Genomic DNA, 230,686 nt, shown 5'->3' on the forward strand with positions numbered 1-230,686 from the left:
CGTATCAAACACAGCCAGACGAGCGGCCCACCACGCTCGCAACGCCGGCCACGACGTCCTCGTGATTGCACCATCACCTCAGCCGGCATGGATCGGCAGATACACCCGCATCGAAGGCATCGATGTGTACCAGGTCCCCGCACTCGCCGTCCCTGGCTACAGCAGCTTCACCGCATCGACCGTCACGTACCTCTCGCTGAGGCCCATCATTTCCGGTTACAACCCGGACGTGATCCACGCCGCCTCCCCGCTGTGGCTTGGGCACGCTGGAACGTCGGCGGCCAAGAGCCTGGGGATCCCTATCGTCGCGGCTTATCAAACTGACATTCCGGCCTACGTCGGCCGCTACGGGGTCGATGCGTTACGCACGCTAGCTTTGGCGCAGTTGCGTCGTATTCATTCGCGTGCGCACACGAACCTTGTGCCGAGTTCGGTCTCGGCTCAGCAACTGAGCGATCTCGGCGTCGGCCGCTTGCGTATGTGGGGTCGCGGGGTCGATCACGCGAACTTCTCCCCTGCTCGCCGCGCTGAAGGGCGCGCGTGGTGGAACAGCCACGGCGTCGGTGTTGGCGGGCGCCGCATTGTGGGTTTCGTGGGGCGGCTTGCCCCCGAGAAGCAGGTTGAAGACCTCTCGGTTCTTCTTGGCGGCGGGCACGGACTTCCAGCGGTCGATGCGGATGTTGCGGTCATCGGTGACGGTCCGGCTCGCGCTTCGGTTACAGCTGCCCTGCCGGGCGCGCACATGATGGGCCTGCGGCAAGCACCCACGGTTGGTGCCGCTATTGCAGGGCTCGATGTGCTGGTCCACACAGGCCCGCATGAAACCTATTGTCAGGTGGTCCAGGAGGGTCAGGCGGCCGGGGTTCCGGTCGTTTCAGTTGCCGCTGGTGGCCCGCTCGATCTGATCGAGGACGGAATCACCGGCCTACTGTATGAGCAAGGAAATCTGCAGCAACTACGGCATCACGTCGAAGAGCTTTTGGCTCGCCCCGAGTGGGCCGCGAAAATCGCAGAAGCCGGCGCTAAAGCGGTCACGGGCCGCACGTGGGATGCGATCAACGATCAACTTCTAGGCCACTGGTCCACCGCGGCCTCGACGGGTAAACGGCTCAAGTCCTGGACGGTCTAGCCCTGTCTTAGGCTCCTAAGTCCGTAGGTTCTGTTGGCCCTGTAGTCTCGGTCGACTTCGGCTCTGCAGCTTGGGTCTGCAAGCTCAGATTTCCATGTGCCGTTGAGTACACGCGTGTGTGTCCCAACTGGACCGGAAGCTCGGTTTCCCCCACCGCGATGCGCGGCTGGTAGAAGCGGCGTCCTGAACGGAACGCGAGACTAAAGTCAACGAAGCCTTTCGGCAAGTCCGCGAACGTTCCCCCTGGGATCGTTGCGATGACGGTGTCGCCTTCGAGACGTGCCGGAACGCGGCGGTAGAGCGATGTACCCCTCAAAGTCCATGCGAGTGAGAGGTCCTGCAGCTGCGGTAGCTCGATGGATTCGCCCTTCTCAGCAGCCTCCAGCTTGACCTTTAGCTCTAGCGTTCCATCGGGTCCTTTCCCAGCGTCGTTACGGAACTCAGCGGATACGGCATGAGCTCTAAACGAGGCCCGGCTGATCTCCCCGAATTCAAGTTCGCCGAGCACACGACCCCATTCGCGCACAATGTTTGGCTCGAAGAAGTCTGCGGCACGCTTGCGAGCCGCCCTCCTCATCGTGGTGAGTTCTTCATGGCTCATGGTTGCCACCTTGGCCACCGTTTGAGCCAATGCCTCAACATCGCCGGGCGGGACTAGGAAACCGTCCACACCGTCGGTAATGATTTCGGCTGGCCCGTATTTGATGTCATAGACGATCGGGATACACCCGGCAGACATGCTTTCGAGCACGACGAGCCCTTGACCTTCGAAAACACTCGTCAAGAGACTGAACGAGGCATCCAGATAAACCTTCTTGGCTTTCTGATCGTGCCCCTTCAACGTGATCGTTGCCGACGTACCTGACTCTTCGATCAGCTCAGCCAGAGAATCGTGTTCATCGCCCTCACCGTAGATATCCAGCTTGAGTCCCGGGACGTCGCGGCCTGCAAGCGCTACCGCCTTGATGCTGTGGTCCACGCGTTTAACCGAAACCAGCCGCGCCAGCGTCGCCCCGAACCGCGGATCACGAGGCTTTTCGGTATCCCCGTCGAGGTCTTCGGTGGGGTTTGAGATGCGGTGCAAGTTCCCGGCCGGAAAGCCGATCTCAATCAGATCGCGGCGTTGATTCTGTGTCAGCGTGATCAAAGCATCGTAGGCGCCGATGTTTTTGAACAGCGGGAACTTGCTCCTATACAACTCCCCTTCCACTTTGGGATCACGCGTCAAGTGGTTGTTGTGCAGAACGCTCGTCACAACCACATTCTTGCGGCGGTAGCGGTGGAATAGGTTAGCGGCGAATGCCGAATCCACGTTGATGTAGCTGCGTTTGCCATCAAGTACGACGTCCATCCAGGCCATATACATGCTGGTCGCGGAAGCCCACTGAGCGATGACCTCGCCGTTGCTGTTGAACAGGGCGAGGCGCCTGCCGGCTGGCTCGCCCTTCACTTTCATATCGAGGCGGTCACTGAGCACAATATTGCCCTGCTCGGAATAGAAGTCGCGTTGTAGCAGCTTCCCCTCAGCGTTGCGGCGCTCCAACTTAATACCGCGTCGGCCACGCTTTTTAGCAGGCGCTTCCAGAATGTCCGATGCACTTGCTTGGTCCGGTTTCTGCTTACCGGCCATCCGTTGCAGCATCGCATCTGGCCAGGCGCGCAGGTCATGCCACACGTTACGGATCTGGACACGCTCATCCAGGAACCCCTGGGAACGCAAACGTTCGCCGCGTTCTTCCGGATCCAGCTTGGGGTCAAACGTCAGAATCGTGACGTAACGGTTATCTTGACGTGCGAACGCGCTCGTACGTTCAAGCGAGACGGTCGTCATGCCGCCATAGGAATCTGCAATCCCCCACAGAACCGTGTAGTACTCACCCTCCGGAAGAACGCCGTTCGGAGTCAACGGTTCCTGTTTTGGCTCTTCCTCTCTCTTCAAGAGCTTGCCAAAAAACGTACCCAAAGGGTTCATGCGTCGATCTGCTCCTTCTCGAGTCGGTCTGCCGACTCAATCAAAAATTCCTTGCGCGGCGCAACATCAGAGCCCATGAGCAGATCAAAAATCCGCTCGGCCGAGGAAGCCTCTTCGAGGCGGACCCGGCGCAGAGTGCGGGTCTGACGGTCCATCGTCGTCTCAGCGAGCTGTTCAGCATCCATCTCACCGAGACCCTTATAACGCTGGATTGGTTCCTTATAGGACAGGCCCTCTTCTTCGATGCGCTTCAAAACCTGGTGCAGTTCAGCTTCCGAATAGGTGTAGAGCACCTCATTCGGTTTTGAACCGCGGTGCACAATCTCGATCCGGTGCAGCGGCGGAACCGCAGCGTACACACGGCCGTCCTCGACCATCGGGCGCATGTAACGGTAGAACAGCGTCAACAGCAACGTGCGGATGTGGGCGCCATCGACGTCGGCATCCGTCATGATGATGACCTTCTGATAGCGGGCCTGGTCGAGCTCGAACGTGCGGCCCGAACCCGCCCCGACAACCTGGATGATCGCGGCGCACTCGGCGTTAGACAGCATGTCCGCGACCGAGGCCTTCTGAACGTTGAGGATCTTGCCGCGGATCGGCAACAGAGCCTGGAACTCGGAGGAACGCGCCAGGCGCGCGGTACCGAGCGCGGAGTCACCCTCGACGATGAACAGCTCGGAACGGTCAACTTCCTTGGTCCGGCAGTCCAGGAGTTTGGCTGGCAGGGCCGAGGACTCCAGCGCGGTTTTCCGGCGTTGGGTTTCCTTGTGCTTACGCGCCGAGATGCGGGACTTCATCTCGTTGACGATCTTTTCCATCACGGCGGTCGCTTGCGCCTTGTCCTGGCGGCCGCGCGCAGAAAGCTTATCCTTGATCCCCTGGGTCACCACGCGCGAAACAATCTGACGCACCGCAGACGTGCCGAGCACTTCCTTGGTCTGGCCTTCAAACTGTGGCTCAGCCAAGCGGACCGTCACGACCGCCGTCAGGCCGGCCATGACGTCGTCCTTTTCCGGCTTATCTTCGCCCGCTTTCAGGCGGCGCGCGTTGGCTTTGATCGCGTCGCGCACGGCGCGTGTGAGGCCGTTTTCGAAGCCGGCCAGGTGCGTACCGCCTTTAGGGGTCGCGATGATGTTCACGAAGGAACGCACCGTGGTGTCGTAGCCGATGCCCCAGCGCAGGGCGATGTCGACGTCACAAGTCCGCTCGACGTCTTGCATGGTCGCGTGCCCTTGATCGTCCAGCACCGGAACGGATTCGGTGAAGGTTCCGCTCCCCTGCAGCTTCCACGTGTCGGTCACGGACGCGTCGAGGGCCAGGTGGTCGACGAACTCGGTGAGCCCGCCGTCATACTGCATGACCTCTTCTGTGATTTCCGCGCGGGTTCCGTCTGCTTGCTTGAGGCGGCGTTCGTCACGGACCACGATGCGCAGGCCAGGAACCAGGAACGCGGTCTGGCGGGCGCGGCGTTCCAGGGCGGTCGCGTCGAATTGGGCGTCCGGCGTGAAGATTTGTGGGTCAGCCCAGTAGCGGACGCGGGTTCCGGTGACGCCCCGCTTAGCTTTGCCGATCACTTCCGGCTGCTGCGGCTCTTTATATGCGCTGAATGCGGCGTCTGGCTTCGGCTGGCCCTTATCGGTGAAGGTTCCGGGTTCGCCGCGGCGGAACTGCATACGGTATGTCTTGCCGCCGCGGTCAACTTCGACGTCTAGGCGGGACGAAAGAGCGTTGACGACGGACGCGCCGACGCCGTGCAGACCACCGGATGCCGTATAGGAGCCGCCACCGAACTTACCGCCCGCGTGCAGCTTGGTGAACACGACTTCGAGGCCGGAGAGCCCCGTGCGAGGCTCGACGTCGACCGGGATGCCGCGGCCGTCATCGGACACTTCGACCGAACCGTCGGAGTGCATCGTGATGGTGATAGTCGAGGCGTAATCAGCGAGGGCTTCGTCGACCGAGTTGTCGATGATCTCCCACAGGCAGTGCATGAGGCCCCGCGAATCGGTTGAGCCGATATACATACCCGGGCGTTTACGAACCGCCTCAAGTCCTTCAAGGACAGACAAGTGGCGGGCCGAATACTCGGATCGCTTGGACACGGTGATGCCTTTCTGAGGGATCTGCGCTGATGTTTCGATCTATGTAGCAGACGTTTTCTGGGCTTCGATTGAGTGAAGCTCTTCCCTTAAGAATAGGGTTCACCTGCGTTAAAGATGCGGAACCAGGCTTTCAAGGCCATGTCACATTCCGCATTGACGTACGCCGGTGGTGAAATTGGGGGCGTCTCGGGACTGTGTGGCTCGCGCGCGTGGTTACATTGATAGCTACAGATTCTGCGTTAGGTATAGGAGGATCTCATGAACGCGACTGCTACTCGTGAGCTGACTGCAGCTGATCGCTGCGATAAGTGTGGCGCTCAGGCGTATGTCCGCGCTACATTGACTTCTGGTGGGCAGCTTTTGTTCTGCGCGCACCACGCGCGCGCCGTTGAAGGGTCGCTTCGTCCGCAAACCAGCGAATGGCTGGATGAGTCGGACCAGCTGACTCTTAACGCCTAACCGTTTTCTCCCTGTGAGGTGATATCCGTGGTGACGTCTTCTTTGTTCGTTGAGACTGAACGTCCTGAGCGTTATGTGAAACAGCTTCTGTCCCATTTGACTCGGGTCAAGCCTGATCCTGAGGGCGGGCCGGATCGCGCTCGTTTCGTAAGTTCCGATGTCGAGGCTGGCACGCAGCTGGCTTTCACTGATGACGGTACGACCCCGGATGAGTCGAATTACACGCTTCTTGTGTGTGAACCGGAGCGCGGCGTTGCGGTGACTCACAACGCGTCGAGCGAGGAGACGCTTGAACGCTTGGAGAAGGTTGTGACTGGCCATTTGTGGCGTTTCATTCACGGCCGTGAAGCGCAGTATCCGGAGCATGAACGTAACGCAGGATAGTTATTGACTCTTTACTCGCATTCGGGGCGGGCATCCTGTTGGATGCCCGCCCCGAAACGTTTCTTCTGTCTGTCGCTTAGTCGAGGTAGTCGCGCAGCACCTGGGAGCGCGATGGGTGACGTAGCTTGGACATGGTCTTGGACTCAATCTGGCGGATGCGTTCGCGGGTCACGCCGTAGACCTTGCCGATTTCGTCGAGGGTTTTCGGCTGGCCGTCGGTGAGACCAAAACGCATTGCAACAACGCCTGCTTCGCGTTCGGAGAGCGTGTCGAGCACCGTGTGGAGCTGCTCTTGGAGCAGGGTGAACGATACGGCGTCGGCTGGGACGATCGCTTCCGAGTCTTCGATGAGGTCACCGAATTCGGAGTCGCCGTCTTCGCCGAGTGGCGTGTGGAGCGAGATCGGTTCGCGACCGTACTTCTGAACTTCAACGACGCGTTCGGGCGTCATGTCGAGTTCTTTAGCGAGCTCTTCCGGGGTTGGTTCGCGACCAAGGTCTTGCAACATCTGACGCTGTACGCGTGCGAGCTTGTTGATGACTTCGACCATGTGCACTGGAATACGGATGGTGCGGGCCTGGTCTGCCATGGCGCGGGTGATGGCCTGGCGGATCCACCATGTTGCGTAGGTCGAGAATTTGAAGCCCTTGGTGTAGTCGAACTTTTCGACCGCACGGATTAGACCGAGGTTGCCTTCCTGGATGAGGTCAAGGAACAGCATTCCGCGGCCTGTGTAGCGTTTAGCGAGCGATACGACGAGGCGGAGGTTCGCTTCCAGAAGGTGGTTCTTGGCGATGCGGCCGTCGTGAACGATCTGTTCGTAGTCGTAGCGCAGGCGCCTGTCCATGCGCTTGCCTTTTTCTTTCGCTTCTTCGAGCTTGTGCTGGGCGAAAAGGCCCGCTTCGATGCGGAGCGCAAGGTCGACCTCTTCTGCAGCGGTGAGCAGCGCGACTTTACCGATCTGCTTAAGGTAGTCCTTGACCGGGTCAGCGGTCGCCCCGGCGACAGTAACCTGCTGCTGTGGAGCGTCGTCTTCGTCGTTCGTGGAAAGAGTAAAGCCCTTGGACTCGTCGCTTTCCTTCTTACCGGACTTGGATTCGCCTTGCTTCTCCTGGCCGTGACGCTGTTCAGGCTCGTCGTCTTCGTCTTCGTCGTCGACGTCGTCGCGATCTTCGCGGTCGTCGTCTTCGTCCTCGTCGACGTCCTCGAGATCTTCGTCTTCGAACTCGTCTGGCTCTTCTTCGTCTTCGTCTTTTGGCTTGGCAGACTTCTTCGCCGCGGCTGCAGTCGTTGCCTTCTTAGCCGCAGGCTTGCGCGTGGTCGTCTTCTTGGCAGTCGCCTTCTTAGCGGCCGGAGCCGCTCCTTCCTCAGTCTCTTCTGCCTCTGCGGTTGCTTCCTCGGCTGCTGCCTTGCTCTTGGCAGCGGTCGAGGTCTTCTTAGCCGTTGCGGTCGCCTTAGCGGCGGTGCTCTTCGCAGCCGTAGTCTTCTTCGTGGCAGTAGTCTTCTTTGCAGCAGTGGTGCTCTTCGCTGCGGTCGACTTGGTAGCCGTAGTCTTCTTGGCTGCGGCGGTCTTGGTTGACGTGGTCTTCTTCGCAGTCGTGGACTTCGTTGCCGCGCTTGACTTAGCCGCAGTGCTCTTAGTGGTTGCGGTCTTCTTCGTTGCAGTCTTGGACGCAGCGCTCTTGGCGGTCGCACTCTTTGATGCGCTCGCCTTGGTGGTAGCGGCCTTGGTGGCGGTCGTCTTCGATGCGGCCTTCTTGGCAGGTGCCTTCTTTGCCGCGGTCGAGGTGGTCGCCTTTGGCTCCGCTACTGCGGTGTCCTTCGACTTCGAGGAGGTCTTCGCTGGCACGAGTTCCCTTTCTGGTCAGCAAAATCCGAGCGTGGCTAAGGGATGCTCACGCTACTATGACCCTGTCAAGTCCCAGGTGAATCGGCACACGCGTCGTGCTTTTGTGCCCCTGAGTTTGAAGGGTCGTTAAGGTTCAACGACGTAACGATCGCTTTTGTTCCCAATCTCCTGAAAAATTTTTCTTCATCTTTTAGGGACTTCAACCCACCGGGGGTAAGGCCGCGTGTCCAACACTTCCTTGACCTGCGTGGCAAACGTGTTCAAAGGCTTTGGGTCGTCCACATTGAAGCCGGCTTCGCGCGCCTCGATATCGGCGAACTCTTCTTTTTCCAGTAGGAGCGCTTGTTCGATTCCTTGTTCGGCTTGTTCACGGTTTCCCATCGCCCACTCAATCCACGCGAGCATTGCCCGCGCCGTTGAGTGCGGACCTTTCCCCGCTGCTTGGGTCATCGCACACGCGTATTCAGTGATGTTTCGGTGAGCTCTCAGACCATCTACTGACATTGGGCCACCCCACTCGCCTGTAAAAACTTCTCTGTACTCGACTGTCGAGGCGAGTCTGCAAGGGACAGTGATCTGTTGAATCATTCGTTCGCGTTCAGTTGCGATGTTCAACTGTGCGCATACCGCCGCCACGACGTGAACAAGAGAATGAGTCCAGGGGCCAACATACTGATTACTCGTGTGTGTATGCGGCCCAGGCTCCGACTCGTGAAGCTCATGCTGTCTGAGAACCCACTCCCAAACATCGACCATGTGCCATAAACCGTTGTTGACCAGCGCCCGGTCACGTTCCCGTTGCGCCGAGTCATATGCGGCATGGAAAAGCTCCTGCGCGCACTCAGGTATTGATTGATGATGGTTACGTGGCAGACCCTCCCCTAGGCGCGCCGGTTCGCTTGAGCGCACGTTGCTGTGGTGAGTGGCCCACTCGCCGCCTTCGTGGATGGTGGCGTTGGAGAACCATCTAGACTCTTCAACCGCGTACGCCATGACAATGTTGGGCCACCGCTGCGCACACGTCTCAACCCAACGGCGTCCTGCAACGCCGGTGTCGTAGAGCCCCACGATGACCCGGTGCGATTCACGTGCACTCCGCTCTACAACGCGTTCACACTGTTTGAGGTCCTGCTGGGTCCAGGCGTCACACCGAACCGTTCCTGTCCATACATCGTTCTCATCGGTCAGGATGAGAACTACCGCGTGGTGCGGCTGCTGTTCGCAATGTTGCTCTACGTAACGAAGTACATGCCGGAAATGTCCGATGCGCTTGTGGCTAACGCTGTTTGGTCCACGGAATTTGTTTGGTCCACTGTGGTCACTACGGCCGGTGGGATCTGGAGAAAGTTCAGAGATGCTCATAGACCGATTTCATCCGGTCAAAGAACGCCTCGGTGGGCCTCACAAGAAATAGTGGATATCAAGCCGTGGATCACCCGGCTGTGGATTCCCGAACCGGCCTCTATTTGACCCTGCGGCGAGCACGAATCTGTTGCATGAAAACATGCCTGAGCGGCGCGTAATCCGGATACCGCTTGCGTACGAGCCGCAGTGAGACGAAGAACCCGATGTAACCGATCACATACATCGCCAGCACGACGGTGAATGCAAGCTGGAAGCCTTCCAACGTATACAAAGCCCCGCCAGACGTCGCCGCACCTGCGCTCGGGTGCCCAGCCACCGCATCGAGCACAAACCCCACGCCGCCGATCGCGATCAAGCCGCCGGAGAACGAACCCACGTTCGCAACACCGGTCGCAGTGCCAGCAAGATGCGGAGGGTTCTCGGTGCGAGTGAAATCGAACGCGATCATCGATGCGGGGCCACCGCACGCCAAAACCGTGACGGCCACGAAGTTCATCCACAACGGAGCCCCGCCCGGCCACACAACCAACGCGACCCAACAGGCCAGCCCAGCCATCGAAACCAGGATCACCAAAAGGGAACGCCGGTACGGGTAGCGTGCGACCAAAACACCCAAAATAGGGCCGAAAACCATCGCAACGAACACGAACATGCTCATCAACACACTCGCTCGAGCCGGTGCGTAACCCATGCCCGAAACAAGGTACGGGTACCCCCACACGAGCAGATACACGTTGACGGAAAACGCACCCAACCAGTGCGTCCAAAACCCAAGCCACGTACCCGGGCTCACGCCAACCGCCTTGATCTGGCTCAGCAACGACAACCGCTGCCCGCCAGAATGCGACGGCCGTTTACCGCCCGGGAAATCCTTGACCGCAATAACGGTGAGCGCGAACGCCAAAACGCTCATCGCCGCCAAAGAAACGAACGTTGTCGTCCAGCCGCGCCAACCCAAAAGCCACGCAACGGGGAACAGCGACATCAGCTGACCAACTTGCCCCAACGTTCCCGTCAGCTGCGACATCACAGGGTTCAGACGCGGCGCAAACCACGCGGGAACCAGCCGCATCACGGACACGAACGTCATCGCATCGCCAGCACCCACCAGGACGCGTCCCACATAGCCCTGGACCACATCGCCGGCTAGCGCCAAAACGAATTGCCCCGCGGCCATCAGAACCGCACCGATCGCGATCATCCACCGCGAACCGATCCGGTCCACAAGCGTCCCCACCGGAATCTGGAGCGCCGCGTACACGACCAACTGCACGACGCCGAACGTGCCCAGCACTGCCGCCGTTGCGTTGAAACGCTCGGTAGCTTCCAGACCGGCAACACCGAATGAGGTACGTTGCGTCACCGAAACCATGTACGCGAATACGGCGACGCCCCACACGAGCCACGCGCCGCGGCTCGTTTTATTTGTCATTAGCTTTATTCTTCATCGTCTCGTTCGTCTGCTTGATCGCCTTCAACCTGTGGCTTGGCCTCAATCTGGCCCCACATTTCGGCATCCTCAGCGAACGTATCAGATACGTTGCTCAAAAACTTTTGTGCAGCGGCCGCGATCTGCTCACCATCGGGCAGTTCGGATTCATCGTCGGCGAGCGCAGCAGACGAACGCAATAGCGGGGTTTCCATGTCGTAGCGCTTCTCAAGACCTTCAAGCATCGAAGCCGCTTCAGGGGTCGACTGAAGTTGCTCCTCAATCTGGGCGTCCACGGCCCGGCCGAGTTCGCGCAGCTGCTCGCTCGGAACGGAGATACCGGCATGCGCGGCGATCGCGTCCAAACCTGCAACAGCCGCCGCTGGATAGTCGGAGTCCGCGATGTAGTGCGGAACTTGGACCGTCATGCCAGTCACGTTAAAGCCGTGTTCAGTGAGCCGGGCCTCAAGCAAATGCGAGAACGAGGCCGGCAAGTTGAACGGCCCACTTTCCAGGCCACCAGAGTCACCGTGTTCGCGCACCACGATCGGGCGCGTATGCGGAACCGGAAGCGGCATCGAATGAACAATGGAAACCTCGTTCGAGCCCACCGAGTCCAGTAGCTCGGTCACCGCCATCACGATGCGCTCCCACGCGATCACCGGCTCGGCACCAGACACGAGGATCGCCTGGTTCCCGAGCTCATCCGTGACGATGTCGGCTCCCAGACGCGGCGCACGGTAATCCTTGAACGTCCCGTCTTCGAACGTGATGCGTGGGCGGCGAGCACGGTGGTCGATTAGGAGGTCGGAGTCGAACTCCGCCAACGGTTTCAGCGTCATCTCGCCGCGGATAGCGCGGCGCATCATGCGCACGCCTGATCCCGCATCGAAGGCACCATCCACAAGAACAACAACGGGCAGGTTCGCTTCTGCGATCTGCCGTTGCGCTCTCCCGTGCACATCGATGATGTCATCTCCCAACACCGTGGTCAGACGCTCCTTCCATGCCGCTTGATCGCGTATTGCCGCTCCGCTCACACGTGTAACTGCTTCTATAACACAGTTAGAACACCATTTGTTCCCGTCCGTTCCGCAGCTTGATCCGGTCTGTTCCACAGTTTTGTCCAGTCCGTTCCACAGAGGGTGCGCATATGCTTGGAGATAGTGGCCTCGCTCACGCGCGGCTGTATCGCGGCCGATATTCTTCGGCCTCTTCGATTCGTACAAGTTCGATTCGTACTCGATTAGTACAAGGAGATTTCACGCCAGTGCACGCCATTGATGAATTCACCCTTTCCGTCATTGCCCCTGACGAGTCCGGCCTCAAGCCTGACGCAACCGTTTGGGTTGCACGCGCTGAGAACGATGCGGCAGTAGTTCTCGGTGACGCTCCAGAGGGTCTCGCTGAAGCTCTTGAAGGCTTGGCTTTTGGCGCCGATGCCGGCCAGATCGCGCAGGTTCCGGGCGCGGGCGACAACGGATCGCTCGCCGTCGTTGTGGGCTTGGGTTCGGTTGTTGACCCAACGCCAGAAGATCTGCGCCGTGCAGCAGGCGTTGCAACCCGCGCCCTCGCTGGCCGTGAAACCGCGCTGCTGCGCTTCCCAACTGAAGAGCCAGAGCTTTTGAGCGCAACGCTTGAAGGTGCGTCGCTCGGTGCGTGGGCTTTCCGTGCTTACAAGTCCTCCAAGCCAGCCAAGGGCAACCCGCTTGAGCAGGCCGTCGTAGCAACGGGTCTCGCCAAGGACAAAGCAACAAAACAGATCGTTGAGCACGCAGCCATCGTGACCCGCCACGCCAAGCAGGTCCGTGCACTCGTCAACACCTCCCCAGCTGACCTGTTCCCAGAGACCTTCGCAGAATACGCACAGGAGCAGGCCTCCGGAACCAAGGTCAAGGTTGAGGTGTGGGACGAAAAGCGCCTCGCTAAGGAAGGCTTTGGCGGCATCATCGGCGTTGGTCGCGGTTCTGAACGCGGCCCGCGTCTGGTCAAGCTCTCCTACGAGCCATCCAAGAAGGCTAAGCACCTCTCGATCGTCGGTAAGGGCATCACGTTCGACACCGGCGGTATCTCGCTCAAGCCAGCTGGCGGCATGGAAGAAATGAAGTCCGACATGACAGGTGCAGCCACGACTCTACACGCCGTGTTGGCTGCCGCTGAGCTCGGCCTCAACACCCGCGTCACCGGCTGGCTGTGCCTCGCAGAGAACATGCCATCCGGTTCCGCAACCCGCCCAGGCGACGTCCTGACCATGTACAAGGGCACGACCGTCGAGGTCACCAACACCGACGCCGAAGGTCGCTTGGTCCTGGGTGACGGCCTTACCAAGGCCTCGGAAGAAGACCCAGACCTGCTTCTCGACATCGCAACCCTGACCGGTGCGCAGCTCGTTGCGTTGGGTGCCCGCACCGCAGGCATCATGGGCGACGACGAAGCCACCGCCGCGATCGAGGCCGCGGCAGAAACCACCGGCGAACTGCTGTGGAGCATGCCGATCCCAGAAGAGATCCGCAAGGACCTCGACTCCGTGACCGCAGACCTGCGCAACTCGGGCGACCGCAACGGCGGCATGCTGAAGGCCGCTGCATTCCTGCGCGAATTCGTTGGCACCAAGGACGACGACAACAAGCCAACCTGGGGCCACATCGACATCGCAGGTCCGTCCTTCAACAACAGCGCACCGTGGGGCCACACTCCAAAGGAAGGCACCGGCTACGCACTGCGCACGCTCGTTGAAGTCGCAGCCAACCTCGGCGACAACTAAAACACATGCCCTAGCCAAAAGCTGAGGGCTTAGACAACCGAACAACGCAGAGGGCCTGGCGGCCACAACCCGCCGAAACCAGTCTGGGAACGGTCTGGCAACGGCACAAAATCGGCTCATGATCGTCTAGAAATCGGCTCATTGCTGATTTCGACGGCCGCCAGGCCCTCTGCTGTCCACAAACCCGCCCGCAGGGGCTAACATAAAGAGAAGCATCTCAACACCGACCTAAGGGAGCATTCCGTGGCCGAATCGGCAACGACAGAATTTGACGTGTTGGTCCTCGGCGGAGGTTCCGCCGGCTACTCAGCGGCTCTTCGCTCCGCACAGCTGGGCATGAAGGTTGGCCTGGTTGAGCGCAGCAAGCTGGGCGGCACCTGCCTGCACACCGGCTGTATTCCAACCAAGGCGTACCTGCACTCCGCAGAGCTCGCAGACGAAGCACGCACCGCATCCAAGTACGGAGTCAACACGACTCTTGACTCCATCGACATGGCTGCCGTCAAGAAGAACAAAGACACCATCGTCCAGGGCAAGTTCCGTGGCTTGTCCGGCCTGATCAAGATGCGCAAGATCGAGGTCATCGAAGGTGAAGGTAAGCTCACCGGCCCTGACACCGTGACTGTGGACGGCACCGAGTACAAGGGCAAGAACATCGTCCTGGCTACCGGTTCCAAGACCAAGACCATGGGCATCGACATCACCGGCCGAGTCATCACCTCGACCGAAGCCCTCGAAATGGACTACCTGCCTGAGTCCGCGATCGTTCTCGGCGGCGGTGTCATCGGCGTCGAGTTCGCATCCATGTGGAACTCCTTCGGCGTTGACGTGACCGTCGTTGAAGGCCTGCCATCGCTGGTTCCAAACGAGGACCCATCGATCATCAAGGTCCTTGAGCGCGAGTTCAAGAAGAAGGGCATCAAGTCCAAGACCGGCGTCTTCTTCGAAGAAGTCACCCAGGACAACGACAAGGCAACCGTGAAGCTTGCCGACGGCACCTCGCTCGAAGCAGACCTCGTGCTGGTCGCTGTTGGTCGCGCACCTGTCACCGAAGGCTTCGGCTACGAAGAGCAGGGCATCGAAGTTGACCGCGGCTTCGTCATCACGAACGAGCGTCTCCACACCGGCGTGGGCAACATCTACGCGATCGGCGACATCGTCCCAGGCGTTCAGCTCGCACACCGCGGCTACCAGCACGGCATCTTCGTCGCAGAAGAGATCGCTGGCAAGAACCCGGTCATCGTTGAAGACATCAACATTCCGAAGGTCACCTTCTGCGAGCCAGAGATCATGTCCGTGGGCTACTCGCAGCCAAAGGCTGAAGAGAAGTTCGGTAAGGACAACATCGAGGTCGCTGAATACAACCTCGCCGGCAACGGTAAGTCCTCGATCCTCGGCACCGGCGGCATCGTCAAGATGATCCGCGTCAAGGAAGGCCCGATCGTAGGCGTCACCGGCATCGGCGGCCGCTTCGGCGAGCAGATCGGTGAGGCACAGCTGATTGTGAACTGGGAAGCATACCCAGAAGACGTCGCACACCTCGTCCACGCCCACCCAACCCAGAATGAGTCCCTGGGCGAGGTTGCTCTGGCACTGGCCGGCAAGCCTCTCCACGGCTAACTCTTATCGATAAGCCGCCGGTGAGTTCGAACACATGAGCACATCGCAGGTGCGTTCGAGCTCGCCGGCGTCTTAGGCTTATACGTAATAGCGTTATCACTACAAGCATTAACGGCCCGGGGACATCACAGTTTCTTGGGTAACGTGAGGAAGACAGCTCCGCCGGTTGCAGAATTAGCGGGGCAAAGAACAGGAGTGAGTTCCGATGTCTGAGACCGTGAACCTGCCCGAACTGGGCGAATCAGTTACCGAAGGAACCGTGACCCGCTGGCTCAAGTCCGTCGGCGATTCGGTAGAAGTCGACGAACCGTTGGTGGAAGTGTCCACCGATAAGGTCGACACCGAAATCCCATCGCCTGTCGCCGGCGTCATCGAGGAGATCCTCGTCGACGAAGACGAAGACATCGAAGTTGGCGCTCCGCTGGTCGTCATCGGCGACGGCTCCGGTAGCTCCGATGGTGGCTCTGATGATTCCGCTGACGAAGCTGAAGAGGAAGAAGCCCCAGCTGAAGAGGCTGCCGAAGAGACCGCTGAAGCTGAAGAAAGCCAGGACTCCGGTTCCGAGGAATCGGGTTCTGAGGACTCCGGCGCGTCGGATTCCGGTTCGGACGACTCGGGCGAGAAAACCGAGATCAAGTTGCCTGAGCTCGGCGAATCCGTTACCGAAGGCACCGTGACCCGCTGGCTCAAGGAAGTCGGCGATTCCGTCGATGTTGACGAGCCACTCATCGAGGTTTCGACCGACAAGGTCGACACCGAGGTCCCATCCCCTGTCGCTGGTACTCTGCTTGAGATCAAGGTTGAGGAAGACGAAGACGTCGAGGTCGGCCAGGTCTTGGCTATCGTCGGCTCGGGTTCCGCATCCTCTTCTTCCGAGGCACCAAAGGAAGAGCCGAAGGAAGAAACTAAGGAAGAGGCCCCAGCCGAGGAGCCAACTGAGGAACCGGCTGAAGAGTCCAAGCCAGAGCCAAAGGAAGAGCCTAAGGAAGAGGCTAAGTCGGAGCCTGCTCCAAAGGCAGAGTCCGCATCTGCCGGTGCAGATAAGTCTGCCGCTGGCTACGTGACCCCGATCGTCCGCAAGCTCGCTAACGACAACGGCGTTGACTTGAACTCGATCGAAGGCACCGGCGTTGGAGGCCGCATCCGTAAGCAGGACGTCGAGGCCGCTATTGAGAAGCAGAAGTCCGCTTCCGCTTCCCAGCCAGCTGCCGCATCGGCACCTGCCTCGTCCGCACCAGCTGCGAAGGCGCCTTCGAACGTTCCGTCGCCTGAGGCTCTCAAGGTTCGTGGCACGACCGTCAAGGCTCCACGCATCCGCCAGGTCATCGCTTCCCGCATGCGTGAGTCGCTGGACATCTCGACCCAGCTGACCCAGGTTCAGGAAGTCGACATGACCCGCATCGTCGCGCTGCGCAAGCAGGCTAAGGCCTCCTTCCAGCAGACCCACGGCGTCAACCTGACCTACCTGCCGTTCATCACTAAGGCCGTTACGCACGCTCTGACTCAGATCCCTGCGTTCAACGCCTCCTACGATGAAGAGAAGCAGGAGATCACCTACCACGACGCCGAGCACATCGGCATGGCTGTCGACACTGAGCGCGGCCTGCTGGTACCGGTGATCTCGGATGCTGGCGACTTGTCGCTGGCTGGCGTTGCTAAGAAGATCGCGGAAGCCGCTGACAAGGCACGCACCAACAAGCTCAGCCCGTCTGACTTGTCCGGTTCGACCTTCTCGATCACCAACATCGGTTCGGTTGGCGCGCTGTTCGATACCCCGATCATCAACCAGCCGAACGTCGGCATCTTGGGTACGGGCATCATCGAGAAGCGTCCACGCGTTGTGACCGACGAATTCGGTAACGACGCGATCGCTATCCGCCACATGATGTACCTGTCGCTGACCTACGATCACCGACTGGTTGACGGCGCTGATGCAGGTCGCTTCCTGCAGACCGTCAAGGCGCAGCTCGAGAACGCGGAGTTCGCTTCTGAGCTCGGCCTCTAAGACAGCTGCTCGACGCACATATGCATAGGTCCGGGGCCGCAACCGTGAGGTAGCGGCCCCGGAGCCATGTGCAGCGGATCATCTGCAGCGGACGCTGTAGACACCAGATTTCATTTACGCCCAAAATAACAAGGACCTTTTCATGAACATACTGCAAGATATTCTCTTGGGCCTGCACATGGTTGGCCTCGCCGCGATCGTCGGTGGCTGGCTCACTCATTTCAAGCCAGCAACCGTGACCGTTTGGCAGGTTTACGGCGCGATCATCCAGGTAGTCACCGGCCTCGGCATGTTCGGAACAACGATGGCCTCCGGCGGTCAGATCAACCACATGTGGTTCGGCATCAAGTTCGCACTGGGTCTCATCATCCTGGTCTGCGCGCTCATCGGCTACAGCAAGGCTAAGAAGGGCCAGGAAGTTCCAACTGGTCTAGCCCACGGTGTAGGTGGCCTCGGCTTCCTCACGATCTTCTTCGCCGTATTGGGTCGCTAACCACTACCCTTTCTGCTTGGCCGCAGCTGAGATAGTGTCTATCTTCCAGCTGCGGCCAACGCGTTTAAACCCAACCTCGAGAGCCTCCGTGCGCTCAGGCTCACGCGCCACGACACGTCCGGACTCCGTTTCAACCGTGTGGGCATTCAAAGTCAACTCGACAGTCGCTGTCGCGGATCCAGCGTCCGACTGCCCGGTTCGGATGCCGACGCGTTGCAGGCGCATTTCAACCCCTGAGAACCTGTGCTTCTGAGAACGCATGTTCTCGATCATCGTCCGGTCACTTTTCAGCGCTTCAGCGTGCTCCGTATAGACCTTCTCGAGCGCAACGGCATCACGTCGGTTAAGCGCATCGATCCGTGATTCGAGCTGCCGTTCAACTTCTTTCTCGCTCAGCTTTCCCTGCCGAGATGCTTCAGACGATGGCGGGGACGCCGGGCCAGATTCCTTCACAGACGTTGTAGGTTGCGTTGGTTCATCGATACGTGAAGCCTGAGCCTCACCCTGCGAACGAGGCGAGAGGAAAAGCAGGAGGCTCGCAACCGTGAGCATCCCCAAAACAGCCACAGTGACAATCATGAATTGCGGCGTGACCCTCACCGAGTTCAGCAATGTTCCCAGCAGAAAACGTGGCCGTTCCCGGCCGCGCTTCGAAGCTCTCCTTGATTGTCGCCTCCGGCTCGCAGCCTTCGCTGGGCGATGTTGGGTCAACATCAAGGCCCGACCCTCGGCACGAATCGCTTGATCGATGTTCAGCGGTTCGGGCTCCTGCACAGCTAATACCTCAGCTGCGATGTCAGCAGCCTCCGGCCGCTCCCCCGGATCCGCTGCTAGACAGTCATCGATCAGCTGAGCGAAGCGCTCATCGATGCCCTCCACCAATAGCGGCAACGGTATTCGGCTCTTAGCTTCCCCTGGCGACTCACCCGTCAGAACAAACCATGCGAGCGCACCCCACCCCCACACGTCACGGGACTGCGTTGATTCCTCTTCAACCGGCGCAAACCCGGCCGTCATACTGGTCCCGGGAGCCGCGCCTAATGCGCGGGCATTCCCAGGGTCGATCAACACGGGAGCGCCGTCGGCCCTAAACATGACGTTCTGCGGGCTCACGTCCCCGTGCACCGCCCCGTGGGCGTGAAGATGCGCCAAGGCTTGCGCGATCGGCACGAGCAACGTCACAGCTTCACCTACCGGAAGCACACCGCGCGCTTCCAGAAGGCCTGCCGCGGAACCGCCCGGGACAGCCTCCATAACAAGCTGCCGCGCGTCCTCGGCCTCGAATGTCGGGTCATCAGTTTCCCGAATACCGGACAGTTCCCCTGAATAGATTTTCACGAGGTGCGGATGATCCCAGGCTGCTGGTACGGACTGCGCGCATTCTTGACTCGGTTGCCGACTACGCCGCACGGCTACCGGATGCCCACCTCGAGTTTCAAAATGCACATCCGCTTCCCCGCCTGAGCGCAAATAGCTCCGGATATCACGGCTCACATCCTTCTCCAGAACTTCGGGTTGCTGATCTTCAGGTTCGTAAGGCATCCGACTCTCGCTCCCTCGAGTCACAAAACTCAATACGTGGACGTTCTGAAAATCAGTGTGCAATATTCAGCGCCGCTGCCGCTGAGTTGTCCACAGGTAGCCCTTGCCAGCGCAAATATTCCGTTATTCACAGCAACCTCTTATGGGTGAGCTTTCCCCAACGGCTGTCAACAGAGCACTCTTCATCGCATGCGGACACTATGCTGTTACGCATGGACATCACCGTGCTGCAACCTGGATACGGCTCAGAGGCCGTCGAATATATGGAGGCATGGAGCCTCCAGCAACGCATCCATGACGACGTTGTGGAAGGCAACGCCCAACCAACGTTGATCCTCCTCGAGCACCCGCCAACTTATACGGCCGGCCGTCGCACACAGGACTCCGATCGTCCAACCGACGGAACCCCCGTCATTGACGTCGACCGCGGCGGGCTCCTCACCTGGCACGGTCCCGGCCAGCTTGTGGCCTACCCCATCGTTCCGCTTAAGGACCGCGCCGCCATCAAACCTTTCGTATGGGCGCTTGAAGAGGCCATCATCAAAACTGTGGCCGACTACGGGATCACCGCGCAGCGCGTGGATAAGCGCGCGGGAGTCTGGGTCATCAAGGAAGGCGTGCAAGACGAGAAGATCGCGGCGATCGGCCTGCACATCGAAAACGGTGTCTCGATGCACGGACTCGCGCTCAACGTCAACAACAGCCTAGACCCCTACAACGTGATCGTCCCGTGTGGCATCCAGGATGCCGGAGTCACTACGATGACGTTGCAGACCGGACGGAACATTACAGTGACCGATGTTGTTGAGTCTTTACGTAAGCACCTCCTGGAAGAGCTTGCGCCCGTCATCGCGACCCCAGAAAACTTTTCCGCGAATCAGAACACCAAGGAGAAGACCCGAGCATGAGCGCCCCAGCACCTGAAGGCCGCCGACTTTTGCGCGTCGAGGCACGCAACGCAGCAGTCCCTGTGGACCGGAAGCCTGAGTGGATTCGCGCCGAACTCAACATCGGCCCGGAATACGTCAGCCTCAAGAAAGATGTGCATGCGAAAGGCCTTCACACGGTGTGTGAAGAAGCCGGTTGCCCCAACATCTTTGAATGCTGGGAAGACCGCGAAGCATCGTTCCTGATCGGCGGTTCCCAGTGCACCCGCCGTTGCGACTTCTGCCAGATCGACACCGGTAAGCCACAGCCGCTCGACCCAACCGAGCCTCTCAAGGTTGCAGAATCCATCCGCGAAATGCAGTTGCGTTACGCAACCGTCACGGGTGTTGCACGCGACGACCTCGAAGACGGCGGTGCATGGCTCTACGCCGAGACCGTCCGCAAGGTTCACGAGCTCAACCCGAACACCGGCATCGAGCTTCTCATCCCAGACTTCAACGGCGATCCAGATGCGCTTGACCAGATCGTTGAATCGGCGCCAGAGGTCTACGCGCACAACGTGGAGACCGTTCCACGCATCTTCAAGCGCATCCGCCCGGCTTTCCGTTACGAGCGTTCCCTCGAAGTGATCCGTTACGCGAAGGATCGCGGGCTCATCACCAAGTCCAACCTGATCCTCGGCATGGGTGAAACCCGTGAAGAAATCTCGGAGGCGCTGCGTGACCTGCACGAGGCAGGCACCGACATCATCACGCTGACCCAGTACCTGCGCCCAACGCAGCTTCACTTGCCAGTTGATCGCTGGGTCACCCCAGCGGAGTTCGTTGAGCTCAGCGAAGAAGCAGAAGAGATCGGTTTCGGCGCCGTCATGGCTGGCCCTCTGGTTCGCTCGTCCTACCGTTCGGGCCGTTTGTGGGCACGTGCAATGAAGAACACGGGCCGGGAAATCCCAGCCCACCTCAGCCACATCGACGACAGCGGCTCCGCACGTCAAGAAGCGGCGTCCCTCGTCTAACAGGCCTACCGACGGGGTGGATACAGCCATGCCTCACAAACCGAGAACACAGCGCAAACCGCGGGCAATAATTGCCGCTGCGGTAAGCATGCTCGCCCTCGCAACGTTGAGCGCATGCGGCGACGGCAAGACGCCAGAGCCAAGTGACCCTGCCCCGTCGGTTAGCCCCACCGAAACGACGAGCCCCTCACCAACAGAGGAACCCGATCCAAAAGAACCCGGCACCGACATCGACGCGTGGCCAAACGACCTCACCCCAGTGACTGTGAAAACCCTCAAGGACCCGGTGCTTGAGCACAGCTTCACGGTGAAGCAGGTCCTCGTGAACCCAAAAGGTTTGCCAGATCCGCCTGAGAAAACCGGGTGGCTACTCGCCCAAGTCGAGGTCACTGCAGGGGCTTCCACGATGAACGAGCCACGGTGTTCCTTCATCCAGGTTTCACGAGACTCAAGCTACTCACCGGAAGCCTCCCACCAGGTCATCGCCAACTATGCCGAGGCCCTCAACAACGTTGATGAATACAAAGAACTAGGTATCAGTCCCCTCTCGGTCACTGAATCCAGAACCCCTGTCACGGGTTGGTGCCTGTACCAGGTCAAAAACCTCAACCCGGAGAAACCCGAATCTGAGAAGCCAGAAGGCGTCGATGGCGCATTGCTATGGATGCATGTGCATCGCCCAGCGATGAAAGACCCAGGGAAAAACAGCTTCCCTGAATACGTCGAGTCCGCCAGAATACGCTTCGCCCATGATCAGCCCACACCGGAGGCTGAACAGGACAGTGACCGAACGGGACAGTAGCTAAACAGAACAGTGACTAAGCAGGACAGCGAGCGGTAACGTCCCGTTTCGTCGCTAGCTCCAGCATCCTCAGCTCGACCGTCTAGAATGGTTCATTATGGCCAGACTTGATCAGAACGCCCGCGAACAAATCGCGAAGCTGCGTGAACAACAAAAAGCGGAAAAGCAGGCTCAAAAAGACGCCAAGAAACGTGCGCGTGCCGCAAAGAAAGAGAACGGACGCGGCGGACAGATCCGTGAAATCTTCCGCATGACCCGCGAAGCGAAACCAGCGCTGCCATGGATCATGCTGGGTATCGTGCTCGGTTCGGGTGCGCTTGGTTTCGGTATCGGTTGGTTGCTGAAGAACTGGATCACGTTCCTCATCATCGGCCTCGTCGTCGGCCTCATGCTCGCGATGCTCTACATGTCGCGTAGCGGTGAGAAGGTCGCGTTCCAGAAGATTGAGGGCCGCCCAGGTGCAGCCGGTGCCGCGATGTCGATTCTGCGCCGTGGCTGGATCCTCAAGGAAGAGCCTGTTGCGGTTTCCCCTCGCACTCAGGACCTCGTGTTCATGGCCATTGGTCGTCCTGGTGTAGTTCTGGTCACTGAGGGCCCTAACGGTCGTGTCCGTTCCCTGGTTGAAGGCGTTCGCCGCGACGTCGAGCGTGCAGTTCGCGGCGTTCCGGTAACGATCATCAACGCTGGCTCCGGCAAGAACCAGACCCCTCTGCCTGAGGTCTCCAAGACGATGAAGAGCCTGCCGAAGGCGATTTCACGTCAGGAAGTCCGCGCCGTGGACCAGCGCCTTTCGACTCTGCGTTTGTCCAAGCCGCCGATCCCTAAGGGCATGGACCCTAACCGCCCGCCACGCATGTCGCGCCGTGCGCTCCGCGGTAACTAGTAGCGCTTTTCGTTAGATACGCCGATGGCGGTGGAGATCATGTCTCCACCGCCATCGGCGTCTTTATAGTCAGTTGAGGGCTGTTATTTGCGGACGATGCGACCGCTGGCTCCGCCGCGAACCACTGTCAGCACGAGGCCGCGGAGACGGTCGTGGACACCGCGCTGATCGGCGTCCATCACAACAGGCGGGATCACGAGCAACAGGAGGACGGTGCGGATCAAAGCGTCGAGTGGCGAGATCGGGCTGCCGTCTAAACGCTGAACCTGCAGGCCTAGGATCCAGTGGCCGATCGTGCGACCGAAGATCGTCAACATCACGAGTGTCATCACTGCGAACGCTACGAGGTTAAGCCACGGCAGCACGTCCCGACTGATGAGCCACGAAACACCCATCGCGAGACCCCAGTCGATCAGCAACGCCAAGATACGTGGGCCCATACGGCCCACTGATCCCGGCCCAGACTCTGGGCGGCCGAGTCCCGCACCGGGATATTCGATGTTATGGGTTTGAGGAGGTCCGCTAATCCACGAGCCAATATCGGCTCGTGTGACGCGTGTCTCGCGCTCGTTGTCACGTTTTTGGGCCATGAGCCTCATTCTACGTGGGGAGCCGGCCGAGACTTTTTCTGTACGGCACGCAGTTTCTCAACCAGACAAGAACAGTGCTTCTAAAGAATGCGAACGCAATGCATCTAAAGAAGACGAACACAGCGCAGACAAAAACCAACATGCTTGGGAACTTTTTGACTAAACTAGAACGCAAGGCCCGCCGTATCTCAACGGGCCACACACCATGCCTAGGAGGCTACAGACGTGTTTACGTCACCGGAAGAAGTACTGTCCTTCATCGAAAAAGAGGAGGTGCAGTTCGTCGACATTCGGTTCACTGACTTGCCTGGCATGCAGCACCACTTCAACGTGCCAGCCTCGACGGTCGACGAGGATTTCTTCGTCAACGGCCAGCTGTTCGACGCTTCCTCGATCCGCGGTTTCGAGGGCATCGCTAACTCCGACATGCAGCTTATCCCGGACATCAAGACGGCTTTCGTTGACCCGTTCCGCGCAGCGAAGACCCTCGTCATGACGTTCTCCGTGGTCAACCCTCGTACGGGCGAGCCATACGGCCGTGACCCACGCGGCGTAGCGGAACGCGCCGAGGCCTACCTTGCATCGACCGGCATCGCTGACACGGCTTTCTTCGCATCTGAAGCCGAATTCTTTATCTTCGACGACGTGACCTACTCGACCGAGCCACACAACAGCGGTTTCAGCGTCGACTCCGTCGAAGCCCCATGGAACACCTCCGCGATCGAGGTTGCAGGCAACCTGGGCCATAAGATGCGCCTCAAGGGCGGCTACTTCCCGGTCTCCCCTAACGACAAGCAGGCAGACCTTCGCGACGACATCTCTCTGCGGTTGACCGAGGTTGGCCTGAAGGTCGAGCGTGCGCACCACGAAGTTGGTGCAGCCGGTCAGGCGGAAATCAACTACGAGTTCAACACGCTCGTGCACGCGGCTGACGACCTCATGAAGTTCAAGTACGTCGTCAAGAACGTCGCCGAAGAATGGGGCAAGTCCGCAACCTTCATGCCGAAGCCGCTCCAGAACGACAACGGCTCCGGTATGCACTGCCACCAGTCCCTCTGGAACGACGGCAAGCCACTGTTCTACGACGAGCTCGGCTACGCGAACCTGTCCGACACCGCCCGCTGGTACATCGGCGGCCTGCTACACCACGCATCGGCTGTCATGGCGTTCACCAACCCGACCGTGAACTCCTACCGCCGCCTCGTCAAGGGCTTCGAAGCACCAGTCAACATGGTGTACTCGCAGGGCAACCGCTCGGCCGGCATTCGTATCCCGATCACCGGCTCCAATCCGAAGGCTAAGCGCCTCGAGTTCCGCGCACCTGACGGCTCATCGAACCCATATCTCGCGTTCGCTGCACAGCTCATGGCGGGCTTGGACGGCATCCGCAACCGCATCGAACCGGCAGACCCGATCGATAAGGACCTCTACGAGCTCCCACCAGAGGAAGCCGCAGACATTCAGAAGGCGCCAGAAACCCTCTCCGAGGCGCTCGAGGCGCTGCGTGAGGATCACGAGTTCCTGCTCGCAGGCGACGTGTTCACCGAAGACCTCATCGAAACCTGGATCGAGGACAAGTACGAGAACGAAGTGCGCCCGATGATGGCCGCTGTCACCGCACTGGAATACGAGCTCTACTACTCGCTCTAAGCCGCGGGCTAGCTGAGCACACTAAACCATACAGTCGGAGGGGCTGGGAACCACACGGTTCCCAGCCCCTCCGACTTTGAGCGTTACAGATCAGCTAGGACAGCCGCGACGACTACCGCGGTTGCTCGCCGTAGAACAGTTCCTCGAACACCTGCCGCGAACGCCGCGCGACACGAAGCCACGCTTCTTCCAGCTCCGGTCCGGCGTCTTTACCCCAGCCGATCCACGTCGCGACCGCCGAAATCTCCGAGCGGCTCGACGGGAACGAATCCGACGCCCGCCCCGTGCACGCCATGTTCGCGGCACGCACATCGGTCGCCAGCTTCCACGCCGTCTCGAGGCTCTCGGCGTCCTCCTGGCTAATCAACCCAGCATGATGCCCGGCGCGCAATGCCTCGAGGGTGTTCGTGGTCTGCAAACCCGGGTGCCGCTTAGCGAAACGCAGCTGCATCGATTGAACCAGCCACTCGACATCGCTCAAGCCACCGGGCCCGAGCTTCACGTGCCGTCTCGGGTTCACGCCGCGTGGCAACCGCTCCCCCTCAACCCGAGCCTTGACCCGACGGATCTCCTGAAGCTCTTTATCCGAAAGGCCGTGCTGATACCGCACCGGGTCGATCAGCTCGATGAATTTCTGCCCGACTTCCTCATCGCCAGCAAACGGGCGGGCACGCAGTAACGCCTGACGCTCCCACGTCTCAGCCCACCGCTCGTAATAGTCCGCATAAGACTCCAGCGAACGTACCAACGGCCCGTTCTTGCCCTCGGGACGCAAGTCGACATCGATCTTCAACCGGTGCTCCGCCAGAATCGGAGGCGTCAACGAACCCGACAGCAGATGCCCCAATGCAGAGGCCATTCGGTTGGCTTGCTGCTTCGCCGCTTCCGGGTCAACGCCTTCGACCGGCTCATACACATACATCGCATCCAGATCAGAGCCGTAACCGATCTCAGCACCACCCTGCCGGCCCATCGCAATCACAGCGAACCGAGCCAGCTCACCGTGTTCCGCGACCTCCTGATGCCGGGCAACATGCCACGCGCCCATGACCGCAGCCTGGTCCACGTTTGACAGCGCTCGGCCCAGCTCCTCAACATCGATCAGCCCAGAACCGTGCGCCAACGCAACGCGCAACGTCTCGCGGCGCCGCGCGGTCCGCACCAACTGCATGCCACCGTCGGCGGCGTCCTCATGCCGGTCAAGCTTGGCCGAAACCTGTTTCCACAGCTTCTCCCAGCGGCGAGGCTTCAGATCAGCATCATTGCCCAGCCACGCGGTGGCCTCAGGCGAAACCTCAAGCAGATCGACAACCATGCGCGAGGTCGACAAAATACGGCACAACCGTTCCGCACCCGCCGCAGAATCACGCAGCATCGACATGAACCACGGGGTCGATCCCAAGGAATCCGAAAGCCGCCGGAAACCCAACAGCCCAGCGTCAGGGCTCACGCCGTCCGCAAACCACTCCAACATGACCGGCAACAGGTGCCGTTGCAAAGCCGCGGTACGCGAAATCCCGCCCGTCAGCGCTTCGATGTGGCGCATCGCCTGCTTCGGGTCGGCATAACCCAAAACCTTCAAACGTGCCTCAGCTGCCCCAGGGGTCAGCCGAACCTCGTCGTCTTGCAGGCCAGCTGCCGCGGCCAACAGCGGCCGGAAGAAGATCTTCTGGTGCAAACCTCGCACGCGGTTCTTGATCTTCTTCCACGCCTTGAGCATGTGCTCGGCGGTAGCGACCTGCCGCTCACCGGGCGCCGCAACACCACGCGCAAGCGCCCGCTGCTCGGCCTCCGATTTAGGCATCGCGTGCGTGCGCCGCAACCGCACCAGCTGGATGCGGTGCTCGAGGCTGCGCAGGTAACGGTAGTCCGCACTGAACTGGCGGGCATCATCACGCGAGATATACGCGGCACTCGCCAACGCATCGAGCGCTTCCAGCGTTCCGCGGACCCGCAGGCCATCATCCACACGACCGTGAACCAGCTGTAACAACTGGACTGTGAACTCGACGTCGCGGAGCCCACCCGGGCCGAGCTTGATCTGCCGTTCGACCTCCGCAGGCGGGATGTTGTCGGTGACGCGCTGACGCATCTTCTGCACCGCTTCAACGAAGCCATCGCGGCGGGAAGCCTCCCACACCATGGGCCAGATCGCCTCGATATATTCCGTGCCCAGCGCGGCGTCACCTGCGATGGGCCGCGCCTTGAGCAGTGCTTGGAACTCCCAGTGGTCCGCCCAGCGTTTGTAGTACTGGATGTGTGATGCGAGCGTGCGGGACATCGCGCCGTCTTGGCCTTCAGGCCGCAGGTTCGCGTCTAGCTCCCAGAGGGCCGGTTCTTTGCCGGTAGAACCTACGATGTGCCCCATGGCTTTCGTGAGGCTCGCGGCGATGTCTTCGGCGCGGTCGGCTGTCTGCTCGTCCGTGCCCTCGGCGACGGAGTGCACATAGATCACGTCGACGTCGGAAACATAATTCAGTTCCCTCGCGCCGCACTTGCCCATGCCGATGACCGCGAGCCGGACTTGGGTCACGTCGGTGTCCGGATAGGTGTCGGCGACGTGCCGGTAGGCGATCGCTAGCGCCCCGTCGACGGCGGCTGCGGCTAGGTCTGCAAGCTCAGCGGCAACCATGCGTACCGAGTCCGAGGCCTCATCGGCGCACACATCTTTCATCGCGGTGTCCAGGAGCTCGGCGCGGTAGGCGACCCGAAGCGCGGCTACCGTGGCGTCCTCGGCTGATGCCGCGATGGGGACGTCAGCTTCCGGGTCTGCGCCCACGGCGGTGAGCATTTTGGCGCGCAGACCACTCGGGTCGGATGGATCGTATTCGTTCGGCCGTTCAACGGTGAGCGCATCGGCTTGATCCGGGTGCCGCAGCACGAAGTCCACGAGCGCCTCTGACGCACCTGCGAGCATGAACAGCGGTTGGTTGCAGCTCGGGTCTTGGACGGGGCCGGCGAGCGACGGGATCCGCTCGAGCCAGCGAATCACGTTGAGCAGAGCCATGTCCGGGTCGGCTGTGGCACGCAAAGCCTCGAGCACCGTCACGTGATCGACCTGGGCGAGCTCCTTTGACCTCAGCAGGGTGCGGGCACGCCGCGGGTCGTTGAACCCCGCGGCTCGTACAGCGCGGTCGATCGTGGAGGATGAACCCTCTGTGCTTTTGAGCGATTTTTCGTCTTGCTGGGATGTCATGGATTTCTTCTACAGCACCCTTCTAGAGCATCCCAAGGTAGCGGCGTAGCTCGAACGGGGAGATATCTTGACGGTATTCGTCCCATTCGGCTCGTTTATTGCGGAGGAAAGCGTCGAAAACCCATTCGCCCAGGATGTCGGCGACGAGTTCGGAGTTCTCCATGACGTTGATCGCTTCGTGCAGCGTGGACGGCAGCGGGTCGAGGCCCAGCACGCGGCGTTCACGACTTGTGAGCGAGAAAATGTCTTCTTCGGTTGGGTCACCGAGGTCGTAACGTTCGCGGATGCCTTTGAGCCCGGCGCCCAGGATGCATGCGTAGGCGAGGTACGGGTTGGCGGCGGAGTCGATGCCGCGGTACTCGACGCGGGCGGACTGCCCCTTTTCTGGCTTGTAGAGCGGTACGCGCACGAGGGCGGAACGGTTGTTGTGGCCCCACGAGATGTGGCTTGGCGCTTCTCCCCCGCCCCACAAACGCTTGTACGAGTTCACAAACTGGTTGGTTACCGCGGTGAACTCCGGCGCATGCGTCAGGACGCCTGCGATGAACTGGCGCGCCGTTGTGGAGAGCTGATATTCCTGGCCGCCTTCGAAGAACGCGTTTCGTTCCCCTTCGAACAGCGAGAAGTGCGTGTGCATCCCGGAACCGGGATGGTGTGAGAAAGGTTTCGGCATGAACGTCGCGTAAATGCCCTGCAAGAGCGCTACTTCTTTGATGATGGTGCGGAACGTCATGAGGTTGTCCGCAGTAGCCAGAACGTCGGCGTAGCGCAGGTCGATCTCATTTTGTCCCGGACCGGATTCGTGGTGCGAGAACTCGACGGAGATGCCGACTTCCTCGAGCGAGGTCACGGCTTTGCGGCGGAAGTCCTGGGCGATGCCGCCGGGCACGTGGTCGAAATAGCTCGCCGAATCCACGGGTTGCGGGTGGCCGTTGGCGTCCATCTCGTCGCTACGCAGCAGATAGAACTCAACTTCTGGATGCGTGTAGCACGTGAATCCCATGTCGGCGGCTTCTTCAACCTGCCGCTTCAAAACGTGACGTGGGTCTGCCATCGATGGTTCGCCATCGGGGGTCAGGATGTCACAGAACATGCGGGAGGTCGGTTCGATGTTGCCTCGCCACGGCAGTAGCTGGAACGTCGATGCGTCGGGTTGCAAGAGCATATCGGATTCGAAGATACGGGAGAGACCTTCGATCGAGGAGCCGTCGAAACCGAGGCCCTCACGGAAAGCACCTTCAACTTCCGCAGGCGCGAGCGCGACAGATTTAAGCGAGCCCACGACGTCGGTGAACCACAAACGCACAAAGCGGACGTCGCGTTCCTCGATAGTCCTGAGAACGAAGTCTTGTTGACGGTTCACTCAATGCTCCTTAACAGAGTTGGTTGCGGGGCGGCGTGTATGACTGGCTGGGTGTGCTGGCGACGGGATTGATGCGCGGTGTGCTCGGCTTGCGGCCGCTTAGTCTTCGTCTTCTTCGTCCCACTTGCGGGTGCGTTCCGCAGCGATCTCGTAGGCGCGGGAGGCTTCTTCCGCAGTACGGTACGGTCCCATGCGGTGCGAACCTACAGACTGCGGACCCTTCTCGACCTCGCCGGTTGAGGTGTTGAACCAGTACTCGCCTTCGGGTGCTTTATCAGTCATGGCGGGCCCCTTTCTGTGGGCTTGCTTATTGGCCTGCTTATGGGCTGCTGCCCCATCGTCGGCACAGCATCATTCTTCTCTTCTTCACATTACGCGTTTATGCCTCGCAGGTGGGTCCTAAACTGGGGGCATGACTGATTCTTCTGCTTCATATTCGAAAGCAACCGCCCCTATCGGGACCCTGACTAAGGGCCGCGTATCTCCTTTGCGTAAGGTTCCTGCCGATATTCAGCGTCCGCCTTATGTTGGCAAGCCTGGGCCAGAAAAATGGGAGGGCGGGGATGTTTACTCCCCTGAGGAGGTCGAACGGATTCGCGCGGCGGGACGAATTGCTGCCGATGCGTTGCAGCTGATCGGTGAGACGGTCAAGCCGGGCATGACCACGGATGAAGTGGATGCGATCGGTCACGAATTCCTGGTAAAGAACGGCGCGTATCCTTCGACGCTTGAGTATCAGGGCTTCCCGAAGTCGACGTGCACCTCGCTCAATGAGGTCATTTGCCACGGCATCCCGGATGACACGGTGATCCAGGATGGCGACATCCTCAACGTGGATATCACCGCGTATAAGGACGGCATGCACGGCGATACGAACGCGACGTTCCTTGTGGGCGATGTCGATCAGGAGTCCCGCGATCTGGTTGAGCGCACGCATGAGGCGATGATGCGCGGTATTCGCGCGGTCAAGCCTGGTCGTCAGATCAATGTGATTGGCCGGACGATCGAGGTGTATGCGAAGCGCTTCGGTCTCGGCGTGATTCGTGACTTCACTGGCCATGGTGTTGGCGGTGCGTTCCACTCGGGTTTGATTGTTCCGCATTACGATGCGGCGCCCGCTTATGACACGGAGATGGTGCCTGGTATGGTCATCACGATCGAGCCGATGCTCGCGCTGGGTACTCACCGGTGGGAACAGTGGGATGACGGCTGGACTGTGGTGACCGCTGACCGGAAGCGTACGGCTCAGTTTGAGCACACGTTGGTTGTGACTGAGAATGGCGCAGATATCCTCACGTTGCCGAGCTCTTGAGCTACTGGCGTGTAAACTTCTAAGCGTTTTCATCCGGGGTACCGGACATATAAAGAGGGGGCTTCTCGATGCTATTTAGCATCGAGAAGCCCCCTTTGAGTTTCTTTGAAGCTGATTCGTCGTGCCTGAATCCCAGGAATCGCCATGGCTTTGCTGTGGAGATTTTATGAAAATCTTTCTGGATATTCCCTTAGTGGCGAACTTGGTGTGCGATATGTAACAAGCTTCGCGAGCTTGATGATGATCACTTCCCTTGAGGAACTCCCCTTTGAGGATAGGAACACCATGAAAAAGAACTCCATGCGCAGCATCGCAGCAGTAGCCGCACTCGGCGTCGGCTTGAGCCTCGGCGCACCTGCCGCCAACGCTGCCCCTACGCCAGCCCCAGCCCAGGCGGCCCCGGCCGTCGCATCGAGCCATCTAGCTCCATTTGGCCCAGCGGATCCAGCCAAGCTTCCTAAGCCTAAACCTGGCGAGGTCCACGGCCCAAAGCCAACGGCAGAGATGCTGACCAAGCAGGGCCCTTACGAATACAAGACACAGAAGCTTCCTGTGGATCTGCGCACCGGATTCTATGGCGGCACCCTCTACTACCCTGTCGCTAAGAAGGGCGAGAAGTTCGGCGGCATCGTGACCATGCCTGGCTTCACCGAGCCTGGCATCGCTATGGAGTTCTTCGGCAAGCGTATGGCTTCCCATGGCTTCGTGGTTCTGCGTGCCGAATCCCTCACACCGTTCGATGAGCCGAACGTTCGTTCCCGTGCCGTTGAGAACGCTATGAAGCGATTGACGCGCGGCGATCACAAGGCTAGCGAGATCCTGGATCCGGAGCGTCTGGCGCTGATCGGTCACTCGATGGGTGGCGGCGGCGTTCTGATTGCGGCCGAGCGCAACCCTCAGCTGCGTGCCGTGATTTCGCTGCACCCATGGGCTAAGCGCCCCATCTTCAACGTCAAGGTTCCTGTGATGGTCAACGGCGGTCTGCTGGACTTCGTTGCTGACATGGCTCAGTACACCGGCCCGATCTACGCGGGTATCCAGGGCGCACCGTATAAGGCGCTTCACACGCACCTTGCTGGCACGCACTGGGCTGGCATCGTCGATGATCCTAAGTTGCAGGCCCGCAACCTTGCGTTCCTGAAGTACTTCGTTGACGGCGACACCCGTTACGCGGAGTTCCTTGAGGCTCCAGCTCAGAAGTCGATGACCTTCACCTCGACCACGGGTCCAATCTAAACAAGACTCAAGGTGCATAAGCAGACGCTACGCTTCAGAGGCGTCTGAGATATAAAGAACCGGCGGTGGTTCGGGCTTCCCCTCCCGAACCACCGCCGGAGTTTTATGCGCACATCCGTCACTTGCAGTGTTGCGTTGTGCCCTGGCTTCCAGTGTCCGATGCGCGGGGCTAGGTCGCTGACAGTGTGCGTTGATGTGGTGGCAGAGTTGTTTCAGGGTTTTCGCGTAGCGCTTTGATCGCGTCTTCGAAGTCTTCGAGGGTTTCGAAGCCTTGGTATACCGATGCGAAGCGGAGGTAGGCGACCTGGTCGAGGCGGCGCAACGGGCGCAGGATTGCTAGACCCACTTGGTGCGCGTCGACTTCAGCGCGGCCTTCAGCGCGGATGGTTTCTTCGACTTCCTGCGCGAGCATCGCGAGGTCGTCTTCTGAAACGGGACGACCTTGGCAGGCCTTCGAGACGCCGGAAATGATTTTTGAGCGGCTGAACGGTTCGGCCACGCCGGAGCGCTTGACCACCGAAAGGCTCGCGGTTTCGATCGTTGTAAAGCGGCGACCGCAGGAGCTGCATTGACGGCGGCGACGGATCGAATAGCCGTCTTCGGTTGCGCGGGAGTCAACAACACGCGATTCGGCATGCCTGCAGAACGGACAAAACACGCAGCTGACCTCCCTTTACAACGTCGTCACTCTTTTAACACACGCAACGTGCATCACAATCATAACCGGGCGCCACATGAATCACAAACATGTAATTACTACATCTAGTGACACAACACCCCGACATCCACTACACATAGGGGTCGTCGGCAAAGGTGCTAGTACACCGCTCGCCACAACCAGCCCCGCAATGGGTTCAGATGTCTCGCGCGGTCACGGCCTCGCCGTGAGCCGGAAGGTCCTCTGCCGAAGACAACGCAACAACATGCTCAGCCACCTCGGCGAGCGCCGCGCGGTCATAGCGGATCTCCTGAACGGCTTTCAGGAAGGTTGTGACGTTGAGACCGGATGCGTACCGTGCGGTGCCCATGGTTGGAAGAACGTGATTCGAGCCAGCTACATAGTCGCCCAAGCTCACTGGCGAATATGGCCCGAGGAACACGGCACCGGCTTGGGTGATGAGTTGCGCGTCGGCCTCAGAGTCTTCCGTGAGCAGCTCGAGGTGCTCGGCGGCGTAGTGGTTCGCTGCCGCGATCGCCGCATCGTGGTCGTCAACGAGCACGATGCCGGACTGCGGCCCAGACAGGGCCGTCAGCACGCGCTCGGAGTGCTTGGTGTGATGTGCGCGTTCCCACGTTGCAGAACGAAACACGTCAACGAGCGCTTCGTCCCACGTGATGATAACGCTCGCGGCGTTCGGGTCGTGTTCGGCCTGAGAGATCGCATCAGCTGCCACGATCTTCGGGTCAACCGTGGCATCAGCGACGATCGCGATCTCGGTCGGACCGGCTTCAGAATCGATACCGACCTCACCCTTAACCATGGCCTTCGCGGTGGCCACGAATACGTTACCTGGCCCCGTGATCAGATCGACCGGCTCAAGTGCAGTGTCCAGGCCAGCGTCGGCATCGGCGTCGAGGCCATAGGCCAACGCACCGATCGCTTGCGCGCCACCTACCGCGTAGACCTCATCAACCCCGAGCAGCTGCGCGGCGGCGAGGATGGTTGGATGCGGTAGTCCGGAGCCGTCTTTGGCTGGCGGGCTCACGAGTGCGATCGATCCCACCCCGGCTTCCTGCGCAGGTACAACGTTCATGACGACGGAGGACGGATACACGGCCAGCCCTCCGGGCACATACAGCCCGACGCGGCGAATCGGCTCCCAGCGCATCGTTACGCTGGCGCCAGGGCCGAAGGTGGTTGTGGTAGGGCCTGGTTTGTGGTCGGCAGCGAAGGTGCGGGCGCGTTCGATCGCGACTTCGAGGCCACGGCGAACATCCGCATCGAGCCCTTCAAGCGCTTCAGCCAGCGCGGCTGCTGGCACGCGCAGGGACGGCACTGCAACGCCGTCGAACTGTTCGGTCAACGCGGTCACGGCGGTCGCCCCGCCTTCACGGACCATCTTGAGGATGTTTGCGACAACGTTCTGATGCTCGGTGCTCGTGCTCGCTTGCAGGCGTGGCAAGCCTGCGCGGAGGGCGGCGTCGTCGGCGCCACGCAGGTCGATCAGCGGGAGGACATCAGTTTCTGCTACGTTGCTCACTCTTCCAGTCTAGGAGCCGCGGCTCGCCAAACCGCCATGCGTCACAGCATGTGACAAGGTAGCTCAGCGTCACAGCATGGGACGAGGCAGCTCAGCGACCTACGCGAGCGCGACCTAGACGAGGCAGTCCGGCCCGAGCAGCACTTTGAGGTCGCCGAAAAGTGCTGCGTTCGGGGTGACCGCGTATTGCGCTCCGAGGCTCATGGTCTCGATGGTCGAACTGCCGATGAGCCTGATGCGCACCTCGGACTTGCCCGGGTGGGTGCGCAGGACGTCACCAAGCTGCCGCACGATGGGTTCGGTCGCTTGGTGCGTTGGGATCTGGACCAGGAGCGGCCCTGCCCCGCCGTCTGCGGTGATGTCTGGGATCTTGAGCTCTTGCGCAGAGATCGAGATCGCCCCGTCGTCGCGGCGCTGGAAGCGTCCCTTGACGGTCACGATGAGGTCTTCGGCGAGCAGGGTCGCGATCGGCTGATACGCCTGCCCAAAGAACATGACTTCGATCGAGCCGGAGAGGTCTTCGATCTCGCATTTCGCGTACGGATTACCGGAGTTCTTGGCAACGCGGCGTTCGAGGTTTGTGATCATGCCCGCGATCGTGACGGTGTGACCGTCTTGCGGACCGCGGTCGGACACGACCTGGGCGATCGGCATGTCGGCTAGCCTGCCGAGCGCATCCCCTAGCCCCTGGAGCGGGTGGTCGGAGACGTAGAGGCCCAACATTTCACGTTCGAGGCTGAGCTTTTCCTTCTTATCCCATTCCGGGATGTCCGGGATTTCAACGTCGAGCGCGTTCGCGAGGCTTTCGTCCCCGGACATGCTGAACAGGTCGAACTGGTGCGCGGCCTCGTGCCGTTTGAGGGCCATCGCTTGGTCCACAGCGTCTTCGTGGATAGCGGTGAGCGCACGACGATGGTGGCCCAGCTCGTCGAATGCGCCGGATTTGATGAGGGATTCGATGGTGCGCTTGTTGAGCGCTTGTGGGCCGACTTTGTTGAGGAAGTCGGAGAAGGATTCGAAGCGTCCCTTTTCTTCGCGGGCTTCAACGATAGCTTCGACGACGTGGGCGCCGACGTTGCGAACCGCTCCGAGACCGAAGCGAATGTCTTTGCCGACTGGAGCGAAGTTGTTTTGGGATTCGTTGACGTCCGGCTGCAGAACCTTGATGCCCATGCGGTGGCATTCGTTGAGGTAGAGCGCCATCTTGTCTTTATCGGTTCCGACCGAGGTCAGAAGCGCGGCCATGTATTCGGCCGGATAGTTGGCTTTGAAATACGCGGTCCAGTAGGAAACGAGGCCATAGGCGGCCGAGTGCGCCTTGTTGAACGCGTAGTCGGAGAACGGGAGCAGGATGTTCCACAGGGAAGTGATCGCTTCTTCGGAGAAGCCACGCTCAACCATGCCGTCGTGGAAGCCCTGATACTGGCGGTCCAGCTCTTCTTTCTTCTTTTTACCCATCGCGCGGCGCAAAAGGTCTGCCTGGCCAAGCGAATAGCCGGCGACTTTCTGTGCGATCGCCATAACCTGCTCCTGGTAGACGATCAGACCGTACGTCGTATCCAGGATTTCGGCGAGCGGTTCAGCGAGCTCAGGGTGGATCGGGGTGATCTCCTGCTGACCGTTTTTACGCAGCGCGTAGTTCGTGTGGGAGTTAGCGCCCATCGGGCCCGGACGGTACAGCGCGATGACAGCGGAGATGTCTTCGAAGTTGTCCGGGCGCATGAGGCGCAGTAGCGAGCGCATCGGGCCACCATCGAGCTGGAACACGCCGAGGGTGTCGCCGCGAGCCAGGAGTTCGTATGCGGCGGGATCGTTGGTTTCGAGACGTTCGAGGTCCGGGATCTCTCCCCCGTTGAGACGGATGTTCTCGACCGCGTCAGAAATGATCGTGAGGTTACGCAGGCCCAAGAAGTCCATCTTGATGAGGCCGAGCGATTCACAAATCGGGTAGTCCCATTGGGTGATGACCTGGCCGTCCTGGAGGCGACGCATGATCGGGACGACGTCGATGATCGGGTCAGAGGACATGATGACGCCGGCCGCGTGAACACCCCATTGGCGCTTGAGGCCTTCGAGGCCCTTCGCGGTTTCGAAGACCTTGCGGGCTTCGGGGTCGGTCTCGAGCAGTTCGCGGAACTCGCCAGCTTCGCCGTAGCGCGGGGCGTCAGGGTTTTCGACGTCCCACAACGAAATGTCTTTAGCCATGACGGCTGGCGGCAGCGCCTTAGTCAGGGTCTCACCCATCGCGAACGGGTGGCCGAGCACGCGGGACGCGTCCTTGAGTGCCTGCTTGGTTTTGATCGAACCGTACGTCACGATCATCGAGACCTTGTCGGCCCCGTACTTCTCGATCACGTACTGGATGGTTTCGCCGCGGCGACGATCGTCAAAGTCGACGTCGAAGTCCGGCATCGAAACACGTTCTGGGTTGAGGAAGCGTTCAAAGATCAGGCCGTGTTCGAGCGGATCGAGGTCCGTAATACGTAGCGCGTACGCGACCATCGAGCCGGCACCTGAACCACGCCCAGGGCCGACGCGGATGTCGTTGTCTTTGGACCAGTTGATGAAGTCCGCAACCACGAGGAAGTAGCCCGGGAAGCCCATGCGTTCAATAACGTCGAGCTCGTATTCGGCCTGCTTTTGGGATTCCTCCGGGATGCCGTCCGGGTAACGGTAGTGCAGGCCACGCTGCACTTCCTTGACGAGCCACGTGCTCTCCGTCTCCCCTTCAGGCACGGGAAACTCCGGCATGTATTTACCGATCGATGCCTCGAAATCGACCTTGCACCGCTCAGCGATCAGCAACGTGTTATCGCATGCTTCAGGCAGTTCCTTGAACAGTTCACGCATCTCGCGTGGGGACTTCAAGTAGTAGCTGCTGCCGTTGAAAGCGAAGCGCTTACCGCCCTGATCGTAGGACGGCTCGAGCAGCGTTGAACCGGACTGGATTGCCAAAAGCGCTTCGTGCGCCTTCGCGTCTTCTTCGTGCGTGTAGTGCAGGTCGTTGGTCGCAACGAGCGGCAGGTTGAGGTCTTTCGCGATGCGCATGAGGTCGCCGCGCACCCGATGCTCGATCTCAAGCTCGTGGTCCATGAGCTCGAGGAAGTAGTTGCCCTCGCCGAAGATGTCTTTGTATTCGCCTGCGGCACGCAGCGCCTCGTCGTATTGGCCTAGGCGCAAGCGGGTCTGGATCTCACCGGAAGGGCAGCCGGTGGTTGCGATGACGCCCTTGGAGTGTTGCGAAATGAGTTCGCGGTCGAGGCGCGGCCAGCGCGAAAAGACCTGGTCGAGCGATGCCTTGGACACCGCTTGGTTGAGATTGTGCCAGCCTTCGTTGTTCTCGGCCCACAGGGTCATGTGGGTGTAGGCGCCACCACCGGAGACGTCGTCGCCTTTTTGGTCGCGTGTGCCCCACTGCACGCGTGTGCGGTCGGAGCGGGCGGTCCCGGGGGTCACATACGCTTCAACACCCAGGATGGGGTTGATGCCTTTGTCTTTAGCTTTCCGATAGAAATCGTAGGCACCGAAAAGGTACCCGTGATCGGTGATCGCCATCGAATCCATGCCCAAGCGTTGGGCTTCATCGAAAAGGTCAGCGACACGGGCCGCACCGTCCAGCATCGAGTACTCGGTGTGGGTGTGCAGGTGAACAAAACCATCGTCAAGACTTCCAGCCACATGACCATGTTAGCCAGCCGCGCCGTCGGCGTGGATGATGCCGTGGGCGGCGTGGCCTGCACGGAGTCACGGATATGGAAGCACTGATGCGGGCTGCGGCCGCGACGTATGGCGGCACTGCGGCGGGTTACTCTTCGCGCAGTAGCGAGAGCGAATCCACAAGGTCTTGCGGATATGGGGCCTCGAGGTATATCTCTTCCCCAGTTACCGGATGTGTGAAACCTAACTCCTTGGCGTGCAACCACTGGCGTGTGAGCCCGAGCTGTGCCGCGAGCGTTGGGTCTGCGCCGTACTGTTGGTCGCCCACCAGCGGGTGGCCCATCGCGGAGAAGTGCACACGGATCTGGTGCGTTCTCCCGGTTTCGAGTTTGACCCGCATCATCGATACGGTCCCGAACGCTTCTTCGAGCTTGTAGTGGGTCACCGCGTTGCGGCCATCCGTCACGACGGCGAAACGCCAGGTTGCGTTAGGATGCCGGCCGATAGGCGCGTCGATGGTGCCTTCCATGGGGTCTGGTAGCCCCTGGACGACGGCGTGGTAGATCTTGGTTGGCGTGCGGTCTTTGAACGCTTGCTTGAGGCCTGCGTAGGCGGGTTCGGACTTCGCGACGACCATAAGGCCCGAAGTCCCGACGTCGAGCCGCTGGACGATACCTGCACGCTCTTGCGCGCCTGAGGTTGCGATCGCGATGCCTTGGCGCGCGAGCTGCCCCGTGACGGTCGGCCCTGCCCAACCTGGGGAAGGATGCGCTGCGACACCGACCGGCTTGTTGATGACCACGAGGTCCGCGTCTTCATACACAATCGGGATGTCTTGCACGGGTTCCTCCACTTCTTCGGCCGCTACGACCTTGACGGTGATCTGCGACTCGGCGTCCGGGCGCATCGACTTCAAACCGGGTTGCCCGTCGACGCTCACGAGGCCGTCCTGAATCATCTGCGCGGCAACGGTCCGGGAAACGTCCGCGGCCTTGGCGACCACGACGTCGAGCCGCTGACCCGTCCCCGGAACCGTGATGAGCTGTTCAGCAGGCTCGGTGCTCATGCGTTCTCCTCAGTCAGCTGGTCCTTGTGCCGCCCGGTAACGCGGGGACCCCCAGCGAGTGGGACGTTGCACCAAATGAGCAAGACCACCGCCACGACGCTACACGTAATCAGGGAGTCGGCGATGTTGAAGATCGCGAAGTCGCCGACCGATATGAAGTCGACCACGTGGCCGTGCCCGAATGCGGGCGGGCGGAACAGACGGTCGGTCAGGTTACCGAGTGTGCCTGCCAGCAGAGCCGCCAGCGCGGCCATCCACAACCGCGAACGAGCCTTCGTCAGCATCAGGACAACCACAGCTACGGCGACCACAGCCATGAACACCGCGAAGACCCACGTGAAGTTCTCACCCATCGAGAACGCGGCCCCCGGGTTACGGATCGAATACCACTTGAACCACGGCTCGATAACCCAGCGGATCTCGCCAACCTTCATTGAGGTCTCAACCCAGTACTTGGTCAGTTGATCAAAGCCGTACCCGATCACCAAAATGATGCCCGCGATGCTCGCGAGGCTTCCACGTGATGCGGTGGTCTTCGGCGTTGTCATAGATACCCTTCTGGTGCCGTGTTCCGAGCGGATATGGATGGGTAGCGGATCTATCTGGTCCGGCGTGAATGGCTGTGGAGATAGTTCAAGGCGGCGACCCCGCGGGTCACCGCCTTGAACTGAGCTAAGCACCTTAGCTATTCACTTCAGTGGTGTTCTGAAGCGACGCACCGGCTTGTCGCTGCAGGCCGGCTTGGAAAAGCGAGCCTGCTGGCGCAGAGCTAGATTAGATCTGCTCCGCAACCGGGGTCTGACCGTCGAGGTCAGACAGCTGGTCTGCGATGTAGGCGCGCAGGCGCTCGCGGTAGCTGGTCTCGAAGGACTTGAGGTCCTCGATTTCGCCTTCGAGCTTGGTCTTCTTCTCAGCCAAGTCATCGAGGGTGCGGCGCTTGGTGTCTTCAGCGTCCTCGGTGGTCTTCTTCGCTGCCGCTTCAGCGTCGGAAACGAGGGACTGTGCCTTGGCCTGTGCCTCGGAGATGATGCGGTCGCGCTCGTTAGCACCCTGGGTCACGTACTCGTCGTGGAGGCGCTGTGCCATCTGCAGGACGCCTGCAGCCTGGTCTGCGGAACCGGTCGATGCGGCTGGAGCAACTGGCGCCGAGGTCTCAGCTGCTGCTGCAACTGGAACAGCAGGCTGTTCAACCTCTGGGGTCTCCTCAACCGGAGCAGCCTCGACGGTCTCTTCAACCTCTGGGGTTTCAGCCTCTGGAGCTTCAACCTCTGCCTCAGCGGTTTCTGAGGTTGCGGAAACTGGAGCTGGAACAACGTTGCCTTCCTGGCATTCAGCCAGCTGGCGACGCAGTTCAGCGTTCTCGTCGTTCAAGCGACGAAGTTCCTCAACAACCTCATCAAGGAAGTCATCGACTTCGTCCTGGTCGTAGCCTTCGCGGAACTTCGTAGGCTGGAAGCGCTTGTTGACTACATCATCCGGCGTCAGTGCCATCTGATCTCCTCGATTACTCGGGTACGGTCACCAGCGATTCTTTCGCTGGTCACGACAATTAGTGACTTTGAAACGCCCGCGCTGAAGCCCCGCTAGACGAATGCCTGATTACGACTCTATAACATGCTTCGGTTTTTCGCGATGCGCTGGCTGTAAGACACCGCTTAGCTCACACCAATCCAACGCCCATGCGGAATACGAAGCTCTTGAGGATGGACACCACGAAGAACACCAGAATGAACGAAAGGTCCAGTTGGACTCCTCCGAAATTCACGGGCGGAATCACTTTTCGGACCCAGCCGAGCAGTGGCTCCGTGGTGCGGTTGACCGTGCTTGCGAAGACAAGCGCGGCACCGCGTGGCCGCCAGTCACGAACGAATGAGTCGATGAAGCTCACAACGATGCGGGCCATCAGCAAGTACATGAACAGGCTCAGCGCAAGGTAGATCGCACCGAAAATCATGCCGTTTGCACCCATGTATCCCTGGCCCTATCCGTGTGGTGAGTTTCTACGTCTCGGAAATGTTATGACCCGCAGCGCAACGCGGAAGAGTTAGCTCTGGTTGAAGAATGCGGACTGGTCGTCGCCAGTGAGCTCTTCACCCAGGATCTCGACGCCATGTGGGGTAAGCAGGAAGACCTTGTTGGTTACGCGCTCGATGTTGCCACGCAACGCGAACACGAGGCCGGCCGAGAAGTCGACGAGGCGCTTGGCTTCAGACTCTCCCATGTCAGTGACGTTCATGATCACTGGGATGCCGTCGCGGAAGCTCTCACCGATCGTCTTCGCGTCGTTGTAAGAGCGCGGGTGAACAGTCGTAATCTGACGCAACTCAGTGTCCTCCTCCGGCGCGGACGCCGCGCGCTTGATAGGCGTCACCGGAGCGCGGAAGTCTTCCGCAACTTTCGGTTCGGTTTCTGGCTGTGCAACTTCGACCAGCTGCGGCTTAGCCTTCTGAGGCTGTTCTGCTGCTGGTTCAGGCTTTACCTCGTGGCGCACCTGTTCCGAAGCGGCGGGTTTGACGTCCTTCGCCGGTTCCTGGCGTTTGACGTCGTCGTCCTCCGCCTCAGCCAGGCCAAGGTAGATCATGGTCTTGCGGAGGGCTCCTGCCATCGGATACTCCTTTAGTCGATGCGTGGGTGCCTTAACGTGCAGGCACCTTTCAAAGTTAACCCACCGCGGGGCGAGAACCCAGGACATCCGATCCGATGCGTAGGTGTGTCGCTCCTGCGGCGATCGCTTGTTCTAGATCATGGCTCATCCCGGCCGAGATTCCAGTTGCTTGGGGGTGTGTTTGGCGAATTCGTTGTGAAAGTTCACCTAAACGCTCGAAAGCTGCGGCCGGATCTTCATCTAGTGGGGCCACGGTCATGACTCCGCGCAGAGCGAGCCCGGGGCTTTCCGCGATGCTGTCGGCTACCGCTTGCGCACCGTTGATGCTGACGCCGCCGCGGCCGTCGTCGGGTTGGCTTTCGCGGACATCCACCTGGACGTAGCAGCCGAGTGGGTCGAGGCCTTCGTCGGCGCGGCGCTGCCCTGCACGTGCGAGCGCTTTGACCAGCGATGCGCGGTCGACGGAGTGGATTTCGTGCGCGTAGCGAACCACGCGGTTAACCTTATTGCTCTGTAGCTGGCCGATGAAGTGCCAGCGCAGATCAGGCGCGTATTCGCTGAGCGCGGCGGCTTTAGGGGTCGCTTCTTGTTCGCGGTTTTCGCCCATGTCGCGCATGCCGAGGTCATAGAGGGCAGCGGCGTCCGATGGTGGGAAGAACTTGGTCACGACGATCAGCGTGGGCTCTTCCGCGCGGCCCGCAGCTTGGGTTGCTTTGGTGATGCGTTCTTTAACAGCGCTGAGGCGGGCGGCGAGTTCTTCGCGCCGTTCCACTGTTGCGTTGAGGCTTGGTGTTTGCAGGTCCTGGGCTTGGTTGTCCTGGTTGCTCACTGTGTTCCTCTTTCAGTTGTTGCGCTGATAGATGATGGTCGCGTTGCGGTCTCGCTGGTCTGCTCCGCGGTACGAGTACCACGCGGAGTTTTCCAGGGTGCACTCCCCGGTTTCGTGGACGAGGGCGCCGTGCTCTTCGAGGACCGCGCGGGTTGCTCGCGGTAGGTCTAGCGATGGGGTGCCCCAGCTGGTTGTGGAGGCGATGGCGTCCGATGCTGTCCCTGGCATGGTTGCCGCCGCTTCGGTGACCATGTGTTCGGGTACTTCGTAGCAGCGCCCGCAGATAGCTGGCCCGATCCACGCCTCAAGGTTGGTAGCGTGCTGTCGTTTAAGTTCAGCGAGCGTGTTGTGGATGACCCCGGTGAGCAGGCCTTTCCGGCCTGCATGGATCACGGCAGTCACAATCCGACCAGCCGGGAGGCTCGCCGCGATCGCAATGGGGACGCAGTCTGCTGTCAACACGGCCGGGGCATAGCTTCCGCTTGCGTCAACCAGCGCATCGGCTGTTGGCACATCATGCACGCGTTCACACGCATCAGCCCATGCGCCATCGGAATCGATGACCGCAACCGTGGCGCTGTGCACTTGCGACATGAACGCGAGCGCCGCCGGGTCGATTCCAAGCTCTGCCGCTACCCGTTCGCGGGCCCGCATCACATGTGCAACGGAGGGGCCCTCCACCGTATGTACGGCGAGGTTCCCCTCCGTGCAACCTGTGAATGCTAAGCCAACGTTCGGGTGAAGCGTGAACGTTTCGCAGCGCATCGGATTACTTCAAGAAGTCCGGAACGTCGAGGGAATCGCGTCCCGGTGGCATGACCGGCTCAACGACCTCTGGGACATCGCTGTCCGCGTCTTCCTCGATGCTGTCTGGAATCTGCTGACCCTGATCCTGCGCCTGGTGCTGGGATGCGGCCGGCGCAGCTTCCTTGCTTGCAGCGCCCTGCTCGTCTACGCGGGAAGGGACTGACTGCTGGCCAGCCTGGGCGCTCTGCGCTGGGCGGGAGGTCTTGTCGACCTGGTCGAAACCGGCTGCGATGACGGTGATGCGGATCTGATCGCCCATCGATTCGTCGATTGCGGAACCGAGGATGATGTTGGCCTCTGGGTGGACGACTTCCTGCACGAGGCGTGCGGCGTCGTTGATCTCGAACAGGCCGAGGTCCGAGCCACCCTGGAAGGACAGCAGAACGCCCTGCGCGCCTTCGATGGATGCTTCCAGAAGTGGCGACGCGATGGCCTGTTCGGCCGCGTCAAGCGCACGGTTTTCGCCGCTTGCGGCACCGATACCCATGAGAGCGGAACCTGCGCCTTCCATGACGGTCTTGACGTCCGCGAAGTCGAGGTTGATAACACCCGGGGTCGTGATGAGGTCGGTGATGCCCTGAACACCGGAAAGCAGAACCTGGTCGGCGGCCTTGAACGCGTCCATCATCGTGATGCGCTCGTCGGAGATCGCAAGCAAGCGGTCGTTTGGAATCACGATGAGCGTGTCAACTTCGTCGCGCAACGCGTCGATGCCGGACTCTGCCGAGTTAGCGCGGCGGCGGCCTTCGAACGTGAACGGACGGGTCACAACACCGATGGTGAGTGCGCCGAGCGAGCGGGCGATGCGGGCGACGACTGGTGCTGCGCCGGTACCGGTACCGCCACCTTCACCTGCGGTCACGAAGACCATGTCCGCGCCGCTGAGGAGGTCGCTGATTTCGTCTTCGTGGTCTTCTGCTGCCTGGCGGCCAACGTCTGGGTTGGCGCCGGCGCCGAGGCCACGGGTCAGTTCACGGCCGATCTCAAGCGTGACATCCGCTTCTGACAACATGAGGGCCTGAAGGTCTGTGTTGATCGCAATGAACTCGACGCCACGGAGGCCTTCTTCGATCATTCGATTGACTGCGTTGATGCCACCGCCGCCAACACCAACCACCTTGATGACGGCGATGTTTTCTTGTCCAACTGCCACGTTTCGGGTCCCCTGCTCGTAGTTGTTTGCTCGTAAAAGTTAAGCTGACGCCGGAGCATCATGCGATCCATGTATAGGCATGGTGCTGAAGCGATCTCCGAGCCTATGTATTGAGTAAACCGCCCGCGCTAGGTTGCTTCAAACCTTGCGTTCGGCGTGTCGTTGCGCTGTGAATGTTTTCGACCCTCTTGCGGCAGATTCGACGGTTTTCTGAGCCCGATCTTTCAACCGTTGGTTGAGAGTCTGGCGGTTGAGACTCCGAGCCAGGTCACCTACTTATTACGCGTTACTGGACGCTGAGGCGTCGAGACATCAAAGACTTTGTCCTTGATGTCTTTTTGCTTCAGGAACGTCTCAACTAGCGCGGCTTTCATAGGGCCCTCGGTAGCGCTTCCCCATACGATCTTCCGGCCATCCCTCAGCGTGAACGTGATGGTGTCCACGGATTTCGCTTCCGCTTCCTTAAGCGATCCGAGCACTCCAGACGGAAGCTCAGAGAGCGATTCAACCAGGCCATCGAAAATCTGATGCCCTGGGTCCTTCTCCGGAACCCGGACCAGCGGAAGCTTCTCGCCTTCCTTACCGGATACGACCTTAAGCGGAACACCGTTGTCACCCACGACCCACCGCTTACCGTCACGTTCCATGACAGCAACCTGTCGGTGCTCCACGATCTCAACGCGCACATCGCGCGGCCCATCCAGCTGGATCCGGACGTCCTGAACCGCTGCGAACTTCTTTAGCAGCCGATAGATTTCCTTGTTGTTGAGGCTACCTACGGCTTTGCCTTTGAGAGGTTCGAGCGCCTCGACGAGCTTGTCGGTATCCGCGAGTTGAGCACCTGAAACGCTCACGTTCTTAACCGCTGCGAGCGGGCTGAGCGAAAGACCCACCAAGCCGCCCACAACCAACACGAATACGCCCGCGCCAATACTGAAGCGCAGAATCTTGCGGCGCCGTGCACGATCCTTCTTGTGCGGGCGGATCGGCGTAGGCTCAGCATCGCCGGTGCTGGCATCAGCAGCACCATTCGCGGCAAAGTCACCAGCGGCAGAGTCACCAGCGTCAGCACCGGCGTTACCAGCCGCTGGCTTCCGTGGGTGAGCTACAGCGCTGAACTCAAACTCGTCGTCAGAACTCATCCGTTGTAGCTTTCACCGCTTTCGGCATCGTCAAAGCCGTGCTCAGCAATCTCGTCGACGATCTGCGGACCCAACGCAGTCACATCGCCTGCACCTAGCGTCAGGATCACGTCCCCTGGGCGGGCAAGCTCAGCCATCCGTGCAGGAACGTCTTCGGCGTCAACCAGGGCGTGTTCAACACCCACGTGGTCCGCGATCAGCTGCGTAGTAACCCCCGGGATCGGATCCTCGCGGGCCGGGTAGATCGGCAGCAACGTCACAGTGTCAGCGAGCGAAACGGCGTCAGCGAAACCGTGTGCGAAATCCCGCGTACGGGAGAACAAATGCGGCTGGAATACGGCGTGCACGCGTCCTTCCTCCGCGACGTCGCGAGCAGCACCCAGCGCCGCCGTAACCTCGGTTGGATGGTGCGCATAGTCGTCATAGACACGCACGCCGCGCGCCTCACCCTTGAAATCGAAACGTCGCGAGGCGCCCTTGAAATCAGCCAGCGCATCGGCGCACTCTTGCGGATCGAAACCGAGCAGGACACCCACCGCAATAGCGGCGCTCGCGTTCAAGACATTGTGCGCGCCAGGGAACGGCAGGCTCAGCTGAGCTACGCCCTTACGGGTCGTGACCTTAGCCGTCATGCCTGTGCCCTGCGGTTGCATGCGAGACACCCGCACATCCGCATCAGGGGTGAAACCATAGCCGACCACCCTCGGGCCATGGCCGTACGCGGAAACCTTCTGGGCAAGCTCGGCTGCACCCGCGTCATCCAGGCACACCACCACAGCGCCGTCCTCCGGGACGCGCTGCACATGCTTTTCGAACGCCTCGGCAACGGCCTCGGGCGTCCCGTAGTGGTCCAGGTGGTCCGGCTCGATGTTGGTCACCACTGCGATGTTCGGCTCATAGTTCAAGAACGAACCGTCCGACTCATCGGCCTCGGCAACGAAAACATCGCCGCCACCAGCGGCCGCGTTCGTGCCCAGACCACCCACCGTCGCGCCGACCGCAAACGACGGATCCGCGCCCAACTTGGTCAGCATCGTCGTGATCATCGAGCTCGTGGTTGTTTTGCCGTGCGTACCGGCAACAGTAACCGAGCTACGGCCCTTCATGAGCAACGCAAGCCCCTCGGACCGATGCAGAACCCGCAGACCACGCTCACGGGCCTCGACCAGCTCAGGGTTATCGTCCCGGATCGCGGACGACATCACGATCGTCTCCGCACCCTCGACGTGCCGAGGCTTGAAACCAACAAACGTCCGCGCGCCAGCCGCCTCAAGCTCACGCAAAACAGGGAGGTCCTTCGCATCGGTACCGGAAACCTCCACACCGGCCGCAAGGTACAGCCGCGCGACCGCGGAAACCCCAACACCCCCGATGCCCAAGAAATGCACCGGACCCAAGTCACGCAGACTCAGATCCTCGATACTTCGGCCTTCAGAGCGGGCATCAGAACCCGATGCAGTCATGGTGTGGTTCCTCCACTTACGGCCAGCACCACCTTTACCGGTGGAGTCACGGCCTCGAATGATTATTTAGATGCGTGGTCAGCAGCGATGTCGACGATGGTGGCCGCCATGGTCTGCGCCGCGTCTGTAATACCAACGGTAGCCGCCGCGATGCCCATCCGTTCAAGGCGCACCGGATCATTGAAAAGTGCCATGACATTCTCAGTGAGCCAGTCGCTCGTGAGCTCGGCGTCATCAACCATGAGCGCGGCGTGAGCATCGACCAAGACCTTGCCGTTGAGCGCCTGCTCGCCGTTACCCACCGGAAGCGGAACCAGGATGCTCGGCAAACCTGCGGCCGCGATCTCGCACACCGTGCCCGCGCCGGAACGGCACACAATCACATCAGCGGCCTCGTATGCCCGCTCCATAGCGTCAACGTAAGGGACCTGAACATACGCGGCACCACCCTCCGCGCCCTGAGCCTCAATCCCTTTGCCTTCACCCGTGATGTGCAGAACCTGCACACCGTTCCGGGTCAGCTCCTCGACAGCGCCAGCCAGAGCCTTGTTGAGATTCACGGCACCCAGCGAACCACCAGTGACCAACAACGTCGGGGTGTCCGGGTCCAAACCGAATCCGCGGCGCGCATCAGCAGCACCCGCCGCACGGTCCAGATGCGCAATCTCATCCCGCATCGGCATCCCCACATGCTGAGCGCCAGGGATCTTGGTCTCCGCGAACGCCGTGCCAACGAAGGCCGCCTTCTTGGCGCCCATCTTGTTAGCCATACCCGCGCGAATGTTTGCCTCGTGAATCACCACCGGAACCTTCGCACGGAAAGCAGCCTTATACATCGGCGGGCACACATACCCACCCACGCCGACCACCACATCGGCATCAACATCCCGCAGAATCTGTGCCGCACGACGCTGCGCCTGCAAATACTTGCGCGGGAACTGCAACGCAGCCTTATTCAACCTGCGCGGCATCGGGGCCTTCGGAATCAACTCAAGATCAAAACCCGCCTGCGGAACCAAACGAGTTTCCAAACCCTCCGGCGTACCCACTACCGTGATGCGGGCCTCAGGCATCTTCTTGCGCACCGCCCGCGCCATCGCCAACAACGGCGAAACATGCCCCGCGGAGCCACCGCCGGCAAACACAACAGACAGTCCAGAGCCCACGCCTGATCCCTTCCTAACCACAGCTACACGCCATTGCTTTCAACAGCCGGCGCGTCAACGGATACCGCCCGCTGCGTGGCCATAATCTCAGCCCGTGCAATATTCAACACCAAACCGACACCCACCAGCGTAGACAACAACGCCGAGCCACCATACGAAATAAACGGCAACGGAACACCGATCACCGGAAGCAAACCAGAAACCATACCGATGTTCACGAAAGCCTGAATCGCGATCCACGCCAAAACGCCGCCACACACAACCCGCGAATACAGCGAATCGCCGCGGAACCCGATCCGGTATATGCACACGATCATCACAACGAACGCCGCGATAATCGTGAGCGTGCCCCACAAACCGATCTCTTCACCGATGATCGCCATGATGAAGTCATTCTGCGCTTCCGGAATGTAGCTCCACTTCAAGCGCGACTGGCCAAGCCCCACACCCGTCCAGCCGCCCGAAGCCAACGCAAAACGGCCCTGCAACGCCTGGAAACCAAGGCCCTGCGCATCGTCCTCGGCACCCTTACCCGCGAAAGACAAAATACGCATGATGCGGTTAGGGCTCACCACAATAGCGGCTATGACCATCGCCAGGCCGGCGGCACCCAGCAGACCCAGAACACGCCACGGAGCACCCGAAACCAGGTACATCACCGCAAGAATGGATGAAAGAACCAGAACCTGGCCGAGGTCTTTACCGAGCATGACAAGCCCGATCGCCAGCCCCACAACCAACGCAACCGGAACCAGCGCATGTACCGGCTTATCCATCAAGCGGCGCTTACGCTCGAACATGGTTGCAGCGAACAGAACCATGACCGGCTTGAGCATCTCCGAAGGCTGCAACGTCACCGGGCCAAACTGGAGCCAGTTCTTATTACCGTTGACGTTCACACCGATCAGCAAGACAAGCCCGAGCAGGCCGATCATCCCGAGCATCGCGAGCCACGCGAACCGCTTGAGCCATTCCGTGGGCATCGCCATGATGAGGAACATCGCGATGATGCCCATGACGCCGAACGTCGCTTGCTTGATGAACAACGAATACGGGTCGCGGTCAGCGGAAACGAACTCGACCGCTGAGGAGGACAGCACCATCACGAAACCGAACGCGGTCAGCAACAGGGTTGCCGCTACGAGGACGTAGACCGTAGTGCGTAGCCCCGCGGCATCGGTGAGTTCGATGCGGCTCAGCTGCCTGCGCAGGAAACCCACGCGTGGCTTGGTGCTGGCCATGGGTACCTCCTGCAATGATCCGGTATGTTGCCTTGTTTGTGCGCCGTTACTCGGTTGAGTTGTTGAGTGCGTCCGTCACGGCCTTCGCGAACGCATGCCCGCGTGCGGCGTAGGAAACGAACTGATCCATCGACGCCGATGCGGGAGCCAGCAGAACCGTGTCGCCTTCCTGCGCGACGCTCAACGCATGCTGGACGGCTTGGTTCATGACGGCCTCGCCGAGCTCTGGGGTGACCTCGGTTGGTTCTCCAGTTTCTCCCACCTGGGTGCGTAGAACGGGAACGTCGGGCGCGTGTTGACTGAGAGCTTCCTCAAGTGCGCTCGTATCGGTTCCGATGAGCACTACCGCGCGCAGGTGATGGCTGTGCTGTTGAACGAGTTCGTGGTACTCAACGCCCTTGGCCAGCCCGCCGGCGATCCACACAACCGTGGGGTATGCGGCGAGTGCCGCGTGGGCTGCGTGAGGGTTAGTCGCTTTAGAGTCATCGACCCACGTGACGCCGTTGGCTTCGGCGATGGTCTGGATGCGGTGTTCACCGCGGTCATAGGCTCGCAGGCCGGCGGCAACGCCTTCGGCGTTGATGCCAGCGGCACGTGTCAGTGCTGCCGCGGCCAACGCGTTCGCGACCGTGTGGTGCGCTGGGCGCGGGCCCAGATCGGACAGCTGGGCAAGCTCCTGAGCCTGTGTGCGGCGTTCCGCGATGTATGCACGGTCCACCAGGAGGTCTTCGACCACGCCCAGCATCGAAACCGCAGGGCTCTTGGTCGTGAAACCGATCCCGCGGCAGCCTTCAACCACATCGGCGTCTTCGACCATCGTGAGCGTTACCGGATCTTCAGCGTTGAAGATCGCCGCGATCTTGGTGCGCTCATAGATCTTGGCTTTATCGGCCTTGTACCGTTCGAAGCCGCCGTGCCAATCGACATGATCCTCAGCGATGTTAAGAACTGTCGAAGCCAGAGGCGAAACCGAATACGTGTGGTGCAGCTGGAAGCTCGAAAGCTCAACCACCAGCACGTCGAAGCCCTCCGGATCACGGATCGCATCCAGCACTGGGGTTCCCACGTTGCCGACTGCGATCGCGCGGAAACCGTCCTGGCGGAGCATCTCGGCCGCCATCGTGACGGTTGTGGTTTTACCGTTGGTTCCGGTAACGCACAGCCATTCGGCCGGTTGCGCGAGTTCGCGGCCATCGCGCACGCGCCACGCAAGCTCAATCTCGCTCCACACCGGAATCCCGGCCTCGCGAGCCTCAACCAGCAACGGATGCGTAGGCCGCCACCCTGGCGAAACAATCACCAGGTCAGGCTTTCCACCATCGACCGTCGGCAGCGCTTTGACGTGCTCTTCGCCGAGCGCAACCGAAACAGCGCCAACGATCTCGAGGGTCTGCTTGCGTTCGCGGTTGTATTCGTTATCCACGCCGTCGACCACCGCGACCTTGGCGCCGAGCTCAATCAGGGTGTCGGCTGCGGCGAAACCGCTCGCGCCGATTCCGGCTACGACGACGCGCAGGCCAGCCCAGTCGGCTCCCCACGAGTCAAGATGTTCAAGCCCACCCAGCATGGGTCGTTGCTCGGTCATACTCTCACCAGCCAGTCAAGGTAGAACAAGCAGAGGCCCGCGATCACGAAGAGGCCTCCGAGGATCCAGAAACGCACCACAACGGTGACTTCCTGCCAGCCTTTGAGCTCGAAGTGGTGCTGCAGCGGCGCCATGAGGAACACGCGCTTACCGCCCGAGATCTTGAAATAGCCGACCTGAATGATGACGGACAGCGAGATCAGCACGAACATGCCGGCGATCACGATGAGCAGCAGCTGGGTGCGGCCGAGGATCGCGAACGCGGCGACAGCGCCGCCGAGTGCGAGCGAGCCGGTGTCGCCCATAAAGATGCGGGCTGGTTTCGTGTTCCACCACAGGAAGCCGACGAGCGCGCCGATGAGGATCACTGCCCAGATCGCAAGGTCCATCGGGTCGCGGACCTCGTAGCAGGCGCCTTCGATTGCGCGTGCATTGCCGCATGTTTGGGATTCCTGCCACAGCCCGATGAGGGCGTAGGCGGAGAACACGAAGATCGAGATGCCGGTTGCCAGGCCGTCGAGGCCGTCGGTCAGGTTGACGCCGTTGGTGGTTGCGGTCGCGATCAAGTTGGCCCAGATGACGAACAGGATTCCGCCGAACACGGGGCCTGCGAAGCTCAGGTCGAGCCACGGGATGTCGCGGGCAGCGGAGATCATCATGGAGCCTGGGGTGCGTCCTTGTTCGTCTGGGAACATGAGCGCGAGCACCGCAAAGGCCACACCGACGATGCCTTGCCCGAGGATCTTCTGCCACGGGGTCAGGCCGAGCGAGCGTTCTTGGCGGATCTTGGCGTAGTCGTCGAAGAACCCGACACAGGCCATACCGGCCATGAGCAGCAACAGCAGCAAGCCCGATGCGGTGGGCCCTGCGGTTGGTGAGTTCAGAAGCCACAGGATGAGGTGGGTCAGGAAGTACGCGAGGATCGCGGCAGTCACGAAGACTGCGCCGCCCATCGTGGGGGTTCCGCGTTTAGACATGTGGCTTTGCGGGCCGTCTTCGCGCACGAACTGTCCGTAGCCGCGCCGAGTCACAAGGCGGATGAACAGCGGCGTGCCGGCGAAGGAAAGGATGAGGGCTATGACGCCACCGAGAACGAGTCCAAGCATGTATCAGCCTTCCCGCGCAACGTCGGCCTGAGCGAACTTTTCACCGAGCCAGCGTAGGCCGGCACCGTTCGAGGATTTGAACAGCACAACGTCGCCGGCCTGAACGTTCTCGTTGAGGAACGCTTCCGCTTCATCTGCGGTTTCGAACCAGCACGCTTCGTCGCCCCACGACCCCTCTTGCACGGCGGCGGAGTGGATCGGCTTGGCACCCTGCCCCACAACTACAGTCTTAGAGATGTTGAGGCGCACGGCCATGCGGCCGAGGCGGTCATGTTCGGTGATGGAGTCCTCGCCGAGTTCGAGCATTTCCCCCAGCACCGCCCACGTACGGCGTGGTTCGCTGTGTGCGTTGCCGCGTTCGATTTCCGCGAGCAGTTGGAGTGCAGCGAGCATGGATTCCGGGTTGGCGTTGTAGGCGTCGTTAATGACGGTGACGCCGTCGGCGCGTTCTGTTCGTTCCATGCGGTGCCTTGAGATTGCTCCGAGTCCTGAGAGGGTGTCTGCGATGAGCCCGGATTCGATCCCGGCCGCGCTGGCAGCGGCGGCTGCGGCCAGGATGTTCGGTACATGGTGGCGGCCTACGAGGCCGGAGGTCACTTGGCGGACGGATCCGTCTGGGAAGGTCATAGCGACGACGGGGTTGCCGTTGCCATCGAGGTGCACGTTGGTTCCGTAGACTGCGCCTGCGAGGTCTTCGCTCGCGCTTCCCTCTGCTGTTGCGGCCGCTGGGTTGCTTTCGCTGAAGCTCCACACAGGTGCCTGGGCGGCTTCACGCATGTTCCATACGGTCGCGTCGTCGTGGTTGAGCACCACTGCGCCGTCGGAGCCCACGGCTTCGACGAGTTCACGTTTAGTCAGCGCAATGTTTTCGACGCCACCGAATTCGCCGACGTGCGCGGTTCCGACCATCAACACAACGCCGATGTCTGGTTTGACGATGTCGGCGAGGTAAGCGATGTTTCCGCGCCGGGTCGCGCCCATTTCGGCGACGAGATAGCGGGTGTTTTCCGTCATGTCGAACACGGTGAGCGGCAGCCCGACTTCGCCGTTATAGGAACCTTGCGGCACCACGGTTGGGCCTTCGTGGCTCAGGATCGCACCAAGCAGGTCTTTGGTCGTGGTTTTGCCGGCGGAACCGGTGATCCCGATAACGGTGAGCTCGCCGTTGGCGCGAACGGTTTCGACGACGTGGCGAGCAAGCACACCCATCGCGGCGACGACGTCGTCCACGATGATCATCGGCAGGGGCTGGCCATCGACATTGGTGACTTCGCGTTCCCCAAGGACTGCTACCGCGCCGTCGTTGATCGCGGCGGCGGCGTATTCGTGCCCGTCGGTGGTTTCACCTGGCTTGGCTACGAAGAGCGCTCCGGGCGTGATGTCGCGGGAGTCGGTGGTGACTGCTTGGATGTGCGCTTCGGTGTCCACCGGGCCGTAGATGCGGCCTCCGGTGACATCGGCGAGTTGCTTCAAGTTGAGAGTGATCATGGTTCTGTTGACTGACTCTACTCGTTCTTGGTGCTTTGTTGTGTGAGTGCGGCGCGCGCTTCTTCGCGGTCGTCGATGGGTACGAGGGTTCCGCTGACGTCTTGCGCGGTTTCGTGGCCGCGGCCGGCGAGTAGCACGACGTCGTCGGTGCCTGCCATGTGGACGGCTTGGTGGATTGCGTTGGCGCGTGGTGCGGCTTCGAACACTGTGGCGCCGGTGGTTGCGGCGGCTTCGTGTGCACCCTCCAGCACGGCAGCGCGGATGGCGGCTGGCTCTTCGTCGTGTGGGTCGTCGTCGCTGACGATGACGACGTCGGCGTTTTCTGCCGCGATGCGTCCCATGATGGGGCGTTTGAGTTGGTCACGCTCCCCTGTTGCGCCGAATACGACGATGACGCGGCCTTCGCCGGTGCGTACCGATGCGAGGGCGCGTTCGAGGGCGTCGGGGTTATGGGCGAAGTCGACGATGACCGCGGGGTGAGTCGATACGACTTCCATCCGGCCGGGCACGCTTGGGGTCAGAGGCGCGGCCTCGCTCGCAATGGCTTCTTGCAGTTGCGCTACGGGCATTCCGGAGGCGATGACCATCACCAGCGCAAGTGCCGCGTTGGCGATGTTGAATTCGCCTGGCATGTCGACGTGCGCGTCGAGCGTTTGTGGCGCGCCGGCGTCGTTGGCTGGGCCGGTGAGGGTGAAGCGGTAGCCGAGGTGTTCGCGGTGGATGTCGTTCACAGTCCAGTCGGCCTCGTTTCCCGATACGGACAGTGTTTGGACCGGGATGTCGGCGGTTTCGGCGAGCTTCTGACCCCACGCGTCATCGACCAGGACCACGCCGGTGCGCGCGTGTTCTGGAGTGAACAGTTGGGCTTTGACGTTGAAGTATTCCTCCATTGAACCGTGGAGGTCGAGGTGGTCTTGGGTGAGGTTGGTGAAGCCGACCACGTCGTAGAGCAGCCCGCTGATGCGGTGGAATTCGATCGCGTGGGATGAGACTTCCATCGCGATGGTGTCGACGCCAGATTCGCTCATGCGCGCACGGAGCGCGTGGACCTGGGTAGCTTCCGGGGTGGTCAGCTTGGCTTCGATGGTTTCGTTTCCGGATTGGATTTCGATGGTTCCGATGAGTCCGGTGTTGTGTCCTGTGGCGTTGAGCAGGGAGCGCACCATATAGGTTGTGGTGGTTTTCCCGTTGGTTCCGGTCACGCCGATGAGCGTCGGGAGCTGGCGACCGTTGCTCGCGGCGCCATCGCCGCCGCTGTAGATGGTCGCGGCGAGGTTGCCGAGGCGGTTGCGTAGGTTCTCGGTGACCACGATGGGCGTGCGGGTGCCCTCGACGCGTGCGAGTTCGGCGTGGATGATCTCGGCGCCTGAGGCGTCGGTGACGATGGCGGCGGCTCCGGCGTCGATGGCTTGGGCCGCGTAGCGTGCGCCGTGGGTCTTGGCTCCGGGGAGCGCAGCGTAGAGGTCGCTTGGCTGGACGGCTCGGGAGTCGAGGGTTACGCCGGTGACGCGGGTCTCGGCCGCGTCAGGCGCGAGCTCCGCCTCCGGAAAGAGGGTTGCAAGGGTTGCGCCGGTTGCGTGCTGTGGACGGAAGGCTTGTTCGGCCTGCGCCGCACTGTTGGGGGTGTGTGACACGGGTTTCCTTACCATCCGTAGTTCTGTTTCTCACCGGTGAATACTTTATAGGCCTTTGATTTGGCGTCGCTTGGGGCGAGGCCGCGGCTGCGCACGGTCGCTTCCATGATGCTGGTGAAGGTGTCCCCTACTGACCAGTCTTTCCAGTTCCCTTTCGGGTGGTGCATGGTCACGAGCACGAGGTACTGGGGGTCATCTGCGGGTACGACTCCTCCGAAGGCTTGGGAGTGTTGGTCGAATTTACCGCTTGGTCCTTGGGCCTGCGCGGTACCGGTTTTGCCTGCTACGCGGTAGCCGGGCATCTTCATGGCCTGGGCGGTTCCGTGTTCAACCACGGATGCCATGGTGCGCAGCATCTTCTGCGAGGTGTCTTTGGAGACCACACGCTGCTTTTCCCCGGTTGGGGCTTTGGTTTTGTTGCCTTCGGCGTCGATGTAGTTGTCGACGATGGTGGGTGTGATTCGTTCTCCGCCGTTGGCGATGGCTTGGAACATCGAGGCGGTGTTCATGGGTGAGAGTGAGTAGCCCTGGCCGAACATCGTGGTGAGGCGTTGGCGGCGGTCCCAGTTTTCGGGTTTCACGAGGATTCCGGGGTTACCGGGGCCGAGACCGACGTCAAGCGATGACCCGATGCCGAGTTGTTTCATGAACTCGTAGCGGTCTTTGTCTTTGAGGCGTTCGCCGATCATGACGGTTCCGGTGTTGTAGGAGCGCGCGAAGATGCCGGCTCCGGTCATGTCGAAGGTCGCGTGTGGGAGGGAGTCAGAGATGAGTTCGTGCCCGAATTTTTTCTTGTTCGGGACTTTGAAGTTTTCTTCTGGTTTGAGTTTCCCTTGTTCGTATGCGAGGGCGAAGGTTGGGATCTTGCCGGTTGAGCCGGGTTCGATGGCTTGGCTGATCGCTGTCGAGGTCCGGTAGTCAGCCTCGGTCGCGGCGGGGTCGTTGGGGTCCATCGGCGTCGAGTCGGCGATAGCGAGGATACGGCCAGTTTTGACGTCCATGACGATGGCGTTGACCCAGAGCGCATTGAATTGTTTGCGTTTGGACATCACGGCTTCTTGCGCGGCCCATTGGATGTCTTGGTCGATGGAAAGTTGGACGTCTTGACCGTTGACGGCTTCTTTTTCGGCTAGTGCGGCGCCGGGGATGCGCACGCCGTCAGCGGAGCGTTCGTAGACGCGTTCGCCGGGGATACCTTCTAGGTGTTTTTGTTGTGAGAGTTCGATGCCGGTTGCGCCTTTGCCTTCGGCGTTGGTGAAGCCGAGTACCTGGCCGGCGATGGGCCCGTTGGGGTATTCGCGGTGGGCGCGTTGTTCGGTGCTCATCCATGGGAACCCGATGCGCATGACTTCGTCACGCACTTTGGGCGTCACGTTCTTGGCGATGACGGAGTACCCATTTTTGCGTTCGCCTTCGATTCCTAGCATGAGGTCGCGTACTTCGTCGGGGTCTTTACCGAGTTGGTAGGCGATTTCTTCCGCGGCTTGTTGGGAGGTGATGGTTTCGCGTTGCCCGGTTTCTGGGTTTTTCCGCGAGAATTCGTCCGCGACGAGGTTTTGGTTGACGATGATGTCGTATCGCACCACGGACATCGCGAGCACTTCCCCGTTGCGGTCGAGGATGCGTCCGCGGACGGGGTGGAGTGTTTCTTTCGTGGTGCGCGAGGAGAGCGCGTCAGCCGCGGCTTGTTTGGAGTCGATCCCTTGGACCCAGACCATCCGCCCTGCGAGCACGAGCATGAGCAGCATCACGAACGCGAGCAGCACGCGCATGCGTTTCACGGAGCGGAGTTCAGCGGTGCTGCGTGCCATGCGTGTCTCCTGGGTCTAGGTCAGGGGGGTGGTTTCCAGCATGAGGTTTAGTTCCCGCTGGTTTCTCCGGTGGTTTGTGGGCCGGGGATGCTTCCGCCGTTGAGGTCTTTGCCGTCGAACGGCTTGGTTTCTTTCTGGGCGTCGGCGGTCTTCTTATTATTGCCGGCGGTGTCTTTAGCCTTGTTGTTCTGCTGAGGGGTGTCGCTCACGTTAGCGTTAGCCTTGCTGGTCTTCTCGGCAGCGCTTGGTCCGCTGGCGTCAGTGCCTGGAACAGCCGCAGATCCGATCGACGAGCTGGTGTTCTGTTGCTTTGTGACTGCTTCGTTTTGCTTGGCGCGGATTGCTTCGCGAGCGCGTGCTAGTTCACGTTCGTTGTAGTCGTGTGCGCGTGGGGCTTTGACGTGGGGGCCGTTGGCGGCGCCTTTGTCTTTCTTTTTGGCTTCGGTTGCGGTGCCATAGATTTTCTTCTTTTCGATGTCGATCGTGGCGGCGCTTCCGGAGGCGGTCATCCCGAGTTTCGCTGCGTTGGCGGCGAGGTTTTGTGGGGATTTTTTGTTGTAGAGCTCTGCGGTGCGGGCCTGGTTATCTTGGGCGAGCTGCTGTTGTTGTTTGTTCAGCTGGACGAGTTCGTATTGGCCTTTGGCTACTTTGACGTTGATGCCGAGTGCGGTTGCGACGGTGGCGCCGATGATCACGAGGCACAGCACGATGAAGCTCCACAGGCGCTTGCGGGGCTTGTATTCGATGATGGACAGCGGCGTCCGCGTTTCAGCCGTGGCGCCGTGGGAGGCTTGCCCCGAGTGCTGGGGTTCAGCGTGGTCGGGGTTGACCCTGAGCAGTGGTTGTGCGCTCATGAGTTCCTCCTGGTGCGTTGGCTGAAACGGTTGCTGTAGTGGTGGCGGCTGAGTGGTTCGCGGATGCGTTCCACTGCGCGGAGTCGGGCTGCTGCGGCGCGGGAGTTTTCTTCGACTTCTTGTGAGGTCGGTTTTTCGTTGCCCCGGGTGATGAGCCGGTATTGGGCTTTGTGTTCTTCGGGTTCAATGGGTAGCCCGGCTGGCGCGGATGAGGTGGTGGCTTCCGCGAAGGCGTATTTAACGAGCCGGTCTTCGAGGGATTGGTAGCTCATGACCACGATGCGCCCGCCTGTTGTGACGGCGTCGAGGGCTGCTGGGAGCGCGGCTTCGAGGACTGCGAGTTCGTCGTTGACTTCTACGCGTAGCGCTTGGAAGGTTCGTTTGGCGGGGTGGCCGCCTTTGGTTCCGCGAGGGTAGGCGTCGATGATGAGTTGCGCGAGTTGCCCGGTGGTGGCGAACGGTTGGGTTTCGCGGGTGCGCAGGATCGCATCGATGATGCGGCGCGCGTGCCGTTCTTCGCCGTATGCCTTGAGTACGCGGGTGAGTTGTTGGTGCGTGTAGGTGTTGACGACGTCGGCCGCGGTGAGCGTCGACGTGGTGTCCATGCGCATGTCGAGTGGGGCGTCGTAGGAGTAGGCGAAGCCGCGTTCACGCTCGTCTAGCTGATACGAGGAGACACCGAGGTCGAAAAGGATGCCGTCGACGGCATCGATACCTGCGGTTTCGAGTGCGGTGTCGATGTTCTCGTAGGTGGTGTGGCATGTGACGAGCCGGTCGCTGTATTCGGCGAGGCGTTCGGTTGCCATTGTGAGCGCGTTGGTGTCGCGGTCGATGCCGATCACGTGGGTATCGGGGTTGCGGGCGAGGATTTCGTGCGTGTGCCCGCCCATGCCGAGTGTCGCGTCGATGACCCAGGGGGTGCGGCCGGCTTCTCGCGCGGCGTCGATGCCCGGTTGGAGGAGGTCGAGGCAACGGTCTAGCAGTACAGGGATATGACGTTCGGCTGCGCTGTGACGTTCGGCTGGGGTCTGGTGTTCAGCGGGGGGCTGTGCGCGGGTGGCCGCGGCATCGGCGAATGGTGCTTCGTCGTGCACTGAGCTGCCACCTCCTGCGGGGCTTGGGTCTATGTGCGCCGGCCCGCTGCGTGGTCGGTCTGTACTGAATTCGTGTGGGTTGAAGATATTCGTGTGTGGTGAAGATGCTCCGAGGGGCTCGTTCCCCCACCGCGAACCTATTTGGTGGCCCGGCTCAGGGGAAGGTGAGTCGGGATACCTGCGTCCGCGGGAGGAGAGCGCGCCCCTCGGTTTCCGGTGCTTCTATGCGGTTGGCCGGCTGAGGTGCCGGCTGACCTTTTAGAAGAAGCCGGGTATCACTTCTTCGTTTGTGTCTGAGAAGGAGTCTTCCTGCTCAGTGAGGTAGCTATTCCAGGCTTCGGTGTCCCAAATCTCTGCGCGGCTGCCGGCTCCGATCACGGTTACGTCGCGATCGAGGCCTGCGTAGGCCCGCAGAGGTTGAGGGATGGTGACGCGCCCCTGTTTGTCCGGCATCTCGTCTGAGGCTCCGGACAGGAACACGCGAATGTAGTCCCGTGCTTGCTTTGAGGACATCGGGGCGGCCCGGAGTTGTTCGTGGACCGCCTCGAATTCCTTAGCGCTGAAAACGTAGATGCATCGTTCCTGGCCGCGGGTCAGGACGAGGCCCTTGCTGAGCTCGTCCCGGAACTTGGCCGGGAGGATGATGCGTCCTTTTTCATCAAGACGTGGCGTGTACGTCCCAAGGAACATACCGCCACCCCTTTCTGAAAGCGGTGGAGTTCAGGGCGTCCACTCCCCGAACTCCATCTAGCTCCAACAGCCCCCACTTTACTCCACTTCACTCCCCCGTCAAATGGTTTGCCCGTGTTTTGAGAAAAATCTGTGAAATACCTATGTCGACTTTTCCTTGATAAAACGGGAAAGTTCGCAGGTGGGGTGAAAGTGGAGGGAAATAATCTTGGCGGCTCAAACTAGCGACCTCTTTAGCCTCCAGTCGACCCAAAGTGACCCGAAAACACGTGGGCGGGGTTGACGGTGGATGAAAGTGGAGGCGGTAGGCTGCACGGCAAGGAAAGCAGCCAAGAGCGGACTGGCACACCCAGCAATAAGCGAGCCCGCTGACCTTGGCTATTAATAGCGATCATTAAATAGGGCGGAATCCCTGGAAATACATCTGGTGCGGAATATCACGTGCACCACGCGGCTATTCGCAGTAGAATGGATGGACACACCGGCCATATAGTGGAGTCATAGCCTAGCCACAGGAAAGGTGACGCTCCTTCAAGGTTGTGCCCTTGTTGCACTGTTTTTCTTGATGGCTTTTCAGGGCGCATGTACCGCCGAATCTATTTCGATAGGACTCATTTATGCGTACACACAACAGCGAGGACAGGAAGAAGCGCGCTCCGCGTTTGTCCCTGACCGCGCTTTCAGTCATAGCCTTGACAGGCACGTCGCTTGCGACTGTCCCTAGCTTCATGGCCGCCTCACCGGCGTCAGCCGCTGAACTCTCCGGCGGCATCCGCGACAAGTCGGGCGCGGTCGAGCAGGACGCCCAGAAGGCCTCCGACCTGCCGGCCGGCTCGTGTGTTGTTGAGGCTGACAACTCTCAGGGGGGGCAGCCAGGCTGGTTTTAGCTGGAGCACCTTGGACCCGAGCGCGAGCAGCACCGACAAAACCCGGTGGGGCTTGAGCGTCTCCTTCGATAATTCGAAGGACCGCACGTTCGCTGATTGGGGCTTTACCAATTCAGGCCTTATGGGCGGGTACCTCAACACAGGTCAAGTCAATTCGATGAATGTCGGCCAGACGTTTCTTGCAGGCAAGGTAGTCACTCATAAGGCCGATGAAAGCATCGTGATTGATGGAGTTAGGCAACAGCGAAACCTGAACCTCAACGCGGACCTGACCGATGCGAAAGTCAAGCAGTTCGCTGAGGCCACTGCCGCCAACCCGGTACGTTACGCCTGGCAGGGAAACTATACGAAGGAAAATCCTGATGGGCCAAGGGCCACCCACGGGACCAGCGCAACCTTCACTGCCGTTGTGAACCCGTGGCCGAGCGAGAACATCGAATGTAACCCGATCACGGTGTCGTGGGAGAACTTCGAGAAGCACGTCATCGTCCCTGGTGATGAAACCAAGGTCGGCAAGATCAACATCCCGGCTGTGACGGGCGACGGCACGGATGACTCCATGTCCCGCATGGTCGTGGAGGCCTACGACGGCAACGGCAAGTTCATCGGCACCACCGACCCGGCAGCATCTGGCGGTACCAAGAACCTGCGTATCGCGGACAACGGTGACATCTACTTCACCTGGCCCGAGTACCGCGGTACTGACTTGGCCACCGACAAGAACGTAAACTTCTCCGTTCTGGCAAAGCCGCGTAGCGTGGACCAGCTCAAGGCCGCAGCTAAGGGCAACAATGAGTTTATCGAGCATGACGGAGCCTTCGACAGCTCGAACTCGCTGACCCGCTACAACAAGGCGAACGTCATCGACTCCAAGGCATTCTCCTTGGATGACACCGAGTACCACTCCCCGAAGTACGACAAGACGGACGCCACGATTATCTCCGGCGTCGATAGCGCTACCGGTCCGATTGCTACCGAGCCGCAGAAGGTCACCTTCACCCAGACCCCTGACCTGATCAAGGACCTGGCGAAGAAGAAGGCTGACGGCGGTTTCGAAGCCAAGGTCACCCTGGACGAGAAGTACGTCTACGAGGGCTGGACCGTGGAGATGGACGAGAACTACAACGTCACCGTCACCGCTCCGGAAAACCCCCGCCCGGGCACCTTCGCGCGCCCTGTGGTGACGGTGGAGTACTCCAACGGTTCCACGGACAAGCTGGAGCTCCTCGTGGTTGTTGACCCGAACAACACTCAGGTCACCGACCTCGTGCGCCCAAGCCTGACGAAGGGCACCATCGGTGATGACCTCACCGCCCAGGTGGGCACCAAGTCCATCATGAAGGGCTACAAGCCGGTTCACCCGGCCAAGTTCGAGATTGACGAGTCCACTGTGCCTGAAGGCTGGACCGTGACGGTCGATGAGACCGGCAAGGTCACCGCGAAGGCAGACGACACCGTGGCGCCGGGCACCATCATCACCCCGACGGTGAAGGCGACCTACCCGGATGGCACCACCGATGAGATCGAGACCCAGTTCCAGGCGATCGTGGACATCAAGATCCCGAACTACGACACGGTAACCAATAAGCCGAACGCGAAGGTCACTCTCAAGCCTGAGGTCCCAGAGCGAGGCCTGAGCGGCAACACGACCGACGAAGCTCCGAAGCGCTACACCTTCAAGGACGGCTCGACTGAGATGACCGTCACGGATGACAGCGGCACGTGGACCGTCAAGATCGACGAGAACACTGGTGAAATCACCACGACCATTCCGCGGACGGCGCCTGAGGGTTACATCCTGGATGTTCCGGTTCTTGCCTACTACGACAACGCTGACAAGCCGCAGGAAGTCAAGGGCACCGTCGTTGTTCTCAAGAGCGACGTCTCTGCGACGTACTCCGTGGAGACGACTGGCCCGAACCAGGCTGTGAACCACCAGGTACAGGACGCACCTAAGGGTTCCAAGTTCTCCTTCGGCAAGGATGAGAACGGCGCCCCGATCACTGAGCAGGAAGTCGACGGCTGGAAGTACACGGTCAACCCGGACACCGGTGTCGTATCATCGACCCCGCCGGCTGACGCCAAGCCGGGTGACAATAAGACCATCAACGTGACCGTCCAGACCCCGGATGGCTCTACCCCGCTGGTGCCTGTCACCACTGTGGTGAAGCTGACCAACAACTGGGAAGCTGAGCCATCCTATCCGGTGCAGACCGTGTACCCGGGCGAAACCGCAACGCTGCCACTTGCACTGGACAAGCCGGACACCGTGAATGTCGCGAAGGAAAACCCATACAAGCTGGGTGATGTTCCTGCCGGCTGGAATGTCAGCATTGACGACAACGGCCAGATCACCGCAACCGCACCTGAGGATGCGAAGCCAGGCGATCAGGTCAAGATCCCGGTAACGGTGACCTACGAGGACGGCTCTACGGATACCACTTACGCTGTGGTCAACGTCCTAGGAGTCCCTGAGCGTGAGGTTCCGTTCCAGGTCGAGTACAAGTACGACGATTCCATCCCTGCCGGCGAGTACAAGGTTGAGACCAAGGGCAAGCCTGGCAAGGAGAAGATGAAGAAGGACGGTACTTGGGAGCGCTCCGAAGAGCCTCAGAATGAGGTCGTCGTCATCGGCACCAAGCCGGCTGAGAGCGCCAAGGAAGTCACCTGGAAGGTTCCAATCCCGTACCCGACCGAGGTTCGCGAGAACCCGGACCTGAAGCCTGGTGAAACCCGGGTTGTTCAGGAAGGTGAGAACGGTGAGAAGACCTTCACCGCTAAGTTCACCGCTTCGGGTGATCAGGCTGAGGTCGTCGAGGAAGAGACCACCAAGGAGCCTGTCAAGCGGATCGTCGAGTACGGCCCTGGCATTGCTCCGAGCGAGCTGGTAACGAAGACCGAGAAGCCGATTCCGTTCGAGACCAAGGTGATCTTCGACGACACCCTCGAAGCCGGCCAGCAGGTTGTTGACCAGAAGGGTGAGGTTGGTACCGAGGTTGAGACCTCGACTCAGAAGCTCGTAGACGGCAAGCCTTCGGGCGACCCAGTCGTGACCTCTGAGCGCACCAAGGAACCAACCGAGCAGATCATCCGTGTGGGCACCAAGACCACCGGTGAAACCTCTGAGACGGTTACGTCGGAGGTTCCGTTTGGTGTGAAGATCGAATTCGATCCGAACATGCCTGCCGGTACGTCCGAGGTTGTGACCGAGGGTGTTCCAGGTGAGAAGACGGTGACGATCACACGCGAGATCGTCAACTCGAAGCCTGACGACCCTCAGATCACCGAGAAGATCACCAAGCAGCCTGTTGACCAGGTCATCAAGGTCGGCACCAAGCCGTCCGAGGCTTCTTCGAAGGTCACTTGGACTGCCCAGGTTCCGTTCGAGGTTATTACCCGCCCGAACCCGGAGCTGAAGCCGGGCGAGATCAAGGTCGTCCAGAAGGGCGTCCCTGGCGAGAAGACCTACACGGCTGACTTCTCCGCAACGGGCGACCAGGCAACGGTCACCCCTGAAGAGAAACAGACCAAGGACCCGGTCGACGAGATCATCGAGTACGGCCCAGCAGCTGAGGACACCGAAGTGGTGACTAAGGTTGAGAAGCCTGTTCCGTTCGAGACTGAGATCGTCTTCGACGACACCCTGGAAAAAGGTAAGCAGGTTGTTGACCAGGAAGGTGAGCTTGGTACCGAGGTTGTGACCTCGACTCAGAAGATCAAGGACGGCAAGCTGGATGGCGATCCAGAGGTGACGACTGAGCGCACCAAGGAACCAACCAAGCGCATCATCCGCGTGGGCACCTACGACCCGGCACCGTCTGTGGAGCCGAAGCAGGTTGAGCTGCCGTACACCACTAAGATCGTCTACGACAAGAACCTTGAACCAGGCCAGGAGGTCGTGGATCAGGAAGGCGAAAACGGCCTCATCGAGGTGACTGTCAAGGACGGTCAGCCACAAGTGAAGACCGTCAAGGAGCCTGTCGAGAGGATCGTCCGTGTTGGCACCAAGCCAGCTGAGGGCGTCGAGTGGACCGAGGAGATTGCGTTCGAGGTCAAGGTTGTTGAAGACCCTGAGCTCGAGGCCGGTAAGGTCGAGACCGTTCAGCAGGGTAAGCCTGGTGAGCGTGTTCACAAGACTGACGGAACAGAGGAAGTTCGCGTTGAGCCGGTGAAGCACATCATCAAGGTCGGCACCAAGTGCAACTGCGACCAGCCAACCCCGGAGCCTTCCGAGGATCCAACCCCGGACCCAACCGAGGACCCAACCCCAGACCCAACCGAGGACCCAACCCCAGAACCTTCCGAGGACCCGACCCCGGACCCGTCTGAGGACCCGACCCCGGACCCATCTGAGGACCCAACCCCAGAACCGTCTGAGGATCCGGCGCCGTCCGAGGAACCTTCTGAGGATCCGTCGGAAGATCCGTCGGAGGACCCAGCCCCGGCTCCAACCGAGGATCCAACCACGGATCCGACCGAGGACCCGACCGGTGAGCCAGGTGAATCGCCTAGCGAGAGCCCAAGCGCGCCAGGTGCAGACAACAACAAGCCTGCTCAGCCGCAGAAGCCTGGTACGCCTCCCCTGGCTCGTACCGGTATCAACGCTGGCGGGGCGCTGGCTACGGTTGCTCTGATGATGCTCGGTGGCGTAGGCCTGCTGGCATTGCGTCGGCGTCCATCGCAGCGCTAACGGTGAGAGCTAGCGGAACCGCCACAGCGGACCGCTAACTTAACCAAAAGTGGCGGGGATACAGGAGAAATCCTGTATCCCCGCCACAGCGTTTTAACCCGGTCCCATAAGAGCCGCAACAGCGGGTTAGAGGGCGTTGCTTGGAGGCTGCTTGCTCGCAATAAAAGCCGGAACAACAGCAGACACAAGGCCAGCCACAACACCGAGCCCCAAACCTACCGGCACAAGCCACGGCTCAACCTGAGGCGTCCAGCCTTGCGCAGCAGACACCACAACAACACCAATAACACCCGCGAGCGCACCCACTGCCCCACCGATGAAACCAATCAGCACACCCTCCGTCACGAACCGTGCGGCAATACCCTTCCGGGTTGTTCCTAGAGCGCGGCGCAGAGCGATCTCCGGCGCACGCGACAGCACAGTCAAATACATCGACGTCGAAGCGCTCACAGCCGCCAGAATCAGCAAGGTCGCCGCCATGATGCCAACCAGCGCATCGAGATCCGTAGACACGCCCATGCGGAGGTTCCGCAAATCAGCCACAGTTTGAACCCGGTAACTGCCCGGATCAGCCGCATCCAGCTGCATCGGTACGGCCTCCGCCAAGGCGGCCGGGAAACCCTTCTCCGTCCGAATCAACAGCTGAGGCTGTCCCAGATGCAGCTGTGGTGCCAAAGACAACGGGACCAATACCGCGTTGCTGAGCCCAGGGCGTCGTTCACCCGTCGTGAAGGAGTCAACGACGTTCAAACGATGGTCGCCCACCACAATCGAGCCGTCGGCGCCACTGCTGGGGAGGTTCAGGGCTTGCAGAGCGTCAGGCCCCACAACCGCTACCGAATTAACAGCCGGTATCCCGAAAAGATCCGCTGTCTGTTTCTTCCCCACCGTAAGGTCTTGGGCCGCGAAAAACTCGTCATCCACCGCGATGATCTGTAGTCCCCCACCTGAGTTCACATCGCCGGGTTCCAACCGGTACAAGCCAGTCGACGAGGCGGGCAGCTGAATCATGCGCGTCACCCGCTGCACGTGCGGAAGCTGCTGGATCCGTTCCTGATCGCGTGCGAGGCTCTCCTCGAGTTCTTCCCGTTCGTAGTACGGGGTGGTGACCCACACTTCGTCAAACGCCGCGGCTTCGAGGCGCTCGTTGATCTGGACTGCGGCGGTCTGGCTGATCCCCACGGAAGCAATCAGCCCGCCGATGCCTAACGCGAACGCCAACACCAGAAACGCTGTGCGGATCCCGCGGAGCAAAACCTCCGTGAGGGATTCCGCGAGCACATCAGCCACCCGGGTACGCAACGGCCCCCTGCGCGGCTTCTCAGGCGGCACACTCACACCGCTCGGTATGGACTGCGAAACTCCGGTGTCTTCAGCGATCCTGCCGTCGACGATTCGGATCACGCGGTGCGCGCGGGCCGCAACCTCTTCATCGTGGGTGATGACGATGAGCGTTGCCCCGTGCTCTCGCGCACGTTCAAGGTCTGCTAGCACTGCCATCCCGGATGCGGTGTCGAGCGCACCAGTTGGCTCGTCGGCGAGCACCAGCTCGGGTTGCGAGGCCAACGCGCGCGCCACAGCGAGCCGCTGCCTCTCGCCACCGGAAAGCACTCCCGCTTTGTACGTTGCACGGTCGCCGATGCCGAGGCTGTTCATCGCCTCGAACGCGATCTCGGATCGCTCCTGTAGCGGTACAGCGTGCGGAACCATCCCGAGGGAGGCGTTCGACAACGCGTCCAGGTGCGGCAACACGTGCGAGGCCTGGAAGACGAAGCCGATGCTGTCAGCCCGGAGTCTGTCGCGGTCCTTCTCCGTCGCCTTGGTCAGGTCCTGACCGGCAAAGACGTACGAGCCCTTGTTTGGGGCATCGAGCAAACCGAGCAGCTGTAGGAGCGTGCTCTTGCCCGCACCGGAGGGGCCCACTATGGCGACGTATTCGCCAGCGTAAATGTCAAGGTCGACGTCGAAGACACCAGCGGTGCTGTCTGCACCGTATTGGCGGGTCACCCCACGCATCTCAATGATTTTGCGGCGTTCCATCAGAGCACCACGGTGTCACCAACAGCAAGGTCATCGGATTCCACGGCCGCCCACCCAGCGGCGGTTTTCCCCACGGTGACCTTGACTCGACGAGGCTCCTCCTTATCGTTTGAGCCTTGATTCTTGGACCCCTGCCCGTTTGTGCCGCGCGAGCCCGGCGCTGTGACGAGCACATAGTCGCCGTCAGCATCGTGCCGCAGAGCGGTCACTGGCACGGCTTTCTGCGGCTTCGCTTTCGTGGTGAGCTCTACACGAACTTGGGTGCCTGTCTGGACTTTCTCAAACGCCTCGTCCTTGGTTGCGAAGCTCACTTGGTGTCCGGGGGCGCGGCTGTCCGTGCCGCCTTCGAACTCACCGATGGTTTCAACGGTTCCCGCAAACGTGGCAGTACCGGCAATGATCCGGACTTCCGTGCCTTTCTTCAACTGCTGGGCATCAGCCACGTTCACGTGGGCTTTGATGGTGCGGCTACCCACCCGAATTTTGGCGAGCGGCTGTTCAGGCCCCAAGGTGGATGACACGCCGGCGACGCTCAACACCGTGCCGCTCTTGCCGCCGATGGACGCGAAAGCCGCCACCGGAATATAGGGCTGGGTCTGCGGCGCAGCTGGCTGGTCGCCTCCGTCTTCCCCTGTAGCAGACTCTCCCGAGGACCCGCTCGGCGCGGAGTCGGCCTCACGCTGCGGAAGGACGTAGCCGGCCTCCCTGAACAGTGCGGATACAGCGTTGATCGTGGCCGCATCGACAATACCGGACGCTGGAACGTTGTAGCCGGTCGCTTCTAGCGCTTTCTGGAAGGCGACAACGTCGTCCCCTTTATCGCCAGCGGCGAGGTCGCGGTAGAGGGGAAGTTGCCCCGACACGGCGAACACTGGCGTGCCCGCCACTGAGCCCAGCAGTTGGCCGGGGACAACCTCCTCACCTTTTTTCAGCGCCTGTTTGGTAACCGTGGGGGTTTCTTGGAGGACGGCCGGTAGAAGATTCCTAGTCTTGCCTTCCCCTACGGCTCCCAGAATGACTGTGTCAGGGACGATGGGACGTTCTTCCACTATTGCGGTGGCTTGAACCTTCTCGTCCGTGACCGTGGCGACCGAGCTTTTCGACGCCGTTAATGTGCCGATGAAGAATGCGGCGACCACTGCTCCGATCACTACGACTGTGATGACGAGGGTCCGCACGGGGAATGCGACCCGCGAAAGATGTGGTGTGCCCGCTTTCTCCATGCGTTAACACCTTTCTACTGAGGGACCTAACTACCCGTTCCGTGCAATGTATTCACGGGCTGCGGCCAAGACGCGGTCCTTATCTTCTTTAGCTGGTTTAAGTTCAGCCTCATGCTTATCGATGAGTGGCTGTTGATAGGAAGCAACCAGGTCGCCTAGCCGTTGAGTTGTTGACGTTTGGTTATTGCAGCGGGCTTCGATACTGGCGAGTCGGATGCCTTCTTGTGTTGTCTGCGACCCCTCGGATTCGAGAAGTTCCTTGGAATCAACCGAGGCCCACATGTCCTTGCTCTTCGGGGCCGTGAGCCCAGCATCGGTGAGGCACTGTGCCCATTCTTTATGGACTCGCTCCCACTCTTCGTCTTTCGCGGCAGCGTTGAGAGCCTGCGTGCTCAGCTCATCAGCCCTATCGGAGGATGCTTCGTCGTATCCCCTGAGGACTTCGGTATCGGGGTCATTCTCAAACCGCGTCTGGCATTCTTCATAGCCCATAGTCCAGGCATCGCCGCCTGCGGCTTCTTCCTGTTCTTCCAACGCGGTTACACTGCTAGGTTTTGTTCCCCAGCCGTAGTTGGCCGCTAGTTGTTCATCCCAAATACCGAACGTGCGGTCATCAAGGATCGCATCTTCAGGCCCAGTAGCCGTGTATGTGAGGCCCTTCTCAGCCATGCACTTAGAGGTGTAGACCCTTTTAGCTTGATCGATCAACGCTTGATCAGCGGGGTCATCAGCTACCAGATAGGCAGAGAACGGGGTCAGGATTTGTGCGCTCTCGCGGTCAAGCTTGGCCCGCGCGCTGGGGTCCCGTCCCTCACTGCTGGCATTCGAGCTGCTGCATGCCGCAAGGGAAACCCCAAGAAAAGCAACGGCGAAACCGGCCAGCGCCCTTTTTCCATGTTTCATAGTCACATGTCCGCCTTATCGAAGAGCTGAGATCCGGTCACTCCAGGTTTCACCTAGGTGCAGGTTGGTGCGAAGTGAACGCAGGTCACTGTAATCGTGCTTCAGGGGAACGGTTCGCCCGTAACAGCCAACGTTTTCGCACATCAGGCGAGACTTGCCCTTCTTGATCGAGCTCGCGCGGTCGTTAGCCCACTTAGGGAGATTTCCAGAGTTCCAGGTTCCCATTTCACCGGAGTAGTTGATGTGGTCATACAAAACAGCGGCCTGCGAAGCCTGCATGCTCGATCCCAACGCGACCAAGCTCAAGGCGCCAGCAGCAAGTCCTCGCTTGAAGAACTTCGATGAAACTTTCTTAGACATACTTATCCCCCTTCTGGAGAAATAAAGCTATTAGAAATCACCTCGTATATTTATGGAAACATCCACGAGATAGGATAACAGTAAGGGGGGAGCCTCTGTGAGTCAAGTAACAAATGCAAGTTTTTGAGGCGATTTCCCGAGGTCCCACAACTAAGCTTTTCGAAACGCTCTGAAACTCTTCTAGACAGGGGATATTTCATCAAAAAGGGTGGGTCCGGAACCATGTTCCGAACCCACCTTGCAAGCTTGATTTGGTGACCTATGCCCTGTTGTTTGGGCTGCGGGAAACTATCCCTGGTTGTGGCGGTTGTCCCATTCTTTTTCAAGCCGCGCCATGAAACTATCGCCGCGGCGAGCACTCGAATTATTTGGGCTCGACGTGGTCACCACCTGCTCTGTCTTCCGCAGAGCGAGCGCGGTACCTACAACCATGATCGCGAACCCGACAATTCCCAGGATGACCGTCACGATCAGTCCAGCACTGATTGCGATACCCGAAAGGAGAACACCCAAGCCAGCAAACGCGATCAACGCACCCAGCGCTATATTGCGGGTGCTCAGCTTGTTCTGCGGCGTCTGCTCAACGCGGCGCATCGTGCTCGAAAACTGTGGATCTGCGTGGAGTTGCTTCTCCATCTCAGCGAGCATACGGCGCTCACTCTCAGATAAACCCACGGCCTCCCCCTTCATCGGACCGGTCCTGAACTCCTATTGTACTCAGGCAGACCCGCACAGTTCGAGCCGGTTCCTCAATCACCGAAACGCTTTACCCCGCGTTTACCGAGCGGTCGCTTCTCACTGGGCCCTGCATCGTGCTTCTGAGTAGATCCATGCAAGAACGATGCGGGCCGCACGCTGTCTTTGAAGCGTGCGTTGATCGCATCCATCGTCTTCTCCGCGTCCGTCATCTTCCCCGCGTCCCTGCGTCCCTCACGTTTGGCCGGCGTATTGCTCACCTCGGCCGGGGTTTGGTCCCAGTCGAACGTGAGTTGCTCACCTTCGCGTTCAGAAGCGAACTCGCCCGCCCTCACGCCGATCAACCGGACAGGCTTCAACGGACGAGGTAGCGCAGACAGCAGCGACAACGCGACCTCACTCATAACAGCCGAGGAAGCCGTCGGGTCGCTCAAGCGGCGCTGACGCGAAATCGTTGTGAAGTCATCCCACCGAACTTTCAAGCCGACAACATAAAAACGGTGTCCAGCCGCCCGTACACGCTCCGCGACCTTAAACGACAACTCCATGACCCACCGTCGCAACACCGCCTCATCAGTGACATCGGCATCGAACGTGTGCTCATGCGAAACAGACTTCTCCACACGCTCTGTGACCACCGGCCGCGGATCAATCCCCCGCGCAAGCTTGATGAGCTCCGGCCCATGCTTACCCAGAAGCCGCTGCATGCGGCGCGGATCAGCCTGCGCAACATCGCCCGCCGTCATGAGCCCCTGCGAATGCAGCTTCAGCTCAGTAGCCTTCCCCACGCCAAACAGCTCACCCACGGGAAGCTGCCGCATGAACTCATCAACAGCGGCCGGCGTAATCGCATATACGCCGTCAGGTTTCGCTTTATCGCTGGCCATCTTTGCCAAAAACTTATTCGGGGCAAGCCCCACCGACGCCGGCAACCCCACCGCCTGCTTGATGCGCTGCCGAACCACCTCGGCGCAATGAAAAGGGCTCGAGTAGTGACGACTAACCCCGGTGATGTCCATGAACGCTTCATCCACGCTCACCTGCTCAACCAGCGGCGTCACGTCCCTCAATACCTCCATGACCCGCGCCGACGCCTTGCCATACGCAGACCGCGTAGGAGGGACAATCAACGCGTGAGGCGCCATATTCTTGGCCTGCGCCACAGGCTGACCCGAATGAACCCCGTACGCACGCACATCATACGAAGCCGACAACACCACAGCCCGCGGGCTATCCTGCGAGACGATGATCGGGCGGTTCTGCAGACATGGATCAAGAATCCGCTCAACCGAAACAAAAAACGCGTCGATGTCCACATGCGCGATGACGCGCTCGGGCTTCTGCCTGGACTCACCCATCCCAGCATCCACCTCCGTTCAACGCGTCACCCTGTGCGCCTCTTACCTGTGTGCCCCGCTACCGGAGCATCCCCGCAATCAGTAAGACGCCGCGGAAAGTCGACAACGCCACAGATAGAATAGGGGCCATGACCGATTCTACGAAGGCACCCCTGGCACACATCAGCCCAGACACCTCGCCTGAGCACATCAGCTCCCTCTTCCGCGAAGCCATCGAAGAACACGTCAAAGCCTTCTTTGAACAACAGCGGCACGACCTCAGCCGCGTCAGCCACCGCACCAACGCCCTGGTCGACGCGATCAGCTCGCTCAGCTCGGGCGGCAAGCGACTCCGGCCGATCTTCGCCCTCTGGGGAGCGCTCGCAGCCGGCGGCGACGCCAACGACGAGCGCCTCCTGACGCTTGGAACCGCGCTTGAACTCTTCCAGGCAGCCGCGCTCATCCACGATGACATCATCGACCACTCAGACACCCGCCGCGGCCAACCCGCAGTACACCGCAAACTCGAAGCCCTCCACCGGGAAAACGGATGGAACCGTTCTGCGTCCGAATTCGGCATCGCGGGCGCAATCCTCGCCGGCGACATCGCCCTGGCCTTGAGCGAAACCCTCTTCAACCAGGCCGACGCCGGCGCGAAGGCACGCGAACTCTTCGACGAAATGCGCACCCAGGTCATGGCCGGCCAATACCTCGACGTCCTCGCCGAACAAACCGGATCCCAGCTAACCCCCGACGAAGCCGCGGAAAACGCCTGGACCATCGTGACCTATAAAGCCGCACGCTACTCCGCCGAAAAACCGACCCTGCTCGGAGCGGCACTTGCCGGCGCGGATCAAGAACTCCTCGACGGGCTCTCTGCATTCTCGTTGCCGGCGGGGCAAGCGTTCCAGCTGCGCGACGACGAACTCGGCGTATTCGGCGACCCCGCCCAAACAGGTAAGCCAGCGGGCGACGACATCCGCGAAGGCAAACGCACACTCCTCATCGCGCTGACCCGCCAAAGGATCAACGAAGAACAGCAAGCGTGGCTCGAATCCGTGCTCGGGCGCGAAGACCTTGACGACGCCACGATCGAAGAAGTCCGCGAACTCATCCGAAACTCAGGAGCGGCAGAAGATCACGCCCGCCAGATCGATGCGCTCTACGACGAAGCCATGACCGCACTCGATGCCCTCGACATCCCCGAGCAAGCCCGCGAAGGACTCCGCTCTGTAGCAGCGGCGGCTGTGCGTCGGCACGCATAGGCGCCGCTAGAGCAGCGTCTTATTGCGGTAAAATCCGCTACAACAGCGTCTCGTTGCGGTTAGACGCCGCTACCATGCCAAAGCCGATGCGCGACGACGCACCTCAGTCTTGCGTCCCGCTTCCAGCGCATCCATCGGGCTGCCAGGCAGAGTCTCATCCTCAGTGAAGAGCCACGCAATAAGCTCCTCATCGCTATAACCGGCGTCAGTGAGCACCTGAATGGTGCCTTTGAGCGAATCCAACGGTTCGCCATCCCGGAAGAAACGAGCCGGAATCTTCTTAACACCGCTCTCCCCGATCGGAACCGCAACAATCGCCCGAATGTCAAGCAAGCGGCGTAGCTCGCGCACATCCAAGCCAGTGGATTCAACAATGTCCGGAACGGTCGTCCACTCGCCTACGAGCGTTTCAAGATCCTGTCCGCCGTTCGGCGCCTCATGATTCTGTACTGAATTCTGCACACCACCACTGTGACACACAGAGAGCCCAGATCCCACACTCGAAAAGCTCAACATTCACATGAGTCACAGTTTTCACATCAGTAACATTTGCCTCGATATTCACTTGGGTTTACATTCAGAACTTCCTTCTTGTATATTCACAGATGTCACATTTGCATCACGGTGTTGTCTGCGAGATAACGAAACGGCCACGGGGACGTCCACACCCAACGCCACCTACAGGGGCTCATCCCCCTGAGAGCTCGCGGACTCCACCTGCAATGTGCAGAAAGTAAATCCACATAACGTGAGGTCAGCAATCATGGCTCCAACGCCTCCGCGACGCACGACCGTCAATGGTGCCATCGCCACGGCGGCTCTGCCCATCATCACACTCTCGACCCTAGGCTCCCTGGCGGGAACCGCGAACGCAAGCAACATCCCCGCCACCAAGCCGACGCTGCGCCCTGCAGCAACGCCAACACCATCCAACGTCGCGGACGCCAAGGCACGCGCCGCAGCCCTCGTTGCTGCTGCCAAGCCGAAGACCAAGACCGTCACCGTCAAAGCTGGCGACACCGTATGGGCCCTCGCCTCCCGCCACGGCGTATCCGTAGAGCAGGTGCTGCGCCTCAACAAACTCAAGGCCTCATCGCTGATCTTCCCTGGCCAGAAGCTCACCCTCAGCGAGGGCGCAAGCCTTCCAAAGCCCACCACCAAGAAGACGAAGCCAGCGCGCTCCGTGTCCAAAGCCTCGGCTTCCGCAAAGACTTACACGGTGCGTTCGGGCGATACCCTCTCCGGCATCGCCGCCAAGCACGGCCTGAGCCTCTCAACTCTCTTCAAGGCCAACAAGATGAACGGCTCGACGATCATCTACCCTGGCCAGAAGATCAAGCTGAGCGGTAGCGCCGCGGCACCAGCGCGTGCAACCGCTAAGCCAGCCGCAGCTAAGCCTGCAGGCAAGGCAGCACCTAAGCCAGCTGCCGCATCGAAGACTTACACCGTCCGCGCAGGCGACACCCTCTCCGGCATCGCATCCAAGCACGGCGTGAGCCTCTCCGCGATCTTCAAAGCCAACAACTTCAACGGCTCGACCATCATCTACCCAGGTCAGAAGATCAAGCTCAACGGCACCGCAACCGCAGCGAAAAGCGCACCTAAGGCAGCAGCACAGGACAACTCGTTGGTCTCCAACAAGTTCCTGCACTACACCTACGACGCACAGACGCACACCAACGCGAACGTATCCAAGCGGAACCTGCTCTCGCGCCAAGTCCCAAGCCCAGCACAGATGCGTCAGATCGTCGCAGACACCGCGGCACGCCACGGCGTCGACCCAGCACTCGCTCTTGCACACGCACAGGTTGAATCCGGATTCGACGCACGCGCCGTATCCCCAGCCAACGCGATCGGCACGATGCAGGTCCTCCCATCCACCGCTAAGTGGATGGGCGACCGCGTAGGCCGCCAGCTCGACCCGCTCGACCCATACGACAACGTCACCGCCGGCATCCTGTTCATCAAGTACCTACAGACCAACGCGAAGAACCGCGACGAAGGCATCGCAGCGTACTACCAGGGCCTCGCAGGCGTACAAAACAACGGCATGTACCCAGACACCAAGGACTACGTCCGCAAGGTCAAGTCGAACATGTAACCGAACGGGCCACACGGCCCCCCACAAACCCAACTGGGGTGGTAGATCCGGGGAAGACCTACCACCCCAGTTGCGTTTAACCATTTCGCTCAAGTTAGAGCACCATCAACAAAGAGCCTCATTAAACACACCGGGCGTGGTGAGCGATGTTTCGCTCACCACGCCCGGATATACGTTCAGCGGGACTCCATCCCACCAACTACAGAATCAGCGGCCAACCATTGAACGCATCGTACGCGTGGCGACCAGCAGCGGAGCCATCTGGCCGCCGCCCACCTCACGCACCGCGTCGAGCTGTTCATGCGCCCGCTCAATACGGGCCGCATCACGTTGCTCCCACGCAACCACGCGAGCCTGCGCGGCCGAAAGGTCGCCGGCGGCATCGGCGGCACCAGCAGCGGCTTCCTTAGGAGCCTCGAGCACAGCCTGAGTCAGGCCCAGCACCGCTGCATACAGGTCATCACGCAACGAACTACGAGCCAACGCCTCCCAACGCGAAGATCGCGGCAAATCGCTGATCTGCGTCAACAAATCATCGATCCCGTAGCGGTCATACACCGCGTAGTAAACCTCCGCGGCCTCCTGGGCAGAGGACCCGCCTGCGGACGCGAGCTGAGTGATATCCAGCAGCGTGTAGGACTCGAAGTCCAAGCTGTGACGACGCGCCAACTCTTCAGGGAGGCCCGCCTCAACGTCACGCTCAAACCAAGCCCGAGCACGCTCAGCGTCCACGCCGCACAGCATATCGGCCAAGCCCTCACGCAACCGAGCCACAGGCTCTGCGAACTTCGCAAGAATCTCGTCAACAGAAGCATCGAGCGACTCATGCTCCAGAACCCAACGAGTCGCGCGGTCCAACAGACGCCGCGAATCGACATGCAGCTGCAACCACAGCTCATAGTCAATCCCGGCAGGCAACTGCGCGATCGCCTCAACGTGCTCAGCGATGCCGAAAACCTCATCCATCGCCAAGAACGCACGCGCCAGACGCGCAGCATCCGCGCCGGTCTCCTCCATCGCGCGGAACGCATACGTCACACCGCCGATGTTCACGATGCGGTTCGCAACCATCGTCGCGATGATCTCACGACGCAGCGGGTGCGCGGCGAGCGCGTCAGGGAAACGCTCCACGAGCTGAGGCGGGAAGTACGCTTCCAAGACCTTCTGCATCGCTGGGTCCTCCGGCAGATCAGAATCCACCAAAGCATCGATCAGCTGCATCTTCGAGTACGCGACAACGACCGCGGCTTCAGGGGTCGTGAGTCCCACGCCGGACTGCCTGCGCAGCTTGAACTCATCCGAGCTCGGAAGGTCCTCAAGCACACGGTCCAGATCAACGGTTTCCTCAAGGAAGCTCATCAACCGCTCATAGGCCGGTGCGAACTCGGAAGCGACACCCCGCTCAACAGCGAGCAAAACGTTCTGCGCCTTGTTCGTCGACAAAACAGCATCCGCGACGTTATCGGTCATCTCCGCCAGCAACGCCGGCCGGTCATCGAACGCAAGACGACCATCGCGAACCGCGACATCCATCAGAATCTTGATATTGACCTCACGGTCCGAAGACTCAACACCACCCGAGTTATCGATCGCGTCAGTGTTGTTGACCGTGCCGGCCTTCTGCGCGGCCTCGATGCGGCCCGCCTGAGTGAAACCAAGGTTACCGCCCTCAACCACCACACGAGCACGCAGCTGCGAGCCGTTCACGCGGATCGCATCGTTAGCGCGGTCCCCCACATCGGCGTTCGTCTCAGACTCCGCCTTCACATACGTGCCAACGCCACCGTTATAGATCAAATCAACCGGCGCCATCAGCACCGCACGGATCAGCTCCAACGGAGTCAGCTCACGCACGTCATCAGCAAGACCCAGAGCCTCACGCATCTGCTCCGTCACAGAAACCGACTTAGCCGAACGCGAGAACACGCCACCGCCAGCGCTAATCAGCTCACGGTTGTAGTCCTGCCACGAAGAACGCGGCGTGTTGTACAAACGCACGCGCTCCTCAAACGAAACCTTCGGATCCGGGTTCGGGTCAATGAACACATCGCGGTGATCGAACGCGGCCACCAGCTTGGCGTGCTCAGTACGCATCAAACCGTTACCGAAAACGTCACCCGACATGTCGCCGATACCGATCATCGTGAAGTCCTCAGACTGCACATCAGTACCCAACGTCTTGAAGTGACGCTTAGCCGACTCCCACGCGCCGCGGGCCGTGATGCCCATCGCCTTGTGATCGTAACCAACCGAACCGCCCGACGCGAAAGCATCACCGAGCCAGAAGCCACGCTCAGCGGAAATCGCGTTCGCGGTATCCGAGAAGGCCGCAGTACCTTTATCTGCCGCGACCACGAGGTACGGGTCATCACCATCGTGAGCCACAACCCGCTCGGGGCGAACCACCGAACGCGAGCCGTCCTCGGCGTACTCATAGTTATCCGTAATATCCAACAAGCTACGGATGAACTCCTGATACGCCGCGCGACCAGCCTCAATCCAAGCGCCACGATCCACAGCCGGATCAGGTAGCTGCTTAGCGAAGAAACCACCCTTCGCGCCAGCCGGCACAATCACAGCGTTCTTTACAGCCTGCGCCTTGACCAGACCAAGAACCTCGGTACGGAAATCCTCCTCACGGTCCGACCAACGCAAACCACCACGGGCCACCTCGCCGTAACGCAAATGCACACCAGCAACACGCGGCGAATCAACCCAAATCTCACGGAACGGACGCGGCATCGGAGCGAAAGCCAACTCCCCCGTCGCAATCTTCAACGCAACAGTCGGGCGGCCCTGATACGCGTTCGTACGCAACGTCGCACCGATCGCGTCACGCATACGACGAATCCATGTATCCGCATCCAACGTCGCAACATCATCCAGCGCGGTTGCCAACGCATCGCGGGAATCCTGCTGAGCCTGCTCGCGATCACCCGCAAACTCCGGATCAAAACGAGCCTCAAACAAGCCCAACAAAGCCGATGTCACGGCCGGATAACGCAGCAGAGTCGCGGCAGCGAAATCAACACTGTTCGAGGAACCACACTGACGCAGATACTGAACATAAGCGCGGAAAATAGCGACCTGATGCCATGTGAGGCCCTGCGCGGTAACCAGACCCTCGAGAGCATCCGACTCCGTACGGCCAGCCGCAACAGCCCGATACGCATCCTCAACCAGCGGCGCGATCCGCTCAACATCAGTCTCAGGAGCCAACGCGACCGTCAAAATGTAAAGGTAGCGCTCCGGCGCACCCAAAGGCTCGACGACGTATGGACGCTCCTGAATCACGCGGATCCCGAGCGCCTCAAGATGCGGCATAATCGATGAGAGCGGAGCTTGATCCGTCAAGTAGAGACGCAGCTTAGCGATCGTGGCGCCATCGGCCTCAACATCGAGCTCTTCAGGCCGATCAATCGAATCCAAACTCAGGCCAATGCCCACAGAATCCGCATCCGCCTCAAGGCGTTCAAACGCGCGAACATCATCCAGCGCATCCTCAATCTCGTACCGCACACGATAATCAGCTGGGAAGGCCTCAGCCCACTGCTGTGCATGCTGCATGCCCGTCTCCGTGCCACGCTCCTGCGTGAACACCTCGAGGATGCCTTCACTCCACGAACGCACGGCACGCGTCAACCGAGCCTCAAGCGCCTGCTCGTCGACACCCACCGTGTCGACGCCCTCGCCAGCCTTGAAGCGGTACGTCAACCGAACCACCGTGGTCGGCGAGTTCCAGACGTCCAGGTCCATGGTCTCCGCCGCGAACGTGCGCTTCAGTTCGTCCTCAACACGCAAACGAACCGTAGTGTTGTAACGGTCACGCGGCAAATACACCATGACCGTCACGAAACGGCCAAACGCATCCCCACGCACAAACGCGCGAGTACGGCGCTGCTCACCCATACGGGAAATCTTCGAAACGATCTCGACCAGCTCATCCGTGCTCGACTGGATGAGTTCCTCACGCGGATACGACTCCAGGATGCGCAGAATCGACTTACCCGTGTGCGAGGTCGCCAAGAAGCCCATGCGCGACAACACATGCCGGACCTTAGAGCGCACCACCGGAACCTCAGTGACCGGCTGACGCAGAGCCTCAAACGTGTACAAGCCAATGAAACGGTGCTCACCCACCACCGAACCATCAGCAGCGAAATCCTTGACGCCCACATAATCCAGGTACACGCGGCGGTGCACCGTAGAACGGCGGTTAGCGGTCGTCAAAACCAGCGGGCGCGGTTCGCGCGCTTTCTCCGCGGCCTTACCGCTCAGCGGACGTGACGCAGCATCCGTGCGACGCATCAAACCCAGCGCCGAATCGACGTCACCGCGCAAAACCTCGCTACCGTTCTCCTGCTCAAGCGCGTAATAGCGGTAGCCCAAGAACGTGAACGAATCATCGTCCATCCACCGCAAGAACGCGGCTGCCTCACGACGATCACGTTCAGAAACCGACGGGATCTCCTGCTCAAGCCGTTCAGCCAAGCGGCGAGCCTGCACCCGCATCGGCTCCCAGTCCTCAACTGCGCTACGCACATCCGCCAGAACTGACTCGACAGCCTGCTGAAGCTCTGCACGCTGATCAGCATCCAGCTCCTCAGTGATCAACACCGCGGTCCACGACTCGATCACAGCACGCGCGCCCTCAGGTGCCGCCAACATACCCAAGGCAGGCAACGCCGCAGTGCTCTCCGTAGCCGGCGTCGACTCCGAAAGCGGAACCTTCCGCACATCAACCAGCGAACCATCCTCAACCGAACGATGCGCCATATACGTCGGATGGAAAACAAACCCGATCTTGTTCGAGAAATCCAGAACACAGTTAGTGACCGAGTCAACGATGAACGACATGTCATCCGCAACCAGGTAAACAACGGTCCCCTTCTCGTGCGGTTCAACGCTCACTACCGCGGAGCCCTGCTTACGGACTCGGCCCACCACTGCGTGGCGCTCCAGCAGGTCCCTCACCCGATCGTGCCCAAAAGCCTCATATTCCTGAGCATCAATGTCCGCGCCATAACGCTGAACGATATCGTCGCCAAACGAACCAGATTGAGGAACTGACTGCGTGTTTGCCACGCAACCCACCGCCTTCACAAGAATCGACGCGTGGCCGCAACAACGGCCTCTATTAGGTGCCCCCGGTCACATTTGGGGCTCCCTTCACCCTAGCCTTAAACAGCCCACCGCGTGCAGCTTTTAAGGGAGTTTCCAGATTCTCTCCACACTCACACAAGCTACAAGCGAAATCCCGGATCGCTCCACGTGCCGCAGACCTCGCTGCGGCGTGACTCAACGCGGTCGCTGCATCCAACGCATGCTCTACCGCGGCATCATCTTTCGGGATGAAAACCTCCGGGCGAAAACCCTTAGGGCCAAACCTCTCCCACGCGAGCTTGACGCCACGCGCCGCGCCCTTAGAAACCTGATTCACCACCACAGAGATACGGCCCTGCGTCAGCTCCGGCGCCTGCCCAACCGCACGCATCAGCCGCGGCAAACCCACCGCATCCGCAGTACCGATCACCACCACATCGTCAGCCATCTCAAGAGCCGTGAGCGTCGCATCATCACGTTGCGGAGCGAACGTATCGAACGCGATGTCCTGATCATTATCAGCAGGCGCCGCAACGTCCACAATCACAAGCTCCGATGCCTCCCGCAATGCCTCAAGACTCCGCTTGAGCGCGGCCTTCCCGACCTCCTGCCAGCGGCTCGGACGAGGAAGCCCCGTGGTGACGCGCAAGATCGCTTTCCCGATGCGGACCCGCGCATGCGCGTCCGTATCCGAATTCGGTGAAAACGTTCCCGCTTCAACCGAACGGCACAACCGCACAATTCCGGACGTCTCCCCGAGCATCCCTAGCCGCGCCGCAATGCTCGATGCCCGCGTATCCGCATCCACCAAGGTCACAGACTTCCCGGCGAGCGCCGCTTCCGTCGCCAGTTCGATCGATAGAAAGCTGCGGCCCGGCGCTCCAGCGCCACTCCACACCACGACGATGCGGCCCGGCTCGCGCTGGACCGTTTCAGGTTCGATGCCCTCGGGTTGGCTGGACTGGTTTTCCTCGTTCGCGGGATCTTCGATGTCCGGGAGATGTGGCAAACCCGTGCGCGGCTCTACCCCGTGAAGCTGAGAAAGGTCGTCCGGGATTACGGACTCGAACTCATCGACGGTCTCAGCACGACGCCGCCCACGCCTCTTGAGAGGCTCCGCCCGCGACAACGCTTCCGCTATCACCTCAGCGGAAGCCGAAGAACCTACCGACCCCACACCAAGCCGAAACAAACGCGAAGCCGCCTTCGCATCGTCGGTCACCGCGACAAGACGACCACCCGCGGCGTGAACAGCATCGACCAAGCCGCTATCGACATCGTCAAACTGATCAACAACGATCACATACCGCGCCAAGCCAGCGGCCAGCGTCGCCAACAGCTCCGCCCCATCAGTGCACACCCGCACGACCGTGACCAACCCGACCTCAGACTCCAAACGAGCAAAAACATCAGGCGACTCACCAAACAAAACAACAGAGGAGCTCACGGTTACTCCCCCGCAGCACTCGCCGCAATAGGTGCGGAAACCACGCTCACAACGCTCTCACGCGCAATGTGGCCCACCATCGCGGAGACTTCATCACGCGGGATCAAAACCTCCAAAACATGCCCCTGCGAAGCCCCGAAACCAGAATCCGCGCGCTCAACCTTCACTACCCGGACCCCGGACAACGCGAGCTGCGGCTCGGTTTCCGGCTCCGCGATCTTCGGCGTGACATACACATCCACGCCTTGACCAACCTTGACACCCGCCGGCAACGGGCCCTCGACCGTCAACGAAAACGAACGCAAATGGGCAGGCACATCCGCTTCGATCGCGCGGCGTGTCAACAGCTCGCCCTTCGAAACGTAATCGCTCACCGTCGCGCCAGCCACCGGAACATCACGCGAAACATAATGCTCACCCGGCCCAGCCATGCGCGCTTCAACCGGAACCAGATCCTTCTCAGTGAGAACAGTGCCCGGGGCCAAATCATGAGCCGCAACCATGTACGTTTCCGTGCGAGTCACCGAACGCACCAGCAAGACGACGCCCAAGATCGAAGCGACAACCAGCACAACGCCGATCACCAACCTCGGGTCACGCCAGCTCGCCGGCTGCCACCTCAAAACCGACCCAGCAGAACCACCGCGATCGCTCATAGCCACCTCAAACACGTCACGCCCATCGAGGGCATTCTTCAAGATGATTTGACGATAACGACCAACGCGAAACACAACAAGAGGTAACAAGCGACGCAATCCAACATCCCGGACACAGATCGCACACAGCTATACCGCTCCGTTGCCGGGGCGAGGGCACTCAGATCGTTGAAACAGCCGAAACCGCAGCAAGCGCGCCCAGAGGAACCAGCACCAACGACCGCGACGCCGAGCCACCCACCTGCGCCTGCATGCGGATAAAATCCCCACCCACCGCAACAATCAAGCCGCTACCGACAACCCCGTCGGACAAAACGAAACGCACACTCTGCCGATCCCGACCAACGGCGCGCAGCGCGGACTTCCACGGCGCCTTAGTGCGCCGGCACTGTGCTGCATTGCGGAGCTGGGCTGTATTGCGGGGCTGGGCTGTATTGCGGGGCTGCGCTTCAGTACGGGGCACGGAGCCAACCCCTGCAGTAGAGCCGAGAACCTCAACCCACACGCCTGCTTGATCAGGGAAAAGCCACGACTCCCGCGCCGACTCAATCCCGAACCATCCGGAACCAACCACGGCGACCTTCCCTGTAAAAGAATGTCCGGTCACGTGGACTTTGACCTGCGCTCCCGCGACTTCTGTCAAGAAATCGCGGCGCGCATATTCAGCCCGGGCAAGTTCGCCTGCCTCAGCGCGCATCTCTTGCCACTGCCCCGCGAGCAATTCGTGGGACATGTCCTCAAACAGGTCGTCGAAACGCATGCCCACAGCCTACTGAAAATCCACCACGCAAAAACCCCCTCTTGACACCAACGGGAAATATCAAACAGAATCAAAGCACAGCAAACGAACATAGGTTCTTACTATTCGAAGGAATGACCACCGATGACACCTAACGCTTCACGAAGGCTTCCGAGAAACCTGACGTCTTCACCTTCGTCTCTGCACATCACCGCGGCATGGCTCGCCCCCGTGGCCGGGCTCGCGATCGGAACACCCGCACTCACTGCGCTAGGGCCCTGGTTCCCCAACGCCGAATCGCCAGACTTACTCATCGCACGCCTCGGCGCATGGAGCTTGTGCCTCATCAGCCTCTACTTCCTCCTCAACCACGCATTGGCGCTCTCACTGCGCGGCCTCAATGCGCTCGGCGTTCGTACCGAACGCTGGAACCGATGGGTTCCCCGCGCATCAGCGTTGGCCGCCGGCCTTATCCTCACAGCGCCAACACCATCGCATGCCGCACCACCACCGGACACGACTGTCATCACCCAAGAAACCCGCACACAAGAAACCAGCGCGACAACAGCCACGCCCGCTACGTCAGCCGCCTTCCCCATCGACGGCAAGCAAGCGGCCACGCCGGCAAAGCAAGACGCCACACAGCAAGAGGCCGCGGCCTTCACCGTCAAGAAAGCCGACCCCGTCCCACTACCGCGGAGCATGGGGACACCCGCCCGAGCCGACACGGTGATCGTCAAAACGGGAGACACGCTTTGGGACCTCGCCGCACGCCACCTCGGCCCGGGAGCAACTCCACAACAGATCGCCAAAGAAACTCAGCGGTGGCACAACAGCAACCGCGAGCTGCTAGGCGATAACCCGCACCTCATCCAGCCCGGACAAGAACTACTCATCCCTGCCTAAGGGCGCACTCACACCGGAGGATTCCCATGACCACCGCACCACTCTGCGAACCACGCCTCGATCCCGCATCGAACGTCACGCCGTTCCCTGCCCCATCCGACCCAGCCACAGCCGGCCCCGCTGCAGGCTCCGCCACTTCGGGCTCCCCGACTACAGCGCAACCAGACTCTTCCGTGAGACCAGGGTCTCCGGCGCATCAACAGCTCGCCCGCACCATAGCTCAAGCAATCGCCGATGTGCTCTCCGGCCGCCGCCCGTCCCTCGCCTTGGCAGGGTGGTTCGAACTCATGCCGCTCAACAAGGTACAAAACCGCGCCGGATGGGAACGCGAAGCCTCCGCAGCTAAAGGAACCCCATGGCCATGGCGCACCCTCGGCGTGCTTTCAACCCACGTGCAAGCCCAATACCGTAGCCCTAATAGCGAAGCGCTACCCACACTCGAATGCTGTGCAAGCATCCTCACCCCACGAGGAGTCCGCGCCATCGCCTTCACCCTGAAACCACACGGCCGCAGGCTCCGCTGCACGGATGTCCAGATCGGGTGAAAGCTGAAGGGCACACGGGGTAAGCATGCCTGCCCCCATCGGATAGGCCCGAAGTAGTTAAGCAAGCGGGCTCGCACACCTTTCGGTGCACGAGCCCGCTTTGCTGCAACGCCGCTAACCGCACAGCGCTGATATGAAAACCCTAGCGGCGCTTCTTAGCGTTCTTCTTAGCCTTACGCGCCTGCTTACCGGTCACCTTAGGCTCATCCTTCTTGGAGCGGGTGCGGCGAGTGCGTGCCTCACCAGACTCATCCGGAGCCGAATACTCGAGATCTTCCTGGCTGGACTCAGAATCCATCAGACCAGCGCCCTTCGCCTCGCCGGCATCGTGGCCAGGTTCGACCTCTGCGTGGAACATCAAGGAAACCGAGTCCTCACGGATCCCTTCCATCATGGCTTCGAACATTTCGTAGCCTTCACGCTGGTACTCGACCAGCGGGTCACGCTGAGCCATCGCACGCAGGCCAATACCTTCCTTGAGGTAGTCCATCTCGTAGAGGTGTTCCTGCCACTTACGGCCAATCGAAGACAACACGACGCGGCGTTCCAAGTCGCGCATCGTCGTAGCGCCCAAGTACTCTTCACGGCGCTCGTACGCGACCAACGCGTCAGAGACGATCTCTTCCTTGAGCATCTCCGCAGTCAGGCCGCCCTGATCACCACCGGCCTCCTCGATGAGGTCTTCCGGAGTCAACGTAACCGGGTACAGGACGCGCAGGTTATTCCACAGCGCCTCAAGATCCCAGTCATACGGTTCGCCAGCCAGGGTCGCTTCCGTGACCATCGCGCCAACAGCATCCTCAATGAAGTGCTGCATACGCTCCTCCAAGTCCTCACCTTCGAGGATCTGACGGCGGTCAGCATAGATCGCCTCACGCTGACGGTTCATCACGTCGTCATACTTCAAGACGTTCTTACGCTGCTCCGTGTTGACAGACTCAACCTGACGTTGAGCCGACTCGATCGCGCGCGAAACCATCTTGGATTCAAGCGCCATGTCGTCCGGCATGCTTGGCGAGTTCATGATGCGCTCCGCCATACCGGCGTTGAAGCGACGCATCAGCTCATCCGACATCGACAAGTAGAAACGGGACTCACCCGGGTCACCCTGACGGCCCGAACGACCACGCAACTGGTTATCGATACGACGCGATTCGTGACGCTCCGTACCCAGAACATACAAGCCGCCGAGCTCACGAACCTCGTCGCCCTCAGCCTCACACTGGGCCTGGAACTTCTCGAAAACCTCATCCCAGACAGCCTGGTAACCCTCAGGATCAACATCGGCATCCAAGCCGCGGTTCTTCATCTCAGTGACAGCCAAGAACTCAGCGTTACCGCCGAGCATGATGTCAGTACCACGGCCAGCCATGTTCGTCGCGACCGTAACCGCGCCCTTCTTACCGGCCTGAGCAACAACCGCAGCTTCGCGTTCGTGCTGCTTAGCGTTCAAAACCTCGTGGCGGATACCGCGCTTAGCGAGCTTCTGAGACAAGTACTCGGACTTCTCAACCGAAGTCGTACCAACCAGAACCGGCTGACCTGAACGGTGACGTTCCTCGATGTCCTCAGCAACAGCCTCGAACTTCGCGATCTCGTTCTTGTAGATCAAGTCCGGCTTATCGACGCGCTGCATCGGCTTGTTCGTTGGGATCGGAACCACGCCGAGCTTGTAGGTGTTGTTGAACTCCGCCGCCTCGGTTTCTGCGGTACCGGTCATGCCGGAGAGCTTGTCGTAGAGACGGAAGTAGTTCTGCAACGTCACGGTCGCCAAGGTCTGGTTTTCAGCCTTGATCTCAACGTTCTCTTTCGCCTCAATCGCCTGGTGCATGCCCTCCGAATAACGGCGGCCAGGAAGCGAACGGCCAGTGTGCTCATCGACGATCATGATCTCGCCGTCCATGACCACATAGTCCTTATCCCGCTTGAACAGCTCCTTCGCCTTGATCGCGTTGTTCAAGAAACCGATCAGCGGAGTGTTCGCGGACTCGTACAGGTTCTCGATGCCGAGGTAGTCCTCAACCTTGTCGATACCAGAAGCCTTGACACCCACCGTGCGCTTCTTGATATCGACCTCGTAGTCCTCGTCGATCTTCATGCCGCGCACGAGCTTGGAGAACTCGCTGTACCAGCGGTTCACGTCACCCTGCGCCGGGCCGGAAATGATGAGCGGGGTACGGGCCTCATCGATCAGAATCGAGTCGACCTCATCGACGATCGCGAAGTTGTGGCCGCGCTGAACCAGCTCATCCATGGACCACGCCATGTTGTCACGCAGATAATCGAAGCCGAACTCGTTGTTGGTTCCGTACGTGATGTCCGCGGCATACTGCTGGCGGCGCACCGACGGCGGCTGGTTTGAAACGATAACGCCCGTGCTCATACCGAGGAAACGGTAGAGGCGGGACATGAGCTCGCCCTGATAGTTAGCGAGGAAGTCGTTGGTCGTCACAACATGGACGCCCTTGCCGGAGATCGCATTGAGATAAGCAGCCGCAGTCGCGACGAGCGTCTTACCTTCACCGGTCTTCATTTCAGCGATGTTGCCGAGGTGGAGGGCCGCGGCACCCATCAGCTGGACGTCGAAGTGACGCATACCCAGCGTGCGCTGCGACGCTTCACGCACCACCGCGAACGCTTCGGGGAGCAGGTCATCGAGGCTCTCGCCCGCTTCATGCCGTTCACGGAACTGGTCCGTCATGGACTGCAGCTCTTCATCCGTGAGCTCCTTGATGGAGTCTTCGAGTGCGTTGATCTGTGAGACGTAAGAACGCAGACGCTTCAGAATGCGTTTATCGCCAGCTCGCAAGATGCGCTCGAACAGATTGGCCACGTGTTTTCTCCCCCATGACGAAGCGACCGGAATCTACCGGCCCTTCGCCATCTTACGCGTTGAATACGTTTTTACCCCAAGCCAATGGCGGGAGATTCCTGAAAATCTCCCGCCATTAGCCTGAATGACAGTTACTAGAATTCTACTGCCCCACTGTTATGGGAACACTAAATTCCGATGCGGTCGTTAGCTGCGGTAGGTCTTGATGCCGTCTTTGGATACCTCGGTGAGGTTCTCGTCCAGGGCGATCACGCCGTAGGACCATCCGCGGCGACGGTAGACGAGCGAAGGCAAGCCGGTCTCAGAGTCGAGGAACAGGTAGAACGGGTGGCCTACGAGTTCCATGTTGTCGACGGCGTCGTCTTCGGTCATCGGAACGGCTGGGAAACGCTTGCGGCGGATTTCAACCGGAACGTCACCAACTTCTTCTGCGCGGCGGGCTTCCTCTACCTGTTCGAGCAGGGACTTATCGCTTGCTGGCACTGACTCAGGGTCGATCGGCTGGCTCAGTGCGCGGTCATTACGACGGTGGTCTTTGGCTTTGTCGCGAGCGCGACGCAAACGCTCAAGCAGCTTTGCGAACGCGAGGTCGAAGGCCGAGAACTTCTCAGAGGAGTGAGCTTCAGCGCGGACCGCCGGCCCCGGGCCGATGACGGTGACTTCGACGGTCATTTCGGAATCAGCGACGCGGGCGTTAGGTTGGCGGGAAACCTTGATATCGATCGTTTGTGCCCTCGGGGAAAGCTGTTCAACCTTCGCGGCACGATCCTCGACGTATTCGCGGAACCGGTCCGTAACGCTGACGTTGCGGCCAATGACGTTGACATCCATGAGAGGTCCTCCCTCAATTCCGAAACAGCACCCGGTGACGGTCCGGCGGGAAGACTATGAACTCATCACCGCCGTTGACGCCAGGTGATGGGTTTGGCTAGAGGCTCTACCTCGAACTCAAGCCCATGCTTAAAGTTACATCGGTCACACCGTGTTTCGCACCTGTTTGAACCGTATTGGAAGCAAGTTAAGCGGGTGGCTTATTTTCGGTCTCTTCACTTGCGCTGACGGCTGCAGTTCCACCGGGAGGCCTGACCCACGCGACACAGAACGCACCAACAACCGTAAAGCCGTAAGACCTCAAAGTTCGAGCAGCCTCGGCGAGAGTTGACCCGGTCGTCATAACATCATCGAACAACACGACCCTGCGTGGGATCCTTCCGTGACGGTCCCGCCGCTTCGCGTTCTGTAGCGCGGCCTGGTCGATGGCAAACTGCCCCTTGACCGCCGCGCTCCGCCCGCTGCGACCACGCGATTTCTGTGGCCCCTGCCGCGTCAAACCCCAGCTCGTGAGTGTTCGAACCCTCAAGAAGTTCATAACCGACTGAACCTCAGACTCCCGCAAGAGCTCCTCGACCGGTGAGAATCCACGCGCACGCACCGATGAAGCCTTCGACGGAACCGGAACAACCGCGACTGGCCCGCGTTCAGTAACCGACCGCATCAGCTTCCACGCCCGATCCACTGCAGGACGAAAACGCCTGATCAGTCCAAGACCACCCCGGGTTTTCGCTGCCAGCAATGCATTCGAAACAACCCCGGAATAGGCCGCCGCGGCCACAACCGGCGCCCGATGCTGGGGAGCTAAAACGTCAAGCTCCCTCAGATCATCAACTACAGACGGATGCAACAGCGCCCGCCCCAAATCCGACCCACATTCAACACACAACGGGCCGGCATCGGATGAACATCCCACACACCGGGACGGAAGAATCGCCAAAGCTGCTTCATTCAGCGCGCTGCGCGCCGCGCTCACCACAGGACCAAACCACGCCGCATCGGCCGCTTCACGCCACCTCATGCATCCAGCATCGTGTGCCACTACACCGCAACGGCCAGGTCACAGAAAATGTGGATAGAACGCCCCAAACTCAAGGCTGTGGATCATCGCAGTGGGACAGAAACCGGTGTCACCAGCCCGCGCCATCAGCCAGCGTACGAAAGCTCATGATCGTCCCGGCGCACCTGCTTCCAACCGTTCGAAGTCCGCTGATACACGCCATCCGCGTTCTCCGCATACACAGCATCCTGTCCCGCGCCCACCGTCAAATGAGTCATCCCGAGCAAAGGCTGACGCCACATCTTCGTCTCACCCAAAAGCGAGACCTGCTCAACATCTACGCGAGACTTCGGATCCGGCTTGTACACCACCAGATCCGAGGCACCAATCCATTGCACACGGGTAGGCTTCGAGGTCGTTTTGACCTTGAGAGGCTTCGCCAAACCGGTAGGGCGATCGCTCTTAGAACGCTGAATACCAGAAACCAGCAGACGCTCCCCCTCCGCATCCGTCAACGTAAACGCAAGCCGAGCGCCATCAGGAGAAACCCGCACCGACGTCACAGTGCTATTGGGCTTCAGGTCAAGATCCATGCGGGCCGATTTGCCGCTCGCGGAGTCATAAGCCACAACACCATCAGCATCCGAGGTCCACACCCAGCCGAAACCATCCATCGACGGCGCCGTCATGACAGGCCCAGTCTGCAGTTCACGGAACGAACCCGTGCTTCCATCAACAGACAAAAGCCTGGTCTTTTGCGCAGCCAAAACAGCGTAAACAACATCGCTGCCCGGCTGCATCGCCGGCGAACTCAGTCCAGGTCCAAGCGTTGACTGCACATCGACAAGCCGGTTACCCGACTCATTCGCGCGCACCAACAGGTCGTTCTGAAGCCCCACGAGCTTGTCCGAAACCTGCGGCTCAACCACCGGAGGATTACGTTCAGCATCGGCCGAAACCTTGAGTTCCTGCTGGTCGACCGACATCGAGACCTTTTGGACCGAAGGCACCTCGCTCAAGCTCAAATCCAGCTGACGCATCATGAGGCTGCGCTGACGGTCGTCGGCGCTAGAGACGACTTCTTCCGGAACATCAACCTGAGCCAACCCATCCTGAATCGGGACGGTAGGCCGGGCAAGCCCCGCATCCTTAGGGAAAGCACTCGAAACGGAACCCTCAAGATACGGCGCAGGCCCGTGGAGCAGCGCCGTCACCACGGCGGTAGCCATGCCCTGGCGACGCACGAACCACCGAACATCCGGCACAACAGCGGTCAACTGCGGGTTATAGAACGCGAGCGTGACCGATTCGTAGGCTCGTTGGAACATCTGAGATTCAACAACCACGCCATCGGGCGCCCGAGAAATCCTCCACTCCCCGTTTTCCTTCAAAAGCTCGAACTCAAGGGTGCGGGTTTGAGGGTTAGGGTTCTCGTTCTGAACGCCGTACGCATCGACGGTGCGTAGCACGCGAGGCTTAGCGACCAGCGTGCCCTGGCCTTCTTCTGAGCGGTTCACGCTCGGCGTTGAATCCGTGACGATGACTTCTTTAGTGGGGTTCCACTGCGGCGACCGTTCCGCGGTCAGGAAGCTGCGCGCAACCGCCCAGTCGTCCTGCGCTGAAACGCCCGCGGCAAGGAAACCCCTCACGATCGTTTCCGGCGAATCCCCCGGGGACGGGCCCGGTATGTCGAACGTGTAGCTGTGTTCGTTGCCGTCTTTATCGTCTGGCGCATAGGTTCCCACTGGCCCGGAAGTGGGAATGCTTGTGCACGCGGCGAGCACTGTTGCCAGCACGACGGCGAGCACGGACATCAGCGCGATGCGCCAGCTCGGTGACGCTGCCCGCTGGTTTGCGCTGTGTGCGCTGTGGTTAGGTGACGTCGACGAGGTCATCGCGCCTCACTTCCCTCAGTGCTTGCCGGATCTTTCTTGTCCTCTGTTGCGGCGCCCGCGGTTACGGCCTTGGCTTCTGCAGACTTGTTTTCCTCCGTTTCCGCGGCGACCGCGGCTTCAACAGCGCCGATCGCTTTGCCGTAGGGGCCCAGCGGTAACGGGGACTCAGCGATTTTTGCACCGAGGGTTTTAGGCAGAGTGAGGCGGAAGGTCGAGCCGACCCCTGGTTTGCCCCAGGCCTCAAGCGCCCCTCCGTGCAGTTGCGCGTCGGCGCGTGCGATGGACAAGCCGAGGCCCGAACCACCAGTTGTGCGTGCGCGGGCTGGGTCTTTACGCCAGAACCGTTCAAACACGCGCACCGCGTCTTCTTCGCTGAGGCCGATGCCATGGTCTCGTACCGCGACCGCCACCGCATCGGAATCTTCACCTATGAAGACTTCGATCGGGTTGCCTTCGCCGTGTTCAACCGCGTTGAGGATGAGGTTACGGATGATGCGTTCGATGCGGCGAGGATCCATCGACGCGTAGACCCCGCGCTGCCCTTTCTCGGCACCAACGATCGTGACTTTGACGTTCGATCCGGCTTTCTCGGCCCACGGCTGAGCGGTGGCCATCGCGCGAGATACGACCGCTTCAACATCGGTTTTCGTTTCCGCTAGCTGTGCCGCACCCGCGTCGAAACGCGAAATCTCGAGCAAGTCATTGAGCAGGCCCTGGAAGCGCTCAACCTGGTCGTACAGAAGCTCAGTTGAGCGTGCGTTGACTGTACTGAATTCGTCGCGGCTCAGGTACAGAACCTCCGCCGCCATACGCACCGTGGTGAGTGGGGTGCGCAGCTCGTGGGACACATCGGACACAAAGCGCTGCTGCATTTGCGACAGCGCTTCGAGCTGCACAATCTGTTCAGCAAGCGAGTCCGCCATCCTGTTGAAGGATGTGGACAATCGGGCGAGCTCGTCTTGGCCACGCACCTTCATGCGTTCCTCGAGTTTGCCCGCGGCGACCTTCTCCGCTGTCTGCGCGGCTTCCGCAACCGGCTGGAGTGAACGCCGAGCCACGTACCAAGAAATACCCGTAATGATGAGCAACAGGAGCGCGCCGCCAGCGATCAGCACACGCTGAACCAGTACGAGCGTGTCTGCTACCTGCGAGAAGTCGTACACGAGGAACAGCGCGTAGTCGCGTCCCGGCGGAACCGTGACTCGTTTACCGAACGCAACCCCTGGCTTGACCTGGTCCTTCTCACCAGGAAGCGCGACGGACTGCCAGTAGATGTCGGAGCCGGCGGCCACTTGGTTCTGTAGCTCATCGGTAATAGCGCTCGATGCTTCCGCTGAGGTGTCCTGGCCCGGAACCCAATAAGCGGAGGCGCCTGGAAGGAGCCGGAACACGACGTCGCGGGGCACCGCCACGCCGTCGCCCTGCATGCCTCTCAGTGTGTCCATCACGAGGGTCGATGCCGCGTTCGCGTTGGTGGTCGATGCGGACGAGAAGGAGGAATCGGCTTGTTCGAGGCCCCTGGTCGCTTCAGCTGAGACCTGTTCGAGGCGTTCTTGGAAGAGCCCTTTCGAGATCTGCACGCTCAGGAAGCCGCCCACAATTACTTCTGCGAGCCCCACGAGCACCACCGTGATCACGACGGTGCGGAACTGGACGGAATGCCGCCAAAACCGCAACCCGACGCCCAGCCACCGGCGTGGATCCCACTTTGAGTGCACGCTCGGGTCAGGCACCACCGTGCTGCGGCGGCGCCTGCGGACCAAGTAACGATTCGGCAAAGGTGCTCGCTTACCTTCCGAGCTAGTTCTGGCCGGTCTTGTACCCGACCCCTCGGACAGTCAAAACGACCTCTGGGTTTTCAGGGTCGCGTTCCACTTTGGAGCGCAGGCGCTGGACGTGCACGTTGACCAGGCGGGTGTCTGCGCTTTCGCGGTAACCCCATACTTCGTTGAGGAGGTCTTCGCGGCTGAACACTTCACCCGGTTTGCGGGCCATCGTGGAGAGGAGGTCGAATTCGAGCGGGGTCAGCTGGAGCTGTTCGTTGCCACGGAAAACGGTGTGGCGGGCTACGTCGATCGTGATGTCCTTGACCGTGAGCTGGCTGGCGTCGTGGCGTTGACCGCCGCCACGCAGGCGGGCCCGCACGCGCGCCAAAAGTTCGGCTGGTTTGAACGGCTTAGGGATGTAGTCGTCAGCCCCTGCCTCAAGCCCACGCACAACGTCCTGTGTGTCAGATTTAGCGGTGAGCATGATGATGGGGACATCGGATTCTTCACGGATTTCACGGCAAATCTGGATGCCGTCTTTACCCGGAAGCATGAGGTCCAGCAACACGAGGTCTGGTTCGGTGCGGCGGAACATATCCACGGCCTTCATACCGTCATGGCAGAACACGGGATCGTGCTCATCGTTTTTCAAAACGATGCCGATCATTTCCGCCAACGCTTCATCGTCATCAACGACGAGGATGTGTCCCTTCATTGTCCCCCGCATTCCCCCACTAGTGACGCTCGGATACCGCCGAGTGCTCCCCGGCGCACCTCTTATCCTATGCGATCAACGCGTAAATGCCGCTTGGGTTAACTGTGCGCGATGTCGGCGAAGGCTTGCGCTAGGTCGTTGAGTTTCGTGAGGCCGCGGCCCAGCTCGAGGTCGGTGAGTTCCGATGCGGCGGCGGGGCCCGATGCGGTGGTTGCGGTGGCCGGATTGGTTTCTGTGTAGCCGAAGCTGGCTTGCAGTGTTATGGAGCGCAGGTGTCGGGGTTCCATCCCGGCTTGGTGCAGCGGCTTCAACAGATCCTCGGCTGTGCGTGAGAGTGGTTGACGCGTTCCGGGTTGGGGTGTCACTCCATTTGCGCTTGCTGTTACAGCGTTCTCGGGTAGTGGAACCACCAGGTCGGTATGAGCCTCATCATCGTCGGGAAGGGCTTCGATGGTCTCCAAAAGGTGTTCCGCATCGAAGGCGGTCTCGGGCCACGCCGCCGTCTCGAAACCAACCGCGGCGTTAGCGTCTGACTTCGCGATTGCCTTCGCAACCGCCTTAGCCACCACATTCCCGCGGCCGCGCGCCGCATCAGGAACCCACACCGCCGGCGCGGCGGGCTGAGACGTCAGGCCTTCCACCGCATCGGCCATGAGGGATTCCCACCACTGCCGATCCAGCGGCGGCAGAGTCCGGTAGCCCGAGCTGGAACGCCACTTCCCCGCGAACGCTAGCTCGACATCGGGATCAATGATCCGTACAACGGGCTGCGCGCCCGGCAACGATGCGACCGCAGGAACCAGCTCCGTGATCCCTTCGCACCACGCTTGCGCGATGTCGATGCGGGCGCCGCGATCGCTTGCAACGGGTTCGCCGCTCGGCAGAGCCAGCCGGCACATCACTGTCGCGGGGCCCATCACGGTCACCAGGCGCTTCCCGAGCGGGGCGTCTTGGGCGTCATCCGCTGTGCGCTGGATGAGGTCGTTCAACCCGCGGGCCGCGCGCCGCATCGCAAGCCCCGATTTCGCGCGGGAGCCAGTCAGTCGCCACCCGTGAACCGTGAGGTCCACGGGTAAGTCCGCCAGATGCGTGATGGTGCGTTCCCACGCGGTGTCGCCGGGAGATTCCGGCAGCGGGAGAACATGCGGGCCACCATCGAGGCCGCCAAAGACTTCGTTCAGAACCTGGGTTGCACGCAGCGGGTCAGGCGTGCGGACCAGCGGCGCGCACGCGATGGAACGCTCAGCGTCCGAGGACAATGAGGATGTGGAAGTCACCTGCAAGGCCAGCCTGACAAAACTAGTTCAGTTGCGTTGTTCGGAGATCGCTTCGTGGTGGCGAATGACCTCGGCGATAATGAAGTTCAAGAACTTCTCGGCGAACTGCGGGTCCAGCTGCGCATCTTGGGCCAAGGACTGCAGGCGGGCGATCTGCGCGGTTTCACGGCCCGGGTCACTCGGCGGCAGCTGGTGTTCGGCTTTGAGATGACCCACCCGCTGGGTGCATTTGAACCGTTCGGCCAGCAGATACACGAGTGTGGCGTCGATGTTGTCGATGCTGCCGCGGATCCGTAACAGCTCCTGCATCACGGCAGGGTCCACACTGTCAGGCAGTGAGGATGCTGACGGGTCCCACTCGTTGGTCACGATGTCTGGCTGCTGTTCGCTCATATCCTCACCTTACGCAGGGAGGGACTCCGGATTCCATGTAGATGAATGAGCTGACGCAATTGTTGCTTGCCCGATAACGCGGTCACCCGTGTAGAGCACCATCGACTGGCCGGGCGCAACACCGTTAAGGGTCTCGTCCAGTTCGGCTTCTACGCGGCGGCCGTGTTCTTCGTCGTCAACCCAGCGGGCTCGGCCCGCGATCGGGGTTCCGTGCGCGCGAACCTGAACTGTGACGTCCATCCACGAACCATCCGAGGCTTTGGCAGGCTCCGCGCCTGCAAAGGAGACCCGGATGCCGCTCAGCCGATCCACGGCGAGCGCTTCTTTAGGCCCGACCACGACTTCGTTGGTTTTCGGCCGGATCGACAACACGAAGCGTGGTTTGCCGTCGGGCGCCGGATGGCCGATCGCAAGCCCGCGGCGCTGTCCCACGGTGAACGCCTGCGCGCCTTCGTGTTCGCCTACCTGGGCGCCTTCTTGGTCGATGATTTTGCCTGGTTGCATCTCGATTTGTTCCGCGAGCCAGCCGCGGGTGTCACCGTCTGGGATGAAGCAGATGTCGTGGGAATCAGGCTTCTCAGCCACACCAAGTCCGCGGCGTTCAGCTTCAGCGCGAACCTCCGCTTTAGTAGGCGCGTGCGCGAGCGGGAACCAGCAGTGCGCTAGCTGATCCTCACGCAGAACCCCGAGCACATAGGACTGGTCCTTGGCCATGTCGGCGGCGCGGTGCAGGGTTGGGCGGCCGTCCTCGTCCTGATCAACGCGGGCGTAGTGACCCGTCACTACCGCATCGAAACCCAGCGCGATTGCCTTATCCAGCAGCGCTTCAAACTTGATCTTTTCGTTGCACCGCAGGCACGGGTTCGGCGTGCGGCCCGCGGCGTATTCGTCGATGAAGTCATCCACCACATCGGCCTTGAACCGCTCCGAGAAGTCCCACACATAGAACGGGATACCCAGGGTTTCGCACGCACGGAACGCATCGTTCGAGTCCTCAATAGTGCAGCAGCCACGGGAGCCGGTGCGCAGGGTTCCAGGCATGCGGGACAGCGCTAGGTGTACACCAACGACGTCGTGGCCGGCTTCAACTGCGCGCGCGGCGGCAACGGCGGAATCAACTCCCCCGGACATCGCGGCCAGAACCTTCATGGGATCCCCCTCAAAACCTGTGGTGGTTGCTGTGCATGCTAGAGCAGTTTTCTATTGTTTCATGCGCCGCCGGCGGCCCTGGCTTGGTCGATGACCCCGGGAAGCGCGTCGATGAGCGCTTGCACCGCTTCGGGTGTTGTCAGCGGCCCCATGCTGAAGCGTTGAACGTCGGTCGCGTCTTGTTTGCTGCGGCCCATCGCGAGCAAAACGTGCGAGGGCTGCGCCATTCCGGCGGTGCATGCGGAGCCGGTCGAGGTAGCGAACCCGAGGCTGTCCAGAAGGAACAGCGCTGAGTCACCCTGTGCCCCCGGCACGCTCAAGTGCACGATGCTCGGTAACTGTTGCGCTGGATCGTTGCTTCCGGAGACGGTTGCGTTGGGGATGGTTGCGTTGATCGCGTCAACGAGCTGTTCACGTAGCTGACTGAGGCGCTCGCTTTCCGCTGCCAGCTCGTCTTGCGCGGCCTGGGCGGCCGCTGCGAAAGCTGCCGCTGAGGCGACGTCTGCGGTTCCGGAACGCATCCCACGTTCCTGCCCTCCGCCGTGGATGTGCGGGGTGAGCTGAGCCGCGCGGCGCACGATGAGCGCCCCGATCCCGACCGGCCCGCCGAGTTTGTGCGCGGTGATCGCGGCGGTGGTGATCGCGGGGTTGTTCAGTTGCGTAGGGATGTGGCCGAACGCCTGAACCGCGTCAGTGTGGAACGGAATCCCGTACCCCGCCGCGGCCGCCGCGGCTTCGTCGATCGGCTGGATCGCACCGACCTCATTATTAGCCCACATCAGCGTCGCCAACGCCGTGCGTTCCGGAGCTTCAGCGAGAGCTGCACGCCACGCATCGATATCAACCACAGCATCGTGCGCGACCGGAACCAGAACAGGCTCCGCCGCGTGATGTTGGGCAAGGTATTCGATCACATCGAGCACCGCGGGGTGCTCGATGCCCGTGTAAATGATGCGAGGACGCGCCTGCTCTCCAGCGTTACGTTGAGCGTAGAGGCCCTTGAGCGCGAGGTTGTCGGCCTCGGTGCCGCCGGATGTGAAGATGATCTCGGCAGGGTCCACGCCTGCCGCGCGAGCCAGGTCGATGCGCGCGGCATCGTGTATGCGGCGAGCCGCACGGCCAGCGGTATGGAGCGAACCCGCATTCCCCACAACACCCATGTGTTCGATGAGCGCGGCGCGCGCCGGCTCAGACAACGGGGTGGTTGCGGCATGGTCAAAGTAATGGGCAGGCTGATTCCTCACCCTTCAAGCGTAGTCGGCACCGCGTAAAAGCGAAGGCCGCGCCGCGTACTCGATGCGGCGGATAAGGCAGAATACTGTGTATGTCCGCCAGCCGCCGCCAAGCTTTCGAAACCCTCGGCCTGCCCCACAACGCCGACGCCCAAGCGATCCGCAAAGCTTTCCGCTCGCTGTCTCGCACCCACCACCCCGACCTCGGCGGCGACCCCGCAACCTACCAAGCGATCACAACCGCCTACACGATCCTGACCGACCCAGCCGCGGCAACACAGGCCGACGCCGCAGCTGCACGCGCCGCAACCGCACAGCCACCAGCGCAGTCGCAGCCGCACTCGTCAGCGCAACGGCCAATGCAACGACCAACGCAACCGAGCCAGCGGAACCCGCGTACCGCATCGGGCCGCTACCACACGGGCACCACCGCATCGGGCGCCAACACCGGCACCCGCTACACGCCGTCCGGGCCAGCCTCCCAAGACGTGACCTACGACGGCACCCATGCTTCGCTGAGCGAACGCGACGCCCACACGCTCGTGCGCGGATCGATCCGCCGCCGCGGCCTGCTCGACCGTAGCGTCTACCGCGAAGCTCGCACCGCGGCCGTCGCGGACCTGTTTGAACGCATCCACGAACACGTTCCCGCCGCACGCATGGTGCTCGGCGTGCGCATCGACGGCACAGATATTGAAACCGTGATTTTCGCGGGCCAGCGACTGCTCGCGGTGGATGTCGAGGTGTCCGTGGACTCCGAACACACGTGGGACGGAACCAAACTACGCGCCAACGGAAAAACGCTGGCGTACAACCCAAACAACGATGCGGTACATGCGTTGGAACGCAAGATCGGCGGCACGCGAGCTGAAGCGTTGCATGTGTTGTTCGCGCCGGGGCGTTCGGCTCAGCATCCGGTCGTGAAGCGGGTCGGCGGGGCCGCGGGTCTGACCGGCCCGTCGCCGATCGCCCGGGCCGCTGGCGAGGGGATCGCCTACCTTGCAGGCGGCCCGAACCCAAGCAGCATCAACCTCTCTGTATATGGAGAGCTCGTCCAACTCGCTGGACGCGACACACGTAAAAAGAACGGCGTTTCGTAATCAAACCGTTACATTCGCTAAACTGGCGGCGTGCTACGCATCGTCTTCAACACGCCTGAAATCCCCGGCAACACCGGTAACGCGATCCGCCTCGCGGCCATCACCGGTGCCGAACTCCACCTCGTGGAGCCCCTGGGTTTCGATTTTGAAGACGCCAAGCTGCGCCGTGCCGGGCTCGACTATCACGACCTCGCCGTCGTGACCGTCCACCCGGACCTCGATACGGCACTCGAAAAACTCGGTCCAGGCCGCGTCTTCGCCTTCACGACCGACGGACAGACCCGTTACGACACCGTGGAGTACCGCGAGGGCGACATTCTCCTCTTCGGCAAAGAGTCATCGGGCCTCACCGAAGAAGAAAAGAACCATCCGCGCATCACCAGCCACGTGACCATCCCGATGCAGCCGGCCCGAAGGTCTTTGAACCTCGCGAACTCCGCTTCCATCGCGGTCTATGAAGCGTGGAGGCAACACGGATTCCCGGGCGCTCGGCCGCTCGGGGCGCACACGCCGGTTGCAGCGCCCGACGCAGCATCATCTGAACTCGCCCCAGAAAACGGCTAAGGAAAGGCTCAACCATGAACGAACACAATGAAGCCGACCTTGACCTCCTCGGGGACTTCGATGAGGAAGAATCGGCACGTAACCGCCGTGAGGCGCCATCCGCGGGCAAGATCGCGATCTTCAGCGTCATCACCGTGGTCGTGCTCGCCGTAATCGGGTTCTTCGCGGTCAAAGCAATGTGGCCCTCGCCTGCGAACATGGCCGCTGAGGTAGCGAAAGAAGTCCGCGACGCGTCCGACGCCGTAACGCACACAGCCAAAACCAAAGACGGCGAAATCGAGCTGGTCACGAGCGCCGAGCTGAACTCGTTCGCCGTCAAGATCAAGGGTGTCCCGAACGCGCCCGAAGACAACGAATACCAGCTTTATCTGAGCGACACTGAAAACGGTCTGCGTCCATCGACCCTGCTTGGCGCCAAGCCGAACGACACCTGGTTCGGTGTCCGCGACGAACTCAACACGACCCGCGAAATCCACGTCACCGTCGTCGCTCAAGGCGGCCAGCAACGCCCACCAGCGCAAGACGTCGTGTCCATCGAAATCCCGCAAGACAGCGGGAAGTAACCGCGCGGGCTAGAAGCCCGCGATCGTCTCAGCGGAGTTCACGCATACCGCGTGGAACGTCTCCGCTGCCTGCCAGTCCGCCGCGTTCACTTGCTCCGCCATGTGCGCGGCCTGCTGCCGCACGAACTGCTGCATCTTCTCAACATCAGGATGTTGCGATGCGTGCTTGAGCAACGCCTCGATCTTGGTATCGACGGTCGAGCTGATATCGACCGCCATGTTCGTCAGATGCTCCGGCTGCGCGAAGTACCACAAGTGGCGCAACTTATGCGGTTCAAGCCCCGCTTCAAGAAGCTCCGGATACGCATACGGATTTTCAAGCGACGGATACACCGCATGCGTGACAGCCTGCCCCACCGCAAGGTGATCCGGGTGCGACTTCTGGAAGCTCGTGTAATCCCGCTCAGGGTGATGCGTCAGGACCAGATCAGGGCGCACTCGGCGGCCCACCTCAACAACCTTCTTCAACAGGTCAGCGCTCACATGCAGGTCGCCATCCGGGTAATCCCAGAACTCAACCGAAGCGATCCCCACAACCTCAGCGGCCTGGCGCTGCTCATCACGACGCCGCAACACGACGTCGTCACCGCGCGCCTCATCACTGAAACCGCCAGCGCCACCGCCGGTCACCACCGTCAAATGGATCTCGATGCCGCCAGCGGCCCACCGAGCCAGCGTGCCAGCGGAACCGAAGTCCACATCGTCGGGGTGTGCAGTCAGCACCAAAACCTTCGAAACATCCGCAGGAGCGCCAGTACGCGGATCCAATGCGCCCGTACCCTCAACCCCGGCGAAGCGGTTCAACGACGCTGACACGTTCACAACTCCCCCACTAGCCCTGCTGCTTTCGCGCGCGAATCGCCTCAGCTGCCTGAGGCAAAACCGTATTCAAGTCGCCAACAATGCCGAAATCGGCGATATCGAAAATCGGTGCATCCATATCGTTGTTCACGACAACGATGGTGCCCGACTGGCGCATACCAGCGACGTGGTGCACCGCACCCGAAATACCCGCCGCGATATAAAGCTCCGGCCGCACCGTAGCGCCCGTCTGCCCCACCTGTGTGTTGTGAGGAACCCAGCCTTCATCGGTCGCATCGCGAGTTGAACCAACCGCGCCACCCAAAGCGTCAGCCAGCTGCTCAACCGGACCGAAATCGCCATCGGTACCGCGGCCACCAGCAACAACGACGCGAGCCGAAGACACATCAGGACGGCCGCCGTAAACAATCGGCGTACGAGAAAGAACCTGCGCACCCCCACGGCCGCCCGTGCTCACCGAAACCACCTCAGGGCTTTCCACCGGCGCAGGGGTCTGCGCAGGAATCCCCGGAACAAGCGTCAAGAAAGTCATCGCGGTCGTCGGGCGTACCTCGGAGCTCCACTCGCCGGAAAGAACATTCTTACGCACCGCGAGACCCGTAGCGTTCGCGAGCTCACCCTTAGTAGCCAAAGCAATCGAGGAAACCTGCGTGATCAGCGCCGACTCCGTCAATGCAGCCGCCCGCGCCATAACCTCGGTCTCAATCGGCTCAATACCGCTCAGAACCGCAACGGCCTCACTCGCGCGCACAGCACCCACCAAAAGATCAGCCTGCCCCACCGCAAGCGAACCCGACGGATCCTGCTCAGCCGCATACACACGCTGCACACCAGCCGCACCCAACGCGGCCACCGCATCAGGCGAAACAGCTGCACCCACAGCAACCGCCACCGGCCCCACACCAGCCGCAACAGCAACAACATCCTTCTGCGAAGGCGAAAGCTCTGCCCCAACAGAATCCAGATACACAAGAACAGTCACAAGAAACTCCAGAAACGTCCGAAATCCGATACCGACCTGGCCCTCACGTGCCGCCCAACGCATACCTCCAGCGTGAGCGGCGCACCAGGGTTAGAGCAGATTATTCTCAGCCAAATACTCGGCCAACGCCTCGCCAGCCGCACCATCATCAACAATCACACGGCCAGGCTTCCGCGCAGGAACCGGCTCAGCCGAAGTCACAACAGCCGAAGCCGCAGACGACCCCACCCAATCAGCCGACAAACCAAGATCCCCAAGCGTCACCGTGTCCGTCTTCTTCTTACGCGCCGCAAGCATCGACTTGAAGTTCGGGTAACGAGGCTCATTCGCTTGGTCCGTCACCGAAACCACAACAGGCCAGCCGCTAGCAACCTCAAGCGTCTCGCCGATGCCTTCGCGGCGGCCCCGCAAACGGCCCGCTTCCAGGTCAAGCGAGTCCAACATCGTCAGCTGAGGCCAACCAAGACGAGCAGCAACCAACGACGGCATGACACCCATCTCGGCGTCCGTCGACTCCATGCCGAACACCACAACATCAGGAGCCTCGGCGCGGATAGCGGCCTCCAAAACACGCGACGTCGAAAGCGCATCAGAGCCAGCCAACTGGTCATCCGAAACATGCACCGCGCGCGTAGCGCCCATCTGCAAAGCCTTCTTCAACGCAGCCTTAGCGCCCTCCGGGCCCATCGTCACCACCGTCACAGGGCACACCTTGTCCCCGCCAGCAGCCTCAGACAACGCAACAGCCGCCTCAATGGCGTTCTCATCCAGCTCAGACAAGATCGATTCCTCACGCACCAAACGGTTCTCCGAATCGAACTGCCGCTCAAACTGAGCATCAGGAACGTACTTCACCAAGACCATCACATTCTGTGGGCTCGTCTCGGCTGTACTCATGTTTTCACTCCCGGTCGCAATGAACACAAACTGCTCTCAATGAACACAAAACGGTGGCTTATACGACGCCGTTCTTAGACCATCGTATAAGCCACCGCTAGCTTGAGGGCCTTAAACGCCCCCGATTATGCTTTCGGCTGTTCCCGCCGCTAGGCCTCCGCGCTACCCAACGTGACCTCGACCGTGCGCTCCTGCCCATCACGTCGGATCGTCACCGGAACCTTAGTGCCGGCCGCGTACGAACGAATCGTCGCGGTCAGATCAACGGCGTCATTCATGCGTTTGCCGCCAACCTTGGTAATCACGTCGCCCTTCTGAATACCGGCCTGCCCAGCGGGCGAATCAGATGAAACCTCCGAAACCACCGCGCCCTCAGTGAAGATCGCAGAGCGGCCCTCGTTACTTGGCTGCGAACGCGCCAACAAACCCAGCTGACCGTGGGACGCCTTACCGTTGCTCATCAGCTCGTGCGCGACACGCTGAGCGATGTTGCCAGGAACCGCGAAGCCCAAACCGATCGAACCGGAATCCTCGCTCGGAGCATAAATCGCAACATTGATGCCAATCAGCTCGCCCTTATTGTTGACGAGCGCGCCGCCCGAGTTGCCGTGGTTGATCGAAGCGTCGGTCTGCAACACGTTGATCGAGATACGGCCAGAAGGCTGCTTTTGTTGCTCCTGCCCAGGGATCTGGAACTGATGCGGATCACTTTCCCCACCATCGGCTTCAGGGGCTGACTTGACCGCCGATGAGGCGATCGAAATGGAACGCTCACGGTTAGAGATGATGCCCGTCGAGACCGTGTTCGGAAGCCCCAACGGCGCACCAATAGCGATCGCGTCCGAGCCAACGTTCACATCGTCCATGTTGGCAAACGTGATCGGGCTGAACTTCTTACCGTTCGTGTTCTCAAGCTTGACCACCGCGAGGTCATACAGCGGATCCTGCCCCACCAGCATGGCTGGGTACGTCGTGCCGTCGGAAGTCTGGACCTCGATGGTGGCCTTATCTGACGCGCCACCCAAGGTTGCGACGTGCTGATTAGTCAGGACGTAGCCGTCTTCAGACACGATGACGCCGGAACCGCTACCCGACTTGTTGTTCCCGGACGCGGAAATCGTCACAACCGACGGCATCGCGGACTGAGCCGCGTGCGAAACCGTGGTTGCGGTCTTGGGGTTCGCGACGATCTGATCGCGAACCTCTTGCTGAACTCCCGGATTCTGCGTGGCGTTGTTCCCGTTGTTGAGTGCCAGCACACCGGCGCCTGCACCGCCACCGGCGATAGCACCCACGATCAGCGCACCCGCGACAATCCCCCACCCAGGACGCCGCGACGACTTTCTCTCACTCTGCTCTGTAGCGCTCTGATCTTGTGCCGCACCATACATCAGATTCGACGGCTGATGCTGCTGTGCCGAAAACGTTGCCTCATACTGCGGCTGATGCGGCGTCGGCTGATGCTGCGTGTGCTGTTGCTGCGTCTGCGGGTGCAACTGGGGATGCTGTTGCGTCCCATCCTCTAGCGGACCATCCTTGAGCGGACCATCCTCGAGCGGCGGAGGGGGCGCTTGCTGAAACGCGTTTTCGCCTAGCGCTGGAGGCATCGCGTTGTAGCGCGCGGTGTCGGTGTGCTCGTTTTCGGGATGTGGATGGGACATGTGTGAACTTTCGGTGTGAGATTCGGTCCAACCTTCTCACCCCACACTAACGACGCCTCCTGGCAGGCGCCTGGGATGTGGGTCTGCAGTTTCTTGAAAGTAACCCAAAGAATCCTTGAAGCAGAGGCATTATGTGGAAAGCTTTAGACATGGCGTTTCATATCGACATGCTTCACACCACACCGCTGCCGTTGGCCGCGAGCCTTTCGATGGCCGGGGTGCTGGCGGTCTTCGTGATCGCGCTTGTTGGCGCGTTCGTGGTTTTCAACATCCTGCAAGGGAAGAAACGTAAAGAGCGGCGTGAACGCTGGCGCAACTCCCCTGGCTGGGGTGCAACGGGCCTCCCGGTTGGGGGCGTGTCTGAGCAGGCGCCGCAGATCCTTTCGGCTGAGCAGCTGGACGCCAAACGTAAGGACGCATCGGCTTCCCTCATCGCCGCCGATGAAGCACTGCGGGCCGCAACCCAAGAGATCGATTTCGCTGTAGCAGCGTATGGCGAGGCGAAGGTTGAGTCTTTCCGCGCAACGCTGGAAGAGGCTCGCGCCGATGTTTCTGCAGCGTTCCAGCGGCAACAGCTGCTTGATGACGACAAGCCTGATTCGCCGCAGGATCAGAACGCGTGGCTCGAGGAGATCTTGGAGCGCACCCAGCGCGCGATCGACACGTTGCAGAGCCGTGCCGCGGAGTTCAGTGACCTGCGCAACGTTGAACACGACGCCCCACAGCGCATCGACGAGCTGAACGCGGCATTGGTTGAGATGGTCGGTCGGCTTGAGCAGGGCCAATCGGACATTGCCGGCGTTGAAACCGAGTACACGCAGAGCGCCCGCGACCGGGTGGATGGTGTTGTTGAGCGTGCAACGAGCCGCCTCGAAGATCTTTCGGAGATCCTGAAGGGTGCGCGTTCCGCGTGGGATTCGGGTGATCAGCCGAGCGCGGCCGTCGCGATTGTTCAGGCCGAGACGGCGCAGGTGGATGCCGATGCTTTGGTGACCCGCGTAGAGACTGTGCGGGAGCGGCTTGCTACCGCTAAGCAAAAGCTTCCGCAAAATATTCACCAGGCTGAAAAGGATATCGATGCGGCGCGCGCGATGGTCGATGCAGGCCGTTCCGCACTACAGGGCCCAGCGGACCGTCTGGATCGGGTCATCAAGAAGGTCTATGGCGCGATGGATGCCGGCCCATACGATCCGATCGCGTTGTCGGATGAGCTCGCTACCGCGCACGATGCGTTGAGTGACCCGCTCGGGAAGGCACAGTCTGAGGACGAGCAGCGTGCTAGTGCCCAGGCCCGTCTGGATGACGTTGCCAACCGTGCTGCGGCGCGCATCGAATCTGTTGAGGATTATGTTCGCGCTAACCGCAACAAGGTGGGTTCCACTACCCGGACGCGGCTTTCTGAAGCGCAGCGTTTCCTGAATCAGGCGATGGACATGCGTGCGAGCGATCCCGTGACTGCGGCCCAGCACGCTGACCGCGCGCTCAAGCTCGCCGAAGCCGCGGCGCGTAACGCGGAGGCCGAAACGAGTAACCGGTACGAGGACGACGACACCCTCGAAAGCGTGTTCAACATCCTGAACCAGACGTTCGCAGGTCCACGCTACGGCCGTCCTGGCTACGGCGGGCGGCGGAATCCGTTCGGCTACGGCTATCCGCACAACGGCCGCAACCGTTCGCGCCGACGGTACTGAGCTGGTCGATACTGAATTCGCCGATGCTGGGACGCTGTTGCCGAGGAATCTTTGGCAAACGCTCAGCAAACTCGGCGCTGTCACCTCTACTCAGAACGGCGCATGCCAACTAGGCTGAACGTTAGATGTCACTAGCCTGATACTTCATCAGTCTTGACGCCCTCAATAAAGGAGAACCATGGCAAAGAAACAGTCGATCCTTGGCCGTATTGGCCAGTTGGTCCGTGCGAACATCAACGCGATGCTCGACAACGCGGAGGATCCGCAGAAGATGCTGGATCAGATGATCCGCGACTACACGGACAACATTCGTGAGGCTGAGGCTGCTATCGCCACCACGATCGGTAACCTGCGCCTGGCTCAGGAGGACTACCAGACCGACGTCAAGGCCGCTCAGGAGTGGGGCCAGAAGGCACTCGCAGCATCGAACAAGGCTGACGAGTTCCGTTCGGAAGGTAACTCCGCGGACGCCGATAAGTTCGATAACCTCGCCAAGGTTGCTCTGCAGAAGCAGATGTCCGCTGAGAACGATGCGAAGGCAGCTGAGCCGGGCATCGCGGCTCAGGAGGATGTTGTTGAGCGCCTCAAGAACGGCTTGGCGCAGATGAAGAACAAGCTTGAGGAGCTGCGCACTAAGCGCAACCAGCTTGTTGCTCGCCAGAAGTCCGCTGACGCTCAGAGCAAGGTCAACGAGGCTCTGGGTTCGATCGACATCATGGACCCAACCAGCGAAATCTCCCGTTTCGAGGAGAAGATCCGCCGCCAGGAGGCGCAGGTTCGTGGCCAGCAGGAGCTCCAGGCGTCGTCGATCGATTCTCAGTTCGAGCAGCTTGAAGACCTCGGCGAGAAGACCGAGGTTGAGGCTCGTCTCGCGGCTCTCAAGCACGGTGCAGGCAAGCAGGCCCCTAAGGCTGTTGAATCCCAGGCCGGCAACGATGCGCAGGCTGGCGGCAAGATCGATGAGGACTTGACGCCAGAGCAGCTCGAGGCGCTGCGCAAGCTCGAAGGCTAAAGCTCCCTAAGCTAACGCCGCACTAGCGACAAACGGAAGGCTGGTTCCCTCACTTCCCGAGGGAGCCAGCCTTCCGCTTTAACCGCGCCCATGACAACTGTCATGGGTAAGTGGTGACACACGCTATGCACACGAAGCACGCTGTCCGAATAGCGTAAAAACCATGAGAACGGCAGATAAGACATCGGCACACCGCACTCCAAACATGGCACGCACACCGGCAATAGAACTAGCCGGGGTCAGCAAGACGTTCAACGCCCGGTCAGGCAATCCCGTGCATGCGCTCAGGGACGTAAGCCTCACGGTCCAGCCGGGTGAGATCATCGCGTTGCTCGGCACCAACGGAGCGGGCAAGACCACCCTGGTGGACATCATCCTGGGACTGACCACAACGATCTCAGGAACCGTCAGCGTCATGGGCCAGACGCCCAAGCAGGCGGTCTACAACCAGAACATCGGCGCGCTCATGCAGACCGGCGGCCTGCTCAATGACCTCACCGTCAAAGACACGTTGAAAATGATCGCGGCGACCTTCCCGCAGCACCTCCCCCTCGACGAGGTCGTGGCCCAAGCCAACCTTGAGCCGATCTATAAGCGCCGCGTCGGCAAGTGTTCCGGCGGCGAGCAACAGCGGATCCGTTTCGCGCTGGCGATCCTCGGCGATCCGGACATCCTCATCCTCGACGAGCCCACCGCCGGCATGGACGCCGGCGCACGCCACCGCTTCTGGGATTCCATGAAGCATCAGGCGCAGCAGGGCCGCACCATCATCTTCGCAACCCATTACCTTGAGGAAGCCGACCAATTCGCGCAACGCATCGTGCTGATCAACAAGGGCGAGATCATCGCTGACGGCACCACAGATGAGCTGCGCAGCATGAACTCGCACCGCACGGTTACCGCCGAATTCCCCGGCGGCATCCCGGAACTACCGGAGTTGCCGGGCGTTGAAAGCTACGAAACCAACGGAAATCGCCTACAGATTACGGCTCACAATTCCGATGCGGTGGCCCGGTATTTGCTGACCGAAACTGACGCTCGCAACCTCGGAATTACGAGCCACAGCCTCGAGGAGACGTTCCTCTCACTCACGCAGGACGCCGCACTCGCCCAGAACTCAGATCCAACACAGACCACGCAGGAGGCGTAGGACTCATGACCACGAAAACGATGAGCACAACCACCACGTCAACGAGTTCAATGAGCCGGACCCTGCGATTCGCCAGCCATGAGCTTCTGCGGCTGCGCCGCGACATGGCCACGATCTTCTTCAGCATCGGGCTACCGATCTTTTTCTATCTGATTTTCGGCGCGTTGCAGAGTTACGGCCAGTTGGAAATCAACGGTGGCAACGTAGCCGCGTACGTCATGTTGGGTATGGCGTTCTACGCGGGCGTGGTCGGTGCGGTCGGCGCAGCGGGAACGTCCGTGACGGATAGCCGTAGCGGTTGGGGCCGCCAGCTTGCGCTGACTCCCCTGCGTCCTGCGCAGCTTGCGTTCGCGAATGCCGTGAGCATCGCGGTGCGCGCAGTGTTGCCGATTGCAGCTGTGTTCATTGCTGGCGGGCTTACGAACGCGAAGATGCAGCCCGAACAATGGGCGTTGACCTTCCTCGCGTGTGTTCTGTGTTCGATTCCGTTCGGCTTCTACGGCTTGGCGTGGACTCTGGCGATCCCGAAGGAAAACACGGTCGGCATCGCTACCGGTTCGATTGTGATCCTCGCGTTCGCTGCCAACATGTTCATGCCGTTGACGGGGGCGTTGCTGGATATTGGCCGGTTCACCCCGATGTATGGCGCCATGATGCTGGTTCGGTGGCCGCTGGCCGAGGGCGGGCAGGTAGCTGGCATGGGATTTACATACGAGCCGATGTGGCACGCCTGGGTTAGCATCTCGGTATGGACGGCGATCTTCGTGGGCTTCTGCCTGATGATGCGCAAACGCGACAAGAACCGAAGCTGATGCACCCTTTCAAAAACTTCCAGCTCAACAACGCGATCTTCGCCGCGATATGGCTCGTTTTCCTGGCCGCGGTCTTGGTCCAGGTTTACTTGGGGGCGGGCTATAGCGCCAGGGATAAGGTGTGGATGACGGCGTGCGTGGCCGTCTTTTCAGCCTTCTATTTCTGGGCGTTCGGCTCGATGGAGAGCTATCCGAGCGGCTGGAGTCAGTTCTCTCGGGCCATGCTGCGGTGGGCCGTCTTGCTGGTGATTGCGTTGGCGAGCGTTCCAGTCATCAAGACGGGTGTGATCAGTTACGCGCCGTATCTAGCAGCGATGCTGGGGTTCTCGGTGCCGTGGAGGAAGTCGCTCCCCATCGTGGCCGCGACTGGTGTTGTTGGCACTCTCGCGGTGTGGTTTGTAGCGCCGGAGGATCTTGGCTGGTCATCGCTGGTCTTGTTCGCGATGCCGTTCCTGTTGGTCGCGGTGGGTGTTTTCAGTCAGTACGATGTGTCTCGCTATCAGTTGCAGCATGAGCTTGACCTTGCTCAGCAGCGGGAAAACATCGCTACCGACGTGCACGATCTTCTGGGGCACTCTCTCACTGTCATCAATCTGAAGTCTGAGGTTGCGCGCCGGGCCCTTCATAACAACGCCGAGCAGGCGGAGAAGGAGCTCAAGGAGATCGCTGAGCTGTCCCGACTGGCGCTTGCGGAGGTTCGCGCGACGGTCACCCGGATGCGCACGCCAACCTTCGCAGGTGAGGTGCAGGGGGCGCGCCGGGCTCTGGAGACGAAGGGCATCACCGCGCATCTTCCGGAACGTCTGACGTCGGCGGGTGAGCACGAGACCGTGTTCTCTTGGTGTTTGCGGGAGCTGACCACAAATGTGGTCCGGCATTCCGGTGCGCGTACGTGTTGGGTCAGTATGACTGCGGATAAGCTGCAGGTCACCGACGATGGTTGCGGCTTTAGCGCTGATACCACCAGTAGCGATGACGGCGGCTTGGCTGGCTTGCGTGAGCGCGTAGAGGCGGCGGGCGGGACGCTGACGGTGTCCCGCGAGCGAGGCCTGACGCGGGTTTTGGTTTCGATGGGTGGAGGCAACGTGCTGCTAGACGACGGCGCCATTGCTGGTAGCACCGAGGCTGAGGAGGGCATCCGGTGAAGAAAATTCGTCTACTTATCGCTGAGGACCAGTCGCTCGTGCGTGGGGCGTTGGTTGCTTTGCTGAGTTCGGAGCCGGATCTTGAGGTTGTCGCTGAATGCGCGACCGGAACCGAAGCTCTGCAGCTGGTACGTGAGCATCCCATCGATGTTGCGCTGTTGGACATCGAGATGCCTGGCCTCAACGGCCTGGGTGTCGCCAAGGAGCTTACGGGACATCCGTGCCGTTGCTTGATTGTGACGACGTTCGGCAAGGCCGGCTACGTCAAGCAGGCGATGCAAGCGGGTGTGGACGGCTTCATCGTGAAGGACACTCCCCCTAATGAGCTCGCGGAGGCGATCCGGCGCGTTCATGCCGGGTTGCGGGTCATCGACCCGACTCTGGCTCGGGACAGCTTGTTGGCGCCGGACAATCCGTTGAGCGAACGAGAAACCGAGGTCTGTGACCAACTGTTTCAGGGCAAGAGCGCCCCAGCGATAGCGAAGGCACTGCATTTGTCGCCGGGCACGGTGCGCAACCATATCTCGAGCATCATGTCCAAGACGGGTGCCGATAACCGCTTCGAGGCCGCCCATGTCGCAAAGTCAAACGGATGGATTTAATAACAGCTCATATGCCGCGATATTCCGCGAAATTTAGAGGCCTCTCTTCGGTACTCACTGGTCACAAAATGTTCACGTAAGTCCGCCTTGTATTTCAACCGCCTGCGTCACGATGAACCCTGTAGGGAAAGGTTTTTCTATGGCGCAGTCACTCAAACCACAGCAGGATTCTTCAGCGCTACCAAGCAAACAAGGGTTTCTAGGCCCAGACCGCTGGTGGCATCTTTCTTTCGGAACTCTCATGGCCGTCACGCTCGCGGTGTTCATGAGCTGGTCCTTCACCTATGTTGATCCGGGCGCGAACAAGGCCATCCTTGTTCTGACGATCCTTTTCGGCTTGTTCATGGCGTTCAACATCGGCGGTAACGACGTCGCGAACTCGTTCGGTACCAGTGTTGGTGCGGGGACGCTGACGATGAAGCAAGCGCTCATTATCGCTGCGATCTTCGAGGTCAGTGGCGCGGTGCTCGCTGGCGGCGAGGTTACGGAGACGGTGCGTTCGGGCATCGTGGACCTCAACGCGATCGATCTGCAACCGATGGACTTCGTGTTCATCATGATGTCGGCGCCGTTCGGTGCGGCGATCTGGCTCTTGATTGCTACCCGCATGGGTTGGCCGGTTTCGACGACGCACTCGATTGTCGGCGGTATTGTTGGCGCGGCGCTCGCGCTGGGTTTCGCTACCGGCACCGGTGGTTTCGAGATGGTGCAGTGGAGCGAGATCGGAAAGATCGTGCTCTCGTGGGTGCTGTCTCCGTTGCTGGGTGGCATTGTTGCGTGGGTTCTGTTCGGGCAGATCAAGAAGCATATCCTGGTCTATAACGAGCAGATGGATGTGAAGCTGCGTGAGCTCAGGCGTGAACGCGCTGAGCTGCGTACCCGCCACAAGAAGGCTTTTGAGCGGCTCGATGAGTTGCAGAAGATTTCTTACACGAACGCGATGGCCCGTGACGCGTCGGTGTATCAGCGTGAGGATTTGGATCCGGAGGAGCTCGAGTCTGAGTATTACCGGGACCTGCACAGCGTAGAGACTCGCGCTCGGGAGGTTCAAGCGCACCGCGCGCTTGAAACCTGGGTTCCGTTGCTCGCGGCGTTCGGGGCGGTTGTGATCGGTTCGATGATGCTGTTCAAGGGGTTGAAGAACCTCAATTTTGAGCTCAGCTCGGTCGGTAACTTCCTGATTCTCGGGATGATCGCCGCGACTGTGTGGATGGCGGTTTTCATCTTCGCGCGTTCGCTCAAGAAGCATGATCTTTCGCGTTCCACGTTTGTGTTGTTCAGCTGGATGCAGGTTTTCACGGCGTCCGCGTTTGCGTTCAGCCATGGTTCTAACGACATCGCTAACGCGATTGGTCCGTTCGCGGCGATCCTCGATGTTCTCAAGACCGGCCAGGTCAACGACGAGGCCGGGGTTCCGCCTGCCGTGATGCTGACCGCCGGCGTCGCGCTGATTGTCGGGCTGTGGTTCATCGGCCGCTTCGTGATCAAGACCGTTGGTTCTGGCTTGACTGAGATGCACCCGGCGTCCGGTTTCGCGGCGGAACTTGCCGCGGCGGGTATCGTGATGTTGGCATCGGTTATGGGCTTGCCGGTTTCTTCGACGCACATCCTGATTGGTGCTGTCTTGGGTGTGGGCATTGTCAACAAGGCCGCTAACTGGAAGCTCATGAAGCCGATCGCGCTCGCGTGGGTCATCACGGTTCCGGTCGCAGCAATCTTGGGCGCGGTGAGCGTGCTTGCCCTGCGCGCCGTCTTCGGCGCCTAACTAAGTAGTGTCCTTGTGGCGGGCAGGTTTTCGGACCTGCCCGCCACGTTTTATGTGTGGGAATTGCCTGACGGCTGGGCAGTGGTTCAGGTCGCAAAGCGGAACGCGTAACCCATATGCTGGGGTGAAGTTGAGAGCCTAGTGACGCAGTTTAGGACGCAACGGCAAGCCAAGCCAGTGGCTACTGTGTGTTGCGTAGATCTTCCAAAGGTTTGCGGTCGTGGGCTGGACGCCAGTCTGGGAGGACGTGCTCGCTGTCTTCAATCTCGTCAATGTGGCGTTCAGTTGCGGGTTTGCCGGGCACGAGTTTGTTACCTCGCACAACGAAGCGCTAAGGCTAAAGATGAAACAAACCGAGGCGGCGGCGCGGATACGAGCCGGCCGGTGTACGAGTCACGCGGTCTATTGGTGTTGAGAATTTTTTATGAACATTATTGACGGTAAGGGTTATCTAACTTAACATTTTTCTTGTCTCTAAGAGGAGGCCGTAGCCCAGATTCCCAAGCTGCACTACCCGCCGTCAATCAAGACAGCACGACGAAAGGAATGAAGACCATGAATCTTCGAAAATTTGTGAAGCTGACGACTGCTAGTACCTGCACAATTGCGTTGTCATTAGCATTTGGCGGAGTAGCTAATGCCACGCCACTTAGCGAGTACACACCATCGTCTCAACAAATTTCTCACGGCACACAACGCACCACACCAGCCCCTGTATTATCGGAGGATCAGCTATTAGCTGCTTTTAAAGCGATTGAAGAGATTCCTGAGAGTGTCCTTCAAGCCGGAGATGCTGTAGCGCAATCTTGGCTCAAAGCGTGACTGGGAGATGGATTTCACTCAGAGTCAGGTGCCATTACCACTTTTGGAGTAGTCGGTTGTGTTAGTGCTATCGGCCTTGCTATCGTGACAAACCTTCCAATCTTTAAGATTACGAAAGTCCGTACGGCTCTGAAAGCTGCCGGTGGTGCAACTAAGTTTGTAAAGACTTTCAAGCGCGCTTACGATGCACAGCGGAGAGCAAAAGTACCATTTAAGACGGCAGTTTCGCGGGCCGTTAGGCGGGCTGCAAAAAAGGCTGGACCAGAAGCTCAACAGACTTTGATCGAACTCTTTAACCTAGGGAATGTTTATAGTGCTTGCTTCGAGTAAGGATAGAGCGCGAAAGCAAAAAGAGGCACGAATAATTATTTTCGTAATGGGAATCCTCGGATTAACATTGCTAATTCTTAGTTTTTGGGTTGATACCGGAAAGATCGGAGCCGTTTTGTGTGCGGGGGCTCTTATTGGACATCTGGCAACCTGGAAAAGTAAAACCAATATTCAACCACGTGATCAAAACAGGAAATCATGATCAGTTCGTTGTTTTCACCATGAAATAAGATACAGGCTGCACCACCGTATAACAGCAGGTGAGAGCCTGTTATTCCCGCTAAAGTTATGGGTGTCTCCACTGTGGAGGCACCCATAGCTATTATTGAAAGAAGGCCACCACGGGTTTAATCAATTGGTTACGTGGCACCACCGCCCGCAAAAGTGATGACCACGTGCTTGGTTCTTCTTATTGTTTATTGTTCGAGCACACCAGCTCGGGTAGGTTGGGGACTGAACGCTCCGCGATGCATACGGCGGCGGTCTATTCGTGTGTGCGGATTTTAGCTGAGTCGATTGCCGGCTCGCCATTTCATCCACGATAGATTGGGAGCGTATGAACCACTGGATGAATGAGACGAAAGTCGAGATAGAAACTTTTGTCCTCAAAGGGACAGGGGTTACGTTTCCGGAGCTTTTCGCTCAGCAACATGACGAGCATCTGGTATCTATTTCCGCTAATCCAGCCGAGGCGGCTCATTGGTGGCATTGGCAAAGTGACAAGTCTTTGCCTGGTGAAGGCTGGGTTTCTTTCATTCTTAACGGGGTTCAGATCATGCCGATGGATGCGTGGACCAACGTCGACGTTTTTTGGCAGGAACTACTTAATGCTCTTGAGAGTTATGCATCAACTGGCAGAGGGCAAGGGGAATTTAGCGAGGAAACAGCTACCTTCTCCCTCGCGAAGAGAGGAACGATAGCTGTTTTTGAGCTACGCGGACAGAGGTACCCGGTGGAGCCTGATTCTTTCCTCAAGGCTGTATTGGGGGCTGCGCGAGAGTTCTTTACCTGGGTTGAAGAATATATTGGAGGAATCGACAAAACATACCTCGTCAGAATTGAGACGCTGATGGATGGCCTCAAGTAACGAGGCATTCGGTACCGTTGATCGCAATACACGCTGGTGGATAACCACATGGCCACCACTGTGATGCCTTATCCCGCGCTCACTGAGCAGATCCAGCGCCGGCTCGATTCGATCATCGAAATGGCCATTCACGTCGACCGGGCAGGTGTGACACAGGTTCCCCTTCGTAGTCGCTGGACCATTGATTCTTTTCGTCTTCTTTCTCATTGATGCGTCGCTGATCTCTTTGTTAGCGGTCTGGATGGTCAAGGCGGCGAACGAGGGCAGTTTAGAGCGCAATCAATTAATCGGCATCCAGACCAAAGCAACCTTGGCATCGAATGAGGCCTGGGATGTAGCGCACAAAGCGGCGATCCCCTACGCTGATCACGGCGTTGATGCGGTCGTCGTTGACAACATTGACGCGATCCAGGAGGTGGCTGATGCGCTACGAGCCGCATGACTACCAACGACAGGCCACCGCCTTCGTTGAAGACCACCCGCAGGCCGCGATCCTGCTCGGGATGGGGCTAGGCAAGACGGTGATCACCTTGACGGCAATCTGGAACCTGCTGCTGGACTCCTTCCAGGCCCGCCGCGTCCTCATCGTCGCACCCCTGCGAGTCGCCCGCGATACCTGGCCCGCCGAGGCCACCAAATGGGACCACCTGGCAGGACTCACCATTGCCGTCGCCGTGGGGTCGAAAGCCCAGCGGGTGGACGCGCTTGCCGCCGAGGCGATGGTGACCGTCATCAACCGCGAAAACGTGCCCTGGCTGGTGCGCCACCTCGGCAAAGCCTGGCCGTTCGACATGGTCGTCATCGACGAGCTGAGCTCGTTTAAGAACCACCGGGCGCAACGGTTCAAAGCACTCGCCTCCGTGCGGCCACGTCTCACCCGGATCGTGGGACTGACCGGCACGCCAGCAGCCAACGGGCTGATGGACCTGTGGGCGCAGTTCCGTCTCCTTGATGAGGGCCAGCGCCTCGGCAGGTTCATCACCCACTACCGCAACCGCTGGTTCGTACCCGATCGGCGAAACGGCCAGCAGATCTTCACCTACAAGCCCGCACCCGGTGCCGAGGACGAGATCTACGAGGCGATCAGCGACATCACCTTGTCGATGCGCACCACCGACTACCTGCGCCTGCCCGAGCTGACGGTCACCACCAAGCTCGTCGACCTCGAACCCAAGGAGCGCAAAGCCTACGAGCGGTTGCGAGATGAGATGGTGCTCGACCTCGACGGGCAGGTCATCGACGCCGCGAACGCCGCAGCACTGTCAGGCAAGCTGCTACAGCTGGCCTCCGGCGCGATCTACGACGAAGAAGGCAACACCGTAGTGGTGCACGACCGCAAACTCGACGCGCTCGAAGACCTCGTGGAGGCCGCCAACGGTCAGCCCCTGCTGGTGGCGTACTGGTACCGACACGACCTGCAACGAATCACCGAACGATTCCCACAGGCTCGCGAACTGAAAACCAGTAGCGACATCGAGGCGTGGAATGCCCGTCAGATTCCGCTCGCGCTGATCCACCCGGCCTCAGCCGGGCACGGACTGAACCTCCAAGCCGGTGGCAACCTGCTCGTCTGGTTCTCTCTGACCTGGAGCCTCGAGCTTTACCAACAAACGAATGCGCGCCTGTATCGGCAAGGCCAGTCCGAGCCGGTGACGATCACGCATCTGGCCACCACCGGAACCCTCGACGCCGCCGCCCTATCAGCCTTGGAATCGAAGAACCTGACGCAGGCCGCACTGATCGACGCAGTCACCACTGAGCTACAACCAGCAAAGGAGCACACCGAATGCATGTCATGACCCGATACTTAGACACCCGCAAGGCCGCGATCGCCGCCCTGCAAGATTACCCACTCATGGAACACGCCGCAGGAGACACCAGCCACGTGGCAGATCAGCTTCGGGAGGATCTCGTCCACCCAGCCTCGCCTAGGTTGGATGGCCTGCCGCGCTATGTGAATCCGCACGGTAACGAAAACAGGATTGCTGCGACCTTAGACAAGATCGACCTGCTCGCCGAACGCCAACGCCAAGCCCGCGAATACCTCGACTGGTTCCTCCCCGCCTGGGGTTTGCTGTCGGAGGATGACAGGTTTGTGCTCGAGGCTTTCTTCCTCGGCGACGGTCCACAAGAAGACGCCGTCAACCTGGTGTGCGACCACTTCTACGTCGAACGCTCCACCGCGCACCAGAAGAAGTCACGGGCGCTGGGGCGGTTGGCGACGGCATTGTATGGGCCGAGTGGACTGTGAACCCACCCGCCAAAAGGTGTCGGCAAACGCGGATGACTTGCCCCAAACCAGCCCGTAACGTAGTAAGCGGTTGACAACTAGGCCAAGACCCCCAGACGCTCGGTAGCCCGTCTGGGGGTCTTGCCGTATTCGTGGGAGGTGGGTGTGGTACCGAGGAAACCGAAACGCCCCTGCTCCCAACCCGGCTGCCCAGAACTCACCGACCACCGCTTCTGCCCGGCTCACGCTCGTGCAGAAGACGAGCGGTACCGGACGTATCAGCTTGACCCTGCGATCAACAAGCGCTACGACCACCGCCGGCGCAAAATCCGCAACGCCTACATCCAAGCCCACCCGTTGTGCGAACAGTGCCAGACTCAGGGGCGTGTGACGCCAGCCCAAGAGGTTGACCACATCGTCCCGCTCGAAGATGGTGGCACGCATGATGAGGCGAACCTGCAAGCCTTGTGTAAGCCGTGTCATTCGTCCAAGACTGCGCGTGGTAACGACAGGTGGAGATACCGACGGCATGTGTATAAGAAATAATATGAGTAAGTTTGAACTGGGAAAGTATCACTGTTTTTACGGCGATGGCATGGGAGCGGGAGTAGCTGACTCCATTCGCTCTTTATTCCAATAATCACTCTGTTCAACAGGCGCTTGCGTTGATGTTGGAGAGTCCTGCACTGGAGTAGCTTGCCGTGAATAAAAGGCAAGAAAAACTATCCCGATCACAAGGCAGATAATAAATATTGCGACCGATATAGGCAACCAACGCCTCTTTATCAGGCTCATTTAATACCTTGGAAAAGATTTTTTACCGCGTCATCGAAAGGTGTAGAAATCAGTAACTTACTTCCTGAAGTTGTACGGCGAGATGTTACACCGAAAACATGTCCCAGATTCGCATCGATTCTTGTTCGTAGCCAGGGGCCTCCACTTGCTCCACCGGTCATGTCGCAGGGCATTATCATGTCGCTGGACCAGAAACGCCACTTCTTGGTATTCCCATCACAGTAGTAAGGAGTTGTGCCATCGTAGGGTTTTTCTGCAGGCCAACCCCATATTCTCACTCCAGTTTGATTGTGTCCATAGTTATAAGCAAGTCCATTGCCACCAACTGTAGCCACTAGGGTCCTTCCGTTTCGAGGATGCACCGTGAAGAATGCTTGGTCGCGCGAAAAATCTGATGAGTTAGTCCATCCTGTAAACGTGTATGCCGTCTTCCAATTCCACAGACCGTATCCTGACGCGCCATTGTAGTAGGCAGGGGCGAATGCAATGTTTGAATGCCATCCTTCCCCTTTTCCCCCATGTACGCAGTGGCCAGCGGTAGACACCACGTTTTTCGTCGGACCGTTAATTGCCGAACCTGAGCACACATAGTTTTTACCCTTATAGCTGAAAAATACTTTTCCAGCTGTTGAAGGTACTACGGCATTCCGAGTTTGTTGTCCTGGCGACAATTCGGGGTACACAGGATCTGACGAATCTTCTCCTAAGCTCAACCTTTTAGATCACTCATCGGATGGGTTCGTATCGGTTTGATAAAATTCGGGAGCTAATTTGTCTGCAGGAATTGCAGATCGCATCTTTTCTTCCGTCCAATAGCCTGTCGGATCTAATTCCCGAGCAGATGATCTTGACAGATCAACAGAGGGCGCATTGGCTGATACTGGCTGGTCACCTGTGTCGTCATCTGCAATTGGAGATGCGTGGGCAGGTGGCATCACGAAGCCTACAAACAATGCTAAGGTAGCGAGCAGAGCACTAACAGGTAGAGCTTGACGTCGAATTCTCATTATAACCCTCCATAATCTTCCCGATTCCACTCTTACTCTAGGTGGTTTTTTAAGTAATGGACAAGGGTCTAAATGGGTCTGCTGAAGGTTTGGTTGAGCCCATGGTTTATGCCGCCAGTGTAGTGGTGGGGGCCATGATTGCCTCGTACTCGACGGGGGGTCAGTTTGCCTAGGCGTCGTTGTCGTCGTTTGCGGTGGTAGATCCCTTCGATCCATGCGACGATCGCCAGTCGTAGCTCTTGGCGGGTGGTCCAGCGTTGCCGGTCGAGGACGTTCTTCTGCAGGAGCGCGAAGAATGACTCCATAGGAGCGTTGTCACCACACGGGCCAACACGTCCCATGGAGCCGCGCAGCCCGAACTTCTTGAGGGCTTTGCGGTACTTCTTCGACCGGAATTGCGAGCCGCGATCCGAGTGCACGATCACGCCTTTCGGGAAGCCACGGTGATAGACGGCCATCGTCAACGCATCGACAGCGATCCGGGCCTTCATCCTGGGCTGGATAGAGTAGCCGACGATCTTGTTGTGCCACAGATCCTTGATCGCACAGCAGTACAATTTCCCCTCGTCAGTCCAGTGTTCGGTGATGTCGGTGACCCACACCTGGTCAGGGCCATCAGCGACGAACAACCGCTGCACGAGGTCATCATGGACCGGCGCGCCGGCCTTGCGGTACTTGCGTTTGCGGCTGGTGATCCTCGAGGAGATCCCCGCAACGTGGCACAGCCGCCACACGCGCCGCTCCGAGATCTGGTAGCCCAGATCGTGGAGGTCGTCAGCCAGCACACGGTAGCCGCCCTCGGGATCGTCCTCGTGGAGTTCGTGCAACACCTCGATGAGGTGCCCCTCTTCCTGCTGGCGAGCAGAAATCGGCTGTTGGCGCCACTGGTAGTACCCCTGCTCAGAGAAGCCCAGTACCCGGCACGCCACCGCCACCGGCACCCGTAGCGGGGCGTTCTAGGCGGCCATCTCGCGGACGAGCGGGTACATCATTTTGGGGTCCGCAGATTCGCCTGCGAGAGATACGCCGCCGCGCGACGCAGCACCTCGTTTTCCATCTCCAACTCGCGGATCCGCTGCATCGCGGCCGTCATCTCGCGGCGTTCCTCGACGTCTGTGGTCGGCGTGAACCCGAGAGCCCGGAACCGGTCGTCCTTGACCCACGTCTGCAACGCGGACTTCGAGACTCCAAGGTCTCTACACACTTGCTTCTGCGACAAGCCGCTGTTCACCAGCGCCACTGCGTCACGCTTGAACTCGTCCGAATACATTCTTGGCACGATCGCCATCCTTTCAGCACGACCCTTCCAAAGTCATGCGGTCTTGGACTCAATCGAACCTTCAGCAGTCCCCTGCTTCGCCAAGAAGCAGCGCGCCCTTGCCCGCTTCGCGCGTCTCTTGTTCGGCAGAGACTGAAGCATTGGCGCGCATGAGTGTCGCAAAGAGGGGATGACTTTCAGGGTGTGCCTGTCGCATGCTGTAAGTGGTTGAAAAGTAGGTCCCGACCCCCAGACGAATCATCACGGTTCGTCTGGGGGTCGTTGCCATGAACGACAAGGGTGGTGAGACGGATGCCTTTCAAACCCAAGCGCCCGTGCTCCCAGCCCGGCTGCCCCGAGCTGACCGAGACGCGGTTCTGCCCCGAGCACGCCCGCGCCGAGGACACCCGCTACCGGACCTACCAGCGCGACCCGAAGATCAACCGACGCTACGACCACCGGTGGCGAAAGATCCGCGCGGCCTACGTCGAAGCCCACCCGTTGTGCGAGGACTGCCTGGCCCGTGGCCGGTACACGCCCGTGGCTGAGGTCCACCACGTGATCCCGCTCGACCACGGCGGCACCCACGACGAGTCGAACCTGCGCAGTCTGTGCAAGCCGTGCCACTCGCGCCAGTCCGCGCTCGATGGCGACCGGTGGCGGCAAGCCCCTCGGGTCTACAGCTACTAAAAAGGGCTGTGTGCCCGCCTGTCGCGGCCTCCCTGCCGACCCTCACCTGTGCCAACTTCGAGGCCGCTGGCCCGGCACGAGGCGACGTGGCGCGCTTGCCGAGGGGGTGGGGGCGAGCGGATCTCCACAGCTGGGCTGCTCCTCAGCGGGCGGGGCCAACCGTACACAAAAAGACCGAATCAAACAGGGTATTAACCCCCAAGCCCTCCATCACCGGGCTAACCGCCTGGAAGGAGGCGAGATTTCATGGCGAAAGACGGAACACTGCGCGGCGGACGCAGAGCAGGCTCAGGTGCGAAGCCCACACCTGCGTTTGAGAAGATCACCGAAGGCAAAGACGCACGCGTCCTCCACATCGCGTCGCTCGACCCACCAGATCTGGAAGCGGGCGGGGATCTTGAAGGTAGCGTAATGCCAGAACCTTCGGCTTATTTGGCGGCTGTGCAGCGTGATGGTAACCCTTTGGGTGCTGACGTAATCTACCGCGATACCTGGAACTGGCTCAAGGAGCGCGGCTGCGAAAAACTCGTAGCTCCACGGTTGATTGAGGCTTATGCGCAGAATTTTGCTCGGTTCATTCAATGCGAAGAAGCAATCTCCGATTTTGGCCTGTTGGGTAAGCATCCGACCACGGGGGCGGCTATCGCGTCCCCATTCGTGGCCATGTCTCAGTCGTTTAGCAAGCAGGCGAATACGCTCTGGTACGAGATTTTCGATGTGGTCAAAGCCAACTCGCTGGTGGACTACTCGGGGCCGACTCCTGCGGATAACGTGATGGAACGGCTACTTCAGGCACGCTCATAGTTATTGGCGTAGTGCGGGTGCGGTGTGGGCGTAGATGACGACCACTGCAATCAAGGCGATACAGACGGCGAAGGGTGCCAGCGGGTTCCACCCGTAAAGGGCGGTCGAAGCCAGCGGGGCAATCGCGTACGCCAACCCATTATTAGCGTTAATGATGCCAGCCACTGCGCCTTGCTCATCTGCACTCATCTTCAAGGTTGGGCCAGTGTTGTACCCGGGCATCGCCAGTCCCATACCTACCCCCAGCACGATACACCCGACAACCAGTAAAGCGTGCGAGGAGGTAGGCCAAATGAGCACAGTTGCAACTAGTGTAATGGTCAGACCAGTACGTAAAAGCTTCGTTGCTCCCCACCCTGTCTTTGGAGCAATCACCGCTTGGGCAATGATCATGGTCACGCCCATGATGGTCAGGTAAATCGCGGAAATACCTGCGGTCGCAGTTGCCGACAGGGCGAAGCGGTCTTGAACAGTGAATCCAAAAATCGTAGCAACAGAAGAAAACACAAGAAACATCACCAGACCAGTTGCTAGCCAGGGAGCTACACGCGGATCAGTGAAGCGAATCCGTTGAGGCTTTACAAAAAGTTGCCCTTGGCTTTGAGGTGCGAAACTCACCAAGAGAACAACCAGACCAATCACCATCACAACGGGCATGACCACCAAGGGCAAGAGCAGGCCACCAGCAGCGGCTAACACACCTCCAGTAACACCTCCAACAATGGAGGCCATCCCTTGAGCCGCTCCAATCATGCCCAGTGCTTTTACCCGCCCGTTCTCGCTGGCAGCATGCGTGACCAGGTGGGCTTGCGCGGTCGGGGCGATCGCTGAAATCCCTCCGCCATAGAGCAAACCACGAGTGATCACAACACCAAAAACTAGTCCGACACCGCCAACTACCTGGTTCATCCCCAGGTAGGAGACAATACCGAAGGCGCTCAAAGCGATGATCGCGATCACAAGCCCGGCAGCGAGTACACCTTTAGCGCCGACACGTTGGGAAGCTCGCCCCCAATAAGCACTCAAGCTCGCTAGTACAATCGCTGCCAAAGAGATAGTGGCGCCAATATGCCATTCCCGCAATCCCATCTGTCGTGACAGTGGCGCGATGATCGGATTGAGAATCATTTGCCCCATAAAGGCGAGAAAAACGATTCCCACTACCAGGTTCGCTTGCGCTCCTGGATCAATAGAACTCTGTGTCGGCTTATTACTACGAGGGTCAGGCATCACTACACTCCATTACTAGAACACTGTTTCACTTAGGGATATTGTAGAATGGTGTTCTAGTAAGGGTGAAGGAATAAGTTAAGGGTCACCTTATGAACACTGTGCTAACGGGGCGAAGGGCTGGGCTATCACGCGAGCTGATTGTCAAACAAGCTGTACAGTTAAGCGCGATCAGTGGCGTTGAGGGATGGTCAGTACGGGACATTGCCCGTGAACTGGGCGTGGTTCCCTCAGTGATTTATCATTATTTTCCAAACAAGGAAGCCATTTGTGATGCTGTTGTAGACCGGGTATGTGTCGGGATTGAAGTTCCCGACCCGGACCTTGAATGGAAAGCCTGGTTTCGAGCTATGGCTCACAATCTACGCCCCGCATTGTTAGCATATCCAGGGATTACCGACAGGTTCGCGCGGGGCAAGTTCACTGAACAGTTTTTGCCGATGATCGATGGAGCCTGGGCCAAACTACAAGAAGCTGGGTTTGGTGACAATTCGCCTGTGGCCTACACAATTATCGCGAACTCGATCATCCACACGATCGGAGCGAGAAACCTGCGCGCATCCAATCAAATCCAACCTCGCCACAACCTGCACGAAATGCTTGTCAGGCTTGAGCCTATGATGGCTCAATCTGTTGGACTGACCAGTATTGTCAACTCTTACCTGGAGCCTCTCTCACACCTTGATGAAGAAGAAGCGATGTCCGAGGAATACTACGACCTCGTCATCGATGTGATCCTAGACGGCATCGAACATACCCTGCTGCCTTAACTCTGACCCACTTCTCAATCATCGTCTTAGTGAGCGCCCGCACAGCTGGCGCTCACTTTTTTATTCCCACCCCATATCAATTTATGAAAGCGAGTTGTATATGTCGTTGAAAACCGCTGAAAGCGTGCGCGCCGGGCACCCGGACAAGCTGTGCGACTACATCGCCGACTGCATTTTGGATCGTGCCCTCTACGAAGACCCTGCCGCCAGAGTGGCTGTCGAAGTGATGGCAATCAAAGCACGCATCTATGTCGCTGGCGAGATCACCTGCAAGGCAAAGCTTGAGATTCCGATGCTGGTACGCGCAGCGCTTGAGCATGTGGGTTATGATCCGCGCCGGTTCCGCATCCGCGCCAAAATTCACTGCCAATCGAGCGATATTGCTGGCGGGGTCGATAAATCTTTAGAAGCACGCCACGGTGATACGAGTTCTCACGTAATGGTTGGTGCTGGCGATCAAGGCACCGTCTACGGCTACGCCACAGCCGAGAGCGAAGAACGACTCCCGTTGCCACTGGTTTATGCTCACCGGATCTGCAAGCGTCTCGATCAAGCATTCACAGACGGCAAGATTCCAGAGCTCGGCCCGGACGGGAAAGCCCAGGTCACTGTTGAGTATGACGGCGAAACCCCTAAACGTATCGCCACGATTGTGGTCTCGGTCCAGCACAAGCCAGGCATTAACGTGGAGGATTTCAACCAGCGTCTGATTTCGCTGGTTATCTCGGCGGCGTGTCGCGAGATCGAAATCGACGAACACACCGAAATCCTGATCAACCCTTCAGGGCGTTTCGTCGAGGGTGGCCCTGCCGCAGACACTGGGCTGACTGGCCGAAAGCTCATGGTCGATACCTACGGCGGGCTTGCACCCCATGGTGGCGGGGCGTTCTCGGGTAAGGACCCCTCCAAGGTCGACCGGACGGGCGCGTACATGGCGCGCCTGATCGCGAAAACCGTGGTGGATGCGCGCCTGGCCGAAGAATGCCACGTCGCTATCTCCTATGCGATCGGTAAGGCCGACCCGGTCGCGTTCCACATCGACACCTTCGGCACAGGTCAGCACTCGGACTGGCTGCTCACCGACGCCGCCCAGGCGATCTTCCCGCTGCGACCGGCCGCGATGATCGAACGCCTCGGCCTTAGAGCCCCCATCTACGCGAAGCTTGCCACCTGCGGGCACATGGGCCATGGCCTGAGCGAGTGGGAATGGACGCTGCCGTTTACCGACAAGCTCAAGACGGAGGTGACCCGCCGTGCTCATCAAGCAGCTACCCATCAGTGAGCTCAAGCCCGCCGACTACAACCCGCGTAAGGACCTAAAACCGGGAGATCCAGAATACGACAAGCTCAAGCGCTCGCTGGCGGAGTTCGGGTATGTCGAGCCGGTGATCTACAACCACACCACCGGCCACGTCGTCGGCGGCCACCAGCGCCTGAAAGTGCTCGCCGACCTGGGCCACACTGATGTTGACTGCGTGGTCGTCGAACTGGACGAGACCCGCGAGAAGGCCCTGAACGTCGCATTGAACAAGATCAGCGGCGACTGGGACGAGTCCAAGCTGGCCCTGCTCATCGCCGACCTGGACGCGGCCGACTTTGATGCCGAGCTCACCGGCTTCGACGATGACGAAATCCAAGCGATGATTGGTTCCCTCGATGATGACGAGGTCACCGATGACGGCTTTGATCTCACCGCCGCTCTCGAGGCCGCATCGTTCGTCCAGCGCGGGGACATTTGGACTGTCGGCAGGCACCGCCTGGTCTGCGGGGACGCCACCAACGCAGACGATGTCGCGGTGCTCATGGATGGCAAGAGCGCGAACCTGGTGCTCACCGACCCGCCCTACAACGTCGCCTTCGAGTCGTCCGACGGGCTCACGATCAAGAATGATGCGATGAAGGCCGACTCGTTCTACGAGTTCCTGCTCACCGCGTTTACCAACATGGCGGGCGTTCTCGACAAGGGTGGGTCGGCGTATGTGTTCCACGCCGACACCGAAGGGCTGAACTTCCGCAAAGCGTTCATCGACGCCGGGTTCAAACTCTCCGGCTGCTGCATCTGGGTCAAAGACTCCCTCGTGCTGGGACGCTCGCCGTACCAGTGGCAGCACGAACCAGTGCTCCACGGGTGGAAGCAGGGAGCCAAGCACAAGTGGTTCGCTGACCGGAAACAGACCACGATCTGGAACTTCGCCAAGCCGCGTAAGAACTCCGACCACCCGACCTCCAAGCCGCTGGACCTGCTGGCCTATCCGATCCGCAACTCCACTCAGGCCAACGCGATCATCCTCGACACGTTCGCTGGCAGCGGTTCGACCCTGATGGCCGCCGAGCAGACCGACCGCATCGCCTACCTCATGGAGTTGGACGAGAAGTACGCCTCGGTGATCCTGCGCCGCTACGCCGAGGCGACCGGGGACGCGGCCGGGATCACCTGCCAGCGAGGCAACACCCAGTACACGTATCTGGATCTGGTCAAACAGGTCGACCGCGACCGCGAATAAAACCCCGGAAATGCAGGTAAAACAGGGGCGTGAAAATGAGCCGTTGATGAGGGCAAAAACGACTGGATAAGCGGAAAAACGTATGGCTGTATGTACATGACCGAAAGCACCCCCAGCCCCGGGGAATCGAGCGAAAAGGACTGGTCATGAGTGAATTACACATCGAAATCAGCGAACTGATTGCAGCCGGAGTTAACGTCTACGACCCCGAGGAAACCCTGCGGGTTGCCAGAGCTCGCGGCTACCAGCTGGTGGTGCGCGTGATCGAATACGACCCGACGCGTTTCCTCAGCATGGTGGCCGCCTGGTTCGAGAAGGAGGTCGTGGCATGAGCATCCTCGCCTTCACCCCGCACAAAACGGGCAGGAAAAAGCTCGCCCAGCTTCTCGCCGATCACCTTGGCACCGAGGCCACCTATCTGGGCACGCCCTCGTTTGCCTACCAGATCGCAGACGCCACGCTGGATCGGGACTGGACCCTCTACCTGCCAGATGGCATCGAGGCGCAGGCCGTGCTCGAGTCCGCACACAAGGCGGGCTTTGAAACCGCCGACCCGGGCGAGGTGGCGTTGACGGTCACGATGCCCACCACCGGGTGGAGTGAGCGCACTCGCGCCAACCTCGAAGCGCTCCTAGCGGCCAAAGGGCCACTGATCGCCAAGGCCCTGGGCATCCCGGCCACACCCGTGCAGTTCAACGATGACGAGACCGTCTCGTTCCCGTGGTGTGAGTCGATTACGCCGGAGACGGCACGCGAGGCGGTGATCCCGCTTGTGGCAAAGCTCTGCCAGCGCGCCCAGGAGGCAACCCGGATCCGATCCACGCCGCCTGCACCGGGCAATGACAAGTACACGATGCGCTGCTTCCTGCTCTCCCTGGGCTTCATCGGCCCCGAACACAAGCAGGCACGCCGCATCTTGCTGGCAGGCCTGGAAGGCGACGCCGCCTGGCGCACCCCGGTAAGCAGGAAGGAGAACTGACGCATCAATCGCAACGCCTGACCTGCTGGCACCCGGAAACCCTGCCACGAGCGGGGTTTCCCCTCGTCACAAGCCTTGATTCTCCACGGTCTCCGAGTGCTGTAGATCCCAAAAAATAGTGCCTGATCTGGGCAAATACGACTGGATAAGCGCCCGCACCTATGGCTGTATGTACATGACAAAAGAACAGCCCCTCAGGATAAGGACAACAGCCATGAACACCACCGAGAAGCTCACCACCGAAGCCCTGCAGATGCACGTCGACTCCTACGGGGCGATCCTCGCACACGGCGACTACACGCTGGCCACCTTCGCGACCTGGACCAAGAAAGACGGCTACGGCAACAGCGCCCAGGTCTACCGCCTCACCGAAGCCCCGATCGATGGCTTCGGCCCGAACGCACGCGGCCGCAGCGAATGCGCCCTGGAGCTCATCGCCGAGGCCGACCACCTTTTCGCAGACGCCGGGCACGCTGGGTGATGAGGTGGAAGCCTGCACTAAACGCGTTCGCGATCACCTTCGCCGGACGGTTCGAGAGAACCACCCACTAATGAAAACCGCCGGACCCCACACACCGTTCATCGGACAGACCCGATCATGCCAATTGTGTATACCCAGGAGTTCAAGCAGCGGGCGTTGCGTTTGATGGAGGATCATCTTCAGGACACGCAATGCTCGCAGTGGTCGGCTGCCCAGTCGGTTGGTACGAAGCTTGGAGTCTCACCGCATACGATGCGGGGATGGCTGAAACAGGCCCGACGTGATGCCGGTACTGAGCCGGGCGCGACTACAGATGAGCTCGAAGAGCTGAAACGGCTACGGCGGGAGAATCGTGAGCTGCGGCGGGCGAACGAGATGGCGGATTCAACCGGTGGTCGCAACGAGTTCCGTGAACTTCTCCGATGGTGTCAGATATCCGAGCGTCTTGCGCGGTCGGCCGTTGAGCGAGTCCTGAATCGCGGTCAGGTCCGCGCGGCTAACGATGCTCAGATCGGTGCTCTTCGGAAGGTATTGACGTAGCAACCCGTTGGTGTTCTCATTGCTGCCCCGCTGCCACGGGGAGTGCGGGTCGCAGAAGTAGATCGGGATCCCGGTTGTGGCTGTGAACTCGAGGTGCTTGGCCATCTCCGCGCCCTAATCCCAGGTGATCGTCCGCGCCAGCGACGACGGGAGCGCGGTGATCGCTTCGCGCATCGCGGCCTCCACCTTGTCTGCACTCTTCTCATCAGGCAAATGCAGCAGGAGCGTGAGGCGGGTGCTGCGTTCGACGAGGGTTCCGACGGCGCTACGGCTGTTCTCACCAAGAATGAGATCGCCTTCCCAATGCCCGGGAACGGCACGGTCCTCGACCTCAGCGGGGCGCTCGCTGATCATGACCATCCCTGGCAGACGGCCGCGCCGATCCGTTGCCGTTCGCGCCTTCCTGGCCGTGCGTCCCGATCTCAGGCAGCGGGCGAGTTCTCGGCGCAGTTGCCCGCGTCCCTGTACGAACAGGGACTGATAGATCGTCTCGTGGCTCACGTGCATCTCCGGGTCGTCGGGATGCTCCAACCGTAGGCGGGCAGCGATCTCCTGCGGCGACCACAGCTGCTTCAACTGCGCTGTCACGGTCTCGAGCAACCGGCCACCGTCAAGCTTGAACGGCTTCGGCCTGCGGGCCTGCTCCCGGGCGTCCTCATGCGCCCGCCACGCCGAGTACTCCTCGCGTCCGCCGCCCCGCTTGACCTCGCGGCTGATCGTCGACACCGCCCGCCCGAGGCTGCGCGCGATCGCAGTGAGCGTGTCACCGCGGGCGAGACCCACGAGTATCTCCTCGCGGTCGAAGACCGTCAGATGACCCTCGCGCGGCTCCCAGCCGAACGGTTTCCCGTCGAGGTGACGCCCTTCCCTCGCCATGCGGCCGACCATCAGCGCCGTGCACCCGATCTCGCGAGCGATGTCGATGAGTCTCCATCCCTTCGAGTGGAGACGGAGCGCGAGCTGCTTCTGCTCACGACTGAGATGACCATGCTTGCCCTGCAACCGATGCCTCCTGAGATCAACGTCTGCTTCATCTCACAGCACCCATTGCGTTGACCGGTTGAATCCGCCATCTCGTTCGCCCTGCGCAGCTCTTTATTCTCTCGCCGCAGACGCTTCAGCTCATCGTCTGCTAACTCGCCGGAGCTGCCCTCGACGCCGTGTGACGGCCCTGAAGGCTTCAACCAATTATTAAGCGTGTGCGCGGAGACACCGACCTTGTCACCGATCTCAACCGCCGCACCCCACTTCGAGCACCCTTCAAGCTCAACAAATTCCTCAGCCAGACGCACCGCCTTGGCCTTGAACTCATCACTGTACTTCCTTGGCATGATCCCAATCTTTCTCTAGAAACGATCGGAACCAAACCCAGGACGCTTCACTTCGTAGAGAGCCACGGCATTACGTTTGAACTCTTCGGAGTACCTAGGCATGGCGGTAGATTACCTTTCTTCCCAACCCGACAGGGTTGGATATCAGGTGTCTACCCCACGGGGGTCAGATCCTTCTACGGTCAATCCTGCTTTCACAGCTTCCTCGGTCAGGATGAATTAGGGTAGCCTATCTTTGTCTGTGTGAGCGGCGTTGGTATGATCACGCCGTTCGAGCCCACACCGGTCACCGCGAGAAAGGCACGCCTATGCAGCCGATGCCCACCCGTGATGTGGTCGTGACTCCTGACGGTAGACGCTTAGCATCGATCAGCCTCGGCGAGGGGCCGCGTTTGGTCGTGTGTGAGGCTGGCCTGGGGATGAGCGCACACTACTGGATTCCGGTCATGCGCCACCTTGCGCCCCACTGCCGCGTGGTCGCCTATAACCGGGCGGGCATCGGCGACAGCGATCCGGATCCAGCTACGCGGAAACTGCAACGACTCGCTAACGACCTGGCGTGTGTCGTTAAAGCTCAATCTTACGAGTCTGTCGTCCTCGTCGGACATAGCTGGGGCGGTCCCATCGTACGTACTGCACAGGGCATGTCGGCGGGCCGCATCGAGCGCGTCGCAGGACTTGTGCTCGTCGATCCAAGCGATGAAAACCTCTTGGATAAGTTCCGCCCGCTGTCCTTGGCCCTGCAGCGCCTGAGTCTAGTGTCGCTTGCTCGGCTGCGGTTGCTTTCTGCGATGTACACCCCCATTCTCCGAGGGCTGCCGCCGGACGTGATGACACGAGTGCTTCAGGACTCTACGACCGTTTCAGCAGCACGTGAGGCCGCTGCCGAATTGCGATCGTTGCGTACTGGTCTCGCGCAGCTAGCAACCGACGATCAGCACTACGGCTCTCCCGTGACCGTGATCAGTGGCGCCCAAGCGATGGTCGGCGAGAGCGAAAAGATGCGTGCGGCAATCCGCAAGGCCCACCACTTATCTGCCGCTCGGACAGCAAGTTCCCAGCTCATCGTGGCACGTGATTCTGGTCACGCCATCCCGATTACGGAGCCGGAGGTGGTCGCTCGCGCGGCTCTCGCTCTCTTTGATCGGGACCACTTCGCAGCAGACCTCAACCGTTGAGCTCATCGCAACCTTGGCACGTCTATTACAGGAAGCACGAGCCGGCGTCCCTCATCGTCACATCGTGGCCACGGTGGACGCCACACTGGTATCCTCCGCTATCGTTCAGCCACCAGATATCCCGGGGCCAATGCCCCGAGGAAACATCTAATCTAACGGGCCTGGCCCACTCAAGGAGAGCTAATGAAGAAGGCAATTTGGCTTGCCGTGCTATACACCGCGGTGATGGGTGCAGGGAAGGCCTACGTCAAAAACGTCAAGGGCGTGGGGTACTCCGACCCTGGGTTCCTGGAACATTTTTCTGGATCCTGCTCGGGTTGGCGACGGCCACCGTACTTTACACCGTAGTGTTCCGTAACGACGCGACGATTCCTTTCAACCAGAATCGCCGTTGGGCAATGTACGCCGTCGTCATGGTTCCACTCATTGTATCGCTTCCACCGAATGCCCGGCCTCGCTGGCAGGCTCCCAGCATGCGGCCTACATGGCACGCGCCCAGTACTGGTACGACCGCATGAGCGGCACCAAGCCCGCCCCGACACCACCGGCAAAGCCCACACCGCCCACGCCCAAGCCCTCCGCCAACATCGACGCCCTCGCCGACGCGGTCATCCGAGGCGAGTACGGCAACGGCGACGAGCGCAAACGCCGACTCGGAGCCAACTACACTGCCGTGCAGAAGCTCGTCAACGAGAAGCTCACCGGAGGAAACCCCACCAAGCCCTCCGTCAACATCGATGCACTGGCTGATGCGGTGATCCGTGGGGACTGTGGCAACGGCGGGGAACGCAAGCGCCGCCTCGGGGCCAACTACGCGGCCGTGCAGAAGCGCGTCAACGAGAAGCTCGGCATCGGCTAACCCACGCGAGAACACTCTCTGGCCCCGTCATCACCTTCATCGAGGTGGTGGCGGGGCCTTTTCTGCGTTTGCGGAGCTGGTGTTTACCGCAGGTCGTCGAACGGGTCGATGACGGACTGCACTCCACAGCTCGGGCAGATGAACGCGATACGGATGCCTTCACCTTCGCCTGCAGCAAACGGGTCAGGGACACAATCTGAGCCGCATTCTGAACAGGTTCAGTACGACTGGTCGTCGACAAACACCGGGAGTTCACCGTCGTCGTCAGTCATCTTCACCCGCCCTTGCTCTGTCACGGCTCACACGTCGATCGGCCCGCATTGTGAATTGAGCAAAGAATAACTGCCTTATCCGAATAGAGGCGCAAACCCCAGCCACGGGCGCGAACGCGGCAGGGAGCATTGTTTCTGCTGTCCGGTTTCGTCTGGTGCAACCGGCGTATAGGCGACCACCTTTCGCCTCGTTGCCAGGAGGGCCTGCTCATGGCTCTGAACCAGACTGATCACCATCACATCCAGATGATGCGCGCTGCGGGGGTTGCCTACTCTCGTATCGCCGCGCACCTGGACCTCAACGCCAACAGTGTCAAGACCTATTGTCTGCGACACGGAATCACCGTCGACCCTGCCGTTGAGCAGGTCAGCGACCCCGTTGGAGTGTGGTGTTTGCACTGCTGCAAGCCAATCGAGCTCCGGCAAGGATCGAAGTTCTGCTCCACCGCGTGCCGACGAGCCTGGTGGGCCACCCACCGAACCGTGGTCACCGAAGAACTGGTCTGCGCGAACTGCCACCGACAGGTCACTGTTGCTCGCACAAGCCGGGCGAAACGCAAGTACTGCTGCCACCCGTGCTACATCCAGCACCGTTTCAACACACGTGGCGGTAAACGATGAACATGGCAGCCGAGCTGACGGCTCATCACCAGCTCACGCAGGTCAAGAAGCTTCTCGAACGCGGCATCCTCACCCCACGCGAAGCCATCACCGTCTGCCAGCGCCTCGACGCCCCAGATGCGCCGCTAGCCGCCCTACAAAGAGCCAGTTTCGTTGACTATCTCGAGGGTTTGAGTGATGTATGGATACAACCTGAAACCCTGTCTGACTAGGAGAAATACCTTGAAGAGAATGGAGCAAATCACCCCGCCACCGATCAGCACTTCTCCGCTTGTGAAAGTGGCAGCGTATGCCCGCATCAGCATGGAAACCGAACGCACACCGCTGAGTTTGTCCACCCAAGTTTCCTACTACCAGCAACTCATTCACGACACTCCTGGCTGGACGTTCGCCGGAGTGTTCGCCGATTCTGGAATCTCTGGAACCACCACACATCGACCCCAGTTCCAAGAAATGCTGGCCCTTGCCCGGGAAGGGGCAATCGACCTGATCCTCACCAAGTCGATCTCGCGCTTCGCTCGCAACACCGTCGACCTGCTCGAAACCATTCGCGAGCTCAAAGACCTCGGGGTGGAGGTGCGATTCGAAAAGGAGAACATCTCCTCAACCAGCGCTGACGGAGAACTCATGCTCACCCTGCTGGCGTCTTTCGCGCAGGCAGAATCAGAGCAAATCAGCCAAAACGTGAAGTGGCGCATTTGGAAAGGCTTCGAAGAAGGCAAAGCGAACGGCTTCCACTTGTACGGTTACACCGACTCCGCTGACGGCACCGACGTGCAGATCATCGAAGAAGAAGCAGCCGTGGTGCGTTGGATCTTCGCCCAGTACATGAAGAAGACCTCGTGCGAAAAGATGGCCGCACAGCTCATCGCCGACGGCAGGGTTCCGCACCTGGCTGATAACAAGATGCCCGGCGAATGGGTCCGTCACATCCTGAAGAACCCGCACTACACCGGCGACCTCCTGTTAGGGCGATGGTCCACTCCGGAAGGCAGACCTGGACGAGCAGTACGCAACACCGGCCAGTTGCCGCAATACCTGGTGGAAAACGCGATCCCCGCGATCATCGACCGCGACACCTTCACCGCTGTACAAACCGAGATCGCTCGACGTCGCGAGCTCGGTGCCCGGGCGAATTGGTCCATAGAAACTGTGGCGTTGACGTCGAAGATCAAATGCGTGTCCTGCGATTGCTCGTTTGTGCGCAACGTACGCAATCCGAAAACCCAAAACTCGATCTCCACCGAGCACTGGATCTGCACCGAACGCAAGAAAGGCCGCAAAACCGGATGCGGCACCTGCGAGATCTCTGACACGGCACTCAAAGGCTTCATCGCCCGAGTCCTGGGTATCGGGGCCTTCGACGAGGACGTGTTCACCGAGCGTATCGACCACATCGACGTGCAGGGAAAAGACCAATACACGTTTCATTACACCGATGGCACCAGCAGCTCGCACACGTGGCGACCAAACCTGAAGAAGAGCTCGTGGACCCCAGTAAGAAAAGCCGCCTGGGGTGAACTCGTGCGTGCTCGCTGGGCCGAAGCCAAAAGGCTCGGGTTGGACAACCCACGGCAAGCACCAACACCACCAGAAGCGCTGGCGAAGTACCGGGCCGTGGCCAAGGCAGAGGCTGAGCGCCTGCGCGCCGAGCGAGGCGAACGCTAAATGGTCCGCACCGTCACAGCAATCCCCGCCACCCGAGCGCTCCACACTGGTGCTCCACTTGGACAGACAACCCTGCGCAGGGTCGCCGGGTATGCCCGCGTGTCCACCGACCACGACGATCAGGTGACGTCCTACGAAGCCCAGGTCGACTACTACACCCGCTACATTAGCGACCACGCGGGCTGGCAGTTCGTGAAGGTCTATACCGATGAAGGCATCACAGGCACCTCAACCAAACACCGCGCTGGATTCCAGCAGATGGTCACCGACGCGCTCGACGGCAAGATCGACCTGATCATCACCAAGAGCGTGTCCCGGTTCGCCCGCAACACCGTCGACTCGCTCACCACCGTTCGAGCCCTCAAAGACAAAGGCGTGGAGGTCTTCTTCGAGAAAGAAGGCATCTGGACCTTCGACGCCAAAGGCGAGCTCCTCATCACCATCATGAGCTCGCTGGCGCAAGAAGAAGCCCGCTCCATCTCAGAAAACGTCACCTGGGGACACCGCAAACGCTTCGCCGACGGCAAGGTCACCGTCCCATATTCTCGGTTCCTCGGATACGACAAAGGCGAAGACGGGAACCTAGTCATCAACCCCGAGCAAGCCAAAACCGTGCGCCGGATCTACAACATGTACTTAGGCGGCATGTCCATCGGCACGATCGCCCGCACCCTCACCGACGAACCAGAGACCTTCACCGCCGCAGGAAACAAGACCTGGTATTACCAATCCATACGAGCGATTCTCACCAACGAGAAATACAAGGGCGACGCACTCCTGCAGAAGTCGTACATCGCTGACTACCTGACGAAACGTCAAGTCATCAACCAAGGCGAAGTACCCCAGTACTACGTCACCGCCAGTCATGAGGCGATCATCAGCCCCGCAGTGTGGGACTTCGTCCAAGCCGAGATAGCTAAAGGCGCTAGGAATCAGCGAACTAAGCATCGCACCCGGCCCTTCTCATCGACCTTCGAGTGCAGCCAGTGCGGGCACTTCTTCGGATCGAAAACCTGGCACGCAGGCAGCAAATACGAAAAGGTCATCTGGCGCTGCGGCCACAAATACAAAGGCGACACCATGTGCACTACTGGGCACATCAACGATGAACGACTCAAGTACATGTTCCTCGAGGCTATCCGCCTCCGCTTCGGCTCACCTGCTGATGACACCGTCAACCACGCCGTACTCGACGCGCTCGACACCAGCGACCTCGAAGTCGAAGCAGCCGGACTGATCGCCCAGATCGACCAGGTAGCGAAAAAGCTCGAATCACTAATCACCCACAACGCACGCGTCGCGCAAGACCAACAGGTTTACGAGAAGGCGTTCAACGCTAGCCACGAACAGCACCAGGCGCTGTTAGCTGAGCACGCTGCCGTGGTTGACGAAATCCACAACAAGCACAACCGGCTGGCCGCCTACCACTACTACAGGCAGGAGACCGCCTACCTTGATCTTGAACAGTTGGCCTTCAGCCCATACCTCTGCGTAGCTTTGCTCGACAAAGGCGCCGTTAACATCGACGGTACGGTGTCTTTCCACTTCCGCGACGGTAGCATCCAAGTAGTAGCCATCAAGGCGGACATTGGGCAGGCGCCAGGGTGTGATTAGAGTTGCCACTCCTTAATCAAGATCTCCAAAAGCTCTTTCTGACGTCGCTCGATACCACTGGGAGTCCACACTGGCTCTCCAAGTACCTGCGTGGTGAGTGCGAACACGGCCACGCCTTTCCCGGACTTGAAGTACTTCTCCTTCTTAACATCGAAGTCATAATTGCAAGCACTGGAGTTTTTCCGGCGATTGAGCAGCAGTAGGTTCCCAAGACGATGTGTCCATACTTTTGCTTCGCAGAAAATGACGGGCTCGATGGTGCTGGTTTTGGACAGGTCATCGGAATAGACCGTGCCGCGCAGTGCGTGGGCTTTGCCCTCGACCCCGGTGTGCGGGTAGGACGTTTTTTCGTGCTGCCAGCCAAGCTGGTTGCCCGTTAGACGCAACTCCACGGCTTTTGGCACGGCGGGATCGGTGAAGTCCCACGATAGGGATGCTGATTCTCCGCCGATCTCAAGATCGGCCCTCACATTGGTTTTAGCGACGAAGCTGGGGTCACATGACGTTTTCGTGACGGTCGCTGCCTGCCCGTCGATTATCACCTCGCTTTGAGTCTTGGCGAATAGAGCATCGAGTTGCTCGAGCTGAGCTTTGCGCTCAGGGCTCGGTGCGTACTGGCCGTTGGCTACCGACTGATACGGGTCGTCGCGATGATGGCTCTCGTCAGACGTGCAGTCGATCTCCGCTTGGATTTCCATAGCCTTGAGTTCGGCCGCACCGTCGCCGCTAATTTCACGCACGGAGGCCTCGATCCGCCAGCGGTCTGCGTCAACACTCACGAGCGGGTCACGTCCAAAGTAGTCGCCTCCCCAGGAGTGCAGGGTGTTGCCGGCTTGCCATATCACATCCTTGACGGCGCCATCGGCAACCTTGACGGTGAGCAACGACTGCGGCTGATCCGGTGTTTCGAATGACACCGTTGATTCCCCGTCGATCGTGGCGCACGCGGCAGATGTCAGGGGCTTATCCGTGCTGTCAACGCTGAGCTTTGCGCTGATGGAAGGAGCTGAGGTGGTCGGGGGGGTGATCTCGTGGCAGGCGAGGCCGAACTCTCAGGTGCGGTCTCGTCGCCACAACCGGCGAGCGTAGCTGCAAAAACCAGAGCCATTGCTGCACAGCGTTTCTTGATGCCATCCTTTCAACCCGGCGGTGAGCTGGGTCACGTAGGCTAGGGCGTTGAATCTACCGTAGGGCTTGGCGGGAGCACTAGCGCACGCGCCAAGCGCTGGCGGCCTGCTGCTGGCGCCAGTATGCGGCGAAGCGGCCATCAAGGGCGAGCAGGTCCTCGATGCTGCCGTCCTCGATGACGCGGCCGGCATCGAAGAAGATGACGCGGTCGGCCTGGCGGATGGAGGACAGGCGGTGCGCGACGATGATGCGGGTGCGGGGCGTGGTCTCCGAGCTCAGGGCAGCGGCGACGGCGCGTTCGTTTTCGGTATCGAGCGCGCTGGTGGCCTCATCGACTAGCAGCACGGGGGCGCAGCTGAGCAGGGCGCGGGCGATCGAGACGCGCTGGCGCTGCCCGCCCGATAGCAGCGTGCCACCGTCGCCGACCATTGTGGCCATGCCGTCGGTGAGTTGCGCGGCAACGGCATCCACGCGCGCGAGTGCGGTGGCGCGCTCGATCTGCTCGCCGGTGGCGTGGGGATTACCGATGGAGATGTTGTCCAGCAGTGTGCCGTCAAACAGGTACGGGTCTTGGAAGATGACGGCGATGAGGGCGCGGCGGGCGGAGGGAGTGAGCTCGGCGAGGTCCGTGCCCTGGATACGGATGCTTCCGGAGGTGGGCTGGTGGAGCCCGGCCAGCAGGAACAGCAGGGTGGATTTGCCCGAGCCAGAAGGCCCGACGATCGCGGTTGTGGTGCCCGGCTGGAAGGTGAGGTTCAGGCCGTCAAGCACGGGGCGCTCGCGCGTGGCGTCATAACCGAAGGTGACGTCGGCGACCTCGATCTGGGGAGCGGTTGAGAGGGTTGGTGTCGCGGTTCCGGGGTGCTCGCGCGGTGCGGCAAGCACGGTGTGGATGGTGCGCAGTGCGTTCGTGGTCAGTTGCAAGCCGGCGGTGATATCGGCCACGAGCGCCAGGGGCTCCAAGAAGCGGACGATGACGACGATGAGCGCGATCGCGGCGGCGGGGGAAACCTCGCCGGTGACGGCGCGGCTGACCGCGAGGGCGCCGAGCGCAATGAGGGCGAGCTGGGTCAGCAGAGTGAAAACCAGCTGCTCGGGCGCGCGGTAGGCGAGCAGTCGACTCATCGCATGAGTGCGCGCGGCAAGTGCCTGGCCGACATGGCTGCTCTCGGTATCGACGCGGCGGGCGGAGCGCAACGCCTGCTGGGTGCGGGCGAACTCCAGGAGGCGCTCGGACAGCTGGGCGTGGGCGCGATCCGCGGCGGCGTCGGCGCTGCGCGCCAGGCGCATCGAGAGGACGAGGGCGCCAAGCAGCAGCGGCAGGAACGCCAGCGCTGCAGCGCCGAGCGTCGGAGAAAACCACAGCAGGCCGATGCCGATCGCGGCCGGAAGAATAAGGGCGTTCAGCAGCGGCGTCACCAGGTAGGCGATCAACCCGACGAGTTCGGGACCGGTGGCAGCGACCGCCTGACGCGTGGTGGCCAGGTTATCGCCGGTCAGCCACTGCAATCGGATGGTGGTGATGCGCTCGGCGACGGTGTGCTGAGCGTGATCCAGCAGCACGAAGCCAACAGCGTAGGCGTGGCGGGCCGCGGCGCTATCGCACCCCCAGCCAAGCGCCGTAGCGATCGCGATCATGGCCAGAGGGCGCCAGGCATCACCCGGCTGCGAGCTGAACAGGGCCGAGATGAGCGGAATGAGGGCGAGCGCCGCTGCGGCGCGTAGCGCGATACTTAGCGCCGTGAGCGCCAGGTAGGGGGTGATATGGCGGCGCTGGGCCGGTGGCAGCAGGTTAATGAGCGTGCGGATCATGAGGTGGCCTTCGTCTCGGCGGCTGCCCAGAGTTCGGCGTAGCGACCGCCGCGTGCGAGCAGTTCCTCGTGCCGACCCTGCTCGATGATCTGGCCGCCATCGAGCACAACGATGGTATCGACGCCAGTGATGGTGTGCAGGCGGTGAGCGATGAGCAGCACGGTGCGTCCGGCGGTCAGGCGGCTGACCGCCTGCTGGACGAGGTATTCGGATTCGGGGTCGGAAAATGCCGTCGCCTCGTCCAGCACGAGGATTGGGCAGTCGGCCAGCAGCGCACGGGCGATGGTGATGCGCTGGCGTTCACCGCCGGATAGGGCGATGTCAGCGCCCAGGATCGTGTCATAGCCGTCCGGTAGGGCGAGGATGCGCTCGTGAATGTGAGCGGCGCGGGCAGCCTGCTCCACCTCGTGCCGACTGGCATCCGGGCGGGCGAGCGCGATGTTCTCGTGGGCGCTGGCGCGCACCAGTTGCGGATTCTGGAAGACGAAGCCAACCCGCGAATACAGCTGTGATGCCTCGAGCGTACGAAGATCGTGGCCGCCGATGCGGATTGCGCCGTCGGTCACGTCGTAGAACCGGGCAAGCAGGCTCGCCAGGGTGGATTTACCCGCACCGGACGGGCCCACGAGCGCAGTGATGGTACCGGGCGCCAGGCGCAGCGAGACGCCCGACAGCACGGGGGTAGACGCGTCGTAGCCAAAGCTCACATCATCGAACTCGACGAGACCAGCGGGCCTCGGCGCGCTCGCCGCATGCTCGACCTCAGGCAGCGTGGACAGCTGCTCCTGGTCGAGCATGACCTGGATCCGGCGTGCCGCGAGCATACCGTCGCGCAGCGCCTGCAGACCGTAGCCGACGCCCAGTAGCCGCGCACCGAACGTCGTGCCAAGAAAGAGGAAGGGCAGCAGCGAGATCGGATCCATCATGCCCGCGGTGATGAGCGCGGTGCCCACCACGCAGCTGAGGAACAGGAACGTCGCGGGGCGCGTGACCAGATCGATGAAGGTTTTGCGGCCGCTAAGCGGCTGCTGCCAGGATCGCAGGAAATCGAGGTAGTCTCGCAGGCTCCGGGTGAAGGGCGCGGCGGCTGCACCCCCGAAGACGCGCACGACGGCCTGCCCCTGCAGGTAGGCGTCAGCAGCGCTGGCCATCTGCTGGCGCCACTGCGGCGCCTGCACTACGCGCGGGCCCGACTGCGTCATCATGATGTACATGCCGATCAGGTAGGCGAGCACCGGCAGCAGCAGGGTGAGCGCCACCCGCCAGTCGATCACGAACAGGTAGCCCAAGACGGCCACAGGCGCGACGATGGCGCCGACCGCATCGGGCACCGCATGCGTGATGAGGTAGTGCATCGCCAGCGGATCATCGTGCACCAGCTGCTTGATGTGCGCCGCGCTGCGGGTATCGAAAAACCCGAGGGGCACGCGTCCGAGCGTCATCAGCAGTCGGGTGCGCAGGTCCTGACTGACGCGCGCATCGACGATGTGCAGCCAGGTCATCAGCCCGGTCGTGAGTAGCGCGCCCGCGATAAGGACCAGGCCGGCCCACCAGCCCAGGCGGATGAGCGCGTCGGTGCCGGCGCCGACGAGCAGCAGCCGGGCGAGTTCGACGAGCAGGACGTAGGGGGCCAGCTGCGCGAGTGTGGCCAGCGCTTGCACGATCGCCGCCAGGATGAAGGTTGTGCGCAGCGGGGCGAGCAGGCGCCGACCGGCCTCAGCCCGCCACGTCCCGCTGATAGGCGCAGCCTCGCCGGCCGCAGGTACCTGCGCGGCGGCAGCCTCGGGCAGATCCTTGGGGCGTTTTTTGCCGAATGCCCGCCCATAACACCAGTAGGCGCGGGCTTGGATTTCGGACTTCGGGAAGCCAAAATCGTTCATCAGGCGGCGACGCACATGTTTCAAGCTGTCGGACTCACACGCCACCCACGCGCTCCAGTTCGACCAGTCCCGCGCAGCCAGTCCCGCCGCCAGGCTCGCCTCATCGACGCGCGGCACCCAATGCACTCGCGCGCGCGGATGCGTGCGGATTTCCAGCATGTGGTCATCGAGCGTGTGCTCTTCCAGGTACAGTTCGACCGGCAGCTCGGATGGAAGCACCTCGAGGATTGAATTGATGGCGGGCAGCGACGCGGCATCACCAATGACGAGGTATCCGTCGGGTAGTTCCTCGGGCAGGACGAAACCCGTCGAGCCGAGCGTAGTGACCGCGATGGTATCGCCCGGCTGTGCCTGGCTTGCCCAGCTGGAGGCCGGCCCGGCAGGTTCGTGCAGCACCACGTCGATCGCGAACTCACCGGTATCCGGGTCGGCCTCGACGATGGTGTAGCCGCGCTGATGTTCCTGGTCGCTGCCGTCCGGATCGGGGAACCAGAACCGCAGCCAGGCCGTGGGCGCGAGAACGACCTCGGCAAGCAGACTTGCACTCACCAGGTGGATTCGCACGAAATGCGGGGCGAGGTAGGTCACGGCCGTGACTGTTGCGCTGTGGTCGCGCGCTCCAAATCCGCGCGTCAGCACGCCCTCAAAACCCCGTTTCGCCATGTGCATTCCCTCCTGTGCCGCGCCACAAAGTAAGGTGATCCTAACCTAAGTCGAGGGAGGGGTCAAATGCGTCGGCGCGGCGCCTAGGGCTGCAGGCTCGCCACCAGCTCGCGCACCCGAGCCTGAATCTCGTCGCGGATCACGCGCACGGTGGCAAGGTCCTGCCCAGCCGGATCGGCCAGCTGCCAATCCTCATAGCGCGTGCCGGGAAAAACGGACACGCATCGCCGCAGCCCATCGTGATGACGACGTCGGAGGATTGCACGTCCTCAGCCACCAGCACCCTCGGGCGCGCCGCGGCCAGATCGATCCCGACCTCCGCCATCGCCTCTCGTACCACGGGGTTGATCGAATCAGCGGGGGCGGAGCCCGCGGAGCGGACCTCAATGCGTCCGCCGGACAGCGTCTTGGCAAAAGCCGCCGCCATCTGGGAGCGGCCTGCATTGTGAACGCACACAAACATGATCGTGGGTCGGGTCATAGCCCCATTGAACCGCAGGCGTGGGCAATGGCCAAGGCAGGGTTTAGCCTGGAAGGGTGAGCCTATGGCGCGACAAGCAGCAAGCCCGGGCGGCCGAGGTGCCGCCCTGGCTACTCGCCGTCCTTGCCATGCTTTCGGTCCAACTCTCGGAAGCCTTCGCCGTTGGCTTGATCAACGACGTCGGGCCGCGCGGGGCTGCCTGGCTGCGCGTGGCCGCCGGCGCCGTCCTCATCCTGGCAATCGCGCGCCCGCGCCTGCGCGGTATGACCTGGCGTGATGCCGGTCTCGTCACCGCCCTCGCCATGATCGGCGTCGTCTTACTGACCCGGCCCTGGATCGGTAACGTCGACGTCGTCGGCATCCTGTTCGCCCTCGGCTCCGGGCTCGGGTGGGCGCTGTATATCGTCTTAACCCAACGCGTCGGTGATCGGTTTTCCGGCATCAGCGCCCTCGCCTACACCATCCCGATCGTCGCCATCGCCTACGCGCCCATCGGGCTACCCGAGGCGCTGCCGTACCTGTCCCTGCCGGTCATCGCCACGGCGCTCGGGCTCGCACTCCTGATGCCGGTCATCCCTCTCGCCTTCGAAATCGTCGCGCTGCGTGCCATGGCCCCGGCCGCCTTCGGCACCCTCATGTGCTGGAGCCCGCGATCAGCGTGCTTATCGGCGCGATCGTCCTCGCCCAAGTACCGCTGCCAATCCAGGTCCTTGGCATCGTGCTCGTCGTCGCCGCCGGAATCGGCTCGGAGCGCTTCGCCGCCCGCGATGTGTCGCCCACGCCCATCACGTGGCCGGAGAGCGACGAAGCCTAGGTCAGCAGGGCCCGCACCTTCGCGTCGGTCGCCTTACCCGAGATGACCGTGCCCTTTTCAAACAGCTCGATCACCCGCGGATTGATATAGGAATCGCGCGCGATCGCCGGCGTATTGTGTAGCCACTCGGCCGTCGTCTTGATCGCCGCCGTCACGGCCCCGCGAGAGGTATCGCCCGCCTTGGCCGCGCGCGACAGGGCCTGCGCCGCGACGGCAGCGAACAGACAATCGCGACCAGTTCCTAGTGGTCCTAGGACTCTCCTCTCGTCACCCGGGCAGTTAGACACGTTGAATAAAGTCATGAGCTTTCCGGCAACCGTTCTGCGCGTTCTCGTCGCCTCCCCATCCGACGTACCCGATGCCCGAGATGCAGTCGAGGGCGCTCTGCACTCATGGAATCGACTCCACGCGACGACTCGGAATGTAGTCTTACTGCCGTGGCGGTGGGAGACCAATTCTGTACCGCTGCTCGGAGGTCACCCTCAGGAGATCATCAACACCCAGGGAGTCGACGGAGCCGACATCGTGGTCGCGCTCTTCGGCAGCCGACTCGGCTCACCAACACCAGATGCAGTGTCGGGAACAGTTGAAGAGATTGAGCGAGCAGTAAACAGCGGGAAACCGGTACACCTGTTTTTCTCAAGAGCCCCACTGCCTCATGACGTCGATACTGCGCAACTCGAGGGTCTCCGAAATTTCAAGAATGAAATCAAGGAGCGGGGACTGCTCGGAGAATTCGATGACATCCGTCAACTGGAGAACCAAGTCTGGGCTGCCGTCGAGCATGACCTAGTCAAAATCGATCTCTCCGTGGGCGGGGTGCGCCATGAGCCGCTCGGCGTCCGCTTCCGCGTCGAGTCAAAGAGCGAGCGACACGAAAAGGAAATTGACAAGCGCGGCAAGATCAAATACGAAACGAAACACTGGTTTGAGGTTACCAATACTGGTGATCTCGCTGCTGAAGCGGTGACCTTCGAAGGCCAAGCCGCATCGGGCCTTATGAGACTCCTTGTGGATGATCAGCCAATCACGCTGGAACCTGGGGTCATCTGGAAAGTGCCAGTCTCGTATTCGATGGGCACCGCAGGCACAAAGCTAACCGTTCACTGGGTCGAAGATAATGAAAAACAGTCGAAGACTTTCGACGTCCAATGAAGCGCGAGGTTACGTCGGTGAACCAGTCAGGCAGCTAAATCGTAGTTCGCGCGCGTTTGTATCCGTCGTGGCATGAAAGTTTCAAAAAACGACAAAGACGCGAGCTTGTCGTGGAACCGGTTCAAGTCGTTACGCCGCTTACGGTCGCCCACACCCTCTGCCGTAAGGATCCCATCCAACTCGGCCTTCAGCTCATCCAAGAACAACGGACCGATCAGTTTATGAATGTTCTGCGGCGACGTGTAATGCATCCCACCGGAACGGCGAGTTTCCGGGTTCAGCGTGGACTCGAAAACACCGCCGAAAACCGTCGGGCTGATCTGCGACCAATCCGTGCCATCACTGACCTCCTCCAGCAGCACATCGACGATCTGCTGAGTGAACTGCGGAATCTCAACCTCCGCTTCAAACAACCCACCATTCACGTACGGGAAAGCCTTCAACGCGTCCGAAGCATAAGGGTCACGATCTTCCGGCTTAGTTCGCAGGTAAACAAAAAGCTCCTTCAACGCGGGCCGAACACGATCTGCCGGAACCGGTTTGAGGTAGTTATAGAAAGCATCCTTCGCGAAAAGCCCGGCATCCTCAGCGAAAAGCAAGAAAACCAGCCGAACACACAACACGTTAAGCGAATGCTTGGAGTCTTCCGAATCCGGATCAATGTACTGGGCCCGCAAGAGGTCATAGACCCTACCGATCAACTGTCCCGCATCAAGGGACACCATCTCTTCACGCCGGCGGCGCTCCAGCTCAGGCTCCACCAGAAAATCGAGCAGATGCAACTGCTCCGGCAGTTCCTCCAAACGGAACTCTTCGTAGCCGTTCTCCGGGTCATTGGAGTCCAGATCGTGAATACGGAAACGGTCAAAGTCACACACGATGATCGTGTCTGGCCGTTCCGAATTGCGCAGAGAATCAGCGTAGTTCTTAGCCTGCTGATATGGGGTCACCATCTTGCCCTGACGCAGCTCCGGCTTATCGAGGCCCACACCCAAAGACTTCTGCTCCACCACAGTCTTGGCATCACGGATAACGACATCGATGAAGCCGCGCTGATTCGTTGAAGTCTCGAAACGGGCTGCGGTCGTCACATCAGTCATGCCTACGACATCACGCAACAACTCGAGCCAGAACGAGGCCGTATCGCCTTTCTCGTAGCCTCGGCCCTTCCACTTCTCAGCGAAAGCCTTAGCCCTCTGTACCCGCTGCATCCGCTCACGCTTCTCAGCGGCGTAATTCACGTCCCCAACCATGGCCTGCACTCTCTGCCGTCCTCTAGTCAGCCTTCACATTCACAACAGGCAGAGGAGGCACCCGGTAGAGAGCCATCGAACGCATCGCGGACATCCTGCCCTAGAGCATGATCGTACCGAACAACATCAATGCCACCGATGACATTTGTCATCGCCTACCCCACACATCCTCACGTTTTCTCGTGTGTCATCGCCCTACCGGCGGGCTATCAGGCCTCCATAGAGTGAAAATATGAGTTCAATCATCGAAGTAAGAAACCTCGTCCGGCGCTACGGAGACTTCACCGCCGTGGACGGCATTGACCTCGATGTTGTCCCCGGGGAGATCTTCGGGCTCCTAGGCACCAACGGTGCAGGGAAAACCTCGACCCTCGAAATACTCGAAGGGCTCGCGAAACCCAGCGAAGGCCACGTGCGGGTCTACGGTAAAGACCCGGTGAAGGACCGCAAGAAGATCCGCCCCTACCAGGCCGTGATGCTTCAAGAAGGCGGCTTCCCACCCGACCTCACCACCAAAGAGACGCTCACGATGTGGGCCGGGACGCTGTCCACTCCCCTCCCCGTAGACGACGTGCTCGCGATGGTGGACATGACCGACCGCGCCGGCGTCCGCGTCTCCGCCCTCTCGGGCGGCGAACGGCGCCGCCTCGACCTTGCTTGCGCGCTCATCGGCCAGCCGCGCCTGCTGTTCCTCGACGAACCAACCACCGGCCTCGACCCAGAGTCCCGCCGGCTCGCCTGGAACCTGCTACGCAAGGCCAACGAAAACGGCACCACCATCGTCATCACAACCCACTACCTAGAGGAAGCCGAGCAACTGTGCGACCGGCTCGCGATCATGCACCGCGGACGCATCGCAACCTCCGGAACCCTCGCCGACGTCGTGGCCGGGCACCACTCAACCATCCGGGTAGGCGCCCGCCCTGACCTACCCCGCTTCAAGAACATGACCACAAGCGATGGAGTGACCGAGATCCGTACCATGAACCTGCAACACGACCTGACCGAGCTACTTCTGTGGGCACGCAACAACAACGTGGCCCTGACCGATATCGACGCGCGCCACGCATCGCTCGAATCCGTGTTCCTCAGCATCGCCGACGAGCCCGCGACCTACGCCGCCGCGCAGGCTGACGCAGCCGCAACGCGGGACGCCTAAAGATTGGAGAGCACAATGACAACGCAAGAAACACGCACCGTATCCGCGTTCTCCCAGTGGGTCGCGCTCGCTAAAGCAGAATTCACGCTGTTGCGACGCAACACCGTACAAGTCATGTATGCGATCGCGCTACCACTCGCCGTCCCGCTGCTGTTCATCCCGTTGGCAAACAACGCGGAAATGGATGAGCAGCTCGGCATGGTCGTGGCTCTCATCCTCGCCATCGGGCTCGTATTCGTCTCCTACTACAACACGCTTTCAGCCGCCGTGAATCGGCGTGAAGAACAAGTGCTGACACGGCTGCGAGCCGGCGAAGTGGGGGACAGCACCATCCTGACTTCCCTCGTCACCCCAGGGCTCTTCCTCGGACTCGTCATGTCAGTGGGCATGTTCGCCGTCGCGATCGCGGCCCTCGACCTGCCCATCCCCACCAACATTTCTTTGCTTGCCGCGTGCGTCATCGTGACTGTGGTGTTGTTCCTGCTAGCGGGGCTAGCAACAGCGATCTACACCCGCACCCCGGAGTCCGCACAGATCACATCGTTGCCAGTCATCATGGTGCTCACGATCGGCCCAAGCCTCCTCACCATGCGCAGCCTCATGAACGACACGCTCGCAACCATCACCGAATACGTCCCCACCACAGCGATGGCCGACGTCATGGCAACCGCCTGGTTCGGCGGCGACATCGCGGACGCAACGAAGCCGATGCTGATCCTTATCGGCTGGGTTGCGGCTACCGCTATGATCGTTGCAACAAAGTTCCGCTGGTCCAGGAGAGGGTAAATGTGGCGCTTCCGCCCCGTCGAATCTTTCGAGCTTGACCGGACCCAGCGTGCCTACCGCACATACCAATGGACACTAGTCATAGCGGCACCAGTCCTCACCGCCATGTCCTGGTGGCTGTACGTGTACCCTCAACACCTCGAGGCAGCTACAAACGCCCCGGTCTACGCCGCGATCGCTATCCAGGCGATCATCGCGGGCATCATCTACGGCGGCTGGATCTTGAAGGGCATCGACCTGCGCTCCTCGTGGGGCCAAGCCGTTGCCCTTCTCGTCCCGGTCGGGATTGCACCGCTCGCGTTCATGTTGGCGGGCGCTCCCCAAGCGATCCCCGCGGGAATGATCGCCGCGTTTCTCTCGGCGTCTTCCCTCGTCACCTCCTTGGGGCCGATGTGGGCAGGCATCGTCCCCATGGGCACCGTACTCGCCTACACCGTCGCCATCGACGCCCCTGCCCCGATGTATTTCACCTTCATCGTCTACGCGGCGGCCTTGTGGGTGACGTTCAAGTCCTCGGTCTGGTACCTCGATATCATGCGAGCTACGGAGGAGACAGCGCAGGCCCAAACCACGATGCGGTTGGCGGAAGAACGGCTACGCTTCGCCGCGGATCTGCACGACATCATGGGGCAACGTTTGGCCGCGATCTCACTGCAGGCGCAGACGGCCGGGCAACTGGCGCGGCAAGGTGGCGATCCGTCGGCGCCGATCGAAGCGATCGTCGACCTGGCTGATCAGTCGATGACGGACATGCGGGCGATGGTCACCACATACCAAGTTCCCGAGTGGAGCGCCGAGCTTGCCGGCGCAATCTCCTTGCTCAAGGCGAGCGGCGCACGCGTCACCGTGACGGGCAAACCACCGGCCACCATGGAACAGGAAGCCGCCTATATCATCCGTGAAGCGACTACCAACATCCTCAAGCATTCCAACGCGACTGACGTTTCCGTCGTGCTTGACGGCGCCGGCATGAAGGTCTCCAACAACGGAGTCGATGCGGCCGATACGGGGCGCGGCTGGACTGGGTTGGCGGCGTTGCAACGCCGCCTCTCCCCGACCACGCTCTCGGCGGAAACAGTGGACGACACGTTCATACTCTCGGCAGAGTGGAACCAGAATGAACGTGATGTGTAAGGGAAGCAGGCCGGGTAGGAATCATGATTAAGCTCGCGCTCGTTGACGACGAGGCCATTGTGCGTTCAGCGCTGGCTTCGCTGTTGTCCCTCAATGAAGATCTCACCGTCGTTGCTGAGTACGCTTCCGGGGAGGAAGCGGTCGAGAACATGGATGGGGTGGATGTCGCGATCCTCGACCTGCAGCTGGGCGGGATCGACGGGATCGAGACCGCTCAAACGCTCATGGCGAGCGGGGCTGCGGCCGCGACGATGATCCTCACTTCGCACGCAAGGCCCGGCTACTTGAAGAAGGCGCTCGAGGCGGGCGTGCGCGGGTTCCTGCCGAAGAATGCACGCGCCGAGGACCTTGTGCGTGCCATAACCGAGGTCCACGCCGGTAAGCGGGCGATCGACCCCGCGTTGGCGGCGGACACGATCGCCGCCGGGGATTCCCCGCTGACTGCACGGGAGTCCGATGTGCTTGAGCTCGCGGCGCTCGGCCTGCCGGTGCACGACATCGCGGTGCGTGCCCACCTCGCCGACGGGACAGTACGGAACTATCTTTCCAACATCCAGATCAAACTCGGCGCGAGGTCCAAGCATGAAGCTGCGGAGATCGCGCGCCGCAACGGCTGGATCGGGTGACTCGTACAAACAATGCAAAGGAGCACAACCATGAGTGAGTCCACACCAGAACCTACCGGCAAGCTAGGTTACGTCGAGAACCTCGCCCAACACGTCGACTACTCCCCGGGCGCCACCGCCTCAAAGAAAGTCCTGAGCGCTGAGGGCGTGAACGTGGTGTTGTTCGCGTTCGACGAGGGGCAAGAACTAACCGAACATACTGCTGCGATGCCCGTTATTGTGCAAGCTCTTGAAGGCGAATTGGAGGTCACCGGCGACGGCGAAACCGTGACGCTGCGCCCTGGCGGCCTGGTTCACTTCACCACGCGCCTCCCGCACGCCGTCAAAGCGCTCACCAAAGCAAAAATGGCGCTGTATATGCTGAACCGGCCCGCATCGAAATAAGCGCGGGTTAGGGATCAAAAGCGGCCAAGGACGCGAACAATGCCACAGCATCGGCAAAAAAGCTTTTCCCTAAATCACTGCATAATGGCAAGGGAGATGCGTACCGTCACTGTTACTGGAATGCCTTGATGACCATCAGCATCGGTGAGAATGGTGCCATGAAGATTGCTTCAAATCACGAAGCGGTTCGTAACGGACCGGCCCGTGAAAAGAAGATGGACCTAGCCAACAACAAGACTGGTCGATCGGTAGGCAAGGCACAAAAAACAGCTTCAAAGAGCAGTGTTAAGTGCAAGTCTTTGGCCAACCAGAACAAGCTGGTTACCCTCTAAAAATCATTGAATGCGAGCATGAAAACTACTAAACGACTGTCTTTGAAAATTATCCCTGTGACTGCTCTGACCGTGCTGATGGCTGGTTGCGCTACGCAAGGTTCATACGAGGAAACGCTGATTTCTGAGGCGAAGCCTGGTAAAACTGTGAAACTTCCGCAGCAGGATTCGCCCATAGAATCTTGGGAAGGTGTTGCAGTGGTGTGCCCGTATTCCTCGGCTTCTGCAGATCTGCCTGCCCCTATGAAAAACGTGGTGGATCAGTTGGATGCTGACTCCGGGGACCAGCGACAGTGGTTGGTCTTTGGACAAGGAAATGATGCCCAGGCGGTTGAGTTGAGCCGTTCGAAGGTTGATTTCTGCTCTGGAAAGACAGACTATGTGAAGGCGTTCCCGGCCGATCAGCAATGGTCAGTACAGGAAGGCCCTGAAGGAACCATGGAGTTGTCTCCTACTAATTCTCAGGGATCTTCCTCATAGGGGTCTTCCCGTTCGTTTGAAAAAGGCTGCCAGTGAGCAATAGCTCTTTGGCAGCCTTTGAGGTGTCCCAGGTTTTGTTCCGTTTGAGTAGATGGGAATATCTGGGATATGCCAAAGAAATTTGACCAAGATGCCAAGGATCGCGTGGTCCGACTTGTTGAGGATCGCATCTTGGCAGAGAACCTTTCTATGAGGCGCCCTGGGTTTGGTGGAGACTCAGCTCATTTGATTTCTACCAGTTCTTTGGCGCTGGTAACCCCAGCATAGAACTTTTCTTCATGCTCGAGCGTTCGCACCATCCGAGTAGTGCCCCATAGAGTGGTGTAACTCGGTGGCCGAGATCGTCTCCGACTTCGTGTCGTTGTCGGATGTAGAGCGGCCACCGCGTGATCCTTCGAGTCAACCTTCCAAAGAATCCTCGAACGGAGTCATCACGATGACCGCACCCCATATTGTCGACCCTGCCGGCCTGCTGGGCCAAGCCCTCGCCGATGCATCACCGGATCTGATGCGCGAGCTGCTGCAGACCATGATCAACGCCCTGCTTTCCGCCGACGCCGACAGCGTGTGCGGGGCCGAATGGAACGCCCGCTCCGAGCAGCGGACGAATCGCCGCAACGGCTACCGCCAGCGCCCGCTGGACACCCGCGTCGGCACGATCGATGTCGCCGTCCCGAAGCTGCGCCAGGGCTCGTATTTCCCGGAGTGGCTGCTCGAGCGCCGCAAGCGGGCCGAGTCCGCCCTGATCACGGTCGTGGCGGACTGCTACCTCGCTGGTGTGTCCACCCGCCGGATGGACAAGCTCGTCAAGACGCTCGGCATCCACGCCCTGTCGAAATCCCAGGTCTCGCGCATGGCCGCCGACCTCGACGAGCAGGTCGCCGCGTTCCGCCACCGACGTCTGGACGAGGCCGGGCCGTTCACGTTCGTCACCGCTGATGCGCTGGCGATCAAGGTCCGCGAGAACAAGCAGGTCGTCAAAGCCTCGGTGCTGCTGGCCACCGGCGTCAACGGTGACGGCCACCGCGAGGTCCTGGGCATGCAAGTCGCCACCAGCGAGACGAAGGCCTCGTGGAACACCTTCTTCGCCGACCTGGTGGCCCGTGGCCTGGGCGGAGTGCGGCTGGTGACCTCCGATGCCCACGCCGGGCTGGTGGAGGCGATCGCGGCACACCTGCCCGGGGCCGCCTGGCAGCGCTGCCGCACCCACTACGCCGCCAACCTCATGGCCGTGTGCCCCAAGTCCATGTGGCCGGCGGTGAAGGCGATGTTGCACAGCGTGTACGACCAGCCCACCGCATCGGCCGTGCACGAGCAGTTCGACCGCCTGCTGGAGTACACCGACAGCAGGCTGCCCGAGGTTGCTGACCACCTCGGCGATGCCCGTGAGGACCTGCTCGCCTTCACCGGGTTCCCCGACGATGTGTGGCGGCAGATCTGGTCCAACAACCCCACCGAACGTCTCAACCGGGAGATCCGCCGCCGCACCGACGTGGTCGGGATCTTCCCGAACCGGGATGCCATCGTTCGCCTCGTCGGCGCCGTCCTGGCCGAGCAGACCGACGAATGGGCCGAAGGCCGCCGCTACCTCGGTCTCGAAGTCCTCAGCCGCTGCCGACTCACCCTGACCACCGACCCCGCCACCAGCTCGCCGACGGAGGTGAGCACCGACGACCTGATGCAACTACCCGCCTGACCACCCACGAAGGATCACCATTCAGTTACACCACTTCCAGGGGCTTGACCCACCATCCGGACCGCCGCAGCCTTCTCCTCAGTGGAATAGCGGCGTCCCTTGTTCTTGTGTTGGACCATGGCTCCATTCTCGTTCCATAACTCTGGAGCCTCCACCAAACCCAGGGCGCTTCACTTTACGGCCTCACTGCAAATCCCCTAAAGAAGAGACCGCTACTGATTTTTGCCGGATCGTCATCCAGCACGACCCGCCCCACTTCTTCGCCGGTGGACCGGTCATAACGCAAAATTCTGTACGGAGAACCATCATTATTATCTGCCATGACGACAACCTCAGTATCAGTGAAGATCGCCTCGGATGAAGCGGAATTATCGCTATATCCTTCAACGCTAAATTTGCGTTCCGTATGTCCCGTCTTGATGTCCGTGGACATGATCGAATTCTTAACCCCGTACCACTCAAGCTTTCCGTCCTTCAGCGACTGACGGGTTACTTGAGGTCGGTCTGTACCATCTTCACTGATCAAAGGCTCGGTCACTTCATCTGAGCTCAGGGCCTTGCTCTCATACTTACCGGTCTTGGTGTCCCAAATCGATAAAACGGGCTTAGCAGCAACATCCAATCCACCTCGTCTCTCGTCAGAGATGTAGTAGATCTTTCCATTAAGGCATGGCGCATCATTGAGTACCTCGCCCTCTCTAGCCTGAGTACTGCTGCCGACAACTTTCTCCTTGCCATCGTTCGTGCCAGTTAATTGGCTGAGAACCATGGGCTCTGTATCAGGATCACCCGTCTTCGAATATGGACCGGTAGCCAAACCTATCCCGAAGACCTCCCCCTCGCACTGAGCAGCAATGAAATAGCTACCTTCAACTTCGGCTAGAGAGCTTCCGGAACTGGTGGTGGTCACAACCTGAGTCGTATACCCGACGTCGCTGAAGCCCAGATTATAAAGTCCCACTACAGTATCCGGCGTGGTGGCAAGCATGGCGTATTGGCTGTCCGTTTTTGCATTCTCAAAACTCTTCATGCCGTTACCATCAAGTAAATAGTCGGTCTTCATATCACTGAAGAACAACCCCTTCTCAGTCCACGCCATCGAGCACATGTCCATGCCCCAGGTCTGCACTTCTGAAAAAGCACCATCGTCGTTTACCAGCAAAACCTTTCCGTCTAGGCTTTTCCCATCCATGTCACGGCTCTGAGCACTGAAGCACAGTGCGTACGCGGCCTCGCCTAGAGCCTCGGTTTTTTGGGATGAGGGATCAGCTGGTGAACAGCTAACCAGGGTAAAAACAGTGGCCGACACTGCCGCTGCGGCGATGATACGACGTCCGTGAATCATGAATGTTCCATTCTGATACAGAGTTTGGGCCGGCCCAATCTTAGGCCGGCCCAAATACTAGTTTTCCAGTACGTTTAGAGGGTCTTGTACGTCACTGTCTTTGAGGAATCCTTAATGTTGTAAGGATAAACGCCAGGACCTCCGTTGCCGTCCAGATCAATCCCCGTCGCCGCCTTGTAGGCCGCCCACACCAACTGCGAACAATTCATCGTCGAACCGGTCGTCGACTTGTTCACGGCAAAATTGAAGTTATATCCCTTGCCGCGCAATTTGTTGAAGGCATAGTTAGCAGCCTTACCTCTATTGGTCGATGTAGTCCTAACGTACTGCTTCACCGCGCCCTTGCCTACCTTCACCTTGTTGGCTGCGATCGATCGGCTCTTCTTTCCGGCCCCGGGAGCTTCCACGATGGTTGCGGTTGAGTAGTAAATGCCTGTGTGGCCATGCTGAACGAAAAACGTCGAAGCAGGAGAGACGAAAATATCACCCTTACGCTTCGCAGAACCCAAGGTAACGGTACCGCTGCCCCCGCTACTGCTGCGGGCCGAAGCAACGCTTCGATCAGCCAGAGAATCGACCGATTTCGCTTCCCGCACCGAAGCCTTACTCTCGGACAAAGCCCGATTAAAGATTTCATTCGCGCGCTTGAGTTCACGCACCTCTTGTTCAAGTTCTCGCATACGTGTCTGCTCGTCGGTCGTCACCCCAGCTTTCACACCGTCATCGATGTCAGCTTGACGCACCCAGGAGCGCACTGACTCGACACCATAACCGAGTTGCTCAGCCACCCGCGAGGTCGTTCCTTGGCTCGTACCGAGCTCGGCGCGGAGCGTTCGCACCATCCGGACCGCCGCAGCCTTCTCCTCAGTGGAATAGCGGCGTCCCTTGTTCATGTGTTGGACCATGGCTCCATTCTCGTTCCATAACTCTGGAGCCTCCACCAAACCCAGGCCGCTTCAGTTAGAGGTTACTGGCCAGGACCGGAGACTTTGCAGATCCAAAGATCTTCGGAGTGGTTGTAGCAGTTAGCCCCTGGTCGAGATTTAGAGGTGACGTATTTGATCCATTGGTTGTTAGTGAAAGGGGCTTTGACATATGTGACCCCGTTGACGACAACCTTTTGTACTCCATTATTGCTTGGTTTCGGAGCTGGTTTTGGAGCAGGCTTCGGCTTCGGAGCAGGTTTCGGTTTGGTCACCTTTGGCTTAGCCGCAGGCTTCGGTTTCTGCGCCGGTGGCTTCTGGGCTACAGGTGCCTGTGTACGCGGCTGAGTTGCAGGAGCTGGGGCAGGTGCTGGGGCAGGAGCTGGGGTGGCTGGAGCCGCAGAGTTGGTGGTCCGATCCTTCTCAGCATTCTTTTTCTTCTTTGCTTTGTTACCTTCATACTTGGCGATAGCATTCTCAAGATCCTTGGCGGCCTTGTTCAGTTCGCCAGCCTTAGCGTCGGCTTCCTTAGCCTTAGCGATGGATTCGACAGCATCCTCGTAGGTCGAGGTAGTCACCGTGGTAGAGATCGCGTTGGCTTCGTTGGATACCTTCGTCAAGGTTTCGTATGGCTTCTTGATAGCCGCTTCGCCTTGTAGCGACGGAGTGTCCTTGACCTTCTTCAGCTGGGTATCAGCTGCCTTCTGCGCCTTGGAGAGAGCTTCCTTGGCTTCAGCCATCGAGGCTTCAGCTTCCTTGGTTGCCTGCTCGAGACGGTAGGCCTCCAGCGCATCGCTGTACTTATCGGTCTCGGTCTTGAGATCCGTCAACAGAGCAGCGTTGGCTGCTACGACAGCCTTCGTTGAGTTGAGGGAATCCTTATCCTCACACGTTGGGTTCACGCTGGCGATAGCCTTCTCACCTTCGGCGGTGAGCTTGGAGAGCTTAGATCTGTCATAACTTTCGGCGAAGCCCTTGGTGTGTGGCACGGGCTCATCAGCAGTACCAAGATCCTGAGCCTTATTGGAAGCACCAACAGCAGAACCGAGTTCCTTCTTCTGCTCATCCAGCATCTGATGCTGTTCATGGCATTCGCTAGAGACAGAGCCGCCGAACAAGAACGTCGCCCCCACGGCAGAGGCCGCCAACGGAACAGCGATCAAAGCGGCGATCAGCACCTTCGACTTCTTACGCCGCGGCTTCTGAGAGACAGAAGCCCCTAAGTGATTCTGATACTGGGTGTTATCGGTCATGCATATTCTCCCTCAAGCAAACAGAGCCGATTAACACTATTATCTCATTGTTGTCGCAACCTGTTGACTCTCAGTGACGCAAAGTGTTAACGTACGGATTTTCGGCCTTCCACATCGTCCCTACTTCCACTCGATGGCCACAGAAGAGGGGTCGAACCCCTTTCCCTCGCCACTTTTCGCAGGCGTACGGTCATCAGAGTGTCGGTCAAAGTCCGGCGTTGAGGCATCGGTGGATCGAGAATGCATGTGAGAATAACTGGCCCTTTTTCTGGCCCCTAGGGACATTTTGGGCAAAACAAAACCCGGTATCTCAGCGATTTCTCGTTGAGATACCGGGTTTCTCTCGTTGCGGGGAGAGGATTTGAACCTCTGACCTCCGGGTTATGAGCCCGGCGAGCTACCGAACTGCTCCACCCCGCGGCGTGCTTTCCACTATAGGACAGCCCAACAACAGGAAGCAAATCGGAGGTGAACAATCCAAGCGTGCGTTTCGTCACTCTGCCGCTACCAATCTAAGCGAACCGCGTTAACTGGCTGTGGGTGGGAACTCAACCCGAGTTCCCACCCACACGCACCAGATCAACGATGCTGTCGCATCAGACGCTGATCCGCCGGCTTACTCATCAGCTGGCTGCTGATCTTCCTGCTCGCCATCGGCGGCACCATCAGCTGCATTGTTCGCGGCGCCGTTCAGCTCCTCATCAGCCGCAGTCGCGTCCTCCAACGCCTTCTGCAACTCCTGCTGAGCCTTACCGTAGGCCGCGAAGTCCTGCTTACCGAGCGCTTCCTCGCCATCCTTGATGGCCTGATTCGCACGCTTCAAAGCATCCGTCAGTCGCGCGTTCGCATCCAACGGAGCGGAATCGCCGCCCTTGCCGTCCTTAGAGCCTCCACCCTTAATCGGGCCGGACTCACCGGTCTGAGCACCCGAATCGCCACCGAAGACCTGGTCAAGGGCCTCCGACAACGAATCCGCGTAGCCCACCGAGTTTCCATACGAAACCAGGACCTTACGCAGCGACGGATACGACGTCTCACCCGTCGACTGAACGTACACAGGCTGGACGTAGAGAATACCGCCACCCACAGGCAGGGAAAGCAAGTTACCCTTGATGACCTTCGTGGAACCGCCGGTGCCCGAAAGCAAGTTCAGATCCTTCGAAATCAACGGGTTCGAGTTGAAGTTCTGTTGAGCCTGACCAGGGCCAGGAACAGTCGTCTGGGTCGGCAACTTCAACAACGTGATCTTGCCGTAATCCTCATTGACCTTGCCCGGAGTGGAACCGGCATCACCGTTAGCCGCGATGAAGCCATACATAACGTTGCGTTGGTTTCGCGAACCGGCCGACTGCTCAGGAATGAAGCTCGACGTCAGCGAGAACGAATCCTTCTCCTCACCCGGCAGACGCAGCGACATGTAGTACGGCGGCTGCTTAGGTGGGTTCTCCGCACCGGCGGTCGGGTCGTTCGGAACCTGCCACGCATCGTTACCCTCATAGAAGTCGTCAGCCTTCTCAACGTGGTACTTACCGAGCAGCTCACGCTGAACCTTGAACATATCCTCCGGATAGCGCACATGCTCCATGAGCTTCGGCGACATCTCCGACATCGGCTTGATCGCGTTCGGGAACACGCCAGACCACGCCTTCAACAGAGGCTCATCCGGCTCCCACGCATACAGCTCAACCGAACCGTCATACGCATCCACCGTCGCCTTGACCGAGTTACGGATGTAGTTCACGTTGTCAGCAAACTGATCTGCACTAGCGCCCTGAGCACGCGTGAGCGTGTCACGAACCGCGTCACCCAACTGCTGGGAAGTCGAATACGGGTAGTTATTCGTGGTCGTGTACGCATCCACAATCCACTTCACACGGCCATCAATGATCGCCGGATACGCCGCCGTATCAACCGTGAGGAACGGAGCAACCTTCTTCACGCGATCCTGCGGGTGACGGTCATACAGAATCTGCGATTCCGCGTTCACATCGCCCGAAAGCAGAATGTCCATCGAACCGAACTTGATCGCATACGACAACTTGTTCAAGAACGAACCAACGTTCGGACCACCATCACCCGAGAACGTATTACGGCGCTCGCCCTTACCGTCCGAACCTGCCGGACGGTCCAGCTCACGCGGCTCCCATCCCTCAGGGCCGCCCACAATCGAATACTGCGGCGAAGACTTGCCGAAGTAAATACGCGGCTCGTACGTGGAATCGTCACCCAAGACCCCCTGCGACGGGATGTTCTCCAACATGAACTGCGGGTCACCCGTCTGGGAAACCTTGTTACCGTACGCCGCGACAACGCCATAACCATGCGTATACGTGATGTGCTGGTTGACCCACGAGTTCGTCACCGTCTGCGAATTCACAGCCAACTCGCGCGCCGCGATCACAGTGTCCTGAGACTTACCGTCCAACGTGTAACGGTCCACCGCCAACGTGTCCGGGAACGTGTAGTAGCCACGCTGCTGCTGCAACTGCGCAAAGGTCGGCGAAACAATAGTCGGATCCAACAAACGAATGTTCGTGGTCGTCGCCGCGTCGCGCGTCAACGCGTTCTTCTCAGGCTGAGTCTTCGCATCGTAATTCTGAAGCTCCACGTCCTCCAGACCATAGGCCGCACGCGTCGCATCAATGTTGCGCTGAATATAAGGACGCTCCATCGACTTCTGCGAAGGCTTGACCTTGAACTGCTCCAGAGCGGCAGGGAAAGCGAAACCAGCGACGAGCGCCACGACAGCCAACATCGCGGTAGCGATCAGCGGCAGACGCCACTTGCCACGCACACCCGCAACCACAAACAACACGGCAGCGATCAACGCGGCACCAGCAAGGATGAACTTGGTAGGAATCACCGCGTGAACATCCGAATACAAAGCACCCGGGACACGGCCCAACTGATTCAAAACCGTGCTGTAAGACTCAAGCCAAAAACGCAGACCAAACGCCAACAGAACCAGCGCGCCAGAAATACCCAGCTGCAAGCCCGCCGAACGGGTCACCGAAACCTTGCCCGAATCAGAGAACGCAACCCCACCCGTGAGATAGTGCGCCACCACACCAGCGATACCGCTCACCAGCGTCACCGAAATCAGGAACGCAACCACCATCTCGAAGAACGGCAACGACATCACGAAGAACGAGATGTCCAAACCGAACTCAGGATCGTTCGTACCGAAAGGCGTCCTATGCAGCCACAACTGCACAACCTGCCAACCCGAAGTCAGCGTGACACCCGAGAAAATACCCAACAGGACAGGCACCACAATCAGACCCAGGCGACGGAACATCGGCGTCTCTTCCAACATCCGCATCGTCTGCCCGGCAGCCGAGCTCGGACGCTTAGGACGCTTACGCCACGCATTATTCAGCTGAAGCCAAACAGCCCCGCCCATAACCACCGCACCGATCGCAAACAAAGCGACCTGCGTCAGAGTCTTCGTCCAGAAAACGCTAGCGAAACCGAGCTGATCAAACCACAGCACGTCGGTGTAAAAATGCGCGAAAAGAATAAACAACCCTACGAGCGCCGCAACAATAATCAGCGCGGGTAGCAACGCAGGGATCTTAGGGCTCTCACTCCGGTTCTGTGAACCGGAATTATTCTTGTCACCCCCGCCAGAATCGCGGGACGGGAAAGGGAACGCGGGGCCTGAGGTCACGACAATCCTTCAATCGAATACGAACAGCACATCAGATGCCCGAGCCGAGCTCGGGATCAGACACATATGTTCCTATTCTGCCAAACGGCTCACACCATACACACACCGGACGTTGAGGCTGTGCCCACACGACGTGACCCGGCTCCACCGAGGAGACATACGAGCTAGGCTCCACGCCGCGACATCTAGATGCCGCGCTGTTCGTTTAGATGCCGCGGGTCGTTTAGATGCCGCACTGCGGTGCGTCAGGTTCCTTGTCTTGCTCGAGCGCTTCGAGGATCTTCACCGCATCATCCAGGGTCTTCATCGAATACGCCTTGATTCCATCCGGAACTCGCCCTTTAAGCTGCGGGCAGTTTTGTTCCGGAGTCAGGAACACCTCAGCGCCAGCCTTCCGCGCGCCCACGATCTTCTGGGCAACACCAGCGATCGGGCCGACCTTGCCGTCCACATCGATCGTGCCCGTGCCAGCCACCTGCGTATCCCCCGCCAACGAACCCGGGGTGAGCTTATCGATCAAACCCAACGCCATCATCGTGCCCGCAGACGCGCCACCGATGTTCTCAATCGCATACGAAACCTTGAACGGGAACCGCGGATGCTCAGCGATATAAACACCCAAAGACGGCTTACCCGAATCAGACGAAACCTTCGTGGCGGCCGTGACTTTCATCTGCTTGCCATCGCGTACGATGCCCAGCTCAACCGAGCCGCCGTCATCTCCCGCCTTGGAGGCCTGGACCGCTTTCTGGACCTCAGTCACGCTCGAAACTCGCTGACCATCCACGGTGACCACCGCATCGTTGGCTTGCAGCACGCCATTGTTAAGGGACTCCGCAAAATCAACGATGCGCGTCTCCATCGAAAAATCGATCCCCAGATGCTTCACCGCGGCCACCTCAGCGGTCACCTGGGAACTCGTCATCTGAAGATTGCTCTCGCGGCTACGTTGCTCAAACGTGACACCCAGCGGGTAATAAAACTCCTGCGGCTGCATATCCGCAACCGGATCCACCCACGCGAGCAGCGCCTCAAGGCCCGTAGGCTGACGGCCCGGCCCACCAATAACCGACACGGTCGTGAGCGCGAGCGAAGAATCCGTCTCATACGTCTTACGGCCATCAACCGAAATGATGTCCTTGCCATCCAGCGCGCCCACCGTGTCTACTGCCGGCCCCGGCTTCTCAAGCATGTACGCGGTAGGCAACGAAAACGGAAGCACCAACAAAACCATCGCCGCCATGCCCGACAACCACTGGACGCCCGCGCCATACCGTTGCCGGCCGTCGCGGCGCTGCCGCCGCTGCCGACGCATCGGGGCTTGCATCGGGGCCCGCGGATCGCTTTGGTCGCCGCTCAACGACCGTCCCTCCGGGCCCTCCGCGTGCGGGACTTCAGACATGCCAGTGCTCATACAGAAAAGACTACACAGCCCGCCTTCATGCTTGCCGCGCGACGGAACCAATCGGGCTCTGTGCCAGAAGCGAAACGACCCCACGCTCCCCCGCCCGGCCAGGTACCGTAAGAGTATGGCTGACGATCCACGCTCACACGACGACGACCGCGAAAACCACGACAACGCCGAGAACAACGGCGCTGACAATGGTGCAGGAAACGGCGCTGGCAACGGACCGAGCGACCCGCTAAGTCAGATGTTCAACCAGCTTTTCGGTGGCGCTGGCCCGCAGGGTTTCTCAATGCATATGGGCCCAGGCATGGGTGCTGGCATGGGTTCCGGCGACGACGATGACGATCACCGCCAGCAACCGGACTTCAACGCGATCTTTGGCCAGCTGCAGCACTTGTTTGGGGCGCTGGCTCAGGGCGGCTCTGGGGGCCCCGTGAACTGGAACATCGCGACCGAGTCGGCTCAGCAGGTTCTGGGCAGCGATGATCCGAAGGTCACCGGGGAGGAACGTCACGACGTCGAAGAGGCCGCACACTTGGCTGACCTGTGGCTCAACGAAGTCACCTCCTTCGAGGCACCTGCCGAGCAGCCACAGGTTCTGAGCCGTGGCGAATGGATCAAGAAGACGCTCCCGGGTTGGCAGCGCCTCACGGAACCGGTGGCTCACCGCGCCTCTGAAGCCGTGAGCCAGTCACTCAACGACCAGATGCCGGAAGAGGCCCGCGCACTGCTGGGGCAGGCGGGTTCATTCCTGACGTCGATGGGTTCCACGATGTTCGGTGCGCAGCTCGGCCAAGCTGTGGGCACGATGGCGTCGGAGGCTATCGGTGGAACCGACGTTGGCCTTCCGATGGCGGGCCGCGGTTTCACTTTGGTTCCCGCGAACGCGAAGGCTTTCGGCGAGGGCCTGGCGCAGCCATATCTTGAAGTCCTGCTGTATCTTGCGTTGCGTGAAGCGGCGACCGTGCGCCTGTTCAACTCGGTTGAGTGGCTCGAAGACCACGTGGTGGGGCTCGTGAAGGACTTCGCTGAGGGCATCAGCATGAACACTTCGGCGATCCACGAGCAGCTGGACGGGATCGATCCGTTCGATCCGTCCTCGTTCCAGGAGGTTTTGAGCTCCGGGATGTTGGAGCCAACCAAGACTCCTCAGCAAGAAGCGGCGCTCGCGCGGCTCGAGACCACGCTCGCTCTGATTGAAGGCTGGGTTGATGCTGTGGTGACGAAGGCTGCTCAGCGTTTGCCGTCAGCGCCGGCATTGCGTGAAATGATCCGCCGACGCCGCGCAACCGGTGGCCCTAAGGAACTCGCTTTCGCGGGGCTGGTTGGTTTGGAGTTGCGCCCGCGTCGCGCCCGTGATGCATCCGCTGTGTGGGAGTTCATCACGCAGGAGCGCGGCGACCAGGCTCGCGACGAAGCGTGGGCTGACCTCGCGAACCTCCCGACAGCCGAAGATCTCGATGACCCAACCGGCTACTTCGAGCGCCGCGCGCTACTGGACGCGTCCGACGAAGACTTCGAAGCCGCGATGAACGCGTGGCTTGACGGCGGCGGGTCTAGCAGCGGCGGCAGCGAGACCGACGGCGACGGACCGAGCGGCGACGGGCCAAACAGCAACGGGCCGAGCGGCGACGCATCCGATAAGTAGGGATTAAACCTGTTCCCCGCCGGGTTCGTTTCCGCCGGGTTCGTTCCCGCCAGGTTCGTTTCCGCCGGGTTCTTCCCCGCCAAGCCGGCGGGCCCACACAACACCGTCAAGGAACGCTTTAGCCTCCGCCGCACGCGGAATCTTGCGCTCGAACGCCTTGAACCGTCTACCGTGCCCATCTTCGGGAACGATCAGATGGGCCATTTCGTGCCCAATGACGTAGTCGATGACCCACTGCGGCATCTGCTCAAGCAGATGTGAAATTCGCACCGCGCCGGTAGACAACGTCGCCGATCCCCACCGCATCCGCTGATTCGTAACCCAACGGATCGAGCTCGGGACGCCCCGGCCATCGAACACTTCACGAGAGATCTCTTCAGCGCGCCGCATCAGCTCCTCGTCCGAGCGAGCCGCCGGTGGCTTGCTACCAAGCCGCTTCCGCATCTTGCGCGCCCACGATTCAACTTGCTTATCGCTCAGTGTTGCAGGAACCGCAAGGCACATAACGCCGCCTTCCCACCGCGCACTCACGGTTTTCCAGCGCCGCGACGAGCGGCGCACCAGAACAGGCTGGTCGTCTACGGTGATGCGCTGCTCGCTTTTCACAATGCAACTCCAATGGTCGACGGGGTTCTCATCCCATTGTTGTCGATGCACCGCACACTTGCGCTGTGGACATCCGAAATTGTGGATAACAAAGCAGTGACCGAGCTGAAAATGCCACGATAACCACACGACACCTCACTGCTAGAACCCCACATAAGCGGAGGACACATGACCGCGCTACCAGTCACTGAAACACACGAAGAACAACACGTACTCGCACCCGGAACCCGAGTATTCGCATACCCCGACGGCCGCGTGACTTTCGGCGACGGCTGCCACGCAACCCACATCACCGGTGTGCGGCCCGAAGACCTCACATGGCTCAAACAGCTCCTCACAACGCTCCCCGAGCGCCCCTATGCGCAACTATCTTCTCCAGATACAGCGACAGCGCAACGGCGCCGCGGAATCCTCACCGACATCGAACATCTCATCCAAACTCATGCGAATGAGCTACCCGTCCCGGGGCTCCTCGGTGAGCGGATCGCCAACGACGCCCGCTACCACCGCGCCCCGCACCCATCTGACTCGGACCAGAAAGAAAAACCAGGCGCCTATTCACGGCACCAATGCAGCGTATGGATCGACGGACTGGACCGCTGCGGAATGAACATCGCGTTCGGACTCGCGGCAGCGGGGATCGGCCGGATCCTCAGCGGAGACACCCAACGCGTACAGCCCTGGGACCTAGGAACCACACCACTACGGATCACCGAACTAGGGCTCAACCGCACCACCGCGTTGCAACGACACATCGAACGCATCCACCCCCACACCGCCGTGATCGGAGCGCTCGAACTCAGCCATGTGACCCACTGCCTCGACGCCGTGATTTATGTACGAAACGACGGCCTCAGCCCGGACGAACTCAGCCAGCTAGCAGCCCTCGACGTACCGGTGCTCCCCGTCATCCTCGCCCACGACCACGCACGCATCGGCCCCTTCATCCAAAGCCCCGGCATCGACGAACGCTCGCCGCTGACCTGCGGCGAGTGCGTCACCACCACGTGGCCACTGCGAGAAGATCGCACCGAACTGAGTAGCCCGCACCTCAGCGCACCAGAAACCGCTCAAGCGTGCGTTGCGGCGGCCATCGCCGTCCAACATGCGCTCCACATCATCGACCGGCGCACACCACCGCCCAGCGCCCACCACAGCATCAGTATCGACACCGAAACATCAGCCGTGACCTACCAGCCGGCCACATGCCGATGCGGAGATCAACTGAACAGTCAGCGGAACTGAGACAAAACCGACAAAATGTCCTCACCATGACGGCGCATCTTCGCAGCCCCAATGCCCGGAACCTTCAACAAATCCTCCGGCCCCTCGGGCATCGACTCGGCGAGCGCGAGCAACGTCGCATCCGTCAACACCACGAACGCCGGCATGCCGATCTCCCTCGCCGTCTCCGTGCGCCACTCACGCAGGGACTCATACAGGCCCTGATCGATCTCTGGGGCGCAGTCATCGCAGCGGCGAAGCTTCCGTTCCGTCGCGCTGGTCAGCAAGCCATCGCACTCCCGGCATCGCATGACGCTCACCGGCTTACGCGGAGCCTGCCGCGACGACGCCTCGGAAGCCGAAGCACCACGCGAGGACGGAGCGATCCCATCCAGAAAACGAGTACGCCGACGACGCCCGCGCCCACCAGCGGTACGGGACAAAGCCCACGAAACAATCAGCCGACGCTGTGCGCGTGTAACGCCCACATACATCAAGCGACGCTCCTCGTCCACGCCGGCCTGATCTTCGGCAAACGATATCGGCATCAGCCCTTCGGTCATCCCCGCCAGGAACACCGTGTCCCACTCAAGACCCTTCGAAGAGTGCAAGGACGCGAGGGTGACGCCCTCAAGCTGCGGAACGTGCGCGGTCTGGGCGCGCTCCATCAACTCATCCGCGAACTGCTTCATCGTGATCCGCTCACCCTCGCCCAACGCGGCGTCCATGCCGTCCGCCAACGAGACCAAAGCCGACAACGACTCCCAGCGGTCACGCACCGCACCCGTAGCCTGCGGGGCCTTCGCCGTCCACCCCAGCGAGCTCAGAACATCCCGCACCAGACCCGGGGCAGGCTCGTTCGGGGACTGACGGGCCGCCGTACGGATCTGCGCCATCGCCTGCAAAACCTCAGAGCGCTTAAAGAAACGCTCCGCGCCCCGCAACTGGAAACTAATCCCGCGGGCATTCAGCGCACGCTCAAACGCTTCAGACTGCCCGTTCGTGCGGAACAAAACCGCGATGTCCTTCAGCGCTACCCCATCAGCCTCATGCAACTGGCTGATGCGCTCCGCAATGAACTCAGCTTCCGCATCATCATCCGCTGCCTCATGGAACTCAGGCTTAGGGCCAGCATCCCGCTGAGCAATCAGCTCCAACGGTTCCGGCCACACCGCCCCACGCTGCCCCAGGCCACGCTCAACCCTCCGGTTCGCGAGCAAACGGTTCGCAACCGAAACCACCTGCGGAGTCGAACGATAATCCCGCACCAAACGGACCTCACGAGCCTCCGGGTACTTCTGCCGGAACTCCAACAAAAACCGCGGCGTAGCGCCCGTAAACGAATAAATCGTCTGCGACGGGTCCCCAACAACACACACATCAGCGCGGGAACCCAACCACGCATCCAAAAGCCGCTGCTGAAGCGGCGAAACATCCTGATACTCATCCACCGTGAAATGGCGGTACTGGCTGCGGACCTGCGCCGCGATCCGCTCATCATCTTCAAGGATGCCCACCGTCAACAGCAAAACATCCTCGAAGTCGATCATCCCGCGGTCAGTCTTGACCTCCTCATAGAGCGCATACAAGCGAGCCAAGGCCCGATGATCAAGGCTCGCAACCGGCGGGCGGTTCAAGGCCGGCGACGCATACGCCTCCGGCGTCAACATCGAGACCTTCGCCCACTCAACCTCACCCGCGATATCTCGCACAGCGGCGCGATCCGCCGAAATACGCAGACGACGAGCCGCCTCCATCACCAGCGGAGCCTTATGATCCACCAACGCCGGAGGCTGCCCACCCACAGCCTGCGGCCAGAAATACTGCAACTGCCGCAACGCCGCCGCATGGAACGTATGAGCCTGCACACCGTGGGCACCCAAAGCACGCAAACGCGCACGCATCTCCGCGGCAGCACGCGCAGTGAACGTCACCGCCATGACCTGATTCGGAACATACGCGCCCGAAGCCACCCCATACGCAATCCGGTGCGTGATAGCGCGAGTCTTACCCGTCCCCGCGCCAGCGATCACCGCCATCGGACCATGGACATTCGAAGCAACCTCGTGTTGCTCCGCATCCAGGCCAGCCAAAATCTCTTCAGGGCTCGGATTACGCACGCCCAACAGCCTCCCTCACAGGCAACGCTCCACCGAACCAATCAGCCAGCAACGCATACGAAATCGACGACGAGCCAGGTAAACGCACCGTGCCGTCGGCCACCGCGGCACGCAACTCATCACGGCTCAACCAGCGCGCCTCATCAATCTCATCAGGCTGAGTCACCACCGCGGTCGAGGCGGCTTTCGCAGTGAAACCCACCATCAGCGAACGAGGAAACGGCCACGGCTGGGAACCCATATACGTGATGTTCGTGAGATCCAGGCCGACCTCTTCACGCATCTCACGCCGCACCGCACCCTCAAACGACTCCCCCGGCTCAACGAAACCCGCGAAAATCGAGTAACGGCCAGGCTCCCACGCCGCGTTATGCCCCACCAGAACGCGGTCATCCTCATCCGTGATCCGCACAATCACCGCTGGATCAAGCCTCGGGAACTCCTCATGGCCTTCGTTGCACACTCGCACCCAGCCAGCATCGATCGGGCACATCCTCTGCCCGCATCGCGCACAAAAAACATTCGCAGCGTTCCATGCCGTGATCGCCACAGAGGTAGCCGCCAACGCAGCATCTTGGGCCGACATACCCGCCGCAACCTGCCGGACATCAGCCCACGCCACACCGTCACGCAACGCGGCTTCGAAGCCGGCCGTTTCGACGCCAGCCGATGCAGGAACCGCAACCCACGTTTCACCATCGACGCGACCAAGCCACACGGCATCCGGCCACGCAACAACCGCATCGTCGGCAGGGAGGTCACCCACCGTCAGCGGTGCGAGTTCATGCCCTTCGACCAGCACCGAACTGCGGTCAACCACCACAACCCGGGTTGCAGAGTCACCCAAAGCAGATTCAAGCCACGCTTGATCGCGACGGTCCATACCACCGCGATCCCACCCGAAGCCCGAGAACGGAACCGACGCAAAAGACATACAACTACCGTAACCGGTGCACGCCGCACACCCAGCAAAAACCAGTTGCACCCTCAGGGTGTCTTCAGACAAGCAAACCGAGCCATAACAACGTAACGTTATGAGGGTGAAACGCAGTACCTTCGACCTCGCCGCTATCGCAACAGCCGCCGTGCCCGGGCTTTCCGCCGTGCAGGCCGGACGCCTCCCGGAAGACTCGGCTGACTTCGACTCCGCGCTCATCGTGGACTCCAAAGGCAAACGGTGGCGCGTCACCAGCCCCCGCCACGTCGACGCGAGCATGAAGCTCGAGACCGAACAGAGCGCACTCAACACGCTCACCGCGGCGGCACGCGCCACGTTGCCGTTCTCTGTGCCCACGATCGCGGGAACTGTGGTTCAAGGGCAGCTGCGCACTTTCGTGTACCACCACTTGGTTGGGCACGTGCTCGATTTGCAGGAGCTTGAAACTGAGCAGGGGCGGGAGCTCGCACGGGAGATTGGGCGTGCGATCGCCGCGATTCACGCGCTTAAGCATGACCTGGTTGAGGCTTCTGGTCTTCCTGTTTTTGAGGCGGAGGATGTTCGCCGCGGCATGTTGTCGCAGCTCGATCACGTCGCGGAGTCGGGCAAGGTCCCGCCGGAGCTTTTGCGCCGGTGGGAAGAGATGATGGAGAACGTTGCGTGGTGGAAGTTCAACACCACTGTGGTTCACGGCGATCTGCACGAGGAACGTTTGTTCATCAATGATGGTCGTTTGCAGGCTGTCACTGGTTGGTCTGCTTTGCGGGTTGGTGACCCTGCGGCTGATTTGGCGTGGGTTTTGGGTATTGAGAACCCTGACACTGTGGACGCGATTTTCGATGCGTACGCTGAGGCCCGCGGCCAGCTGGGTGACGATGATTTGCGTAACCGCGCGATGTTGGCTGCTGAGTTTGCGTTGGCGTCGTGGCTTTCTGGTGCGTTGACTCACGCTGATCAGGCTCAGATTGATCAGGCGGAGGCTTCGTTGCAGCAGCTGAACGAGAACATTTTGGCTGTTCAGCGTTACGAGGAGGAGCAGCGGCGTGCCGCTGAGGAAGCCGAGCGTCTGCGTCTTGAGGAGGAGCAGCGGCAACGCGAAGAGGCTGAGCGGCAGCGCCTCGAAGAGGAACAGCGGCAACGCGAAGAGGAAGCCGCCCGCGAAGAGGAAGTCGCCCGCGAAGCTGAGGCGGAGGCTGAGGAAACGGCGGCTGAATTCGAAGACACCGCTGAGTCTGACAGCACCGAACCGGATGCCGCCACTGAATCAGAGGGTGCGATTGAGGACCTCGACACGACGGCTATCCCCGTCGTTGACGCAGATGAGCACGCCACGGACGCCAAGGGTTCCAAGGAACACTCCTAGTTCCTCCGCCGAGCTCATAGTTCCGGGTTTATAGCGCCTGGTTCACGCCCCCTGGTTGACGACATCGTTCAGAGCGGTTTCGAGTTCGGTTTCGGTTGCGAGCTGGTCTTCATCGGGCCAGATCGTGGTTCCGTGGCCTACGTAGTAGAACGCGGTTTTGATCTTCTCGATAGGTGTTCCGGTGAGGCGTGACCATGCGAGCCTGTACACGGCGAGCTGTCGGGCTTTCGCGGGTAGTTCTTTACTCGATGGGACGCGGCCGGTCTTCCAGTCGACGAGTAGCCAGCCGTCTCCCTCTTGGTAGACGGCATCGATGAATCCGCGGACGCTGACTCCCGCGATCGCCGTTTCGATCGGAGCTTCCACCTGGTACGGGGTGCGGTCTGCCCATTCGGAAGCGAGGAACCCTTCTTTGAGGGCGTCCAGGGTCGCGGAGTCGTCGGCGTCTTCGTAGACGTCGTGGTCAGCTATGAGTTGGTCGTCTAGGCCGAATCCGGATGCCTTGTTGAAGTGTTCTTCGACCCATTCGTGGAACTCGGTTCCCTGTTGGGCGGCGATCCCTGGACGATGTGGGACGGGACGGATTAGGTTGCGGACCGCGTCGCTCTGGTTTTGTCCCGCTTCAACGAGTAGCGATGCCCGGACGTGGCTTGGTTTCCACGTTTCTTGTTGGTTGGCGGCTGCACGTTCGAGAAGCAACAGGTGCGCTTCGTGAGCCCATTCGCGGCCAGCATCTGTGTGCATATGTTCAGCGAGGGTCTCGCCTCTCACACCTTCGGCTTCGAGTCTTGCTGCGGCGGCACGCACTTGGTCGGCAGCCGCTTCGACCGCGGCACGACGCCCGGCCGCCGGCGCGGGGACCACACGCTGAACCTGGCTGGATGCTTCGTGTGGTTCCTCAAGATTCCGCAGATCTTGTTCTGCGGATCCCTGTTCCCCATCGGGCAGGCTGCCGGCGGGAGGTTCGGGTTGGATGTAGCGGATCGTGGGGCCTTCGAGCGGGTCGTAGGGCCACGCGGCTTCGACTACCGTGCTGGATTCTGGGTTCGCTTCAGCGTTTTCCTCTTCTTGGGTGAGGGTTCTAGAAACCACGATGTTGGAGGCCGTTGGTTCGCCGACCGCCATCTCGGTGAGTTCTATCAGGAACTGCGATGGTTCGACGGGCTTCTTATTGGTGCTTTTGAACCGGCTGGTGCTGCACAGAACTAGATCCCGGGCGCGCGTCACACCAACGTAGGCGAGGCGACGTTCTTCGTTGACCGTGTGGTCAATGAGGGCGGCCTTGTATTCCGGGAAGCCTTCTTTTTTCTTCCGTCTGGTGGAGTCGATCTCGTTGAGGTCGGTGAGGTCTTGTTGGTTATCCACCCACTGTGAGGGGTCTTCTAGCGCAGTGAATTGTGGGAGACCTTGACGGTCGCCCCGCAGCGGCCATGGAAATTCCCCGGCATTTTTCACCCAGTTGGTCAGGCGACCCGTCGGAAAGTCGCTTTCACGCATCCCGGGTAGGGCGACGATATCCCATTCGAGGCCCTTTGACCCGTGGACGGTCAGGATTTGCACGGTTCCGTCAGTTGCGGGTTCGGGTGCTTCCTCGAAGCCGCCTCCGTGTTCAATTGCGATGTTGAGCCATTCGAGGAATGCGGTGAGGTCTGGTGTTTCTTGGGCCTCGTCGAATGTCACGACGACGTCCATGAACGCGTCGACGTGCCGGCGTGCGCTCGCTTCCTGAGCGTACGGACGGGCGAGCAGTTCGATGTCGAGGCCTAGAGCTCGTTCGATTTCGGTCACCAGCGTAGGAAGATCCTCGTTAGCCATGGACCGCAGATAGGTCAGTTCATCTTTGAGACGGGTGAGGCGCCGGTGGGCGGCTTCGCTGAGTGAGCGTCCAGACTTGGATACCCACCCGGGTTTCGGGAGGTTGTGGAGCGCTTCGATGAGGCTTGCGCTTTCAACGATTTCACCCGTGTCGGAGGCGTATCCGCGGTCGCTTTCGAGTGTTCCGTCTTCGGACTCGAAGTCGGCTGAGAGCTGGTTTTGGATCGCGTAGCCGCGTCGTTTCGCGCGATATTCGGCGTAGTCGTTGAGCGCCATGAGGTCGGCGGGGCCGATCCTCCAGCGCGCACCTGCGAGTAGACGCATGAGCGCATCTGACCGGCCGGGGTCGTTAATCGCGGTGAGGGTTGCGATGATGTCTTGGACTTCGGGGGTTTCTGTTAGCCCTTTCAGCCCAACGACTTCGACGGGAATCCCGAGTTCGCGCAACGTTTCGGCGTAGGTTTCTTGGTTGGAGCGGACGCGTGTGAGCACTGCGACGCTCGGCCATTCGCCCTTATTCGCGTAATAGTTGTTGCGTTCTTGCTGGATGGTGTGGGCGAGCGCTTCTGCTTCGTCACGTTCCAGGAGGTAGGAAGCGAGACGAACTTCTGCGTGTTCTGCGTGTTCGTGCGCACGCAGCGGTGAGACGTCGAGGGTCCCCTGCTGCGGCAGGGTGATCTCGCTTGCGGGTTGCCGGGCGCTGGAATGTTTCCCGCGCAGAGGGCTCGAGATGTGGTTCGCGGCGTCGAGGATGCTGTGTCCGTTGCGCCACGCGATGGTGAGCTCCATCTGCGGTGCAGGTATGCGGGATCCGTCGTCATCGATTTTGCTGAACCGGTGTTTGAAGGATTCGAGCTGTCCGGCTGAGGCTCCGCGGAATGAGTAAATAGCTTGGTTGGGGTCGCCGACCGCGGTGATGCAGTGGTTGCCGTTGCCGAAGAGTCGGTGGAACAGCTCCATTTGTGCGTGGGAGGTGTCCTGGAATTCGTCGAGGAGCACCACGGGGAAACGTTCTTTGTACGCTGCCGCGATGTCCGGAAAACCTGCCAACGTTACGGCGTGTTTGATGAGGTCGCCGAAGTCGAGCAGCGACTGTTCACGTTTGAGGGTTTGGTAGCGCCCAGCGAGGTCGGCGATGACTGCTTTGACGCGTAGGAGGTCGATGAGTGGGCTCGGCCGTTTTGTTTGCCCTGTGGGGCCGAAGGGTAGTTCCTCGATGCGGTCGGCGTGTTCCAATAGCCAGTCGATGGTTTCGGCTGGTTCGACGAGGTGTTCGGCAGCCTGACTTGAATATTCCAGAGATGCTTGAATGAGAGTCGCCTTGGCTCCGGTTACTTGGCTCAGGTCGCCGTCGTAGCTGTTAGCGACGCGGTTCATGAGCATCCATTGCTGTGCTTCGTCGATGAGTTGCGCGTCCGGTTCGATCCCGATTCGCATCCCGTGATCGCGTACGAGTGATTGCGCGAACGAGTGATAGGTCGAGATTTCTGGGCTCAGTCCGCTTTGGAGGCTTTCGATCTCTTCGCCAGTGGAGCGGCGGAGGTTTTCGAGGCGGCCTCGTACGCGTTCGGCCAGCTCACCGGCGGCTTTGCGAGTGAAGGTGAGCCCTAGGATCCCTTCGGGCTGGACTTTCTGGTTCGCGACAAGCCACAGGACGCGGTCGGTCATGGTTGCTGTTTTGCCTGACCCCGCGCCTGCTACTACGAGCAGTGGCGACATGTCCGCGGCGATGACCTCGGCTTGTTCGCTGGTTGGTTCGAAGGCTCCGAGGATTTCGGCAAGTTGGCTTGGCGTGTATTTTTCGGCGCTCATGGGTGTGTGACCTGCCTTCCAGAGGAGCAGAGTGGGCATGTTCCTGGGTTTGCGCAAGGGAAACCACCGGGCAGGTGCCGGGCAAGGAAGTCTGCGGCAGACATGATCGCGGCGGCTTCGCGCACTCTCTGCTCAGCGTCCGCGACGCTGTTGGTTTCGATGATGCTCTCTTGCGACCGCAGCGTGTATTTTTTGTTGCTGCCCAGTCCGACGATGCGTCCCTCGGAAGGTGAGTTTCGGTGCTCCTCAGGGATCTGTTCGATGTCTTTGAGCGCTCCGTGGATGACTGCGAGCTGGTAGGTGCGCAGCTGATCGTTGGTTTTGACAGCCTCGTGGGTTGGCGGATATTTCCCGGTTTTGAGGTCGGTTATGACAGGTCGCCCGTCTTCGGTCATGTCGATGCGGTCGATGGAGCCGCTGATCGAGATTGGATTCCGCTCGCCTTCAGCAGGCGGCAGAGGGACCTTGAAACCGTGTTCTTCTTTCGCGGATGGGCGTGGTCGGGTGGCGACGTACGAGCTGAATTTATGAAGCATCTGCTCTGCTCGTTCGTGTTCACGCTTGCTTTCCCAATCTGATTCGAAGGCAAGCTCTTCCCACGCACTGTTGAGTGCTTTCTTCATGGAGTCGAAGTTGGCTTCTGGGAAGCGTTCTGCGATTGCGTGGATGAGCGTTCCGAGTGAGCGCGCGAAGTCGGTCGGCCTGACGCCCCCAGAGGCATGCATGAACCAGGTTTGTGGGCGTTCGATGGCGTCTTCCACTTTGGATCCGGAGACTTTGATCTCGTGCCCGGGTGCGGTGACGGGGTTTTCCGAGCTGAGTGGTGCTAGCCCCCACCATTCCTCTGGTGCAGCGCCGCGGACCGGTTCTTCGGTAGTGCTGAGGAATCCCAGCACGGTCGCGGCATCGTCGATGAGCTGTGCGGTGTCCCCTGCTTCTGCGGTGCGGCGCAGCATAGCGACGAGGGAGGCCAGGGTTGCTGGTCGTGGAACCTCGATAGGTTTAAGGCGGTCCGCGTGTGGGCCCCGCATCGCATCGATGAAGGTAGAAGGTGTGATGTCTTGGTCCATGACGGCCGTGACGTAGAGCTGTTCGCGGGCACGAGAGACAGCCGATGCGAGCTGGCGTAGTTCGTCGGTGCGCACTGCTTTGAGTTTGTCGGCCACGGTGGTGCTGTGGAGTGTTGCCGGCCCGTATTCCAGTACGGCCGCGAGGTCTTGTGACCGTAACAGTTGTCCTCGAAGCCCAGTGGAAGGCCAAACGCCTTCTTGTAGGCCGGCAATGATGACTGTGTTGTATTCGGTTCCAGCAGCGGCTGCGGGGGTGAGTACTTTGACTCGTCCGCTCGATGAGCCTCGCTGGGCCAGGGAGTCCATGGGGATGTCGTGGTCTTCGAGGCTTTCGATGAACCGTACGACCGAACCTTTCGGGTTCTGTTCCGCGAACCTTTCGGCGGCTTGGAAGAGCGCCATGACGGCGTCGAGGTCGCGGTGTGCCCGGCTCGAACGCAGGCTCGTGCCGGAGAGGGCGGTGTCGCGCCAGGCTTCGGCCATGCGCGCGTTCTCCCACAGTGACCAGAGCACGGTTGCTGGGGTTGTCGGCCCCGCGAGGTGTTCGCGGGTTGCGGTGATCATCCCTTTGAGGCGCAGCGCTGCATATCCTGCGGCGCCCCAGCGCTGGTACTCCTCTTCGGTGTAGTCGGCGTCCAGTAGGTTTCCGAGGAGCTCGTCGCTCGTCGGCGGTTTGAGGTGTGTGCCTTCTTTGTTGTTGTATAGGTGGGCGTTCATGAGCCGGTCGTGGCCGAGCAGGTCTTGGCGGATCCGGCGGATGTCGATGCTGGTCACCGCACCGTAGCGCCCCAGCAGGAGACGTTCCACGCTCGCTGCGCGCGCCGCGTTGACCTTGTTTGCTTCACGGCTTGTGTTCCGTGGCCCAAGCTCAGCTGGTCGCATTGCCATGCGAGCCAGTTCAAGCAGCGGCGCTACCGCGGCTTCTTCTTTGAGCGGCCGTGACGCTGGTGGCAGCTCGGTCGCGATGCCGTTGAGTTCGAGGGCACGCGCTAGCCGGGAAACGTGTTCCTGGTTGCGGGCGATGACCGCGATCTCTTCGTATGGAACGGCTCTGCGCAGGTGGGTGTCGATCACGTGGCGCGCCACCAAACGGTGTTCGTCAGCAACGCTCGAGACTAGTGAAATATCGGCCGTTGCGTCGAAGCTTGCTTCGTGCGATTGCCGTAGGGCGTCGGCGCCGATCGCGGGTAGCCGGTTCACGATGGCACGGTAGACGCTGTGGATGCCGCGGCTCATCCTCGTAGGGGTTTCAAGCACCGTCACGGCATGATCGCCAGTGTGTTGCTTTGCAGCCGCCATGAGTTCGTCGACGAGGTCTGCCCGGGCACCGCGAAAACCTTGAACGACGGTATCGGGGCATGCCAGTGCGATCACGTCTCGCGCACCGGCGTTGGATGGTGTTTGCATCAACAAGTTGATGAGGCGGTGTTGTGATGGGGTCGCTTCTTGGGCATCATCCACAATCACAAGCTCGAGGCCAGCTAAGAACTTCTCGGCGAACTCGGTGTCTGATTCCAGGACTGCGATCGCCTGCATCGTGAGCTCAGCTGGTGCGAACGCTTCTGCATGCTGCAGGCTCGCGACGTCACGGAACTCTTGGAGGAATTGCGCCGCGGCCTCCCATTCTGGGACATCCAGTTCACGTCCAGCGCCAAGGATTTCTTCCGTGCTTGCACTGAATTCGTCTGCGCGGTCCATAAACTCGCGCAGTTCGCCACGGAAGCCTCGAGTTCGAGGAGCATCCCCTAACGATTCCGGCCAGGCGGGCCCTCCACCATTCTTCTGGTGGCCATCCAGCAGTTCTTCGATGAGTGTGTCTTGCTCGGCGCCGCTCAAGAGTCTCGGTGCCGTTGCTACACCCGGAAGAGCCCCTGCTTCCCAGGCTTGTGAAAGCAGGTCATACGCGAACCCGGAGAAGGTACGGATCACTGGGGCCGAGAACGTGATGTTGCTCCGCAGCGCTAGCTGATCGCGCAACCTGTTAGCTGCGGCGCGGTTAGGGACCAGGATGATACCGGCGCTCGCGTCCATGCCTTCATGGAGCCTGTGAACCATAAGGCTCAAAGCGAGCTCGGTCTTCCCTGTTCCCGGCTCCCCTAGGACTACGCGGGGCCCACAGCCCGGTTTCTTTACATGCTCCGGGATCTCTACCCATTCCGGAACTTCACGTGGGTCTTGTTCTAGCATCCCGGTTCCTCCGCCACATCACTTGCAACCAAAGCTTCAATCTGAGCGGTCTGAGCCCGCAGTTCGCTCCATTCGCGATCATCCGGAACCCAAAACGCAGCTTTGTTCACCCCGCGTGCACCGTATGGGGTGCCCTCAGTATCCCAGTGTTTCTGAGCCCGCTCTAGTAGTTCAGGGATCAAGCCACCGTCAGTCCGCACGTGTCGCCACCACGGGATGCCTTCGGGCGCGTTGCGCATCGCTGCTGCCGCGCGCCGCGCATTCGAAAGCCCGAGCCATGCCGCAACTGTTCCATACGCGACCACCTTGCCAGCAGGGCATGCTTCCAAAACCCGGAACACTGCTTCGTCCACTACCTCCGGGTCGCGACGGCCGGCGGCAGACAGCAGAACGCGATACGCATTCGCGCCGCACTCTTGCGTACTGCCCTCTTGCGTGCTGCCCTCTTGCGTGCTGCCCACACGCGAACTTCCCTCATGTGAACAGCCCTCACGCGAACTGCCTTGATGCGCCTCGCTCATCGCGACCTCCTATCCCCGCTCCGCCTGTATTTACACTGCATCATAGGGGTCTGACAGTTTGAAAATCACCCCTGAAAATCACTCTGGAACTAACCCCTGAAGCTAACCCCTGAAACCAGCCCCCAGACAGCACCCCAGGTAGGTTAGATACATGACCTCACAAACCGGCGAGAACGCACCGTACCCATGGCATGAACTTCCGCGGGCGGCATTCGACCTTGAAACGACGTCCGCGAATCCCCGCGAGGCCCGCATCGTGTCCGCGAACATCAGCATCATCAACGGCAAAGCTGAGCTGATGCAGTCGCATAACTGGCTTGTTAACCCGGGCGTCCCTATCCCGCCGGAGACCACGGAGATCCACGGCATCAGCGACTCCGATGTCCAGGCCAACGGACGCGACCCTCAAGAGGCCACGCGTGAGATCTCGGAACTGTTGTCGCAGCTGTTCCAGACCATGCCGGTGATCGCGTTCAACGCTCCCTATGACTTCACGGTTCTCCACGCGGAGGCACAGCGCCACGGGATCGAAACCATCAACGCGAGCCCGGTCATCGACCCGCTGGTTCTGGACCGCAAACTGGACCGTTTCCGCCGGGGCAAGCGAACCCTGACTGTCATGAGCGAGTTCTACAACGTCCCGTTGCATAACGCTCACTCGGCGGATGCGGATGCACTCGCCGCTGTCGGTGTGGCCGATGAGATTGCCCGCCGCTACCCTGCCGAGGTTCAGATCGATCCGTTGCTTTTGCATTCGCAGCAGGTTCAGTGGCATCAGGAATGGGCCGCAAACTTCCAGGACTTCCTGCGGCGAAAGAACCCGACGGCCCGCGTTGACGGGAGCTGGCCACTCACGTTCACTTCGCGGGATTAGGCGGGACTAGAGGCCCGCCGCGCCGGCGTCCAGTAGCGCTTGCGCGGCACGCCGGCCCATTTCTTGCGCCTGGGTCAGGGAGCCCACGCCCTGGATTTCGATGCGGCCCGCGGCTCGTTGTCGGAGCGTGCGTGATCCGTTGGTTACGAGGGCGTTGACGGCCACGCGGACTACGCTACCCGCACGTGCGCTACCTGTACCTGCGGCCCCGCTAGCTGGCACTTCAGTTCCGGTTGCGAGGCACCCGATGGGCGCCTTGACGTGCCCGCCCAAGCACTCTGCGCCTTCCACGTACTCTGCTTCCTCCAAGCACTCTGAGACGGCGGATTCGCACGCAAGCAGCACATCGTCGGTTGTCAGTTGGTTGTCGCGTTCTCGCTCTCGCGCGCTTTCAATACTCCAACCGGCCGGAGCGGCCTGGAGCGGCGCAGGCATGAGCACGCCAACATCAATAGCCTCAGCGACCAAGCGACCCAGGCCAGCCTCGACAGCATCGTGCAGGCTCATGACAGCCCACTGCACTCCCTGCTCGCCACCGGCACGCTTCAAGGCATCCAGCTCGTTTTCGCCAGCATCGGGAACGCACAACGTAACCCGCGCATCGGGCCGCGCAATCTGTAGTTGTGCCTGCCGCAAACGCGTAGCAGTGAGGATGCGAACCCCAGTTTCAAGGCCGTCGATGGTCGTGGCGGCTGAGCGCGTGAACTCACCTTGCACCCCGAGCCAGATGAGCGCGTCCCGGGCGTCACCGCGACGCTGAAGCTCGGTGTCCAGATCCTCATTTTTCTTCATGGGCTCATGATCCCACGCCGCGAGCACACAAGCCTTGCTATGCACTTTCTAATGCGGTTGATACATTCCTCCGGTACATTGGTTGCGACGCATGCAGTACCTGCCCCGGGGCGGAAGGATGTTTCTATGGTGACTCAGCCCGCACGCCGAATGCCTCGAGACGAACGCCGTGCACAGTTGATGAGCGTTGCGCAACGTACATTCTCTAAGCACGGCTATTTCGCGGCTTCGATGGATCTGATCGCAGAGAACGCGGGGGTTTCCAAACCGGTTTTGTATCAGCACTTCCCGAGCAAGCTGGATCTGTACAGCGCGTTGCTTGAGAATGAGCTCGCTAACCTCGTGGTCACGGTGCGTGAGGCGTTGAACTCGTCGGATGATCCATTCACGATGGTTCGCTCAACTGTTGAGGCGTACTTCAATTTCGTGGCGCGTGAGGGTTCTGCTCATGAGCTCGTGTTTGAGTCTGATTTGTCTCATGACACCACAATTGCGCGGCGTTTGAGGAAGTTCCGCGACACGATCGGCCGTGAGATTGGCGAGAAAGTCGCGCAGTACACGTCGTTGGATTCGTTTGAAGCAACCTATGTGGGTCTCACGGTGACGGCGGCGGCGGAACGTGCCGCGGGCTTGTGGCAGCTCAAGCCTGAGGAGATGACGCGGGAGCGTGCCTGCGAGTTGGTGTGGCGCTTAGCTTGGCGCGGAATTGACGGTTATTTGGACGACGCCGCGGGCACCGATGCCGTAACGTAGTCAGCAAGTACGCAACTCACTTCAGATGGGGTGGGTTTCACGGCTCTCACGGTCGCTTTGTTGTGGCTGTGGGTTTGAGGCGAAAGGTTCTTCTGATGGAAATCCGTATTGGTGTGAAGCATGTGGCTCGCGAGGTTGGCCTGGAAACTGATGCCAGCTATGACGATGTGGTTGCTCAGGTTGAAGAGGCCGTCAAGAACGGTTCGCTGTTGCAGCTGACCGGCGTTAAGGGCCGCAAGATCGCTGTTCCGGGCGACTCGATTGCATATGTTGATTTCGATGGTCGCCGCCCAGGCCCTGTTGGTTTCGCTCACCAGGCCAAGTAGGCGCTAGCAGTTCTGGCTCAGTAGTTTTCGTTTGAGTGGGGTGGAAGGCCGTTGCGGCCTTCCACCCCACTCGCGTTTCCGGCGGAAGCATGTTCCGCATCGTGGCAGCGGCAGCCGTTTCGCCATCGTCATCCTTGCCGCGGCTCAGCTATGCCATAGACTGGAGGGGTACCTGGGACGCCCGGTCGCGTTTGTGTTGTTCAGTATGTTGCTGCGTTGTCAGTATTTTTCTCCACGTTTTCGTGCGATCGGCTATCCCCCGGCCCGCCTCGACCTGCTGTTGAGTGTGGATTGTTTCGCGGGTTCTGCGTGTGGAGCGGAATCGCGTTGATTCACCGGCAGCCATTCTGCGCGGCCGCTACTGAGGTTGTAGCGCCGCGGCGTGGTTGTAGCTCCGCGATGTTGAGGCTAACGAGAGAGAATTGAATGACTGAAACCACTCAGCAGACTTTTGCTGATTTTGATGTGGATGCTCGCATTGTTGAGGCTTTGGCTTCCAAGGGTATTGAGCATCCGTTCCCTATTCAGGCGATGACGTTGCCTGTTGCTTTGGCTGGCCATGACATTATTGGCCAGGCGCAGACCGGTACGGGTAAGACCCTCGGTTTTGGTATTCCTGCCCTGCAGCGTGTTGTTGCTCCGGGTGAGGATGGTTATGAGGATTTGCCGCATCCGGGTGCTCCGCAGGCTTTGATTGTTGCGCCTACGCGTGAGCTGGCTGTCCAGGTTGCGGATGATCTGACCCTGGCTGCGTCGAAGCGTTCGGTGCGCATCGCCACGATTTATGGTGGCCGCGCGTATGAGCCGCAGATTGAGCAGTTGGCTAAGGGTGTCGACGTGGTGGTCGGTACGCCTGGCCGCTTGATTGATTTGAATCGTCAGCGTCACTTGAATTTGTCTGCGGTGCGGATTGTTGTTTTGGATGAGGCTGACGAGATGCTGGATCTGGGCTTCCTGCCGGATGTTGAGCGTCTGATTGCGGCTGTTCCTGAGGTCCGCCAGACCATGCTGTTCTCTGCGACGATGCCTGGCCCTGTTATTTCGATGGCCCGCCGCTACATGTCGAAGCCGACGCATATCCGGGCGTCGAGCCCGGATGATTCTGAGAACATCACGAAGAAGGACATCCGCCAGTTGGTGTACCGTGCACACCAGCTGGATAAGGATGAGGTTGTTGCGCGTGTGTTGCAGGCTGAGGGCCGTGGCCGCACGATTATTTTCACGCGGACTAAGCGTCAGGCTGCTCGGATGGCTGAGGAGCTCATGGATCGTGGGTTCGCGGCGGGTGCTCTGCATGGTGATTTGGGGCAGGGTGCTCGTGAGCAGGCGCTGCGTGCGTTCCGTAATAACAAGGTCGATGTGCTGGTTGCGACGGACGTTGCTGCTCGCGGTATCGATGTTGAGGATGTCACGCACGTGATTAACCTGCACTGCCCGGATGATGAGAAGACGTATCTGCACCGTGTGGGCCGTACGGGCCGCGCTGGTCAGAAGGGTACGGCGATCACGTTCGTGGACTGGGAGGATGTTCCTCGCTGGGGCTTGATCAATAAGGCTTTGGGCCTCGATTATGAGGAGCCTCGCGAGACGTATTCCTCTTCGCCTCACTTGTTCGAGGATTTGAACATTCCTAAGGGCACGAAGGGCCGTTTGCCTCGCGACAAGCGCGTTTTGGCTGGCCTGGATGCCGAACGTGTTGAGGACCTCGGCGGCCCCGATTCGCGTAAGTCGCGCGGCGGCCGTTCCGGTGGTCGTGGCGGACGTGGTGGACGTGGCGGACGTGGCCGTGGTGAGCGAAGCAGCGAGCGCGGTGGCCGTGGCGAGCGTTCCGGTTCTGGCCGCGGTGGCCGTCAGCGTCGTCGTACGCGTTCTGGTGACGGCTCGGATGCTTCGCAGCAGGGCTCACAGCAGGGCAAGGATGCGCAGGCTGACAAGGGTCAGCGTGGTTCAGCGTCCGATGCGGGCTCAGCTGAGTCTGGATCGCAACGTTCGCGTGGCGAGGGCCGTTCGCGCCGCCGTTCGGGTGGCCGTCAGCGTCGCCGCACTCGTTCCGGCGAGGGCGCTGAATAAGGCTAGGTAGCTCCCCTAGCAGCGCCTACTAACTCAGCGGCTCCTGCTAACTTAGCGGCGCCTACTAACTCAGCGCAGCCATTCTGCCGGTAGCCCGGCGGTGTAGGCGCTGCGGTTGTGGGGTGCGGCTTGCTCGAGGATTTTTTGTAGCTGTTCCGGCTCGGTGAGGTTTTCACCGAGCCGGTTCGGTTTTCCGGTGCCGTGATAGTCAGAGGAGCCGGTGATGATGAGGTCGCGTTCGCGGGCCACGTCGTGGAGCCATGCGCGGCCAGTTTCGTTGTTGTCGCGGTGATAGATTTCAACGCCCGCAAGCCCGGCGTCGACGCAGTCTTCGAGGTCGGCGTGGCGGATCACGCGGCCGCGTGCGGGTGCGGCGGGGTGTGCCATGACCGGTACTCCCCCGGCGGCGCGGATCATCTCGACCGCAGCAACGGGGCTTGGCGCGGGCTGATCAACGTAGTAGCGGCTCTTGCTCGAGAGCATGTCAGCGAATGCGGCGCTGCGGTCCGGGACGATGTTGGCGGCCACGAGCGCATCGGCGATGTGCGGGCGGCCGATCGTCGCGCCGTCGGATGTTTGCGCGAGGACGTCTTCCCATGTGATCGGGAAGTCTACTCCGAGCCGTTCAACGATCATCTGGGCTCGCACCACGCGGGAATCACGCTGATCAGCCATCGCGGCCACAAGTGCGGCATCCTCAGGGTCCGGCATGTAAGCGAGCATGTGCACCGTGACTCCGGTATCCGGGACTCGGCAGCTGATCTCGATGCCGCCAACCCAGCCCATACCCAGCTCGAGCGCGGCTGAGCGGGCCGCGTCCCAGCCGTCAACCGCATCGTGATCCGTGAGAGCCACGATGTCCAGGCCAGCCTGGTGGGCCTGTTTGATGACGTCTTGTGGGGATTCGGTGCCGTCGGAAACCCACGAATGAGTGTGAAGATCGATGCGCATGAACCACAGCTTACGACAGGACACGCACATTTCGGGATGAAACTGTCAGACCCTAATGACACGATAGAGGGGTGACTAACGAGACATCTGATTCGCAGTTCCCTGCCCAGCCTTCCGCCGCAGCCTCTGCGGGCGCGGGTTCTGAGCAGCCTATTGAGGAAAGGGTTAACAACCGTTCCATGCGTCCTAATTCTGAAGCTTTCCGCGAGTTCATGGCGTCGAACTGGGCAGAAGCGGATCACTCGGTGACCCGCGCGGCCTCGGCTGACTACGCCGCCAAACGCCGTGCCGCGTTGTCCGCACTGTTCCCGGGTGAGCGCCTGGTGCTTCCGGCGGGCCCGCTCAAGGTACGTTCGAATGACACCGATTACCGTTTCCGCCCACACTCGGGTTTCGCCCACATGACCGGGCTGGGCACTGATCAAGAGCCGGATGCGGTCTTGGTCATGGAGCCTGTTGAAGAAGGCAAGGGCGATGATGGCTCGCAGCACGTCTCGACCCTGTACTTCCGCCCTATGGCTGGCCGCGATTCCAAGGAGTTCTACTCCAACGCCCGCACGGGTGAGTTCTGGATTGGTGCCCGCCACACGCTCGAGACCATGGCGACCCAAACGGGCCTGCCGACCGAGCACATGGACCTCAAGCTCGAGGACGCGATCACTGAGAACGCGGGCCTCCCGGCGCTCGGCGGTGTGAGTGTACGCGTGGTTCGTAACGTGGACCAGGTTGTGGATGCGCTCATCGACACGTCCCGCATCAACACCGGCTTCACCGACCTCGACGCCGAGGACAAGAAGGACGCCAAGCTCACCGAAGCACTGTCTGAGCTGCGACTCATCAAGGATGAGTGGGAAGTCGAACAGATGCGTGAGGCCGTTGCTGCTACTGCGTCTGGCTTTGAGAACATCATCGCTAACCTCTCCCGCGCGGTAGACCACAAGCGCGGCGAGCGCGTCGTGGAGACCTCGTTCTTTGCGCGTGCACGTGAAGAGGGCAACGACCTCGGCTACGACACGATCGCGGCCTCGGGCAACAACGCGACCACTCTGCACTGGATCCGCAACGACGGCCAGGTGAACTCGGGTGAGCTGTTGCTGGTTGATGCCGGTGTTGAGGTTGATTCGCTCTACACGGCCGATGTGACCCGCACTGTGCCGGTGGATGGCACGTTCACGCCGATCCAGCGCAAGATTTATGAAGCGGTTCTGGATGCTGCGGATCAGGCGTTCGCAATCGTCAAGCCGGGCATCACGTTCCGTATGATCCACGACAAGGCTGCCGCTGTTTTGGCCGAACACCTCGATGAGTGGGGTCTACTGCCGGTCAGCGCTGAGGAAGCGGTCAAGCCGTCGGGTCAGCAGCATCGCCGCTGGATGCCGCACGGTGTGAGCCACCACCTCGGCTTGGATGTTCACGACTGCGCGCAGGCACGTCAGGAGCTCTACCAGGACGGCATCGTTCAGGAAGGCATGATCTTCACGATCGAACCGGGCCTGTACTTCAAAGCTGAAGACCTCGCCGTACCTGAGGAATACCGCGGCATCGGTGTGCGCATCGAGGACGACATCCTCGTCACCGCCGACGGCGCCGAGTCCCTCACCAAGGACATCCCACGCACCGTCGACGAAGTTGAGGCCTGGCTCAAGCGCGGCTAGGCAGCGCAACTAAGCAGCGCGGCCTGCGGCGACAGCCGCGAAGCACTGCTGAGCCACAAGAAAGCCGGGCGCAGACCAAGAAATATAGGTCTGCGCCCGGCTTTCTGTATTCCGGCTATTTCACCACCGGCTACTTGGCTTCCGGCTTATCCGTTCCCGAATTGTCGGCCTCGGGTTCTTCGGCTTCGGGTTGCTCCGGTTCCGGTGTAGCTTCCTCGCGCTTCTGAGCCTCAAGGTCCTCACGACGGACACCAAAGCGCGGGCGACCATCCTCAAGATCCGCATAGAACGGATCACGCGAAGCCCTCGACCCCGCCTCGGACGGTTTCTCCGCCTCAGACGACGCACCGCCGCTGACGCCACCGTACTGGCCAGCATTCCCGGTAGGGCTCCCGTCAACGTTAGCCCGGCCAAAATCACCCTGGCCGTAGCCGCCACCCTGATAGCCACCACCCTGGCCGTAACCACCGCCATGGTAACCGCCGCCCTGGCTGTAGTTTCCAGCTTCGTTGACTGGCAACGAAACCGGACGATCCTGCAACTTACGCAGCAACGCCTGGGCCTGGCCAGCGACCTGCGGGTTCACGATCACGTCCCAGCTCGCCGGCAAAACCTGGCGGGTGGACGCGAAGTCTCGTTTCCCGCGGCGCAACGCGTACTGGATGATTCCGAAAATCATCCACATTACGGCACCGATCAGCAGAGCCGCCAGCACGACCGTCGCGATGTTGACCCCCTGCGGCGAGAACAGCATCATGATGAGTCCGAAGAACAGACCCATCATCGCGCCCTGCATCGCCCCCTGAAGAGCGACCTTAGGGTAGGTCAGCTTGCCGGACACCCGCTCAACCAGTTTGAGGTCGTTTCCGATAATGGAGACGTTTTTGACTGGGAAGTCGTTATCCGCGAGGAAATCGACCACCTTCTGGGCGTCCTGGTAGTCGCTGTAGCGCCCCAAGACCGGCCCCCGAGGAATGGTCATGAACATGTTGCCTAGGCCGTCCGGTGTAGCTGTCATACCCCCAATTTACTCCGCTATCCCGTGCTTGGCTTTAGTTATCCTGGGAAGTATGCCAACAGCTGAGTTTTCTGACCGTTCGCGCCTTTCCGAGCGTGTGCGCCGCGCTCTCTCGTCCGTTCAGGACCCGGAGTTGCGCCGCCCGCTCGCGGACCTCGGGATGCTCAGCGACGTCACCGTCACCGATGACGGCCGCGTGAGCGTCACGGTCAAGCTCACCGTTGAAGGTTGCCCCATGAAGTCGCGCATCGCTGACGACGTTGAGGCCGCTGCCCGCACGGTTGATGGGGTGTCCGATGTGGATGTCACTTTGGACGTCATGTCGCCTCAGGAGCGGGCCGAACTGGTGGGCTCACTCAAGCGCACGGGCTCGCCTCTCACGAAGCCGGACACGCTCACCCGCATCATCGCAGTCGCGTCCGGAAAGGGCGGGGTCGGGAAGTCGGCCGTCACTGTGAACCTGGCGGCGGCGTTGGCCGCTGAGGGTTACAAAGTCGGCGTGATTGACGCGGATGTCTTGGGCTTCTCGGTCCCGGGGCTCATGGGTGTCACAGACAAGCCGACCCGCGTCGACGACCTCATCTTGCCGCCAGTCGCGCACGGCGTGAAGGTCATGTCGATCGGCATGTTCTTAGACAGCAATCAGCCTGTCATGTGGCGCGGCCCGATGTTGCACCGCGCGCTGGAGCAGTTCGTGAACGAGGTTCATTTCGGCGACCTCGATTTCCTGCTCCTCGACCTGCCTCCAGGCACGGGCGACGTCGCGATCTCTGTCGGCCAGTTACTCCCTCACGCTGGTGTACTCGTGGTCACGACCCCTCAGGCAGCCGCGGCGGAGGTTGCCGAGCGTGCCGGCGCGATGGCGCATCAGGTTGGCCAGAAGGTGCTCGGCGTGGTCGAAAACATGTCTTTCATGCGGATGCCGGACGGTAGCGTGTCCCACATTTTCGGTTCCGGTGGCGGCGAGCTGGTCGCCCAGCATCTAAGCGAGCAGGTGGGCTATCCGGTTGAGGTTCGCGCGCAGATCCCGCTCGAGGAGAGGCTGCGGATCGGCTCGGATGAAGGCACTCCGGTCGTGTTGAGCTCGGAGCCTTCAGAAGCGGCCGATGCGTTGCGGGCCCTGGCACGCGAACTCGCCTCGGCGCCGCGTGGGCTTGCAGGCAAGCCGCTCGGCGTCACGCCGAGGTAAACCACACTGAGGTAAACACCTTGAGGTAAACACCCGCTGTCCTCCCCGGCTAGAGGGCCAACTCAGGTCGCTTCGTCGTCGAACGGCGCCGGTTCATCGGCCGGTAGCAGGTCTTGCGCCGCGACGTTCGGGAGGCCTTGCGGTTTCCACTGCGAAGCCGCAGGCTGTGCGGGAGCTGCTGGCGCGTCGTCGTCTTCAAAGAGAGCGTCGCGGATGATCTTGCGGGGATCGTATTGCCGCGGATCAAGTTTGCGCCAGTCGACATCGTTGACTTCATCGCCCATTTCCTCTTGGAAACGTTCCTTAGCGGTGCTCGCGTAATTGCGGATGCCCTTGATGAAGTCGGCGAGTTTTCGGGTGTACTCGGGTAGCTTATCTGGCCCGAGGATCACAACGGCAAGAATCCCCAAAATCAGGAACTCTGCACCATTAATTCCAAAAAACTCCACGCCCGAAGTTTACCTGTTCACACGATGCTTACGAATCTGACACGAATCCGTTGGCCAATCAGCGGGGCTCCATGAGGCGAGCGAAACCACGGCTGAGCCGTTCAAGACCACCTGCGCGCGAGGCGTCGAGGTCACGGATCTTGTCAGTCGCCTGCGCGCGGACTTGATGCACGAGCAGCTTCTCGTGAATGTATGGCAGATCCGCCGCGATCACGAAGCGCGCGCTGTCCGTGCTCAGCTCGGATTTCCACCGTGGCCCCATGCCGTCCCGCAACTCAAGGATCGCGGGGTTACTCGCTTCTGCGTCTTCCGATTCGATGCGGCTCTGCGTGGATCCGCTACTCGCTTCACGGGATTCAACGATCACCACTGTTCCCGCAGGCGAGTGGTAGGTCTGCCGGAGTTCGTACGTGGTTCCGATGTGCCGGCCCGATGCGCTTTGCCACGTGAATCCGATGGTGCGCAGGTCGGTGCACAACCAGCCCGCGCGCCGAAGGTTCGAGATTTCATCCGAACTGAGCGGCTCGCCGTCCTCTGTGAAGTGGGAGGCGGATGTCGAAACCGGTTGAGGTTCCCGGACTCCCCCGGCAATCCACGCTGCTACGACCACGCCCACCATGACGGAGAACGTCACCAAGGCACCAATGAGCGGAACCCAACGGGTTGCACGCGGGCGTACCGCGCCATCCTGAAAACTGGAGCTGTGTGGAGGGGCTTCCTGGGAGGTATCGCGTTCATTGTCGCTCATATACCTCTATGCCACCTCCTTGCTCGGAACCGGATTTAAGACTGGCACGCCTACAACTGGCCTCACCAAATGAGGCCGTGCAGGAACATGATTCACTCCTATTTTGCCGTGTTCACCTGAGCGAAACCTGGTAACAGACTCAAGGGAAACTGCTTAATGAACGCGGTTTGCTTCACGTGCTGGTGCGCGTTGAAGTCCAACCCGAGCGACGGCATAAGATGTCTAAGAAACCCTTGCCGCTACGCGGCGCTCCCGATTCGATCCCGAAGGAACATCAGTGTCAGTTTCAAAGCACAGCAGCTGGTCTTACACAGAGGCCCTCCCCCTCGAGGATGCTGTGCTGACTTCCGCGCGTAGCCGTGGACAAGAGCTCGGCGTCGAGCCGGTCACCCCGACCGTTGGGCAACTGATCACCGTGCTCACCGCGAACGCGCACGTCGAAGCCGCGGTCGAGGTCGGCACGGGTGTGGGTGTGAGCTCGCTGTCGATTCTGCGTGGTATGGCGCCTGATGGGGTCCTCACCACGATCGACAAAGACTACGATCACTTGGACGCCGCACGCTACGCCTTCAAGGACGAGAAACTCCCGAGCCGCCAGGTCCGGACCATCAACGGCCGCAGCCAGGAAGTCCTCCCTCGGCTCGCGGACGCGTCCTATAACTTGGTTTTGCTCGATGGCGACCCGAACCGGGTAGCGAAAGAATCAGTTGAAGCGCTACGGCTTCTGGCTCCAGGCGGACTCTTGATCGTCAACGACGCGCTCGATTCAGACCGCGTCCCTGCTCCCGCTGTACGCAAGCCGTCGACGATCGCGGCACGTAAAGCGCAACGCTGGCTTCGTGACCACGAGGACGTGTTCTCCGTAACGATCCCGTCCGGGACCGGCGTCATGTTGGCCGTCAAGAAACGCTAAACGCCACGACGTACCGAAGCGAGAATTAACGAGTGAGCGCGCCCACCGCTGTGGTAGGCGCGCTCACTCGTTACAGAAAAGTTTTGCGCTGTACGAAAACTTTGTTCTGTTCGAAAGATTTATTCGGTTACGCCGACGAGAGCATCACGCATGGCAACGGCTTCGTCGTCATTGATCTCCAGGACCAGGCGTCCGCCGCCTTCGATCGGAACCCGCATAATGAGGCTCCGGCCCTCTTTAACAACTTCCAGCGGACCGTCGCCGGTACGTGGTTTCATCGCAGCCATACTCGTGCGCTCCTCATGTTCCAATGGGGTACCGCTGACCCCAGTAAAGTACGAGCCCCTTCAGGGTTAACAGCATTATCCCAGATAACCTGCGTCACAACCAATCGGAGGATGCCCTGACGTGCCCGTTTCTAGCTTTTGATGCCGGTCGCACCCGCTAGAGATTACTTGCTTGATGCTGTTCGAGAGGCCCCGGAACGCAACTGCGCATTCTCGGCTTCTAACGCCTCGATCCGCATGGCCAACGCGTCGAGCACTTCATCCGTGACATCGCATCGATACCCTCGGAAGGCAACAGGCAGACGCAACGCATCAACGTCGCCGCCACGCGGATTCTCCGGCAACACAACTGGCGGCAGCACCGGATCTGGTTCCGGCAACCCCACCATCGGCGGCGTGTCATCTAGCGGAGTAACGCGCCCATTTGACCGCGGATACACAGCCACAGCGATCGCGGCAGCGGCAATCACCGCAATAAACACCACTAACAAAGGCATCGGATAACCCTCACCTGCAGCTGAAGCTGCCTCGACATCAGGCCTGGCTGCGTACTCGAGCTCACAGCGCCGAGTTAGCTTTCGCCAGGTTAGTTTTCTCTAGGATATGCCGTTCAGTCTTGCGCGTCTTCTGGGGCGCCACCCGGGCGGCGCGCGTGAACCGTCGCGAATTCAACGGCCTCAGCGATGTCGTCAGTGACCAGCGGGCGCTGAACATCCGCTTCACCGATGGTTCCGCGCTCAAGCAGAACCTGTTCCATCCATTCAAGGAGCGGGCCCCAAAAATCCTTACCGATCAGTGCGATCGGATAGCTACCGATCTTCTGCGTCTGGCACAGAGTCATGATCTCGAAAAGCTCATCGAGCGTACCCACGCCTCCAGGCATCACGACGCAACCGTCCGTGTACTTCACGAACGTCACCTTGCGGCTAAAGAAGTAATGGAATGGGACAGGGGTGTCTACCCACGCGTTGAAGCCGGTCTCGAACGGCAGGTTGATGCCCAACCCCACCGAGCGGCCCCCGGCTTCAGCAGCGCCGCGATTCGCGCCCTCCATAGTTCCTGGCCCACCGCCCGTCACCACGGCATAGCCAGCCTCAGCGAGTCTGCGGCCGACATCACGCGCAGCCTCATACTCTTGCGTGCCTTCACCAAGGCGCGCTGAACCGAACACGGCAATCGCCCCGCCGAGTTCATTCAACGTGTCGTACGCGGTCACGAACTCAGACTGCATGCGCAGAACGCGCCACGCCTCGCGGCCACGGTCAATCGGCGAAGACCGCTTGAGCATGTCGCGGTCAAAATGATCCGCTTGTCGACGGCCCGGAAGCGGAACCTCGGAGTGCGAAGGATCAAACGGTAGACGGTTAGAGGTGGTCATAATGCAACCCTAACCAGGCCGCGGAGCTCCGGGGCACTGAAACGACACCCCGACGAGCGAGAAGTTGATGAACTGTAGGTAAATAAGGGTCCGTGGGGCGTCACCCGTAGCCGCCATATGTCGACACATGTCCACCGTTCACAGGAAAATCCATACACAATCACTAAAAATCCACACCAAGTTGATACAAGTCACACAAAAACTGCTATTTTGTTTTCATGACATCAACAGTTGAGACGGATACCACACCCGTTGTTTCCCTCAAAGAGGTCAACAAACACTACGGCCCACTTCACGTCCTGCGCGACATCAACCTAGACGTCCACCGCGGTGAAGTGGTTGTCGTCCTCGGCCCTTCTGGCTCCGGTAAGTCCACGATGTGCCGGACGATCAACCGCCTCGAAACCATCGACAACGGTGAGATCCTCATCAACGGCAAGAAGCTTCCTCAGGAAGGCAAGGCGCTCGCCAAGCTACGTGCCGACGTCGGAATGGTTTTCCAGTCCTTCAACCTCTTCGCCAACAAGACCATTCAGGACAACGTGACCCTCGGCCCCGTCAAGGTTCGCGGCGTCAAGCCTGCTGAAGCGAAGAAGGAAGCCCTCGAACTGCTCAACCGAGTGGGTGTGGGCAACCAAGCCAACAAGATGCCATCGCAGCTTTCCGGCGGTCAGCAGCAGCGCGTCGCCATCGCCCGCGCACTGGCCATGAAGCCTGAAGTCATGCTCTTCGACGAACCTACCTCGGCACTCGACCCCGAGATGATCACCGAAGTGCTCGACATCATGATCCAGCTCGCCAAGTCCGGCATGACGATGATCGTCGTGACCCACGAAATGGGCTTCGCCCGCAAAGCCGCAGACCGCATCGTGTTCATGGCAGACGGCGAAATCGTCGAAGAAGCAACCCCAGAAGAGTTCTTCACCAACCCGCAAACCGACCGGGCTAAAGACTTCCTCTCCAAGCTCATCACTCACTAACTCCCCACCCCGGGGGCCTAGAAAGGAAACACCCATGGCTTTCTCATTCACCCGCCGCGGTAAGCGCGCAAGCGCTGTATTCGCGACGCTCGCAGCAGCATCACTCGCTCTCACCGCATGCGGCGGTGGCGAAGGCGAAGCAGAGCACGTAGACCTCGACGCTAAGAAGGACGTCAAGATCGAAGGCTCGAAGACCTTCGACAAGATCTCCAAGGACGGCAAGGTCGTCATCGGCGTCAAGGAAGACCAGCCAGGCCTCGGCTACCTCGACGCCGCAAGCGGCGAGCGCTCCGGCTTCGACATCGAAATCGCCCGCTGGATGGCCGCTGAGCTCGGCATCGAATCCGACAAGATCGAATACAAGGTCGTGGACTCGGCAAACCGTGAGCAGGCGCTCTCCAACGGTGACGTTGACCTGTACGTCGGCACCTACTCGATCACCGACAAGCGCAAGCAGCAGGTCGGCTTCGTCGGCCCATACTTCCTGACCGGCCAGGGCCTGCTCGTCAAGAAGGACGACGACAGCATCAAGTCCGAAAAGGACCTCAAGGGCAAGACCGTATGCTCCGCAACCGGTTCGACCCCACTGCAGAACATTGAAGAAAACTTCAAGGACACCAAGGCCGTGGGTATGGACAAGTACTCGGCATGTGTCTCCGCCCTCATGGACGGAAACGTTGATGCTGTGACCACCGACCAGGCGATCCTGCTCGGCTACGCATCCAACGACCCAGACAACCTCAAGGTTGTCGGCGAGCCATTCACCGAGGAACGCTACGGCGTTGGTATCCCTAAGGGCGACACCGCGCTGTGCACCGCTCTGACCGAATCGCTGACCTCCGAGGACGGCAAGAAGACGTGGACCAAGATCTACGACGCAACTCTTGGTAAGTCCGGCACCGAGGTCGAACAGCCTGAGCCAGACAAGTGCAACTAAACCGCTGATCACGTTTACAGCGTGACATGGAGGAAGGCGGCTCGGGCGCTCAGAACTCGAGCCGCCTTTCCCATGAAAACAGCACACTCTGACCCTTCTGGTCAGCCCTACACAGATAAACCGGGCACGCAAAGCCCAGCAGCCCCCTCAGGCAGACAAGGAGCGCACACATGGACGCGCTAGCCGAGTTCTGGCGAGTACTCACCGACAACAGCGACATATACATCCGCGGTTTCAAGATGACTCTGTGGCTCTTCGTGGTCTCGGGCATCGGTTCCCTCATCCTCGGCACGATCGTCGGCGCGATGCGGGTCTCCCCCGTTCCTGTGATGCGCGCGGTAGGAACGTTCTACGTCAACGCGGTCCGTAACACCCCGCTGACGTTGATCCTCATGTTCTTCGCCCTCGGGTACCCCAAACTCGCATCAAGCAGCAGCTCAGTCCTACCCAAGCTGGACTTCGTTCAGCTCGCGATGGTCGGCCTGACCCTCTACACCGCGACCTACGTCGCGGAAGCTCTGCGTTCGGGTATCAACACCGTACCGTTGGGGCAAGCGGAAGCCGCCCGCGCCGTCGGGCTCACGTTCGGTCAGTCGATGACGCAGATCATCCTGCCGCAGGCTTTCCGCGCAACCGTGCCACCCATGTTCTCGGTGCTCATCGCGTTGCTGAAAAACACGACGGTCGCGGCAGCTTTCGGTGTGGTTGAGGCTGGAACGATCCGCCAGTACCTCTCGGAACGCTCCGAACCTCAGTTGCAGGGCCTCATCTGGGTCGCCATCATCTTCGTGGTGCTCGTGATGTTCCTGTCGATGCTGCAACGGTACTTCGAACGTAAGTGGAAGGTGGCATAACCATGGCGGCTTCAGTTCTCTACGACCAGCCTGGCCCACGCGCCAAAGTCCGCAACCGCATCCTCGCGGTCGCCACCATCCTGGTAGTTGCCGGGATTGTCTGGTTCATCATCAGCCAGTTCGCCGCGGCCGGTCAGTTCGCTCCGCAAAAGTGGGCGTTCCTTCAGTCCCCACGCATCGTGCAGGGCTTCGTGCAGGGCGCGCTCAACACTCTGACCGCGTTCGGGCTTGCTGCTGTGCTGTCGCTTGCGCTCGGATTCATCCTCGCGGTTGGGCGTCTTTCGGATCACGCATGGGTGCGTGCGATCTTCTCGTTCCTCGTTGAGACGTTCCGTGCGATCCCGCTGCTGATCCTCATGATGTTGCTCTACTACGGCCTCCCAACGATCGACATCAAGCTGACGCCGTTCACGGCTGTCGTGATCGCTCTGACCGCCTACAACGGGTCGGTTCTGGCGGAGGCGATCCGCGCAGGTGTTGTCTCGTTGCCGAAGGGGCAAGCGGAAGCCGCGTACGCCGTCGGTATGCGTAAGTACCAGGTCATGACCCTGATCTTGCTGCCGCAGGCCGTGAAGTCGATGCTGCCGGTCATCATCTCCCAGCTCGTTGTGGCTCTCAAGGACACCGCGCTTGGTTTCGTGATCACGTACCAGGAGCTGCTGTACCAGGTGAAGCTCATCGGCAACCAGATCTCCTACGGCTATCCGCTGATCCCTGCAGCGATCGTCGGCGCGGTCATGTACATCGGCTTGTGCCTCATCCTCTCCGGTGTTGCACGCTACGCCGAATACCGCATCAACAAGCAGCCAGGTACTAAGAAGGCTCGCGCGAAGATGGAAAGCGTCCAAGCCTCCTAACTGGGCAGCTTCCTAACTCCGCGGCCGTATAGTCCCGCGCGGGCGTTACGTCGATGCGCCGCGTGATTCCGCTGCGCCGCTTAGCTTGGCCATAACCGACCAGCTGGGTGGCGCATCGGCTGTTTAATGCCGGTTAGTTCGTGTGTGCCGTGTGACATACTTTGTCCGTGACTACTGATAATCAAGCATTTTCTCCGGTCCAGCGGCATCTGTTGACGGTGACGCTGATTCCGATGTTTATGACGCTTCTGAGCGTCTCGATTGTCAACGTCATTCTCCCGTCGATCAAGACGAGCCTGGGCGCAGATGATTCGCAGCTCCAGTGGGTTGTCTCCGGCTACGCTCTGGCCTTCGGTGTCCTGCTGGTTGCCGCGGGCCGCGCAGGCGACGTGTATGGCCGTGGACGGTTGTTCGTGGCCGGCTTGGCGGTGTTCGGTCTCGGCTCGCTTCTGGCGGGGCTCGCGCCGAACACTGCCGTACTCAATGTTGCCCGTGCGCTCACGGGTCTAGGTTCTGGCGCTCTGGGCCCGCAGATCATCGGCCTGATCCAGCAGTTCTTTAGCGGACCTAAGCGCGGCAGGGCGTTCGGCCTCTTCGGTGCCGTGGTGGGTGTCTCTGTTGCGATCGGCCCAGTCCTGGGTGGCCTGCTCATCCAGATCTTCGGCGCTGACTGGGGTTGGCGCGCCTCGATCCTCATCAACGTTCCGATCGCGGCTTTCGCGATCCTCATGTCGAAGAAATGGTTCCCTGCGGGGGCGTGGGAGCCGGTGCCGGCTGCGGATCAGCCTGCGGGTATCCAGCCCGATGGCGTTGAGGTCTCGCGAGGCCGTGCCAAGGCCGACGTCGACCCCGTCGGCATCATCCTATTCGGCTTGTCCGTGCTGCTTGTGATGCTGCCGTTCATGGAAGCGCGCGCTTCGGCCTGGTTCTGGGCGGCGTTGCCACTCGGGCTCATCGTGTTGGTCGTGTGGGTCTTCTGGGAGCGCTCCTATGAACGCCGCGGCCGCTCCCCGATGGTTGATATGAACCTGTTCAAGACCCGTTCGTTCGCCAACGGAACCGCGCTGATCTCTGTGCATTTCACGGGCATGCCCGCTATCTGGTTGATCGTGGCTGTCTATATGCAGAACGGGCAGGGCAAGTCCGCTCTAGCAGCGGGCGCGATCGGCTTGCCTGCCGCGATCCTGTCTGCGGCAACATCCGCGATCGCTGGCCGCCACATCGTGCGTTTGGGCCGCATCCTGGTGGTCACCGCTCAGTTTGTGGTGCTTGTGGGGCTCCTGGGGAGCATCCTGGTGATCTGGATGATCGAGACCTGGGATATCTCCGTGTGGTGGCTCATGATCCCGCTCGCGTTCGCTGGTGGTGCTCAGGGTGCTGTGATTAGCCCTAACCAGACTCTTACCCTGGCCGATGTGCCGGTTCAGTACGCGGGGTCCGCAGGCGGCGTCATGCAGACGGGGCAGCGTGTTGGTACCGCGATTGGTCTTGCGTTGGTCACGGGCATCGTGTTTGCGAGCGCGGCGGCAACCGGCAACTGGGATCACGCAACGATGACCGGTTTCGCTGCCGTGTTCGCGATTGTTGCGCTCGCTACCGCGCTCGGTGTGTTGGATCTGTTCCAGTCGCGCAAGGAACGCCGGGACCGCTACGGCGCCTAACTGTAGGGGCGCCACGGCGCACAACTAGCTCTGCAGATAACGAGAGGGGCTCCACCACGTGAACCGTGGTGGAGCCCCTCTCGTTGCGGCTTGACGTTACGCGTTCGGGTAGTCGCGCTGCGTGTAGCCGGTGTAGATCTGGCGTGGACGGCCGATCTTACGCTCTGGGTCCTGCATCATTTCACGCCACTGGGCAATCCAGCCTGGGAGGCGGCCGATCGCGAACAGGACGGTGAACATCTTCTCTGGGAAGCCCATCGCCTTGTAGATCAGGCCCGTGTAGAAGTCCACGTTCGGGTAGAGCTTGCGCTCGATGAAGTAATCATCGCTGAGCGCCTTCTCTTCCAGGGTCATCGCGATGTCGAGCAGCTCGTTGGAGCCGTGCTTCTCGAGGACGCGGTGCGCGGTTTCCTTGACGATCTTCGCGCGTGGGTCGTAGGACTTGTATACGCGGTGGCCGAAGCCCATGAGGCGGATGCCGGCTTCCTTGTTCTTGACCTTCTCCATGAAGTCAGCTGGGTCGAGGCCCTCAGCCTGGATCTGCTTGAGCATGTGCAGAACGGCCTCGTTCGCGCCGCCGTGAGCTGGGCCGAACAGAGCGTTGATGCCCGCGGAAACGGAAGCGAACAGGTTCGCGTCAGCGGAGCCGACCATGCGGACCGTAGAGGTCGAGCAGTTCTGCTCGTGGTCTGCATGCAGGATCAGCAGCTGATCAAGCGCGCGCACCATCTCTGGGTCCAGCTCGTACGGCTCCGCTGGGTTAGCGAAGCACAAGCGGATGAAGTTCTCAACGAGGTTGAGTGAGTTGTCTGGGTAGAGCAGCGCGCGGCCCATCGACTTCTTCAACGCGTATGCAGCGATGACCGGGACCTTACCCATGAGGCGGGTCGTGGACAGTTCGATCTGTTCGTCATCGAACGGATCCAGGGAGTCCTGGTACCAGGTCGAGAGCGCGGACACTGCCGAGGACAGCAGCGGCATCGGGTGTGCATCGCGTGGGAAGCCGTCAAAGAAGTTGCGCATTTCCTCGTGCAGGAGGGTGCGGCGGCGGATGCTCTGGTCCCATTCTTCGTACTGCTCGGCGGTTGGGAGTTCGCCGTTGATGAGCAGGTAGGAGGTCTCCAGGAAGTTCGACTTCTCAGCGAGCTGCTCGATCGGGTAGCCGCGGTAACGCAGGATTCCCTCTTCACCGTCGATGTAGGTGATGGCCGACTTGGTCGAGGCCGTGTTCATGTACCCCGGGTCGTACGTTACTGCGCCGGTTTCTTTACGCAGCGGAGCGATTGCCAGGCCTTCGTTGCCTTCTGCCGCTTCCACAACGCCGAGGTCGAGCTGCTTCTCGGCATAGCTCAACTGTGCATTCGCATCAGTCATGTGGAGTGCCTCCTGAGTGAGTTAGTTGACGTGCCTCGCGGTGCGCCGGTGACGTCCGGGCACACGGATGGCTCTCTTATACCGTATCTTGTCCGGGCTTCACCTGCGACCTGAGCGCAGTATTTTGCCACGGGCTGAGTGGTTTTATGGCGCTGTGTGACGCGCGTTACGTGAGCCGCTCTACCGCGGTTTTGATGCGTTCGTCCGATGCGGTGAGGGCTATGCGGACGTGCTTGGTTCCGTGCGGGCCATAGAACGCGCCGGGTCCTGCGATGATGCCGCGGTCGGCGAGCCACCCGATGGTGTCCCAGCAGTCTTCGCCGCGGGTCGCCCACAGGTAGAGGCCGGCTTCGGAATGGTCGATGGTGAAGCCAGCGGACTCGAGCGCGGACTTCAGCTGTTCGTGGCGGGCGCGGTAGAGGTTTTTCTGTTGCGCGACGTGTTGGTCGTCTGCGAGGCCGACCGTCATTGCGTGCTGGACTGGGCCGGGGATCATCATGCCGGCATGTTTGCGGGTGTTGATGAGGTCCGGCATGAGTTCCGGGGCGCCGGTGACGAACGCGGCGCGGTAGCCGGCGAGGTTCGATTGCTTGGACATCGAATAGATCCCCAGAAGCCCGGTCAGGTCTCCCCCGTTGACTTCCGTATCCAGGATCGAGGGGACGGAGTCTTCCCATTCGCCCCACCCGAGTTCCGCGTAGCATTCGTCCGAGGCGATGATCGCGCCGATCTCGCGCGCGTCGCGCACCCAACGTGCGAGGTCCTCGCGGCTCAGTACGGAGCCGGTCGGGTTGCCGGGCGAGTTCAGGTAGATGAGCTTGACGCGGGAACGCGTCTCGTCATCCAGCTCGTCCAAGGAATCAGCCGATACAGCCTCGGCTCCGGCCAGCGTCGCACCTACCGCGTACGTCGGGTACGCGACCCGCGGGCAGACCACGACGTCCGCTTTTTCATTGCCTCCGCTGTTTCCATGAGCACCGTGCGCACCGAGCCCCGAGATGAGTGGCAACCACGCGATGAACTCCTTGGAACCCACCACCGGCATGACCATGTCCGCGGTCACGTCGGCCGCATTGCGGCGTCGTCGCCACCACTGAGCGATCGCTTCCCGCAGCTCAGGGGTGCCTTGCGTGGTGGGGTAGCCTGGCGAGTCCGTGGCCGCGGCCAAAGCATCCTGGAGGATCTTCGGCGTTGGATCCACGGGCGTACCGATCGAAACATCAACCGCACCGCCCGGGTGGGCTTGGGCGCGCTCGCGGTACGGCGCCAGAAGCTCCCACGGGTAATCGGGAAGATGCAACCCAAACGCCGTAGATGGCTGGGTTGAGGGTCGGTCAGTTGTGCTCATGGATTCCTTGCGATGGGCGGCTCGGCCTTGCGATGGGCGCGGTTTAGCCTTGACGGAGCGCGGCCTTAGTGGTGGCTTCTAGCCCTGGTTCTGTGGTGGCAGGGCGTCGATGAATGGGTGGTCGAAGTCGAATGCACCCGAGCGCGCGGCGCCGCCTGGCGAGCCGATCTCGTCGAAGAAGTCCACGTTGGCTTTGTAGTATTCGGCCCACTCTTCTGGGACGTCGTCTTCGTAGTAGATGGCTTCCACGGGGCAGACCGGTTCGCATGCGCCGCAGTCAACGCATTCATCCGGATGGATGTAGAGCATGCGGTTGCCTTCATAGATGCAGTCGACTGGGCATTCGTCAATGCACGCCTTGTCTTTCAAGTCCACACAGGGCTGCGCAATGATGTAGGTCACGCTTGTCGCCTTACCTTTCCACGGTGGGATAGTGGTTGAAACTGTTGAGCCTCAGTTTAGTAGCCTGCGCGGTTGTTGCCTAAGCCGGCGCGGCACACATGACGGTCAACGTGACGGGGTACATGAAAGGGCCGGGGCTACAGGAAAGGATCTGAGCTACAGGAAAGGATCCACGCGACGTAGTGCTTCGAAGCTTTGCCCGTGGGTGCCGACGAGCGCGGCTGGCTTCCCGTTGACCGCGAGGGTTACGCGGTGGTCAAACGGGGTTTTGTGGCGTTGGTCTACCCACGGCAGAACGCCGTACGGTTCGGATGAGATCCACGTGATGTTGGGGAATTCGGCGAGCGCTGTGCGGAAGGCTTCGCGGTGTTCTGGGCTGAGGTAGTACAGAACCCAGGTGTGGAAGACCACGATGCGGGCCTCGGCTGGCGCTTGCCGGATGAGTTCGGGGACGGCTTCAACGAGGTCGCCGGCGACGATGCGGGCAGGTTCCTCCAGCGCGATGCGGGCGGCGGCGTAGAGCCGGTCCCTCCGTTCTTGGTGCTCGGGCCAGATGAGGGTTTCGAGCCACGCGAGTTCCTCGGCGTCTGCGAGGTTGAGCGGGTTGAGGTCTGCTCCTGCGCGGTAGGCGACTTCTGGGATGTGGTCTGGGACCCAGTCCGCGTCGATCGCGGCCGGGAGGGTCACGGTGGAAGGCCCGTCTTTGGGGTGGAGTTCTACAGTTTCCCCTGCGGTTGTCGTGTACGCGTAGGAATAGCGGTCCGGGTAGAGGCACAGGCCAGCGCTAGCGCCGGCTTCAATCAGTGAGAGCGGTGCCCGCTCCCCCGCCGACTGGCCACCCGCATCGGCTGCCGTTGGGGCTACTGCCGTACCAAGCCGATCGAGTCGCGAAAGAATCGGCAGCATGACGGCGCATCGGTTGGCTTCATTGGTTTGCGTCGCGCGTTGCAGAACCTCTGGCTTGACCTCGTCCCAGTGCGTCAAAAGCCAGGCGCGGAACTGCTCATAGTCGCCTCCTGGGGCTCCCTTGAGCCGTGCCGCCGCGAATACGAGGTTCGGCTGGATTTTGAGCCCCGGCAACTCGGAAAGCAAAGCGAGAACTGCGGGGTCTTGAGATACTCCCCGAGCCCATTGGTCGTAGGTTGCAGAGATGCCTCGGGCTTCGGCCTCAGCAAAGTGGCGGTAGGTTGCCGCGATATTGGCATACATGGCCACAAGGCTATGTCCCAGGCCGATGGTCAACCCATCGGAACGCAATATTTGTTCTTCTTGAGACTTGCATCTCACCGTCACCGCACACGGGCTGTGTGACATGATCGCTGTATGGCTGACCTGTTTGACGCGCTCGGTGTTGGCGCGCGTGTTGTGGCGCGGTATCGCTTGCCGGATGAGACGCTGACGGACGCTTTGGGCGAGATCGTCTACATCGGTTCAGCTGAGGATTATGTGCCCGATGCGGACAGCCTTCACGCGGAGTCTGAGGCTTCCGCTCCGGTCGGTGTGGGCAGGATGGGTGCGGGCAGGATTGTTGTGGTGCGTACGCGCCGTGGTGACGTGTTTGTTCCGACGGCGCGGGTCACGCACGCTAAGCCTGTTCCGCCTCCGCCGCAGAGGCGTGCGCCGCGCCGCTCACCTGAGCAGCGCGGGCCTCGCGTTGACGCCGGCTGAGGATTTTCATAACGGCGAGTGAGGCGAGCACTGTCGCGAGGATGACCCCGGCAAAGAGGGCCAACGCCGCGATGTAGGCGCCCGGTGCATTGTTGCGCGTGAACTCGTTGATGGGTGCGATCACGATGTTCGTTGTGGACAGCGAGAGCGCCCCGATCGTTGCGAACGCTATCGCGCCGATGGCACCCGGGACCCAGAGCCGTCCGGTGAAGCTACCCCACCACAGGCCCGCCGCGAGGACGGCGAGCGCTGAGAGCACGGCGCCCCATGGGAGCACGATGAGCGTTTCATTCATTGTGCCTGCCCAATAGTGGGTGTGCCAGAGCACCCCGGAGATCCCGGACATCAACCCGAGCAGGATTGTCAGCACGATGCTCAGCGTGGCTGAAGGGCCGGCTGGCTCGGCTGGTACGGGGGCTGATGCTCCGAGGGGTGACTCTCCGGGGGTTGATGCTCCGGCGGTTGGGTTAGTTCTTTGCACGCCTGCGGGCCTCGCGCATACGGTCGGCGGAGTTGAGGATGACCTTGCGGATGCGGATCGCTTCCGGGGTCACTTCAACGCATTCGTCTTCGGCAGCGAATTCGAGGGACTCTTCGAGCGTGAGTACGCGTGGGGGCGTGAGTCCTTCGAAGGAGTCGGCGGAAGCAGCGCGCATGTTGGTCTGCTTCTTTTCTTTGGTGACGTTGACTTCCATGTCTTCGTTGCGCGTGTTTTCACCCACCACCATGCCTTCGTAGACTTCCTGCGTTGGCTGGACGAAGAACGTCATGCGTTCTTGCAGGTTGATCATCGCGTATGGGGTGGCCACGCCTGCGCGGTCAGAGATGATCGAGCCGGTGTTACGGTATTCGATTTCGCCGGCCCATGGCTCGTAGCCTGCGGAGATGGTATTCGCGATGCCTGCGCCGTGGGTCAGGGTCAAGAACGTGCTGCGGAAGCCGATGAGGCCGCGGGCTGGCACGGTGAAGACCATGCGGACCCAGCCGGAGCCGTGGTTGGTCATTTCCTGCATGCGTCCCTTGCGTGCCGCGAGCAGCTGGGTCACGGCGCCGAGGTAGTCCTCTGGGGTGTCGATGGTGATTTCTTCCATCGGTTCGTGGACCTTGCCGTCGATCTCGCGGGTCACAACCTGCGGCTTGCCGACGGTGAGTTCGAAGCCTTCGCGGCGCATCTGCTCCACGAGGATGGACAGCGCGAGCTCGCCACGGCCCTGGACTTCCCACGCGTCTGGGCGTTCGGTTGGCAGGACCTTGAGCGAAACGTTACCGATGAGCTCACGGTCGAGGCGGTCCTTGACCTGGCGGGCGGTGACTTTAGCGCCCTTGACGCGGCCGGCCATCGGCGAGGTGTTGATACCGATGGTCATCGAGATCGCTGGATCATCGATGTGGATGGCAGGTAGCGGGCGCGGGTCGTTGAGGTCGGTGATGGTGTCACCGATCATGATGTTTTCGATGCCGGCGACAGCCACGATTTCGCCCGGGCCGGCTTCTTGCGCTGGGACACGCTCGAGCCCACGGGTTTCGAGCAGCTCGGTGATCTTCACGGAGCGCTGGTCGCCGTGGTGGATCCATGCGACGTTCTGGCCCTTCTTGAGGGTTCCGCCGTGGATGCGCAGGAGTGCGAGGCGACCCAGGAATGGGGACGCGTCGAGGTTGGTCACGTGTGCCTGCAGAACGCCGTCGTCTTCGTAGGACGGCGCTGGGACGTGCTTCATGATGGTCTCAAACAGCGGTTCAAGGTCTTCGCTGTTTGGAAGCTCGCCGTCGGCTGGCTGTTCGAGCGATGCGCGGCCGGCCTTACCGGATGCGTACACGACTGGCAGCTCGAGGATCGAGTCGATGTCGAGGTCCGGGACCTCTTCCGCGATATCGGAAGCGAGGCCGAGCAACAGGTCCATGGTTTCGGAGACCACGCCGTCGATGCGGGCGTCAGGGCGGTCTGTCTTGTTGACGACCAGGATCACTGGCTTGCGTGCTTCAAGCGTCTTGCGGAGCACAAAGCGGGTCTGCGGAAGCGGGCCCTCGGAGGAGTCCACGAGCAGGACCACGCCGTCGACCATCGAGAGGCCGCGTTCCACTTCCCCACCGAAGTCGGCATGCCCTGGGGTGTCGATCACGTTGATCGTGACGTCTTTGCCGTCTGAAGCTGGGCCGTTGTAGAACACCGTGGTGTTCTTGGCGAGGATGGTGATCCCCTTTTCGCGTTCGAGTTCGCCGGAGTCCATCACGCGGTCTTCTTGTTCGCCGTGTGCGGCGAATGCTCCAGTGGTGCGGAGCATGGCGTCTACCAGAGTGGTTTTGCCGTGATCAACGTGTGCAACGATCGCAACGTTACGGAGGTCCTCGCGTGAGGCACGTGCCATAAGGGGTTCCTTCAGCTTGTTCGTGGGGCCGCCGTGTTGCGGCCAGCGTGTATTAACAGCGTGATTGCAATTCTACTCTGCTGTTGGCCGCGCCGTTGCGCGAGGTGCTGTGAAGCGTGCCGTTGCGCGGGGTGATGTTGGCCGCGCCGTTGCGCGGGCTGTCGCGCGCGGTTTTCACGTCGCGACCGGAACGCATGGCACGATTATTCCTATGATCGTTTCTCCGTTGACGTTGACCCGTAACTTGTCTGGCTGGATTCTGGGCGTGGTTGTTCTTGGCTTTGGCGCTTTCGCGGCCGTGGATGCGTTTGCGCGCGGTTTTTTCTATGCGGGTGTCGCGACGTCGTTCGGCACGTTGGCGTTGGTGATGCTTGTCGCTTGGACGCTAATTTTGCCACGGCTCGTGGTGGAGCCGGAGGCGGTCGTGGTGCATAACGCGACGAGTGTGGTTCGGATTCCGTGGGCTAGGTTGCGTGAGGCGCAGGATGTTTATTTCGTTGAGTTGACTGATACCGATGGCGTGGTGACTCGCGTGTGGTCGGCGCCTGTTCAGGGCATGGGTCAGCGGCGTAAGGCTTTGCGTGCGAAGGCGGCTGACGCTGATTTGTTGCGTCATGGTGTTGATCCGAGCCAGGTTGAGGATCGCGCCGCTAAGTTGCGTGAGGGGCAGGGTATTTCCGCTCAGGTGATGCGGTATAAGGATGCCCAGTTGAAGGCTGTTGAGGCTGGTGAGCTGGATGCCGATGCTGTGAACGCTGAGGTCACGAAAACGTGGCTTTCGCTTCAGTGGATCATGTTCGGTGTGGTTACAGTGGCCACGGTCGTGCTGTTGGTGATCGCTTAGTTAGTTAACGCTTAACTCGTGAGTTTAAACGCTGTGGGGTGTTGACCGATGCCCGGTCAACACCCCACAGCATTTAAGATGCTCGGCGTCAGCTGCCGAATACGAAGTCTCCGCCTGGGATCGCTTCGAGCAAGTCGCGTGTGTACTGTTCCTTCGGGTTGTCGAAGACCTCGTCGGTGGAGGCTTGCTCAACCACTTGGCCGTTCTTCATCACGGTGACTTGGTCGGCGACCATGCGCACGACTGCGAGGTCGTGAGTGATGAACAGGTAGGTCAATCCGAGCTCGGTCTGCAGATCGGCTAGCAGGTTAAGGACCTGACCTTGGACTAGCACATCGAGTGCGGACACGGCTTCGTCGAGAACCAGCACCTCGGGCTTGAGCGAGAGCGCACGTGCGATTGCGATGCGCTGACGCTGACCACCCGAAAGCTCACCTGGGTAGCGGTTTGCTGTCGCTTTCGGAAGCGATACCTGGTTCAGGAGCTCTTCGACCGTCTTGCGGCGGCTGCGGCGGTCGCCGATCTTGTGCGTTTCGAGCGGTTCCGCGATCGAGGCGCCGATCGAACGCATCGGGTCCAGGGTTCCGTATGGGTCCTGGAACACCGGCTGAACGCGGCGACGGAACGCGAGCAGATCCTTCTGCGGCCAGTTCGCAACGTCCTTGCCGTCGAAGGTCATGGTTCCTTCGGTGATGTCCTCGAGTTTGAGGAACATCTTCGCCAGCGTTGACTTACCGGACCCCGATTCGCCGACAACGCCCATCGTGGTTCCCCGTGGGATCTGCAGCGAGACCTTGTCCACGGCCTTGAAGTCGGTGGTTTTGAGGCCCTTTTCGCGGATCTTGTACACCTTGGTGACGTCGGTGAATTCGATGAGGGGGTTTTCATCGACTCGCTTGACGTCCGGGGTTTCCTCGTGACGACGTAGCAGCTTCTCGTCTGCGCCCATCGCGACGTCGTCGCCTTCCTGCACCTTTTGGATGCGGCGGGAAGCCAGCGACGGCGCGGCACCGACGAGGCGCTTGGTGTACGGGTGCATCGGGTTGGCGAGGATCTCCTTGGAGTCCCCGTATTCGACGACCTGCCCCTTGTACATCACCACGAGTTTCTCGGCGCGCTCAGCTGCGAGGCCGAGGTCGTGGGTGATGAAGATGACCGAGGTGCCGTGTTCGCGGGTCAATTCACCGAGGTGGTCGAGGATGCGACGCTGCACGGTGACGTCGAGCGCGGAAGTCGGTTCGTCGGCGACCAGCAGGCGCGGGTTCGCAGACATGCCGATGCCGATCAGTACGCGCTGGCGCATACCGCCGGAGAACTGGTGCGGGTACTGCTTGAGGCGGCCTTCAGGCTTCGGAAGGCCGGCTTCCTTGAGAACCTCGATGACGCGTTCGCGTGCAGCTTTTCCGCGCAGTGACGTGTTCGCTTCGATGGTCTCTTGGACCTGGAAGCCGATGTTCCACACCGGGTTGAGGTTGGACATCGGGTCCTGCGGGACGTAGCCGATTTCGCGGCCGCGGATTTCTTCGAGCTTCTTGCGTGGCGCCTTGGTGAGGTCGATGCCGTTGAAGGTCGCCTTACCGCCGGTGATGCTGCCGTTGGATGCGAGCAGGCCGAGGATCGCGGTCACGGACGTGGATTTACCGGAACCGGATTCACCAACGATCGCGAGGTTTTCGCCCTGGAAGAGCTCGAAGCTCACGCCGCGCACGGCGTGCACTGGGCCCGCTTGCGTTGAGAAGGTGACTTCGAGGTCTTTGACGTCCAGCAGCGGCGTGCGGTCGTCTGTTGCGTCGGTGACTGGCTGGGTGTTCTCGTTCATGTTCTGATCTTTCATCGGCGTGCCCTCGCCTTCGGGTCAAGCGCGTCTCGGACCACGTCGCCTAGCAGCAGGAAGGAGAGAACTGTGATGGCGAGTGCGCCTGCCGGGTAGAACAGCAGGTTTGGCGCGGTGCGGATGACGTTCTGTGCCGTGGAGATGTCGAAGCCCCACGAGATGACCTCTGGCGGCAGGCCCACGCCCAGGAAGGACAGGGTTGCTTCCGCGACGATGTAGGTACCCATTGACACGGTCGCGATCACGATGACGGGTGCCAGGGAGTTCGGGATCACGTGGCGGATGAGGTTCTTGCCGCGGGATACGCCGAGTGCGATGCCTGCGGTCACGAAGTCTTGCTGCTTGGCTGTGAGCACAGCGCCGCGCATGATGCGGGCGACTTGCGGCCAGCCGAAGACTGCGAGCGTGAGCGAGAGCATCACGACGCCGCGGCCGAATGGAGCGATCTGCATCATAACGATCGCGCCGAGCACGGATGGGATCGCGAAGAAGATGTCGCCGAGACGGGAGATCACGGCGTCGAGCCAGCCGCCGAAGTAGCCGGCGATCGCGCCGATGGTCGCACCGATGAGGGTTGCGAGCGCGGTGGAGAGCAGGCCAACGGTCAGCGATGCGCGGGTTCCGTAGATCACGCGCGTGTAGACATCACAGCCTTGCTTGTCGAAGCCGAACGGATGCCCCGGGCTTGGTGCCGCGAGCGAGTTCCGGAGTTCGCACGCTGCACCCGATGGGTCACCTGAGGTGAACAGCTGCGGGAACAGGGCGACGAAGATGATGAGCGCAACGAGCACGAGGCAGATCCACGTGATGACTCGCTTGCGCATGTCGCGCCAGGCGTCTGACCAGACGCTGGTTGGCTTCGCGGAGACGTCGACCTCGTCGACGCTCTGCAGCGGGGTCTCTTCAATGGGGGCTACATAACGCTTCATGGAGCATCACTTCCCGTAACGAATGCGCGGGTCAAGCACCGCATAGAGGATATCGACCAGCAGGTTGGCGAGCATGAAGATGATCACCATGACCGCAACGAAGGAGACCACGGTTGGGCCTTCTCCTCGGATGACCGCCTGGTAGACGGTGCCACCAACGCCTGGGATGTTGAAGATACCTTCGGTGACGATCGCGCCAACCATGAGGGAGCCGAGGTCGATGCCGAGGTAGGTCACCACGGGGATGAGCGAGTTACGCAGTACGTGGACGCGGATCACTCGGCCGCGTGAGAGGCCCTTGGCGGTTGCGGTGCGGACGAAGTCGGCACCGACGTTTTCGGCGACGGATGCGCGGGTGAGTCGCAGGACGTTCGCGATGGATACAGATGCGAGAACCGCCGCGGGCGCGATCATTTGCGTCCATGGTCCGTTACCGGAGATGGATGGCGGGATGATGTCCCACTTCACGCCGAGGAAGTACTGGACTAGGAAACCCACGACGAAGGTTGGTACCGAGATCAGCAGCAGCGAAAGGACCAGCGCGACGCTGTCGGTGATACCGCCCTTGCGCAGGCCTGCGACGAGGCCGAAGGTGATGCCGATGATCGCTTCGAAGATGAGGGCGAGTACGGCCAGGGTCGCGGTGAGCGGGAACGCTTCAGCCATGACGTCGGAGACTGCACGGCCTGTATAGGTTGTGCCTAGGTCGCCGGTGAAGACGCCGCCGATCCAGATGAGGTACTGGATCAGGACTGGCTTGTCGAGGTTGTATTGTTCACGAATTTCTTGGATGACAGCCGGGGATGGAGCTTTGCCATCGAACAGGGCCGCGATCGGGTCGCCTGGCAACGCGAAGACCATCAGGTAGATGAGAAGCGTTGCACCAAAGAAGACCGGGATCAGCTGTAGCAGTCGTCGGCCGATGTACCAGAGCATGGGTGCCTCGGTTTCGGGGTTTGGTGTTCGGTTTCGGTTCGGGGTGGCTTAGACACGCTGACACCGCTGCGTGCGTTCTTTGCCCGCTCGCAGCGGTGTCAGACGTGTGTGAAGCCTCGTCACATGGGAGCTAGTTTTACTCGCTCTTGGTGACTTCGGTGTAGATCGGCACGGAGTTCCAGCCGAATTCAACGTTGTCTACCTTGCTGCTCCAGACACCGTTGACGTTGTTGTACCAGAGTGGGATAGCTGGCAGGTCGTTGAGCAGGGTCGACTGTGCCTTTGCGTAGAGCTCGTCTGCCTGCTCTGGGCTGTCAGCGGATCCAGCCTGCTCGAGGTAGCCGTCGAATTCCTTCGAGGTGTAACGGCCGTAGTTCGAGCCAGCGCCGGTCTTGTAGAGCGGTGCGAGGAAGTTGATCTGCGATGGGTAGTCCGACTGCCAACCGGAGCGCATTGCGCCGGTCATCTTGTCGCTGTCCTGGTCGTCCAGCAGGCCCTTGAAGGCTGGGTAGGACTTACCCTGAGCCTTGATGCCGAGGTTGCGCGAGAGCTGGTTGGAGAGGGCGTCGACCCATTCCTGGTGGCCGCCGTCAGCGTTGTAGGCGATGGTGAAGGTGCCTTCGTACTTGCTGATCTTGTCGGCTTCAGCCCAGCGCTTCTTAGCTTCTTCTGGGTTGAACTTCAGGACGTCGTTACCTTCGGCGTTCTTACCCCAGTTGTCCCAGCCTTCAAGCACTGGGGAGGTGAAGTCGGATGCCGGGGTACGGGTACCGTCGAAGAGGGTCTTGGTGATCTCTTCACGGTCGATGGCCATGGAGATGGCCTGGCGGCGCAGCTTGCCTTCTTCGTCGTTCTTGAAGTGATCCAGGTACTGCGGGATCGTGAAGGACTGGAAGATTGCTGCTGGCTGGTTGACGTTGCGGCCGTCGAAGTCTGCCTTGTAGGTCGCGAAGTTCGATGGGTCGATCTGGTCGAGGATGTCGAGGCGATCGGCCTGGGTGTCAGCGTATGCGGTCTTAGCGGACTCGTAGAAGGTGATTTCCACGCCGCCGTTCTTTGGCTCGCGTGGGCCCTTGTAGGAGTCGGACTTGACGAGCTTGACGCCCTGGTTGTGCTTCCAAGCGCCTTCGGATTCGAACTTGTATGGGCCGTTGCCGATAGGGTTTTCACCGAACTTCTTCATGTCCTTGAACGCGGACTCTGGCAGTGGCACGAATGCGGAGTAGCCGATGCGCTTGAGGAAGTCAGCTTCTGGGTTGATGAGTTCTACGGTGAACTCGGTGTCGGAGACCTTCTTGAGGCCGGTGAGTTCTGCGCCCTTCTTGTCTGCCGAGTAGCCCTTGATGTTATCGAAGAAGTACTGGCCACCCTGGGCGTTAGCGACGTCGGCGCCGTAGTTCCATGCCTTGATGAAGGAATCGGAGGTGACTGGGGTGCCGTCGGAGAACTTGAGGCCTTCCTTAAGCTTGACGGTCCAGACGGTGTTGTCATCGTTTGGTTCGATGGACTCTGCCTGGTCCATGCGTGGGGTGCCGTCAGCTTCGAAGGAGACGAGGCCCGCGAAGATGAGGTCGATGATTTTACCGCCGCCAACCTCGGTGGTGTTGGTTGGGATCAGCGGGTTCTGTGGCTCAGTGCCGTTGGTGGTGATGATGGCGTCTGGGTTGGCTTCTCCCCCACCGTTGCCCTTTTCGCCGCCGCCTCCGCCGCCGCACGCAGCGAGTCCGAGTGCGGAAATTGCGAGAACAGAAAGAGCGGAAATCTTCCGGTTGTTCTTCACGTATACCTCCGAAATGAATGGCTTCAGGACACAAGCCTTTGGTTCAGCCTGCCTCTGAGGCGCGTGTTAATGACGAGTTGTGTCGGCCACAATTCTATGGCCGTGTTCACTCATCTTATAGGGAGGAAGTATATGTGAGCCAACCGAACAGGTTCGACTTAGGAGCTCCGGTGTGAGGTAACTAATAGGAGCGGCCCCCGGTTCTCGGGCTTATTCCTGGGTTGAATGAGCCTTGTGAACGCTGGGAACCGCGCCTATTTTTCTTGAATTTTCTTTAGTCCGAGATTTCGTTTAGCCGAGTTTCAAACGTTCACGGCGGCGTTCCGCCTGCAGGTCTGGGTCCGGAACTGGAGCGGCTGCGAGCAGTTCACGCGTGTATTCTTCGCGTGGGTAGTGCAGCACGAGGTCCGCTGGGCCTTGTTCGACGACCTTGCCGGAGCGCATCACAACGACGTCGTCGGCGAGGTGGTCAACGACTGCGAGGTCGTGGGAGACGAACAGGCATGCGAACCCGAACTCTTTCTGCAGTTCGGTCAGCATTTCCAGAACCACGGCCTGCACCGACACGTCGAGCGCGGAGGTCGGTTCGTCGGCGATGAGCAGGGTTGGGTCCAGGGACAGTGCGCGGGCGATGCCGACGCGCTGCTTCTGACCACCGGAGAGCTCGTGTGGGTAGCGGTTGATGACGTCGGAAGGAAGCTTGACCGCGTCGAGCAGGGTTTTAGCCCGTTCGATGCGTGACTTCTTGTCCCCTACCTTGTGCACAACCATCGGTTCGGTGATGCATTCGCCGATCGGGAAGCGTGGGTCCAGCGATGCGGCTGGGTCCTGGAAGATGACGCCCATCTTCTTACGCATCGCCTTGGCCTCGCGGCCACGTAGCTTGGTGAGGTCTTTGCCTTCGATGTGGAGCTCGCCTTCAGCGATCGGCAAGAGGCCGAGCACGGCTTTCGCGAGGGTGGATTTACCGGAGCCGGACTCCCCCACGAGCGCGGTGGTGCGGCCTTTGGAGACGTTGAAGTTGGCTCCTTCAACGGCGCGGAACTTGCCGCGGCGCACTTTGTACTCGACGGCGACGTCGCGCACGGAGACCACAACTTCGTCGTTGGCGCGTTCTTGTTCGATGCGGGCTGTGACTTGAGCGATTTCGTCGCCGAGGTCGGTGCTGTCGATGTTGACGTCTTCGAGGCGCGGGACTGCCGCGAGGAGGCGCTGCGTGTATGGGTGTTGCGGGTTCGTCAGCAGTGAACGCGCTTCGCCTTGTTCGACGAGTTCACCCATGAACATGACCGCGACGCGGTCTGCGAGGTCTGCGACGACACCCATGTTGTGGGTGATGAGCAGGATCGCGACGTCGAGGGTGTCTTTGAGTTCACGCAGGAGGTCGAGGACCTCCGCCTGAACGGTCACGTCGAGTGCGGTGGTCGGTTCGTCCGCGATGATGACTTCTGGGTCGCACGCGAGCGCCATCGCGATGACGATACGCTGACGCTGACCGCCCGAGAACTGGTGCGGGTACTGGTTGATGCGCTTGGCGGCATCTGGGATACCTACGCGGTCGAGCAGTTCGATCGCTTTTTCGCGGGCAGCTTGGCCGTATGCGACGTTGTGTACTTCCATCGCTTCGGTGAGCTGTTTTTCGATCGTCAACACGGGGTTGAGCGCGGTCATTGGCTCCTGGAAGACCATCGCGACTTTGGTTGCGCGCATGCGGCGCATCTTTTCGCTTGGCAGGCCGATGACCTGGGTTCCGGCGACGTGCACCTTGCCTTGGATCTCTGCGGTGTCTGCGAGCAGACCCATTGCGGAGAGGCTAGTCACGGATTTACCGGAGCCGGATTCACCCACGAGTGCGAGCACTTCGCCTCGGCGTACGTCGAGCGTTACGCCTTTGACGGCTTTGACGTGGGATTCGGTGGTGACGAAGTCGACTTTGAGGTTGTCGAATGACAAGACGACTTCGTGTTTGCTTGGCGACGTCACTGTTGTGGTCGCGTCCGTGGCCGTCGCGTCTGCGTGTGTTGGAGTTCCGGAGACGTCAGTGTTGTCCACGGGCTTGTTTGGGTCCGCGTGCTTGCTCACTTCTTGTCTCCTTCTGGGGTCTCTGGGTTGATGTCGTCCACGGTTGGGGTTCCTTGGTCAGGTTCCTGCGCGATCGGGACGGCCGAGACGTCTTCTACGGTTTCCTTGTCGGCTGCGGCAGTGGTTGCGCCTGCGGTTGCGGTTTCGTCTTCCCATGCGCCGCGGCGGTTTGCGCTGCCTGGGAAGATGAAGGACCACAGGGAGCGCTTGCGGCGGCCCGCACCCTGACGTGGGTCGAAGGCGTCGCGGAGACCGTCACCAATGAAGTTGATGGTCAGGGCGATCGTCAGGATCATGAGGCCTGGCCACCAGAAGAGCCATGGGCGGGTCGTGAACGAGTTCTGGTAGGTCGAGATGAGCAGACCCAGCGAGGACTGTGGTGGGCGCACGCCGTAGCCAAGGTAGGACAGGGAGGTTTCGAGCAACACGGCCGCAGCGATCGCGAGGGTCGCGTTGACGAGGATGGTGCCGATGGTGTTCGGGATGAGGTGCTTCATCACGATGCGGTTGGTCGATGCACCCATGGCGCGCGCGGCGTCGATGAATTCGCGTTCGCGCAGTGAGAGCACCTGGGAGCGGACCAGACGTGAGAGGCCGGCCCAGGACACGGTGCCGAGTAGGAGGCCGAGGAACCATGGGGAGTTCACTGCGGAGCCTGCGATGCGGCCGACGATCGCGGCGATCAGCAGCAGCGGGACAACGAAGAAGATGTCCGCGATACGCATGATGAGGCCGTCGATAAATCCGCGGAAGTAACCGGAGATTGCACCGAGGAGGGTTCCGAGAGCGGTTGAGACGACACCGACGAGGACCGCGATGATGAGCGAGACCTGGGTTCCGCGCATCACGAGTGCGAAGTAGTCAACGCCGAGTGCGTCTTGCCCGAACCAGTGGGTTGCCGATGGCGCGCCGCCGTCGATGATGTCGCCTTGTTCGATGTAGTCGAAGCGCCACCAGCCTGGGATCGTGATTCCGAATGCGGAGATGCCGATCGAGGTGATGGAGACGATGATGATGACCGCCAGAACGAAGGCGGAGATCATCGCTGGCTTGTGGCGTACGAAGCGACGGAAGACGAGCTGACCCTGTGAGAGGGATTTGGTGTCTTTGCTCGCGAGCTTGGCGTCTTCGATCGCGGAGATCGAGACGCGTTGGTCTGTTGAGGCTTCGATGGTTTTGTTGCTCTTGTTTTCTGGGGTGTTCTGAGTCATGTCCTATCCCCTTTCCGTGTGGGTCCGGTAGTGACGTGCTGCGTGGGCATCCGCTGGGCGGTGTGCGTTACGCGGGGTTGTCATACACGGATCCTCGGGTCGATGAGGGCGTAGATCACGTCAGCCAGGAGGTTGAAGAGGACGGCGATACCGCCTGTGACAACCACGAAAGCCATGACGGGGTTAGGGTCAACGTTGTTGAGGCCGGTTTGGAAGAGCTCACCCATGCCCTTCCAACCGAAGACTTGCTCGGTGATGATCGCGCCACCAATCAGGGCGGCGAAGTCCATCACGACGATGGTCACGATTGGGATGAGCGCGTTGCGGAATGCGTGGCGCAGGATCACGGTGCGCTCTGGGAGGCCTTTAGCGCGTGCGGTGCGGATGTAGTCCTGCGAGTTGATTTCCATCATGGTTGCGCGGGTGTAGCGCGAGTAGGATGCGACGGAAACGACGGTCAGCAGGATGGTTGGTAGGAGGATCTGCGATCCGCGGTCGAGGGTTTGGAGCCAGAAGCCGCCTTCGAAGTTTGGCGTCTGCGAGCCGATTGTGGAGATCGGGCGTGGCTTGGCGTCGAGGAATTCTGGCCATGCGTTGAAGATGTGCCAGACCATGGTGAGCAGCACACCCACGCCGACGGTTGCGAGCGATGCGCTGATCGCTTGGACGCGGAGGCGTCCGCCGAGGACGAAGCCGAGCAACCATGGTACTGCGATGGCGAGTACGAAGCCGATCGCGAGGATCAGCACGGTTGGTTCGAGGAAGATGTTGTAGCCGGCGTAGAACACGACCATGACGAGTACTGCACAGATGAGCGCTGGCAGCAGGACGTGGCGGTGGCCTTCCTTGTTTTTGATGCCGACGGCGGTCGAGGTCGAGAATACGGCGACGCCGATCACGATGAGCGCGATGACCCACGGCGGGAGCGATGGGTAGCGCCAGAAGTCTTGTGCGGTGAAGGCGACCATCGCGACGCCGACGATGACGGCGGTTGCGAGGAAGCTGAAGAGGCGGCGTTTCCAGGATCCGCCCATGAACAGTTGGATCACGAAGCCGGCGACGAGCGCTGTGAGGATCACTTGCGTCGTTGAGAAGCCTGGGTCGGCGATCCAGTTGTTGTAGTTGATGGCCGCGTATTCCTTGAGCAGGACTGCTGCCCAGAACACTGGCAGGGAGAAGAACACGAAAGCGAGGAAGGTGACGATGTAGTCGAGGTCGGAGTACTGACGGACTGCGGTCAGAACACCGATGCCGATGCCGATGACGATCGCGAGGATCACGGAGAGGGTCACGAGTCGCAGGGTCGAGTCTGCTGCAGCGGCGAGGCGTGCGCCGACTTGGTTTCCGTTGACGTCTAGGCCGAGGTCACATTGGCCGATGAGGCAGCCTGCTGTGCCTTTGAGCCAGTCGAGGTATCGCAGGCCCCATGGGGTGTCGAGCTGGAGGTTTCTGATGCGGGCTTCCATGGCCACGCGAACCTTTGGATCGGATGCGAGTTCTCGCATGCCTGCTAGCGGGTCGCCTGAGAATTGGATCAGGGAGTAGACCACGAAGGTGGCTAGCAGCAGGATGAGGACTGAGATGCCCAGACGCCGGAGGATGAATGTCAGCACGGTCGAAGACCTTTCGGTTTCGTGCGAAGTGATGGGATAGCGCTTCGGTAAGCGGGCCCGGAGTCGTTTGACTCCGGACCCGCTTTCCGTGGCTGCGTTGCGCCACTCAAGTGATGAGCGTGTGCTCAGATCTTTCTTGAGTTATTGGCGGGCGCAACGTGTTGCGATTCAGTTATCGAGCAGAGTGGCTTACTTGACGTACTGCCACTGGTCGATGTTCCAGGTGATACCGGACTGGGTCACGGTGTGTGCAATGTTAGCGAGGTTTGGATCTGCCGCTTCCATTGCTGGGTGCTGGAACACTGGGATGCCGTAGAGGTTCTCCCAGAGAGCCTTCTCAGCTTCCTTGACTGCTGCGAGGTGGTCTTCGTCGCTCATTGCGCGCTTCATCTTGTCGAATGCGGCGTCGACGTCAGCGTTCTTGAACTTACCGTAGTTCTGGGCGCCCTTCGAGTGGTAGATGTTCCAGCCGGAGGTCTTCTGGCCGGAGCCTGCCCATGCGAAGAGTGCTACTTCGTACTTACCGGTGTCCAGGGTGCCGCCCGGGTCGAAGAAGTCCTTGGAGGAGACGTCTTCGATCTTGAAGCCGGCCTTCTCACAGGAGTTCTTGATGAGCTGGACTTCCTGGCTACGGCGTGGGTTTGGTGCTGCGTAACCGATGCGGACGGTTGCGCCTTCCTTGCCCTTGTCCTTCAGGATCTTCTTGGCGCCTTCGATGTCTACTTCGTCGTATTCGCCGCCGTATGCTTCGTCGAGGACTGCCTGGTAGTTCTCGTCGTCGCTGAAGATCTCACGTGCGTTGAGCACGGTTGCGTCTGGGTTGACGGACTTGATCAGCTTGTCAACGATTTCCTGACGTGGAACACACATGGCGAATGCCTTGCGGATCTCGACGTCGTCAGCCATCAGGTTGCCCTTGCGGAAGTTGAAGTCGAGGTGTTCCCAGGTGAGCTGGTTACCCGAGTAGAGCTTGGCCTGGTTTTCCTTTTCGAGGCCGTGGAGCTGGTCTGCGATGTCCGGGGTGGTCTGTGGCGCGATGACCTGAACGTCAGCGTTCTTCAGACCCTGGACCATTGCGGAGTCGTCCATGAAGCGGAAGGTGATCTTCTCAACGCCTGGCTTTTCGCCCCAGTACTTAGGGTTCGCCTTGACGGTGACGGATTCGCCCTGCTGCCACGAGTCGAGGATGTATGGGCCACCCGAGACGTTGTCAGCTTCTTCTGGGAGCTTGCCTGGGCCGCGGTTCCAGCCGGTGTTCCAGAACTTCGCAGCCTTCTCAAGCTTCTTGGCGTCCTGGTCCTGGAGTGCCTTGATGTACTCTTCCTTGGACAAGCCACCGTTCTTAGCGATGACGTGTGCTGGGAAGTCGAGCCAGCTCTGTAGCTGCCAGTCTGGGTTTGGTTCCTTGAAGGTGACGGTGAAGGTCTTGCCCTCTGGGTCACCCTGTGGGCCGTCTGGAACCTGTTCTACGAGGTCGTTGGAGACGTTGTTGAAGAGTGGTGCAGCGTTGCCGTCCTCGTCCTTTTCAGCGTCTGGGGAGGACATGGTGGACTGCGTGCCCCATGCGGAGATTGCGTCAGCTACGGTGATTGGCGTTCCGTCAGACCAGACAGCATCCTCGTGGATGGTGTATTCGACCTTCATTGGGTCTTCGGAGATGAGCTTGTAGGATCCCATGTCCTTGTTCTGGTAGATCTTGCCGTCGGTGCCGTAGTAGTAGAAGCCTGGCATGTAGGTGCCAGCAACAGCGGAGGTGTAGGTGGAGTAGGTGTCCGGAGTGATGCCGTTGTAGCCGCCGTATTCGACGGAGCCTACGGTGAGCTTGATTTCCTTCTTCTGGGTCTCTACGCCGCTGAGTTCAAAACGGCCCGAGCCTTCGAACTGCTTGGCATCGCCGACAGACTGGCTGTCGCTACCCTTCTTGTTGTCGCCGTTGTCCTTCTTGTCACTGCCGCCCCCTGGGGAGCAAGCTGTGAGGGCCAAAGATGCAGCTGCGGTTGCGGCAACTGCCATGGAGATACGCTTCAGACGCATGTCCACTCCTGTCGTTCTCAAATGGTGCATTCAACTCGGCGGTGCCGGTTAGAGTGAGAATTCATGATCAATGTTAGCTAGATCACGTGCTCAGTAATATACAACACTTTTTCACAGCGAATATCAAGGTGAACTTTCAAACTCGACACGGTTAATCTCAGATGATGCGTTCATGGCCGGGTTGTGCTCGTTCTCGGGGCTGTTTCTGGGTTGCAGGGCGTGGGTGGTGCCCGGGGTTTCGGACGTGCCGTGTTGGTTTAGCTCGAGCGTCCTATCGACAGGGTTTTGCTGTTAGGCAGCAGGGTGTCGTTGTTAGGCCGGCTTTGTCCGAGCGTTTGTTAAACGCAGTAGGGGTGAGACCGTTTCTGGTCTCACCCCTACTGGGTTATGCCGGCTGGTTACCGGTCAGGCGAATTAGTTTTCTTCGCCTGCACGGCGGCGGCGCATGAACGCCAGACCGAAGCCTGCAGCGATCATCGCAGCAGCGATTCCAGCAACACCTGCAACCTGAGCACCGGTACGGGCAAGGTCACCACCATTACCTGGGGTTTCCTTACCAGGAGCCGGAGCCGGAGCTGGAGCGTCTGGCTGAGCAACCGTGACCTGAGCGGTCGCGGTGTCCTTGCTGCCATCAGGGTAGGTGAAGTCCACCTCGATGTTGCCAATGTCGCCTGGCTTAGCGTCCTCACCAGGAACCACAATCAGGGTGCAGTTCTTGCCCATGGACACGTTCCAGCCAGCTGGAACAGTGCTCATGTCAATCTCGCACGTGGTGCCCCTAGGAAGGTCGCCCGGCTTCAGCGGGATCTCAACCTTCTCACCAGGCTTGACGTTGGTGTCAGGGTATTCAGGCTGGTACTTATCCGAGTCCTTACCCTTACCATCGTCAGCAGGCTTCTCAACCTCGACGACCACGCGGCCGAGCTCATTGCCGTCCTTATCCTTGACAACAACCACGACCTTGTCACCAGGCTTGGCGTCCTCATCGATGTCGACAATCAGGTTGCCGTCCTCATCGATCTCAGCCTTACCAGGACCTTCCGTCTCAACGGTGGAGCCTTCCGGCACGTCGCCACCAGTGTTCGGGATCTCGACCTTATCGCCTGGCTTACCGGAATCATCCTTCCAATCAGGCTTGTCAGCCTCTGGAACCTCGCAGACCTCGTTCTGCTTGGTCGTGTAGGTCCAGGTGGTCTGGGTGCCTTCTGGGAAGGTGTAGCCCTCGGTCGGGAACGCCTCAACCTTGACGGTCTGGCCGTACTCGTAGACGTACTTGCCTTCAGCGTCTGGCGTCAGTTCCTTACCATCAACGGTCACCTTGTACTCGACACCTTCGGTGTCTTCAACGGTGACGTACGGAGGAATGTCACAGGATGCTGGGTCATCAGCCGATGCGCCCAAGGAAGGGTTGTTTTCCTTCGGTGCAGCAGGCGTTACCGGCGTAGCGTCCTTCTCGGTCACGGTGACAGTGACAGTCACCTCGTCGGTGGAACCGTCTGGGTAGGTCACGACAACTGGAACCTCGATCTTGGTACCAGGCGTTGCGTCCTCTGGGATGGTTACGTCGATGGAACCATCCTCGTTGACGGTCACACCCTCAGGGGTGCCCTCACCAGGACCGAAGGTCGTACCCTCAGGAGGCGTCACAGTGTTGTTGTCGCCGTCCTTGAACTCTGGCTTGTCGATCTTGACGTCCTCGCCAGGCTGTCCGGTGCCGCCGTCGTACTCAGGCTCGTACTTCTCGTTGTCCTTCGCCTCTGGAACCTCTGGAACCTCAGACTGCTCGACTTCGACGACTACGCGGTCGAGCTCGTTGCCGTCCTTATCCTTGACAACAACCACGACCTTATCCCCTGGCTTGGCGTCCTCGTTGATGTCGACAACCAGGTTGCCATTCTCATCGATCTCAGCCTTACCCGGACCATCAACCTCAACGGTGGTGCCTTCCGGCACGTCGCCACCAGTGTTCGGGATCTCGACCTTCTCCCCTGGCTTACCCTTATCGTCCTTCCAGTCAGGCTTCTCAACCTCTGGAGCGTCAGGCTCTTCAACGGTGACAGTCACGTCAACGTTGTCCTTCGAACCATCTGGGTAGGTCACCTCGACAGGAACCGTGATCTTGTCACCAGGCGTCGCATCCTCAGGGATGGTAACGGTGATCTCACCAGTGTTCGGGTCGATCTTCACACCATCAGGAGCGTCCTCACCAGGACCGAAGGTCGTGCCCTCAGGCGGCGTGACATCGTTGCCGTCCTTGTCCTTGAAGGTCGGTTCGTCAATCTTGACGTCCTCGCCAGGCTGACCGGTGCCACCGTCGTACGCAGGCTCGTAAAGGCCGTTGTCCTTCTCGGTCACCGTTACGGTCACCTCGACCTCGTCCTTGGTGCCGTCAGGGTAAGTCACGACAACAGGAACCTCGATCTTGGTACCAGGCGTTGCATCCTCAGGGACAGGAACGGTGATCTCACCAGTCTTATCGTCTACCTTGACACCCTCAGGAGCGTTCTCACCTGGGGTGAACTTGGTGCCCTCAGGAGCCTCGGTTGGGTTGCCGTCCTTATCGGTGAAGGAAGGAGCATCGATCTTGACATCGCTGCCCGGCTTACCCGAACCATCCTCGTACTCAGGCTCGAAGTGATCGTTGACGTTCGGAACCTTCGGGTTACTGTCATCCTCATCCGGAATGCCGTCACCGTCATCGTCCGGATCCGTCACATCAGGCTTACCATCACCATCAGTGTCCAGCTTGAAATTCGCCTTCACATCATCAGCCGACCCATCCTTATAGGTCACCGTGACAGGAACATCGAACTCCTCGGTGGTGTCCTTGTTCAACTTCGACTTATCCGGGAACGAAACAGTGAGCTCACCAGTGGACTCGTCAATCTCAACGACATAGCCCTCAGGAGCAGCGAAGCCCTCACCAATAGCGAACTTCGCACCCTCAGGAGCAGTTACGTCCTTACCGTCCCTATCAGTGAAGAATGCAGAAGACTTGGTTTCCTGACCAGGAACAACCAGCTTGCTCACATAATCCGGCTGATACTGCTGGGATTCTGCTGTTGTCTCTACCTTGAAGGTAGCCGCGGCACGGGCAACAATACGGCCCTGAGTCTTCGGGTTACCGGACTCGTCCTTGACAGGGTCCCCGTTCTCATCGAGAACAGGAACCTGCAGAGCCTCGTCACGCATCACAACTGGGAAGCTCAACGTCTTTCCAGCTTGCTCAGCGTTAGGTGTGAACGTCACAACACCGGTCTTCTCGTTGACAGAGACCTGGTCTTCCGTGACACCCTCAGGCAGCTTGCCGAGCTCAAACTTTGCTTGCGAAGGTTTCTCTTCTACAGCTTCGGAAGCTGGGTTGTCGAACGTCGGATCAGAGGAAGCCTCTTGATCCTTCTTCGCTTCAACCTCGTCGTACTTCAGGTAATTACGAGCCACTGCGAACGCGTCGATTGCCAAGATGAGGTCGTCCGCCGGATCCTGGTTACCGTCAGCAAGCTTCAAACGAGCACTAAACGTGTCGCCTGTCTCGGCGTCCGTCGGAACCTCGAACTCGCAACTCGGGATCCTGGTTGCGGAGTCAGCCTTGTGAGTTTCACACGTCTTGACGACTTTGCCGTTCTTGTCGACCCACTCGACGTAGTAGTCCAGGTCCTGAGTGAGCGGCAGACCGGCCGTATCAGTCTGGACCGTTTCGCCCACCATCGCCCAGTTATTGGTGGTGTTCTTGTCAACCACATCGAACTTCAGGGCCTGCGGAACAAGCGCGATGTTCCAGTTCGCGTAAACGTCATCGCCGTGCAGGATCTTGTTAGCCTCACCACCGAAGTACTGGGCGTCACCTCCACCTGCGTGAGGGCCCATCCAGCGTCCCAATGACCACGGATACAACGCACCCACGTTGTCTGGAAGCTCGTTGCCATCCTTGTCGTAGATACTGACGTAGCTCCACTGCATATTCACGTGCTTGGAGTTCCTATTACCGTTCAGCCACGAGCCCTCGTCCCACGAACCGGCGAGCTTGTGCAACTTCTCCGCTGGCGGGTTGATGCCGCCGCCGGTACCCGTGTGGTTGTTGCCGTACAGCCCCTTCCAATAAAGCTTGAACGTGCCATCCGAAGCAGTGGTGGTATGCACCGTCTCGGCGATCCAACCTTCAGGATCCTTGGCTACCTGCGCGTTAATCCAGCGTTGCAGGCCCTCTTCATCAGCAGGGGTCCAGCCTTTACCCCGCAATGTTTTACCCGCGAAGTTGTCCTTCGCGTATTCCTCGATCTTGGTTACGGCCTGGTCATTGAGGTAGGACGCAACGATCTGCAAGCCAGGTGCTACCACATCTTTGCGGCCCTTCATGCTCAGGGTGTTGTGGTTCAGAGCGCCCTGCAGAACGTGGAGGTTCCAGAAAACCTCCCCGGTGTAAACGCCGTGGTTGTTGTTACGGCCCTCATTCTGAGCCCATTTGTTCTTCGGCAGGTGCTGCGGTAGTCGGTCCTTCTGGGCGTACTGGATGGTCATACCCGTGACTCGGTTACGTGTCCATCGGCCATCACCCTGAGTGTTCGGGGTCGTTACAGCACCAAAGCCTGGGAAAATACCAGCCGCCGGTTGGTGCACCAGACGATACTTATCCGTCTTGTCTTCCGGAAGTTCAGTCCACACACGGATCTTCTCACGCAATTGGTCGCGGCTCTTCTCACCGTCACCAAGAAGACCAACGGAGGCATCCGCGCGGAACGTACGGGTCACGCCAGCAGCATCGGTGTATGGCGCCATGTCGATGGTGAAATTACCGTTCTCGTCACTCTCGGTGTAGTACACCGGGGACGAATGCTGAGTGTTAACGCCCTCATACCATTGGGCGTAGACCTTAACACCCTTGATCGCTCTACCGGAATCCTGAATGTTACCGAAGCCAATACCGGTTTCTACGATTTCCTTCACGGAGCCGGAGATGGTGCCCTTCTGGCTGGCCTGGCCAGGTGAGTAGATGGGCTTGTCGACCTCTTCGGAAGCGTTAGTAGACGGGTTCGCGTGAGCGGCCGAATTGAATGGGGGGGTCAGGGAGGAATGTGTAAGCGAACGGGCTCGCCATTCCCAAGGTCAGAGCCGCTGCTGCAATCTTTGTGCTGCGGCGGCGAGAAACATTTTGCTTCGTCATAAAGCCGAAATCTTCTTTCCGTGAAGGTGTTGTAGACAAAGAGGAAGTCCGAAGGATCGGCCGGCCGCCACACGCCTTAGTTGACGATGGCGTAGCCGTTCCAGCTCTGGCGAAGGCTATCAGACCAACAGGGCACTAAGGGCTTACCTAAATTCTTCTCAGGTGGAACTTATTTTCTTCAGGGAAGGTTAAGGTTTTACTTATTTCGCTACCACGTATCGTGGGCTGTTAAACGCAGTAGGGGTGAGACCATCACTGGTCTCACCCCTACTGGGTTATGCCGGCTGGTTACCGGTTAGGCGATTTAGTTTTCTTCGCCTGCACGGCGGCGGCGCATGAACGCCAGGCCGAAGCCTGCAGCGATCATTGCGGCAGCGATACCTGCTACACCGGCAACCTGGGCACCGGTACGGGCAAGGTCGCCACCATTACCTGGGGTTTCCGGAGCCGGAGTTGGCACGTCTGGCTGAGCAACCGTGACCTGAGCGGTCGCGGTGTCCTTGCTGCCATCAGGGTAGGTGAAGTCCACCTCGATGTTAGCCATATCGCCTGGCTTAGCGTCCTTACCAGGAACCACGATCAGCGTGCAGTTCTTACCCATGGACACGTTCCAGCCAGCTGGAACAGTGCTCATGTCAATCTCGCACGTGGTGCCCTTAGGCAGCTTGCCCGGCTTCAGCGGGATCTCAACCTTGTCGCCTGGCTTGGCGTCCTTATCGATGTCGACAACGAGGTTGCCGTTCTCATCGATTTCGGCCTTGCCTGGGCCTTCCGTCTCAACGGTGGAGCCGTCTGGGACTGGGCCACCGGTGTTCGGGATCTCGACCTTGTCGCCTGGCTTACCCTTGTCGTCCTTCCAGTCCGGCTTCTCAACCTCTGGAGTGTCAGGCTTTTCAACCTCGACGACTACGCGGTCGATCTCGTTGCCGTCCTTATCCTTGACGATAACGACGATCTTGTCGCCTGGCTTGGCGTCCTTATCGATGTCGACAATCAGGTTGCCGTCCTCATCGATCTCAGCCGTGCCTGGGCCTTCCGTCTCAACGGTGGTGCCTTCCGGCACGTCGCCACCGGTGTTCGGGATCTCGACCTTATCGCCTGGCTTACCGGAATCATCCTTCCAGTCAGGCTTGTCAGTCTCAGGATCCTCAGCATCTGGCTCTTCAACGGTGACGGTCACGTCAACGTTGTCCTTCGAACCATCTGGGTAGGTCACCTCGACAGGAACCGTGATCTTGTCACCAGGCGTCGCATCCTCAGGGATGGTAACGGTGATCTCACCAGTGTTCTCGTCGATCTTCACACCATCAGGAGCGTCCTCACCAGGACCGAAGGTCGTACCCTCAGGAGGCGTGACATCGTTGCCGTCCTTGTCCTTGAACTCAGGCTTCTCAACCTTGACGTCCTCACCCGGCTTACCCGAACCATCCTCGTAACCAGGCTCGAACTCTTCGTTCTGCTTGGTATCAGGAGCGTCAGGTTCTTCAACCGTGACGGTCACGTCAACGTTGTCCTTCGAACCATCTGGGTAGGTCACCTCGACAGGAACCGTGATCTTGTCACCAGGCGTCGCATCCTCAGGGATGGTAACGGTGATCTCACCAGTGTTCTCGTCGATCTTCACACCATCAGGAGCGTTCTCACCAGGACCGAAGGTCGTGCCCTCTGGAGGCGTGACATCGTTGCCGTCCTTGTCCTTGAAGGTAGGCTCGTCGATCTTGACCTCATCGCCTGGCTTACCCGAACCATCCTCGTAACCAGGCTCGAACTCTTCGTTCTGCTTGGTATCAGGAGCGTCAGGTTCTTCAACCGTGACGGTCACGTCAACGTTGTCCTTCGAACCATCTGGGTAGGTCACCTCGACAGGAACCGTGATCTTGTCACCAGGCGTCGCATCCTCAGGGATGGTAACGGTGATCTCACCAGTGTTCTCGTCGATCTTCACACCATCAGGAGCGTCCTCACCAGGACCGAAGGTCGTACCCTCAGGAGGCGTGACATCGTTGCCGTCCTTGTCCTTGAACTCAGGCTTCTCAACCTTGACGTCCTCACCCGGCTTACCCGAACCATCCTCGTAACCAGGCTCGAACTCTTCGTTCTGCTTGGTATCAGGAGCGTCAGGTTCTTCAACCGTGACGGTCACGTCAACGTTGTCCTTCGAACCATCTGGGTAGGTCACCTCGACAGGAACCGTGATCTTGTCACCAGGCGTCGCATCCTCAGGGATGGTAACGGTGATCTCACCAGTGTTCTCGTCGATCTTCACACCATCAGGAGCGTCCTCACCAGGACCGAAGGTCGTACCCTCAGGAGGCGTGACATCGTTGCCGTCCTTGTCCTTGAAGGACGGCTCGTCGATCTTGACCTCATCGCCCGGCTTACCCGAACCATCCTCGTAACCAGGCTCGTAGATCGTGTTCTGGTCAGGAACCTTCGGGTTCTGGTCTTCCTCGTCCGGGATGCCGTCATTATCGTCATCCGGATCCGTGACGTCAGGATCGCCGTCACCATCGGTGTCCAGCTTGAACTTAGCCGGAGCCTCATCCGTGCTGCCGTCAGGGTAGGTCACCGTGACAGGAACATCGAACTCCTCAACGGTGTCCTTGTTCAGCTTCGACTTATCAGGGAACGTAACGGTGATCTCACCGGTGTTCTCGTCAATCTTGACTTCGTAGCCCTCAGGAGCCTTGAAGTCCTCAGGAATCGAGAACTTCGAACCCTCAGGAGCCGTAGTGTCCTTACCGTCCTTGTCGGTGAAGGTCGGGGACGACTTGGTTTCCTTACCAGGAACAACCAGCTTGTCTTCGTACGCAGGGTCGAAGATCGTGTTCTGGTCAGGAACCTTCGGGTTCTGGTCTTCCTCGTCCGGGATGCCGTCATTATCGTCATCCGGATCTGTGACGTCAGGATCGCCGTCACCATCGGTGTCCAGCTTGAACTTAGCCGGAGCCTCATCCGTGCTGCCGTCAGGGTAGGTCACCGTGACAGGAACATCGAACTCCTCAACGGTGTCCTTGTTCAGCTTCGACTTATCAGGGAACGTAACGGTGATCTCACCGGTGTTCTCGTCAATCTTGACTTCGTAGCCTTCAGGAGCCTTGAAGTCCTCAGGGATCGAGAACTTCGAACCCTCAGGAGCCTTGGTGTCCTTACCGTCCTTGTCAGTGAAGGTCGGAGACGACTTGGTTTCCTCACCAGGAACAACCAGCTTGTCCTCGTACGCAGGCTCGAACTTGTTGGCGTCCTCGTCAACGACCTTGATTGGTGCGTTGATGACCTTGGTGGTGCCATCTTCGTAGGTGACCTTAACCGGAACGTTGTAAGTACCCGGTTCAACGTCGGCGCCCGGCTTGATGGTCAGCGTGCCATCTGCGTTTACGGTGACCCAGTCCTGCGGAGCGACATCTTCCGGAAGGCCGGCCTTCTGGAACTCAGGAGCGTTCTTGACATCCTCTGCGGTTGCTGCAGCGAACTTAGCGGAGTCAGGAACAGCGGTGCCGTTCTTGTTGACCGGACGCTCAGCCGTAGCTTCTTCGCCAACCTTGACCTCGGTCTCCTTGTATTCAGGAGCGACGTAGGCCAGGAAGGAGTCAGCCATGAGAGGCGTGCTCTCATCGGACGCGTTGTACACCGTAGCGGTGTAAACGGTGTCCTTAGCAAGGTCTTCCGGAACCTTGAAATCACACGAAGGGATCACACCGAGGTTGTCGGAGTTCGCCTCGCAACGGTGAACTTCCTTACCCTCACTGTCAGTCCAAACGATCACGTGAGCAGTGTTCGGGGTCAGGCCGAATGTTTCGGTCTGTGCGGTGTCACCCGGAGCAGCAGGCTTGTCCGTGGCGTTGTATGGGGTGACGTCAAATCCGCGTGAGGTCTGGCGCAGCGAGAAGTCAAGGTCGTTAATGTAGTTACCGGCGTGGAGTCCGCCGGAGACTGCATGCACCATCGAAGCGCGGTGGATGTCCTGGAACATTGCGCTCTGCGAGGAGTCCATGTTCGAGTCGACGCCCTCGGGAAGGACCGGCGAGACGTACATGTACTCGTAGTTGATGTGCTTCGAACCCCAGTTTCCGGCTAGCCAGCTACCGGTCTCCGAATCAGGAGCAAGCTCTCCCCACTCACCATCACGTGTGATGCCGTTGTTCTTGTAGCTGTTACCCCACAGACCCTTGAACTGGAGGTTGTATTTGCCTTCGTTATCGGTTTCGGTGATGACGGTTTCGGCGATAGCGCTCTTACCGGTCTCGGCCTCGTATTCGGCCATGATCTGCTTCTGCGCTGCACGGAAGGCCTCAGTGGTGTAACCCTTATTGTCGTTCTTCCACTGATCGAAACGACGCGCGACCTCATCCTGGACGTACGAGCCGCGGATCTTCACGTTCGGAACGGCGACATCGCCGTAACGCTTCTGATAATGGTTGACGAAGAGCGCATTACCGAAGGTACCGCGCTGGTCATAGTAGACACGCCCGCTCACTCGGCCTTGGCCGACCTGTTTTTCACCGGTGGTGGACTTGTCCTCTGGGAGGTGCAGCCAGTCCTGTTCGCGTTCGTGGTAGGAGATGTTGTAGTTCTCAGCAAGCTGGATTCCAACCGTACCGTTCCACGTACCGAGGTAACGGTCACCCTAGCCACCGAACACAGAGTCACCTTCAATGAAGGCCACCTGAAGGTTCGCAGGGTCCGGGTTTTCAGCCCAAATACGCAACTTCTGCCCGGCAGTCGCTTCCCACTTGTGGACGGTGCCGAGTGCATCGGTCCAGTCCGGCAGGCTGATCGTGTATGTGCCGTCAGCCTTTGTCTGCGTGGTGTAGATCGGCGACACAGCGCCACGCTGCTTCTTGTTGTTGTAGTCGATCCACTGAGCGTAGACCTTGACACCTGCAAGCGGTTCGTCGGACGACCCTGCCGCAGCTGCGTTGCCGTCGCGGTCCAGGAAGACCTTACCGTTGACGGTCTTCTTGGCTAGCCACTCACCAGGGGAATCGATTGGGTCTTGCGCAGCGGCCGCATGGGCAGGGTTGCTCCAGCTGATAAAACCAGGCGCAAGCGAAGCCGCGAGCGCGAGGGTCAGACCAGCTGCACCAGCCCGCAACGCACTACGCCCAAAGATGCCGCGAGACTTATTCTCGGTCATGAGTTGGAGATCCTCTCTTGTATCTACTCCAGGCCATCGCAGAGCATGCATTCGCCCACCCACCCGTGAGGTACGGGACATATCCACACGTCGCGTCGCGGAACCCACCGCAACAAAACTATGTCGATACCTTTGGCAGATCGGACAGGGCATAGCTCAGCCGAAGCCATTGCTACTCATAGTAGCTTCACAGGAAGCAGGATTACACATGTACGTTTGATAAATTGCGAGACTTCACCAAACATTCACCACCGTCACCCAACTTCGCGCCTTAGAAGTGGCGCAAATCCGCGAAAACTAAGACGCTCCGACCCTTCGGACTGTCAGACACGTCCGACACCTCGGACGGTAGTCGTCTCACATAGCGGATAGTTGAAATAAAAGCACTTGAGACATAGCAACTTCAGACTTCAACGTCACGAGATAGACGTCACGCACCCTGCACAACACGGCCCAAGATCTGGATCACGATCTCCGGCTGGTCCGCATGCACCCAGTGCCCCGCACCCTTGACCATCACCTTGCGTACCGCAGGGAACAGCTCCTTCATGACCGGCACATCGGCGTCGCTGATGTAATCCGAATCTGCGCCACCGACCCACACCACCGGGCCTCCATACGGAACATCATCGCTTGAGCTCGGGAAGTCACCAATCTTCCCCAGCCAGGAACGCAGGCCCGCCACGTTAGGCTGCCAGGACCAGCCATCGCCCTCACGCTGCAGATTCTGCAACAAGAAAGCACGCACACCCTGATCATCCACATCAGAAGCTAGAGCCGCATCGGCATCCTTGCGAGACTCCAGCCCCACCAGATCAAGTGACAGCACGCTGTCCAACAGGTGCTTGAACGGCGCATCCTGCGCCTCATAATCGGCAGGACGCGGCGAAATATCAATCACCGCGAGCGCACGCACAAAATCCCCGTGGCGCAAGGCAACCTTCATCGCAACCTTGCCGCCCATCGAATGCCCTACCACCACAGCAGAATCCACGCCACGAGCTTTCATGGTCGCAACCACTGAATCCGCCATCTGATCATACGAAAACTCATCCGTCCACGCGGCCGCACCGTGGTTCGGGAGATCCACCAGATACGACGTCGCCACCGAAGACAACGCCCGCGCCACCGACACAAAATTACGGCCGCGCCCCATCAAACCATGCAAAAACACGAGCGGGACAGGCACCTCCCCCACAACCTGCACAGGAAGGTTCGCATCAAGCACCACAGAATCAGCCATGAGACCAGCCTAACCAGGCATGCATACGCAGAGCGCCAGCGAATGAGGCGAGTGGGCCGGGAAGCCGCCTAGCGGCACCAGCGCGGGCTATAAGCCGCGGCGGAAGACGAAAATGCCCACACCGCCAAGCACCGCAACACCAGCGGCCGCCACAATCACACCCGCGGCCTGGGTACCACGATGCACCCACGGAATACCCACAGACTCCCGCGGACCCTGAGCCTCCGAACGGATATCACCCTGCGGAGTCACCTTCGCCAACGGCGCTAACGAGCCCGGCAGGGCATCGTCGCCCTCCGAGGCATCGTCCTCTTCTGCGGCATCGTCCGCGGCGTCATCCGTGACTTCCGGGGCAGGTGCGGGTGCAGCAGGGGTCAGCGGGTTAGAAGTTCCTAGGTCAGCGGCTACATGCGACTCATTCGAAGGAACAGGCACAGCATCGCTCGGCTCCACATCAATCACGGCCGGCAGTCTCGGATCAGCGGACGGGGCCACCGAAGGGTCCGGCTCAGCCGATGGAAGCGGCACCGCAGTAGGGACCGGCGCCCGGGTAGGTGCCGGCGCTGAAGTAGGTGCCGGAGCCGGCTCCGGTACAGATGTAGGCCGCGGAACAGGCACCGGCGACGGCACAGCCGTCGGAGCCGGATCTTCTGGAAGGTTCGACTCCACCGGAGGAAGCGGCACCGGAGTAGGTTCCTGCGTAGGCTCCGGGATCGGCTCAGGCGTCGGCGCAGGGCCAGGCCGCTGGGTCGGGGCCGTGCTTGGTTCAAGTGTCGGTTCCGGAGTTGGTTCCGGGCTGGGTTCCTGGGTCGGCTCAGTGGTTGGTTCCTGGCTCGGCTCAGGTGTTCGTTCCTCGCCCGGCTCCGGCGTCGGCTCAGGAGTAGGTTCCGGGGTAGGTTCCTCGGTTGGTTCAGGCGTCGGTTCTGGCGTTGGCTCAGGTTCCGGCTCCGAAACCGGCGGCAACGTGAAGTTCACGACATACGATCCGAACGCGCCCCACGCAATCGGCAATCCGCCACTACTCGGGATATCAAACTGGGGCAACAATGCCGGGCTAGCCCAACCAAGCTCCGTATCCGGCGCATGGCCGATATACAGCATCGAGTACTTGAAGTTCACGTGCTTACGGCGTTCCCCCGGCTTGCACAAAGAATTGCCCAACGCACTCGTGAAACAACCATCGGAAGCATCCGAGGCAAGCTCGCCATGCAACCGATCCTCAAGCAGCCCCTTATTGAACGTGCCGTCAAAGGCCAAAACATATTGGCCCTTGCTGTCCGTGAGCGTCCTCTTCGTCTCAGCGATCCCCGACTTCCCCGTCAGCTGCTCATACTCCTTAAGCAACCGCACCTGTTCAGCCAAAGCCGCATCACGACCAACACCCGGATTCAACAACATGAAACGATCCATGCCGTGCGCAACCCAGTCATTGACGTACGCACCAATCACCGTGACACCCGCGGCCGGCGCCGAACCACCATCCGACGCATCGCCATCCGAACCGCCACGAGCTTTCTGCTTCACGACCCCGATAAACGAGCCCTGGACGCGCTTATCCCACCGCGACAGCGAAGCCCAATCCGAAGAAACATGAGCCGCCTGCTCCGACCAACGAGCCTCATTAAACAAGCCCGCAACATACGCGGAATCAGCGTCCATCCCATCAACAGAGATCGGAGTGAAAACCGGGCCCGATACCGACGGGGCTACGGAGCTGTCACGGTCCGCGCCGTCCTGGGCAACCGCATCGTTACTAACATCCTTGTTAAATGGAGCAACAAACGCAGACCCCGAAGCCGGCCCCGCGTGCGCAACATCCGAACCCCACGACGGCGCGAAAGCCACACCAGCAGACAACGCGAGCGCAGCGGAACCAGCAACCCACCGCTTAGAGGACGGCAAAAGAACGCGCTGACGTTGACGCAAACTCTTACCTCCTCTTTCCAGCCGCGCAACCTATGAATGCTGAGCTATCAATAAACGCAGAACAGTCAATTAAACCAGTTTCAGCACCATGCTCAGAACCACCAAAGCTGAGCCTCAGCTGTGAACCAACGCTGACCCGCCTTAGATTCTACTCCCTCGCGCGGACGGAATATGTAGGATCCAACGACTTAAGTGCTGCCGTTGCGTAAGTCCGTACATAGCAACACAAAGGATTTACTCAGAATTCCCTCATTTCGGAAATTCTTTCTGAGATCCCCAACACGCAACCAGAAGCCACACAGAAAGAACAATCAACACTGCACCGAGTAGGCTAAAAACATGACGAAGAACACGCAGAACAGCACCATGGAATACAACCGACTCGGCCGCGCCGGCCTCAAAGTATCCGAACTCTCCTTCGGCTCCTGGGTCACCTTCGGCGACACCATCGACACCGGCCTCGCAAAAGAATGCATGCAAGCCGCAGCCGACGCCGGCGTCAACTTCTTCGACAATGCCGAGGTCTACGCGGGCGGGCAGTCCGAAACCATCATGGGCAAAGCCATCGAAGAACTCGGCTGGAACCGCTCCGAATACATCATCTCCACCAAGCTGTTCTGGGGTATTTCCGACGGCAAGGTCAACCTCACGAACACGCTCAACCGCAAATACCTCATGCAGGGCATCGACGGCTCGCTCGAGCGTCTCGGCCTCGACTTCGTAGACCTCATCTACTGCCACCGCCCAGACCCAGAAAGCACCATCGAAGAAACCGTGTGGGCCATGAGCGACATCGTCTCCAGCGGCAAGGCGCTCTACTGGGGCACCTCCGAATGGTCCGCGGACGAAATCCGTGCCGCCTACGAGATCGCCGAACGCCACCACCTCCACAAGCCATACATGGAACAGCCGCAGTACAATCTGCTGGAGCGCACCAAGGTCGAGCAGGAATACGCTCGCCTCTACGACGACATCGGGCTCGGCCTCACTACGTGGTCCCCACTGGCCGGCGGCATCCTCACGGGTAAATACCTCGGCGAGATCCCTGAAGGTTCCCGTGCAGCGGGCCGCTACGGCAAGACCCTTGAAGCCGCGCTGGGCAACGAAACCCAAAAGGACCAGGTCCGCAAGCTCGTCGCAATGGCGTCCGACCTCGGCGTGACCCCGGCTCAGCTTTCGCTCGCTTGGCTGCTGAAGAACCCGAATGTCTCCACCGTCATCACCGGCGCAACCTCGGTCAAGCAGCTCAACGAAAACCTTGGCGCGCTCGAGGCGAAGGCAGCCCTTACGGACGAGGCAAAGGCCGAACTCGACCAGATCTTCGCCTAGTGCCAAGCCATTCTCGCCTAGCCCCAAGCCACGCGTAACTCGAAAACCACCCTCCACTCAGGTAAGGTGGATCACATTTTCATACGTAAACGCAAAGAAGACATGCTCAGAACGCATGGCTGAGGAATTGAGATGAGTAGCGAAACTCACCGCGGCGCCGCCACAGCAGCGAACGCCAACGCCCCACAAGAAGGCGAACTGAAAAAGACACAAAAACCCGGATGGATTTTTGCTGTCGCTGTCGGATCAGCAGTCGGATGGGGTGCTTTCGTTCTCCCTGTCGACTGGCTCCACCAAGGCGGTATCGTCGGTGCCGCACTCGGTATGGCCATCGGCGGCGCCCTCATCGCTCTCATCGCGTTGAGCTACGGCATCGTCATCAAAGCCCTCCCCGTCACCGGCGGTGAGGTGGCGTACGCCCTCGTTGCTTTCGGACGGCGGCACGCGTTCGTTGTCGGATGGTTCCTGACGCTCGGGTACCTGTGTATCGTCGCGCTCAACGCATCAGCGATGGCGCTCGTAGCCAGACGCCTAGCGCCCGGGATCATGGAGAAAGTCCACCTATGGACCATCGCCGGATTCGACGTCTACCTCCCCGAGGTCATCTTCGCGTCTGCATGCCTCATCCTGTTTGGCTGGCTCAACATCCGCGGGGCTGAATTCGGAGGCCGCGTCCAGTTCATCGCCGTCATCATCATGCTGGTCGCCGTTGCGTTCATCGTGATCGGCGTGATTGCCCTAGCTGGCCGCAACGAACTCAGCTTCGGTCCAGCGTTCCCAACCGACGTCCCACCGATGGCCGCGATCATCACACTCGTCGCGATCGCGCCGTGGGCGTTCATCGGCTTCGACAACGTCCCGCAGGTCGCCGGCGAATTCAACTTCTCGCCACGTAAAGCACTCGGCCTCATCCTGTTCGCGATCTTCGCGGCAGTCGCCATCTACGTGCTCATGCTCATGGCCGTATCGCTGTCGGCGGGTCCCGGAATTGAAAACATCGGCGACGACACGTGGGCACCCGCCGACGTCATCGCCGGCGTCCTCGGCCAGTTCGGCGTGGTCCTGCTCGTCATCGGCGTATCGATGGGTATCTTCACCGGCCTCAACGGGTTCACGATGTCGGCTTCCCGCGTCATTCTCTCCCTCGGCCGAGCACGCATGCTGCCGGAAGCCACCGCAAAGATCAGCCCACGCTTCCACACCCCGCACGTCGCGCTCATCGTGGTGGTTGCGCTGTGCCTCATCACCCCGTGGTTCGGCCGCGCAGCCCTCAGCTGGGTTGTGGACATGAGCTCTGTGGGCGTGACCATCGCATACTTCTACACATGCTTGTGCGCATTCAAGGTCATGCACCGCGACCGCTCCCTCCTGCGCGCAGCCGGCGAACGCGTCCCATTGTGGATGGCGCTCTCCGGTCCAGTTGCTCTGCTGGGTGCTCTGATCTCCGTCATGTTCCTACTTCTGCTGTTCCTGCCGTTCTCGCCAGGTGCACTCGGTAAGGAATCGCTCATCGCGCTCATCGCGTGGCTCGTGCTCGGCGTCATCTTCTTCCTGGTCCGCCGCCCACGCTTCGAAGCGCTCACCGAGGACGAAACCCGCGAAGTCATGCTCGGCGAACACCAAG

Annotated in this window: 186 protein-coding genes, 1 tRNA gene and 6 pseudogenes (2 of these 193 only partly in view); 81 read left to right on the top strand and 112 right to left on the bottom strand. The window is 60.3% G+C overall.

Annotation, left to right across the window (positions count from 1 at the left end; translation table 11 throughout):
• A protein-coding gene (locus tag JOD50_RS00260; RefSeq protein ID WP_204879971.1) for a glycosyltransferase crosses the window boundary here: on the top strand, positions 1-1,129 show its 3' portion. It extends 47 nt beyond the left edge of the window; 1,129 of the gene's 1,176 nt are visible here — the last part of the coding sequence; its start codon lies off the left edge, out of view; its stop codon occupies positions 1,127-1,129.
• Between the two features lie 7 nt (positions 1,130-1,136).
• On the opposite strand, the gene JOD50_RS00265 is transcribed toward JOD50_RS00260, so the two are convergent.
• Entirely contained in the window at positions 1,137-3,101 is a 1,965-nt protein-coding gene (locus JOD50_RS00265) for a glycosyltransferase (RefSeq protein WP_204879972.1), read from the bottom strand.
• A complete protein-coding gene (locus JOD50_RS00270) occupies positions 3,098-5,206 on the bottom strand; it encodes a DNA gyrase subunit B (RefSeq protein WP_204879973.1) in 2,109 nt (702 codons plus the stop codon). Before JOD50_RS00270 ends, JOD50_RS00265 begins: the two co-directional genes overlap by 4 nt.
• A 258-nt stretch (positions 5,207-5,464) precedes the next feature.
• Here JOD50_RS00270 and JOD50_RS00275 point away from each other — a divergent pair, with 258 nt between their 5' ends.
• Together JOD50_RS00275 and JOD50_RS00280 are read left to right on the top strand one after the other, a co-directional pair.
• The gene (locus JOD50_RS00275) at positions 5,465-5,665 is read left to right on the top strand and encodes a DUF7455 domain-containing protein (RefSeq protein ID WP_101629584.1); all 201 of its coding nucleotides are present in this window, start codon (positions 5,465-5,467) and stop codon (positions 5,663-5,665) included.
• 27 nt (positions 5,666-5,692) lie between these two features.
• On the top strand, positions 5,693-6,049 hold the full coding sequence (locus JOD50_RS00280) for a DUF2218 domain-containing protein (RefSeq protein ID WP_204879974.1): 357 nt from the start codon (positions 5,693-5,695) through the stop codon (positions 6,047-6,049).
• A 76-nt stretch (positions 6,050-6,125) separates the two neighbouring features.
• On the opposite strand, the gene JOD50_RS00285 is transcribed toward JOD50_RS00280, so the two are convergent.
• From JOD50_RS00285 to JOD50_RS00300, 4 genes are all read right to left on the bottom strand, one after another.
• A complete protein-coding gene (locus JOD50_RS00285) occupies positions 6,126-7,898 on the bottom strand; it encodes an RNA polymerase sigma factor (RefSeq protein ID WP_204879975.1) in 1,773 nt (590 codons plus the stop codon).
• A gap of 183 nt (positions 7,899-8,081) precedes the next feature.
• Positions 8,082-9,260, bottom strand: coding sequence for a hypothetical protein (locus JOD50_RS00290; protein ID WP_204879976.1), 1,179 nt, complete (start codon positions 9,258-9,260; stop codon positions 8,082-8,084).
• 100 nt (positions 9,261-9,360) lie between these two features.
• On the bottom strand, positions 9,361-10,695 hold the full coding sequence (locus tag JOD50_RS00295) for an MFS transporter (protein ID WP_101629589.1): 1,335 nt from the start codon (positions 10,693-10,695) through the stop codon (positions 9,361-9,363).
• A gap of 5 nt (positions 10,696-10,700) precedes the next feature.
• The gene (locus JOD50_RS00300; protein ID WP_101629590.1) at positions 10,701-11,678 is read right to left on the bottom strand and encodes a proteasome assembly chaperone family protein; all 978 of its coding nucleotides are present in this window, start codon (positions 11,676-11,678) and stop codon (positions 10,701-10,703) included.
• Positions 11,679-11,962: 284 nt separating this feature from the next.
• Between JOD50_RS00300 and JOD50_RS00305 the strand changes: the two genes are divergently transcribed.
• The 4 genes from JOD50_RS00305 (at position 11,963) to JOD50_RS00320 (ending at position 17,574) form a co-directional block, all read left to right on the top strand.
• Positions 11,963-13,456 carry a leucyl aminopeptidase gene (locus JOD50_RS00305; protein WP_338051953.1) on the top strand — a complete coding sequence of 498 codons (1,494 nt, stop codon included), beginning with the start codon at positions 11,963-11,965 and terminating at the stop codon, positions 13,454-13,456.
• Positions 13,457-13,699: 243 nt separating this feature from the next.
• On the top strand, positions 13,700-15,076 hold the full coding sequence (gene lpdA, locus JOD50_RS00310) for a dihydrolipoyl dehydrogenase (RefSeq protein ID WP_204879978.1): 1,377 nt from the start codon (positions 13,700-13,702) through the stop codon (positions 15,074-15,076).
• Between the two features lie 205 nt (positions 15,077-15,281).
• Positions 15,282-17,081: a 2-oxoglutarate dehydrogenase, E2 component, dihydrolipoamide succinyltransferase gene (gene sucB / locus JOD50_RS00315; RefSeq protein ID WP_204879979.1), complete on the top strand. Its 1,800-nt coding sequence runs from the start codon at positions 15,282-15,284 to the stop codon at positions 17,079-17,081.
• A gap of 142 nt (positions 17,082-17,223) precedes the next feature.
• Entirely contained in the window at positions 17,224-17,574 is a 351-nt protein-coding gene (locus JOD50_RS00320) for a hypothetical protein (protein WP_101629594.1), read from the top strand.
• Positions 17,575-17,577: 3 nt separating this feature from the next.
• Here JOD50_RS00320 and JOD50_RS00325 read toward each other — a convergent pair whose 3' ends face one another.
• On the bottom strand, positions 17,578-19,116 hold the full coding sequence (locus JOD50_RS00325; protein ID WP_101629595.1) for a protein kinase domain-containing protein: 1,539 nt from the start codon (positions 19,114-19,116) through the stop codon (positions 17,578-17,580).
• A gap of 212 nt (positions 19,117-19,328) precedes the next feature.
• Here JOD50_RS00325 and lipB point away from each other — a divergent pair, with 212 nt between their 5' ends.
• The 4 genes from lipB to JOD50_RS00345 all read left to right on the top strand — a co-directional run bounded on the left by lipB (position 19,329) and on the right by JOD50_RS00345 (position 22,704).
• Positions 19,329-20,024: a lipoyl(octanoyl) transferase LipB gene (lipB, locus tag JOD50_RS00330; protein ID WP_101629596.1), complete on the top strand. Its 696-nt coding sequence runs from the start codon at positions 19,329-19,331 to the stop codon at positions 20,022-20,024.
• Positions 20,021-21,019 carry a lipoyl synthase gene (gene lipA / locus JOD50_RS00335; protein WP_204879980.1) on the top strand — a complete coding sequence of 333 codons (999 nt, stop codon included), beginning with the start codon at positions 20,021-20,023 and terminating at the stop codon, positions 21,017-21,019. The genes lipB and lipA overlap by 4 nt, the downstream gene beginning before the upstream one ends.
• A gap of 28 nt (positions 21,020-21,047) precedes the next feature.
• Positions 21,048-21,821 (top strand): hypothetical protein, encoded by a 774-nt coding sequence (locus tag JOD50_RS00340; RefSeq protein ID WP_204879981.1) that lies wholly within the window; start codon positions 21,048-21,050, stop codon positions 21,819-21,821.
• Positions 21,822-21,918: 97 nt separating this feature from the next.
• On the top strand, positions 21,919-22,704 hold the full coding sequence (locus JOD50_RS00345) for a DUF4191 domain-containing protein (protein ID WP_204879982.1): 786 nt from the start codon (positions 21,919-21,921) through the stop codon (positions 22,702-22,704).
• 83 nt (positions 22,705-22,787) lie between these two features.
• Here JOD50_RS00345 and JOD50_RS00350 read toward each other — a convergent pair whose 3' ends face one another.
• The gene (locus tag JOD50_RS00350) at positions 22,788-23,294 is read right to left on the bottom strand and encodes an RDD family protein (protein ID WP_204879983.1); all 507 of its coding nucleotides are present in this window, start codon (positions 23,292-23,294) and stop codon (positions 22,788-22,790) included.
• 225 nt (positions 23,295-23,519) lie between these two features.
• Between JOD50_RS00350 and glnA (JOD50_RS00355) the strand changes: the two genes are divergently transcribed.
• Positions 23,520-24,944 (top strand): type I glutamate--ammonia ligase, encoded by a 1,425-nt coding sequence (gene glnA / locus JOD50_RS00355; RefSeq protein WP_109303313.1) that lies wholly within the window; start codon positions 23,520-23,522, stop codon positions 24,942-24,944.
• Positions 24,945-25,056: 112 nt separating this feature from the next.
• Here glnA (JOD50_RS00355) and JOD50_RS00360 read toward each other — a convergent pair whose 3' ends face one another.
• The 3 genes from JOD50_RS00360 to JOD50_RS00370 form a co-directional block, all read right to left on the bottom strand.
• Complete coding sequence (locus tag JOD50_RS00360) at positions 25,057-28,140, bottom strand: bifunctional [glutamine synthetase] adenylyltransferase/[glutamine synthetase]-adenylyl-L-tyrosine phosphorylase (RefSeq protein ID WP_204879984.1); 3,084 nt, start codon at positions 28,138-28,140, stop codon at positions 25,057-25,059.
• Positions 28,141-28,162: 22 nt separating this feature from the next.
• On the bottom strand, positions 28,163-29,503 hold the full coding sequence (gene glnA / locus JOD50_RS00365) for a type I glutamate--ammonia ligase (protein WP_204879985.1): 1,341 nt from the start codon (positions 29,501-29,503) through the stop codon (positions 28,163-28,165).
• 99 nt (positions 29,504-29,602) lie between these two features.
• The gene (locus JOD50_RS00370) at positions 29,603-29,785 is read right to left on the bottom strand and encodes a hypothetical protein (protein WP_101629603.1); all 183 of its coding nucleotides are present in this window, start codon (positions 29,783-29,785) and stop codon (positions 29,603-29,605) included.
• Between the two features lie 130 nt (positions 29,786-29,915).
• Between JOD50_RS00370 and map the strand changes: the two genes are divergently transcribed.
• Both map and JOD50_RS00380 read left to right on the top strand, forming a co-directional pair.
• Positions 29,916-30,815, top strand: coding sequence for a type I methionyl aminopeptidase (gene map / locus JOD50_RS00375; protein WP_204879986.1), 900 nt, complete (start codon positions 29,916-29,918; stop codon positions 30,813-30,815).
• A gap of 285 nt (positions 30,816-31,100) precedes the next feature.
• A complete protein-coding gene (locus JOD50_RS00380; protein ID WP_204879987.1) occupies positions 31,101-32,051 on the top strand; it encodes a dienelactone hydrolase family protein in 951 nt (316 codons plus the stop codon).
• 169 nt (positions 32,052-32,220) lie between these two features.
• Here the strand turns inward: JOD50_RS00380 and nrdR are convergent, their stop codons facing one another.
• The 23 genes from nrdR to mraZ form a co-directional block, all read right to left on the bottom strand.
• A complete protein-coding gene (nrdR, locus tag JOD50_RS00385) occupies positions 32,221-32,709 on the bottom strand; it encodes a transcriptional regulator NrdR (RefSeq protein WP_101629606.1) in 489 nt (162 codons plus the stop codon).
• Between the two features lie 196 nt (positions 32,710-32,905).
• Positions 32,906-34,252: a histidinol dehydrogenase gene (hisD, locus tag JOD50_RS00390; protein WP_204879988.1), complete on the bottom strand. Its 1,347-nt coding sequence runs from the start codon at positions 34,250-34,252 to the stop codon at positions 32,906-32,908.
• Between the two features lie 114 nt (positions 34,253-34,366).
• Positions 34,367-37,930, bottom strand: coding sequence for a DNA polymerase III subunit alpha (gene dnaE, locus JOD50_RS00395; RefSeq protein ID WP_204879989.1), 3,564 nt, complete (start codon positions 37,928-37,930; stop codon positions 34,367-34,369).
• A 127-nt stretch (positions 37,931-38,057) separates the two neighbouring features.
• Complete coding sequence (locus JOD50_RS00400; RefSeq protein ID WP_204879990.1) at positions 38,058-38,975, bottom strand: RluA family pseudouridine synthase; 918 nt, start codon at positions 38,973-38,975, stop codon at positions 38,058-38,060.
• Positions 38,972-39,523, bottom strand: coding sequence for a signal peptidase II (gene lspA / locus JOD50_RS00405; protein ID WP_204879991.1), 552 nt, complete (start codon positions 39,521-39,523; stop codon positions 38,972-38,974). The genes JOD50_RS00400 and lspA overlap by 4 nt, the downstream gene beginning before the upstream one ends.
• A gap of 226 nt (positions 39,524-39,749) precedes the next feature.
• Positions 39,750-40,466 carry a DivIVA domain-containing protein gene (locus JOD50_RS00410; RefSeq protein ID WP_204879992.1) on the bottom strand — a complete coding sequence of 239 codons (717 nt, stop codon included), beginning with the start codon at positions 40,464-40,466 and terminating at the stop codon, positions 39,750-39,752.
• A 169-nt stretch (positions 40,467-40,635) separates the two neighbouring features.
• Positions 40,636-40,944 carry a YggT family protein gene (locus JOD50_RS00415; protein ID WP_239541473.1) on the bottom strand — a complete coding sequence of 103 codons (309 nt, stop codon included), beginning with the start codon at positions 40,942-40,944 and terminating at the stop codon, positions 40,636-40,638.
• Positions 40,945-41,019: 75 nt separating this feature from the next.
• Positions 41,020-41,580: a cell division protein SepF gene (locus JOD50_RS00420; protein ID WP_204879993.1), complete on the bottom strand. Its 561-nt coding sequence runs from the start codon at positions 41,578-41,580 to the stop codon at positions 41,020-41,022.
• A gap of 55 nt (positions 41,581-41,635) precedes the next feature.
• Entirely contained in the window at positions 41,636-42,409 is a 774-nt protein-coding gene (locus JOD50_RS00425; protein WP_338051954.1) for a YggS family pyridoxal phosphate-dependent enzyme, read from the bottom strand.
• Positions 42,410-42,421: 12 nt separating this feature from the next.
• Entirely contained in the window at positions 42,422-43,174 is a 753-nt protein-coding gene (locus JOD50_RS00430) for a purine nucleoside phosphorylase YfiH/LACC1 family protein (protein ID WP_204879994.1), read from the bottom strand.
• Between the two features lie 4 nt (positions 43,175-43,178).
• Positions 43,179-44,369, bottom strand: a complete 1,191-nt coding sequence (gene ftsZ / locus JOD50_RS00435) for a cell division protein FtsZ (protein ID WP_204879995.1) — start codon at positions 44,367-44,369, stop codon at positions 43,179-43,181.
• Between the two features lie 272 nt (positions 44,370-44,641).
• Positions 44,642-45,511 (bottom strand): cell division protein FtsQ/DivIB, encoded by an 870-nt coding sequence (locus tag JOD50_RS00440; protein WP_204879996.1) that lies wholly within the window; start codon positions 45,509-45,511, stop codon positions 44,642-44,644.
• Positions 45,508-46,974: a UDP-N-acetylmuramate--L-alanine ligase gene (gene murC, locus JOD50_RS00445; RefSeq protein WP_204879997.1), complete on the bottom strand. Its 1,467-nt coding sequence runs from the start codon at positions 46,972-46,974 to the stop codon at positions 45,508-45,510. The genes JOD50_RS00440 and murC overlap by 4 nt, the downstream gene beginning before the upstream one ends.
• Positions 46,975-47,036: 62 nt before the next feature.
• Positions 47,037-48,140: an undecaprenyldiphospho-muramoylpentapeptide beta-N-acetylglucosaminyltransferase gene (gene murG / locus JOD50_RS00450; protein WP_204879998.1), complete on the bottom strand. Its 1,104-nt coding sequence runs from the start codon at positions 48,138-48,140 to the stop codon at positions 47,037-47,039.
• Positions 48,141-48,163: 23 nt separating this feature from the next.
• Entirely contained in the window at positions 48,164-49,381 is a 1,218-nt protein-coding gene (gene ftsW, locus JOD50_RS00455) for a putative lipid II flippase FtsW (RefSeq protein ID WP_204879999.1), read from the bottom strand.
• A gap of 46 nt (positions 49,382-49,427) precedes the next feature.
• Positions 49,428-50,966 (bottom strand): UDP-N-acetylmuramoyl-L-alanine--D-glutamate ligase, encoded by a 1,539-nt coding sequence (gene murD / locus JOD50_RS00460; protein WP_204880000.1) that lies wholly within the window; start codon positions 50,964-50,966, stop codon positions 49,428-49,430.
• Complete coding sequence (gene mraY, locus JOD50_RS00465; RefSeq protein WP_204880001.1) at positions 50,963-52,072, bottom strand: phospho-N-acetylmuramoyl-pentapeptide-transferase; 1,110 nt, start codon at positions 52,070-52,072, stop codon at positions 50,963-50,965. The genes murD and mraY overlap by 4 nt, the downstream gene beginning before the upstream one ends.
• A gap of 3 nt (positions 52,073-52,075) precedes the next feature.
• Complete coding sequence (locus tag JOD50_RS00470; protein WP_204880002.1) at positions 52,076-53,560, bottom strand: UDP-N-acetylmuramoyl-tripeptide--D-alanyl-D-alanine ligase; 1,485 nt, start codon at positions 53,558-53,560, stop codon at positions 52,076-52,078.
• Between the two features lie 17 nt (positions 53,561-53,577).
• On the bottom strand, positions 53,578-55,194 hold the full coding sequence (locus tag JOD50_RS00475; RefSeq protein ID WP_204880003.1) for a UDP-N-acetylmuramoyl-L-alanyl-D-glutamate--2,6-diaminopimelate ligase: 1,617 nt from the start codon (positions 55,192-55,194) through the stop codon (positions 53,578-53,580).
• An 8-nt stretch (positions 55,195-55,202) separates the two neighbouring features.
• On the bottom strand, positions 55,203-57,005 hold the full coding sequence (locus JOD50_RS00480; RefSeq protein WP_239541475.1) for a peptidoglycan D,D-transpeptidase FtsI family protein: 1,803 nt from the start codon (positions 57,003-57,005) through the stop codon (positions 55,203-55,205).
• Between the two features lie 47 nt (positions 57,006-57,052).
• The gene (gene ftsL, locus JOD50_RS00485; protein WP_204880004.1) at positions 57,053-57,859 is read right to left on the bottom strand and encodes a cell division protein FtsL; all 807 of its coding nucleotides are present in this window, start codon (positions 57,857-57,859) and stop codon (positions 57,053-57,055) included.
• Entirely contained in the window at positions 57,856-58,851 is a 996-nt protein-coding gene (gene rsmH, locus JOD50_RS00490; RefSeq protein ID WP_338052110.1) for a 16S rRNA (cytosine(1402)-N(4))-methyltransferase RsmH, read from the bottom strand. Before rsmH ends, ftsL begins: the two co-directional genes overlap by 4 nt.
• Positions 58,852-59,211: 360 nt before the next feature.
• Positions 59,212-59,643 carry a division/cell wall cluster transcriptional repressor MraZ gene (gene mraZ, locus JOD50_RS00495; RefSeq protein WP_101629624.1) on the bottom strand — a complete coding sequence of 144 codons (432 nt, stop codon included), beginning with the start codon at positions 59,641-59,643 and terminating at the stop codon, positions 59,212-59,214.
• Between the two features lie 617 nt (positions 59,644-60,260).
• Here mraZ and JOD50_RS10305 point away from each other — a divergent pair.
• Positions 60,261-60,530, top strand: coding sequence for a hypothetical protein (locus JOD50_RS10305; protein ID WP_239541476.1), 270 nt, complete (start codon positions 60,261-60,263; stop codon positions 60,528-60,530).
• Positions 60,531-60,540: 10 nt separating this feature from the next.
• Positions 60,541-65,220 carry a G5 domain-containing protein gene (locus JOD50_RS00500; RefSeq protein ID WP_239541477.1) on the top strand — a complete coding sequence of 1,560 codons (4,680 nt, stop codon included), beginning with the start codon at positions 60,541-60,543 and terminating at the stop codon, positions 65,218-65,220.
• Positions 65,221-65,346: 126 nt separating this feature from the next.
• On the opposite strand, the gene JOD50_RS00505 is transcribed toward JOD50_RS00500, so the two are convergent.
• The 6 genes from JOD50_RS00505 to dinB form a co-directional block, all read right to left on the bottom strand.
• On the bottom strand, positions 65,347-67,260 hold the full coding sequence (locus JOD50_RS00505) for an ABC transporter ATP-binding protein/permease (RefSeq protein WP_204880006.1): 1,914 nt from the start codon (positions 67,258-67,260) through the stop codon (positions 65,347-65,349).
• Positions 67,260-68,483 carry an RND family efflux transporter gene (locus JOD50_RS00510; RefSeq protein WP_204880007.1) on the bottom strand — a complete coding sequence of 408 codons (1,224 nt, stop codon included), beginning with the start codon at positions 68,481-68,483 and terminating at the stop codon, positions 67,260-67,262. Before JOD50_RS00510 ends, JOD50_RS00505 begins: the two co-directional genes overlap by 1 nt.
• 30 nt (positions 68,484-68,513) lie before the next feature.
• On the bottom strand, positions 68,514-69,392 hold the full coding sequence (locus JOD50_RS00515) for a hypothetical protein (RefSeq protein ID WP_204880008.1): 879 nt from the start codon (positions 69,390-69,392) through the stop codon (positions 68,514-68,516).
• A gap of 9 nt (positions 69,393-69,401) precedes the next feature.
• A complete protein-coding gene (locus JOD50_RS00520; protein ID WP_204880009.1) occupies positions 69,402-69,746 on the bottom strand; it encodes a hypothetical protein in 345 nt (114 codons plus the stop codon).
• A gap of 288 nt (positions 69,747-70,034) precedes the next feature.
• Positions 70,035-70,421 carry a DUF3040 domain-containing protein gene (locus JOD50_RS00525; RefSeq protein WP_204880010.1) on the bottom strand — a complete coding sequence of 129 codons (387 nt, stop codon included), beginning with the start codon at positions 70,419-70,421 and terminating at the stop codon, positions 70,035-70,037.
• A gap of 74 nt (positions 70,422-70,495) precedes the next feature.
• A complete protein-coding gene (gene dinB, locus JOD50_RS00530) occupies positions 70,496-71,800 on the bottom strand; it encodes a DNA polymerase IV (RefSeq protein ID WP_204880011.1) in 1,305 nt (434 codons plus the stop codon).
• A 128-nt stretch (positions 71,801-71,928) separates the two neighbouring features.
• Between dinB and JOD50_RS00535 the strand changes: the two genes are divergently transcribed.
• Entirely contained in the window at positions 71,929-73,044 is a 1,116-nt protein-coding gene (locus JOD50_RS00535; RefSeq protein ID WP_204880012.1) for a polyprenyl synthetase family protein, read from the top strand.
• Positions 73,045-73,113: 69 nt separating this feature from the next.
• Here JOD50_RS00535 and JOD50_RS10310 read toward each other — a convergent pair whose 3' ends face one another.
• Positions 73,114-73,506, bottom strand: a complete 393-nt coding sequence (locus JOD50_RS10310; protein ID WP_338051955.1) for an Rv2175c family DNA-binding protein — start codon at positions 73,504-73,506, stop codon at positions 73,114-73,116.
• Positions 73,507-73,807: 301 nt separating this feature from the next.
• On the opposite strand from JOD50_RS10310, the gene JOD50_RS00545 reads away from it, so the two are divergent.
• Positions 73,808-75,145, top strand: a complete 1,338-nt coding sequence (locus JOD50_RS00545) for a lytic transglycosylase domain-containing protein (RefSeq protein ID WP_204880014.1) — start codon at positions 73,808-73,810, stop codon at positions 75,143-75,145.
• Between the two features lie 207 nt (positions 75,146-75,352).
• Here the strand turns inward: JOD50_RS00545 and JOD50_RS00550 are convergent, their stop codons facing one another.
• The 4 genes from JOD50_RS00550 to JOD50_RS00565 all read right to left on the bottom strand — a co-directional run bounded on the left by JOD50_RS00550 (position 75,353) and on the right by JOD50_RS00565 (position 83,111).
• Positions 75,353-80,230 (bottom strand): NAD-glutamate dehydrogenase domain-containing protein, encoded by a 4,878-nt coding sequence (locus JOD50_RS00550; protein ID WP_204880015.1) that lies wholly within the window; start codon positions 80,228-80,230, stop codon positions 75,353-75,355.
• A gap of 52 nt (positions 80,231-80,282) precedes the next feature.
• Positions 80,283-81,695, bottom strand: a complete 1,413-nt coding sequence (locus JOD50_RS00555; protein ID WP_204880016.1) for a CpaE/TadZ family protein — start codon at positions 81,693-81,695, stop codon at positions 80,283-80,285.
• Positions 81,696-81,697: 2 nt separating this feature from the next.
• Positions 81,698-82,351 (bottom strand): CpaB family protein, encoded by a 654-nt coding sequence (locus JOD50_RS00560; protein WP_143483865.1) that lies wholly within the window; start codon positions 82,349-82,351, stop codon positions 81,698-81,700.
• Between the two features lie 160 nt (positions 82,352-82,511).
• The gene (locus JOD50_RS00565; protein ID WP_143483866.1) at positions 82,512-83,111 is read right to left on the bottom strand and encodes a hypothetical protein; all 600 of its coding nucleotides are present in this window, start codon (positions 83,109-83,111) and stop codon (positions 82,512-82,514) included.
• 123 nt (positions 83,112-83,234) lie between these two features.
• Between JOD50_RS00565 and JOD50_RS00570 the strand changes: the two genes are divergently transcribed.
• On the top strand, positions 83,235-83,996 hold the full coding sequence (locus JOD50_RS00570) for a LysM peptidoglycan-binding domain-containing protein (protein WP_101629639.1): 762 nt from the start codon (positions 83,235-83,237) through the stop codon (positions 83,994-83,996).
• Positions 83,997-84,022: 26 nt separating this feature from the next.
• Positions 84,023-84,541, top strand: a complete 519-nt coding sequence (locus tag JOD50_RS00575) for an Rv3235 family protein (protein WP_204880017.1) — start codon at positions 84,023-84,025, stop codon at positions 84,539-84,541.
• A 142-nt stretch (positions 84,542-84,683) separates the two neighbouring features.
• Here JOD50_RS00575 and secA read toward each other — a convergent pair whose 3' ends face one another.
• The 10 genes from secA to JOD50_RS00625 form a co-directional block, all read right to left on the bottom strand.
• Positions 84,684-87,374: a preprotein translocase subunit SecA gene (gene secA, locus JOD50_RS00580; protein ID WP_204880018.1), complete on the bottom strand. Its 2,691-nt coding sequence runs from the start codon at positions 87,372-87,374 to the stop codon at positions 84,684-84,686.
• A 186-nt stretch (positions 87,375-87,560) separates the two neighbouring features.
• Entirely contained in the window at positions 87,561-88,205 is a 645-nt protein-coding gene (gene hpf, locus JOD50_RS00585) for a ribosome hibernation-promoting factor, HPF/YfiA family (RefSeq protein WP_233430824.1), read from the bottom strand.
• A 187-nt stretch (positions 88,206-88,392) separates the two neighbouring features.
• The gene (locus JOD50_RS00590) at positions 88,393-89,226 is read right to left on the bottom strand and encodes a ComF family protein (protein WP_204880019.1); all 834 of its coding nucleotides are present in this window, start codon (positions 89,224-89,226) and stop codon (positions 88,393-88,395) included.
• A 125-nt stretch (positions 89,227-89,351) separates the two neighbouring features.
• A complete protein-coding gene (locus JOD50_RS00595; protein ID WP_204880020.1) occupies positions 89,352-91,100 on the bottom strand; it encodes an LpqB family beta-propeller domain-containing protein in 1,749 nt (582 codons plus the stop codon).
• Positions 91,097-92,878: an MtrAB system histidine kinase MtrB gene (gene mtrB / locus JOD50_RS00600; protein ID WP_204880021.1), complete on the bottom strand. Its 1,782-nt coding sequence runs from the start codon at positions 92,876-92,878 to the stop codon at positions 91,097-91,099. The genes JOD50_RS00595 and mtrB overlap by 4 nt, the downstream gene beginning before the upstream one ends.
• A 22-nt stretch (positions 92,879-92,900) precedes the next feature.
• Positions 92,901-93,581, bottom strand: coding sequence for an MtrAB system response regulator MtrA (gene mtrA / locus JOD50_RS00605; protein WP_204880022.1), 681 nt, complete (start codon positions 93,579-93,581; stop codon positions 92,901-92,903).
• A 98-nt stretch (positions 93,582-93,679) separates the two neighbouring features.
• Entirely contained in the window at positions 93,680-94,858 is a 1,179-nt protein-coding gene (locus JOD50_RS00610) for a hypothetical protein (RefSeq protein WP_204880023.1), read from the bottom strand.
• 27 nt (positions 94,859-94,885) lie between these two features.
• Positions 94,886-95,251: a chorismate mutase gene (locus tag JOD50_RS00615; RefSeq protein ID WP_204880024.1), complete on the bottom strand. Its 366-nt coding sequence runs from the start codon at positions 95,249-95,251 to the stop codon at positions 94,886-94,888.
• Between the two features lie 9 nt (positions 95,252-95,260).
• Positions 95,261-96,400, bottom strand: a complete 1,140-nt coding sequence (mnmA, locus tag JOD50_RS00620; RefSeq protein WP_204880025.1) for a tRNA 2-thiouridine(34) synthase MnmA — start codon at positions 96,398-96,400, stop codon at positions 95,261-95,263.
• A gap of 59 nt (positions 96,401-96,459) precedes the next feature.
• Positions 96,460-97,644, bottom strand: a complete 1,185-nt coding sequence (locus JOD50_RS00625; RefSeq protein ID WP_204880026.1) for an aminotransferase class V-fold PLP-dependent enzyme — start codon at positions 97,642-97,644, stop codon at positions 96,460-96,462.
• Positions 97,645-97,724: 80 nt separating this feature from the next.
• On the opposite strand from JOD50_RS00625, the gene JOD50_RS00630 reads away from it, so the two are divergent.
• Genes JOD50_RS00630 through JOD50_RS00640 form a run of 3 tightly spaced genes read left to right on the top strand, consistent with a single transcriptional unit; the run spans position 97,725 to position 99,859 of the window.
• Positions 97,725-98,732, top strand: coding sequence for a J domain-containing protein (locus JOD50_RS00630; protein WP_204880027.1), 1,008 nt, complete (start codon positions 97,725-97,727; stop codon positions 98,730-98,732).
• 30 nt (positions 98,733-98,762) lie between these two features.
• Positions 98,763-99,296, top strand: a complete 534-nt coding sequence (locus JOD50_RS00635) for a TrmH family RNA methyltransferase (protein WP_204880028.1) — start codon at positions 98,763-98,765, stop codon at positions 99,294-99,296.
• A 14-nt stretch (positions 99,297-99,310) separates the two neighbouring features.
• Entirely contained in the window at positions 99,311-99,859 is a 549-nt protein-coding gene (locus JOD50_RS00640; RefSeq protein ID WP_204880029.1) for an anti-sigma factor domain-containing protein, read from the top strand.
• 9 nt (positions 99,860-99,868) lie between these two features.
• Here JOD50_RS00640 and JOD50_RS00645 read toward each other — a convergent pair whose 3' ends face one another.
• The 4 genes from JOD50_RS00645 to JOD50_RS00660 all read right to left on the bottom strand — a co-directional run bounded on the left by JOD50_RS00645 (position 99,869) and on the right by JOD50_RS00660 (position 104,221).
• Positions 99,869-100,675 (bottom strand): PIG-L deacetylase family protein, encoded by an 807-nt coding sequence (locus JOD50_RS00645; RefSeq protein ID WP_338051956.1) that lies wholly within the window; start codon positions 100,673-100,675, stop codon positions 99,869-99,871.
• A 16-nt stretch (positions 100,676-100,691) separates the two neighbouring features.
• The gene (locus JOD50_RS00650) at positions 100,692-101,726 is read right to left on the bottom strand and encodes an electron transfer flavoprotein subunit alpha/FixB family protein (protein ID WP_204880030.1); all 1,035 of its coding nucleotides are present in this window, start codon (positions 101,724-101,726) and stop codon (positions 100,692-100,694) included.
• Positions 101,727-101,753: 27 nt separating this feature from the next.
• Positions 101,754-102,560, bottom strand: coding sequence for an electron transfer flavoprotein subunit beta/FixA family protein (locus JOD50_RS00655; protein WP_204880031.1), 807 nt, complete (start codon positions 102,558-102,560; stop codon positions 101,754-101,756).
• Positions 102,561-102,709: 149 nt separating this feature from the next.
• Positions 102,710-104,221: a S1C family serine protease gene (locus tag JOD50_RS00660; RefSeq protein ID WP_204880032.1), complete on the bottom strand. Its 1,512-nt coding sequence runs from the start codon at positions 104,219-104,221 to the stop codon at positions 102,710-102,712.
• 149 nt (positions 104,222-104,370) lie between these two features.
• Here JOD50_RS00660 and JOD50_RS00665 point away from each other — a divergent pair, with 149 nt between their 5' ends.
• The 14 genes from JOD50_RS00665 to JOD50_RS10565 all read left to right on the top strand — a co-directional run bounded on the left by JOD50_RS00665 (position 104,371) and on the right by JOD50_RS10565 (position 117,413).
• Complete coding sequence (locus JOD50_RS00665; RefSeq protein WP_204880033.1) at positions 104,371-105,912, top strand: coiled-coil domain-containing protein; 1,542 nt, start codon at positions 104,371-104,373, stop codon at positions 105,910-105,912.
• A gap of 178 nt (positions 105,913-106,090) precedes the next feature.
• Complete coding sequence (locus tag JOD50_RS00670; protein WP_204880034.1) at positions 106,091-106,924, top strand: PspA/IM30 family protein; 834 nt, start codon at positions 106,091-106,093, stop codon at positions 106,922-106,924.
• A gap of 205 nt (positions 106,925-107,129) precedes the next feature.
• A complete protein-coding gene (locus JOD50_RS00675) occupies positions 107,130-108,074 on the top strand; it encodes an ABC transporter ATP-binding protein (protein ID WP_204880035.1) in 945 nt (314 codons plus the stop codon).
• 5 nt (positions 108,075-108,079) lie between these two features.
• The gene (locus JOD50_RS00680) at positions 108,080-108,886 is read left to right on the top strand and encodes an ABC transporter permease (RefSeq protein ID WP_204880036.1); all 807 of its coding nucleotides are present in this window, start codon (positions 108,080-108,082) and stop codon (positions 108,884-108,886) included.
• Complete coding sequence (locus JOD50_RS00685) at positions 108,823-110,031, top strand: sensor histidine kinase (RefSeq protein ID WP_204880037.1); 1,209 nt, start codon at positions 108,823-108,825, stop codon at positions 110,029-110,031. The genes JOD50_RS00680 and JOD50_RS00685 overlap by 64 nt, the downstream gene beginning before the upstream one ends.
• Positions 110,028-110,633 carry a response regulator gene (locus JOD50_RS00690; protein WP_204880038.1) on the top strand — a complete coding sequence of 202 codons (606 nt, stop codon included), beginning with the start codon at positions 110,028-110,030 and terminating at the stop codon, positions 110,631-110,633. The genes JOD50_RS00685 and JOD50_RS00690 overlap by 4 nt, the downstream gene beginning before the upstream one ends.
• A gap of 139 nt (positions 110,634-110,772) precedes the next feature.
• A complete protein-coding gene (locus JOD50_RS00695) occupies positions 110,773-112,398 on the top strand; it encodes an inorganic phosphate transporter (protein WP_204880039.1) in 1,626 nt (541 codons plus the stop codon).
• Positions 112,399-112,944: 546 nt separating this feature from the next.
• Entirely contained in the window at positions 112,945-113,220 is a 276-nt protein-coding gene (locus tag JOD50_RS00700; protein ID WP_204880040.1) for a hypothetical protein, read from the top strand.
• Positions 113,221-114,118: 898 nt separating this feature from the next.
• Positions 114,119-114,637 carry a hypothetical protein gene (locus JOD50_RS00705; protein ID WP_204880041.1) on the top strand — a complete coding sequence of 173 codons (519 nt, stop codon included), beginning with the start codon at positions 114,119-114,121 and terminating at the stop codon, positions 114,635-114,637.
• Positions 114,638-114,685: 48 nt separating this feature from the next.
• Positions 114,686-114,847: a hypothetical protein gene (locus JOD50_RS00710; protein WP_204880042.1), complete on the top strand. Its 162-nt coding sequence runs from the start codon at positions 114,686-114,688 to the stop codon at positions 114,845-114,847.
• Entirely contained in the window at positions 114,819-115,079 is a 261-nt protein-coding gene (locus JOD50_RS00715; protein ID WP_204880043.1) for an SdpI family protein, read from the top strand. The genes JOD50_RS00710 and JOD50_RS00715 overlap by 29 nt, the downstream gene beginning before the upstream one ends.
• Positions 115,060-116,436 (top strand): DEAD/DEAH box helicase, encoded by a 1,377-nt coding sequence (locus tag JOD50_RS00720; RefSeq protein WP_204880044.1) that lies wholly within the window; start codon positions 115,060-115,062, stop codon positions 116,434-116,436. The genes JOD50_RS00715 and JOD50_RS00720 overlap by 20 nt, the downstream gene beginning before the upstream one ends.
• On the top strand, positions 116,433-116,888 hold the full coding sequence (locus JOD50_RS00725) for a hypothetical protein (protein WP_231583058.1): 456 nt from the start codon (positions 116,433-116,435) through the stop codon (positions 116,886-116,888). Before JOD50_RS00720 ends, JOD50_RS00725 begins: the two co-directional genes overlap by 4 nt.
• 144 nt (positions 116,889-117,032) lie before the next feature.
• A complete protein-coding gene (locus JOD50_RS10565; RefSeq protein WP_204880045.1) occupies positions 117,033-117,413 on the top strand; it encodes an HNH endonuclease in 381 nt (126 codons plus the stop codon).
• Between the two features lie 245 nt (positions 117,414-117,658).
• Here JOD50_RS10565 and JOD50_RS00735 read toward each other — a convergent pair whose 3' ends face one another.
• Positions 117,659-117,997: a trypsin-like serine peptidase gene (locus JOD50_RS00735; RefSeq protein ID WP_204880046.1), complete on the bottom strand. Its 339-nt coding sequence runs from the start codon at positions 117,995-117,997 to the stop codon at positions 117,659-117,661.
• 778 nt (positions 117,998-118,775) lie between these two features.
• Positions 118,776-119,948: pseudogene (locus JOD50_RS00740) on the bottom strand (IS3 family transposase).
• Between the two features lie 291 nt (positions 119,949-120,239).
• Between JOD50_RS00740 and JOD50_RS00745 the strand changes: the two are divergent.
• Complete coding sequence (locus tag JOD50_RS00745) at positions 120,240-120,617, top strand: HNH endonuclease (RefSeq protein WP_014320314.1); 378 nt, start codon at positions 120,240-120,242, stop codon at positions 120,615-120,617.
• A 246-nt stretch (positions 120,618-120,863) separates the two neighbouring features.
• Positions 120,864-121,421, top strand: a complete 558-nt coding sequence (locus tag JOD50_RS00750; RefSeq protein ID WP_042406079.1) for a P27 family phage terminase small subunit — start codon at positions 120,864-120,866, stop codon at positions 121,419-121,421.
• Here the strand turns inward: JOD50_RS00750 and JOD50_RS00755 are convergent, their stop codons facing one another.
• Positions 121,422-122,651, bottom strand: coding sequence for an MFS transporter (locus JOD50_RS00755; protein ID WP_204880047.1), 1,230 nt, complete (start codon positions 122,649-122,651; stop codon positions 121,422-121,424).
• A 92-nt stretch (positions 122,652-122,743) separates the two neighbouring features.
• On the opposite strand from JOD50_RS00755, the gene JOD50_RS00760 reads away from it, so the two are divergent.
• The 7 genes and pseudogenes from JOD50_RS00760 to JOD50_RS10660 all read left to right on the top strand — a co-directional run.
• Positions 122,744-123,421 (top strand): TetR/AcrR family transcriptional regulator, encoded by a 678-nt coding sequence (locus tag JOD50_RS00760; RefSeq protein ID WP_065422052.1) that lies wholly within the window; start codon positions 122,744-122,746, stop codon positions 123,419-123,421.
• 100 nt (positions 123,422-123,521) lie between these two features.
• Complete coding sequence (gene metK, locus JOD50_RS00765) at positions 123,522-124,703, top strand: methionine adenosyltransferase (protein ID WP_204880048.1); 1,182 nt, start codon at positions 123,522-123,524, stop codon at positions 124,701-124,703.
• Positions 124,675-125,925: a DNA methyltransferase gene (locus tag JOD50_RS10570; protein ID WP_204880049.1), complete on the top strand. Its 1,251-nt coding sequence runs from the start codon at positions 124,675-124,677 to the stop codon at positions 125,923-125,925. The genes metK and JOD50_RS10570 overlap by 29 nt, the downstream gene beginning before the upstream one ends.
• 146 nt (positions 125,926-126,071) lie before the next feature.
• A complete protein-coding gene (locus tag JOD50_RS00775; RefSeq protein WP_034375438.1) occupies positions 126,072-126,257 on the top strand; it encodes a hypothetical protein in 186 nt (61 codons plus the stop codon).
• Complete coding sequence (locus JOD50_RS00780) at positions 126,254-126,904, top strand: hypothetical protein (protein ID WP_204880050.1); 651 nt, start codon at positions 126,254-126,256, stop codon at positions 126,902-126,904. Before JOD50_RS00775 ends, JOD50_RS00780 begins: the two co-directional genes overlap by 4 nt.
• A gap of 253 nt (positions 126,905-127,157) precedes the next feature.
• The gene (locus JOD50_RS00785) at positions 127,158-127,385 is read left to right on the top strand and encodes an Nmad4 family putative nucleotide modification protein (RefSeq protein WP_473964622.1); all 228 of its coding nucleotides are present in this window, start codon (positions 127,158-127,160) and stop codon (positions 127,383-127,385) included.
• Positions 127,386-127,502: 117 nt separating this feature from the next.
• Positions 127,503-127,745: pseudogene (locus tag JOD50_RS10660) on the top strand (transposase); the annotation flags it as partial.
• Between the two features lie 24 nt (positions 127,746-127,769).
• Here the strand turns inward: JOD50_RS10660 and JOD50_RS00790 are convergent.
• A pseudogene (locus JOD50_RS00790) lies at positions 127,770-128,927 on the bottom strand (IS30 family transposase).
• Positions 128,813-129,256, bottom strand: a complete 444-nt coding sequence (locus tag JOD50_RS10665; RefSeq protein ID WP_204880051.1) for a transposase — start codon at positions 129,254-129,256, stop codon at positions 128,813-128,815. The pseudogene JOD50_RS00790 and the gene JOD50_RS10665 overlap by 115 nt, the downstream one beginning before the upstream one ends.
• A gap of 308 nt (positions 129,257-129,564) precedes the next feature.
• On the opposite strand from JOD50_RS10665, the gene JOD50_RS00800 reads away from it, so the two are divergent.
• From JOD50_RS00800 to JOD50_RS00810, 3 genes are all read left to right on the top strand, one after another.
• Positions 129,565-130,434, top strand: a complete 870-nt coding sequence (locus JOD50_RS00800) for an alpha/beta fold hydrolase (protein WP_204880052.1) — start codon at positions 129,565-129,567, stop codon at positions 130,432-130,434.
• Between the two features lie 183 nt (positions 130,435-130,617).
• Positions 130,618-130,782 carry a hypothetical protein gene (locus JOD50_RS00805; protein WP_167594494.1) on the top strand — a complete coding sequence of 55 codons (165 nt, stop codon included), beginning with the start codon at positions 130,618-130,620 and terminating at the stop codon, positions 130,780-130,782.
• 43 nt (positions 130,783-130,825) lie between these two features.
• On the top strand, positions 130,826-131,293 hold the full coding sequence (locus JOD50_RS00810) for a hypothetical protein (protein WP_239541478.1): 468 nt from the start codon (positions 130,826-130,828) through the stop codon (positions 131,291-131,293).
• Positions 131,294-131,640: 347 nt separating this feature from the next.
• Here the strand turns inward: JOD50_RS00810 and JOD50_RS00815 are convergent, their stop codons facing one another.
• Positions 131,641-132,084 carry a hypothetical protein gene (locus tag JOD50_RS00815; RefSeq protein WP_204880053.1) on the bottom strand — a complete coding sequence of 148 codons (444 nt, stop codon included), beginning with the start codon at positions 132,082-132,084 and terminating at the stop codon, positions 131,641-131,643.
• Between the two features lie 104 nt (positions 132,085-132,188).
• On the opposite strand from JOD50_RS00815, the gene JOD50_RS00820 reads away from it, so the two are divergent.
• From JOD50_RS00820 to JOD50_RS00830, 3 genes are read left to right on the top strand one after another with little or no spacing between them, the layout of a single operon-like run.
• Positions 132,189-132,398 carry a dihydroorotase gene (locus JOD50_RS00820; protein WP_236587407.1) on the top strand — a complete coding sequence of 70 codons (210 nt, stop codon included), beginning with the start codon at positions 132,189-132,191 and terminating at the stop codon, positions 132,396-132,398.
• A gap of 19 nt (positions 132,399-132,417) precedes the next feature.
• The gene (locus JOD50_RS00825) at positions 132,418-133,854 is read left to right on the top strand and encodes a recombinase family protein (protein ID WP_204880054.1); all 1,437 of its coding nucleotides are present in this window, start codon (positions 132,418-132,420) and stop codon (positions 133,852-133,854) included.
• Positions 133,855-135,468 (top strand): recombinase family protein, encoded by a 1,614-nt coding sequence (locus tag JOD50_RS00830; protein WP_204880055.1) that lies wholly within the window; start codon positions 133,855-133,857, stop codon positions 135,466-135,468.
• Here the strand turns inward: JOD50_RS00830 and JOD50_RS00835 are convergent.
• From JOD50_RS00835 to JOD50_RS00850, 4 genes and pseudogenes are all read right to left on the bottom strand, one after another.
• Positions 135,465-136,385, bottom strand: a complete 921-nt coding sequence (locus JOD50_RS00835; RefSeq protein WP_204880056.1) for a GmrSD restriction endonuclease domain-containing protein — start codon at positions 136,383-136,385, stop codon at positions 135,465-135,467. The two genes, JOD50_RS00830 and JOD50_RS00835, sit on opposite strands and share 4 nt — an antisense overlap.
• Positions 136,386-136,674: 289 nt before the next feature.
• Complete coding sequence (locus tag JOD50_RS00840) at positions 136,675-138,408, bottom strand: ABC transporter ATP-binding protein (RefSeq protein WP_204880057.1); 1,734 nt, start codon at positions 138,406-138,408, stop codon at positions 136,675-136,677.
• A complete protein-coding gene (locus tag JOD50_RS00845) occupies positions 138,405-140,951 on the bottom strand; it encodes an ABC transporter ATP-binding protein/permease (RefSeq protein WP_204880058.1) in 2,547 nt (848 codons plus the stop codon). The genes JOD50_RS00840 and JOD50_RS00845 overlap by 4 nt, the downstream gene beginning before the upstream one ends.
• 83 nt (positions 140,952-141,034) lie before the next feature.
• Positions 141,035-141,432: pseudogene (locus tag JOD50_RS00850) on the bottom strand (arsenate reductase ArsC).
• A 56-nt stretch (positions 141,433-141,488) separates the two neighbouring features.
• Between JOD50_RS00850 and JOD50_RS00855 the strand changes: the two are divergent.
• Positions 141,489-142,292, top strand: a complete 804-nt coding sequence (locus tag JOD50_RS00855) for an EamA family transporter (RefSeq protein WP_239541480.1) — start codon at positions 141,489-141,491, stop codon at positions 142,290-142,292.
• Here the strand turns inward: JOD50_RS00855 and JOD50_RS00860 are convergent.
• A complete protein-coding gene (locus JOD50_RS00860) occupies positions 142,243-142,548 on the bottom strand; it encodes a hypothetical protein (RefSeq protein WP_204880059.1) in 306 nt (101 codons plus the stop codon). The genes JOD50_RS00855 and JOD50_RS00860 overlap by 50 nt on opposite strands.
• On the opposite strand from JOD50_RS00860, the gene JOD50_RS00865 reads away from it, so the two are divergent.
• Complete coding sequence (locus JOD50_RS00865) at positions 142,547-143,401, top strand: DUF4062 domain-containing protein (RefSeq protein WP_204880060.1); 855 nt, start codon at positions 142,547-142,549, stop codon at positions 143,399-143,401. The genes JOD50_RS00860 and JOD50_RS00865 overlap by 2 nt on opposite strands.
• Positions 143,402-143,427: 26 nt before the next feature.
• Here JOD50_RS00865 and JOD50_RS00870 read toward each other — a convergent pair whose 3' ends face one another.
• On the bottom strand, positions 143,428-144,654 hold the full coding sequence (locus JOD50_RS00870; protein WP_338052111.1) for a type IIL restriction-modification enzyme MmeI: 1,227 nt from the start codon (positions 144,652-144,654) through the stop codon (positions 143,428-143,430).
• Between the two features lie 232 nt (positions 144,655-144,886).
• Between JOD50_RS00870 and JOD50_RS00875 the strand changes: the two genes are divergently transcribed.
• The 8 genes and pseudogenes from JOD50_RS00875 (at position 144,887) to JOD50_RS00910 (ending at position 151,251) form a co-directional block, all read left to right on the top strand.
• Positions 144,887-145,813 (top strand): ABC transporter ATP-binding protein, encoded by a 927-nt coding sequence (locus tag JOD50_RS00875; protein WP_204880062.1) that lies wholly within the window; start codon positions 144,887-144,889, stop codon positions 145,811-145,813.
• Between the two features lie 15 nt (positions 145,814-145,828).
• Positions 145,829-146,599, top strand: coding sequence for an ABC transporter permease (locus JOD50_RS00880; protein WP_204880063.1), 771 nt, complete (start codon positions 145,829-145,831; stop codon positions 146,597-146,599).
• Positions 146,600-147,733 (top strand): sensor histidine kinase, encoded by a 1,134-nt coding sequence (locus JOD50_RS00885; protein ID WP_204880064.1) that lies wholly within the window; start codon positions 146,600-146,602, stop codon positions 147,731-147,733. It begins immediately after the preceding gene.
• 23 nt (positions 147,734-147,756) lie between these two features.
• Positions 147,757-148,359: a response regulator transcription factor gene (locus tag JOD50_RS00890; RefSeq protein ID WP_204880065.1), complete on the top strand. Its 603-nt coding sequence runs from the start codon at positions 147,757-147,759 to the stop codon at positions 148,357-148,359.
• A gap of 30 nt (positions 148,360-148,389) precedes the next feature.
• Positions 148,390-148,743: a cupin domain-containing protein gene (locus tag JOD50_RS00895; RefSeq protein ID WP_204880066.1), complete on the top strand. Its 354-nt coding sequence runs from the start codon at positions 148,390-148,392 to the stop codon at positions 148,741-148,743.
• A gap of 29 nt (positions 148,744-148,772) precedes the next feature.
• Positions 148,773-149,075, top strand: a pseudogene (locus JOD50_RS00900) (DUF6973 domain-containing protein); the annotation flags it as partial.
• Positions 149,076-149,093: 18 nt separating this feature from the next.
• Entirely contained in the window at positions 149,094-149,555 is a 462-nt protein-coding gene (locus JOD50_RS00905) for a hypothetical protein (RefSeq protein ID WP_204880068.1), read from the top strand.
• A 436-nt stretch (positions 149,556-149,991) separates the two neighbouring features.
• Entirely contained in the window at positions 149,992-151,251 is a 1,260-nt protein-coding gene (locus JOD50_RS00910) for an IS256 family transposase (RefSeq protein WP_070491369.1), read from the top strand.
• A 175-nt stretch (positions 151,252-151,426) separates the two neighbouring features.
• Here JOD50_RS00910 and JOD50_RS00915 read toward each other — a convergent pair whose 3' ends face one another.
• The 7 genes and pseudogenes from JOD50_RS00915 to JOD50_RS00940 form a co-directional block, all read right to left on the bottom strand.
• Positions 151,427-152,596, bottom strand: a complete 1,170-nt coding sequence (locus JOD50_RS00915) for a hypothetical protein (protein ID WP_204880069.1) — start codon at positions 152,594-152,596, stop codon at positions 151,427-151,429.
• Positions 152,597-152,670: 74 nt separating this feature from the next.
• Positions 152,671-153,192, bottom strand: a complete 522-nt coding sequence (locus JOD50_RS00920; protein ID WP_338052112.1) for a YiiX/YebB-like N1pC/P60 family cysteine hydrolase — start codon at positions 153,190-153,192, stop codon at positions 152,671-152,673.
• 15 nt (positions 153,193-153,207) lie between these two features.
• Positions 153,208-153,501, bottom strand: a pseudogene (locus JOD50_RS10330) (transposase); the annotation flags it as partial.
• Between the two features lie 62 nt (positions 153,502-153,563).
• The gene (locus tag JOD50_RS00925; RefSeq protein WP_204880071.1) at positions 153,564-154,772 is read right to left on the bottom strand and encodes a hypothetical protein; all 1,209 of its coding nucleotides are present in this window, start codon (positions 154,770-154,772) and stop codon (positions 153,564-153,566) included.
• Between the two features lie 346 nt (positions 154,773-155,118).
• Positions 155,119-155,192 (bottom strand) — tRNA-Met (locus tag JOD50_RS00930).
• A 196-nt stretch (positions 155,193-155,388) separates the two neighbouring features.
• Entirely contained in the window at positions 155,389-158,442 is a 3,054-nt protein-coding gene (locus JOD50_RS00935; protein ID WP_338051958.1) for a UPF0182 family membrane protein, read from the bottom strand.
• A gap of 223 nt (positions 158,443-158,665) precedes the next feature.
• Positions 158,666-159,856, bottom strand: a complete 1,191-nt coding sequence (locus JOD50_RS00940; protein WP_204880072.1) for a YlbL family protein — start codon at positions 159,854-159,856, stop codon at positions 158,666-158,668.
• Between the two features lie 115 nt (positions 159,857-159,971).
• Between JOD50_RS00940 and JOD50_RS00945 the strand changes: the two genes are divergently transcribed.
• On the top strand, positions 159,972-161,498 hold the full coding sequence (locus JOD50_RS00945) for a zinc-dependent metalloprotease (RefSeq protein ID WP_204880073.1): 1,527 nt from the start codon (positions 159,972-159,974) through the stop codon (positions 161,496-161,498).
• 3 nt (positions 161,499-161,501) lie between these two features.
• Here the strand turns inward: JOD50_RS00945 and JOD50_RS10575 are convergent, their stop codons facing one another.
• Positions 161,502-162,104, bottom strand: coding sequence for a SprT-like domain-containing protein (locus tag JOD50_RS10575; protein ID WP_204880074.1), 603 nt, complete (start codon positions 162,102-162,104; stop codon positions 161,502-161,504).
• Positions 162,105-162,272: 168 nt separating this feature from the next.
• Between JOD50_RS10575 and JOD50_RS00955 the strand changes: the two genes are divergently transcribed.
• The gene (locus tag JOD50_RS00955) at positions 162,273-163,349 is read left to right on the top strand and encodes a ubiquitin-activating E1 family protein (RefSeq protein ID WP_204880075.1); all 1,077 of its coding nucleotides are present in this window, start codon (positions 162,273-162,275) and stop codon (positions 163,347-163,349) included.
• Here the strand turns inward: JOD50_RS00955 and JOD50_RS00960 are convergent.
• Together JOD50_RS00960 and nudC are read right to left on the bottom strand one after the other, a co-directional pair.
• Positions 163,337-165,448, bottom strand: coding sequence for an ATP-dependent DNA helicase UvrD2 (locus JOD50_RS00960; protein WP_338051959.1), 2,112 nt, complete (start codon positions 165,446-165,448; stop codon positions 163,337-163,339). The two genes, JOD50_RS00955 and JOD50_RS00960, sit on opposite strands and share 13 nt — an antisense overlap.
• On the bottom strand, positions 165,441-166,382 hold the full coding sequence (nudC, locus tag JOD50_RS00965; RefSeq protein ID WP_204880076.1) for an NAD(+) diphosphatase: 942 nt from the start codon (positions 166,380-166,382) through the stop codon (positions 165,441-165,443). Before nudC ends, JOD50_RS00960 begins: the two co-directional genes overlap by 8 nt.
• A gap of 106 nt (positions 166,383-166,488) precedes the next feature.
• On the opposite strand from nudC, the gene JOD50_RS00970 reads away from it, so the two are divergent.
• Positions 166,489-167,748, top strand: coding sequence for a phosphotransferase (locus JOD50_RS00970; protein ID WP_204880077.1), 1,260 nt, complete (start codon positions 166,489-166,491; stop codon positions 167,746-167,748).
• A 42-nt stretch (positions 167,749-167,790) separates the two neighbouring features.
• Here the strand turns inward: JOD50_RS00970 and JOD50_RS00975 are convergent, their stop codons facing one another.
• From JOD50_RS00975 to JOD50_RS00985, 3 genes are read right to left on the bottom strand one after another with little or no spacing between them, the layout of a single operon-like run.
• On the bottom strand, positions 167,791-171,375 hold the full coding sequence (locus JOD50_RS00975; RefSeq protein ID WP_204880078.1) for an ATP-dependent DNA helicase: 3,585 nt from the start codon (positions 171,373-171,375) through the stop codon (positions 167,791-167,793).
• Positions 171,372-174,632, bottom strand: coding sequence for an ATP-dependent DNA helicase (locus tag JOD50_RS00980; protein WP_204880079.1), 3,261 nt, complete (start codon positions 174,630-174,632; stop codon positions 171,372-171,374). Before JOD50_RS00980 ends, JOD50_RS00975 begins: the two co-directional genes overlap by 4 nt.
• A complete protein-coding gene (locus tag JOD50_RS00985) occupies positions 174,626-175,153 on the bottom strand; it encodes an MGMT family protein (RefSeq protein ID WP_204880080.1) in 528 nt (175 codons plus the stop codon). Before JOD50_RS00985 ends, JOD50_RS00980 begins: the two co-directional genes overlap by 7 nt.
• Positions 175,154-175,304: 151 nt before the next feature.
• On the opposite strand from JOD50_RS00985, the gene JOD50_RS00990 reads away from it, so the two are divergent.
• A complete protein-coding gene (locus JOD50_RS00990; RefSeq protein ID WP_204880081.1) occupies positions 175,305-176,027 on the top strand; it encodes a 3'-5' exonuclease in 723 nt (240 codons plus the stop codon).
• Between the two features lie 6 nt (positions 176,028-176,033).
• On the opposite strand, the gene JOD50_RS00995 is transcribed toward JOD50_RS00990, so the two are convergent.
• The gene (locus tag JOD50_RS00995) at positions 176,034-176,819 is read right to left on the bottom strand and encodes a hypothetical protein (protein ID WP_204880082.1); all 786 of its coding nucleotides are present in this window, start codon (positions 176,817-176,819) and stop codon (positions 176,034-176,036) included.
• Between the two features lie 126 nt (positions 176,820-176,945).
• Here JOD50_RS00995 and JOD50_RS01000 point away from each other — a divergent pair, with 126 nt between their 5' ends.
• The 3 genes from JOD50_RS01000 to JOD50_RS01010 all read left to right on the top strand — a co-directional run bounded on the left by JOD50_RS01000 (position 176,946) and on the right by JOD50_RS01010 (position 179,968).
• The gene (locus JOD50_RS01000) at positions 176,946-177,572 is read left to right on the top strand and encodes a TetR/AcrR family transcriptional regulator (RefSeq protein ID WP_204880083.1); all 627 of its coding nucleotides are present in this window, start codon (positions 176,946-176,948) and stop codon (positions 177,570-177,572) included.
• Positions 177,573-177,667: 95 nt separating this feature from the next.
• A complete protein-coding gene (locus tag JOD50_RS01005) occupies positions 177,668-177,898 on the top strand; it encodes a DUF3107 domain-containing protein (protein WP_109304173.1) in 231 nt (76 codons plus the stop codon).
• Between the two features lie 426 nt (positions 177,899-178,324).
• A complete protein-coding gene (locus JOD50_RS01010) occupies positions 178,325-179,968 on the top strand; it encodes a DEAD/DEAH box helicase (protein ID WP_204880084.1) in 1,644 nt (547 codons plus the stop codon).
• Positions 179,969-180,037: 69 nt separating this feature from the next.
• Here the strand turns inward: JOD50_RS01010 and JOD50_RS01015 are convergent, their stop codons facing one another.
• Positions 180,038-180,919, bottom strand: a complete 882-nt coding sequence (locus tag JOD50_RS01015; RefSeq protein WP_204880085.1) for a PHP domain-containing protein — start codon at positions 180,917-180,919, stop codon at positions 180,038-180,040.
• 71 nt (positions 180,920-180,990) lie between these two features.
• On the opposite strand from JOD50_RS01015, the gene JOD50_RS01020 reads away from it, so the two are divergent.
• Positions 180,991-182,574 (top strand): aminopeptidase P family protein, encoded by a 1,584-nt coding sequence (locus JOD50_RS01020; protein ID WP_420825517.1) that lies wholly within the window; start codon positions 180,991-180,993, stop codon positions 182,572-182,574.
• Positions 182,575-182,704: 130 nt separating this feature from the next.
• Here JOD50_RS01020 and JOD50_RS01025 read toward each other — a convergent pair whose 3' ends face one another.
• A complete protein-coding gene (locus tag JOD50_RS01025) occupies positions 182,705-183,592 on the bottom strand; it encodes a YflT domain-containing protein (protein ID WP_204880086.1) in 888 nt (295 codons plus the stop codon).
• A gap of 52 nt (positions 183,593-183,644) precedes the next feature.
• Between JOD50_RS01025 and JOD50_RS01030 the strand changes: the two genes are divergently transcribed.
• A complete protein-coding gene (locus tag JOD50_RS01030) occupies positions 183,645-184,781 on the top strand; it encodes a P-loop NTPase (protein WP_204880087.1) in 1,137 nt (378 codons plus the stop codon).
• Between the two features lie 62 nt (positions 184,782-184,843).
• Here JOD50_RS01030 and JOD50_RS01035 read toward each other — a convergent pair whose 3' ends face one another.
• Together JOD50_RS01035 and JOD50_RS01040 are read right to left on the bottom strand one after the other, a co-directional pair.
• Complete coding sequence (locus tag JOD50_RS01035; RefSeq protein WP_204880088.1) at positions 184,844-185,230, bottom strand: twin-arginine translocase TatA/TatE family subunit; 387 nt, start codon at positions 185,228-185,230, stop codon at positions 184,844-184,846.
• Positions 185,231-185,288: 58 nt separating this feature from the next.
• Entirely contained in the window at positions 185,289-185,978 is a 690-nt protein-coding gene (locus JOD50_RS01040; RefSeq protein ID WP_204880089.1) for a hypothetical protein, read from the bottom strand.
• Positions 185,979-186,255: 277 nt separating this feature from the next.
• Here JOD50_RS01040 and JOD50_RS01045 point away from each other — a divergent pair, with 277 nt between their 5' ends.
• The gene (locus JOD50_RS01045; RefSeq protein WP_204880090.1) at positions 186,256-186,891 is read left to right on the top strand and encodes a class I SAM-dependent methyltransferase; all 636 of its coding nucleotides are present in this window, start codon (positions 186,256-186,258) and stop codon (positions 186,889-186,891) included.
• A 119-nt stretch (positions 186,892-187,010) separates the two neighbouring features.
• Here JOD50_RS01045 and JOD50_RS01050 read toward each other — a convergent pair whose 3' ends face one another.
• The 3 genes from JOD50_RS01050 to JOD50_RS01060 form a co-directional block, all read right to left on the bottom strand.
• Positions 187,011-187,178 carry a DUF3117 domain-containing protein gene (locus JOD50_RS01050; RefSeq protein WP_101630647.1) on the bottom strand — a complete coding sequence of 56 codons (168 nt, stop codon included), beginning with the start codon at positions 187,176-187,178 and terminating at the stop codon, positions 187,011-187,013.
• 164 nt (positions 187,179-187,342) lie between these two features.
• Positions 187,343-187,675: a DivIVA domain-containing protein gene (locus tag JOD50_RS01055; protein WP_204880091.1), complete on the bottom strand. Its 333-nt coding sequence runs from the start codon at positions 187,673-187,675 to the stop codon at positions 187,343-187,345.
• A gap of 113 nt (positions 187,676-187,788) precedes the next feature.
• Positions 187,789-188,556 carry an LOG family protein gene (locus tag JOD50_RS01060; protein WP_204880092.1) on the bottom strand — a complete coding sequence of 256 codons (768 nt, stop codon included), beginning with the start codon at positions 188,554-188,556 and terminating at the stop codon, positions 187,789-187,791.
• A gap of 218 nt (positions 188,557-188,774) precedes the next feature.
• Here JOD50_RS01060 and JOD50_RS01065 point away from each other — a divergent pair, with 218 nt between their 5' ends.
• The 5 genes from JOD50_RS01065 (at position 188,775) to JOD50_RS01085 (ending at position 193,845) form a co-directional block, all read left to right on the top strand.
• The gene (locus JOD50_RS01065) at positions 188,775-189,536 is read left to right on the top strand and encodes an amino acid ABC transporter ATP-binding protein (protein WP_204880093.1); all 762 of its coding nucleotides are present in this window, start codon (positions 188,775-188,777) and stop codon (positions 189,534-189,536) included.
• 34 nt (positions 189,537-189,570) lie between these two features.
• Positions 189,571-190,473, top strand: coding sequence for a glutamate ABC transporter substrate-binding protein (locus JOD50_RS01070; protein WP_204880094.1), 903 nt, complete (start codon positions 189,571-189,573; stop codon positions 190,471-190,473).
• 170 nt (positions 190,474-190,643) lie between these two features.
• A complete protein-coding gene (locus JOD50_RS01075; RefSeq protein WP_204880095.1) occupies positions 190,644-191,327 on the top strand; it encodes an amino acid ABC transporter permease in 684 nt (227 codons plus the stop codon).
• A 2-nt stretch (positions 191,328-191,329) separates the two neighbouring features.
• A complete protein-coding gene (locus tag JOD50_RS01080) occupies positions 191,330-192,184 on the top strand; it encodes an amino acid ABC transporter permease (RefSeq protein WP_204880096.1) in 855 nt (284 codons plus the stop codon).
• A 167-nt stretch (positions 192,185-192,351) separates the two neighbouring features.
• The gene (locus tag JOD50_RS01085) at positions 192,352-193,845 is read left to right on the top strand and encodes an MFS transporter (protein WP_338051960.1); all 1,494 of its coding nucleotides are present in this window, start codon (positions 192,352-192,354) and stop codon (positions 193,843-193,845) included.
• 96 nt (positions 193,846-193,941) lie between these two features.
• On the opposite strand, the gene JOD50_RS01090 is transcribed toward JOD50_RS01085, so the two are convergent.
• The 4 genes from JOD50_RS01090 to JOD50_RS01105 all read right to left on the bottom strand — a co-directional run bounded on the left by JOD50_RS01090 (position 193,942) and on the right by JOD50_RS01105 (position 198,178).
• Complete coding sequence (locus JOD50_RS01090; protein WP_204880097.1) at positions 193,942-195,219, bottom strand: citrate synthase; 1,278 nt, start codon at positions 195,217-195,219, stop codon at positions 193,942-193,944.
• 166 nt (positions 195,220-195,385) lie between these two features.
• Complete coding sequence (dapC, locus tag JOD50_RS01095) at positions 195,386-196,567, bottom strand: succinyldiaminopimelate transaminase (RefSeq protein WP_204880098.1); 1,182 nt, start codon at positions 196,565-196,567, stop codon at positions 195,386-195,388.
• Between the two features lie 78 nt (positions 196,568-196,645).
• The gene (fdxA, locus tag JOD50_RS01100) at positions 196,646-196,969 is read right to left on the bottom strand and encodes a ferredoxin (protein WP_204880099.1); all 324 of its coding nucleotides are present in this window, start codon (positions 196,967-196,969) and stop codon (positions 196,646-196,648) included.
• Between the two features lie 156 nt (positions 196,970-197,125).
• Positions 197,126-198,178 carry a DUF2332 domain-containing protein gene (locus JOD50_RS01105; RefSeq protein WP_204880100.1) on the bottom strand — a complete coding sequence of 351 codons (1,053 nt, stop codon included), beginning with the start codon at positions 198,176-198,178 and terminating at the stop codon, positions 197,126-197,128.
• 114 nt (positions 198,179-198,292) lie between these two features.
• On the opposite strand from JOD50_RS01105, the gene JOD50_RS01110 reads away from it, so the two are divergent.
• Entirely contained in the window at positions 198,293-198,637 is a 345-nt protein-coding gene (locus JOD50_RS01110) for a hypothetical protein (RefSeq protein WP_204880101.1), read from the top strand.
• Here the strand turns inward: JOD50_RS01110 and JOD50_RS01115 are convergent.
• From JOD50_RS01115 to JOD50_RS01125, 3 genes are all read right to left on the bottom strand, one after another.
• Entirely contained in the window at positions 198,555-199,007 is a 453-nt protein-coding gene (locus JOD50_RS01115; protein ID WP_204880102.1) for a hypothetical protein, read from the bottom strand. The two genes, JOD50_RS01110 and JOD50_RS01115, sit on opposite strands and share 83 nt — an antisense overlap.
• 97 nt (positions 199,008-199,104) lie before the next feature.
• Complete coding sequence (gene typA, locus JOD50_RS01120) at positions 199,105-201,003, bottom strand: translational GTPase TypA (RefSeq protein ID WP_204880103.1); 1,899 nt, start codon at positions 201,001-201,003, stop codon at positions 199,105-199,107.
• A 52-nt stretch (positions 201,004-201,055) separates the two neighbouring features.
• The gene (locus JOD50_RS01125) at positions 201,056-201,199 is read right to left on the bottom strand and encodes a hypothetical protein (protein ID WP_204880104.1); all 144 of its coding nucleotides are present in this window, start codon (positions 201,197-201,199) and stop codon (positions 201,056-201,058) included.
• Between the two features lie 15 nt (positions 201,200-201,214).
• On the opposite strand from JOD50_RS01125, the gene JOD50_RS01130 reads away from it, so the two are divergent.
• The gene (locus JOD50_RS01130) at positions 201,215-201,847 is read left to right on the top strand and encodes a hypothetical protein (protein WP_204880105.1); all 633 of its coding nucleotides are present in this window, start codon (positions 201,215-201,217) and stop codon (positions 201,845-201,847) included.
• A gap of 88 nt (positions 201,848-201,935) precedes the next feature.
• On the opposite strand, the gene JOD50_RS01135 is transcribed toward JOD50_RS01130, so the two are convergent.
• The 13 genes from JOD50_RS01135 to JOD50_RS01195 all read right to left on the bottom strand — a co-directional run bounded on the left by JOD50_RS01135 (position 201,936) and on the right by JOD50_RS01195 (position 227,733).
• Positions 201,936-203,681, bottom strand: coding sequence for a dipeptide ABC transporter ATP-binding protein (locus JOD50_RS01135; protein ID WP_420825518.1), 1,746 nt, complete (start codon positions 203,679-203,681; stop codon positions 201,936-201,938).
• On the bottom strand, positions 203,678-204,610 hold the full coding sequence (locus tag JOD50_RS01140) for an ABC transporter permease (RefSeq protein WP_109304155.1): 933 nt from the start codon (positions 204,608-204,610) through the stop codon (positions 203,678-203,680). The genes JOD50_RS01135 and JOD50_RS01140 overlap by 4 nt, the downstream gene beginning before the upstream one ends.
• A gap of 6 nt (positions 204,611-204,616) precedes the next feature.
• Positions 204,617-205,546 carry an ABC transporter permease gene (locus JOD50_RS01145; RefSeq protein ID WP_101630633.1) on the bottom strand — a complete coding sequence of 310 codons (930 nt, stop codon included), beginning with the start codon at positions 205,544-205,546 and terminating at the stop codon, positions 204,617-204,619.
• 136 nt (positions 205,547-205,682) lie between these two features.
• Positions 205,683-207,326, bottom strand: coding sequence for an ABC transporter substrate-binding protein (locus JOD50_RS01150; RefSeq protein WP_204880106.1), 1,644 nt, complete (start codon positions 207,324-207,326; stop codon positions 205,683-205,685).
• Positions 207,327-207,617: 291 nt separating this feature from the next.
• On the bottom strand, positions 207,618-209,309 hold the full coding sequence (locus JOD50_RS01155; RefSeq protein WP_204881470.1) for a dipeptide ABC transporter ATP-binding protein: 1,692 nt from the start codon (positions 209,307-209,309) through the stop codon (positions 207,618-207,620).
• A 95-nt stretch (positions 209,310-209,404) separates the two neighbouring features.
• The gene (locus tag JOD50_RS01160) at positions 209,405-210,619 is read right to left on the bottom strand and encodes an ABC transporter permease (protein ID WP_204880107.1); all 1,215 of its coding nucleotides are present in this window, start codon (positions 210,617-210,619) and stop codon (positions 209,405-209,407) included.
• 80 nt (positions 210,620-210,699) lie between these two features.
• On the bottom strand, positions 210,700-212,232 hold the full coding sequence (locus JOD50_RS01165) for an ABC transporter permease subunit (protein WP_204880108.1): 1,533 nt from the start codon (positions 212,230-212,232) through the stop codon (positions 210,700-210,702).
• Positions 212,233-212,421: 189 nt separating this feature from the next.
• The gene (locus JOD50_RS01170) at positions 212,422-214,266 is read right to left on the bottom strand and encodes an ABC transporter family substrate-binding protein (RefSeq protein WP_204880109.1); all 1,845 of its coding nucleotides are present in this window, start codon (positions 214,264-214,266) and stop codon (positions 212,422-212,424) included.
• Between the two features lie 414 nt (positions 214,267-214,680).
• Complete coding sequence (locus tag JOD50_RS01175; protein ID WP_204880110.1) at positions 214,681-219,210, bottom strand: YPDG domain-containing protein; 4,530 nt, start codon at positions 219,208-219,210, stop codon at positions 214,681-214,683.
• 521 nt (positions 219,211-219,731) lie between these two features.
• A complete protein-coding gene (locus JOD50_RS01180) occupies positions 219,732-223,904 on the bottom strand; it encodes a YPDG domain-containing protein (protein WP_204880111.1) in 4,173 nt (1,390 codons plus the stop codon).
• A gap of 150 nt (positions 223,905-224,054) precedes the next feature.
• Positions 224,055-224,564 carry a hypothetical protein gene (locus JOD50_RS01185; RefSeq protein WP_204880112.1) on the bottom strand — a complete coding sequence of 170 codons (510 nt, stop codon included), beginning with the start codon at positions 224,562-224,564 and terminating at the stop codon, positions 224,055-224,057.
• Between the two features lie 430 nt (positions 224,565-224,994).
• Positions 224,995-225,807 (bottom strand): alpha/beta fold hydrolase, encoded by an 813-nt coding sequence (locus tag JOD50_RS01190; RefSeq protein ID WP_204880113.1) that lies wholly within the window; start codon positions 225,805-225,807, stop codon positions 224,995-224,997.
• A gap of 87 nt (positions 225,808-225,894) precedes the next feature.
• Positions 225,895-227,733 carry a hypothetical protein gene (locus JOD50_RS01195; protein ID WP_204880114.1) on the bottom strand — a complete coding sequence of 613 codons (1,839 nt, stop codon included), beginning with the start codon at positions 227,731-227,733 and terminating at the stop codon, positions 225,895-225,897.
• Between the two features lie 339 nt (positions 227,734-228,072).
• On the opposite strand from JOD50_RS01195, the gene JOD50_RS01200 reads away from it, so the two are divergent.
• Both JOD50_RS01200 and JOD50_RS01205 read left to right on the top strand, forming a co-directional pair.
• The gene (locus JOD50_RS01200) at positions 228,073-229,062 is read left to right on the top strand and encodes a potassium channel beta subunit family protein (RefSeq protein ID WP_239541482.1); all 990 of its coding nucleotides are present in this window, start codon (positions 228,073-228,075) and stop codon (positions 229,060-229,062) included.
• Positions 229,063-229,194: 132 nt separating this feature from the next.
• A protein-coding gene (locus JOD50_RS01205; RefSeq protein ID WP_204880115.1) for an APC family permease crosses the window boundary here: on the top strand, positions 229,195-230,686 show its 5' portion. It continues 179 nt past the right edge of the window; only the first 1,492 of its 1,671 coding nucleotides appear in the window; its start codon is at positions 229,195-229,197; its stop codon lies off the right edge, out of view.

It is taken from the genome of Pseudoglutamicibacter cumminsii (genome assembly GCF_016907775.1).
GTDB lineage: Bacteria > Actinomycetota > Actinomycetes > Actinomycetales > Micrococcaceae > Pseudoglutamicibacter > Pseudoglutamicibacter cumminsii.

Bases quoted from the DNA above. Each gene is read 5' to 3' on its own strand.
- JOD50_RS00350 (WP_204879983.1), bottom strand. From the start codon at position 23,294: ATGGCCCAAAAACGTGACAACGAGCGCGAGACACGCGTCACACGAGCC.
- JOD50_RS00905 (WP_204880068.1), top strand. From the start codon at position 149,094: ATGAAAACTACTAAACGACTGTCTTTGAAAATTATCCCTGTGACTGCT.
- JOD50_RS00675 (WP_204880035.1), top strand. From the start codon at position 107,130: ATGGCACGCACACCGGCAATAGAACTAGCCGGGGTCAGCAAGACGTTC.
- JOD50_RS00410 (WP_204879992.1), bottom strand. From the start codon at position 40,466: ATGGCACTGACGCCGGATGATGTAGTCAACAAGCGCTTCCAGCCTACG.
- JOD50_RS00710 (WP_204880042.1), top strand. From the start codon at position 114,686: ATGGCCACCACTGTGATGCCTTATCCCGCGCTCACTGAGCAGATCCAG.
- lipA (WP_204879980.1), top strand. From the start codon at position 20,021: ATGAGCGCCCCAGCACCTGAAGGCCGCCGACTTTTGCGCGTCGAGGCA.
- JOD50_RS00705 (WP_204880041.1), top strand. From the start codon at position 114,119: ATGAATGAGACGAAAGTCGAGATAGAAACTTTTGTCCTCAAAGGGACA.
- JOD50_RS00575 (WP_204880017.1), top strand. From the start codon at position 84,023: ATGACCACCGCACCACTCTGCGAACCACGCCTCGATCCCGCATCGAAC.
- JOD50_RS00750 (WP_042406079.1), top strand. From the start codon at position 120,864: ATGGCGAAAGACGGAACACTGCGCGGCGGACGCAGAGCAGGCTCAGGT.
- JOD50_RS01125 (WP_204880104.1), bottom strand. From the start codon at position 201,199: ATGCGTTCCGGTCGCGACGTGAAAACCGCGCGCGACAGCCCGCGCAAC.
- JOD50_RS00915 (WP_204880069.1), bottom strand. From the start codon at position 152,596: ATGATTCACGGACGTCGTATCATCGCCGCAGCGGCAGTGTCGGCCACT.
- JOD50_RS00780 (WP_204880050.1), top strand. From the start codon at position 126,254: ATGAGCATCCTCGCCTTCACCCCGCACAAAACGGGCAGGAAAAAGCTC.
- JOD50_RS00955 (WP_204880075.1), top strand. From the start codon at position 162,273: ATGACCGCGCTACCAGTCACTGAAACACACGAAGAACAACACGTACTC.
- JOD50_RS00595 (WP_204880020.1), bottom strand. From the start codon at position 91,100: ATGACCTCGTCGACGTCACCTAACCACAGCGCACACAGCGCAAACCAG.
- JOD50_RS00845 (WP_204880058.1), bottom strand. From the start codon at position 140,951: ATGGCGAAACGGGGTTTTGAGGGCGTGCTGACGCGCGGATTTGGAGCG.
- JOD50_RS00295 (WP_101629589.1), bottom strand. From the start codon at position 10,695: ATGACAAATAAAACGAGCCGCGGCGCGTGGCTCGTGTGGGGCGTCGCC.
- JOD50_RS00895 (WP_204880066.1), top strand. From the start codon at position 148,390: ATGAGTGAGTCCACACCAGAACCTACCGGCAAGCTAGGTTACGTCGAG.
- JOD50_RS01030 (WP_204880087.1), top strand. From the start codon at position 183,645: ATGCCAACAGCTGAGTTTTCTGACCGTTCGCGCCTTTCCGAGCGTGTG.
- JOD50_RS00265 (WP_204879972.1), bottom strand. From the start codon at position 3,101: ATGAACCCTTTGGGTACGTTTTTTGGCAAGCTCTTGAAGAGAGAGGAA.
- JOD50_RS00975 (WP_204880078.1), bottom strand. From the start codon at position 171,375: ATGAGCGCCGAAAAATACACGCCAAGCCAACTTGCCGAAATCCTCGGA.
- JOD50_RS01135 (WP_420825518.1), bottom strand. From the start codon at position 203,681: ATGAAAGATCAGAACATGAACGAGAACACCCAGCCAGTCACCGACGCA.
- mtrA (WP_204880022.1), bottom strand. From the start codon at position 93,581: ATGAAGGGACACATCCTCGTCGTTGATGACGATGAAGCGTTGGCGGAA.
- JOD50_RS00345 (WP_204879982.1), top strand. From the start codon at position 21,919: ATGGCCAGACTTGATCAGAACGCCCGCGAACAAATCGCGAAGCTGCGT.
- JOD50_RS00875 (WP_204880062.1), top strand. From the start codon at position 144,887: ATGAGTTCAATCATCGAAGTAAGAAACCTCGTCCGGCGCTACGGAGAC.
- JOD50_RS00665 (WP_204880033.1), top strand. From the start codon at position 104,371: ATGGCGTTTCATATCGACATGCTTCACACCACACCGCTGCCGTTGGCC.
- JOD50_RS01040 (WP_204880089.1), bottom strand. From the start codon at position 185,978: ATGAGCGACAATGAACGCGATACCTCCCAGGAAGCCCCTCCACACAGC.
- JOD50_RS00660 (WP_204880032.1), bottom strand. From the start codon at position 104,221: ATGTCCCATCCACATCCCGAAAACGAGCACACCGACACCGCGCGCTAC.
- JOD50_RS00505 (WP_204880006.1), bottom strand. From the start codon at position 67,260: ATGGAACGCCGCAAAATCATTGAGATGCGTGGGGTGACCCGCCAATAC.
- JOD50_RS00650 (WP_204880030.1), bottom strand. From the start codon at position 101,726: ATGCGTTGGGCGGCACGTGAGGGCCAGGTCGGTATCGGATTTCGGACG.
- JOD50_RS01065 (WP_204880093.1), top strand. From the start codon at position 188,775: ATGACATCAACAGTTGAGACGGATACCACACCCGTTGTTTCCCTCAAA.
- hpf (WP_233430824.1), bottom strand. From the start codon at position 88,205: ATGGATGTCAACGTCATTGGCCGCAACGTCAGCGTTACGGACCGGTTC.
- ftsL (WP_204880004.1), bottom strand. From the start codon at position 57,859: ATGAGCGCACAACCACTGCTCAGGGTCAACCCCGACCACGCTGAACCC.
- lipB (WP_101629596.1), top strand. From the start codon at position 19,329: ATGGACATCACCGTGCTGCAACCTGGATACGGCTCAGAGGCCGTCGAA.
- JOD50_RS00480 (WP_239541475.1), bottom strand. From the start codon at position 57,005: ATGGCACGCAGCACCGCTGAACTCCGCTCCGTGAAACGCATGCGCGTG.
- JOD50_RS00755 (WP_204880047.1), bottom strand. From the start codon at position 122,651: ATGCCTGACCCTCGTAGTAATAAGCCGACACAGAGTTCTATTGATCCA.
- JOD50_RS00985 (WP_204880080.1), bottom strand. From the start codon at position 175,153: ATGAGCGAGGCGCATCAAGGCAGTTCGCGTGAGGGCTGTTCACATGAG.
- JOD50_RS00720 (WP_204880044.1), top strand. From the start codon at position 115,060: ATGCGCTACGAGCCGCATGACTACCAACGACAGGCCACCGCCTTCGTT.
- JOD50_RS00865 (WP_204880060.1), top strand. From the start codon at position 142,547: ATGAGCTTTCCGGCAACCGTTCTGCGCGTTCTCGTCGCCTCCCCATCC.
- JOD50_RS00320 (WP_101629594.1), top strand. From the start codon at position 17,224: ATGAACATACTGCAAGATATTCTCTTGGGCCTGCACATGGTTGGCCTC.
- mnmA (WP_204880025.1), bottom strand. From the start codon at position 96,400: ATGAAGGTTCTGGCCGCGATGTCCGGGGGAGTTGATTCCGCCGTTGCC.
- JOD50_RS01200 (WP_239541482.1), top strand. From the start codon at position 228,073: ATGACGAAGAACACGCAGAACAGCACCATGGAATACAACCGACTCGGC.
- JOD50_RS00725 (WP_231583058.1), top strand. From the start codon at position 116,433: ATGACCCGATACTTAGACACCCGCAAGGCCGCGATCGCCGCCCTGCAA.
- JOD50_RS00655 (WP_204880031.1), bottom strand. From the start codon at position 102,560: ATGAGTACAGCCGAGACGAGCCCACAGAATGTGATGGTCTTGGTGAAG.
- JOD50_RS01070 (WP_204880094.1), top strand. From the start codon at position 189,571: ATGGCTTTCTCATTCACCCGCCGCGGTAAGCGCGCAAGCGCTGTATTC.
- JOD50_RS00670 (WP_204880034.1), top strand. From the start codon at position 106,091: ATGGCAAAGAAACAGTCGATCCTTGGCCGTATTGGCCAGTTGGTCCGT.
- JOD50_RS00805 (WP_167594494.1), top strand. From the start codon at position 130,618: ATGAAGAAGGCAATTTGGCTTGCCGTGCTATACACCGCGGTGATGGGT.
- JOD50_RS00400 (WP_204879990.1), bottom strand. From the start codon at position 38,975: ATGAGCACCGAGCCTGCTGAACAGCTCATCACGGTTCCGGGGACGGGT.
- JOD50_RS00840 (WP_204880057.1), bottom strand. From the start codon at position 138,408: ATGATCCGCACGCTCATTAACCTGCTGCCACCGGCCCAGCGCCGCCAT.
- JOD50_RS01055 (WP_204880091.1), bottom strand. From the start codon at position 187,675: ATGCCTTTGTTAGTGGTGTTTATTGCGGTGATTGCCGCTGCCGCGATC.
- JOD50_RS00945 (WP_204880073.1), top strand. From the start codon at position 159,972: ATGGCTGACGATCCACGCTCACACGACGACGACCGCGAAAACCACGAC.
- JOD50_RS01160 (WP_204880107.1), bottom strand. From the start codon at position 210,619: ATGACTCAGAACACCCCAGAAAACAAGAGCAACAAAACCATCGAAGCC.
- JOD50_RS01185 (WP_204880112.1), bottom strand. From the start codon at position 224,564: ATGACCGAGAATAAGTCTCGCGGCATCTTTGGGCGTAGTGCGTTGCGG.
- JOD50_RS00695 (WP_204880039.1), top strand. From the start codon at position 110,773: ATGGCGCAGTCACTCAAACCACAGCAGGATTCTTCAGCGCTACCAAGC.
- lspA (WP_204879991.1), bottom strand. From the start codon at position 39,523: ATGACAACGCCGAAGACCACCGCATCACGTGGAAGCCTCGCGAGCATC.
- JOD50_RS00640 (WP_204880029.1), top strand. From the start codon at position 99,311: ATGAACGAACACAATGAAGCCGACCTTGACCTCCTCGGGGACTTCGAT.
- JOD50_RS10305 (WP_239541476.1), top strand. From the start codon at position 60,261: ATGCGTACACACAACAGCGAGGACAGGAAGAAGCGCGCTCCGCGTTTG.
- JOD50_RS01170 (WP_204880109.1), bottom strand. From the start codon at position 214,266: ATGCGTCTGAAGCGTATCTCCATGGCAGTTGCCGCAACCGCAGCTGCA.
- JOD50_RS00890 (WP_204880065.1), top strand. From the start codon at position 147,757: ATGATTAAGCTCGCGCTCGTTGACGACGAGGCCATTGTGCGTTCAGCG.
- JOD50_RS00510 (WP_204880007.1), bottom strand. From the start codon at position 68,483: ATGGAGAAAGCGGGCACACCACATCTTTCGCGGGTCGCATTCCCCGTG.
- JOD50_RS00380 (WP_204879987.1), top strand. From the start codon at position 31,101: ATGAAAAAGAACTCCATGCGCAGCATCGCAGCAGTAGCCGCACTCGGC.
- JOD50_RS01015 (WP_204880085.1), bottom strand. From the start codon at position 180,919: ATGCGCATCGATCTTCACACTCATTCGTGGGTTTCCGACGGCACCGAA.
- JOD50_RS00870 (WP_338052111.1), bottom strand. From the start codon at position 144,654: ATGGTTGGGGACGTGAATTACGCCGCTGAGAAGCGTGAGCGGATGCAG.
- JOD50_RS00785 (WP_473964622.1), top strand. From the start codon at position 127,158: ATGCACGTCGACTCCTACGGGGCGATCCTCGCACACGGCGACTACACG.
- JOD50_RS01075 (WP_204880095.1), top strand. From the start codon at position 190,644: ATGGACGCGCTAGCCGAGTTCTGGCGAGTACTCACCGACAACAGCGAC.
- JOD50_RS01090 (WP_204880097.1), bottom strand. From the start codon at position 195,219: ATGACTGATGCGAATGCACAGTTGAGCTATGCCGAGAAGCAGCTCGAC.
- JOD50_RS00430 (WP_204879994.1), bottom strand. From the start codon at position 43,174: ATGCGCTGCGAAACGTTCACGCTTCACCCGAACGTTGGCTTAGCATTC.
- JOD50_RS01025 (WP_204880086.1), bottom strand. From the start codon at position 183,592: ATGACAGCTACACCGGACGGCCTAGGCAACATGTTCATGACCATTCCT.
- nudC (WP_204880076.1), bottom strand. From the start codon at position 166,382: ATGTCTTTTGCGTCGGTTCCGTTCTCGGGCTTCGGGTGGGATCGCGGT.
- JOD50_RS00830 (WP_204880055.1), top strand. From the start codon at position 133,855: ATGGTCCGCACCGTCACAGCAATCCCCGCCACCCGAGCGCTCCACACT.
- JOD50_RS01005 (WP_109304173.1), top strand. From the start codon at position 177,668: ATGGAAATCCGTATTGGTGTGAAGCATGTGGCTCGCGAGGTTGGCCTG.
- JOD50_RS00630 (WP_204880027.1), top strand. From the start codon at position 97,725: ATGTCCGCCAGCCGCCGCCAAGCTTTCGAAACCCTCGGCCTGCCCCAC.
- JOD50_RS00360 (WP_204879984.1), bottom strand. From the start codon at position 28,140: ATGACATCCCAGCAAGACGAAAAATCGCTCAAAAGCACAGAGGGTTCA.
- JOD50_RS00685 (WP_204880037.1), top strand. From the start codon at position 108,823: ATGGACGGCGATCTTCGTGGGCTTCTGCCTGATGATGCGCAAACGCGA.
- JOD50_RS00860 (WP_204880059.1), bottom strand. From the start codon at position 142,548: ATGACTTTATTCAACGTGTCTAACTGCCCGGGTGACGAGAGGAGAGTC.
- murC (WP_204879997.1), bottom strand. From the start codon at position 46,974: ATGACTGCATCGGGTTCTGATGCCCGCTCTGAAGGCCGAAGTATCGAG.
- JOD50_RS01060 (WP_204880092.1), bottom strand. From the start codon at position 188,556: ATGACCACCTCTAACCGTCTACCGTTTGATCCTTCGCACTCCGAGGTT.
- JOD50_RS01110 (WP_204880101.1), top strand. From the start codon at position 198,293: ATGGCTGACCTGTTTGACGCGCTCGGTGTTGGCGCGCGTGTTGTGGCG.
- JOD50_RS00565 (WP_143483866.1), bottom strand. From the start codon at position 83,111: ATGCGTTTCGACGACCTGTTTGAGGACATGTCCCACGAATTGCTCGCG.
- JOD50_RS01000 (WP_204880083.1), top strand. From the start codon at position 176,946: ATGGTGACTCAGCCCGCACGCCGAATGCCTCGAGACGAACGCCGTGCA.
- JOD50_RS00545 (WP_204880014.1), top strand. From the start codon at position 73,808: ATGGCTCCAACGCCTCCGCGACGCACGACCGTCAATGGTGCCATCGCC.
- JOD50_RS00700 (WP_204880040.1), top strand. From the start codon at position 112,945: ATGAAGACCATGAATCTTCGAAAATTTGTGAAGCTGACGACTGCTAGT.
- JOD50_RS00885 (WP_204880064.1), top strand. From the start codon at position 146,600: ATGTGGCGCTTCCGCCCCGTCGAATCTTTCGAGCTTGACCGGACCCAG.
- JOD50_RS00560 (WP_143483865.1), bottom strand. From the start codon at position 82,351: ATGAGCGATCGCGGTGGTTCTGCTGGGTCGGTTTTGAGGTGGCAGCCG.
- JOD50_RS01010 (WP_204880084.1), top strand. From the start codon at position 178,325: ATGACTGAAACCACTCAGCAGACTTTTGCTGATTTTGATGTGGATGCT.
- JOD50_RS00590 (WP_204880019.1), bottom strand. From the start codon at position 89,226: ATGAGGTGGCGTGAAGCGGCCGATGCGGCGTGGTTTGGTCCTGTGGTG.
- JOD50_RS00325 (WP_101629595.1), bottom strand. From the start codon at position 19,116: ATGCCTTACGAACCTGAAGATCAGCAACCCGAAGTTCTGGAGAAGGAT.
- murD (WP_204880000.1), bottom strand. From the start codon at position 50,966: ATGACCGAGCAACGACCCATGCTGGGTGGGCTTGAACATCTTGACTCG.
- JOD50_RS00760 (WP_065422052.1), top strand. From the start codon at position 122,744: ATGAACACTGTGCTAACGGGGCGAAGGGCTGGGCTATCACGCGAGCTG.
- JOD50_RS00980 (WP_204880079.1), bottom strand. From the start codon at position 174,632: ATGCTAGAACAAGACCCACGTGAAGTTCCGGAATGGGTAGAGATCCCG.
- JOD50_RS00290 (WP_204879976.1), bottom strand. From the start codon at position 9,260: ATGAGCATCTCTGAACTTTCTCCAGATCCCACCGGCCGTAGTGACCAC.
- JOD50_RS00275 (WP_101629584.1), top strand. From the start codon at position 5,465: ATGAACGCGACTGCTACTCGTGAGCTGACTGCAGCTGATCGCTGCGAT.
- JOD50_RS00415 (WP_239541473.1), bottom strand. From the start codon at position 40,944: ATGGGTGCAAACGGCATGATTTTCGGTGCGATCTACCTTGCGCTGAGC.
- mraY (WP_204880001.1), bottom strand. From the start codon at position 52,072: ATGCTTGGACTCGTTCTCGGTGGCGTCATAGCCCTCATCCTTTCCTTC.
- JOD50_RS00910 (WP_070491369.1), top strand. From the start codon at position 149,992: ATGACCGCACCCCATATTGTCGACCCTGCCGGCCTGCTGGGCCAAGCC.
- map (WP_204879986.1), top strand. From the start codon at position 29,916: ATGACTGATTCTTCTGCTTCATATTCGAAAGCAACCGCCCCTATCGGG.
- JOD50_RS00520 (WP_204880009.1), bottom strand. From the start codon at position 69,746: ATGTCTAAGAAAGTTTCATCGAAGTTCTTCAAGCGAGGACTTGCTGCT.
- mraZ (WP_101629624.1), bottom strand. From the start codon at position 59,643: ATGTTCCTTGGGACGTACACGCCACGTCTTGATGAAAAAGGACGCATC.
- JOD50_RS01080 (WP_204880096.1), top strand. From the start codon at position 191,330: ATGGCGGCTTCAGTTCTCTACGACCAGCCTGGCCCACGCGCCAAAGTC.
- JOD50_RS01105 (WP_204880100.1), bottom strand. From the start codon at position 198,178: ATGTATGCCAATATCGCGGCAACCTACCGCCACTTTGCTGAGGCCGAA.
- JOD50_RS00440 (WP_204879996.1), bottom strand. From the start codon at position 45,511: ATGAGTTCTGACGACGAGTTTGAGTTCAGCGCTGTAGCTCACCCACGG.
- JOD50_RS01190 (WP_204880113.1), bottom strand. From the start codon at position 225,807: ATGGCTGATTCTGTGGTGCTTGATGCGAACCTTCCTGTGCAGGTTGTG.
- JOD50_RS00680 (WP_204880036.1), top strand. From the start codon at position 108,080: ATGACCACGAAAACGATGAGCACAACCACCACGTCAACGAGTTCAATG.
- JOD50_RS00940 (WP_204880072.1), bottom strand. From the start codon at position 159,856: ATGAGCACTGGCATGTCTGAAGTCCCGCACGCGGAGGGCCCGGAGGGA.
- JOD50_RS00880 (WP_204880063.1), top strand. From the start codon at position 145,829: ATGACAACGCAAGAAACACGCACCGTATCCGCGTTCTCCCAGTGGGTC.
- JOD50_RS00470 (WP_204880002.1), bottom strand. From the start codon at position 53,560: ATGATCACTCTCAACTTGAAGCAACTCGCCGATGTCACCGGAGGCCGC.
- dapC (WP_204880098.1), bottom strand. From the start codon at position 196,567: ATGAGCACAACTGACCGACCCTCAACCCAGCCATCTACGGCGTTTGGG.
- ftsW (WP_204879999.1), bottom strand. From the start codon at position 49,381: ATGGCCAGCACCAAGCCACGCGTGGGTTTCCTGCGCAGGCAGCTGAGC.
- JOD50_RS00570 (WP_101629639.1), top strand. From the start codon at position 83,235: ATGACACCTAACGCTTCACGAAGGCTTCCGAGAAACCTGACGTCTTCA.
- JOD50_RS00775 (WP_034375438.1), top strand. From the start codon at position 126,072: ATGAGTGAATTACACATCGAAATCAGCGAACTGATTGCAGCCGGAGTT.
- JOD50_RS10665 (WP_204880051.1), bottom strand. From the start codon at position 129,256: ATGCCAAGGAAGTACAGTGATGAGTTCAAGGCCAAGGCGGTGCGTCTG.
- JOD50_RS00745 (WP_014320314.1), top strand. From the start codon at position 120,240: ATGCCTTTCAAACCCAAGCGCCCGTGCTCCCAGCCCGGCTGCCCCGAG.
- dinB (WP_204880011.1), bottom strand. From the start codon at position 71,800: ATGGGTGAGTCCAGGCAGAAGCCCGAGCGCGTCATCGCGCATGTGGAC.
- JOD50_RS00535 (WP_204880012.1), top strand. From the start codon at position 71,929: ATGACCGATTCTACGAAGGCACCCCTGGCACACATCAGCCCAGACACC.
- JOD50_RS00925 (WP_204880071.1), bottom strand. From the start codon at position 154,772: ATGACCGATAACACCCAGTATCAGAATCACTTAGGGGCTTCTGTCTCT.
- JOD50_RS00800 (WP_204880052.1), top strand. From the start codon at position 129,565: ATGCAGCCGATGCCCACCCGTGATGTGGTCGTGACTCCTGACGGTAGA.
- typA (WP_204880103.1), bottom strand. From the start codon at position 201,003: ATGGCACGTGCCTCACGCGAGGACCTCCGTAACGTTGCGATCGTTGCA.
- JOD50_RS00995 (WP_204880082.1), bottom strand. From the start codon at position 176,819: ATGAAGAAAAATGAGGATCTGGACACCGAGCTTCAGCGTCGCGGTGAC.
- JOD50_RS00420 (WP_204879993.1), bottom strand. From the start codon at position 41,580: ATGGCAGGAGCCCTCCGCAAGACCATGATCTACCTTGGCCTGGCTGAG.
- JOD50_RS01050 (WP_101630647.1), bottom strand. From the start codon at position 187,178: ATGGCTGCGATGAAACCACGTACCGGCGACGGTCCGCTGGAAGTTGTT.
- JOD50_RS00820 (WP_236587407.1), top strand. From the start codon at position 132,189: ATGGCAGCCGAGCTGACGGCTCATCACCAGCTCACGCAGGTCAAGAAG.
- JOD50_RS00370 (WP_101629603.1), bottom strand. From the start codon at position 29,785: ATGACTGATAAAGCACCCGAAGGCGAGTACTGGTTCAACACCTCAACC.
- metK (WP_204880048.1), top strand. From the start codon at position 123,522: ATGTCGTTGAAAACCGCTGAAAGCGTGCGCGCCGGGCACCCGGACAAG.
- JOD50_RS00825 (WP_204880054.1), top strand. From the start codon at position 132,418: ATGGAGCAAATCACCCCGCCACCGATCAGCACTTCTCCGCTTGTGAAA.
- sucB (WP_204879979.1), top strand. From the start codon at position 15,282: ATGTCTGAGACCGTGAACCTGCCCGAACTGGGCGAATCAGTTACCGAA.
- JOD50_RS00615 (WP_204880024.1), bottom strand. From the start codon at position 95,251: ATGAGCGAACAGCAGCCAGACATCGTGACCAACGAGTGGGACCCGTCA.
- JOD50_RS00340 (WP_204879981.1), top strand. From the start codon at position 21,048: ATGCCTCACAAACCGAGAACACAGCGCAAACCGCGGGCAATAATTGCC.
- JOD50_RS00990 (WP_204880081.1), top strand. From the start codon at position 175,305: ATGACCTCACAAACCGGCGAGAACGCACCGTACCCATGGCATGAACTT.
- JOD50_RS01130 (WP_204880105.1), top strand. From the start codon at position 201,215: ATGATCGTTTCTCCGTTGACGTTGACCCGTAACTTGTCTGGCTGGATT.
- JOD50_RS01140 (WP_109304155.1), bottom strand. From the start codon at position 204,610: ATGAAGCGTTATGTAGCCCCCATTGAAGAGACCCCGCTGCAGAGCGTC.
- JOD50_RS01145 (WP_101630633.1), bottom strand. From the start codon at position 205,546: ATGCTCTGGTACATCGGCCGACGACTGCTACAGCTGATCCCGGTCTTC.